Origin of the sequence: Leptothrix discophora, from assembly GCF_030705305.1 — a bacterium.
GTDB classification, from domain to species: Bacteria; Pseudomonadota; Gammaproteobacteria; order Burkholderiales; family Burkholderiaceae_C; genus Sphaerotilus; species Sphaerotilus discophorus.
In genome coordinates this window covers 1-173,635 of the sequence record NZ_JAUZEE010000009.1, presented here as the reverse complement: position 1 = coordinate 173,635, position 173,635 = coordinate 1, and the positions used below count along the sequence as shown (strand labels likewise).

General features: G+C 70.7%; 149 protein-coding genes, 2 tRNA genes and 2 pseudogenes. 72 read left to right on the top strand and 81 right to left on the bottom strand.

The genetic code is table 11. The features are described 5' to 3' along the window. Positions 1 to 168 precede the first annotated feature (168 nt). Genes Q8X39_RS16375 through Q8X39_RS16365 form a run of 3 tightly spaced genes read left to right on the top strand, consistent with a single transcriptional unit; the run spans position 169 to position 7,334 of the window. Entirely contained in the window at positions 169 to 1,311 is a 1,143-nt protein-coding gene (locus Q8X39_RS16375; RefSeq protein ID WP_305750746.1) for an efflux RND transporter periplasmic adaptor subunit, read from the top strand. 28 nt (positions 1,312 to 1,339) lie between these two features. After that, the gene (locus tag Q8X39_RS16370) at positions 1,340 to 4,456 is read left to right on the top strand and encodes an efflux RND transporter permease subunit (RefSeq protein ID WP_305750745.1); all 3,117 of its coding nucleotides are present in this window, start codon (positions 1,340 to 1,342) and stop codon (positions 4,454 to 4,456) included. A 28-nt stretch (positions 4,457 to 4,484) separates the two neighbouring features. After that, positions 4,485 to 7,334 (top strand): sensor domain-containing protein, encoded by a 2,850-nt coding sequence (locus tag Q8X39_RS16365; protein ID WP_305750744.1) that lies wholly within the window; start codon positions 4,485 to 4,487, stop codon positions 7,332 to 7,334. Here the strand turns inward: Q8X39_RS16365 and Q8X39_RS16360 are convergent. After that, positions 7,319 to 8,086 (bottom strand): GntR family transcriptional regulator, encoded by a 768-nt coding sequence (locus Q8X39_RS16360; RefSeq protein ID WP_305750743.1) that lies wholly within the window; start codon positions 8,084 to 8,086, stop codon positions 7,319 to 7,321. The two genes, Q8X39_RS16365 and Q8X39_RS16360, sit on opposite strands and share 16 nt — an antisense overlap. Before the next feature lie 14 nt (positions 8,087 to 8,100). Next, positions 8,101 to 9,795, bottom strand: coding sequence for a sigma-54-dependent Fis family transcriptional regulator (locus tag Q8X39_RS16355; protein ID WP_305750742.1), 1,695 nt, complete (start codon positions 9,793 to 9,795; stop codon positions 8,101 to 8,103). Positions 9,796 to 10,095: 300 nt separating this feature from the next. Here Q8X39_RS16355 and Q8X39_RS16350 point away from each other — a divergent pair, with 300 nt between their 5' ends. The 15 genes from Q8X39_RS16350 (at position 10,096) to Q8X39_RS16280 (ending at position 22,710) form a co-directional block, all read left to right on the top strand. Next, a complete protein-coding gene (locus Q8X39_RS16350; RefSeq protein WP_369538119.1) occupies positions 10,096 to 10,347 on the top strand; it encodes a phenol hydroxylase subunit in 252 nt (83 codons plus the stop codon). Between the two features lie 65 nt (positions 10,348 to 10,412). Next, positions 10,413 to 11,408 carry an aromatic/alkene monooxygenase hydroxylase subunit beta gene (locus Q8X39_RS16345; RefSeq protein WP_305750741.1) on the top strand — a complete coding sequence of 332 codons (996 nt, stop codon included), beginning with the start codon at positions 10,413 to 10,415 and terminating at the stop codon, positions 11,406 to 11,408. 37 nt (positions 11,409 to 11,445) lie between these two features. Then, the gene (locus tag Q8X39_RS16340) at positions 11,446 to 11,715 is read left to right on the top strand and encodes an MmoB/DmpM family protein (protein ID WP_305750740.1); all 270 of its coding nucleotides are present in this window, start codon (positions 11,446 to 11,448) and stop codon (positions 11,713 to 11,715) included. 52 nt (positions 11,716 to 11,767) lie between these two features. Continuing rightward, entirely contained in the window at positions 11,768 to 13,339 is a 1,572-nt protein-coding gene (locus Q8X39_RS16335) for an aromatic/alkene/methane monooxygenase hydroxylase/oxygenase subunit alpha (protein WP_305750739.1), read from the top strand. Beyond that, the gene (locus Q8X39_RS16330) at positions 13,336 to 13,692 is read left to right on the top strand and encodes a phenol hydroxylase subunit P4 (protein WP_305750738.1); all 357 of its coding nucleotides are present in this window, start codon (positions 13,336 to 13,338) and stop codon (positions 13,690 to 13,692) included. Before Q8X39_RS16335 ends, Q8X39_RS16330 begins: the two co-directional genes overlap by 4 nt. A gap of 13 nt (positions 13,693 to 13,705) precedes the next feature. Continuing rightward, the gene (locus tag Q8X39_RS16325; protein WP_305750737.1) at positions 13,706 to 14,800 is read left to right on the top strand and encodes an NADH:ubiquinone reductase (Na(+)-transporting) subunit F; all 1,095 of its coding nucleotides are present in this window, start codon (positions 13,706 to 13,708) and stop codon (positions 14,798 to 14,800) included. A 13-nt stretch (positions 14,801 to 14,813) separates the two neighbouring features. Continuing rightward, positions 14,814 to 15,185 carry a 2Fe-2S iron-sulfur cluster binding domain-containing protein gene (locus Q8X39_RS16320; RefSeq protein ID WP_305750736.1) on the top strand — a complete coding sequence of 124 codons (372 nt, stop codon included), beginning with the start codon at positions 14,814 to 14,816 and terminating at the stop codon, positions 15,183 to 15,185. A 1-nt stretch (position 15,186) separates the two neighbouring features. Further along, on the top strand, positions 15,187 to 16,131 hold the full coding sequence (locus Q8X39_RS16315; RefSeq protein ID WP_305750735.1) for a catechol 2,3-dioxygenase: 945 nt from the start codon (positions 15,187 to 15,189) through the stop codon (positions 16,129 to 16,131). Between the two features lie 103 nt (positions 16,132 to 16,234). Then, positions 16,235 to 17,689: a 2-hydroxymuconic semialdehyde dehydrogenase gene (locus tag Q8X39_RS16310; RefSeq protein ID WP_305750734.1), complete on the top strand. Its 1,455-nt coding sequence runs from the start codon at positions 16,235 to 16,237 to the stop codon at positions 17,687 to 17,689. Positions 17,690 to 17,747: 58 nt separating this feature from the next. Continuing rightward, positions 17,748 to 18,530 carry a 2-oxopent-4-enoate hydratase gene (gene dmpE, locus Q8X39_RS16305; RefSeq protein ID WP_305750733.1) on the top strand — a complete coding sequence of 261 codons (783 nt, stop codon included), beginning with the start codon at positions 17,748 to 17,750 and terminating at the stop codon, positions 18,528 to 18,530. A 107-nt stretch (positions 18,531 to 18,637) separates the two neighbouring features. Beyond that, positions 18,638 to 19,426 (top strand): 2-oxo-3-hexenedioate decarboxylase, encoded by a 789-nt coding sequence (dmpH, locus tag Q8X39_RS16300; RefSeq protein ID WP_305750732.1) that lies wholly within the window; start codon positions 18,638 to 18,640, stop codon positions 19,424 to 19,426. 15 nt (positions 19,427 to 19,441) lie between these two features. Next, positions 19,442 to 20,329, top strand: a complete 888-nt coding sequence (locus tag Q8X39_RS16295; RefSeq protein ID WP_305750731.1) for an alpha/beta fold hydrolase — start codon at positions 19,442 to 19,444, stop codon at positions 20,327 to 20,329. A 22-nt stretch (positions 20,330 to 20,351) separates the two neighbouring features. After that, complete coding sequence (locus Q8X39_RS16290) at positions 20,352 to 21,356, top strand: acetaldehyde dehydrogenase (acetylating) (RefSeq protein WP_305750730.1); 1,005 nt, start codon at positions 20,352 to 20,354, stop codon at positions 21,354 to 21,356. An 86-nt stretch (positions 21,357 to 21,442) separates the two neighbouring features. Next, positions 21,443 to 22,489, top strand: a complete 1,047-nt coding sequence (gene dmpG / locus Q8X39_RS16285; protein ID WP_305750754.1) for a 4-hydroxy-2-oxovalerate aldolase — start codon at positions 21,443 to 21,445, stop codon at positions 22,487 to 22,489. A gap of 29 nt (positions 22,490 to 22,518) precedes the next feature. Next, entirely contained in the window at positions 22,519 to 22,710 is a 192-nt protein-coding gene (locus Q8X39_RS16280; protein WP_305750729.1) for a 2-hydroxymuconate tautomerase, read from the top strand. 99 nt (positions 22,711 to 22,809) lie between these two features. Here Q8X39_RS16280 and Q8X39_RS16275 read toward each other — a convergent pair whose 3' ends face one another. From Q8X39_RS16275 to Q8X39_RS16245, 7 genes are all read right to left on the bottom strand, one after another. Then, positions 22,810 to 23,856, bottom strand: a complete 1,047-nt coding sequence (locus Q8X39_RS16275; protein WP_305750728.1) for a TRAP transporter substrate-binding protein — start codon at positions 23,854 to 23,856, stop codon at positions 22,810 to 22,812. A 41-nt stretch (positions 23,857 to 23,897) separates the two neighbouring features. Then, positions 23,898 to 25,229: a TRAP transporter large permease gene (locus Q8X39_RS16270; protein ID WP_305750727.1), complete on the bottom strand. Its 1,332-nt coding sequence runs from the start codon at positions 25,227 to 25,229 to the stop codon at positions 23,898 to 23,900. Positions 25,230 to 25,290: 61 nt separating this feature from the next. Continuing rightward, a complete protein-coding gene (locus Q8X39_RS16265) occupies positions 25,291 to 25,818 on the bottom strand; it encodes a TRAP transporter small permease (protein ID WP_305750726.1) in 528 nt (175 codons plus the stop codon). A gap of 149 nt (positions 25,819 to 25,967) precedes the next feature. Then, positions 25,968 to 26,609, bottom strand: coding sequence for a maleylacetoacetate isomerase (maiA, locus tag Q8X39_RS16260; protein ID WP_305750725.1), 642 nt, complete (start codon positions 26,607 to 26,609; stop codon positions 25,968 to 25,970). 19 nt (positions 26,610 to 26,628) lie between these two features. Next, complete coding sequence (locus Q8X39_RS16255; RefSeq protein WP_305750724.1) at positions 26,629 to 27,330, bottom strand: fumarylacetoacetate hydrolase family protein; 702 nt, start codon at positions 27,328 to 27,330, stop codon at positions 26,629 to 26,631. An 87-nt stretch (positions 27,331 to 27,417) separates the two neighbouring features. Continuing rightward, entirely contained in the window at positions 27,418 to 28,467 is a 1,050-nt protein-coding gene (locus Q8X39_RS16250; protein WP_305750723.1) for a cupin domain-containing protein, read from the bottom strand. A 37-nt stretch (positions 28,468 to 28,504) separates the two neighbouring features. Then, positions 28,505 to 29,713, bottom strand: coding sequence for a 3-hydroxybenzoate 6-monooxygenase (locus Q8X39_RS16245; RefSeq protein WP_305750722.1), 1,209 nt, complete (start codon positions 29,711 to 29,713; stop codon positions 28,505 to 28,507). 302 nt (positions 29,714 to 30,015) lie between these two features. Between Q8X39_RS16245 and Q8X39_RS16240 the strand changes: the two genes are divergently transcribed. Beyond that, positions 30,016 to 30,459, top strand: coding sequence for a type II 3-dehydroquinate dehydratase (locus Q8X39_RS16240; protein ID WP_305750721.1), 444 nt, complete (start codon positions 30,016 to 30,018; stop codon positions 30,457 to 30,459). A gap of 34 nt (positions 30,460 to 30,493) precedes the next feature. Here the strand turns inward: Q8X39_RS16240 and ylqF are convergent, their stop codons facing one another. After that, complete coding sequence (gene ylqF, locus Q8X39_RS16235; protein ID WP_305750720.1) at positions 30,494 to 31,501, bottom strand: ribosome biogenesis GTPase YlqF; 1,008 nt, start codon at positions 31,499 to 31,501, stop codon at positions 30,494 to 30,496. Positions 31,502 to 31,888: 387 nt separating this feature from the next. Between ylqF and Q8X39_RS16230 the strand changes: the two genes are divergently transcribed. After that, complete coding sequence (locus Q8X39_RS16230) at positions 31,889 to 33,151, top strand: GGDEF domain-containing protein (protein WP_305750719.1); 1,263 nt, start codon at positions 31,889 to 31,891, stop codon at positions 33,149 to 33,151. 19 nt (positions 33,152 to 33,170) lie between these two features. On the opposite strand, the gene Q8X39_RS16225 is transcribed toward Q8X39_RS16230, so the two are convergent. The 18 genes from Q8X39_RS16225 to Q8X39_RS16140 all read right to left on the bottom strand — a co-directional run bounded on the left by Q8X39_RS16225 (position 33,171) and on the right by Q8X39_RS16140 (position 54,828). After that, positions 33,171 to 34,055 (bottom strand): alpha/beta hydrolase, encoded by an 885-nt coding sequence (locus Q8X39_RS16225; protein WP_305750718.1) that lies wholly within the window; start codon positions 34,053 to 34,055, stop codon positions 33,171 to 33,173. A gap of 104 nt (positions 34,056 to 34,159) precedes the next feature. After that, complete coding sequence (locus Q8X39_RS16220) at positions 34,160 to 34,450, bottom strand: hypothetical protein (RefSeq protein ID WP_305750717.1); 291 nt, start codon at positions 34,448 to 34,450, stop codon at positions 34,160 to 34,162. A 152-nt stretch (positions 34,451 to 34,602) separates the two neighbouring features. Continuing rightward, positions 34,603 to 35,916: an NAD(P)-binding domain-containing protein gene (locus Q8X39_RS16215; RefSeq protein ID WP_305750716.1), complete on the bottom strand. Its 1,314-nt coding sequence runs from the start codon at positions 35,914 to 35,916 to the stop codon at positions 34,603 to 34,605. Between the two features lie 13 nt (positions 35,917 to 35,929). Beyond that, positions 35,930 to 37,279: a tetratricopeptide repeat protein gene (locus Q8X39_RS16210; RefSeq protein WP_305750715.1), complete on the bottom strand. Its 1,350-nt coding sequence runs from the start codon at positions 37,277 to 37,279 to the stop codon at positions 35,930 to 35,932. 79 nt (positions 37,280 to 37,358) lie between these two features. Next, complete coding sequence (locus tag Q8X39_RS16205; RefSeq protein WP_305750714.1) at positions 37,359 to 37,898, bottom strand: cytochrome c-type biogenesis protein; 540 nt, start codon at positions 37,896 to 37,898, stop codon at positions 37,359 to 37,361. Continuing rightward, on the bottom strand, positions 37,891 to 38,427 hold the full coding sequence (locus tag Q8X39_RS16200; RefSeq protein WP_305750713.1) for a DsbE family thiol:disulfide interchange protein: 537 nt from the start codon (positions 38,425 to 38,427) through the stop codon (positions 37,891 to 37,893). The genes Q8X39_RS16205 and Q8X39_RS16200 overlap by 8 nt, the downstream gene beginning before the upstream one ends. Then, positions 38,424 to 40,418 carry a heme lyase CcmF/NrfE family subunit gene (locus Q8X39_RS16195; RefSeq protein ID WP_305750712.1) on the bottom strand — a complete coding sequence of 665 codons (1,995 nt, stop codon included), beginning with the start codon at positions 40,416 to 40,418 and terminating at the stop codon, positions 38,424 to 38,426. The genes Q8X39_RS16200 and Q8X39_RS16195 overlap by 4 nt, the downstream gene beginning before the upstream one ends. After that, positions 40,415 to 40,876, bottom strand: a complete 462-nt coding sequence (ccmE, locus tag Q8X39_RS16190; RefSeq protein ID WP_305750711.1) for a cytochrome c maturation protein CcmE — start codon at positions 40,874 to 40,876, stop codon at positions 40,415 to 40,417. Before ccmE ends, Q8X39_RS16195 begins: the two co-directional genes overlap by 4 nt. A 3-nt stretch (positions 40,877 to 40,879) precedes the next feature. Then, positions 40,880 to 41,035: a heme exporter protein CcmD gene (gene ccmD, locus Q8X39_RS16185; protein WP_305750710.1), complete on the bottom strand. Its 156-nt coding sequence runs from the start codon at positions 41,033 to 41,035 to the stop codon at positions 40,880 to 40,882. A gap of 46 nt (positions 41,036 to 41,081) precedes the next feature. Beyond that, complete coding sequence (ccmC, locus tag Q8X39_RS16180; RefSeq protein ID WP_305750709.1) at positions 41,082 to 41,843, bottom strand: heme ABC transporter permease CcmC; 762 nt, start codon at positions 41,841 to 41,843, stop codon at positions 41,082 to 41,084. 192 nt (positions 41,844 to 42,035) lie between these two features. After that, positions 42,036 to 42,704, bottom strand: coding sequence for a heme exporter protein CcmB (gene ccmB, locus Q8X39_RS16175; RefSeq protein ID WP_407068022.1), 669 nt, complete (start codon positions 42,702 to 42,704; stop codon positions 42,036 to 42,038). 68 nt (positions 42,705 to 42,772) lie between these two features. Then, positions 42,773 to 43,465 (bottom strand): cytochrome c biogenesis heme-transporting ATPase CcmA, encoded by a 693-nt coding sequence (ccmA, locus tag Q8X39_RS16170; RefSeq protein ID WP_305750707.1) that lies wholly within the window; start codon positions 43,463 to 43,465, stop codon positions 42,773 to 42,775. Then, entirely contained in the window at positions 43,455 to 45,920 is a 2,466-nt protein-coding gene (locus Q8X39_RS16165) for a hypothetical protein (protein WP_305750706.1), read from the bottom strand. The genes ccmA and Q8X39_RS16165 overlap by 11 nt, the downstream gene beginning before the upstream one ends. Before the next feature lie 79 nt (positions 45,921 to 45,999). Continuing rightward, the gene (locus Q8X39_RS16160) at positions 46,000 to 48,108 is read right to left on the bottom strand and encodes a cytochrome c3 family protein (protein WP_305750705.1); all 2,109 of its coding nucleotides are present in this window, start codon (positions 48,106 to 48,108) and stop codon (positions 46,000 to 46,002) included. Continuing rightward, on the bottom strand, positions 48,105 to 50,018 hold the full coding sequence (locus tag Q8X39_RS16155; protein ID WP_305750704.1) for a cytochrome c3 family protein: 1,914 nt from the start codon (positions 50,016 to 50,018) through the stop codon (positions 48,105 to 48,107). The genes Q8X39_RS16160 and Q8X39_RS16155 overlap by 4 nt, the downstream gene beginning before the upstream one ends. Positions 50,019 to 50,098: 80 nt before the next feature. Further along, on the bottom strand, positions 50,099 to 51,064 hold the full coding sequence (locus Q8X39_RS16150) for a hypothetical protein (RefSeq protein ID WP_305750703.1): 966 nt from the start codon (positions 51,062 to 51,064) through the stop codon (positions 50,099 to 50,101). A 344-nt stretch (positions 51,065 to 51,408) separates the two neighbouring features. Next, the gene (locus tag Q8X39_RS16145) at positions 51,409 to 53,484 is read right to left on the bottom strand and encodes a sensor domain-containing diguanylate cyclase (protein WP_305750702.1); all 2,076 of its coding nucleotides are present in this window, start codon (positions 53,482 to 53,484) and stop codon (positions 51,409 to 51,411) included. A 75-nt stretch (positions 53,485 to 53,559) separates the two neighbouring features. Then, positions 53,560 to 54,828, bottom strand: a complete 1,269-nt coding sequence (locus Q8X39_RS16140; RefSeq protein ID WP_305750701.1) for a methyl-accepting chemotaxis protein — start codon at positions 54,826 to 54,828, stop codon at positions 53,560 to 53,562. A 327-nt stretch (positions 54,829 to 55,155) separates the two neighbouring features. On the opposite strand from Q8X39_RS16140, the gene Q8X39_RS16135 reads away from it, so the two are divergent. The 11 genes from Q8X39_RS16135 (at position 55,156) to Q8X39_RS16080 (ending at position 68,152) form a co-directional block, all read left to right on the top strand. After that, complete coding sequence (locus tag Q8X39_RS16135) at positions 55,156 to 56,307, top strand: methyl-accepting chemotaxis protein (protein ID WP_305750700.1); 1,152 nt, start codon at positions 55,156 to 55,158, stop codon at positions 56,305 to 56,307. Positions 56,308 to 56,341: 34 nt separating this feature from the next. Continuing rightward, entirely contained in the window at positions 56,342 to 56,710 is a 369-nt protein-coding gene (locus tag Q8X39_RS16130) for a response regulator (RefSeq protein ID WP_305750699.1), read from the top strand. 6 nt (positions 56,711 to 56,716) lie between these two features. Beyond that, entirely contained in the window at positions 56,717 to 57,082 is a 366-nt protein-coding gene (locus Q8X39_RS16125; RefSeq protein ID WP_305750698.1) for a response regulator, read from the top strand. A gap of 8 nt (positions 57,083 to 57,090) precedes the next feature. Next, positions 57,091 to 57,402, top strand: a complete 312-nt coding sequence (locus Q8X39_RS16120; protein WP_305750697.1) for an STAS domain-containing protein — start codon at positions 57,091 to 57,093, stop codon at positions 57,400 to 57,402. A 14-nt stretch (positions 57,403 to 57,416) separates the two neighbouring features. Beyond that, on the top strand, positions 57,417 to 59,765 hold the full coding sequence (locus tag Q8X39_RS16115) for a chemotaxis protein CheA (protein ID WP_305750696.1): 2,349 nt from the start codon (positions 57,417 to 57,419) through the stop codon (positions 59,763 to 59,765). Between the two features lie 72 nt (positions 59,766 to 59,837). Beyond that, complete coding sequence (locus tag Q8X39_RS16110; protein ID WP_305750695.1) at positions 59,838 to 61,811, top strand: methyl-accepting chemotaxis protein; 1,974 nt, start codon at positions 59,838 to 59,840, stop codon at positions 61,809 to 61,811. Positions 61,812 to 61,881: 70 nt separating this feature from the next. Next, positions 61,882 to 64,941 (top strand): methyl-accepting chemotaxis protein, encoded by a 3,060-nt coding sequence (locus Q8X39_RS20545; protein ID WP_369538118.1) that lies wholly within the window; start codon positions 61,882 to 61,884, stop codon positions 64,939 to 64,941. A gap of 14 nt (positions 64,942 to 64,955) precedes the next feature. Next, entirely contained in the window at positions 64,956 to 65,579 is a 624-nt protein-coding gene (locus Q8X39_RS16095) for a chemotaxis protein CheW (RefSeq protein WP_305750694.1), read from the top strand. Next, positions 65,576 to 66,394 carry a CheR family methyltransferase gene (locus Q8X39_RS16090; protein ID WP_305750693.1) on the top strand — a complete coding sequence of 273 codons (819 nt, stop codon included), beginning with the start codon at positions 65,576 to 65,578 and terminating at the stop codon, positions 66,392 to 66,394. Before Q8X39_RS16095 ends, Q8X39_RS16090 begins: the two co-directional genes overlap by 4 nt. Then, positions 66,357 to 66,929 (top strand): chemotaxis protein CheD, encoded by a 573-nt coding sequence (locus Q8X39_RS16085; protein ID WP_305750692.1) that lies wholly within the window; start codon positions 66,357 to 66,359, stop codon positions 66,927 to 66,929. The genes Q8X39_RS16090 and Q8X39_RS16085 overlap by 38 nt, the downstream gene beginning before the upstream one ends. A gap of 68 nt (positions 66,930 to 66,997) precedes the next feature. Continuing rightward, positions 66,998 to 68,152 carry a protein-glutamate methylesterase/protein-glutamine glutaminase gene (locus Q8X39_RS16080; RefSeq protein WP_305750691.1) on the top strand — a complete coding sequence of 385 codons (1,155 nt, stop codon included), beginning with the start codon at positions 66,998 to 67,000 and terminating at the stop codon, positions 68,150 to 68,152. Between the two features lie 31 nt (positions 68,153 to 68,183). Here the strand turns inward: Q8X39_RS16080 and Q8X39_RS16075 are convergent, their stop codons facing one another. The 3 genes from Q8X39_RS16075 to aroC all read right to left on the bottom strand — a co-directional run bounded on the left by Q8X39_RS16075 (position 68,184) and on the right by aroC (position 72,788). Beyond that, a complete protein-coding gene (locus Q8X39_RS16075) occupies positions 68,184 to 69,749 on the bottom strand; it encodes a chemotaxis protein CheW (protein ID WP_305750690.1) in 1,566 nt (521 codons plus the stop codon). Continuing rightward, a complete protein-coding gene (locus Q8X39_RS16070; protein ID WP_305750689.1) occupies positions 69,733 to 71,487 on the bottom strand; it encodes a methyl-accepting chemotaxis protein in 1,755 nt (584 codons plus the stop codon). Before Q8X39_RS16070 ends, Q8X39_RS16075 begins: the two co-directional genes overlap by 17 nt. A 215-nt stretch (positions 71,488 to 71,702) precedes the next feature. Then, positions 71,703 to 72,788, bottom strand: a complete 1,086-nt coding sequence (aroC, locus tag Q8X39_RS16065) for a chorismate synthase (RefSeq protein WP_305750688.1) — start codon at positions 72,786 to 72,788, stop codon at positions 71,703 to 71,705. A 275-nt stretch (positions 72,789 to 73,063) separates the two neighbouring features. On the opposite strand from aroC, the gene Q8X39_RS16060 reads away from it, so the two are divergent. Then, positions 73,064 to 73,630, top strand: a complete 567-nt coding sequence (locus Q8X39_RS16060) for a chemotaxis protein CheW (protein WP_305750687.1) — start codon at positions 73,064 to 73,066, stop codon at positions 73,628 to 73,630. 101 nt (positions 73,631 to 73,731) lie between these two features. Here Q8X39_RS16060 and Q8X39_RS16055 read toward each other — a convergent pair whose 3' ends face one another. Then, entirely contained in the window at positions 73,732 to 74,214 is a 483-nt protein-coding gene (locus tag Q8X39_RS16055) for a CBS domain-containing protein (protein WP_305750686.1), read from the bottom strand. A 95-nt stretch (positions 74,215 to 74,309) separates the two neighbouring features. Between Q8X39_RS16055 and Q8X39_RS16050 the strand changes: the two genes are divergently transcribed. Together Q8X39_RS16050 and Q8X39_RS16045 are read left to right on the top strand one after the other, a co-directional pair. Further along, complete coding sequence (locus Q8X39_RS16050; RefSeq protein ID WP_305750685.1) at positions 74,310 to 75,629, top strand: O-acetylhomoserine aminocarboxypropyltransferase; 1,320 nt, start codon at positions 74,310 to 74,312, stop codon at positions 75,627 to 75,629. After that, positions 75,629 to 76,495: an alpha/beta fold hydrolase gene (locus tag Q8X39_RS16045; protein WP_305750752.1), complete on the top strand. Its 867-nt coding sequence runs from the start codon at positions 75,629 to 75,631 to the stop codon at positions 76,493 to 76,495. The genes Q8X39_RS16050 and Q8X39_RS16045 overlap by 1 nt, the downstream gene beginning before the upstream one ends. Before the next feature lie 21 nt (positions 76,496 to 76,516). Here Q8X39_RS16045 and Q8X39_RS16040 read toward each other — a convergent pair. Together Q8X39_RS16040 and Q8X39_RS16035 are read right to left on the bottom strand one after the other, a co-directional pair. After that, positions 76,517 to 78,154: pseudogene (locus Q8X39_RS16040) on the bottom strand (methyl-accepting chemotaxis protein); the annotation flags it as partial. A 139-nt stretch (positions 78,155 to 78,293) separates the two neighbouring features. Continuing rightward, on the bottom strand, positions 78,294 to 79,586 hold the full coding sequence (locus tag Q8X39_RS16035; RefSeq protein ID WP_305750684.1) for a YihY family inner membrane protein: 1,293 nt from the start codon (positions 79,584 to 79,586) through the stop codon (positions 78,294 to 78,296). An 80-nt stretch (positions 79,587 to 79,666) separates the two neighbouring features. On the opposite strand from Q8X39_RS16035, the gene Q8X39_RS16030 reads away from it, so the two are divergent. Both Q8X39_RS16030 and Q8X39_RS16025 read left to right on the top strand, forming a co-directional pair. Further along, positions 79,667 to 80,092, top strand: a complete 426-nt coding sequence (locus tag Q8X39_RS16030; RefSeq protein ID WP_305750683.1) for a DUF2069 domain-containing protein — start codon at positions 79,667 to 79,669, stop codon at positions 80,090 to 80,092. A gap of 22 nt (positions 80,093 to 80,114) precedes the next feature. Then, positions 80,115 to 81,581 carry an FAD-binding oxidoreductase gene (locus Q8X39_RS16025; protein ID WP_305750682.1) on the top strand — a complete coding sequence of 489 codons (1,467 nt, stop codon included), beginning with the start codon at positions 80,115 to 80,117 and terminating at the stop codon, positions 81,579 to 81,581. Between the two features lie 18 nt (positions 81,582 to 81,599). Here the strand turns inward: Q8X39_RS16025 and Q8X39_RS16020 are convergent, their stop codons facing one another. From Q8X39_RS16020 to lgt, 25 genes are all read right to left on the bottom strand, one after another. After that, positions 81,600 to 82,148 carry a DUF1178 family protein gene (locus Q8X39_RS16020; protein WP_305750681.1) on the bottom strand — a complete coding sequence of 183 codons (549 nt, stop codon included), beginning with the start codon at positions 82,146 to 82,148 and terminating at the stop codon, positions 81,600 to 81,602. A 9-nt stretch (positions 82,149 to 82,157) separates the two neighbouring features. Beyond that, positions 82,158 to 82,799 (bottom strand): NUDIX domain-containing protein, encoded by a 642-nt coding sequence (locus Q8X39_RS16015; RefSeq protein WP_305750680.1) that lies wholly within the window; start codon positions 82,797 to 82,799, stop codon positions 82,158 to 82,160. 120 nt (positions 82,800 to 82,919) lie between these two features. Next, positions 82,920 to 84,398, bottom strand: coding sequence for an NADH-quinone oxidoreductase subunit NuoN (nuoN, locus tag Q8X39_RS16010; protein WP_305750679.1), 1,479 nt, complete (start codon positions 84,396 to 84,398; stop codon positions 82,920 to 82,922). 20 nt (positions 84,399 to 84,418) lie between these two features. Further along, positions 84,419 to 85,891: an NADH-quinone oxidoreductase subunit M gene (locus Q8X39_RS16005; protein WP_305750678.1), complete on the bottom strand. Its 1,473-nt coding sequence runs from the start codon at positions 85,889 to 85,891 to the stop codon at positions 84,419 to 84,421. Positions 85,892 to 85,909: 18 nt separating this feature from the next. After that, positions 85,910 to 87,943 carry an NADH-quinone oxidoreductase subunit L gene (gene nuoL / locus Q8X39_RS16000; RefSeq protein WP_305750677.1) on the bottom strand — a complete coding sequence of 678 codons (2,034 nt, stop codon included), beginning with the start codon at positions 87,941 to 87,943 and terminating at the stop codon, positions 85,910 to 85,912. Between the two features lie 20 nt (positions 87,944 to 87,963). Beyond that, on the bottom strand, positions 87,964 to 88,272 hold the full coding sequence (gene nuoK, locus Q8X39_RS15995; RefSeq protein WP_305750676.1) for an NADH-quinone oxidoreductase subunit NuoK: 309 nt from the start codon (positions 88,270 to 88,272) through the stop codon (positions 87,964 to 87,966). Continuing rightward, positions 88,272 to 88,925 carry an NADH-quinone oxidoreductase subunit J gene (locus Q8X39_RS15990; RefSeq protein ID WP_305750675.1) on the bottom strand — a complete coding sequence of 218 codons (654 nt, stop codon included), beginning with the start codon at positions 88,923 to 88,925 and terminating at the stop codon, positions 88,272 to 88,274. The genes nuoK and Q8X39_RS15990 overlap by 1 nt, the downstream gene beginning before the upstream one ends. 78 nt (positions 88,926 to 89,003) lie before the next feature. Beyond that, positions 89,004 to 89,516 (bottom strand): NADH-quinone oxidoreductase subunit NuoI, encoded by a 513-nt coding sequence (gene nuoI / locus Q8X39_RS15985; RefSeq protein ID WP_305750674.1) that lies wholly within the window; start codon positions 89,514 to 89,516, stop codon positions 89,004 to 89,006. A 29-nt stretch (positions 89,517 to 89,545) separates the two neighbouring features. Continuing rightward, positions 89,546 to 90,604 carry an NADH-quinone oxidoreductase subunit NuoH gene (gene nuoH / locus Q8X39_RS15980; RefSeq protein ID WP_305750673.1) on the bottom strand — a complete coding sequence of 353 codons (1,059 nt, stop codon included), beginning with the start codon at positions 90,602 to 90,604 and terminating at the stop codon, positions 89,546 to 89,548. Between the two features lie 14 nt (positions 90,605 to 90,618). Further along, positions 90,619 to 92,934, bottom strand: a complete 2,316-nt coding sequence (gene nuoG / locus Q8X39_RS15975; protein WP_305750672.1) for an NADH-quinone oxidoreductase subunit NuoG — start codon at positions 92,932 to 92,934, stop codon at positions 90,619 to 90,621. 95 nt (positions 92,935 to 93,029) lie between these two features. Further along, positions 93,030 to 94,400, bottom strand: coding sequence for an NADH-quinone oxidoreductase subunit NuoF (gene nuoF / locus Q8X39_RS15970; RefSeq protein ID WP_305750671.1), 1,371 nt, complete (start codon positions 94,398 to 94,400; stop codon positions 93,030 to 93,032). A gap of 4 nt (positions 94,401 to 94,404) precedes the next feature. Beyond that, positions 94,405 to 94,911, bottom strand: coding sequence for an NADH-quinone oxidoreductase subunit NuoE family protein (locus Q8X39_RS15965; protein WP_305750670.1), 507 nt, complete (start codon positions 94,909 to 94,911; stop codon positions 94,405 to 94,407). Further along, positions 94,908 to 96,161 carry an NADH-quinone oxidoreductase subunit D gene (locus Q8X39_RS15960; RefSeq protein WP_305750669.1) on the bottom strand — a complete coding sequence of 418 codons (1,254 nt, stop codon included), beginning with the start codon at positions 96,159 to 96,161 and terminating at the stop codon, positions 94,908 to 94,910. Before Q8X39_RS15960 ends, Q8X39_RS15965 begins: the two co-directional genes overlap by 4 nt. A gap of 50 nt (positions 96,162 to 96,211) precedes the next feature. Continuing rightward, positions 96,212 to 96,811 carry an NADH-quinone oxidoreductase subunit C gene (locus Q8X39_RS15955; protein ID WP_305750668.1) on the bottom strand — a complete coding sequence of 200 codons (600 nt, stop codon included), beginning with the start codon at positions 96,809 to 96,811 and terminating at the stop codon, positions 96,212 to 96,214. A gap of 14 nt (positions 96,812 to 96,825) precedes the next feature. Next, a complete protein-coding gene (locus Q8X39_RS15950; protein WP_130480622.1) occupies positions 96,826 to 97,302 on the bottom strand; it encodes a NuoB/complex I 20 kDa subunit family protein in 477 nt (158 codons plus the stop codon). A gap of 24 nt (positions 97,303 to 97,326) precedes the next feature. After that, on the bottom strand, positions 97,327 to 97,686 hold the full coding sequence (locus Q8X39_RS15945) for an NADH-quinone oxidoreductase subunit A (RefSeq protein WP_305750667.1): 360 nt from the start codon (positions 97,684 to 97,686) through the stop codon (positions 97,327 to 97,329). A 258-nt stretch (positions 97,687 to 97,944) separates the two neighbouring features. Next, positions 97,945 to 98,029 (bottom strand) — tRNA-Leu (locus Q8X39_RS15940). Positions 98,030 to 98,274: 245 nt separating this feature from the next. Continuing rightward, positions 98,275 to 98,649, bottom strand: coding sequence for a preprotein translocase subunit SecG (gene secG / locus Q8X39_RS15935; protein WP_305750666.1), 375 nt, complete (start codon positions 98,647 to 98,649; stop codon positions 98,275 to 98,277). 43 nt (positions 98,650 to 98,692) lie between these two features. Further along, positions 98,693 to 99,439 (bottom strand): triose-phosphate isomerase, encoded by a 747-nt coding sequence (gene tpiA, locus Q8X39_RS15930; protein ID WP_305750665.1) that lies wholly within the window; start codon positions 99,437 to 99,439, stop codon positions 98,693 to 98,695. Positions 99,440 to 99,503: 64 nt separating this feature from the next. Continuing rightward, positions 99,504 to 100,490 carry an NAD(P)H-quinone oxidoreductase gene (locus Q8X39_RS15925; RefSeq protein WP_305750751.1) on the bottom strand — a complete coding sequence of 329 codons (987 nt, stop codon included), beginning with the start codon at positions 100,488 to 100,490 and terminating at the stop codon, positions 99,504 to 99,506. A gap of 31 nt (positions 100,491 to 100,521) precedes the next feature. Next, complete coding sequence (gene pnp, locus Q8X39_RS15920; protein WP_305750664.1) at positions 100,522 to 102,822, bottom strand: polyribonucleotide nucleotidyltransferase; 2,301 nt, start codon at positions 102,820 to 102,822, stop codon at positions 100,522 to 100,524. Between the two features lie 324 nt (positions 102,823 to 103,146). After that, on the bottom strand, positions 103,147 to 103,410 hold the full coding sequence (gene rpsO / locus Q8X39_RS15915) for a 30S ribosomal protein S15 (protein WP_407068021.1): 264 nt from the start codon (positions 103,408 to 103,410) through the stop codon (positions 103,147 to 103,149). A gap of 176 nt (positions 103,411 to 103,586) precedes the next feature. Next, entirely contained in the window at positions 103,587 to 104,753 is a 1,167-nt protein-coding gene (locus tag Q8X39_RS15910; RefSeq protein ID WP_407068020.1) for a pyridoxal phosphate-dependent aminotransferase, read from the bottom strand. A gap of 47 nt (positions 104,754 to 104,800) precedes the next feature. After that, positions 104,801 to 105,898, bottom strand: a complete 1,098-nt coding sequence (gene tsaD, locus Q8X39_RS15905) for a tRNA (adenosine(37)-N6)-threonylcarbamoyltransferase complex transferase subunit TsaD (RefSeq protein ID WP_305750663.1) — start codon at positions 105,896 to 105,898, stop codon at positions 104,801 to 104,803. Further along, positions 105,895 to 106,719 (bottom strand): prolipoprotein diacylglyceryl transferase, encoded by an 825-nt coding sequence (gene lgt, locus Q8X39_RS15900; RefSeq protein ID WP_305750662.1) that lies wholly within the window; start codon positions 106,717 to 106,719, stop codon positions 105,895 to 105,897. The genes tsaD and lgt overlap by 4 nt, the downstream gene beginning before the upstream one ends. Positions 106,720 to 106,821: 102 nt before the next feature. Between lgt and ilvD the strand changes: the two genes are divergently transcribed. Further along, positions 106,822 to 108,504 (top strand): dihydroxy-acid dehydratase, encoded by a 1,683-nt coding sequence (ilvD, locus tag Q8X39_RS15895; RefSeq protein WP_305750661.1) that lies wholly within the window; start codon positions 106,822 to 106,824, stop codon positions 108,502 to 108,504. Between the two features lie 48 nt (positions 108,505 to 108,552). On the opposite strand, the gene Q8X39_RS15890 is transcribed toward ilvD, so the two are convergent. Next, complete coding sequence (locus Q8X39_RS15890; protein ID WP_305750660.1) at positions 108,553 to 108,804, bottom strand: TIGR04438 family Trp-rich protein; 252 nt, start codon at positions 108,802 to 108,804, stop codon at positions 108,553 to 108,555. Positions 108,805 to 109,002: 198 nt separating this feature from the next. On the opposite strand from Q8X39_RS15890, the gene Q8X39_RS15885 reads away from it, so the two are divergent. Next, the gene (locus Q8X39_RS15885; RefSeq protein ID WP_305750659.1) at positions 109,003 to 109,308 is read left to right on the top strand and encodes a c-type cytochrome; all 306 of its coding nucleotides are present in this window, start codon (positions 109,003 to 109,005) and stop codon (positions 109,306 to 109,308) included. A 61-nt stretch (positions 109,309 to 109,369) separates the two neighbouring features. On the opposite strand, the gene Q8X39_RS15880 is transcribed toward Q8X39_RS15885, so the two are convergent. Further along, entirely contained in the window at positions 109,370 to 109,903 is a 534-nt protein-coding gene (locus Q8X39_RS15880; RefSeq protein WP_305750658.1) for an SRPBCC family protein, read from the bottom strand. A 163-nt stretch (positions 109,904 to 110,066) separates the two neighbouring features. Here Q8X39_RS15880 and Q8X39_RS15875 point away from each other — a divergent pair, with 163 nt between their 5' ends. From Q8X39_RS15875 to Q8X39_RS15865, 3 genes are all read left to right on the top strand, one after another. Continuing rightward, positions 110,067 to 111,110, top strand: a complete 1,044-nt coding sequence (locus tag Q8X39_RS15875; RefSeq protein ID WP_305750657.1) for a TRAP transporter substrate-binding protein — start codon at positions 110,067 to 110,069, stop codon at positions 111,108 to 111,110. A 121-nt stretch (positions 111,111 to 111,231) separates the two neighbouring features. After that, positions 111,232 to 111,744 (top strand): TRAP transporter small permease, encoded by a 513-nt coding sequence (locus tag Q8X39_RS15870; protein ID WP_305750656.1) that lies wholly within the window; start codon positions 111,232 to 111,234, stop codon positions 111,742 to 111,744. Further along, positions 111,741 to 113,066 (top strand): TRAP transporter large permease, encoded by a 1,326-nt coding sequence (locus Q8X39_RS15865; RefSeq protein ID WP_305750655.1) that lies wholly within the window; start codon positions 111,741 to 111,743, stop codon positions 113,064 to 113,066. Before Q8X39_RS15870 ends, Q8X39_RS15865 begins: the two co-directional genes overlap by 4 nt. A 28-nt stretch (positions 113,067 to 113,094) precedes the next feature. On the opposite strand, the gene Q8X39_RS15860 is transcribed toward Q8X39_RS15865, so the two are convergent. The 4 genes from Q8X39_RS15860 to asd all read right to left on the bottom strand — a co-directional run bounded on the left by Q8X39_RS15860 (position 113,095) and on the right by asd (position 118,598). Then, positions 113,095 to 114,480: an esterase-like activity of phytase family protein gene (locus tag Q8X39_RS15860; protein WP_305750654.1), complete on the bottom strand. Its 1,386-nt coding sequence runs from the start codon at positions 114,478 to 114,480 to the stop codon at positions 113,095 to 113,097. 55 nt (positions 114,481 to 114,535) lie between these two features. Beyond that, positions 114,536 to 116,416: a bifunctional metallophosphatase/5'-nucleotidase gene (locus Q8X39_RS15855; protein WP_305750653.1), complete on the bottom strand. Its 1,881-nt coding sequence runs from the start codon at positions 116,414 to 116,416 to the stop codon at positions 114,536 to 114,538. A gap of 55 nt (positions 116,417 to 116,471) precedes the next feature. Beyond that, on the bottom strand, positions 116,472 to 117,656 hold the full coding sequence (locus Q8X39_RS15850) for a glycosyltransferase family protein (protein ID WP_305750652.1): 1,185 nt from the start codon (positions 117,654 to 117,656) through the stop codon (positions 116,472 to 116,474). A gap of 63 nt (positions 117,657 to 117,719) precedes the next feature. Then, on the bottom strand, positions 117,720 to 118,598 hold the full coding sequence (asd, locus tag Q8X39_RS15845) for an archaetidylserine decarboxylase (protein WP_305750651.1): 879 nt from the start codon (positions 118,596 to 118,598) through the stop codon (positions 117,720 to 117,722). Between the two features lie 75 nt (positions 118,599 to 118,673). Here asd and Q8X39_RS15840 point away from each other — a divergent pair, with 75 nt between their 5' ends. After that, complete coding sequence (locus Q8X39_RS15840; RefSeq protein ID WP_305750650.1) at positions 118,674 to 120,329, top strand: aminotransferase class III-fold pyridoxal phosphate-dependent enzyme; 1,656 nt, start codon at positions 118,674 to 118,676, stop codon at positions 120,327 to 120,329. Positions 120,330 to 120,433: 104 nt separating this feature from the next. Here Q8X39_RS15840 and Q8X39_RS15835 read toward each other — a convergent pair whose 3' ends face one another. Continuing rightward, the gene (locus Q8X39_RS15835; protein ID WP_305750649.1) at positions 120,434 to 121,132 is read right to left on the bottom strand and encodes a hypothetical protein; all 699 of its coding nucleotides are present in this window, start codon (positions 121,130 to 121,132) and stop codon (positions 120,434 to 120,436) included. 214 nt (positions 121,133 to 121,346) lie between these two features. Between Q8X39_RS15835 and Q8X39_RS15830 the strand changes: the two genes are divergently transcribed. Then, positions 121,347 to 122,591, top strand: coding sequence for a glycosyltransferase family 4 protein (locus tag Q8X39_RS15830; RefSeq protein WP_305750648.1), 1,245 nt, complete (start codon positions 121,347 to 121,349; stop codon positions 122,589 to 122,591). 6 nt (positions 122,592 to 122,597) lie between these two features. Here Q8X39_RS15830 and lplT read toward each other — a convergent pair whose 3' ends face one another. Both lplT and Q8X39_RS15820 read right to left on the bottom strand, forming a co-directional pair. Next, on the bottom strand, positions 122,598 to 123,932 hold the full coding sequence (lplT, locus tag Q8X39_RS15825; RefSeq protein WP_305750647.1) for a lysophospholipid transporter LplT: 1,335 nt from the start codon (positions 123,930 to 123,932) through the stop codon (positions 122,598 to 122,600). 3 nt (positions 123,933 to 123,935) lie between these two features. Further along, entirely contained in the window at positions 123,936 to 124,985 is a 1,050-nt protein-coding gene (locus tag Q8X39_RS15820) for an NAD-dependent epimerase/dehydratase family protein (RefSeq protein WP_305750646.1), read from the bottom strand. Between the two features lie 141 nt (positions 124,986 to 125,126). Here Q8X39_RS15820 and Q8X39_RS15815 point away from each other — a divergent pair, with 141 nt between their 5' ends. From Q8X39_RS15815 to Q8X39_RS15770, 10 genes are all read left to right on the top strand, one after another. Beyond that, positions 125,127 to 125,996 carry a phosphatase PAP2 family protein gene (locus Q8X39_RS15815; protein ID WP_305750645.1) on the top strand — a complete coding sequence of 290 codons (870 nt, stop codon included), beginning with the start codon at positions 125,127 to 125,129 and terminating at the stop codon, positions 125,994 to 125,996. Further along, positions 125,993 to 126,865: a lysylphosphatidylglycerol synthase domain-containing protein gene (locus tag Q8X39_RS15810; protein WP_305750644.1), complete on the top strand. Its 873-nt coding sequence runs from the start codon at positions 125,993 to 125,995 to the stop codon at positions 126,863 to 126,865. Before Q8X39_RS15815 ends, Q8X39_RS15810 begins: the two co-directional genes overlap by 4 nt. Next, positions 126,862 to 127,968, top strand: coding sequence for a glycosyltransferase family 2 protein (locus tag Q8X39_RS15805; RefSeq protein WP_305750643.1), 1,107 nt, complete (start codon positions 126,862 to 126,864; stop codon positions 127,966 to 127,968). Before Q8X39_RS15810 ends, Q8X39_RS15805 begins: the two co-directional genes overlap by 4 nt. Further along, positions 127,965 to 129,680 (top strand): ArnT family glycosyltransferase, encoded by a 1,716-nt coding sequence (locus Q8X39_RS15800; protein ID WP_305750642.1) that lies wholly within the window; start codon positions 127,965 to 127,967, stop codon positions 129,678 to 129,680. Before Q8X39_RS15805 ends, Q8X39_RS15800 begins: the two co-directional genes overlap by 4 nt. Further along, complete coding sequence (locus tag Q8X39_RS15795) at positions 129,677 to 131,392, top strand: ArnT family glycosyltransferase (protein WP_305750641.1); 1,716 nt, start codon at positions 129,677 to 129,679, stop codon at positions 131,390 to 131,392. Before Q8X39_RS15800 ends, Q8X39_RS15795 begins: the two co-directional genes overlap by 4 nt. Further along, positions 131,389 to 132,234, top strand: a complete 846-nt coding sequence (locus Q8X39_RS15790; protein WP_305750640.1) for a phosphatase PAP2 family protein — start codon at positions 131,389 to 131,391, stop codon at positions 132,232 to 132,234. Before Q8X39_RS15795 ends, Q8X39_RS15790 begins: the two co-directional genes overlap by 4 nt. A 73-nt stretch (positions 132,235 to 132,307) precedes the next feature. Beyond that, complete coding sequence (phnC, locus tag Q8X39_RS15785) at positions 132,308 to 133,192, top strand: phosphonate ABC transporter ATP-binding protein (RefSeq protein ID WP_305750639.1); 885 nt, start codon at positions 132,308 to 132,310, stop codon at positions 133,190 to 133,192. A 57-nt stretch (positions 133,193 to 133,249) separates the two neighbouring features. Next, positions 133,250 to 134,236: a phosphonate ABC transporter substrate-binding protein gene (gene phnD, locus Q8X39_RS15780; RefSeq protein ID WP_305750638.1), complete on the top strand. Its 987-nt coding sequence runs from the start codon at positions 133,250 to 133,252 to the stop codon at positions 134,234 to 134,236. A gap of 68 nt (positions 134,237 to 134,304) precedes the next feature. After that, positions 134,305 to 135,108, top strand: coding sequence for a phosphonate ABC transporter, permease protein PhnE (phnE, locus tag Q8X39_RS15775; RefSeq protein WP_305750637.1), 804 nt, complete (start codon positions 134,305 to 134,307; stop codon positions 135,106 to 135,108). Positions 135,109 to 135,151: 43 nt separating this feature from the next. Then, positions 135,152 to 135,826 (top strand): HD domain-containing protein, encoded by a 675-nt coding sequence (locus Q8X39_RS15770; protein ID WP_305750636.1) that lies wholly within the window; start codon positions 135,152 to 135,154, stop codon positions 135,824 to 135,826. 43 nt (positions 135,827 to 135,869) lie between these two features. Here Q8X39_RS15770 and Q8X39_RS15765 read toward each other — a convergent pair whose 3' ends face one another. The 7 genes from Q8X39_RS15765 to phnG form a co-directional block, all read right to left on the bottom strand. Continuing rightward, the gene (locus Q8X39_RS15765) at positions 135,870 to 137,051 is read right to left on the bottom strand and encodes an alpha-D-ribose 1-methylphosphonate 5-triphosphate diphosphatase (RefSeq protein ID WP_305750635.1); all 1,182 of its coding nucleotides are present in this window, start codon (positions 137,049 to 137,051) and stop codon (positions 135,870 to 135,872) included. Further along, the gene (gene phnL, locus Q8X39_RS15760) at positions 137,048 to 137,851 is read right to left on the bottom strand and encodes a phosphonate C-P lyase system protein PhnL (RefSeq protein WP_305750634.1); all 804 of its coding nucleotides are present in this window, start codon (positions 137,849 to 137,851) and stop codon (positions 137,048 to 137,050) included. Before phnL ends, Q8X39_RS15765 begins: the two co-directional genes overlap by 4 nt. Further along, positions 137,848 to 138,639 carry a phosphonate C-P lyase system protein PhnK gene (gene phnK, locus Q8X39_RS15755; protein ID WP_305750633.1) on the bottom strand — a complete coding sequence of 264 codons (792 nt, stop codon included), beginning with the start codon at positions 138,637 to 138,639 and terminating at the stop codon, positions 137,848 to 137,850. Before phnK ends, phnL begins: the two co-directional genes overlap by 4 nt. After that, the gene (locus Q8X39_RS15750) at positions 138,636 to 139,478 is read right to left on the bottom strand and encodes an alpha-D-ribose 1-methylphosphonate 5-phosphate C-P-lyase PhnJ (protein ID WP_305750748.1); all 843 of its coding nucleotides are present in this window, start codon (positions 139,476 to 139,478) and stop codon (positions 138,636 to 138,638) included. Before Q8X39_RS15750 ends, phnK begins: the two co-directional genes overlap by 4 nt. Before the next feature lie 73 nt (positions 139,479 to 139,551). After that, positions 139,552 to 140,655, bottom strand: coding sequence for a carbon-phosphorus lyase complex subunit (locus tag Q8X39_RS15745; RefSeq protein ID WP_305750632.1), 1,104 nt, complete (start codon positions 140,653 to 140,655; stop codon positions 139,552 to 139,554). A gap of 2 nt (positions 140,656 to 140,657) precedes the next feature. Further along, entirely contained in the window at positions 140,658 to 141,377 is a 720-nt protein-coding gene (gene phnH / locus Q8X39_RS15740; RefSeq protein ID WP_305750631.1) for a phosphonate C-P lyase system protein PhnH, read from the bottom strand. Positions 141,378 to 141,415: 38 nt separating this feature from the next. Then, positions 141,416 to 141,898, bottom strand: coding sequence for a phosphonate C-P lyase system protein PhnG (phnG, locus tag Q8X39_RS15735; RefSeq protein ID WP_305750630.1), 483 nt, complete (start codon positions 141,896 to 141,898; stop codon positions 141,416 to 141,418). A 181-nt stretch (positions 141,899 to 142,079) separates the two neighbouring features. On the opposite strand from phnG, the gene Q8X39_RS15730 reads away from it, so the two are divergent. After that, positions 142,080 to 142,784: a DUF1045 domain-containing protein gene (locus Q8X39_RS15730; RefSeq protein WP_305750629.1), complete on the top strand. Its 705-nt coding sequence runs from the start codon at positions 142,080 to 142,082 to the stop codon at positions 142,782 to 142,784. A 27-nt stretch (positions 142,785 to 142,811) separates the two neighbouring features. After that, complete coding sequence (gene ppk1, locus Q8X39_RS15725) at positions 142,812 to 144,911, top strand: polyphosphate kinase 1 (protein WP_305750628.1); 2,100 nt, start codon at positions 142,812 to 142,814, stop codon at positions 144,909 to 144,911. A 31-nt stretch (positions 144,912 to 144,942) separates the two neighbouring features. On the opposite strand, the gene Q8X39_RS15720 is transcribed toward ppk1, so the two are convergent. Continuing rightward, positions 144,943 to 145,227, bottom strand: coding sequence for a hypothetical protein (locus tag Q8X39_RS15720; protein ID WP_305750627.1), 285 nt, complete (start codon positions 145,225 to 145,227; stop codon positions 144,943 to 144,945). Positions 145,228 to 145,406: 179 nt separating this feature from the next. On the opposite strand from Q8X39_RS15720, the gene Q8X39_RS15715 reads away from it, so the two are divergent. Further along, complete coding sequence (locus Q8X39_RS15715; RefSeq protein WP_305750626.1) at positions 145,407 to 146,036, top strand: GNAT family N-acetyltransferase; 630 nt, start codon at positions 145,407 to 145,409, stop codon at positions 146,034 to 146,036. 49 nt (positions 146,037 to 146,085) lie between these two features. Here Q8X39_RS15715 and Q8X39_RS15710 read toward each other — a convergent pair whose 3' ends face one another. Then, a complete protein-coding gene (locus Q8X39_RS15710) occupies positions 146,086 to 147,636 on the bottom strand; it encodes a Ppx/GppA phosphatase family protein (protein WP_305750625.1) in 1,551 nt (516 codons plus the stop codon). A 249-nt stretch (positions 147,637 to 147,885) separates the two neighbouring features. Between Q8X39_RS15710 and Q8X39_RS15705 the strand changes: the two genes are divergently transcribed. Both Q8X39_RS15705 and Q8X39_RS15700 read left to right on the top strand, forming a co-directional pair. After that, complete coding sequence (locus Q8X39_RS15705; protein WP_305750624.1) at positions 147,886 to 149,019, top strand: M14 family zinc carboxypeptidase; 1,134 nt, start codon at positions 147,886 to 147,888, stop codon at positions 149,017 to 149,019. 26 nt (positions 149,020 to 149,045) lie between these two features. Then, on the top strand, positions 149,046 to 149,882 hold the full coding sequence (locus Q8X39_RS15700) for an alpha/beta fold hydrolase (protein ID WP_305750623.1): 837 nt from the start codon (positions 149,046 to 149,048) through the stop codon (positions 149,880 to 149,882). A gap of 59 nt (positions 149,883 to 149,941) precedes the next feature. Here Q8X39_RS15700 and Q8X39_RS20540 read toward each other — a convergent pair whose 3' ends face one another. Beyond that, positions 149,942 to 150,616: a hypothetical protein gene (locus Q8X39_RS20540; protein WP_369538117.1), complete on the bottom strand. Its 675-nt coding sequence runs from the start codon at positions 150,614 to 150,616 to the stop codon at positions 149,942 to 149,944. A gap of 59 nt (positions 150,617 to 150,675) precedes the next feature. Continuing rightward, the gene (locus tag Q8X39_RS15690; RefSeq protein ID WP_305750622.1) at positions 150,676 to 151,725 is read right to left on the bottom strand and encodes a transporter; all 1,050 of its coding nucleotides are present in this window, start codon (positions 151,723 to 151,725) and stop codon (positions 150,676 to 150,678) included. A 137-nt stretch (positions 151,726 to 151,862) separates the two neighbouring features. Here Q8X39_RS15690 and Q8X39_RS15685 point away from each other — a divergent pair, with 137 nt between their 5' ends. Then, a complete protein-coding gene (locus tag Q8X39_RS15685; RefSeq protein ID WP_305750621.1) occupies positions 151,863 to 152,807 on the top strand; it encodes a UDP-2,3-diacylglucosamine diphosphatase in 945 nt (314 codons plus the stop codon). Between the two features lie 25 nt (positions 152,808 to 152,832). Here Q8X39_RS15685 and gstA read toward each other — a convergent pair whose 3' ends face one another. Beyond that, on the bottom strand, positions 152,833 to 153,441 hold the full coding sequence (gene gstA, locus Q8X39_RS15680; protein WP_305750620.1) for a glutathione transferase GstA: 609 nt from the start codon (positions 153,439 to 153,441) through the stop codon (positions 152,833 to 152,835). Positions 153,442 to 153,676: 235 nt separating this feature from the next. Here gstA and Q8X39_RS15675 point away from each other — a divergent pair, with 235 nt between their 5' ends. Further along, a complete protein-coding gene (locus Q8X39_RS15675) occupies positions 153,677 to 155,068 on the top strand; it encodes an L-serine ammonia-lyase (RefSeq protein ID WP_305750619.1) in 1,392 nt (463 codons plus the stop codon). Positions 155,069 to 155,078: 10 nt separating this feature from the next. Here Q8X39_RS15675 and Q8X39_RS15670 read toward each other — a convergent pair whose 3' ends face one another. After that, positions 155,079 to 156,866, bottom strand: a complete 1,788-nt coding sequence (locus Q8X39_RS15670) for a methyl-accepting chemotaxis protein (protein WP_305750618.1) — start codon at positions 156,864 to 156,866, stop codon at positions 155,079 to 155,081. A 311-nt stretch (positions 156,867 to 157,177) separates the two neighbouring features. Between Q8X39_RS15670 and Q8X39_RS15665 the strand changes: the two genes are divergently transcribed. From Q8X39_RS15665 to Q8X39_RS15600, 12 genes and pseudogenes are all read left to right on the top strand, one after another. After that, complete coding sequence (locus Q8X39_RS15665) at positions 157,178 to 158,002, top strand: expansin EXLX1 family cellulose-binding protein (RefSeq protein WP_305750617.1); 825 nt, start codon at positions 157,178 to 157,180, stop codon at positions 158,000 to 158,002. 111 nt (positions 158,003 to 158,113) lie between these two features. Beyond that, positions 158,114 to 160,870 carry a bifunctional diguanylate cyclase/phosphodiesterase gene (locus tag Q8X39_RS20565; RefSeq protein WP_407068019.1) on the top strand — a complete coding sequence of 919 codons (2,757 nt, stop codon included), beginning with the start codon at positions 158,114 to 158,116 and terminating at the stop codon, positions 160,868 to 160,870. 34 nt (positions 160,871 to 160,904) lie between these two features. Then, positions 160,905 to 161,303, top strand: a complete 399-nt coding sequence (gene panD / locus Q8X39_RS15645) for an aspartate 1-decarboxylase (protein WP_305750616.1) — start codon at positions 160,905 to 160,907, stop codon at positions 161,301 to 161,303. Between the two features lie 84 nt (positions 161,304 to 161,387). Continuing rightward, positions 161,388 to 162,251 carry an AAA family ATPase gene (locus Q8X39_RS15640; RefSeq protein WP_305750615.1) on the top strand — a complete coding sequence of 288 codons (864 nt, stop codon included), beginning with the start codon at positions 161,388 to 161,390 and terminating at the stop codon, positions 162,249 to 162,251. A 40-nt stretch (positions 162,252 to 162,291) separates the two neighbouring features. Then, the gene (locus tag Q8X39_RS15635) at positions 162,292 to 162,591 is read left to right on the top strand and encodes a hypothetical protein (protein ID WP_305750614.1); all 300 of its coding nucleotides are present in this window, start codon (positions 162,292 to 162,294) and stop codon (positions 162,589 to 162,591) included. A 1-nt stretch (position 162,592) separates the two neighbouring features. Then, positions 162,593 to 163,207, top strand: coding sequence for a GNAT family N-acetyltransferase (locus Q8X39_RS15630; protein WP_305750613.1), 615 nt, complete (start codon positions 162,593 to 162,595; stop codon positions 163,205 to 163,207). A 58-nt stretch (positions 163,208 to 163,265) separates the two neighbouring features. After that, a complete protein-coding gene (locus tag Q8X39_RS15625) occupies positions 163,266 to 165,332 on the top strand; it encodes a S9 family peptidase (protein WP_305750612.1) in 2,067 nt (688 codons plus the stop codon). Between the two features lie 51 nt (positions 165,333 to 165,383). Continuing rightward, positions 165,384 to 166,565: a vWA domain-containing protein gene (locus Q8X39_RS15620; protein ID WP_305750611.1), complete on the top strand. Its 1,182-nt coding sequence runs from the start codon at positions 165,384 to 165,386 to the stop codon at positions 166,563 to 166,565. After that, on the top strand, positions 166,562 to 168,553 hold the full coding sequence (locus tag Q8X39_RS15615) for an autotransporter assembly complex protein TamA (RefSeq protein ID WP_305750610.1): 1,992 nt from the start codon (positions 166,562 to 166,564) through the stop codon (positions 168,551 to 168,553). The genes Q8X39_RS15620 and Q8X39_RS15615 overlap by 4 nt, the downstream gene beginning before the upstream one ends. 17 nt (positions 168,554 to 168,570) lie before the next feature. Beyond that, positions 168,571 to 173,166 carry a translocation/assembly module TamB domain-containing protein gene (locus tag Q8X39_RS15610; protein ID WP_305750609.1) on the top strand — a complete coding sequence of 1,532 codons (4,596 nt, stop codon included), beginning with the start codon at positions 168,571 to 168,573 and terminating at the stop codon, positions 173,164 to 173,166. Positions 173,167 to 173,172: 6 nt separating this feature from the next. Then, positions 173,173 to 173,247: transfer RNA gene (locus tag Q8X39_RS15605), tRNA-Arg, on the top strand. Between the two features lie 177 nt (positions 173,248 to 173,424). Further along, positions 173,425 to 173,589 (top strand): annotated as a pseudogene (locus Q8X39_RS15600) (Arm DNA-binding domain-containing protein); the annotation flags it as partial. Between the last annotated feature and the right edge of the window lie 46 nt (positions 173,590 to 173,635).

Here is a 173,635-nt window from a genome sequence, read left to right as displayed (position 1 = left end):
CCGCCACCCCACGAGGACCCCGCGCCGCAAGGCCGGGGTCCTCGGCGCTTGTGGGGGCCGAGGACCCGACATCGGCCCGGCAGACCTGACCAGTAAACTGCGCCGCGTTCCCTGTCGCACCGACCCGATCCAGGCCGAAACCCGACGCCACACCCCCCGATGGATGCCATGCCACTGCCGCACCGAACCGTTCCCGTCGCCCTGGCGACCGTGCTGACCGCCACGCTGCTGGCCCTGCCCGCGCTGGCACCGAGGGCGACGGCACAGACGGCCGCCTCGGCGCCGGCCAAGGCCGCCCTCAGCGTCGAGGTGATCTCCCCGGTCAGCGCCACCGTGCCGGTCACGCTGGCCGCCAACGGCAACATCGCGGCCTGGCAGGAAGCCAGCATCGGGGCCGAACTGACCGGCCTGAGGCTGGCCGAGGTGCTGGTCGATGTTGGCGACCGCGTGAAGCGCGGCCAGCTGCTGGCGGTGTTCGCCGCCGACACGATCAAGGCCGACCTGGCCCAGCTCGACGCCGCGCTGGCCCAGGCCCGCGCCGCGCAGGCCGATGCGGTCGACAACGCCGAGCGCACCCGCGCGCTGCGCGACACCGGCGTGCTGAGTGCCCAGCAGGTCCAGCAGGCACTCAGCGCCGAGACCGCCGCGCAGGCCCGCGTGGCGGCTGCCGAGGCCGCCCTGCAGGCCCAGCGCCTGCGCCTGAGCCAGACCCGCGTGCTGTCGCCCGATGACGGCGTGATCAGCGCGCGCAGCGCTACGGTCGGCGGCATCGGCGGCAATGGCCAGGACCTGTTCCGGCTGATCCGCGCCGGTCGCCTCGAATGGCGGGCCGAGGTGCCTGCGGCCGAGCTGTCGCGCCTGAAGGCGGGCGACAAGGCCCAGCTGACGACGCCGGCCGGCCGCAGCATCACCGGCAAGGTGCGCAAGGTCGCGCCGACGGTGGATGCGCAGAGCCGCAACGGCCTGGTCTACGTCGACCTGCCCAGCGGTCCGGAAGGCGATGCCAAGCCCGGCATGTTCGCGCGCGGCGAGTTCACCTTCGACAGCCGCCAGGCCCTGACCCTGCCGGCCAGTGCGGTGCTGCTGCGCGAGGGCCGCGCGGTGGTCATGCAGGTCGGTGCCGACCAGAAGGTGACGCAGGTGCCGGTGCGCGTGCTGGCCCGGCTGGACCAGCGCGTCGCGGTCGACGGCATCGACGCCAGCGCCCGCGTGGTGCGCCAGGGCGGCGCCTTCCTGAGCGACGGCGACACGGTGCGCACCGTCACGGCACCGGCACCGCCCGCCAAGGCCGCGCCGGCCGCGAAGTCCTGAGCCGATCGACCCGACCCAAGGTCCCCCCATGAACGTTTCCGCCTGGTCGATCCGCCATCCCATCCCCGCCGTGATGCTGTTTGTCCTGCTGACGCTGGCAGGCCTGATGAGCTTCCGGGCGATGAAGATCCAGAACTTCCCCGACCTGGACCTGCCCACGGTCAGCGTCAGCGCCGCGCTGCCCGGTGCGGCGCCGGCCCAGCTCGAGACCGAGGTCGCCCGCAAGATCGAGAACGCGGTGGCCGCGCTGCAGGGCGTCAAGCACATCTACAGCAAGGTGCAGGACGGCGTGGCGACGGTGACGGTCGAGTTCCGTCTGGAGAAGCCGACCCAGGAAGCCGTTGACGACGTGCGCGACGCCGTCAACCGCATCCGCGCCGACCTGCCCGGTGACCTGCGCGACCCGCAGGTGAGCAAGCTCAACCTGGCCGGCACGCCCATCCTGACCTACACGATCGCGTCGAGCCGGCTGGACGAGGAAGGCCTGAGCTGGTTCGTCGACAACGACGTCACCAAGGCGCTGCTGAGCGTCAACGGCGTCGGCTCGGTGGCCCGGGTGGGCGGCGTGACGCGCGAGCTGCGCGTCGAGCTGGACCCCTCGCGGCTGCTGGCCCTGGGCGTGACCGCCTCGGACGTCTCGCGCCAGCTGCGCGCGGTCCAGCAGGATGCCTCCGGCGGCCGCACCGACTGGGGCGGCAGCGAGCAGAGCGTGCGCACCATCGCGACGGTGAAGTCGGCCGAGGAACTGGCCGCGCTCGACATCCCGCTGAGCGACGGCCGGCGCATCCGGCTCTCGCAGGTCGCCCAGGTCAGCGACACCGTGGCCGAGCAGCGCAGCGCCGCGCTGCTGGACGGTGCGCCGGTGGTCGGCTTCGAGATCACGCGCAGCCGCGGCGCCAGCGAGGTCGACGTCGACGCCGGCGTGCGCCAGGTGCTGGACCGCCTGCTCGCCGAACACCCCGACCTGCGCTTCGACCAGGCCTTCAACATGGTCGAGCCGGTGGTCGACAACTACGACGGCTCGCTGGCGCTCCTGTACGAGGGCGCGATCCTGGCCATCATCGTGGTCTGGTTCTTCCTGCGCGACTGGCGCGCGACCTTCGTGGCCGCGACCGCGCTGCCGCTGTCGGTGGTGCCGGCCTTCATCGGCATGTGGTACCTCGGCTTCTCGGTCAACGTGGTGACGCTGCTGAGCCTGTCGCTGGTGGTGGGCATCCTGGTCGACGACGCCATCGTCGAGATCGAGAACATCGTGCGCCACCTGCGCATGGGCAAGTCGCCCTACCAGGCGGCGATGGAGGCGGCCGACGAGATCGGCCTGGCGGTCATCGCCACGACCTTCACGCTGATCGCGGTCTTCCTGCCGACCGCCTTCATGGCGGGCATCCCGGGCAAGTTCTTCAAGCAGTTCGGCTGGACCGCCTCGCTGGCGGTGTTCGCCTCGCTGGTCGTCGCGCGCGTGCTCACGCCGATGATGTCGGCCTACCTGCTCAAGCCCATCGTGGCCGGTCATGGCGGCGAGGACGGCCGCATCATGAAGGCCTACCTGCGCGCGGTCGCCTGGAGCATCCGGCACCGGCTGGTGACCGCCATCGGCGCCTTCCTCTTCTTCGTCGGCTCGATCATGCTGGTGCCGCTGCTGCCGACCGGGTTCATCCCGGCCGACGACTTCAGCCAGTCGCAGGTGACCCTCGAGCTGCCGCCGGGCAGCACCTTCGGCGACACGCTGGCAGCGGCCGAACAGGCCCGCGCGATCGTGCAGGCCAACCCGATGGTGACCAAGGTCTACACCGCGGTCGGCGGTGGTGCTTCGGGTTCGGACCCCTTCGCCGGCGGCGGCGTGGCCGAGGTCCGCAAGGCCACGCTGACGCTGACGCTCAAGCCGCGCGACCAGCGCAAGGGCACCCGCAAGCAGGTCATCGAGCGCGACCTGCGCGAGGCCATGCAGGCGCTGCCCGGCGCGCGCGTGACGGTCGGCCTGGGCGGCTCGGGCGAGAAGTACGTGCTGGTGCTGTCGGGCAACGACGGCAACACGCTGCTTGAGGCAGCCCAGGCGGTCGAGCGCGACCTGCGCAGCATGCCCGGCCTGGGCAACATCGCCTCGACCGCCAGCCTGGTGCGGCCCGAGCTGGTGATCCGGCCGGACGCGACGCTGGCCGCCGATGCCGGCGTGACCTCGGCGGCCATCGCCGACACGCTGCGCATCGCCACCGCCGGCGACTTCGACAGCGGCCTGTCCAAGCTCAACCTCGCACAGCGCCAGGTGCCCATCGTCGTGCGCCTGCCCGATGCGGCGCGGCGCGATCCGGCCCTGCTGGGCCAGCTGACCGTGCCGGGCCGACATGGCCCGATGCGGCTGGCCAACATCGCCCAGATCGGGCTGGAGACCGGCCCGGCCCAGATCGACCGCTTCGACCGCCAGCGCAACATCAACTTCGAGGTGGAACTCAACGGCCAGCCGCTGGGTGACGTCGCCGCCGCGGTCGAGAAGCTGCCCTCGGTGGTCCAGCTGCCGGCCGGCGTGACGCGGGCCAACTTCGGCGATGCCGAGGTGATGGGCGAGCTGTTCGCCAGCTTCGGCCTGGCCATGCTGACCGGCGTGCTGTGCATCTACATCGTGCTGGTGCTGCTGTTCGGCGGCTTCATGCAGCCGGTGACCATCCTGGCCGCGTTGCCGCTGTCGCTGGGCGGCGCCTTCGTCGCGCTGCTGGTGACCAAGAGCGCGTTCTCGATGCCCTCGCTGATCGGCCTGATCATGCTGATGGGCATCGCCACCAAGAACTCGATCCTGCTGGTCGACTACGCCATCATCGCGCGCCGCGAAGGCAAGAGCCGCTACGACGCGCTGATCGACGCCTGCCACAAGCGCGCCCGGCCGATCGTCATGACCACGATCGCGATGGGCGCGGGCATGTTGCCGATCGCGCTGGGCCTGGGCACCGACCCGAGCTTCCGCCAGCCCATGGCGGTGGCCGTCATCGGCGGCCTGATCACCTCGACCTTCCTGAGCCTGCTGGTCGTGCCGGTGGTGTTCACCTACATCGATGACCTGGTCCGGCTGGGCGCGCGCCTGCTCGTCCGCCGCGCGGCCGCGGCGCCGGCCGGTTCCGCGAACGCCACACACGCCTCGACCGGCCCGGCCTGACCACCGCCGACCCGGCCCCTGCCCCTCCATGGCCGCTTTCCCTTCGCTTCCCGCCTGGCTCAAGAACCTGTGGCCGGGCCATCGGCCGACCCGCCCGGCGGCCATGCCCGAGATCGTCTCGGGCATGACCGGCCGCACGCCCGAGGTGCCGTCGACCAGCCGCGTCGTGCTCCCGTTCATCGCCTTCGGCGTGCTGTGGATCGTCGGCTCCGATCGCCTGCTCGACGCGCTGTTCGAGGACCGCGCGCTGCTGCTGCGGCTGCAGTCCGGCAAGGGCCTGGTCTTCGTGCTGCTGTCGGCCTGGCTGATCCATGCGCTGGTGCGACACAGCCAGCGCCTGGCTGCGCACCAGCGTGACGAACTGCGGGCCGAGCGCGACCGGCTGGCGCAGATCCTGCGCGTCTCGCCCACGCTGATCTACTCGCTGCGGCCGGACGCCGATGCGCTCGGCAACTGGCACATCGACCACATCGGCGACAACGTCGAGCGCATCACCGGCCACAGCCGCGCCGCCTGGCTGGGCTCGCCCGACTTCCTGCGACGCCACATCCACCCCGACGACCTCGCCCGCTACGACATGGCCCAGCGCCAGCTGATGCTCGACGGCGAACTGCACCACGAGTACCGCTTCCGCCACGGTGATGGCCAGCTGCACTGGATCGACGACCAGCTGCGGGTGATGTTCGACGTCCAAGGCGCGCCGCGCCACATCGTCGGCGCCTGGATGGACGTGACCGAGCGCAAGCAGGCCGAACTGGCCCTGCGCGAGGCCGCCACGCGCTACCAGGAGCTGTTCGAGATCAACCCGTGGCCGATGTGGGTCTATGACCTCGAGACGCTGCACTTCGAGTCGGTCAACCAGGCGGCGATCGCGGCCTACGGCTACAGCCGCGAGGACTTCCACAAGATGACCATCGCCCACATCCGCCCGGTCGCCGACCAGCTGCGGCTGCTGGAGCGGATCGAGACGCTGCGGCAGACCCAGGAACCCTATTCCAACTCCGGCGAGTGGCGGCACCGGCGCAAGGACGGCAGCCTGTTCTGGGTCGAGCTGAGTGGTCACACCTTCGAGCGCGACGGCCGGCGCATGCGCCTGGTGCTGGCCAAGGACGTCAGCGACCGCCACCGCGCCGACGAGCAGCTGCGCCTGATCGCGCAGGTCTTCCAGCTCAGCCACGAGGGCATCTTCATCACCGACGCGCGCGGGCGCTTCATCGCCGTCAACCAGTCCTTCGCCGAGATCACCGGCTACGGCCCGGACGAGGTGCGCGGCCACACGCCGGCGATGCTGAAGTCGGGCCGCCAGAACCAGGCCTTCTATGCCGCGATGTGGGCACAGCTGCTCCAGGAAGGCCGCTGGGAAGGCGAGATCTGGAACCGCCGCAAGTCCGGCGAGGTCTACCCGGAGTGGCTGTCCGTCAGCGCCATCCGCGACGTCAACGGCCGCACCGAGCGCTACCTCGGCATCTTCACCGACACCAGCGCCCGCAAGGCCGCCGATGCCCGCATCGCCCACCTGCAGTCGCACGACGCGCTGACCGGCCTGCCCAACGCGGTGCTGCTGGCCGACCGGGCCCAGGTCGCCTTCGCCAGCGCGATGCGCAACCGCACGGCGGTGGCGGTGCTGCACGTCAACATCGACCACTTCGGCGCGATCAACGAGTCCTACGGCCACGAGACCGGCGATGCGCTGCTCAAGACGCTGGCCGCACGCCTGGTCGCGGCGGTCGCGCCGGAGGACACGGTCTCGCGGCGCGGCGCCGACGACTTCATCGTGCTGCTGTCGGGCAGCCACACGCAGGACCTGAGCCAGCGCGCGCTGCGGCTCAAGGACAGCGTGGCCGAGGAGGTCTTCGTCGGCGAGCAGGGCTTCCACCTCGTGGCCAGCATCGGCATCGCCGAATACCCGGCCGACGGCGCCGAGCTGAGCCCGCTGCTGCAGGCGGCCGAATCGGCGGTGCAGCAGGCCAAGCGCGAGGGCGGCGACCGGCTCGGCTTCTATTCACGCGCCAGCCAGGAGCAGGTGCGCGAGTCGCTCGCGCTGGAGCGCGCGCTGCGGCAGGCGCAGGGTCGCGACGAGCTGCGGCTGCACTACCAGGGCCAGTTCGACGCGCTGACCGGCCGGCTGGTCGGTGCCGAGGCGCTGCTGCGCTGGCAGCACCCGGAGCTGGGGCTGGTCTCGCCGGCGCGCTTCATCCCGATCGCCGAATCGAGCGGCCTGATCCGCCCGATCGGCCTGTGGGTGCTGCACGAGGCGCTCGGCCAGCTGGCCCGCTGGCGCGAGGCCGGCCTGCCGCTGGTGCCGGTGGCGGTCAACCTGTCGCTGGCCCAGTTCCGCGATCCGGCGCTGCGCGACCACGTCATCACCGCGCTGCGCCAGCATGGCCTGGCCGCCAACCTGCTCGAACTGGAACTGACCGAGAGCATCGCGATGGAGGACAGCGAGCACACCATCGCCACCGTCGACGGCCTCAAGCGCCTGGGCGTGTCGCTGTCGATCGACGACTTCGGCACCGGCTACTCCTCGCTCAGCTACCTCAAGCGCCTGTCGGTTGACCGGCTCAAGATCGACCAGTCCTTCGTGCGCGGCCTGCGCTTCGACCCGGACGACGAGGCCATCGTGCGCAGCGTCATCAGCCTGGCCCGCAGCCTGGGCCTGCGCACGCTGGCCGAGGGCGTCGAGACCGAGGAGCAACTGTCCTTCCTGCGCGACGAGGGCTGCCAGGAGATCCAGGGCTACCTGAAGGCCCGGCCGGTGCCAGCCGACGACTTCGCGGTGCTGCTGCGGCAGGCGATGGCGGAGCCGGCCGAGCCGGTGACCGAGCTGGTGACCGAGCCGGTTGTCGTGCCCGCCACGCCGATTCAGCCCAGGTCCTGACGCCCGCCGCGCCAGGCCGCGCCCCGCTCGCCGGGGCGGCCCTCGCGCAGGCGCTGGACCAGCAGGTCGGGCGTGCGCGCGATGTGGGCCTCCAGCGCCAGCGCGGCGCGGGCCTCCTGGCCGCTCAGCGCCAGCTCGACGATCTGGGCATGTTCGGCATGCACGTCGCGGTCGCTGTGGGCCAGGCCGATGGCGGCGCGGCGGTAGCGCTCGGAATGCTGCGACAGCTGGTGCAGCACCTTGAAGGTCCAGGGCGAGTCGATGCCCGAGATCAGCGCCTCGTGCAGCCGCCGGTTGGCCAGCTCCCAGCGCCGGGCATCGCGCGGCAGCAGCGGCTGCTCGATCGTGCTGATGTCGTCGAAGGCCGCCTGCACGCGCGCGCGCCAGCCGGCATCGCCGGCCCGGATCGAGCGCCGCAGCGCCTCGATCTCGATCTGCACGCGCAGGCGGGTCAGGTCGGCCAGGTCCTCCAGCGCCATGGGCGCGACGCGGAAGCCGCGCTGGCCCTCGGCCACCACCAGCGCGTCGCTGACCAGCCGGGTGATGGCCTCGCGCAGCGTGCCCGCGCCGACGCCGTAACGGTCCTTGAGGTGCTCGACGCGCAGCTTCTCGTCGGGTGCCAGGCGGCCGTCGAGGATGTCCTCGCGCAGCTGCGCATAGGCCTGCTCGATCAGCGTGCGCGAGCCGCCGATCGGCGCGCGCGGGTCGCCATCGGGCGCGTCGGCGGAAGGGATGTAGGGTCGCTTGGCCATGTCGCGTTCCGCCTTCAGTCGCGCAGCCGTTCCTTGACCCGCGCCAGCCGGTAGCTCAGCTGCGGCCGCGACAGGCCCAGCGTGCGCGCGGCCGCCGCGAGGTTGCCCTTGTGGCGGGCCACCGCCTCCTGGATCAGGCTGTCCTCCAGCGCGTCCAGGCTCAGGCCGCTGCGCAGCAGGGCGTCCAGCAGGTCGCCGTCGGCCGGCGGCGAGACCCGCTCCAGATGGCCTTCGGCGCTGACCGTGACGGCCTGGCCCGCCGTCGCGGCCGGCAGGGTCGGGAACAGCTCGTCGACGTCGATCGCCTCGCCGGGACTGCACAGGATGACGCCACGCTCGATCAGGTTCTCCAGTTCGCGCACGTTGCCCGGCCAGGGGTGGTGGCGCATGGCATCCAGCGCCCGATCGGTCAGGCCGGCGACGCGCTTCTGGTGCAACGCCGCGTAGTGGCGCAGCAGGTGCGTGGCCAGCGGCTCGATGTCCTCCTGGCGCTCGCGCAGCGACGGGATCGGGATCGGGTAGACGTTGAGCCGGTACATCAGGTCGCGCCGGAAGCGGCCACTGGCCACCGCCGCCTCCAGGTCGACGTTGGTGGCCGCGACCACCCGCACGTCGACCTTGCGGACCTGCGCGCCGCCCAGGCGCTCGATCTCGCCATTCTGCAGCGCGCGCAGCAGCTTGGCCTGCGCCGGCAGCGGCAGCTCGCCCAGCTCGTCGAGGAACAGCGTGCCGCCGTCGGCCCGCTCGAAGCGGCCAATGCGGGCGCTGGACGCGCCGGTGTAGGCGCCCTTCTCGGCCCCGAACAGCTCGCTCTCGATCAGGTCGGCCGGCAGCGCGGCGCAGTTGACCGCGACGAAGGGCTTGCCGGCCCGGCCGCTCATCGCATGCAGCGAGCGCGCGAAGCGCTCCTTGCCCACGCCGGTCTCGCCGGTCAGCAGCACCGTCACGTTCGTGCCGGCGGCCTTGCGCAGCAGGCCGGCGGCGCGCTGGAAGGCGCGCGACTGGCCAATCAGCTCGCCCAGGTCGTCGCGAGGGGCGAGCGTCGAGCGCAGCGTGTCGACGGTGGACTGCAGGTCCTCGATGCGCACCAGCATCGAGTCCGGGTCGTAGTCGCGCGCCAGTTGCTCGCCGTCGGGCCAGTCCTCCAGCACGCGGCCCTCGATGCGGCAATGCGAAGCCCCGCAAGCCGCGCACTCGGCCTCGCGGTAGATCACCGGCCGGCCCATGAAGGCGCTGACATAGCCCGAGGCATAGCCGATCAGCATCCAGCAGACCGGCTCGGGCTGCGGCCCGAAGTGGCGCACATGGGTCTCGACCTCCCAGGAATGGTCCCAGCGGAACACGCCCAGATGACGGCCGGCCTCCAGGTCCATCTCGAAGCGTTCGGGCGTGACCTGCACCGCCCCTTCGAGCATGTGCAGCTGCGGCCCGACCGCGAACTGCTCGAACGGCGTCGCGCCCGGTCGCACCTGGCGCGCCAGTGCCGCGTCGCGCTGGCCGGAGGCGTAACCCGCGCGCATCAGCACCCGCCGCGCCTGCTGCACCCCCACGGTCTGGATCAGCTCGCGCCGCAGCGAGCCCAGCGCCTCGACGTGGACCAGCAGCATGCGGTGGCCAGCCAGCCAGATCCGCCCGTCGCCAGCCGAGAAATGGACCAGCCGGCGCAGGTCGGCGTCGGACGGCAGCGGAAAGGGGTCGGTGGCACGCATGCCCGAACTATCGATAAAAACCCGGATGCCGTCATCCGGGACGATCCGGAGGCCGGACCGCTTCTCGTGTCCGCCCGTCCAGGTCAGTGCCTTCAAAAGTGATGATTTGATCAATTGGCTACCGGAAACACCTGCGGATTTCATCATGCTGCGCTGCGGAAGCTGCACCGCACACCAGAAATCGACGCAAGGAGTCGCCCGGATCGACCCATCTGGGCATCCGGATTCTTGGTGTTTTCCCTGAAATTATCGAGATTCTGGACCGCTGCGCGACACGCTGGCATGGCCCGTGCGGAAGGGATGTCCATGCAGTCCGACCGCCAGCCCGCTCCCGCCGACACCCCGCAAGGCATCGCATCAGGCGCCACCGAGGCCCTGCCCGAGGTCGACCTGATGCGCCGCTATGTGCGCATCCAGGCGCGCCGCGATGACGGTCTGGTGGCCTTCGAGTTCTCGATCGGCTGGACCGAACTGGCCGTCGAGCTGCTGCTGCCCGCACGGGCCTTCGACGAGTTCTGCGCTGTCAACCGGGCGGTCGTCCTGACGGACTGAGCCGCGCCTTCCCAGCCCTTTCCCGAGAAACCGCCGGCACGCACCGGCCCCAGGAGACAAGACCGATGAACATCGACCTGCAAGCCCGCGAGATCACCCCGCTGCGCCACACCTACGAGCACGTCGCGCGCTACATCGGCGGCGACAAGGCCGCCACGCGCTACCAGGAGGCCACCTACGGCGCGCAGCCGATGGTGAACTTCCACTACCGCCCGACCTGGGATCCGGCGCACGAACTGTTCGACGCCGGCCGCAGCGCCATCGTGCTGGCCGACTGGTACGTGCTCAAGGACCCGCGCCAGTTCTATTACGCCACCTGGACCATGACGCGCGCCCGCCAGCAGGACGCGATGGAATCGGCCACCCAGTTCGTCGAGTCGCGTGGCCTGGCCGCGCGCATGGGCGACGCGCAGAAGACCCACGCGCTGGTCGTGCTGCTGCCGCTGCGCCATGTCGCCTGGGGCGCCAACATGAACAACGCCTCGGTCTGCGCCTACGGCTACGGCACCGCCTTCACCGCGCCGGCGATGTTCCATGCCATGGATAACCTGGGCGTGGCCCAGTACCTGACGAAGCTGGGCCTGGCGCTGGGCGAGCCGGAGTCGCTGGACGCCGGCAAGGCCGCCTGGCTGGGCGATCCGCGCTGGCAGCCGCTGCGCCAGCTGGTCGAGGACACCTTCGTGGTGGCCGACCCCTTCGAGCTGTTCGTAGCCCAGAACCTGGCGCTCGACGGCCTGCTCTACCCGCTGGTCTACGGCCACTACGTCGACGACCACCTGGCGATGCAGGGCGGCACCGCGGTGGCGATGCTGACCAGCTTCATGCCCGAGTGGCAGGCCGAGTCCTCGCGCTGGATCGACGCGGTGATCCGCACCGCCGCGGCCGAGTCGTCGGCCAACCGCGCCACGCTGGCCGGCTGGGTCGCCGCCTGGAGCACCCGGGCCCAGGCCGCGCTCGCGCCGATCGCCGACCTGGCCCTGGGCGAACACGGCGCGGCCGCGCTGGCCGAGGTCCGCACCGGGCTCGATGCCCGCATCGCCAAGCTCGGGCTCACGGCCTGAGCCCGTCCCGACCGATCCCTCCAAAGGACACGCACCCATGTCGAACGTCTTCATCGCCTTCCAGGCCAACGAGGAATCGCGCCCGGTCATCGAGGCCATCGTCAGCGACAACCCCCGCGCCGTGGTCACGCACCCGACCGGGCTGGTCAAGGTCGACGCGCCGGACCGCCTGACGATCCGCCGCAGCACGATCGAGGAACAGACCGGCCGCCCCTATGACCTGCAGCAACTGCACATCAACCTCGTGACGCTGTCGGGCCACATCGACGAGGACGACGACCAGCTCACGCTGAGCTGGAAGCACTGAACCGGCACGCCAAGCCCGACCCGACCGACCCGACGAACACCAGGAGACAAGCATGGACACCCGCGTCACGAAGAAGAAGCTGGGCCTCAAGGAACGCTATGCCGCGATGACCCGCGGCCTGGGCTGGGAGACCAGCTACCAGCCGATGGAAAAGGTCTTCCCCTATGACCGCTACGAGGGCATCAAGATCCACGACTGGGACCAGTGGGAGGACCCCTTCCGCCTGACCATGGACGCCTACTGGAAGTACCAGGGCGAGAAGGAGAAGAAGCTCTACGCGGTGATCGAGGCCTTCGCCCAGAACCACGGCGAGCTGGGCGTGGCGGACGCGCGCTACATCAACGCGCTGAAGCTCTTCATCCAGGGCGTGACGCCGCTGGAGTACTACGCCCACCGCGGCTTCGCGCATGTGGGTCGCCAGTTCACCGGCGAGGGCGCGCGGGTGGCCGCGCAGATGCAGTCGATCGACGAGCTGCGCCACTACCAGACCGAGACGCACGCGATCTCGCACTACAACAAGTACTTCAACGGCATGCACCACGCGAACCACTGGTTCGACCGGGTCTGGTATCTGTCGGTGCCGAAGTCCTTCTTCGAGGACGCCTGCACCGGCGGGCCGTTCGAGTTCCTCACCGCCGTCAGCTTCTCGTTCGAGTACGTGCTGACCAACCTGCTGTTCGTGCCCTTCATGAGCGGCGCGGCCCACAACGGCGACATGAGCACCGTCACCTTCGGCTTCAGCGCGCAGAGCGACGAGAGCCGCCACATGACGCTGGGCATCGAGTGCATCAAGTTCATGCTCGAACAGGACCCGGCCAACGTGCCGATCGTGCAGAAGTGGATCGACAAGTGGTTCTGGCGCGGCTACCGCCTGCTGACCCTGGTGGCCATGATGCAGGACTACATGCTGCCCAAGCGCGTGATGAGCTGGAAGGAAGCCTGGGAGATGTATGCCGAGCAGAACGGCGGCGCACTCTTCAAGGACCTGGCCCGCTACGGCATCCGTGAGCCAGCTGGCTGGAAGCAGGCCTGCGAGGGCAAGGACCACATCAGCCACCAGGCCTGGAGCACCTTCTTCGCCTTCAACGCCGCCGCGCCCTTCCACACCTGGGTGCCGAGCGACGAGGAACTCGACTGGCTGTCGTCCAAGTACCCCGACACCTTCGACCGGTACTACCGCCCGCGCTGGGAACACCACCGCCAGCAGCAGGCCCAGGGCAAGCGCTTCTACATCAAGACGCTGCCGATGCTCTGCACGACCTGCCAGATCCCGATGCTGTTCACCGAGATGGGCGCTCCGACCGAGATCTGCTATCGCGACAGCGACTACCTCGGCAACAAGTACCACTTCTGTTCGGACCCCTGCCAGCACATCTTCGAGGACGAGCCCGAGAAGTACGTGCAGAGCTGGCTGCCGGTGCAGCAGATCTACCAGGGGCACTGCTTCAAGCCGGGCACCGACCCGACGGCCGAAGGCTTCGACCCGCTGATCGCCGTGCTGCAGTACTACGAGATGGAGATCGGCCGCGACAACTTCGACTTCCACGGATCGGAAGACCAGAAGAACTTCGCCGCCTGGCGCGGCGATACCCCCACAGCCGCCACGCAAGGAGACACGAAATGAGCGTCGTCGCCGTAGCCCCCTACGACTTCCCGATGAAGGACGTGCGCGAGAACTTCCCCGCGCCGCTGCTGTTCATCGCCTGGGACCGCCACCTGATGTACCCCGCGCCGTTCTGCCTGCCGCTGCCGCCGGACATGCCCTTCGGCGCGCTGGCCCAGGCCGTGCTGCCGGGCATCTACGGCGAGCACCCGGACTTCGCGAAGATCGACTGGAGCCGCGTCGAATGGCTCAAGGGCAACCAGCCCTGGACGCCCGATCCGGCCCGATCGCTCGCCGACAACGGCCTGCAGCACAAGGACGCGATCCGCTTCCGCACGCCCGGCCTGGACGGGCTGGCGGGCTCCTGCAGCTGAGTCCGGTCGCGCGATGTACACCTTGACGATAGACCCGCTGGGCGCATCGATCGATCTGGCCGAAGGCCAGACGCTGCTCGATGCGGCGCTGCGGCAGGGCATCCACATCCCGCATGCCTGCGGCCACGGGCTGTGCGGCACCTGCAAGGTCCGCGTCTGCGCCGGCAGCGTCGACCACGGCGCGGCCAACCCGTTCGCGCTGATGGACTTCGAGCGCGAGGACGGCCAGACCCTGGCCTGCTGCGCCACCGCCTGCGAGGACGTGGTGATCGAGGCCGACGTCGACGAGGAGCCCGATGCCGAGGTCATCCCGGTGCGCGACCACGCCGTCACCGTCGAGCGCATCGTCGAGCTGACACCGACCATCAAGGGCCTGCACCTGGCGCTCGATCGAGGCGTCGCCGGCCTGCACTTCCAGGCCGGCCAGTACGTGCAGCTGGAGATCCCGGGCCTCGGCCTTGAACAGGGACGATCACAGGGCCGATCGCGCGCCTTCTCGATCGCCAACGCGCCACACGAGGTCGAGCGCAGCGGCTGCATCGAGCTGCACGTGCGGCGCGTGCCCGGCGGCATCGGCACCGGCTGGCTGCACGAGCACCTGAAGGTCGGCGACCGGCTGCGCCTGACCGGGCCCTACGGCCGCTTCTTCGTGCGCAAGTCGATCGCCCAGCCGATGCTGTTCATGGCCGGCGGTTCGGGCCTGTCGAGCCCGCGTTCGATGATCCTGGACCTGCTCGCCGGTGGCTGCACCCAGCCCATCACGCTGGTCTACGGCCAGCGCAGCCGCGAGGAACTCTACGGCGACGACGAGTTCCGTGCCCTGGCCGCGCGACATGCCAACTTCCGCTACCTGCCGACGCTGTCGGCCGAGCCGGAAGGATCGGGCTGGCGCGGCGCGCGCGGCTTCGTGCACGAGGCCGCGGCGACGCTCTACCCGCAGGGCTACGCCGGCCAGCAGGCCTACCTGTGCGGGCCGCCGCCCATGATCGAGGCCTGCCTGGCCGCGCTGATGCAGGGCCGCCTGTACGAGCGCGACATCCACACCGAGAAGTTTCTCTCGGCCGCCGATGCGCAAGGCCCGCGCAGCCCGCTGTTCAAGCGCGTCTGAGGAGGATCACGCGATGAGCCTCTTCGACACCCGGCCCAAGGTCAGCGTGCTGGTCGAGCAGACCGGCGAGCGCTACCCCTGCGCCACCACCGAGAGCCTGCTGCAGGGCATGTTGCGGCTCGGCCGCAAGGGCATCCCGGTGGGCTGCGTCAACGGCGGCTGCGGCGTCTGCAAGGTCCGCATCGTCGAGGGCGAGGTACAGCAGCTCGGCCCCGTCAGCCGCGCCCACGTGAGCCCGGAAGAACACGCCGAGGGCTGCACGCTGGCCTGCCGGGTGGCCCCCACCAGCGCCGTTCGCCTGCAGGTGATCGGCAAGTTCGAGAAGCCGTTTTCCAGGGGCCATGCCAAGTCGGCCAACCCCACAACCACCGAAAGAGGAGACTGACATGGGTGTGATGCGCATCGGGCACGCGAGCCTGAAGGTGATGGACATGGCCGCGGCCGTGAAGCATTACGAGAACGTGCTGGGCATGAAGACGACGATGCAGGACAAGGCCGGCAACGTCTACCTGAAGTGCTGGGACGAGTGGGACAAGTTCTCGCTCATCCTGACCCCGTCGGAAGAGGCCGGCCTGAACCACGTCGCCTACAAGGTCGAGAAGGACGCCGACCTGGACACGCTGCAGGCCAAGGTCGAGGCCTGGGGCGTGACAACCACGATGCTGCCCGAGGGCACGCTGCCGTCGACTGGCCGCATGCTGCAGTTCAGGCTGCCCAGCGGCCACGAGATGCGGCTCTACGCGATGAAGGAATACGTCGGCACGGGCGTGGGCACCACCAACCCGGACCCGTGGCCAGACGACCTCAAGGGTGCCGGCGCGCACTGGCTGGACCACACGCTGCTGATGTGCGAGATGAACCCCGCCGAGGGGATCAACACGGTGGCCGACAACACCCGCTTCATGACCGAGGCGCTGGACTTCTTCCTGACCGAGCAGGTGCTGGTCGGCCCCGGTGGCGCGATCCAGGCCGCGACCTGGATGTCGCGCACCACCACGCCGCACGACATCGCCTTCGTCGGTGGTCCGCGCAGCGGCCTGCACCACATCGCCTACTTCCTCGACTCCTGGCACGACGTGCTGAAGGCCGCGGACGTCATGTCCAAGAACAAGACCCGCATCGACGTCGCGCCGACCCGCCACGGCATCACGCGCGGCGAGACCATCTACTTCTTCGATCCGAGCGGCAACCGCAACGAGACCTTCGCCGGACTGGGCTACCTCGCGCAGCGCGACCGGCCGGTCACGACCTGGACCGAGGACAAGCTCTGGACCGGGATCTTCTATCACACCGGCGAGGCGGTGCCGTCCTTCACCGACGTCTACACCTGATCCCGGCCTGACTCGGTGGATGGCCGGGAAGTCCGATGAACACGGGCTTCCCGGCCGATGCCCAACGTCCATCCCCCTCGCGCAGCAGTCCCGACGCACGACCATGAAACAGTTCCTCAACTTCATCAACGGCGAGTTCGTCGCCACCGGCAAGACCTTCGACAAGCGCACGCCGGTCGACAACCGCGTCATCGGCCAGGTCCATGAAGCCGGCCAGCCCGAGGTCGACGCGGCCGTCGCCGCCGCCCATGCGGCCATGAAGGGCGAGTGGGGCCGCCTCGGCGTGGTCCGCCGCACCGAGCTGCTGCATGCGGTGGCCGACGAGATCAACCGCCGCTTCGACGAGTTCCTGGCCGTCGAGCTGGCCGACACCGGCAAGCCGCACAGCCTGGCCTCGCACATCGACATCCCGCGCGGCGCGGCCAACTTCAAGGTCTTCGCCGACATCGTCAAGAACGTGCCGACCGAGAGCTTCACGATGACCACGCCCGACGGCGGCACCGCCGTGAGCTACGCGCTGCGATCGCCGCTGGGCGTCGTCGCGGTGGTCTGCCCCTGGAACCTGCCGCTGCTGCTGATGACCTGGAAGGTCGGCCCGGCGCTGGCCTGCGGGAACGCCGTCATCGTCAAGCCTTCCGAGGAAACCCCCGCCACGGCGACGCTGCTGGCCGAGGTGATGAACCATGTCGGCATCCCCAAGGGCGTCTACCAGGTGCTGCACGGCTTCGGCCCCGGCTCGGCCGGCGAGTTCCTGACCCGCCACCCGGGCGTCGACGGCATCACCTTCACCGGCGAGACCCGCACCGGCGAGGCCATCATGGCCGCGGCCGCCCGGGGCGTGCGGCCGGTCTCCTTCGAGCTGGGCGGCAAGAACGCCGGCATCGTGTTTGCCGATGCCGACTTCGACCAGGCCGTCGCCGGCATCACCCGCAGCGCCTTCGAGAACTGCGGCCAGGTCTGCCTGGGCACGGAGCGGATCTATGTGCAGCGGCCGATCTTCGAGCAGTTCGTGCAGGCGCTCAAGGCCAGGGCCGAGGCGCTGTTGATCGGCCCGCCCGAACAGCCCGGCGTCGGCCTGGGGCCCTTGATCTCGGCCGAGCACAAGCAGAAGGTCATGGGCTACTACGCGCTGGCGAAGGCAGAGGGCGCGACCGTCGTGACCGGCGGTGGCGAGCCGGCCATGCCCGCCGCGCTGGCCGAAGGCCACTGGGTGCAGCCCACGATCTGGACCGGCCTGCCCGAGAGCGCCCGCGTGATCCGCGAGGAGATCTTCGGCCCCTGCTGCCACATCGCGCCCTTCGACACCGAGGAAGAAGCCGTCGCGCTGGCCAACGCCACCGACTACGGCCTGGCCACCACCGTCTGGACCACCGACCTGGGCACCGCGCACCGCATGGCCTCGGCCATCGAGGTTGGCCTGTGCTGGATCAACAGCTGGTTCCTGCGCGACCTGCGCACTGCCTTCGGCGGGGCCAAGGCCTCGGGCATCGGCCGCGAGGGTGGCGTGCATTCGCTGGAGTTCTATACGGAACTTCGCAACGTGATGATCAAGCTGTGAGAACGACGCGCAGCGGCGTTCGAACGACGATCACGACCGACCCCATCCGGAAGCTGACATGACCCCTGACCTGATCCAGACGCTCGGCGACGAGCTGTACCAGTCGCTGCTCGATCGCGTGCCGGTCGAGCCGCTCACGACCCGTTTCCCCGCCCTCACGATCGACGACGCCTACCGCATCCAGCTGCGCATGATCCAGCGCCGGATCGATGCCGGCGAGGTCGTCATCGGCAAGAAGATCGGTGTGACCAGCCAGGTCGTGATGGACATGCTGGGCGTCAACCAGCCCGACTTCGGCCAGCTGCTCTCGGGCATGGTCTTCAACGAGGGCGAGCCGATCGACACCGGCAAGATGATCGCGCCCAAGGCCGAGGCCGAGGTCGCCTTCATCCTGGCCCGCGACCTGACCGGCCCGGGCGTGACCGCCGCCGACGTGCTGCGCGCGACCGACTGCGTCATGCCCTGCTTCGAGATCGTCGACTCGCGCATCCGCGACTGGAAGATCCGCATCCAGGACACCGTCGCCGACAACGCCTCCTGCGGCGTCTTCACGCTCGGCGGCACGCGCCGCAGCCCGCGCCAGCTGGACCTCGCGCTGGCCGGCATGGTGCTGGAGAAGAACGGCGAGATCGTCAGCACCTCCTGCGGCGCAGCCGTGCAGGGCTCGCCGGTCAACGCGGTGGCCTGGCTGGCCAACACGCTCGGCGCGCTGGGCATCTCGCTCAAGGCCGGCGACGTGATCCTGTCGGGCTCGCAATCGCCCCTCGTGCCGGTCAAGGCCGGGGACAGCCTGCACGCGAGCGTGGGCGGTCTCGGCAGCACCTCCGTGCGCTTCATCTGAGCCCCCACGCTCCCTGGCGGTCGCTGCCCCCCGAGGGGGCTCAGGCAGCGGACCGGCTAAGCCGGACCCGCGCCTGGCCCTCGCTGAACACACGACAAGGAACTGACATGGCACTGAACCGACACGACATCGAGGCGCTGGCCGCGCATCTGGAAGCGGCCCAGCTCGAAGCGCGCGACGTCACCAAGATCACCGCTGACTTTCCGCAGATGGACTGGGCCGATGCCTACGACATCCAGGACGAGATCCGCCGCCGCAAGGAAGCCCGCGGCCGTCGCGTGGTCGGCCTGAAGGCGGGCCTGACCTCGTTCGCGAAGATGAAGCAGATGGGCGTGGACTCGCCCTGTTTCGGCTTCGTCACCGACGACATGGCCCGGCCCGATGGCGGCGAGATCCGCATGGACGAGCTGATCCACCCGAAGGTCGAGGCCGAGATCTGCCTCGTCACCAAGGCCGCGCTGCGCGGTCCCGGCTGCCACGTCGGCACGGTGATGGCGGCGATCGATTTCGTGCTGCCGGCCGTCGAGGTGATCGACAGCCGCTACCGCGACTTCAAGTTCGACCTCAAGAGCGTCATCGCCGACAACACCTCGGCCGCCCGCTTCGTCATCGGCGGTCGCGCGCGCGATGTCGAGGACCTGGACCTGCGCACGCTCGGCGTCGTGCTGGAGAAGAACGGCCGCATCGTCTCGATGGCCGCCGGCGCCGCCGTGCTGGGCCACCCGGCCGCCGCCGTCGCGATGATGGCCAACCACCTGGGCGCGCGCGGTCAGGAAATCCCCGCCGGCACCTTCATCATGACCGGCGGCGTCACCGAGGCCATCGCGGTCGAGGCCGGCGACCACGTGCTGGTGCGCTTCCAGGACCTGGGCAGCGTCTCGATGCGCTTCGCCTGATCGAGGAGAGGCCCGATGAACACGAACATCCCCGCGAACCCCGCGAATCCGGAACTGGCGCGGCGCCTCCGCACCGGCAGCTTCGACAGCAACGTGCATGACCTCGGACGGCGCGACGGCGTGCCGCTGCTGATGGTGCACGGCTCCGGTCCGGGCGTCAGCGCCTGGGCCAACTGGCGCCTGGCCATGCCGGTGCTGGCGCGTGAGCGCCGCGTCGTCGCGCCCGACATGGTCGGCTTCGGCCACACCGATCGGCCCGCAGGCTTCGTCTACACGATGGACGGCTGGGTGCAGCAGGCCATCGACGTGCTGGACGCGCTGGACATCGAACGTGCCGACGTGGTGGGCAATTCCTTCGGCGGTGCGTTGTCGCTGGCCCTGGCGATCCGCGCGCCGCAGCGGGTGCGCCGGCTGGTGCTGATGGGCAGCGTCGGCGTGCGTTTCCCGATCACGCCGGGACTGGACGCGGTGTGGGGCTACCAGCCCTCGCTCGCGACCATGAAGGGCCTGCTGGACATCTTCGCCCACAGCCGCGCGCTGGTCACCGACGAGCTGGCCGAGCTGCGCTGGCGCGCCAGCATCCGGCCGGGCTTCCAGGAGTCCTTCTCGGCCATGTTCCCCGCGCCGCGCCAGCGCTGGGTCGACGCCATGGCCAGCGCCGAGGCCGACATCCGCGCCCTGCCCCACGAGACGCTGGTGATCCACGGCCGCGAGGACCGTGTAATCCCGTTGCAGACCTCGCTGACGCTGGCCGAATGGATCCCCGACAGCCAGTTGCACGTCTTCGGCCACTGCGGCCACTGGACCCAGATCGAGCATGCCGACCGCTTCGCGCGGCTGGTCGGCGACTTCCTGCGCGAAGGCGATGCGGCACAGGCCGCCGCCGGCGATGCCGCCCGATAACCCCCGATCCCCTGGAATGCCCATGAACACGAACCGGAAGAAGATCCGCTGTGCCCTGATCGGGCCCGGCAACATCGGCACCGACCTGCTCGCCAAGCTGCAGCGCAGCGCCGTGCTGGAACCCGTCTGGATGGTCGGCATCGACCCCGAGTCGGACGGCCTCAAGCGCGCCCGCGATATGGGCATCAAGACCACCGCCGACGGCGTCGATGGCCTGGTGCCGCACATGCGGGCCGACGGCGTGCAGATCGTCTTCGACGCCACCAGCGCCTACGCGCATGCCGAGAACTCGCGCAAGGTCAACGCCGAGGGCGCGCTGATGATCGACCTGACGCCGGCCGCAATCGGCCCCTACTGCGTGCCGCCGGTCAATCTCCTGAAGCTCGTGGGCGCGCCGTCGCAGGGCCGTCCCCAAGACGGCGCAGCCCCCTCGGGGGGTGGCGAGGCACGCCGTGCCAAGCCTGGGGGCCTGTCGACCATGAACGTGAACATGGTGACGTGCGGCGGGCAGGCGACGATTCCGATGGTGGCCGCGGTCAGCCGCGTGCAGCCGGTGGCCTACGGCGAGATCGTCGCCACCGTCTCCAGCCGCTCGGTCGGCCCGGGCACGCGCAAGAACATCGACGAGTTCACCCGCACGACGGCCGGCGCGGTCGAGCGCGTGGGCGGCGCGAAGAAGGGCAAGGCCATCATCGTGATCAACCCGGCCGACCCGCCGCTGATCATGCGCGACACGGTGCATTGCCTGACCGAAGGCGAGCCCGACCAGGCCGCCATCACCGCCAGCATCCACGCCATGCTCCAGGAGGTGCAGACGTACGTGCCGGGCTACCGGCTGGTCAACGGCCCCGTGTTCGACGGCCATCGCGTCAGCGTCTTCCTGGAGGTCGAAGGCCTGGGCGACTACCTGCCCCGGTACGCCGGCAACCTCGACATCATGACCGCCGCCGCCGCCCGCACCGCCGAGATGTTCGCCGAGCAGATGCTCAGCGGCGAGCTGGTGCTCGAGTCTTCCGCCATTGCCTGAAGGAATTCCGCATGACCGCGAACAACGCACCTCACGAGCCCGGCGCCCGGCCGCCCGAAGCCGGGCGAGACCCCCTCGGGGTTTCGTTGGGCGTACCCGCACGGCGGGGGGCCGTCATCCTGCACGACATGACCCTGCGCGACGGCATGCACCCGAAGCGCCACCAGATGTCGCTGGAACAGATGAAGGCCATCGCCTGCGGCCTGGACGCGGCCGGCGTGCCGCTGATCGAGGTCACCCACGGCGACGGCCTGGGCGGCAGCTCGGTCAACTACGGCTTCCCGGCCCACAGCGACGAGGACTACCTCGGCGCCGTCATCCCGCTGCTCCGGAAGGCCCGGGTGTCGGCGCTGCTGATCCCCGGCATCGGCACGGTCGACCACCTCAGGATGGCCCATGGCCTGGGCGTGCGGACCATCCGCGTGGCCACGCACTGCACCGAGGGCGACGTCTCCGAGCAGCACATCACCGCCGCCCGAAAGCTCGACATGGACACGGTCGGCTTTCTGATGATGGCCCACATGAACAGCCCGGAAGGGCTGGTCCGGCAGGCCCGGCTGATGGAGAGCTACGGCGCCAACTGCATCTACGTGACCGACTCGGCCGGCTACCTGCTGCCCGAGGACGTCAAGGCCCGGCTGGGCGCCGTGCGCGACGCCCTCAAGCCCGAGACCGAGCTGGGCTTCCACGGCCATCACAACCTGGCCATGGGCATCGCCAACTCGATCGCGGCGATCGAGGTCGGCGCCAACCGCATCGATGCCGCCGCCGCCGGCCTGGGTGCCGGCGCGGGCAACACGCCGATGGAGGTGCTGGTGGCCGTCTGCGACCGCATGGGCATTGCCACCGGCGTGGACGTCTGGAAGATCCAGGACGTGGCCGAGGACCTGGTCGTGCCCATCATGGACTTCCCCATCCGCATCGACCGCGACGCGCTGACGCTGGGCTATGCCGGCGTCTACGGCAGCTTCCTGCTGTTCGCCAAGCGCGCGTCGATCAAGTACGGCGTGCCGGCGCGCGACATCCTGGTCGAGCTCGGCCGTCGCAAGATGGTCGGCGGCCAGGAGGACATGATCGAGGACACCGCCATCACGATGGCCCGCGAACGCGGCCTGCTGAAATCGGCCGCTTGAAGCTCATCCCCAGACAAGAAAGACCACCCATGCCATTCGCCCAGATCTACATGCTCGAAGGCCGCACCGAGGACCAGAAGCGCGCCGTGATCGAGAAGGTCACCGAAGCCCTGCACGAGGCGGTCGGTGCGCCCAAGGAAACCATCCGCGTCTGGATCCAGGACGTCCCGAAGCAGAACTGGGGCATCGCCGGGGTCAGCGCGAAGGATCTGGGGCGCTGACGCGACCTCGAACAGACCCGGCTGAAGGCAAGAGGCCCCTGCCGTCACCGGCAGGGGCCTCGGGTCATGCCGATCGCCCGTGCAGGGCGGATCAGGCCATCACTTGTCGAACTGGTTGATCAGCGCGCGGGCGTCGTCCAGCAGGGCCTTGCCGTTGGCGCCCTTGGCGCCGACTTCCTTGACCCACTCGTCGTCGACGTTCTCGCTGGCCTTGACCCAGCGGGCGTACTCGGTCGCATCGAGCTTGAGCAGCGCATTGCCGCGGTCGCCCGACAGCTTGTGGTTGCCCGGCACGACGCGGTCGAAGCCGGTCTCGCCGGCCCAGGCCGAGGTGGCCAGGCCGCTGTTGTCGTCGATGACCTTCTTCAGCTCCGGGCTCAGGCTGTTGTACTTGCCCTGGTTCATCACGAAGGCGAACAGCGAGTTGGCGAACTTCAGCTGGCCGGCCGGCACGTCGAGGTGGCTCTTGGCGATCTCGTGCAGCTTGACGGTCGGCACGCCTTCCCACGGCACCATCGCGCCGTCGATCACGCCCTTGCTGATCGACTCGGGCACCGCCGGCAGCGGCATCTGCACCGGGGTGGCACCGAGCGCCGCCAGCATGCGCGAGTTCAGGCGCGTGGCGGCGCGGATCTTCAGGCCCTTGAGGTCTTCCAGCTTCGTCACGCCCTTCGGGTTGGCGAGGTGGAAGGACGAGCCGTCATTGGTGTGCAGCCACAGCGGCTTGACGCCACGGTATTCGTCCAGCGCGTTCTTCTGCACGTAGGTCCAGTAGGCCTGGCTCGAACCCTTGGCACTGCGGGTGAAGAAAGGCAGCTCGAAGACCTCGCTCCGGGTGAAGCGGCCAGCCGAGTAGGTCGGGATGGTCCAGACGATGTCGGCCACGCCGTCGCGGGCCTGGTCGAACAGCTGCGGCGGGGTGCCGCCCAGCGTCATCGCCGGGTAGATCTGGCACTTGAGCTTGTCGCCCGATTCCTTGGCGATCTTGTCGCACCAGGGCTGGATCAGGTTGACCTGCACGTTCGAGGTCGACGGCAGGAAGTGGTGCACCTTGAGCACCACCTGCTGGGCCTGCGCGGCAGCCGCGCTCATCAGGCTCAGGGCAGCGACCGCGGCAGCGGACATCAGGGAACGGCGTGCATTCATGGGAGGTCTCCTGTGGAAGAGGTGGATGGCAGGAACAACGTTCAGCCGCCGAAGGTGTTGACCAGATACAGCGACAAGGTCGGGAAGAACAGCAGCACGACGATGCGGATCAGGTCCGAGGCCAGGAAGGGCATCACGCCCTTGAAGGTCTCGGTCAGCGGCACGTCCTTGGCCAGCCGGTTGATGATGTAGACGTTCATGCCCACGGGCGGATGGACCAGGCCGATCTCCACCACCATCAGCGCGAGGATGCCGAACCAGATGCTCTTGTCGACCGGCGCCAGGCCCCAGAAGTCCAGGCCCATGACGACCGGGTAGAAGATCGGGATGGTCAGCAGGATCATGGCCAGGCTGTCCATCACGCAGCCGAGGAAGATGTAGATCAACAGGATCGCGGTCATCACCAGCAGCGGCGGCGCGCCGCTGGACTGGACCCAGGCGGCCAGCTCGGCCGGCATCTGCGACAGGGCCAGCGCGGTGTTGAGCATGTCCGCGCCCAGCAGCACCAGGAAGATCATCGCGGTGGCGCTGGCGGTGCCCAGCGCGCTGTCGAGGATGCCCTGAAGCCGCATGCCCCCGCGCAGCACCGCCAGCACGCCGCAGGCCGCCGCGCCGATCGCTGCGGCCTCGGTCGGGTTGGCCCAGCCACCGTAGATGCCGACGATCACGACCACGAAGACCAGCAGCACCGGCAGCACCTCCAGCATCGCCTTGATGCGCTGGGGCCAAGGCACCGGCTCGCCGGCCGGGCCGGCTGCGGGGTTCAGGCGCACGATGATCTGGATCACGACCATGTAGCCGACCATCGCGATCAGGCCCGGCAGGACCGCCGCCATGAACAACTTGCCGATCGATTCCTGCGTGAGGATCGCGTAGATCACCAGCGGCACCGACGGCGGGATCATGATGCCCAGCGTGCCGCCGGCGGCCAGCGCCCCGGTGGCGAGCGCACCGGAGTAGCCGTGTCGCTTCAGTTCGGGCAGCGCCACCTGACCCATGGTCGCGGCGGTCGCCAGCGACGAGCCGCAGATCGCGCCGAAGCCGGCGCAGGCACCGATCGAGGCCATCGCGATGCCGCCGCGCTTGTGGCCCATGAAGGCGCTGACGAAGCGGAACAGGCTGCGGCTGAGGCCGCCATGCGTGGCGAACTGGCCCATCAGCAGGAACAGCGGAATCACGACCAGGTCGTAGTTCGACAGCCGTGCATAGGCCAGGTTCTTCAGCGAGGCCAGCAGCGGCACGCTGTCGAAGCCACTGAGCGCGAGGTAGCCGCCCGAGCCGGCCATGAACATCGCGATGCCGATGGGCACGCGGATGACGAGGAGAACCATCAGGGCCGCGAAGATCAGCCCTCCCGTGGCGATACCGCTCATTTGGAAACCTCCGTGCTTTGCACTGCGGTGCGAGCCCCCTTCGGGGCGGCCGTACGTGGGCTCATGCCGCATGCCCCTTCCATTGACGAACGGCCATGTAAAGGCCCGCGAGCGTGAGCACGACGAAGCCCGGCACCATCAGCGCCTGCGCGACCCAGACCGGCAGGCCGAGGATGGGCGAGGTCTCCTGGTACTCCAGCAGGTTCAGCGCACCGACCGCGCTGCGCCAGGCAACGGCCGCACCGAAGACGGCGACCAGCAGCGAGCCGAAAGCATCGAGCTTGCGGACCGTGCCCTCGGCCAGCTTCTGGGTGAAGAAGTCGACCTTGACGTCACCGTGGTTCAGGTGGCACCAGGCGAAGAAGCTGGCCGAGGCGAAGGCCGCGCACATCTGCAGCAGCTCGACGTCGCCAGGCACCGGCGCGGAGGCGACCTTGCGGCCGACGATGGAGACGATGGACATCAGCACAAGGCCGATGAACACGAGGCCGCCGAGCAGCGCCAGCACCTTGGACACGGCGCGCAGCGTCTGGCCATAGGCACTCAGCACCGTGCCGGGCGGCAGGTCCGAGGACAGGTTTTCTTGCATGAAGGAAGGACTCCAGGAATCGGGCCGCCTTGAGCAGGCACAAGGCATCGGCGAGTGGGCATGCGGCAGCGCGCCAGTGTCTGGCAAGGCTGGCCAGGATCAGACACTTCGGGCGCACGGCGCCCGAGGGGACGGAAACGCGCGAGGCCTCAGCCCGCGTCGGGCTGGCGGGACGGCGCCGCCAGGGCAAAGGCATCGAGCCGGCCACAGGCCGCGTCGACGGCCGCGATGGCCGGCCAGCGCGACAGGTCGACCTTGAAGCGCCGGGCGCTTTCCACCTGCGGGACCAGGTAGACATCGGCCAGCGTCGGCGTGTCGCCGCAGCAGTAGGCCCCGCGCGTGGTGTCGGCCGCGAGCAGCGCCTCGATGGCGTCGAAGCCTGCCGAGATCCAGCGCGCGCACCAGGCGTTGATGCGGGCCTCGTCAGCGCCGAAGCCGTGGCGCAGTTCTTCGAGGATGCGTCGGTTGTTGATGGGGTGGATGTCGCAGCCGACGATCGCCGCCAGCGCCCGGACCCGCGCCCGGGCCAGCGGCTCAGGCGGCAGCAGCGGCGGCTCGGGATGGACCTCCTCCAGCCACTCGATGATCGCGGGCGACTGGATCAGCACCTCGCCGCCGTCGAGTTCGAGCGCCGGCACCAGCGCCTGCGGGTTGAGTGCCTGAAAGGCCGCGCCCAGGTGCTCTTCGGTGCGCAGGTCGACCGCGACGTAGTCGGGCGCGAGGCCCTTCAGGTTCAGGGCGATGCGCAGCCGATGCGAGGTGCCACTGCGGAAGAAGTTGTGCAGCTTCATGGCGTGCGACGCACCGCGCTCAGGCCGCCGGGCCGACGTGCAGCGCGATGCTGCCGACGCCCTCGATCTGGCCGTCGATGCGGTCACCCGCGACGACCGGGCCGACGCCTTCGGGCGTGCCGGTGTAGATCACGTCGCCGGCCTGCAGGTGATAGAACAGCGACAGGTCGGCCACGATCTCGCGCAGGTTCCAGATCAGCTTGTCGAGGTCGGACGACTGGCGCGGCTGGCCGTTGACGGTCAGCGAGATCGCCCCGCGTTCCAGCACCACGCCGGGCATCGGCACGATCTCGCTGCAGACCGACGATCCCTCGACGTCCTTGCCCAGCGACCAGGGGCGGCCCTTGTCGCGTGCCACCAGCTGCAGGTCGCGGCGGGTCATGTCCAGGCCGCAGGCGTAGCCGAAGATCAGCTCATGCGCATCCTCGGCCTTGACGCGGAAGCCGCCCTTGCCGAGCACCACCACGAGTTCCATCTCGTGGTGGTAGTTGTGGGTCTCGCTGGGGTAGGCCACGGTCGCGCCGGACTCGACCAGCGTCGACGGCGACTTGGTGAAGTAGAACGGGCGCTCGACCGACTTGTCGACCGGCTTGCCCATCTCGATGGCGTGCGCGTGGTAGTTGCGGCCGACGAAGAACAGGCGGTTCACGGGCGCGCGCTGGTCGGTGCCACGCACCGGCAGCGAGGCGACGGGGGGCGGGTTCCAGAGGTAGGTGGTCATGGTGTCAGGCAGGTTGGATCGGGAAGAAGGGCCAGGCTGGCGGGCAAACGTATCGGCCTGCCGGCCCGGAAAGGTCGCTCGGACGCCTCAGGCGCGCACCTCGTAGACGCCCAGCTTGCGGTGCAGCGGGCTCTCGTCGGCGATGAAGAGGAAGGCCGGCGCATCGGCACTGGTGTTGCCTAGCGTGATCGGCACATAGCCCGGCACGCAGGCGGTGTCGGCCTCGGCCAGCGCGAAGGCCTGGTCCTCGCAGCCGACCGTGACGGTCGCACCGGCGGCGGCCTCGATCAGGTGGAAGACCATCGCCGGCGAGCGCGCCGGCAGCCGCAGCGTCTGGCCCGGTCGCAGCATCAGCGCGTAGAAGCCGAGGATGTTCTCGGCCGCCTCGCCGGTCTCGGGGTTGACGTAGCCGATCTGGACCGTCTCCAGGTCCGGCTGGTCCTCCGCCAGCGACGCCAGCGCCGCACGCGCCTGGACCCAGGGGTAGCGCAGCATCGGGTAGGCCTTGCGGCTGCGCTCGAACACCGGCATCGGCACGATGCCGGCACGCGCGTAGGCCCGGTCGCCGCGGCTGGGCGAGACGCCCTGGCGCTCGCCGTTGACGTGGTACGAAGCCTCCATGTAATAGACCAGCGGCAGGTCCAGCACGTCGAGCCAGACCACCGGCTGGTCGCCGTCGTGGCCGTGCTCGTGCCACAGGCCGGTCGGGGTCAGGATCAGGTCGCCGCGCGACATGGGGCATTGCTCGCCGTCCACCGTCGTCCAGGCGCCCTCGCCTTCGACCACCATGCGCACCGCGTTGGGCGTGTGGCGGTGCGACGGCGCCCACTCGCCCGGCAGCAGCAGCTGCATGCCGAGGTACATCGCGGCGCTGGCCTGCATCTTGTCCAGGCCGTGGCCGGGGTTGGCCAGCACCAGCACGCGGCGCTCGGCCTTCTCGATCGGCGTCAGCTCGCCGGCTTCCAGCAGCAGCGGCTTGAGCGTCGCGTAGGGCCAGTGCGTGGCGCGCGTGTTCGGGCGCGGCTTGCCCGGCGGCAGCACGCCGCGCAGGCTGGGCCACAGCGGCACGAGGTTGAGTTCGCGCAGCTTGGCGACGTACTCCGGCGGCAGGTCTTCGAGTCGGCCGAGGTCATTCATGGGTGTGTCCTGTGTTCTTCAAGCAGACGCGAGCGGCTCAAGCCGAGGCCAGGCAGTTCTCGACCTTCCAGCCGTAGAGCCATTCCATCGCATCGTAGAAACGATCGGCGCTGCGGCCGCGCCAGAGGTCGTTGCGGACCAGCCGTTCGACGCCCTTGGCATGGAAGATCCGGCCCATCTCGCGGGCCGACAGCACGATGCGCGCGGTGCGGGCCACGCGCGAGCGCTGGTAGAGGTCGAAGGCCTGGGCGAAGTCGTTGCCGCGCACGCGCAGGGCCTCGCCCAGCGTCACCGCGTCTTCCAGCGCCATGCAGGCGCCCTGGGCCAGGTACTGCAGCGTCGGGTGGGCGGCGTCGCCCAGCAGCGTCGCGCGGCCGTAGGTCCATTGGCCGATCGGCTCGCGGTCGGCGGTGGCCCAGCGTTTCCACGACTTCGGCAGGTCGATCAGCTGGCGGGCGCGCGGGCTGATGCCGGTGAAGTAGCTCTGCACCTCCTCGCGGCTGCCCTCGGTGACGCTCCACTGCTCGACCTGGCGGCTGTGGAAGGTCACGACCACGTTGTACTGCTCGCCGCCGCGCAGCGGGTAGTGGACCAGGTGGCAGTTCGGGCCGACCCAGATGCTGGCGGCGTTCCAGCGCAGGTCCTCGGGGAAGTCGGCCTTGTCGACCACGGCGCGGTAGACCACGTGGCCCGACACGCGCGCCTCGTCGCCCACGTACTGCCGGCGCACGGCCGACTTGACGCCGTCCGCGCCGATCAGCGCGATGCCGCGGTGGCGCTCGCCGTGCTGGTCGATCACGGTCACGCCGGACTCGTCCTGCTCGACCGACTGGACCTGCGTGGAGGTGCGGACCTGGATGCGGTCGCTGGCCTGCGCGCCTTCGAGCAGCGACAGGTGCACGTCGGCCCGGTGGATCACCGCGTAGGGGTTGCCGAAGCGCTTCAGGAAGGCCTCGCCGGTCGGGATCTTGCCGACCTGGTACTCGTCGACCGCGTCGTGCATGACCATGAAGTCGGTGTAGACCGCCCGGCTGCGCGCCTGCGGGCCGACGCCCAGCGCGTCGAAGGCCGAGAAGGCGTTCGGCCCGAGCTGGATGCCCGCGCCGATCTCGCCGAGCTGCGGCGCCTGCTCCAGCACCTGCACATCGAAGCCCTGTCGCGTCAGCGCCAGCGCGGCGGCGATGCCACCGATGCCACCCCCGGCCACCAGCACCGGTCCGGGGTTGCTCTTGCGGTCTGCACTCATGGAAATCCTCTCGTCGGTCACCGGGGCCGCCAGGCGGCCGCTCCGGGTTATCACTTGCTTGCTGATTGTCAGCATGCTGATGATTAGAATAAAGAACTTGTGACCCAGATCAACAGAGGGATAACCCTAGGAGTGCGCCCGCACCTCGCGGCGGCGGACCGGGTGCGGATCGGCGACCTGGCCGGGCGCCGATCGATTGTTCACGTCGCGTGAAGTGAGACGCCACGACCGGCCATGGCCTGCGCGCAGGCGCCGACGTATCGTTGCGGCCCTCGTCTTTCGACTCCCACAGGACACGCACCATGAAGTTCCTCATGCTCCACGGCATCAACCACAACATGTTCGGCAAGCGCGACCCGAAGCAGTACGGAACCATCACGCTGGCGCAGATCGATGCGCAGCTGGCCGGGCTGGCCGCCGAACTGGGCGTGGAGATCGAGTCCTACCAGACCAACCACGAGGGCGACATGGCCGAGCGCATCCACCAGGCCTATGTCGACGGCGTCGACGGCGTGCTGATCAATGCCGGTGCCTGGACCCACTACTGCTACGGCATCCGCGACGCGCTGGCGATCCTGACCTGCCCGATCGTCGAGCTGCACATGTCCAACATCCACGCCCGCGAGGCCTTCCGCCACGTCTCGGTCTTCGCCGAGATCGTGCGCGGCCAGATCTGCGGCTTCGGCGTCGACAGCTACCTGCTGGGCCTGCGCGCGGCGGTGTCGGCGGCGAAGGCGGCCCGGTAGATCGATCCGGTCAAGCGGCCCGGCAAGGCGCGCCTCAATCCGCCAGGTCGTCGAGGTCGTCCTCGTCGTCATCGAGGTCCGGGGCATCGCCGGCATCGTCGGCGCGGCGGCCGGTGCCCTTGCCGCGGGCGGCCAGCCGGGCGGCCTTGCGCTCGGCGCGTTCGGCCTCGCGCTGTTCGCCGGCGGCTTGCCAGAGCGCGTACTCGTCGGGCGTCTCCAGCGTGATGCGGCCCCAGGCGCCGCTGCGGAAGTCGTGCAGGATGATCTCGGCCGCCTTCTGCCGGTTGACGATGCCACCGGGCATCAGGCCGCCGCGCTTGCGACCGATCAGCTCCAGCAGCTCGCTGTCGGTCAGCGCCTCCAGGCCCTTCAGGCCGGCCAGCTTGTAGCGCGCCTCCAGCCGGTTGCGGTAGGGGCCGCGCACGCGGGCCAGCAGTTCCAGTGCGACGTCTTCCTCGTCATAGGCATTGCGGCCGATCGCGCCGCTGGCGGCGAGGTGGTAGCCGGCCTCGATCACGCTGATGCGCGGCCAGAGCATGCCGGGGGTGTCGAACAGGTAGAAGTCGCTGGCCAGCAGGATCTTCTGCTCGACCTTGGTGATGCCGGGCTCGTCGCCGGTCTTGGCGCTGCGCTGGCCGACCATCGAGTTCATCAGCGTCGACTTGCCGACGTTGGGGATGCCGCAGATCAGCACGCGCATGGGCTTGACCATGCCGCCGCGCAGCGGTGCCAGCACCCGGCTGGCATCGATCAGGCGCCTGGCCGGCGCCGGCTCGCTGGCGTCCAGCGCCAGCGCGTTCGTGCCCGGCTGCGCCTGGTAGTGGGCCAGCCAGAGCCGGGTCCGCTCGGCATCGGCCAGGTCCTGCTTGTTCAGCACCTTCAGCGAGGGCTTGCCGCGCGTCAGCTCGGCCAGCAGCGGGTTGGCGCTGGAGCCCGGCAGGCGCGCGTCGAGCAGCTCGATCACGACGTCGATCTCGGGCACACGCTCGGCGATGGCCTTCCGGGTGACGTTCATGTGGCCCGGAAACCATTGGATGCTCATGGGGGATGCCTTCAGAGTGGGTCGACGCGACGGACGGGCCGCCGCGTGCAAGGGGTCGACGCGACGGACGGGCCGCCGCGTGAAAGGCGCGAATGATGCCGTGATCGGCCGGCGTCGCGGCAAGCCGGCCTCGGGTGATCACCGAACGTGGACCTGGCACGCGCGTCCTTCGGCTGTCCGCCGCGCGGTGCCCGGACGCGCTCGGCACGGCCTGGTCGACCGGTTCCGGCAGCGCCCGATGAACCCAGTCTTGACGGGGCTGGCGGCCGGCGGCCCGACCCGCGGCGGGACGGCAGGACGTCACGGACGACGGGCGTCCCCGCGGGCTCACCCGCTCAGGTCCACCCGATGGTGGATGACAGAATCGTGCGATCTGCGCACCCGCCCATGACCCTCCACGTCCCGACCATCTTCATCGCCCTCCTGATGGCCATCGTGCTGTTCGGCGCGGCGCTGGCCCATGCCGGCGACGTGCGGACCGGACATGGCGCGCTGCAGCGCTGGGCCTGGGGCACCTGGTGCGCGGCCGGCGGCTTCGTGCTGCTGGGTTCGCGCCTGATGCTGCCCGAGACGCTGTCGGTCATCGGCGGCAACACGCTCATCGCCCTGAGCCTGCTGCTGACCGGCCATGCCCTGCACCGCTTCCTGCGCGAGGCCGACGTGCCGCGCTGGCAGGTCGCGCTGGTGCCGCTGCAGACCGTCATGCTGTTGGCCATCCTGGACCTGCCACTGGCTCGCCGCACGGCGCTGCTGTCGCTGTTCTATGCGCTGCAGCTCGCGCCATCGGTCTGGCTGATCGCCCGCCACGTCGCGCGCTCCGAACGCTCGATGCGCATGGTCGGCGCGACGCTGGGCCTGACCGTGCTGGCCCTGCTGCTGCGCACGGCGCACGCCACCCTGGACCCCTCCGCCTACGCCGACTTCTTCCAGGCCAGCCTGGGCAACGGACTGACCTATCTGGCGGCCTTCCTGTTCCCGCTCGGCGCGGGCTTCGGCTTCCTGCTGGCCAACCTCGAGCGCAGCAGCCGTCGCCTCGAACAGCTGGCCACGCACGACGCGCTGACCGGTTGCGCCAACCGCACGCTGTTCGACGCGATGCTGCAGGCGACGCTGGACCAGTCGCGCCGCGACGGCACGCCGGCCTCGCTGCTGGTGCTGGACCTGGACCACTTCAAGGACGTCAACGACCGCCACGGCCACCTGGCCGGCGACGCCGTGCTGCGGGCCTGCGCGCAGGCGCTGAAGGCGAGGCTGCGGGCCTCCGACCTGCTCGCCCGGCTGGGCGGCGAGGAGTTCGCCGTGGTGCTGGCCCGCTCGACCCGCGCCGATGCGCTGCGCGTGGCCGAGGACCTGCGTGCGGCCGTGGCCGGGCTGGACCTGGCGGCGATCGCGGCCTTTGCCGACGCCACGCCCTGGCACGTCACCGCCTCGCTGGGCGCCGCGACGCTGCCGGGCGGCACGGCGGTCGCGCCGGACGAGTTCTACGGCCAGGCCGACCGCGCGCTCTACGAGGCCAAGCGCCTGGGCCGCAACCGTGTCGTGCACGCGACCGCCGCGATCCTGGGCCGCTCGATGCCGGCGGCATCGGCCACGGAGATCTCATCGACCGGCGCATCCGACCGCGCGATCGCACGGACGCCCGTGCCCTGACGACACACCCTGCCGACGGTCAGCGCACGCGCCCGTCGAGCGCCTGCGCCATCAGGCGCCGGTAGTCGTCGAATTCATGCACGTCGCCATGGCCGGCCCCGGCGATGTCGACATGCCGGGCCGACGGTGCCAGCGCCTGAAGGGCGAGGCTGTGCGACGGCGGGATCAGGACATCGCGCTCGCCATGCACCAGCAGCAGCGGCGTGCGCAACCGGGCCACCGCCTCGTCGGTGCGCAGCGGGTAGCGCAGCAGCGACGCCGGCACCCAGGGGTAGTGCAGCCGCGCCAGCGCGGCCATGCTGCTGTAGGGCGACACGAGGACGGTCAGGTCCGGCTGCAGCTGCGCGGCCAGCGTGGCCGCCAGGGCCGAGCCCAGCGAGCGGCCGTAGACCACCACGCGCCGGCCGCGGTAGCGCTCGGCCACCGACTGCCAGACCGCCTGCACGTCGGCATGCAGCTGGGCCTCCGAGCCGATGTGGCCGCTGCTCTTGCCGTAGCCGCGGTAGTCCATCATCACCAGGTCCATGTTGGTGCGCCGGTAGACCTCGGTGTTGACGAACCATTCCTGCAGGTTGCCGCTGTTGCCGTGCAGGAAGAAGACCACCCCGGCCGGGTCGGGCCGGCGCAGTTCCAGCACCGACAGGCGGGCACCGGGCACGTCGACGAAGCGCTCGGACACGTCCGGTGCGGTCGACAGCGGCTGCGATGCCGGCGTCACCACCGGCTTGAACAGCAGCCGCTCCTGGCCCAGCCAGACCGCCAGGCAGGCCAGCGCCCAGGCCAGTGCCGGCAGCAGCGTCAGGCCCATCAGGACGGCCTTCCAGCGCCGTCGGCGGGGGGCGGGCTTCTCGACCGGTGCGGTCGTGTCGGTCATGTCGGGGCGCAGGGTGTGGATCGTGTTCATGACGATCGCATACGCAGGCCCGTGCGGACCGGATGCAGCCGGCGCCGGGTGGCGGCCGCCGTGCGGGAAGGCCGCATCCCGCCCCGGATCGAAGGTTCGACCGCTCAGACGCTGAGCCGGTAGACCTCGGCCGCCGTGCGCTCGTCCATGCTGTGCCCGGCCAGCGCCTGGTCCCAGTCGCTGCCTTGTGCGCCGTGCTGCACGGGCACACCGGCGATCAGCGAGGCGGTTTCCTCGGCCCCGGCGTCGAACTCCGCGAGCAGCTCGCGCGTGTCCGAGTAGAGCCGCGCCACCGCGCTGCCACCGGCATCGATGACGACGACATGCCGCACCGCCCGGCGCAGCCGTCCGGGGTCATGCCGGGCCGGGGATTCGATGCCAAAGCCGTCGTTCATCGCAACACCTCGCACAGGTTCGGCCGCAGATCCGGCCGCTTGCAAACGAGGCTATCACCGGCCCGCTGGCCGCGCATGGGCCTGGTGGCGACGCGGGTTAGCCGTGGCAGCGGACCGAGCCGCGCGCCCTTCGGCGTGCGGCCGTCCCGCCGTCAAGCCTCGCCGTGCTTGGTGACGAAGCGGATGCCGATCTTCTGCAGCAACGGGGTCGGCGGCAGGCCGCCGGCGCAGACGATGACGGCGTCGTTGCGCAGGGTGCGCGGGGCTCCGTGGCCCACGTCGATCTGGACATCGCGCTCGCCGATGCGCAGCACCTTGGACTCCAGCAGGACCTGGATGCGGCCGCTCTTCTGGTGGGCTTCGAGCGCGCTGCGGTTCTTGCCCTTGACGCGCGAGAAGGCGGCACTGCGGTAGCTCAGCGTGACCTCGGTGCCGCGCTCGTCGGCCAGCGAGATCGCGGCTTCCAGCGCGCTGTCGCCACCGCCGACCACCAGCACGGCCTGGCCGGCGTACTGGGCCGCGTCGCTCAGGCGGTAGACCACCTTGGGCTGCGACTCGCCGGGCACGTCGAGCTTGCGCGGCGTGCCGCGTCGGCCCATCGCCAGCAGCACATGGCGGGCGCGCTGCTCGCCCTGGCTGGTCCGGACCACGAAGCCGCCGCTGTCGAGCGGCTGGACATCGTCCATACGCTCGGAGAAGTGGATCTTCAAGCCGGTGCGCTCGACCACGTCCTGCCAGAAGGCCAGCAGCTTTTCCTTCTGGACCTCGCCGAACTTGACCTTGCCAACGATGGCCAGTTCGACCGGCGCGGTCATCGCGATCTTGTTGCGCGGGTAGTGGTAGACGGTGCCGCCGAGCGCGTCTTCCTGCTCGATCAGGCGGTAGCGCAGGCCGTGGGCCTTGGCCGCGAGACCGGCCGAGATGCCGGCCGGGCCGCAGCCGACGATCAGCACGTCCAGGTCGAAGCCCGCCGCCCCGGCCGGGTCGGCCTGGCAGCGCGCATGGATGCCGTTCATCGCCTGCCGGCCCTGCTCGGCCGCCTTGCGGATCAGGCCCATGCCGCCGAGTTCACCGGCGATGTAGAGGCCTGGCACGTTGCTCTCGAAGGTCGGGCTGACCGGCGGGATCTCCATGCCGCGCTTCTCGGTGCCGAAGACCAGCGAGATCGCGTCGAAGGGACAGGCCGGCTGGCAGGCGCCGTGGCCGATGCAGGCCGACGCGTTGATCAGCACCGCCTTGCCCGCGACCATGCCCAGCGCGCCTTCCGGGCAGGCCGACAGGCAGGAACCGGAGCCGATGCAGCGCGCCGGGTCGATCACCGGGTGCAGCGACGGCGGCTCGTTCAGGCCGGCGGCCGTCGCCTCCTGCAGCTGGTGCAGCGAACGCGTCTGGCGATGGCGCTGCAGCCAGACATAGCCCAGCACCGGCAGCACCAGGACGACGAGGTAGATCCAGGTGTAGTCCATCGGCGCTCCGGCCTCAGCGGCCGACTTCCTCGCCGATGACGATCTTCAGCCCGCTCGCCCCCAGCGCGACCGGCTGGCTCAGGCCCTGCAGGTCGCCCGGCTGCGGCATCGCGTTGCCAGTCTTGCTGACCCGCGCACCGACGATCACCTGCGGGAAGTTCGACAGCTTCATCGCCGGCGTCATGGCTGTGCTGTCGTCGAGCTGGAAGGTGATCGGCAGGTCCTTGACCTGCTTGCGCAGGATGGCCAGCGGCATGCGCGGGCCCTCGGCGGCACGGGCGAAGACGAACACGGTGTCCTCGGGCGAGGCCTTGGCGGCCAGCGCCGGGGCCAGGCTGACGGTGCCGGCCACGCTGGTCTTGCCAGGCGCGGCGGGCTGGGCCGGCGCGGCCGGTGCGGCAGCCTGGGCCGGCCGGGCGGCAGGCATCGCCGCGCCAGCCACGGCCTTGGGCACCTCGCCCACGGCCAGCGGCGGCAGGCCGCCGCGCTGGCGGGCCTCGTTGATGCTCTCGCGCACCTGGGCGGCCATCGGCGAGTCGGCCGGCTGGCTGACCAGGATGCGTTCCCACAGCGTCGACGCCGCCTTGAAGTCGCCGCGCAGGAAGGCCTCGGTGCCGGCGAGCGACAGGGCCTTGGGCTGGTTCGGGTCGAGCTTGAGGGCCTGCTCGATGTACTTCATCGGCTCACCGGCGATCTGGCGGTTGTTGGTGACGGCCAGCGCATCGGCGAGGTCCGCCAGCAGGCCAGCGTCACCGGGCACCAGCGCGATCGCCTTGCGGTAGGCCGGCACCGCCTCGGCCTGGCGGCCCAGCACGACGTAGGAGCGCGCCAGCATGGCCCAGCCCTCGGCGTTTTCCGGCTCCTTCGCGAGCCGGTCACGCAGGCCGTCGGCCATCGCGGAGATCTGCTCCATCGTGACCTCGTGGCTGCCACCCTGCCCGCCCTGCCCGCCGGCCGCAGCCGTGGCTTCGGGCGTGCCGGCGCGCTGGTTCCACAGCGACGGCGAACCCTTGTAGGCATAGCCACCGGCGGCCAGCGCCAGCACGAACATGCCGCTGAAGGCGATCAGGCGGACCGAAGGCCGGGCGCGGGCGGTGGTCGGTGCGGTGTTCGGTGCGGCCCCCATCGGCGCCGCCTTCGGAGCCGCCGCCGCAGCGACCGGCGTCGCGCCAGCCCCTGCGGCGTCGACCGTCGCGGTCGACTCGACCACCGAATCATCGACCTGGTTCATCACCTGCTCGACGATCAGGCGTTCGAGGCGCTCGCGGCTGGCCGCAAGCTGGGCATCGTCCAGCGCGCCGCTGGCATGCAGTTCCTGGAGCTGCTGGAGCTGGCGGCGCAGGGTGGCGAGATCAGGGGTCATGGAGGCGATCGGCCCGGACGGGCGTGAGGAAGTCGGGGACGCGGCCACCCGGCAGGGCGGGCCGCAGGCATCGGAAGGTTCAGGCGCGCGGGGTGGCCGCGGCAGCGGCGGACGCCTCGGCAGGGTCGGCGCCCGCTGCGGCGCGGGCGGCCTCGGCCAGATCGTCCTCGTCGGGCTCGAAGGCCTCGGCGGGCATGCGGCTGCGACGGCGCAGCACGACGATCAGCGCCACCAGCCCACCGACCATCAGCACCGCCGGACCGACCCACAGCAGCACCGTGGTCGGCTTGACCGGCGGGCGGTAAAGCACGAAGTCGCCGTAGCGCGCGGTCATGAAGGCAATGATCTCTTCGTTGCTGGCGCCCTTGTGGAGCATCTCGCGGACCTGCTGGCGCAGGTCGTCGGCCAGGCCGGCATGGGAGTCGGCCACGGTCTGGTTCTGGCAGACCAGGCAGCGCAGCTCGGCGGTGATCTGGAGCATGCGGCGCTCGAGCTCGGGGTCGGCGACCGCGGGCAGGGCCTCGGCCGCACGGGCGGCCGGCAGCATGACGGTGCAGGCCAGCACGAGCGCGGCGAAGGCGCTGCGCCAGGACCGCAGGTGGGACAGTCGATCAGGCATTGAGGGACTTCAGCAGGGGTTCGATGCGCTCGCGGATCACCTGCGGGGTGAGCGGGCCGATGTGCTTGAAGCGCACCACGCCCTCGCGGTCGATGATGAAGGTCTCGGGCACGCCGTAGACGCCGAAGTCCAGGCCGACACGACCGTTCAGGTCATGCAGCGACTCGGTGTACGGGTTGCCGAACTGGGCCAGCCACTGCTGGCCGTCGGCACGCTGGTCCTTGTAGTTCAGGCCGTAGATCGGCAGGCGCTTCTGCTGGCTGTACTGGACCAGCAGCGGATGCTCCTCGCGGCAGGCCACGCACCAGGAGGCCCAGACGTTGAGCATCCAGACCTGGCCGAGCAGGTCGGCGCGGCCGATGGCCTTGCCCGGATCGGCCAGCGTGGCGAGCTGGAACTCGGGCGCGGGCTTGCCGATCAGCGGCGACGGCACCTCGCGCGGATCGCGGTTCAGGCCGACGCCCAGGAAGGCGGCGATGACCAGGAACAGGCCCAGCGGCAGCAGGAAGCGCAGCATCTTGCGGTTCATGCGGAGACCCCTTCGGCCGCGTTCTGCGCCGCCGTCGCGGCAACCTTGCGGCGGTAGCGGCGATCGGTCGCGGCCAAGAGGCCACCCAGCGCCATCACGAAGCAGCCCATCCAGATCCAGTCGACGAAGGGCTTGACGTAGATCCGCACGATCCAGGCATCGTTGTTGTCGACCGGCTCGCCGAGCGAGACGTAGAGATCGCGCGCCAGGCCGGCCTCGATCGCGGCCTCGGTCATCGGGTTGCGCTGCACGCGGTAGACGCGCTTCTCCGGGTACATCTCGGTCAGCTTCTCGTCGCTGCCCTCGTGCGTGACCTTGATCTGGCCCTGTACGGCGGTGTAGTTCGGGCCCGGCACCTCTCGCACGCCCAGGAAGGTGAAGGTGTAGCCGGCCACGGTGGTGGTGTCGCCCAGATTCATCTTGACGTCGCGCTCGACCTCGTAGGTGCGCACCATCGTCACGCCGAAGATGAAGGCCGCGACGCCCAGGTGCGCGACCATCATGCCGACCGTGGCGCGCTGGACCTGGCGCAGGCGCTGGCCCATCGTGGCCACGCCCGGCAGCGGGCGGATCTTTTCCCACAGGTCGGTGGCGACGCTGGCGGCAACCCACCAGGCCAGCGCCAGGCCGATGCTCGACATCAGGCCGATGCGGCCGGCCCACCAGCCGCTGCCCAGCCCGCCGAGCAAGGCCACGACGGCGGCCCAGCGCAGGCGGCGCGCCAGGTCGGGCAACTCGGCCTGCTTCCAGCGTGTCATCGGGCCGACGCCCATCAGGAAGATCACCGGGATCATCAGCGGCACGAAGACGGTGTCGAAGTACGGCGGGCCGACGGAGATCTTGCCGAGGTTCAGGGCGTCCAGCAGCAGCGGGTAGAGCGTGCCCAGCAGCACGGCGGCCATCGCGACGACCAGCATCACGTTGTTGCCCAGCAGCAGGGTCTCGCGCGACAGCAGGCCGAAGCGCGCGCCCAGGCCGACGCTCGGGGCGCGCCAGGCGTAGAGCGTCAGCGACGCGCCGATCACGATCACCAGGAAGCCCAGGATGAACAGGCCGCGCGCCGGGTCGGTCGCGAAGGCATGCACCGAGGACAGCACGCCCGAGCGGACCAGGAAGGTGCCGACCAGCGACAGCGAGAACGCGATGATCGCCAGCAGCACGGTCCAGTTCTTGAAGCTGCCGCGCTTCTCGGTCACCGCCAGCGAGTGGATCAGCGCGGTGCCGACCAGCCAGGGCATGAACGAGGCGTTCTCGACCGGGTCCCAGAACCACCAGCCGCCCCAGCCCAGCTCGTAGTAGGCCCACCACGAACCCAGCGCGATGCCGATGGTCAGGAACATCCAGGCCACCGTGGTCCAGGGCCGCGTCCAGCGGGCCCATTGCGCGTCGAGGTTGCCGCCGATCAGCGCGGCGATGGCGAAGGCGAAGGCCACCGCGAAGCCGACATAGCCCATGTAGAGCATCGGCGGGTGGATGACCATGCCCGGGTCCTGCAGCAGCGGGTTCAGGTCGCGGCCATCGGGGGCCGGCGGCCACAGGCGGTCGAAGGGGTTGGAGGTCAGCAGCGTGAAGGCCAGGAAGCCCACCGAGACCAGGCCCATGACGGCCAGGATGCGCGCCAGCACCGGCATGGGCAGGTCGCGGCTGAAGCGGGCCACGGCCAGCATCCAGCCCGCCAGCATCAGCATCCACAGCAGCAGCGAGCCTTCATGGCCACCCCAGATGCCGGCGATGCGGTAGGGCAGCGGCAGCGCGCTGTTGGAGTTGCTGGCGACGTAGATGATCGAGAAATCGTGCGTGACGAAACCGACGCCGAGGCAGACGAAGGCACCCAGCACCAGCACGAACAGGAGGTTGGTGGCGGGGCGGGCCAGCGCCATCCAGTCGGCCCGGTTCTTCTGGGCGCCCGCCAGCGGCACGGTGCCCAGCACCAGGGACACGCCCAGCGCGATCCAAAGCAGGATGTGCCCGAGTTCGGCGTAGCTGATCATGGCTGGGCTCCCTTGCCGGCTTGCGAACTCTGCATCTGTCCACCTTCCTTGGCCCGCTTGAGGGCCTCGGCCGCCTCGGGCGGCATGTAGTTCTCGTCGTGCTTGGCCAGCACCTCGCGGGCCTGGAACACGCCGGCCTGCACGGTGCCCTGGGCGACCACGCCCTTGCCTTCCTTGAACAGGTCGGGAAGGATGCCTTCGTAGGTCACCGGCACCTTCTGCACCGTGTCGGTGACAACGAAGCTGACCTTGACGCCCTCACGCTGGACGCTGCCGGTCTCGACCATGCCGCCGAGCCGGAAGGTGCGGCCGTCCGGGACCTCCTTGGCGACGACCTGGCTGGGCGAGTAGAAGAAGACGAGGTTGCTCTCGAAGGCGCTGAGCACCAGTGCCGCGACGGCACCAACGGCGACCAGCACGCCGCCGGCAATCGCCAGCCGCTTGTGACGGGGTTTCATGGATCAGATCTCCTCATCGATCGGTCGTGCCGCGGCCTGCAGCGCGCGGCGCTGGCGCTGTCGCGCCAGCCAGGGTTCAAGCAGCATCACCGCGGCGCAGACCGCGTAGGAGCCCCACACATAGAGGCCGTAGCCGCCCATGGACCAGAAGTCTTTCATCGGGTGTCCGTGTCGAGATCGGGGTGACAGGTTCAGGGTTCAGGGTTCAGGACGCGGCCGTGCCGGCGGCCGGGCGGCCACACAGCTCGCCGACCCAGGCGGTGTCGCGCTCGCGTTCGAGGATCAGCGCCCGGGTGCGCGAGAACACCACCGCGAAGGCATAGGCCCAGAAGGCCAGGCTCATCAGCAGCATGCCCTGCAGCATGGTCTCGGCCATCTTGGGTGCGGCGGTCATGCTGACCGTGGCGCCCTGGTGCAGCGTGTTCCACCACTTGACCGAGAAATAGATGATCGGCACGTTGACCGCACCGACCACCGCCAGCAGCGCGCCGGCCCGGTCGGCCCGGCGGGTGTCGTCGATCGCCGCCACCAGGGCCATGTAGCCGAGGTACAGCAGCAGCAGGATGAATTCGGAGGTCAGCCGGGCGTCCCAGACCCACCAGGTGCCCCACGTCGGCTTGCCCCACAGCGCGCCGGTCCACAGCGCCAGGAAGGTCAGCAGCGCACCGGTCGGGGCGATGGCGCGCGCCACCATCGAGGCCAGCCGGGCGTTGAAGGCCCAGCCGATCGCGGCCCAGAAGGCCATCGCGAGGTACAGCACCATCGAGACCCAGGCCGCGGGCACGTGGATGTAGATGATCCGGTAGGCCTCGCCCTGGGTCGCGTCCGTCGGCGCAACGATGAAGCCGATGTAGAGCCCCGCCAGCGCCAGGCCGATCGTGACAGCCCAGAGCCAGGGCAGCAGCGCGCCGGTCAGCGCATAGAAGCGCGACGGTGCGGCAAAGGTGAAGAGACGCCAGTTTTGCATCGGCTGGTTCAGTGTGTGGATCGGACGACAGGGCTGCCGTCGGAGTCGGTGCGGGGGCGGGAGTTCCTGCCGATGCGGCAGTCCGCTACCCCCTTCAGCATTCTCTCAGGCTGCACATGCAGCGATTTGACGCAGGCGCTTGACGGGCACAGGCGAAGGTGGATTGCGCGCCTCGCACCGACGGGCGCTGGTTCACTCGGTCGAGATCCGCAGCGCCGCCGCGCTGGCCAGCGGGGCCAGGCCGGTGGTCGCGATCAGCAGCGCGCCCAGCAGCGCGTAATGCGGCTGCGGCGACAGGCCGGTCTCGACCGCACCGACCGCGCCGGTGCCGAAGATCAGCACCGGCACCGCCAACGGCAGCACCAGCAGGAAGACCAGCATGCCGCCGCTGCGCAGGCCCAGCGTCAGCGCCGCGCCGACATTGCCCAGCAGGCTCAGCACCGGCGTGCCCATCAGCAGGCCCAGCACCAGCGCGCCAATGCCTTCGGCCGACAGGTCGAACATCAGCCCGAACAGCGGCGCGACGACCACCAGCGGCAGGCCCGTCAGCAGCCAGTGCGACAGCGAACGCGCCAGCGCCACGCCGGCCAGCGGCTGACCGCACAGCAGCAGCTGCTCCAGCGTGCCGTCGGCATGGTCACCGGCATAGAGCGAGTTGACCGACAGCATCGCCGCCAGCAGCGCGCAGACCCAGACCACGCCGGGTGCGATCTGGCGCAGCGTCTGCGGCTCCGGCCCGACCCCGAGCGGGAACAGGCCCACCGCGACGATGAAGAAGACGATCGGCAGCGTCGCCTCGCTGCGCCGGCGCGCGGCCAGCCTCAGGTCGCGCAGGACCAGCGCGGCCAGCGTGCCCAGCAGCGGCGCGGCAGCGGACAGGTCGGCCGCGTCGGCACCGTCCGCCGGTGCGACCCGTGACAGCGCGGCGCTCATGGCGCGGCCTCCGTGGCCGCCGGGCGGGATTCCAGTCCGGTGCGGGTCAGCCACAGCGTCTCGGCCGGCGGCGCACTCGCGGCCAGCGCCTGGTGGCTGGTCAGGATGGCGCAGCCGCCGCGCGCGACGTGCTCGCCCAGCAGGCCGTCCAGCGCGGCGATGCCGGCGCTGTCGAGCGCGTCGTAGGGCTCGTCGAGGATCCAGGGCAGCGGCGCGCTCTCCAGCGCCAGGCGGGCCAGCGCGATGCGGCGGCGCTGGCCTTGCGACAGCGTGCGCACCGGTGCGTCCAGCCGCTGCGCCATGCCCATGCGCGTCAGCGCGGCACGCACCGGCGCCGCCTGCGGATCGGCGGCGGCGACGCGGCCATGCAGGCGCGCGGTGAAGGCCAGCGTCTCGGCCGCGCTGAGGTCGTCCTTCAGCGCGTTGGCATGGCCGATGTAGAGCGGCGCGCGGCCGGCGGCGGCGGCGCGGCGCACCGGCAGGCCACCCGCGTGGACCTCGCCGGCATCCGGCGCGGCCAGGCCGGCCAGCAGGCGCAGCAGGCTGGTCTTGCCGCGGCCGTTGTCGGCCCGCAGCCAGACCAGCCGACCGGGCCGCAGGGACAGGTTCAGGCCGCCGAAGAGCTTGCGCTCGCCACGTCGGCAGGCCAGGTCGCGGGCCTCGAGCGGCGCCGCGGGATCAGAAGTCATAACGACCGCCCAGGTAATAGAACACGCGGTTCGTATTCTCGTTGCCTGTGGTCGTGGTGATCCGGCTGATCTCGTAGTCGGCGGCCGACTCCAGCGTGACGGCCGGGTCGACCCGCCAGGTCACGCGCAGGCCGGGCTTGATGCGGTCGAGCTTGAGGCCGTTGTCGTTGCTCTGGCGATAGACCTGCAGCGACGGCTCGACGCTCCACAGCTCGTTGAGCGCCGACAGGTTGTTGTACATGAACAGCAGGCCGCTGAAGCTCGGGCCGCGCTGGGCGGTCACGTTGAAGACGTGGGTGTCGCGCACCGAGTAGAGGTTGCTGCCGATCAGCTGGCCGCCCAGGCTCCAGATGTTGCCGGTGGCCGGCTGCGCGGGCAGCGCCAGCGAGGGCACCGCCTCGATCGCGCCGACCCGCGTCATGCGCAGGTCGCCGCCGACCTGCCAGCGCTCGTCCAGCGGCGTGGTCACGCCCAGCTGGGCCTGGTTGGCGTAGGCGGTGGTGGTGCGCACGGAGCTGCGCAGCATCTCGATGTCGCGCAGCGCCAGCGCGTCGCTCAGGCGCACCGGCACCGCGGCGCCGTTCGGGTCCTGGAAGAACAGCGCGTTGCCCAGCATCAGCATCGGCTGGGCGCGCCGGTCGAGCAGGAAGTTGACGGTCGTGCCGGCGTTGCCGTTGGCGTCGATGTCCTGCCAGGTGCCCTGCAGCGCCGCGATGTTGACGGCGCGCATGACGGTGTCGTAGTCCAGCGAGCCGGACACGAAGGTGCCGCCGCTGAAGTAGCGCAGGTCGCTGCCGATGGCACGGCGGTCGATCTGGCCGTCGATGTTCTGCTGGATCGCGTAGAGGCTGCCCGACACGCTCGGTGCCAGCGCGTCGGCATCGACCGACAGGCCGCCGAAGTAGCGCTTGGTCTGCTGCAGCTTGTCGGTCGGACGGCCGGCCACCGCGTTGACCTTCCACTTCGGCATGAAGGTGTAGCCGGCGGTGGCGCCGTCGAAGCGGCCGAGCACGCCGCCGCCGTTGGGCGACTGCCGACCCAGCCGGATGCTGGTGCCGCGCTCGAAGGACTTGTGGTCCACGTACAGCGCCGACAGCCTGTTTCGGTCGGCCCGGCCGGGCATCAGGTCGGCGCTGTAGCTGTCGCGGAAGACGAAGCGCAGGTCCTGCTCGGCGCTGCGGTGGCGGTAATTGAGGTCGAAGGTGCCGATCGCCAGCCGCTGGTCGGTGCCGGTCAGCGTCGGGTTCTGGACCAGCTCGGGCAGGCCGCTGATCGGCGAGTCGCGGAACTCTTCCGAGCGGATCTTGGACTGGCCGCCGTAGTAGTACAGGCCGGCCGAGCCGTTGACCGTCGTCGTGGCGGCCTGCTTGCGCGGTGTCTCGGCCTGCGCGGCGGCTTCGGGCGGCAGCGCCGCCAGGCGGGTGGTGACGCGCTGGCTGTCCGGGCCGGTCGGGTAGAGCTTCAGGAAGGTCTCGAACTCGCGCCGCGCCCGCGCCGTGTCGCCGGCGTTGAGCCGCACCAGGCCGATCAGCTCCTGGGCCTCGCGGCTGGACCGGTTCGGCGGCAGGTCCAGCAAGCGGTTCAGGCGGTCCAGCGCGGTGGCGTTGTCGCGGGCGTTGTTGGCAGCCCGGGCCTCGGCCAGCAAGGCGGCGGCACTGGCCTCGACGTCCACGGGCGTGCCGGCGCTGCCGGCGGTGGCTGGCGCGGGCATCACGGTCGCCAGCGTCGCGGCCGGGAAACGCGGACGCAGGATCTCCAGCGCGCGGCGGGCCTCGGCCGGATCGGCGAAGGGACCGAGCTGCAGCTCGTGGCGCGTCACGCCGTCGACCACGCGCGTGGTGGTGGTGAGGTCGAGCGACTGCAGCTGCTTCGGGATCGGCATCTCGAGCCGCAGGTTCGGGTCGGTCGAGCTTTGCAGCACGATCACCGTGACGCCGGCCGGGGTCGGCGCGGCCGGCGTCACGGTGGCCGGTGCGGGCGCAGGCACCGGCGCCGCGCCCGCCGTGCGGACCTTCGGGCCCAGCCCCGGCAGCACCAGCTCGATGCTGCGGTTGTCGCGGCCGCTGCGCACCCGCAGGCGCACGGCGGGGTCGACCCGCACCACCAGCTTGCGCTGCGTCAGGCTGCCCAGCAGCGGCTCCTCGTTGACCGTCAGGGCCGGCAGGCCGTTGCTGGCTTCCAGGCGGCGCTGGCTGGGCTGGATCGTCGCGTCGCGCAGGTCGGGCGCGTCGAAGTAGACCTGGAACAGGTCGCCGTTGCGCGTGCTCACGCTGCGGCCGTAGCGCACCGGCGTCAGCAAGCGCACCTGCACGATCGCGTCCGCACCCTCGCGGCGCAGCTCCAGATCGTCGAGCAGCTGGGCCCGGGCAACGGACGGGGCCAGCGTCAGGCAGGCCGCCACACAGGCCAGGGCCAGCGGCGCGAGCGCTCGGGTCGGGTCGGGGCGATGGATCACGGTTCAGGTCCTTGCTGTCGTTCTTGTCAGGTGCTTGTGCGGTTCTGGTCGACGCGGCGCGATGCGCGCCGCGCCGGCCTCAGTCCCAGTTCGTGTAGGTGCTGCCGGTGTTGCCCAGGGGACGGTGGCAGCCCGACATCGAGCAGTCGGTCGGCACCGGCGAGCTGCGCTCGTGGGTCAGCGACTTCTTTTCCATGTTGCCGAGGAAGGCCGTGCCGCTCTGGTGGCAGGCCTTGCACCAGCCCGCGCCGTTGCCCATCGTGTTGTTGTGGTTCATGCGCACGGTGGTCCAGACCGTCGTGCCGGTGTGGCAGGACTTGCAGTCCATCGCGGCACCGTTGAGCAGCTGGGTCGCCTCCGGGATGTGGTTGCTCGGCTTGCCCAGGGCACCGACGACGCCCTGGGACACGAAGGCGCCGCTGTGGCAGCTCTTGCAGGTGGCGGACACGACGGCGGTGTGGTTCATCGTCACGGCGGTCGCGAAGGAGGTCTGCGAGCGGTGGCAGGAATCGCACTTGGCGACGCCCGCCGGCACGGGGATGTGGCTGCCGGGCGGCTTGCCCTTGGCCTGCACGCCGTTGTGGCAGGTGTCGCAGGTGCCGGTGCCCACCGCGTTGGCCGGCGAGTGCGCGAAGGTGGCCGAGGCCCACGAGGCGGTCGAGCGGTGGCAGCTCTCGCAGTTGCCGGTCACGCCCACGTGGACCCCGGTGGCCGGCTTGATCGCGATGTGGCAGGTGGCGCACTGGGCCGTCACCGTCACGCTGGTGTGCAGCCGGGCCGGCGTCCACGACACGAAGCCGGACTTGTGGCAGGTGTCGCAGTTGGTGATCACCACGCCGGTCAGCGACTGGTAGGGGATGTGCGAGGCCGTGCGCCCGTCTGCCGGCGGGAAGCTGCCGTTGTGGCAGCTGCTGCACTGGTTGGTGACGATGACCTGGGTGTGGGTGAAGCGGTGCGGCTTCCAGCCGGTGGTGGCGTGGCAGCTGACGCAGTTGGTCGCACCCACGGGGATGTGCGTCATCGGCTTGCCGGTTGCGGCGCTGCCGTTATGGCAGGTCGAGCAGTTGGTGGCGGTCGTGAAGGTCGAATGGTCGACCTTGGTGCTGGCCGTCCAGCTGGTGGTCGACTTGTGGCAGGTGTCGCACTGCGCCGAGGTGATCAGGTGGGTGGCCGGCTTGCCGCTGGCGTTGTTGCCGTTGTGGCAGCTGGCGCAGGTGCCGGTCACCATCATCTGGCTGTGGTTCCAGCTGCTCGGCAGCCAGCCGGTGGTCGTGTGGCAGGACGTGCAGTTCAGCGCACCGGTCGTGATGTGGCGGGCCGGCTTGCCGGTGGCGGTGCTGCCGTTGTGGCAGCTGGCGCAGTTGGTCGCGGCCGAGAAGGTGCCGTGGTCGACCTTGGTGCCGGCCGTCCAGCTGGCGGTCGACTTGTGGCAGGTGTCGCACTGCGCCGTCGTCACCAGGTGGTTGGCCGACTTGCCGCTGGCGTTGTTGCCGTTGTGGCAGCTGGCGCAGGTGCCGGTCACCGCCATTTGGCTGTGGTTCCAGGTGCTGGGCAGCCAGCCGCGCGTGCTGTGGCAGCTGGCGCAGTTGAGCGAGCCGGTGCCGATGTGGCGGGCGGTCTTGCCGGTCGCGCTGCTGCCGTTGTGGCAGCTGGCGCAGTTGGTCGCGATCGTGAAGGTGCTGTGGTCCGTGCCGGTGGCGGGCAGCCAGGCGGTGGTGCGGTGGCAGGTGTCGCAGCTGGCGGTGGTGGCGATGTGGTTGGCCGGCTTGCCCGGCGCATTGCGCATGTTGTGGCAGGTCGCGCAGGTGCCGCGCACCACGCCGGCATGGCTGAAGCGCGCGCCGTTGAAGGACTGGGTCGTGTGGCAGGTCTCGCAGGGCGCCGTGGTCGGGATGTGGTTGGTCGACTTGACGGTGTTGGTGCGGGCCAGGCGATTGCCACTGGTGTGGCAGGTCTGGCAGTCGCGCGGCGTGCCCTTGAAGACGCCGTTGACGTGGCAGGACTCGCAGCGCTCGCGGGCATGGGCGCCGTTGAGCACGAAGCCGGTGCGGCTGTGGTCGAAGTCACGGCCCACCGCCTGCGCCTGCGCGGCGGGCAACAGGCCCGCGAGGCCGACCAGCAGCAGGGCCAGCATCGCCAGGCGCGTCCTCAGCCAGGTCAGGAGGGGGGATGCGGTGGACAGCTTCATGACGGACTCCGGTTCGTCCCGGCGGGCGGTTTGGCGGGCGGTGTGACGGATGGTGTGGCGGGCAGCACGGGCGGCGGGCTCATGCCCCGGTTGATGATGCGTTTCCACTTGTCGACCACGTGGCACTGCTCGCAGCGGTTGCCGAAGGCGCCGTCGTGAACGTCGTCCTTGCGGTGGCAGGCGATGCAGGTGTTGCCGGTCGGCGCGACCTTCTTCCCGGCCGGTGCCGGACGGGCATGGCAGGTGATGCAGGCGACCTTGGCATGCGGACCTTCGAGCCTGTAGCTGGTCTGGCGGTCATGGTCGAAGTTCCACAGGCCCCAGGACCGCGTGTTGTGGCAGCTCTCGCAGGCCGTGCCCAGCGTCTGCTTGTGCTTGTCGGCCTTCTTGTGACAGCTCCAGCAGTCCATCGGCGCGTCCTTGAAGCGGGCGCCGGTGGTGTGGCAGTCCTTGCAGACCGTCGTGATGTGGCGACCGGTCAGCGGGAAGCGGGTCTTCGCATGGTCGAAGCCGATGGTGGTCTTCCAGGTCTTGTCGGTGTGGCAGCTCTCGCAGCGCGCACCGAGCTGGCCCTCGTGCTTGTCGTCCTTCTTGTGACAGCTCAGGCAGTCCAGCGGCGTCTTGCGCATGTCCTTCAGGCTCTTGTGGCACGCCTTGCATTCGAGCTTGGGCACGGCATGGCCGTTGCGCAGCGGGAACTGGGTCTTGTCGTGGTCGAACTTGCCCTTGGTGGTCTTCCAGTCGCGTTCGCCGTGGCAGGCACCGCAGTCGCGGCCCAGGGTCTTGTCGTGCTTGTCGTCCTTCTCGTGACAGCCGATGCAGTCCTTGGGCGCCTCGTTGAAGACCTGCGACTTGTGGCAGGCCTTGCACTCGGCCTCGACGTGCTTGCCCAGCAGCGGGAACTTCGTCTTGTCGTGGTCGAACTTGCCCTGGTCCTTCCAGCCGCGCTCGTTGTGGCAGGACGCGCAGTCCTTGCCCAGCGTGCCCTTGTGCTTGTCGTCCTTGAGGTGGCAGCTCAGGCAGTCGCTCTTGACCGGCTGCTTGTACAGATGCCCGGTGTGGCAGGCCTTGCACTCGAGCGGCTTGTGCTTGCCCTTGAGCAGGTACTTCGTGTCGACGTCGTGGTTGAAGGTGCTGGGCTTCCAGGCCTTGGCGGTGTGGCAGGTCTCGCACTTCTCGCCGTACTGGCCCTGGTGGCCGCGCCGGCCCTTGATCAGCTGTTCGTCGTCCTTGCGGTGGCAGCCGATGCAGGTGCGCGGCGTCTCGCGGTAGTTGCTGTCGCGGTGGCAGTCGCCGCACTTGGCGTCGGCATGCTTGTCCTTCAGCGCGAAGCGGGTCTTGTCGTGGTCGAAGGTGGTCTTCTTCCAGTCGGTCTCGGTGTGGCAGTCGGCGCACTTCGGGCCCAGCGTGCCCTTGTGGGTGTCGTCCTTCTTGTGGCACGACAGGCAGTCCTGCGGCGCCTCGCGCCACTTCTTGCCGGGCAGGTGGCAGCTCTTGCACTCGGTCTTGATGTGCGCGCCGCGCAGCGACCAGTCGGCCAGGCCGGTGTGGTCGAAGGCCTTGACGTCCAGCTCGACGATGCGGGCGTTGCGGCCCTTGTGGTCGGTGTGGCAGTCGCGGCAGGCGCTCGGCTGGGTCGCCAGCTTGCGGCCATGGAAGCCGGACTTGTCGCGAACGTCGGCGGCGATGTCCTTGTGACAGTCGCTGCACAGGCGGTCCTGCGCGGCGCGGTCGAACTTGACGTGGCAGCTCTTGCAGTCGGCCTCGACCTTGGCATGCGACTGCACCACCTTGCCCGGCGACAGCACCGACTCGATGCCCTGGGCCTGCGCGGCAGCAGACAGCAGCCACAGCGTCGCCAGCAGCACGAGGGCGCCGAGGTGGCTCACCGCACGCGCGACGAGGCGCACCCACCCGGTCGGCAGGCCAAGGCTCCGAGGGCCCGTCAGGCGGGACCGCAGCGGATGGCCGGGGGCGTGCGCATCACGCATCAGTAGGCGTGGACCGCGACCACGTGCACGACGCCCGCGATCACCAGCAGGAACACGAAGGGGATATGGGCGACGTGCCAGAGCGCGAAGAGGCGCTCCCAGGCGGCGAACAGGGCCACCCGCATCACCGCGACGAAGTAGGACACCAGCGAGCGTCGCGCCTGGCGCTGGCGCTGGCGCAGCAGGCTGCCCTGCCAGTTCTGCTCGCGCGCCAGCACCCGCAGCGCGACGCGGATCTCGCGCTGCGCCTTCAGCCGCACCGACCAGCTGCGCAGCGGCAGCACCAGCAGCAGGCGCAGCCAGTGCCGGCCGGCACCGGACGGCGACTTGCTGCGGGCGACCACGTCGGCCTCGAAGGCATCCAGGTCCTGCTGCACCTGCGGCGCGAACCACAGCATCGAGCGGCGCTCGCCATCGAAGCCCATCTGTCGCCGCAAGTCGCCCAGGGCGTTGCGTTCTGCGACCAGGCCACGGTTGACGCGCACGTACAGGAACCGGCCGATGACGCCGCTCGCGGCGACGATGCACATGCTGTAGAGGGCCGCCGCCGCGTTCAGCGAACCGACCTGGAAACCGCAGTGCAGCAGGATCAGCAGCGGACCGCCGATGCCCAGCACCATGTGGCCGGCCAGCCAGACCTTGGGCGAGCCCCAGCCGCGCATCGCGCGGACGTGCTTGCGCAGCGGGTAGAGCAGCAGCAGCAGCATCATCGAGCCGCCGACCACGCCCAGCCAGTAGCCGATGTCGTCGCCGGCCTGGAACCAGCCGCGCTGGCTGATCGCCCAGGTGGCCCCCAGGAGGGCCCCCAGCGTCAGCAGGACCGACGCGTTGCGCTGGCCGCGCCGGGCGGACGGATGCGACGCCGCGCCGGACTCGCCGGCTGGCATGTCCACGGGCCGCACCGGCGCGGGTGCCGGCTGCGCATGCAGGCGCGCCGGGTTCTGGGCAGACAGGACTGAGCTCACGGTCGTGATCCGGTTGGGTAGGTTCTGATGCGTCGAGGTGGGTACTTCAACCCAACTCAAAGCGATTCAATGGAACGATTTCCCAGGATCCTAGGGTCGACGCATGAAACTTCGCTGAAGTCCGCCGTGAGCAAACGTAAGGCGCGACACACCTTCCGGTATCGACAGGTCCGTGATTTACCTCACGAACGTCACCCTCAAGAGCCGGTCCCGTCGGTCGAGATGCTGCATTGCAGCAGGATGATCCGTGCAGGAATGCCCCGTGCGCCGCAGGTCCGGTCGGGTTCATTGACCCAATTGGGTCCACCCATTCAGGGGATGTGCGCGTTGCGCTTGTTACACGCTCAGACCGGGGGCTCGGCCCGCTCGGCGATCCGGACCGCGTGTCGGCCCGATTGCTTGGCGGCGTAGCAGGCCAGATCGGCCGCGTGCATCAGGGCATCGGGTTCGCGCAGCGGCGGTTCGAGGACCACCAGGCCGATGCTGGCGCCGACCTGCAGCTGGCGCTCGCCCCAGGGCAGGCGGATCTGCTCGACCGCGCGCAGCAGCTTGTGCGCGAGGCGCTCGGCGGCGATCGGGTCGCAACCTTCGAGCAGCACCGCGAACTCGTCGCCGCCGAGCCGGGCCACACACTCGTCTCGGCGCAGGCTGCCCGTCAGGGCGCGGGCGACCGAGCGCAGCATGTCGTCGCCCGCCGCATGGCCAGCGCTGTCGTTGACCTGCTTGAACAGGTCCAGGTCGATGAACAGCACGGCGGCCGTCGGCCAGGGCTCGCCGGCCCGTTCAAGCTGGCGGTTGCGCTCGACCAGCAAGGACAGCGTGCGCTCGAAGTGCGCTCGGTTGAGCAGGCCGGTGAGCGCATCGTGGCTGGCACTCCAGGCCAGCTCGCGCTGCTCGGCACGCTCCTGCGTGACGTCGCGCAGCAGCCAGATCGTGCCGGCGCCGGAGTCGTGCGGATCGACCGGCCGACCGGTCAGTTCGCCCACGAAGCGGCTGCCGTCGCGGCGCACGAAGTGGTGGTCGCCGCTGTAGGGACGACCTTCCGCAAAGGACTGGGCCACCTTGGCGCCCAGTCCGGCGTAGTCCTCGTCGGAGGCATAGATCAGCCGGGCCGACTCGCCGATCAGCCCGCCCGGCGGGTGGCCGAACAGGCGGCAGAACTCGTCGCTGACCAGCTCGAAGGCGCGCGCGCGGGTGAAGGCCAGCCCGATCGGCGCGGTGCTCATGACCGAGCGCAGCTTGACGAGCAGCTCGGCGTTGCAGGCCTCGGCGCGGGCGCGCTGGTGCAGCGCGACGCGCAGCGCCCGTTCCAACTCGCCGACCTCGCCGGCGGCGTCCGGCCAGCCATCCTCCAGCGGCGGCCCGCCCGGCCCGAGCGCCCGGGCGCGCTCCTCCAGCTGGTCCAGCGGGCGCAGCAGGCGCGTGACCCAGACCCACAGCAGCGCCATCGCCAGCAGCGCCACGCCGGCGCCGTAGAACAAGGCCTCGCGCACGACGGAGCGCACGCCGCCGAGCAGCGCATCGGTGTTGGCGATGCGGAAGACCATCCAGTCCGGCCCCGGCACGCCGGCGGCCGCCACCACGTAGCCGGCGTCGCTGTAGGCCTCGGGCAGCGGCTCGATCGGCCGGCCGGCACGGATCCAGCGCGCGGCGGCCACGCGCAGGCCGGGCACCTCGTCGATCGGTCGCAGGATGTAGGCCGGATCGGGATGCGCGAGCACCAGCCCGCTGGCATCGGTGATGACGGTCTGCATGACCTCCTGGTTGCTGCCGTCGGCACCGCCCAGGCCGTAGAGCAGGTCGCGCGAGTTCAGCCGCAGGGTGCCCAGCAGGACCGCCCGGACCAGGCCGTCGCCGCCCAGCACCGGCATGGTCAGCGCGACCACCGCCTCGCGCGAGACGCGGCCGATCATCGGGTCGGACACGACCGGGCGAGCCTGCTGCAGCGTGGTGTGGAAATAGGGCCGGTCGCCGACCCGGATGTCCGGGTGGCTGATGGTCGAGCCGTCGCGCAGCACCAGCACGCGGCCGTCCAGGTCGACCAGCGCGATGGTCGAGAACAGCGTGGCCAGCACCTGGCGCTGGCTCATGTAGCGCTGCTGGGCCTCGCGGTCCAGCATCACGCGCTCATCGACCGGCTGGGCCGCCGCCCGCAGCGCCAGCTGCAGGCGCACCACCCGGTCGCGCAGCAGCACCGCCAGGTGGTCGACGCTGGCCGCCTCGTTGTCGAGCACCGCCTGCCGGGTGTGGGCCGAGCCGCGCGCCAGCACCGCCGCGGTCACCACAATCACGCTGACCGCGATCAGCGCCCCGCAGGACAGCGCCAGCCGCAGTCGCAGCGAACCGCTCCAGAGGCTGGCACGCAGGCGCAGCCGGTGCATCAGTCGGCGGGTGCGGGTGGGCAGGGAGGGCTGGGACACCGCTTCAGTGTAGGCACGCGACCTGTCGCTTCGGTATCAGGACCGGTATCGATTCCAGCCGGGACCTCGCCCGGCTCAGATCAGCTTGAAGCCCGCGACGGTCAGGTCGAGTCGCTCGCCCTCGGCGCTCAGCGCGTTGGAGGCCTCGGCCATCTGGTCGACCAGGGCGTGGTTTTCCTGGGTCAGCGCGCCCAGCCGGCGCAGCTCGGCCAGGATCTCCTGCGAGCTGTTCTGGCCGGCGCGGGTCAGGCCGACGATCTGCTGCATCTCGTCGTGGATGCGGGCGACCTGGGCATCGGTCTGGCGCAGCGCCTGGGCGGCCTCGCCGGCGAGCACGTGGCCCTGGGCGATGTCGTCGGTCGAGCCGGAAATGATCTCGCCGATGCGGCGGGCCGATTCGGCGCTGCGCCCGGCCAGGCTGCGGACCTCCTGGGCCACGACGGCGAAACCGCGACCGGCCTCGCCGGCCTTGGCCGCCTCGATCGAGGCGTTGAGCGCCAGGATGTTGGTGCGGAAGGCCAGGTTGTCGATCAGCGCGACGATCTCGACGATCTCGCGGCTGCGGCCCTGCAGCGTCTGCATGCGCGCGTCGAGCTGCGACATCTGGTGGCGCGCATGCGCGGCGTCCAGGCGCATGCGCTGCACCACCGCCTCGGCCTCGTCGACGCGCAGGCCGCTGGCGTCGAGCTGCTCGATGTACTGGCCCACGCCGGCCAGCACCTGGTCGATCGCGGCCGACGCCTGTGCCGTCCGGCGGGCCAGGTCATGGTTGCCGGCGGCGATCTCGCGTGAGGCATGCGAGGACGCCGCGACACCCTGGCGCACCACCGCGAACAGGTCGGCCAGCCGGCCCAGCGACTGACCCAGCGAGTGCATCGCATGGGCCACCTCGTCGCGGCCCCAGGGCTGCGGTCGCATGCTCAGGTCACCGCTGGCCATGCGCCCGACCTGGTCCTTCAAGTGGGCCAGGCCACCGTGCGTGACGCGGTAGAACGACAGCAGCATGTAGATCGCCAGGCCCAGGCACAGGCCCACGCCGATCAGCAGCGCCGCGACGTCGTCGGGTTCGAGCACGCGGCCCTGCAGCACCGGCCGCAGCGCCAGCACCAGCGGCACGACGAAGGCGGTCGCCAGCAGCGTGGCCTTGCCGCGCACCGACATGGCCCGCATCAGTCGCACGCCCGGCGCGAACACGCCGTGGTAGCGGAAGAAGTTGCGCAGCGTCGTGTCACCGGCGCCGCCGGGCCGGGCGGTCGGACGCGTCGTGCCTTCGTCGGTGCCGTCCTCGCTGGCCGGGCTGCCGGCCATGGCGGGCGATGCGGGTGCCAACAGGTTCATCGTCATCCGTGTTCCTCGAAAGGTCGGTGGGGCGGTCCAGGCGCGATCGGGGCGAGAAGACCGAGCGCCCAGGAAACCCCGGTTGACCGGATTGTTCTGTGACAAGCCGCCACGAAAACCGCAGAAGTAGGCCATTCCGGCAGCCGATATCCAGCCATTGCATGGGGCCTTGCGCCCCGACAGTACGAACTGAGCGCTTCGGCAAGCCCGCACCACGGGCAGGCCGGATGCGACCCGAACACGACGACTTTTCCAGATGGAGCGCGGTCACATGGTCACTTGCACGCCGTCCACGCGACAGCTCCCGACACGGGGGCTGCGTTGAACCAGGACATGACCGCACATCCCGACAGCGGGAACGGGGCGACGCCGGCAGCCGCTGCCGCGCCGCGCACCGGCATCGACCTGCTGGCCGCCACCGGCTGCCTGGCCTGCGCCGCCGTCGCCACGCTGGCCCCGGCCGGTCCGATCGCCGTCGGCCTGGCGCTCACCGGCTCGCTGGCCACCGGCTGGCTGGTCCGTCGGCTGGGCCGCCACGACGGTGCGGCACCGGCCAGCGCGGCCCAGGCCGGTGCGCGCCTCATGGTCAGCCGCGTGGTGCCGGTGTGGAAGCGCCACATCGAGGCCTCGCGCGACGAGGCCGGCAAGCAGATCGATGCCTTGCTGCAGAACTTCTCCAGCCTGTCCGACGGCCTGTCGGTGGCGGCCCGCGAGGTCGAGGGCACGTCCCTGAGCCTGCGGGCCGGCACCACCGACGAGGTGGTCGAGGTCCATGCCGGCGCAATCGACGCGCTGCTGGAGCCCATGCACGAGGCCACCCGCCAGCGCCGCGCCATGGTCGACGAGATCGCCAGCCTGCACGAGGAACTGCAGGCCCTGCAGCGCCTGGTCAAGGACGTGCGCCAGATCGCGGCCAATACCGGCCTGGTGGCGCTCAACGCCTCGATCGAGGCCCACCGCGCCGGCCGCGAGGGCCAGGGCTTCACCGTCGTCGCGCAGGAGGTCCGTTCGCTGGCCAACCAGTGCGACCGCAACGGCGCGCAACTCGCCCAGCGCATCCAGAAGCTGTCCGAGCGCATCGAGCAGACCCGCAACCAGGCGCTCGCCCAGACCCGCTCCGACGAGGAGATCGACCTGCGCGCCCGCCTGCAGGCCCGCGAGGTCGTGGCCGTGCTGGTGCGCGACCTGTCGCGCTCGCTGGAGTCGTCGCGCGAGCTGCAGTCGCTGAGCGTGCGGCTCGGTGCCGACCTCGAACAGATCTTCGTCGGCTTCCAGTTCCAGGACCGGCTGACGCAGATGCTCGATGCCATCGGCAACGACATGCAGCGCTTTGCCGGCTGGATCGAGGTCCATGACGAGGCCTCGCATGCCGACGCCGCGCGCTGGCTCGAAGACCTCGAGCGCACCTACACGATGGAAGAGCAGCGCAATCACCACCACGGCACCGTGGACATCCAACGCAACAGCGGCGTCGAGTTCTTCTGAACCCGGCACCCACCCAGACTGAAGGAGAACTTCCATGGGCAAGACCGTGATGGTCATCGACGATTCCAGCAGCTTCCGCACCGTGGTCGCGCTGGCCCTCAAGCGTGTGGGCTACGACGTGGTCGAGGCCAGCGACGGCCAGGACGCGACCCGCAAGCTCGGCGGGCAGGCGATCGACCTGCTGGTCTGCGACGTGAACATGCCCGGCATGGACGGCCTGACCTTCGTGCGCCAGCTGCGCACGCTGCCGCGTCATGGCCGCACGCCGGTCGTGATGCTGACCACCGAGACCAGCGAGGCCAAGAAGGCCGAAGGCCGCGCCGCCGGTGCCAACGCCTGGATCACCAAGCCCTTCCAGCCGTCCAAGCTGGTCGAACTGGTCAATTCGTTCTTCAAGGAGTAAGACGACATGAGCAAGACCGTCATGGTCGTGGACGACTCGAGCAGCTTCCGCACCGTCGTGAAGCTGGCGTTGCAGAAGGCCGGCTACGCGGTCGTCGAGGCTGGCGACGGCAAGGACGCCGTGGCCAAGCTGACCGGCCAGAAGATCAACCTGATCGTCTGCGACGTGAACATGCCGCAGATGGACGGCCTGAGCTTCCTGCGCCACATCAAGACGCTGGCGACCTACAAGTTCACGCCGGTGATCATGCTGACCACCGAGAGCCAGGAGGCCAAGAAGGCCGAAGGCCGTGCCGCCGGCGCCCGCGCCTGGATCACCAAGCCCTTCCAGCCGTCGCAGCTGGTCGAGGCGGTCAACAAGCTCTGCGTCTGAGCGCCGCCATGACCGCCACGCCACCTGCCACGCACCACGCCCTGCACGGCGAGCTGGACATCCAGCAAGCCCAGGCCCAGCGCGAGGCCCTGCTGGCGGTCCTCGCCGCCAACGGCGGCACCACGCAGGACCTGCTGCTGGACCTGGCCGACGTGACCGCCTGCGACAGCACCGGCGTGCAGCTGCTGCTGGCCACGCGCAACACGCTCAAGCTCGCCGGCGCGAGCCTGCGCATCGTCCAGGCCAGCCCGGTGGTGCGCGAGGTGCTGCGCACCTACGGCCTGCAGGGCCTGATCGACGAGCCGGCCGCGAAGGCCTGAACACGGGACGCCCGATGACCGACGACGACGACATCCTGGCCGCCGCACGCGACGGCTTCCTGGAGGAAGCCGACCAGCTGCTGCAGCAGTTCGAGGACGCCCTGCTCGGGCTGGAGTCCGCGCCCGACGACCACGAGCTGCTCAACGCGGCCTTCCGCGCCGCCCACACGATCAAGGGCACCGCCGGCCTGTTCGGCTGCGAGGCCGTGGTCGCCTTCACCCACGAGGTGGAGACGCTGATGGAATGCCTGCGCAGCGACGCGCTGGCCTTCGGCGACGAGGTGGCCGCCGCGCTGCTGCAGTCGCGTGACCAGATGGGCCGGCTGCTGCTGGAAGTGCGCGCCGGCCGGCAGGGCCTGGACGACTGCGATGCCGACGTGCAGGCCCACAGCCGCACGCTCGGCGCCGAGCTGCGCCGCTTGATGGGCCACGAGGCGCCGGCTTCCACCGCCCCTGCCGCATCGGCGACCGAAACCGCCGCCTGCGGCAGCACCGGCCTGGCCGCGCTGACGCTGGACGACCGGCCCGGCCAGGGCCAATGGCTGCTGTCGCTGCGCTTCGGCGCCGACGTGCTGCGCAACGGCCTGGACCCGCTCGCCTTCATCCGCTACCTCGGCACGGTCGGCACGGTCACCGGCATCGACACCGTCGCCGACGGCCTGCCCGGCCTGGACACGCTCGACCCCGAGACCTGCCACCTGGGCTTCGAGATCCGCCTGCACAGCACGGCCAGCCGCGAAGCGATCGAGCAGGTCTTCGAGTTCGTGCTCGACGACTGTTCGCTGGCCCTGCTGGCCCCCGATGCCGACACCCACGACCACGACGCGCTGCTGGACCTGCGCAGCCAGGGCGAGCCCGAGGCCCGCCGCGCGCTGCTGCAGCGCTGGCTGGCGCTGGGCATCGTGCTGCCGCTGCGCCGCACCGACAGCGCCGAGGCGCTGGCGCTGCCCGAGGTGCTGGAGGTGCTCGACGCCGCCGAGTCCGGCCAGGCCGCCGGCACGCTCGCGCCGATCGACATCGAGCGCCGCGGCGGCACCGGCGAACGTCGCCAGAACGAGGCTGACCGGCGCGGCGAGGCTGGCGGCAACACGGGCGGCAAAGCGGGCGGCGACAAGGTCGGCCACAAGACCCAGGACAAGGCCCACGACAAGCGCCACGAGAAGCGCGGCGACGAGAACCGCTACCTGCGCGTCAGCGCCGACAAGCTCGATCACCTGATCGACCTGATCGGCGAACTGGTGATCGCCGGCTCCGGCGCCCAGCTGGTCGCGCAGCGCGAGAACTCGCCCGGCTTCATCGAGGCCGCGCAACGCATCCACGACCTGGTGCAGGAAGCCCGCGACGGCGCACTCAGCCTGCGCATGGTGCCCATCGGAGAGACCTTCGCGCGCTTCCAGCGGGTCGTGCGCGACGTCAGCAAGGCGCTCGGCAAGGATGTCGCGCTGGAGATCACCGGCGGCGACACCGAGCTGGACAAGGCCATGGTCGAGTCCATCGCCGATCCGCTGATGCACCTGGTGCGCAACAGCCTGGACCACGGCATCGAAGCGGCCGAGGACCGCCAGGCGCACGGCAAGAACCCGCGCGGCCGGCTGGCCCTCAACGCGTACCACGAGAGCGGCCAGATCGTCATCGAGGTCAGCGACGACGGCCGCGGCCTGGCCCGCGAGCGCATCTTCGCCAAGGCGGTCGAACGCGGCCTGGTGGCCGAGGACGCGGCGATGAGCGACGCCGAGGTCCACCAGCTCATCTTCGCGCCCGGCTTCTCGACCGCCGAGAAGGTCACCGACATCTCCGGCCGCGGCGTCGGCATGGACGTGGTCAAGCGCAACATCGACGCGCTGCGCGGCCAGATCCACATCGCCAGCCAGGTCGGCACCGGCACGACGATGCAGATCCGGCTGCCGCTCACGCTGGCCATCATCGACGGCTTCCTGACCAGCGTCGGCGACGTGCACTACGTGCTGCCGCTGGAGACCGTGGTCGAGTGCATCGAGTCGCCACCGGCCTGCCGCAGCGCCGCCGACACGCGCCTGAGCGGCTGCTTCGACCTGCGCGGCGAGGTGCTGCCCTGGGTCGACCTGCGCAGCTGCTTCAGCGTCGCCGGCCAGCGCCCGAACCGCCAGAGCATGCTGCTGGTGCGCACCGCCACCGGCAAGGTCGGCCTGATGGTCGACCGCCTGCTGGGCGAGCACCAGACCGTGCTCAAGCCGCTGGGCCGGATCTTCCAGCACCTGCCCGGCATCGCCGGCTCGACCATCCTCGGCAGCGGCGAGGTCGCCCTCGTCATCGACGTGCCCAGCCTGATGGGGCATGTCACGCCGCAGCGCATCGGCCATGCCGCCGTGCCCGGTCACGCCTGATGCACTGACATCGCGATGCCCACGCCCGCACCGATCTCCCCGAACCACCGTCCCACGCACCGACCCCACACCATGATGACCGACCACCCGATGCGTCTGAGCACCGTCTCCGCCCTGCTCGCGCCGATTGCGGCGATCGGTGCAGGCCTCGCAGGCATCGCGCCGCCGACGCTCGGTGGCGGCCTGCTGGCCGTGGCTGCGGCCGTGCTGGCCGGCACCTCCGTCTGGGCCGGTCGCCAGGCCCGCCAGGCGCTGGCCGGTCGGCTGGACGCGCAGCTGGCGGACGCCGCGACGCTGTCGGTGCGGCTGGCCACGCTGCAACAGGAACACGACCGCCACGCGTCCCGCGCCGGCGAGCTGCTGCAGGTGATCGCCTGCAGCACCAGCGCGATCGGTGCCTGCCACGCCGACGGCACGCTGCACCACCTGAACCCGGCACTGCAGCAGCTGCTCGACCGGGTCCAGGCCCACGCCAGCACGCAGGCCCGTGGCACGCGTGCCGGCAACGCCGCCACGTCCGGCGGCCACTGGGTGGGTCAGCGACTGAGCCAGCTGTTCGGCGCGGCCAGCGCCCGCATCGACCTCGCGGCCGGGCTGCAGCGCCTCTCGGTCGACGGGCTGACGCTGGAGCTGGCGCTGACGCCGATGCACGATGCCGCCGGCAAGCCCGCCGGCCTGCTGTGCGAATGGAAGGACCTGAGCACCAGCCTGCGCGAGCAGGCCGAGGCCCAGGCCCGCCAGGCCACCGAGCATGCCGAGCGCGAGGCCGCGCTGCGCATCCGCCAGGCGCTCGATGCCGCCGCGATGCCGGTGCGCATCGCCGATGCGGACGGCACCATCGTCTACCTCAACGACGCGCTGCGGCAGATCCTGCGCCGCGACGCCGCCGCCTTCCGCCAGGACCTGCCGGGCTTCGACCCGGAAGCCGTGCTCGGCGCCTCGGTGGGCGTGTTCTACAAGGATCCGCAAGCGGCGGTGGCCCGCCTGCGCGGCCTGACCCAGCGGGTCCAGACCCGCATGGTGCTGGGCGGCCGGACCTACGAGGTCATCACCACGCCGGTGCGCGACAGCGCCGGGCGCACGCTGGGCAGCGTCGGCCAGTGGTCCGACCTGACCGACCAGCTGGCCGCCGAGCAGGCGCTGACGCAGCTGGCCGAGGCCGCCTCGTCGGGCGACTTCTCGGCCCGCGTCTCGATGGATCGCGCCGAGGGCTTCTACCGCGACCTCGGCAACATGCTCAACGAGGTCATGGGCGGCGTCGGCCTGACGCTGGGCCAGGTGCGCGAGGCGGCCGAGCGGCTGTCGATCGCGGCCTCGCAGGTCAGCGGCACCTCGCAGTCGCTGGCCCAGTCGGCCTCGGAGCAGGCCGCCAGCATGGAAGAGACCAGCGCCTCGCTGCAGGAGATGTCCGGCAGCGTGGCCGAGAACACCCGCAGCGCCCGCCAGACCGACGAGATCGCCACCCGTGCCGCACAGGAAGCGACCCAGGGCGGCAGCGCGGTGCTGCAGACGGTCGAGGCGATGAAGGCGATCGCCACGCGCATCTCGATCATCGACGACATCGCCTACCAGACCAACCTGCTGGCGCTCAACGCCGCCATCGAGGCAGCGCGTGCCGGCGATCACGGCAAGGGCTTCGCGGTCGTCGCCGCCGAGGTCCGCAAGCTCGCCGAGCGCAGCCAGGTCGCCGCCCGCGAGATCGGCGAACTGGCCGCCGACAGCGTCGGCATGGCCGAACAGGCCGGCGCGCTGCTGCAGCAGATGCAGCCCTCGATCGCGCGCACCTCCGCGCTGGTGCAGGACATCGCCCGGTCATCCCAGTCGCAGGCCGACCAGGTCACCCAGCTGCATGCGGTGATGGACGAGGTCAGCCACGCCACCCAGGTCAACGCCGCGTCGGCCGAGGAACTCTCGGCCACCGCCGACCAGCTCGATGACGAGGCCAGCCAGCTGCAGCACCTGGTCTCGCAGTACCGGCTCAGCACGGCCCCCGCGCCGGCGGCCCCGCGCCACGCCACATCCCGCCAGGCGGCCATGGCCGCCTGAGGCGCGACCCCGCCACCGGCCCCCGCCCACGCGTCACACCCTGCCCGCATCCACCGCTTCGGAGACGACCATGTCCCAGACGACCCCCGTCACCCAACGACCGCCGCGCCTGTTCGCGCCGGTCAACCCGCTGCTCCAGCGCATGACGCTCGGCGCCAAGTTCGCGCTGGTCGCCACCGTGCTGGCCGTGCCGCTGCTGGGCCTGCTGGGCCAGCTGGTCATCAAGCAGAACGCCGACCTCGCGTACACCCGCGGCGAGCTGATGGCCACGCCGCTGGCCAACGAGCTGATCGATGCCGCCGATCCGGTGCGGGCCTACCGCTCGGCCCTGAACCTGGTGGCCAATAAGGTCGAGGGCGCCGAGGCCCTGCTCGAAGGCCGCAGCAAGCAGCTGGCGGACGACCTGGCCATGGTCGACAAGGCCGTCGCGGCCTCCGAGGCCGCGACGCACGCCGAGTTCGCCAAGGGCTGGAAGGACGTGCGCACCCAGATCGACCAGTTCACGCGCCTGAACGGCCAGACCGACAAGGCCACGCGCGAGGCGGCCTACACCGCACTGGCCAGCCAGCTGGCCAACCTCACGCACGGCGTGCTGGACAGTTCGGGCGTGCTGCTGGAGCCCGATGCCGGACCCTACTTCCTGCAGGACGCCGCCTTCAACCGCATCGTGCCCTTCCTGGACGCGCTGGCGCTGCTGCGCGATGCCGCGATCGAACCGGTCGCCGAAGGCCAGGTGCATGCCGACGACGTGGCCCGCATCGAGGCCATCGCGCATGAGATGACCACCGCCGAGGACGGCCTGCGGCGTGCGATCGCTGCCTATGAACGCAACGGCCTGACGGCCCCCAAGGGCTGGACCGAGGCGATGACGGCGGTCGACGGCTTCGTGGCCAAGGTCCGCCAGATCGCGGTCGTCGGCCCGACCCGGATGGACCCGAACGCGCTGTTCGAGTCCAGCAACCAGGTGCAGGAAAAGGTCTTCGAGTTCCATGACTCCGCCGTCGCAGCCCTCAACGAGCAGCTGCAGGCCCGCGTGGACCGCATCACGCGTGAACGCCTGACGATGGTGGGGCTGTCGGTGGCCGGCCTGCTGGCCGCGATCTACCTCTACACCGCCACGGTCGGCTCGATCCGCCGCTCGGCCCGGCTGCTGCAGGACGACGCCGGCCGTGTCGCTGCCGGCCAGCTCGACCAGCCGGTGCACGCCGCCGGTCGCGACGAGTTCGCGCAGATCGCCACGTCCTTCGAGCAGGCCCGCACCACGCTGACCCGCCTGATCGGCGAGATGAATGCCATGGCCACGGAGCATGACCGCGGCGACATCGACGTCACGCTCGATGCCAGCCACTACCGCGGCGACTACGCCAGCATGGCCGACGGCATCAACGCGATGGTCGCCAGCCACATCGACATGAGCCGCCAGGCCCTGGGCGTCGTGCAGGCCTTCGGCCACGGCGACTTCGAGCAGCCGCTCGCGCCGCTGCCGGGCAAGAAGCGTTTCGTCAACGATGCCATCGAGCCGGTGCGCGAGCGCCTGCGCGAGGCCGCCACGGCCGCCGCCGAGAACCTGCGCATCCGCATGGCGCTGGACGGCGTGCCCAGCGCGGTGCTGATCGCCGATGCCGACGGGCTGATCCGCTACGGCAACGACGCCAGCCGCGCGCTGCTGGCCCGCATCGAGCCCGATCTGCGCACCCAGCTGCCGAACTTCGACGCGGCCCACCTGGTCGGCCAGAGCTTCGATGTCTTCCACACCGAGCCGGTCGCGCAGCGCCGCCTGGTCGAGAACCTGCGCACCACCGATCGGCGCCAGTGGAAGGCGGGCCAGGTCACGGTCGCCCTGTCGACCAGCCCGATCGCCGACGGCAACGGCCAGCGCGTCGGCACGGTCTTCGAGTGGGCCGACCGGACCGAGGAAGTGAAGCTGGAGGAAGCCGTGACCCAGGTGGTCCAGGGCGCCGCGCGTGGCGACTTCGGCAACCGCATCGACACGGCCGGCGCCACCGGCTTCTACAAGACGCTGGGCGACGGCATCAACACCGTCGTCGGCACGACCGAGACCAACCTCAACACCTTCAGCGAGGCGCTGACGCGCATCTCCGATGGCGACCTGAGCCAGTCCGTGGAAGGCCAGTTCGAGGGCATCTTCGAGCGCCTGCAAGGCGACATGAACCAGATGATCGCCCAGCTGGTGACGACCATCGCCCAGGTCAACGCCGCCAGCCAGTCGCTGACCGCGGCGGCCAACCAGGTCTCGAGCACCTCGCAGTCGCTGTCGCAGGCGGCCTCCGAGCAGGCCGCCAGCATCGAGGAGACCAGCGCCTCGCTGCAGGAGATGGCCTCCTCGGTCAAGCAGAACGCCGACAACGCCCACATGACCGACGGCATGGCCACCCAGGCGGCCCGCGAGGCCGGTGACGGCGGCGAGGCCGTGGCCCGCACCGTCGAGGCGATGAAGGCGATCGCCACGCGCATCTCGATCATCGACGACATCGCCTACCAGACCAACCTGCTGGCGCTCAACGCCGCCATCGAGGCGGCGCGTGCCGGCGACCACGGCAAGGGCTTCGCGGTCGTCGCCGCCGAGGTCCGCAAGCTCGCCGAGCGCAGCCAGGTCGCCGCGCAGGAGATCGGCCAGCTCGCCGGCTCCAGCGTGACCATGGCCGAGAAGGCCGGCACGCTGCTCTCGCAGATGGTCCCGTCGATCAACAAGACCAGCGAGCTGGTGCAGGAGATCGCGGCCGCCTCGGGCGAACAGGCCGAGAGCGTCACCCAGATCAACACGGCGATGGAGCACGTCAACGGCTCGACCCAGCAGAACGCCTCGGCCGCCGAGGAGCTGTCGGCCACCGCCGAGGAGCTGTCGGCCCAGGCCACCCAGCTGCAGGAGCTGATGGCCTTCTTCCGGCTGCAATCGGACGCGATGGCGCAGGCCGGCGTCAGCCCGACGCCGGTCAAGCCCCGCCGCCACAGCCCGGCCCCGGTGGCCACGCCGGCCTTCACCGCAGCCAGCGCCGCCAGGCCACGCAAGGCCGCGGCAGCCCCGGCCCGGCCGGCCGCCGCCCCGCGCGGCGGCTCGTCGGTCACCTGGGCCGACGTGGTCGACGAGGCCGCCTTCACCCGCTTCTGACCGGAGCCCCGCCGATGAGCGCCACGATGTCCTCCCCCGACGGCTCCGACCCGGCCGGCCAGTTGCTGCGGCTGGCCCTGGGCGACCAGCGCTACGCGGTCGCGATCGCGCAGGTGCGCGAGATCCTCAAGCTCACCACGCTGACCGCGCTGCCGCTGATGCCGACCTTCGTCTGCGGCGTGATGAACCTGCGCGGCGCGGTGGTGCCGGTGATCGACCTGGCCGACCGGCTGGGCCTGGGCCACGCCACCCGCAGCCGGCGCAGCTGCGTCGTGATCGTCGAGAGCCACGACGAGCACAGCGAGCGCCCGCAGACGCTGGGCCTGCTGGTCGATGCGGTACACGAGGTGACCGAGCATCCACCCGGTGGGCTGGAACCCGTGCCACCGCTGGGCACCGCGATTCCCGGCCACTACCTGGCCGGCTTCGCGCGGCTGCGCGGCGAGGTCACGCCGGTGCTGTCGCTGAGCCATGTGCTCGACGAGGCGGCGCTCGGCGCGGAGATCGTCGCGCATGCGCAGCCGGCGTCGGGCCATCACGCGCAGCACGCACATCAGGCCCATCACGCCCATCACGCCCATCACGCCCAACCGTCCCGCTCCGGCCACGCGCCGCACGACCAGAGGCTCGCCGCATGAGCCTCTCGCAGGGATCCTTCGAGGCCGTGGTCGGCATGTTCGAGCGGGTCTCGGGCATCCGGCTGGTGGCCGCCAAGAAGCCGCTGGTCGAGGGCAGGCTGCAGCGCCTGGCGCAGCAGGCCGGCCATGCGCGGCTGGACGACTACGTGCACCAGCTGATGCAGGCGGCGTCGCCGGAAGAGCTGACGCGGGTGATCGACAAGCTGACCACCAACGAGACCTACTTCTTCCGCGAGCCGCAGCACTTCGACCACCTCAAGGCGCAGCTGCCGGAGCTGATGCGCGGACCGGGCTCGACCGGCGGCACGCTGCGGCTGTGGAGCGCGGCCAGCTCGTCGGGCGAGGAGGCCTACAGCCTGGCCATGCTGCTGGACGAGGAACTCGGCGCCAGCGCCCGCTGGGAGATCGCCGCCACCGACCTGTCGACCGCGATGGTCCGGCACGGCCGGCGCGCGCTCTACCCGATGGAACGGGCCCGCAACCTCAGCCCGGCACGGCTCAAGCGCCACTGCCTGCGCGGCACCGGCGAGTACGAGGGCCAGGTGCTGGTGCAGCGCCAGCTGCGCGAGCGGGTCCGCTTCGACAGCGCCAACCTGATGCGCGACCTGCCGCGCACGCTCGGCAGCTTCGACGTGATCTTCCTGCGCAACGTGCTGATCTACTTCGACCCCCCCGCCAAGGCCGCCATCGTGCGGCGTGTGCTGGGCCAGCTCAAGCCTGATGGACTCCTGTACACCGGCCATGCTGAATCCCTCTCCAACCTTGACCTGCCCGTCCGTGCGGTCGCGACTGCCGTCTACGCCCACGCCGCGTGAGGCGGCCGGGCGCGTCGCGAGGGCCGCCTCGCCGGCCCCGCTGCCGACCGGCGTGGTCGCGCGGGCCCAGCCGGGCTCGGACCTGCTGCTGATGCCCGGCCAGCTCTACTTCGGCAACCAGCCCGCCAGCGTGCGCACGCTGCTGGGCTCCTGCGTGGCGATCACGCTGTGGCACCCGAAACGCCGCATCGGCGGCATGTGCCACTACCTGCTGCCCGACCGCAACGCGATCGAGGCGACGCTGCGCGACGGCCGCTATGCGGCCGAGGCGGTCGCCATGCTGGTGGAGGCCATCGCCCACGTCGGCACCCGGCCGGACGAGTACGAGGCCCATCTCTACGGCGGTGCCGACACCCTGCCCGATCACCTCACGCACAAGCCCAACGTGGGCGTGCGCAACATCGAGATCGGCTGGGAGCTGGTCGACCGCCACGGCTTCCAGCTGATGGGCGTGGACGTCGGCGACGACGTGCCGCGGTCGGTGCGTCTGGACATGCGCTCGGGCGAGGTCGCGATGCGCCGCTCGGAGCGCTGAGCACACCCGCCACGTCCAGGACATGCAGAGCAAGAACCACAGAACAAGAACCCCTCAGGAAGCAACCCATGACCGCCATCCGGGCCATGATCGTTGACGACTCGGCCGTCGTCCGAAAGCACCTGTCGGACCTGCTGACGCAGGCCGGCATCGAGGTGATCGCCACCGCCTCCGACCCGTTGTTCGCACTGCCCAAGATGCGCTCGGACTGGCCCGACGTGCTGGTGCTGGACGTCGAGATGCCGCGCATGGACGGCATCAGCTTCCTGCGCCAGCTGATGGCCGAGCGGCCGACGCCGGTGGTCATGTGCTCGACGCTGACCGAGGCCGGCTGCGAAACCACGCTGCAGGCCATGGAGGCTGGCGCGGTCGGCTTCGTCACCAAGCCCAGGATCGGCCTGCGCAACTTCCTGGAAGACACCAGCAACGGCCTGGTCGAAGCCGTGCGTGCGGCGGCCCAGGCCAACCTGCGGGCGGTCCGCGCCGCGATGCCGAAGGCGCCAGCGCCAGCGACTGCCGGGCGGCGACCGATGACCACGAGCCCGGCCAGCACGAGCCCCGCCAGCACGAGCCCGGCCACCACGGGCCCGGTCGGCAGCCCGGCATCGGCCACCGCCTCGGCGATGGCCCGCACCACCGACCGCGTGATCGCGCTGGGCCTGTCCACCGGCGGCGTGCAGACGCTCGAGAAGATCCTGCGCGACCTGCCGCGCACGGTGCCGGGCATCGTGGTCGTGCAGCACATGCCGGCCAACTTCACCGCGAGCTTCGCGGCCCGGCTGGACCGCATCAGCCAGCTGGAGGTGCTGGAAGCGCGCGACGGCGAACGAGTCATCAACGGCCGCGTGCTGATCGCCCCAGGTGGCCGCCACATGCGCCTGAAGCGCAGCGGCGCGCAGTACGTGGTCGAGGTGCTGGACGGCCCGCTGATCAACCACCACCGGCCCTCGGTGGACGTGCTGTTCCGCTCGGTCGCCCAGGTGGCGGGCGCGAACGCGGTCGGCATGGTGCTGACCGGCATGGGCGACGACGGCTCGCGCGGCCTGCTGGAAATGCGCCGGGCCGGTGCCCTGACCGCCGCCCAGGACGAGGCCAGCTCGATCGTCTACGGCATGCCGCGCGAGGCGGTCCGCCACGGCGGCACCGACACCCAGCTCGCGCTGGACGACATCCCCGCCTGGATCAAGCGCATCGACGCACCGCAGGCGCGCGCGCTGGCTTGAGGCAGGACGTCGCCGGCGGACGTGGGCGCGCTCAACGCGCCGCCAACGCCTTCCCCGCGATGTCCTGCAGGTCCAGCACCGGCACCAGCCGGCGCGAGCCGGCAGGGTCGTCGATCTGGGCCAGGCGGGCGGCGCTGATCGGGGTCGGGTTGCGCGAGCGCAGCACGCCGGTGATGGCGCCCTGCCAGCTGGCGGCCTCGATGGCCAGCAGGCGCGGGACGACCAGGCCCACGCGGTGTTCGCCGCTGCGCACGACGAGGATGCAGGACGACGGCTCGACCGGGCCACTGGCCACGCCGCTCCAGCGGCGCAGGCACAGCAGGACGATCGGGTGCTGGCGATGCATGACGATCCCCAGCCAGGGGCTGCGGCCGTCGTCTTCCAGGCCGGCACGGTCGGCCTGCCAGGGCAGGACCTCGTCGATCTGGCCGATGGCGCTGCCGGCCTCGGCGGGCAGCGCGTAGGTGACCAGCGTCAGCCGCTCGGCCGCGGCGGCCTCGGACGCCGGCGCGGCCTCGCGGTCGCGGCGCTCGCCGTGCAGGCTGGCCATGCCGGCCAGCTCGGCATGGCGGGTCCAGCGCGCGGCATCCAGGGCCAGGACCGGACGGTCGGCAGGGTCGTCGCGCGCGACCACCGGCCGCCGGGCATCCGGCACATCGGCGTTCAGCACGCCGGCAAACCACTCGGGCCGGCTCACGCGGCCACCCGGAAGCGGCTGCAAGGCACCCGCCGGGCATCGGCAGACGTCGAGCACCGCGCCGATGGCCAGGCCGAGCAGGCCGCCGTCGGTGTCGATCAGCACGGCCTGGCGGGCCTCGCCCTCGCGCAGCGCGCCCAGGCCGGCGCGGACCAGCGGGTCGATCACGACCACCGGCTGGGTCGGATGCGGCCACTCGCCGAGGCAGTCGGCATTGCCGGGCATGCGGCTCAGGACACTGGCCCTCAGGCCGGCCAGCGGCACGGCCATGCGCACGCAGGCCGAGTCGATCGCCAGGTGCCAGTCGCCAACCGCCAGCAGCAACCAGTGCGTCGACGGGCCCTGGACGCGGGCATTGCCAGCCTCGTCGGATTCGGAAGCCTCGTCAGCGTCGATGCGGCGTGGATCGCGGCAGCGCGGCACCTGCGGCAGGGTCATCAGCGCGGCCGGGTCGAGCAGGCTCAGGACCTCGCCGGTGTCGCGCCGCTGCAGGCTGCCGCGCACGGCGGGCGCGCTGCCGTCGGCATGGCTGACGAGGTTCAGCCGGTCGGCGTCGGCCCGGAAGATGCCGGTGACCGCATCGGCACACAGGCCGAGCAGCTGCCCGTCGTGGGCGATCACGACCACCAGCGGGGCGGGCGGAACGGTCCCTGCGACGGACGGTGCCGAAGCTGCGGCTTGCGGGCCAGAAAGCCTGCGCAGGTCGACCACTGGCAGCATCAGCCCACGCAGCTCGATCGCGCCGGCCACGCAGCGGTCCGTGCCGGGCCATGCCGCGACCGGTCCGGCGGGCACCACCTCGCGCAACTGCGCCAGCGGGACGGCGTAGCGCGCGCCGTCGAGCGTGAAGCTGCCCCAGTGACTCCGGTCGTCTTCGGCCGCCTCAGTGCGCTTCGACATGGCTGAGTTCGTCGATCAGCACGGCGACGCGGTCGGCGACCTGGCGCTGGTTCTCGGTCGAGCCGGCGATGGCGGTGACGCTGCGCCCGGCCCGCTCGATCGCCGCGAGCACGGCCTCGAAACTGTGGGCCGCCTCGTGGCTGACCGTCGCACCGTGCGAGATCTGCTGGACCGATTGCTGGATCAGCCGGGTGATCTCGTCGGCGGCCTGCGCGCTGCGCTCGGCCAGCTTGCGGACCTCGACGGCCACGACCGAAAAGCCGACGCCCTGCGCGCCGGCCCGCGCGGCCTCGATCGCCGCGTTGAAGGCCAGCAGGTTGGTCTGCGAGGCGATCTCGCTGATGGTCCGCACGATCTGCGCCATCTGCTCGGAGCTGGTCTCGATCACGCCGATGGCCTGGATCGACATCGTCAGGGCCTGGTGCCCGGCGCTCGCCACCTGGATGGCCTCCTGTGCGACCGCCTCGGCCGCACCGGAGTTCGTGGCGATCAGGGTGATCGAGTCGATCAGGCCGCGCACGCTGTCGGACAGCTCGCGCGACTTGTTCTGAACGCGCTGCTCCAGCTCGACCTCGTGCGTCACGTCGTAGGCGTACTTGACGATCTTCATGACTCGGCCGTTGAGGTCCATCACCGGGTTGTAGGCGGCCTGGATCCAGACGTCGCGGCCGAACTTGCCGTGGCGGTGGAAGCGCCCGCTGACGACATGACCTTCACCCAGGCGCAGCCAGAAGTCGCGGTAGTCGGGGCTGCGGATGTGGTCGGGCGTGCAGAACAGGCTGTGGTGCTGGCCCTGGATCTCGCGCAGCGTGTAGCCCATGGCGGCCAGGAAGTTGCGGTTGGCGGTCAGCACGTGGCCGTCGAGGTCGAACTCGATGACCGCCTGGGCGCGGTCGATCGCGGCAACCTTGGCCTCGAACTCGGCGTTGCGCAGCTTGATGGCGGTGACGTCCTGGGCGAACTTGACGACCTTGACCGGCTTGCCGGTCAGGTCGAAGACCGGGTTGTAGGTCGCCTGGATCCAGACCTCGCGGCCATCGCGGCCGATGCGGCGGTACTCGCCGCTCATGAAGTCGCCTTGCGCCAGGCGGTCCCAGAAGACCGTGTAGGCGGTCGAGGCGGCCTCGACCGGATCGACGAACAGGCGATGGTGCTGGCCCAGCACGTCGCCGGCCTGGTAGCCCAGCAGGCGCAGGAAGTTGTCGTTGGACCGCAGCACGCGGCCGTTCAGGTCGAACTCGATCACGGCCTGCGAACGCGAGATCGCGGTCGCCCAGGCGCGCGATTCATGCGCCGCCTGGCGCTGCTCGGTCACGTCGGCGGCCAGCTGGATGACCTTGCGGACCTCGCCGCCGGGCCCGGTCAGCGGCAGGTAGCTGGCCTGGATGTGGATCGCGCGACCGTCGCTGTGCAGCCGGTGGTAGTCGCCGCGCTGGATCAGGCCGGTGCGCAGGCGGTGCCACATCGCGATGTCGTCCGAGTGGGACGGCATGCCGATCTCGCACAGGACCTGGTGATGCTGGCCCATCAGCTCGTTGGCGTCGTAGCCGAACAGTTCGAGGTAGGGACCGTTGGCCCACAGCATCAGACCGTCGGGCGAGAAGTGGGCCATCGCGTGGGTCTGCTCCAGCGAGGCGTACAGCGCAGCGGCCTCGTCGAGGGCGGTGCGTTCGAGGGCGGTGCATTCGCGACCGGGATCGCCTTGAGGGACCGTCGGCGGGATCAGGGGTGCATACACGGGTGCGTCTCCATCGCAGGTCAGGTCGTCACCGCCGGCCCGAATCGGCACGGCGGTGCCCTGGCCGCGCGGGGTACTGGCGCAGCTCGGGGACACGAGAAGGTAAACCGCGGAGACGGCTTTCAGTTGAGGAAGAAGCGCTGCCGGATCGGGTCTTTTGTGATCTTGTTCGGCGTGTACTCAGCCTGGTGCGGCAGGGCGCCTTCCGTCCGCCCTCAGATCGGCGCGATCGGCAGGTGCACGTCGCCGCACTGGGCGCGGTGACGCAGCGCGTGGTCCATCACGACCAGGGCCAGCATGGCCTCGGCGATCGGCGTGGCGCGGATGCCCACGCAGGGGTCGTGGCGGCCGAAGGTCTCGACCACGGTCGGCTCGCCGGCGCGGTTGATCGACGGCTTGGGGCTGCGGATCGAGCTGGTCGGCTTGATGGCCAGCGAGACCACGAGTTCCTGCCCGGTCGAGATGCCACCCAGCACGCCGCCGGCATGGTTGCTGGCGAAGCCGCCGGGCGTGAGCGCGTCGCCGTGCTCGCTGCCGCGCTGGGCCACGCTGGCGAAGCCGGCGCCGATCTCCACGCCCTTGACCGCGTTGATGCCCATCATGGCGTGGGCGATGTCGGCATCGAGCTTGTCGTAGAGCGGCTCGCCCAGGCCGACCGGCACGCCACGGGCGCGCACCTCGATGCGCGCGCCGACCGAGTCGCCGGCCTTGCGCAGCGCGTCCATGTAGGCCTCCAGGCGCTCGACGATGCCGGCGTTGGGCGCGAAGAACGGGTTCAGCGGGATCTGCGACTCGTCCTCACAGGGGATGCCGATCTCGCCGAGCGCGCTCATCCAGCCGGTGAACGTGGTGCCGTGTACCTCGTGCAGCCACTTCTTGGCCACCGCGCCGGCGGCCACCATCGGCGCGGTCATGCGGGCCGAGGAGCGGCCACCGCCGCGCGGGTCGCGCAGGCCGTACTTGCGCCAGTAGGTGTAGTCGGCGTGACCGGGCCGGAAGGTGTCGAGGATGTTGCCGTAGTCCTTGCTGCGCTGGTCGGTGTTGCGGATCAGCAGGGCGATCGGCGTGCCGGTGGTCAGGCCCTCGTAGACGCCCGACAGGATCTCGACCTGGTCAGGCTCGTTGCGCTGGGTGACGTGTCGGCTGGTGCCGGGGCGGCGACGGTCCAGGTCGGGCTGGATGTCGGCCTCCGACAGGGCCAGGCCGGGCGGGCAGCCGTCGATCACGCAGCCGATCGCCGGGCCGTGGCTCTCGCCGAAGTTGGTGACGCAGAACAGGTGACCGAAGGTGCTGCCGGACATCGTGCGGACCTGCCAGCGCAGGCGTGGGAAACAGGGGCATCGATTGTAGGCGGGGGGTCTGCGCCGGCTGGTCGGCGGGGCGGTCGACGGGCCCCCGGTCCAGCGCGGGAGAAGGCCGGCAAAAGGCCTGTTGCTCGTCGGTTCGGGCCGGGGGGTCGGGGCGAACAATCCATCTCCAGCACCCCGCCTTCGGTTCCACCTTCACGGGTCTTCCGGATGGCCAGGGACGGGGTCAAGTCACCCGACCGACCCGCGAACGCACTCCGAGGTAACCCATGAGCATGGTTCTTGACTCTCTCCCGGCCACCAGCAGCAGCCACAGCGCCAACAGCGGCCTGGCCGGCCGCTCCGCCAGCGGCGGCGCCCACGGCGCGGCAGGCTCCAGCCACCTGGGTGGCGAGTTCCTGACCTTCCGCCTCGGCAGCGAGGAATACGGCATCGAGATCCTGAAGGTCCAGGAGATCCGTTCCTACGAACCGCCGACCCGCATCGCCAACGCCGCGCCCTTCTTCAAGGGCGTGGTCAACCTGCGCGGCGTGATCGTGCCGATCGTCGACCTGCGCCTGAAGTTCGGATGCGACAACGCCGACTACAACGGCTTCACCGTCGTGATCGTGCTGAACATCCGCGGCCGCGTCGTTGGCGCGGTGGTCGACTCGGTTTCCGACGTGCTGGAACTGCCTGGCGAGGCCGTGCGCCCGGCGCCGGACATCAGCGCCGCCGTCGACACCAGCTACATCACCGGCATCGCCAACGTCGCCGACCGCATGCTGATCCTGATGGACATCGAGGCCCTGATGAGCGGCGCCGAGATGGGCCTGATCGAGGCCGCGATGCACTGAGCCCCTGCGGCCCGGCCAGCCAGGACGCGCCAAGTGCGCGTCCAGAACGACGAAGGGCACCTTGCGGTGCCCTTCTGGCGTTGGCGGGAACGACGCCCGCGTCAGCCGCCGGTCGCCTGCGCCGCCCTGGCCTGGTCGGCCGCCTCTTCCTCGACCGGCCAGTCGCGGATGTAGGCCTTGAGCATGCGGTTCTCGAAGTCCTGGCTGTCGACCACCGCCTTGGCGACGTCGTAGAAGGAGATCACGCCCATCAGCGTGCGCTCGGTCAGCACCGGCATGTAGCGGGCATGGCGCTCCAGCATCATGCGGCGCACCTCGTCGATCTCGGTGGCCGGGGTGCAGGTCAGCGGATGGTCGTCCATCACGCCGCGAACGGTCGACTGGCCGACCGCGCCACCGTTCTTGACCACCGCCTGGATGACCTCGCGGAAGGTCAGCATGCCGACCAGGTCACCGTGGTGCATCACCACCAGCGAACCGATGTCGTTCTCGCTCATGGCCTGGATGGCGTCCGACAGCAGCTGGTCCGGCGAAACCGTGAACAGCGTGTTGCCCTTGACGCGCAGGATGTCGCTGACTTTCATGGGAACTCTCCTCGTCCTGAATGGCGGGTGCGCACGGGGCGCTCTGGTTTCAATATAGCCCACAATCCCGGCCGCCCCGACACGAGGAGAACCCCATGGCAGGCGTCTCGGATCCCGGTTTCGACACCCTCGCGCTCCATGCTGGCGCACCGCCCGACAGCGCCACGGGCGCCCGCGCGGTGCCGCTCTACCTGAGCACCTCCTTCGTCTTCGAATCGGCCGAACACGCGGCCTCGCTGTTCAACCTGGAACGGCCGGGCCACGTCTACAGCCGCCTGTCCAACCCGACCACCGCGGTGTTCGAGGAACGCATGGCCGCGCTCGACGGCGGCGTCGGTGCGCTGGCCACCGCCAGCGGCCAGGCCGCGCTGCACCTGGCGATCACGACGCTGGCCGGCGCGGGCCAGCACATCGTGGCCAGCAGCGCGCTGTACGGCGGCTCACACAACTTGCTCGCCTACACGCTGCCGCGCCTGGGCATCCACACGACCTTCGTGCCGCCCGGCGACCTCGACGCCTGGCGGGCCGCGATCCGGCCCGAGACCCGGCTGCTGTTCGGCGAGACGCTGGGCAACCCCGGCCTGAACGTGCTGGACATCCCCGCGCTGGCCCAGCTGGGCCGCGACCACGGCCTGCCGCTGCTGGTCGATGCCACCTTCGCGACGCCCTGGCTGCAGCGCCCGGCCGAGCTCGGCGCGGCGCTGGTGATGCATTCGGCGACCAAGTTCCTGTGCGGCCACGGCACGGTGGTCGGCGGCGTGCTGGTCGATGCCGGTAACTTCGACTGGCAGGCCGCGCACGATGCGCACGGCCGTTGCCCCGAACTCTGCGAACCCTACGCCGGCTTCCACGGCATGGTCTTCAGCGAGGAAAGCCCCGTCGGTGCCTTCGGCCTGCGGGCCCGCCGCGAAGGCCTGCGCGACTTCGGCGCCTGCATGAGCCCGCACACCGCCTGGCTGATGCTGCAGGGCATCGAGACGCTGTCGCTGCGCATGCAGCGCCACATCGACAACACCCGCCGCGTGGTCGCGTTCCTCGCCGGCCAGGCCGGCGTCGAGCGCGTCGCCTACCCCGAGCTGCCGGGCCACCCGGACCATGCGCTGGCGCAGCGCCTGTTGCCGCGCGGCTGCGGTGCGGTCTTCAGCTTCGACCTGAAGGGCGGCCGCGCGGCCGGTCGGGCCTTCATCGAGTCGCTGGACATCTTCTCGCACCTGGCCAACGTCGGCGACGCCCGCTCGCTGGTGATCCACCCGGCCTCGACCACCCACTTCCGCATGGACGACGCCGCACTGGCCGCCGCCGGCATCGGCCCGGGCACGGTGCGGCTGTCGATCGGGCTGGAAAGCGCCGACGACCTGGTCGACGACCTGAAGCGGGCACTGAAGGCGGCCGACAAGGCCGCCGGGAGCCGCTGATGCAGACCGCCGCCCTGCCCACCCCCGCCGGTCCGGTCGACCTGTACGCCTACACCGGCGGCAAGCCCTGGTCGGACGATGCCGGCCGGCCGGTCGTCGTCTTCATCCACGGCGCGCTCAACGACCACAGCGTCTGGACCCTTCCGGCGCGCTGGTTCGCGCACCACGGCTGGCGCGTGCTGGCCGTCGACCTGCCCGGCCACGGCCGCAGCAGCGGACCGGTGCAGGCCAGCGTGGCCGACCTGGCCGACACGCTGCTGGCCTTGCTGGCCCGGCTGGGCGTCGCCCGCGCCGCGCTGGTCGGCCACAGCATGGGCTCGCTGATCGCCCTGGAGGCGGCCGCCCGCTGCGCCGCCGCCGAGGCGCCGCTGCAGGTCGACCGGCTCGTGCTGGTCGGCACCGCCGTGCCGATGCCGGTGTCGCCCGCGCTGCTGGAGACCGCTGCGCGCGAACCGCTGCAGGCCATCGAGAGGGTGGTCAGCTTCGGCCACAGCAGCCTGGGCGCCAAGCCCGGCAACCCCGGCCCAGGCACCTGGCACCACGGCGCCAGCCGCATGCTGATGCGGCGGGTGCTGAATCGATCGAAGGGCGTGGCCGGCGTGGCGCACAACCTGTTCCACCACGACTTCAGCCTGTGCCACGAGCACGCCGGCGGACTCGATGCCGCCAGCCGCATCGCCGAGGGCGGGCGCACGCGCAGCACGGCCATCCTGGGTGCGCGGGACCGCATGACGCTGCCGCAGGCCGCGCGCGAGGTCTGTGCGCGGCTGGACGCGGCCGTGCACACCTTGCCGGCCGCCGGCCACGAGCTGATGCAGGAAGACCCGGAGGGCCTGTTGAAGGCGCTGCGGTTGGCGCTCGGGTAGGCGCTGGGGACGGTGCCGGCGGGGGCCTGATCCGCCCCCCGCCGGCACGCCCTTCATCCCGCGCCGCAGCGCCACCGCGTCGACCGCCGCGCGGTGTTCCGACTCGTTCAGGCGGAACACGCTGACGATCTCGGCAACGGCCTCGCTCTCGCCGCGCACCGCCATCGCGGCGGCGGCGAGTTCCTCGACCAGCGCGGCGTTCTGCTGCGTCAGCGCATCCATGTGGGCGACCGCCTCGTTGACCTGCGAGATGCCGGTGAGCTGCTCGCCCGCGCCAGTGTCGATCTCGCCGACCAGCGCGGCCATGCGCCGGACCGACTCGAGCGCCTCTTCCATCGTCGCGCGGGCCTGCTCGGTCTGCTGGGCACCGGCGGTCACCTTGAGGGTCGAGTCCTGGATCAGCTGCTTGACCTCGCGCGCCGCGCCGGTGGTGCGCTGCGCCAGGCTGCGGACCTCGGCGGCGACGACCGCGAAGCCGCGGCCCTGGTCGCCGGCCCGGGCCGCCTCGACGGCCGCATTGAGCGCCAGGATGTTGGTCTGGAAGGCGATGCCGTCGATCACGCCGATGATCTCGTTGATGCGGTTCGAGGAGTGGTTGATCTCCGCCATCGTCTGGCTCACGCCCTGCACCGCCGCGGCGGTGCGCTGGGTGACGGCGTTGACCTGGTCGGCGAAGGCCGCCGCGCCACGCGCCGAATCGGCGCTCTGGCGCACCGTGCCGGTGATCTGCTCCATCGAGGCCGCCGTCTCTTCCAGGCTGGACGCCTGCGACTCGGTCCGGCCCGACAGGTCCTGATTGCCCTGGGCCAGCTCGCCGGCCGTGTTGCGCAGGTGGTTCACGCCCGTGCGTGCATCGCCCACGATGGCCAGCAGGTTGACGCCCAGCTGGTTGAGCGCGCGTTCGCACTGCCCGATCACGCCGTGGCTGCGCACGGCCAGCCGCTGCGTCAGGTCGCCAGCGGCGATGCGGTTGGCGTAGTCGGTCAGCCGGGCCACCGGGTTGAAGGCGACCCGGCGGGTCCAGGCGCCGTTGGCCAGCGCGACCGGCCACAGAAACAGCCAGGGCCAGTGGCCGGCGTCGAGCACCTCGGCCAGCTCGATCAGGCCCCAGGTCGCCGCCGCAGTCAGCAGGTGCAGCGCCGCGACACGGCGGGCCGCATCGAAGGTCAGCAGGCGCGACACCCGGCCGGCGAGATCCGTGCGGCGCAGCTCGCCGCCATCGAGCACATGCACCTGCCGCCCGGCGGCACCCTCGGCCCGCATCGTCGCGTAGAGCGCCTCGGCGGCCTGGATCTGCTCGCGCGTGGCCTCGGTGCGCACGCTCATATAGCCGGTCGGCCGGTCGCCGTCCATCAGCGGCGTCACGTTGGCCATGACCCAGTAGTGGTCGCCGTTCTTGCGGCGGTTCTTGACCACCGCCGACCACGGCAGGCCGGCCTGGATCGTGGCCCACATGTCGCGATACGCCTCCGCCGGCATGTCGGGATGCCGCACGAGGTTGTGCGGCTGGCCCAGCAACTCCTCGCGGTCGTAGCCACTGACCGTCACGAAGCTCGGGTTGCAGTAGGTGATCCGGCCTTGCAGATCGGTCGTCGACACCAGCGTCGTGCCGACCGGGAAGGGGTACTCGCGCTGGCTGACCGGCAGGTTGGTGCGCATGGGCAAGCTCCTTGAGTCTCCGGCAACGTGCCGGGCGATCCCTTGTGGAACCCGAGCTTAAGAACCGATCAGGGTATGCAAATGGCTGAAAAGGCCGGGTCTGGACCGACAGATCCGGTCGGATGCCCGAGCGCGACGGTCAGCCGCCGCCGGCCAGCGCATCGGCCAGCCGCCGCTCCTGCCAGCCCATCGCCACCGCGAATGCGCGGTTTTGAGGCTGCGGCGCCAGCAGCAGGGCCTCGCACAGCGGTGCCAGCGGCGTGGTGGCCGGATCGACCAGCAGCACCAGGCGGCTGTCGCCGCCTTCGTCCAGGCGGCCGATCCAGTCCAGCCGCAGCAACTGCTCGATCAGTGGCTCGATCTGCAGCGGGTCCACATGCAGGCGCTCGACCAGCGCGGTCATGCCCAGCCCGCGGCGCTCGGTCTCGCGCACCTCGGCCAGCGCGCGAAGCAGCGTCAAGGCCAGCGTGAAGCGCCAGCCGGGCAAGGCCGCCGGCCGCACCACCCGCATCTGCAGGCTGGGCGCATAGGCCGCGATGACCGCGCCCATCAGCACGATCACCCAGCTGACGTAGATCCAGACCAGCAGGATGGGCACGGCGGCGAAGGCACCGTAGATGGTCGAGTAGACCGGCGTGGCCTGCAGGTAGACCGCCAGCGCGCGCTTGGCCAGGTCGAAGCCGATGGCCACGAAGATGCCGCCGGCCCAGGCATGGGCCCAGCGCACCTGGGTGGCCGGCACGAAGCGGTAGAGCGAGGCCATGCCGCTGGCCATCAGCAGGAACTCGGTCAGGTCCAGCAACAGCGAGACACCGCCCGGCAGCGCGCTGACAAAGCCCTTGGAGGCCGACAGCGCGTACGAGGTCATCGACAGGCTGACACCCGCGATCAGCGGCCCGAGCGTGGCGATCGCCCAGTACACCAGCACGCGCTGCGCGATCGGCCGCTGGCGCCGCACCCGCCAGATCGCGTTGAGCGCGCGGTCGATGGTCAGCAGCAGCGCGATGGCGGTGAAGCCCAGGAAGACCAGGCCGACCGAACCGACCCGGTGCGCCTTGGTCGCGAAGCTCGTCAGCTGCATCAGCACCGGCCTGGCGATCTGGTCGGGCACGAGGTTCTGCAGGAAGTAGACCTCCAGCGCCTTGCGGAAGCTGCCGAACATCGGGAAGGCGGTGAAGACCGCGAACATCACCGTGGCCAGCGGCACCAACGCGATCAGCGTCGTGAAGGTCAGGCTGCTGGCCGCGATGCCGAGGCGATCCTCGCGGAAGCGCTGGCGCAGCGTGCGCAGCGTGTCCAGCCAGGGCCAGGTCTGCAAGGAGCGCCAGGCCAGGCGGACCGAGGCGCGCAGGCGGCGCCAGCGCGTGAGCGGCAAGGCTTGCAGGGCCGGCGGTTGGGGCAAGGCCAGCTGCGGTTTCAGGGTCGGGGACATGCTGGCTATGATGCCAGCCGCCCTGTTCCGGGCTCCTTCCAGCCGGCGCCACGCCCGGCGCGATCCCGACCCGATCCCCCATGTCCGACCTCCCAGACCTCGTCCCTGAAACGCCCGCCGCGCGGCCATCGCCCGCCGTGCAGGCCAGCCGCTGGGGCGCGCTGCTGGCGGCCCTGGCCCTCGGCCTGCTGGCGGTCGGCTGGGAGCTGGCCTGGGCCCCGACCGGACGCGGCACGCTCGCCATCAAGGCCGTGCCGCTGTTCCTCGCCCTGCCCGGCCTGTGGCGGCTGCGGCTCTACACCTACCGCTGGCTCAGCCTGGTGGTCTGGCTCTACGTGACCGAAGGCCTGGTGCGCGCCACCAGCGAGTCCGGAACCGGCGCGACGCTGGCGCTGGTCGAGGTGGTGCTCGGCGTGCTGCTGTTCACCGCCTGTGCGCTGCACGTGCGCCAGCGCCTGGCGGCCGGCCGAGCGGTGGTCGCCGCCGCGACGGCACCGACACGCTGACGCCGGTCGTCGTCCTGTCCCGATGTCGGCCGACGCCCTGCCCGCTGCCGCCCTGGCGGACCTGCGCGCGGCGATCGGCCCGGCCCATGTCCTGACCGGCGACGTGCTGGCGGGGTCCGATGGCGACGCCTGGCTGCTGGACCGCCGCCGCCGCTATGTCGGCCGGGCCGCCGCCGTGCTGCGCCCGGCCAGCACGGCCGAAGTCGCCGCCGTGCTGCGCATCGCCAGCGCCCATCGCCTGCCGGTCGTGCCGCAAGGCGGCAACACCGGCCTGGTCGGCGGCTCGACGCCCGACGAGAGCGGCCACGAACTGCTGCTGTCGCTGCGCCGGCTGGACACGGTCCGCGCGGTCGACGCGGCCAACCTGACGATGACGCTGGAGGCCGGCTGCATCCTGCAGACCGCCCAGCAGGCCGCCCGCGACGCCGGTCTCCTGCTGCCGCTGAGCCTGGCCGCCGAGGGCAGTTGCACCGTCGGCGGCAACCTCGCCAGCAATGCCGGCGGCGTGCAGGTGCTGCGCTATGGCAATGCCCGCGAGCTGTGCCTGGGGCTGGAGGTGGTCACCCCGTCCGGCGAGGTCTGGGACGGCCTGCGTGGCCTGCGCAAGGACAACACCGGCTACGACCTGCGCGACCTCTACATCGGCAGCGAAGGCACGCTGGGCGTCATCACCGCGGCCGTGCTGCGCCTCCATCCGCCACCGCGCGGCGTGGCCACCGCGCTGGCCGGCTGCGACAGCGCCGAGGCCGCACTGGCGCTGCTGCACCGCGCGCTGGCCGGCAGTGGCGGCGCGCTGACCGCCTTCGAGGTCATGAACGCCGCGTCGATCGCGCTGGTCGCCCGACACCTGCCGCCGGCCGTGCCTTCCGGGCTGCTCGATCCCTCGACGTCGGCATCGCCCTGGACCGTGCTGCTGGAGACGTCCGATGCCAGCGACGCGGCGCTCGCCCGCGACACGCTCGAAGCGGTGCTCGCCGAGGCGCTGGACGACGGCCTGACCCGCGACGTGCGGGTGGCTCAGTCGCTGAGCCAGTCCCAGGCCTTCTGGCGCCTGCGCGAGTCGATTCCGCTGGCACAAGCGGCCGACGGCCTGAACATCAAGCACGACATCGCGCTGCCGGTCTCGCGCATTCCCGCCTTCATCGCCCAGGCCGACGCCGCCGTGCAGGCCCTGGTGCCCGGTGCGCGCCCCATCGACTTCGGCCACTGGGGCGACGGCAACCTGCACTACAACGTCATGGCCCCCGCCGGCGTGTCGCCGGCCGATTTCCTGGCGCGCTGGGAAACACCGATCAACACGCGCATCTACGACCTGCTCCACCCGTTCGGTGGCTCGATCTCGGCCGAACATGGCATCGGCCGGCTCAAGCGCGACGAACTCGCCGCCCGCCACGACCCGGTCGCGCTGGGCCTGATGCGCCGCGTGAAACGGGTGCTCGACCCGCTGGGGATCATGAATCCGGGCAGGGTGCTGGGGTCGATTGGTTGAAGGGCCTGCCGGGCGGCTTCACTGCACCGGCCCATCCACCCCGTCGGGCACGGCGACCGAGAAGAACTCGATGCCCTCCTCGCGCAAGGCCTCGGCCTCGTCGGGGGTGGTCTTGCCGCGGATCTGGCGGTCCTCGGTCTCGCCATAGTGGATGCGGCGGGCCTCTTCCGCGAAGCGCGGGCCGACATCCTCGGTGCGTGCCATCAGCTCGCGCACCGCGTGCAGGTAGGCCGCCTGCATGACCGCCGCGTGGGCGGCCGCCTCGGGTGTCATCGCTGGGCTTCTGACCGGGGGCGTCACCGGGACCGGGGCGGGCAGCCGCTCGCGGGTCTGGCCGGCAGCCACCGGTTCCGGCGGACGGCCAGCGGGAGAAGGCGTGGCCGCACGGGGTTCACGCGCGCCCGACAGGTTCAGGCGCGGCGCCGACGGCAGGCGGTGGATCTCGTGGCTGCTGCAGACCGGGCAGGTCAGCAGGCCGCGCGCCTGCTGGTCGGCGATGTCGGCTTCGGAGCCGAACCAGCCTTCGAAGCCGTGCCCGGCGCCGCATTGCAGATTGAGGACCTTCATGACGCGGAATTATCCGGCGGTGAGGTGTTCGGCTTCGGACTTCCAGGCCAAGTCCCACAGACCAGCACGCCATTGCTGCAGCCAGAGCAGGCCCACAAGGGTCTTGGCATCGGTGACGGCGCCGTCGCGGCACCAGCCGGCCAGCTCATCGGCGGTCGCGGCAAAGGCGTCGAGGAACTCGCCCTCGTCGAGCGAGCGTGGGCCCGCCGTCAGGCCGCGGGCCAGCCAGACCTGGATGTGCTCGGTCGCGTAGGCGATGGCGTTGTGCAGTTGGCCTGCGTAGGCCCACTCGGTGGCCTCGTAGCCGGTCTCCTCGCGCAGCTCGCGCACGGCGCAACGGATGCCGGCCTCTCCCGCCTCCAGCTTGCCGGCCGGGAACTCGATCATGGCGCGCTGCAGCGGGTAGCGGTACTGGCGCTCCAGCAGCAGGCGGCCGTCATCCAGCAAGGGGATCACCATCACCGCACCGTTGTGCACGATGTACTCGCGCGTCGCCTCGCCGCCGTCGGGCAGGCTGACATGGTCACGTCGCACGTCCAGCAGCCGGCCGCGGAAGACCTGTTCGCTGCGCAGCTGGCGCTCGATCAGGTGCTCGTCACCGGTGGGCAGGTCGGCCAGCGTGGGCAGGAGGGGCTTGGCATCGATCGTCATGCTTCGATCCTGTCAGCAAGGCTCGACCCGGTCGAGCCCAGGATGGACGACGGCCCCGCGAGCCGGGGGCTGCACGGGGCCGCGAGAGGCACATCACGCCACGACGGCGTGAGGCGCGGATCAGGTCGCCAGCGCCTTGATGGCGTAGGCGCACATGGCCATCAGGCCGCCCGGCAGCACGCCGAGCACCAGCACGGCCGCTCCGTTGAGCGACAGCACCGCACGGGCCTGCGCCGGCGCCTGGATCGCGCTGGCATCGGTGGCCTCGTCGAAGTACATGACCTTGACGACCCGCAGGTAGTAGAAGGCGCCGATCAGCGACATCATCACCGAGAAGATCGCCAGGCCGATGTAGCCGCTGTCGTTGGTCGAGACCAGTGCCTGCAGCACCGACAGCTTGGCGTAGAAGCCCACCGTCGGCGGAATGCCGGCCAGCGAGAACATGAAGACCGCCATGACGGCCGCCATCAGCGGGTTGCGCTGGTTCAGGCCGGCGAGGTCTTCGATCTGGTCGGCCTCGAAGCCCTGGCGGGCCATCAGCATGATCAGCCCGAAGGTGCCCAGCGTCGTGACCACGTAGGTCAGGATGTAGAACATGGCCGAGCTGTAGGCATTGGCGGCCGACACGGTGTTGCCGTTGATCACGCCCGGCACCAGGCCCAGCAGCACGAAGCCCATCTGCGCGATGGTCGAGTAGGCCAGCATGCGCTTGAGGTTGCTCTGTGCGATGGCGGCGAGGTTGCCGACCACCAGCGAGCAGACCGACAGCACGACCAGCATCTGCTGCCAGTCCACGGCCAGGCCGATCAGGCCGTCGACCAGCAGGCGCATGGCCATGCCGAAGGCGGCGATCTTGGGCGCGCCGGCGATCAGCAGCGTCGCGGCGGTCGGGGCACCGTGGTAGACGTCGGGCACCCACATGTGGAAGGGCACGGCGCCGAGCTTGAAGGCGAGGCCCGAGACGATGAAGACGATGCCGAAGACCAGCACCTGCTTGTTGGGCTCGCCCTTGTTGATGGCCTCGAACACGCCGGCCAGCTCGAGGCTGCCGGTTGCGCCGTACATCATGGACATGCCGTAGAGCAGGAAGCCCGATGCGAGCGCGCCCAGCACGAAGTACTTCATCGCCGCCTCGGTCGCCTGGGCGTTGTCGCGACGCAGCGCGACCAGTGCGTACAGCGACAGGCTCATCAGCTCCAGGCCGAGGTAGATCATCAGCAGGTGGGCGCCCGACACCATGATCGAGATGCCCAGCAGCGACAGCAGGCTCAGCGTGAACAGCTCGCCCTTGAGCATCTCGCGGCTGGCCACGTAGGGCTGCGCATAGACCAGCGTGACGGCCACGGCAACCGTCGCGAAGAAGGTCAGCAGGTGGCCCATCGGGTCCGAGACGATCATGCCGTTGGCGGCGAACTCGGGCGTCGCGTTCTGGAAATAAGCCAGATGCAGCGCGCCATAGACGGCCAGCGTCAGCAGCGTCAGGCGATAGGTCGGGCGACGCTGCGGGTCGGTCACGAAGAGATCGGCCAGCGCGACGACGCAGGCCATCACCAGCAGCACGATCTCCGGAAGGATCGCGTTCCAGTTCATCGATGTCATGGTGCGAGCGGTTCCGTGGATCAGAGTTTCGAGACGCCGACGTGGCGGATCAGTTCCGTGACGGAACTGTGCATGACGTCGGTGAAGGGCTTCGGGTACAGGCCCATCGCCAGCGTGGCGACGGCGAGCACGGCCAGCATCAGGAACTCGCGTGCGTTGATGTCGGTGAGTTCACGGACGTCGTCGTTGGTGACGTCGCCGAAGTAGACCCGCTTGATCATCCACAGCGTGTAGGCGGCGCCGAAGATCAGCGCGGTCGCGGCGAGCAGGCCAATCCAGAAGTTGTACTTGACGGCGCCGAGGATGACCATCCACTCGCCGATGAAGCCGGCAGTGCCCGGCAGACCGCAGTTGGCCATGCCGAAGAAGACCGCGAACGCCGCGAACTTGGGCATGGTGTTGACCACGCCGCCGTAGCTGGCGATCTCGCGGGAGTGGACACGGTCGTACAACACGCCGATGGACAGGAACATCGCGCCCGAGACGAAGCCGTGCGAGATCATCTGCACCAGGCCGCCGGAGATGCCCAGTTCGCTGAAGATGAAGAAGCCGAGCGTGACGAAGCCCATGTGCGCGATCGACGAATAGGCCACCAGCTTCTTCATGTCGTTCTGCACCAGCGCAACCAGGCCGATGTAGATCACCGCGATCAGCGACAGCGCGATGATGACCGGGCCGTAGGTGTGCGCGGCATCCGGCGCGATCGGCATCGAGAAGCGCAGGAAGCCGTAGGCCCCGAGCTTGAGCATGATCGCGGCCAGCACGACCGAGCCGCCGGTGGGCGCCTCGACGTGGGCGTCGGGCAGCCAGGTGTGAACCGGCCACATCGGCACCTTGACCGAGAAGGCGGCGAAGAAGGCCCCGAACAGCAGCGCCTGCGCGGTCATGCCCAGCGGCAGCTTGTGCCAGGCCAGGATGTCGAAGCTGCCACCCGACTTGTAGTACAGGTAGATCAGCGCGATCAGCATCAGCAGCGAGCCGGCGAGCGTGTACAGGAAGAACTTGAAGGCCGCGTAGACGCGCCGCGGGCCACCCCAGATGCCGATGATGATGTACATCGGGATCAGGGTCGCCTCGAAGAAGACGTAGAACAGCAGGCCGTCGACTGCGCTGAAGACGCCAACCATCAGGCCCGACAGGATCAGGAAGGCACCCATGTACTGGTGCACGCGCAGGGTGATGACCTCCCAGGCCGCGATCACGACGATCACGGTGATGAAGGCGGTCAGCAGCACGAACCACACCGAGATGCCGTCGACGCCCAGGTGGTAGTTGACGTTGAAGCGGGCGATCCAGGGCTGAAGTTCCTGGAACTGCATCGCGGCACTGCCGACGTCGAAGCCGGTGATCAGCGGGATCGTGACGAGGAAGCTGACGACCGCGCCGACCAGCGCGATCCAGCGCACCACGCCGGCGTTGTCGTCACGACCGAGGGCCAGCAGCACGGCGCCGAAGGCGATCGGCAGCCAGATGGCGAGAGAGAGATAAGCCATGTTCTTCGTTTCCCCGGCTCAGCGCGCCTGGAACACGAACCAGCTCATCAGCGCGAAGACGCCGACGAGCATGACCAGTGCGTAGTGATAGATGTAGCCGGTCTGGAACAGACGGACCAGCGACGCGATCCAGCCGATCAGGCGAGCCGATCCGTTGACGACCGCGCCGTCGATGATGGCGACGTCGCCACCCTTCCAGAGACCACGGCCGAGCAGGCGGGCGCCAGCGGCGAGCACGTGCTCGTTGAAGGCGTCGAGGTAGTACTTGTTCTGCATCACGGTGACCAGCGGCGACAGCACGCGGCCCAGCGTCGCCGGGATCGCCGGCACCAGCATGTAGAACACGTAGGCGGTCACGACACCGGCCAGCGCGAGCCAGAACGGCAGCGTCGAGACGGCATGCATCGCCATCGCGGCAGCACCGTGGAACTCCTCCGACAGCGTCTGCATGGCCGGGTGGAGGGCTGCGTTGACGAGGATCGCGTCCTTGAAGAAGTCGCCGTGCACCAGCGGGCCGATCGTCAGGTAGCCGACGATGACCGACGGGATGGCCAGCAGCACCAGCGGCAGCGTCACGACCCAGGGGGACTCGTGAGGCTCGTGGGCATGCGCGTGGCCATGACCATGACCATGGTCATCGGCATGGTCGTCGTCGTGCGCGTGGTCGTCTTCCGGCGGAAAGGGCTTGTGGTGAAAGTTTTCCTTGCCGTGGAAGACCAGGAAGTACATCCGGAAGGAATAGAACGCCGTCACGAACACGCCGATCACCGCAGCCCAGTAGGCCCAGTGCGCGGCGGCCAGGTTGCTGGCATGCAGTGCCTCGATGATCGAGTCCTTCGAGTAGAAGCCGGCGAAGAAGGGCGTGCCGATCAGCGCGAGCGAACCCAGCAGCGAGGTGATCCAGGTGATGGGCATGCGCTTCCACAGGCCGCCCATGTTCCGGATGTCCTGGTCGTGGTGCATGCCGATGATCACGGAGCCGGCACCGAGGAACAGCAAGGCCTTGAAGAAGGCGTGCGTCATCAGGTGGAAGACGGCGACCGAGTAGGCCGAGGCGCCCAGCGCCATGGTCATGTAGCCGAGCTGCGAGAGCGTCGAGTACGCGACGACGCGCTTGATGTCGTTCTGGATGATGCCCAGGAAGCCCATGAACAGCGCGGTGATGGCGCCGATGATGAGGATGAAGCTCAACGCGGTGTCCGACAGCTCGAACAGCGGCGACATGCGCGCGACCATGAAGATACCGGCCGTCACCATGGTGGCGGCGTGGATCAGCGCGGAGATCGGGGTCGGGCCTTCCATCGAGTCGGGCAGCCAGACGTGCAGCGGGAACTGCGCGCTCTTGCCCATCGCGCCGATGAACAGGCAGATGCAGGTCACCGTGATGAGCATCCAGTCGGTGCCAGGGAACGGCAGCTTGGCGTACTCGCCGGCCTGCGCGAAGGTCTCGCTGTAGTTCAGCGTGCCGGCGTAGGCGACGATCAGGCCGATGCCCAGGATGAAGCCGAAATCGCCGACCCGGTTGACCAGGAAGGCCTTCATGTTGGCGAAGATCGCGGTGGGCTTCTTGAACCAGAAGCCGATCAGCAGATAGGACACCAGGCCGACCGCTTCCCAGCCGAAGAACAGCTGCAGGAAGTTGTTGCTCATCACGAGCATCAGCATCGAGAAGGTGAACAGCGAGATGTACGAGAAGAATCGCTGGTAGCCCGGATCCTCCTCCATGTAGCCGATGGTGTAGATGTGCACCATCAGCGAGACGAAGGTGACGACCACCATCATCATGGCGGTCAGGCCGTCGACCAGGAAGCCGACTTCCATCTTCAGGCCGCCCAGCACCATCCATTCGTAGACGGTCTGGTTGAAGCGGGCACCGTCCATCACCTGCTGCAGCGTCAGCGCCGACAGCACGAAGGCGATCAGGACGCCGAGGATGGTCACGACGTGGGCGCCGCGGCGACCCACGGTCTTGCCGAAGAAGCCGGCGATCACCGCGCCGGCCAGCGGCGCCAGCGGCACGGCCAGCAGGGTGGTTAGCGAGAGCTCGGTCATTTGTGTTCTTCCCTCTGGCCTCAGCCCTTCAGCGTGTCGAGTTCATCGACATTGATCGTCGAGCGGTTGCGGAACAGCACCACCAGGATGGCCAGACCGATGGCCGATTCGGCGGCCGCGACGGTCAGGATGAAGAACACGAAGACCTGCCCGGCCATGTCGCCCAGATAGTGCGAGAAGGCCACGAAGTTCAGGTTGACCGCCAGCAGCATCAGCTCGATGGCCATCAGCAGCACGATCAGGTTCTTGCGGTTCAGGAAGATGCCGATCACCGACAGCGCGAACAGGATCGCGCCCAGCGTCAGATAGTGTCCGAGGCCGATGGTCATCACGCTTGTCCTTTCGGGGCCGCAGCGGCAGCGGCGTCAGCATCGGGCGCAGCCGGCAGCTCGCGCACGGCGTCCATCTTCACGATCCGCAGGCGGTCAGCCTTGCGGGCACGCACCTGCTGGCTCGGGTCCTGACCCTTCACGTCCTTGCGACGGCGCAGCGTCAGCGCGATGGCCGCGATGATGGCCACCAGCAGCAGCACGGCGGCGATCTCGAGCGGGTACAGGTAGTTCGTGTAGATCTCGATGCCCAGCAGCTTCGCGTTGGGCATGCCGGCCGGGCCCTGCATGGGCTTGGCGGTCGGCAGGTTGAAGCCCCGCATCAGCACGACGGCCATCTCGAGGGCGATGATCACGCCCACCGTTCCAGCCACCGGGAAGTGGTTCCAGAAACCCTGCCGCAGCGCGTCGATGTTGATGTCCAGCATCATCACGACGAACAGGAACAGCACCATCACGGCGCCGACGTAGACGAGCACCAGCGAGATCGCCAGGAACTCGGCCTGAAGCAGCATCCAGACGCAGCTGGCATTGAAGAACGCCAGCACCAGGTACAGCGCCGAATGGACGGGGCTGCGGGCGGTGATGACCCGGAAGGCCGCGAAGAGAAGGATCGCGGCAAAGACGTAGAAGAGCGCGGTGGTGGTTTCCATGTCGTCTCGGGGTACGTCGCGTGAGACCGGCGCAGCAGCAACCGGGCCGTGGGGTCCACGGCCCGCCGCTCGCGCGGTTCAGCGGTACTTGGCGTCCGCCTCCTTGTTGGCTGCGATGTCTTTTTCGTAGCGGTCACCGACGGCCAGCAACATGTCCTTCGTGAAGTACAGGTCGCCACGCTTTTCGCCGTGGTATTCGAAGATGTGGGTCTCGACGATCGAGTCCACCGGGCAGCTTTCCTCGCAGAAGCCGCAGAAGATGCACTTGGTCAGGTCGATGTCGTAGCGCGTGGTACGGCGGCTGCCGTCGGCACGCACGTCCGACTCGATCGTGATGGCCATGGCGGGGCAGACCGCCTCGCACAGCTTGCAGGCGATGCAGCGCTCTTCACCGTTCTCGTAGCGGCGCAAGGCGTGCAGGCCGCGGAAGCGCGGCGACAGCGGCGTCTTCTCTTCCGGGAACTGCACGGTGACCGTGCGCTGGAAGAAATGACGGCCGGTGAGCTTCAGGCCCTTCAGCAGCTCCAGCAGCATGAAGCTGGAGATGAAGTCCTTGAAGGAGAAGTCCTTGACGGGGGCGGCGGCAGACATGGTGGTTTCCTGGTCGGGGCTCATGCGGCTCAATGCCAGATGTTCCAGGGCGACTGCATCCACAGGCCCACGACGATCAGCCAGACAAGGGTGACCGGGATGAAGATCTTCCAGCCCAGACGCATGATCTGGTCATAGCGGTAGCGCGGGAAGGTGGCGCGCACCCACAGGAACATGGTGACGACGCAGAAGGTCTTGATGCCCAGCCAGATCCAGCCCGGGATGAAGCTCAGCGCGGCGATCGGCGCATCCCAGCCGCCCAAGAACATGATGACGGTCAGGATGGAGACCAGCCACATGTTGGCGTACTCGGCCAGGAAGAACATCGCGAACGACATGCCCGAGTACTCGATCATGTGGCCGGCGACGATCTCGGCCTCGCCTTCGACGACGTCGAAGGGATGGCGGTTGGTCTCGGCCAGGCCCGAGATGAAATAGACAACGAAGATCGGCAGCAGCGGCAGCCAGTTCCAGGACAGGAAGTTCAGGCCCATGCTGGCGAAGGCGCCCTGGGTCTGGCTGACCACGATGTCGGTCATGTTCAGGCTGCCCGTCACCATCAGCACCACCACGAAGGCGAAGCCCATCGCGATCTCGTAGCTGATCATCTGGGACGAGGCACGCATCGCGCCCAGGAAGGCGTACTTCGAGTTGGACGCCCAGCCGGCGATGATCACGCCGTAGACCTCGAGCGAGGTGATCGCCATCAGGAACAGCAGGCCGGCGTTGACGTTGGCCAGCGCGACCTCCGGACCGAAGGGCACGACCACCCAGGCGGCCAGCGCCGGCATGATGGTCATGATCGGGCCGAGGAAGAACAGGCCCTTGTTGGCCGCCGTCGGGGTGATGATCTCCTTGAAGATCAGCTTGACCGCGTCGGCGATCGGGGTCAGCAGGCCCCAGGGTCCGACGCGGTTCGGGCCCGGACGGATCTGGGTCCAGCCGATGGCCTTGCGCTCCCACAGCGTCAGGTAGGCCACGCAGCCCATCAGCGGCAGCAGCACGGCGACGATCTTGATCAGCGTCCAGACCACCGGCCAGGCACCGCCCAGCGTCGAGCTTCCGAAGGTTTGCAGGGTATCCAGCATGTTCAGGTCCAGGCTCAGGCGGTTTCGACGTTGACCGGACCGAAGGCGGCACCCAGCGCGGCCGTGGCGGCCAGGCCGGTGCTGACGCGCACGGTGTCGGCGGCCAGGCGGTCATCGCGCACGGCGCTCAGCGTGACGGCCACGCCGCCCTGCGAGACACGCACCTGCGCGACACCTTCGCGCAGGCCCAGCGCGGTCCACAACGCGCCCGGCAGGGCGACCGGGGTGGCGCTGGCGTCAGCGGTCTTCTGCAGCGAGGGGGCGCGGCGCACCATGCTGTCGGTGGCATAGATCGGGGTGTCGGCCAGGCGCTGCAGGCCGGCGACCGGCGCGTTGAGTTGCGCCAGCACGGTGGTGCGGTTGTCCAGGCGGGCCGGGATCGCGGCAACGTCGCCCAGCGCCTGGGCACGGACTTCCTCGACCGTCTCCTGACTGAAGCCCGGCAGGCCCAGCAGGTTGCCCAGCACGCGCAGGACCTTCCAGCCCGGGCGGGTGTCGCCCAGCGGACGCACCACGCCGTGGAAGCTCTGCACACGGCCGTCGGCGTTGACGAAGGCGCCACCGGTCTCGGTGAAGGGCGCGATCGGCAGCAGCACGTCGGCCTGTTCGACATTGGCGCTGAACGGGCTGAAGGCGACGACCATCTCGGCGGCGGCCAGTGCGGCGGCGGCCTGTGCGGCGTTGGCTGCGTCCAGCACCGGCTCGGTGTTGAACAGCAGGTAGGCCTTGCGCGGCTGCGCCAGCATCGCGGCAGCGTCCAGTCCATCGGTGCGCGGGAGCGCGCCGACCAGCTGGGCACCGACGGCGTTGCCGCCCTCGCCCAGGAAGCCGACGCTCGCGCCGGTGTGCTCGCCCAGCCACTGGGCCAGCGCCTGCAGGTCGGCCGCCTGCGGGTGACGCACGGCGGCGTTGCCCAGCAGGATGGCCTTGCGCTGGCCACCCAGCAGGCCCAGCGCGATGGCCTTGGCGATGTCGCCGGCGGCCACGTCGAACGGTGCGGCGATGCCCTTGGTCATGGCGACCGCTGCGGCGATCTCGGCCAGCGAACGGACCCATTCCGAGGGCGCGGCGATGGCCTCGGCGGCCACCGGCATCAGCCAGTCCTCGGCCACACCGTGCACGCGCGTGACCAGCGCGCCGTGACGGGCAGCCTGGCGGATGCGCTGGGCGAACAGCGGGTGGTCCTTGCGCAGGAAGGAGCCGACGACCAGCACGCGGTCCAGCGTCGACAGGCTGGCGATCGAGGTGCCCAGCCACTGCACGCGGGCCGGATCCTGGCGGAAGTCGCTGCGGCCGAGGCGATGGTCGATGTTGTCGCTGCCGAGGCCACGCACCAGCTGCGCCAGCAGGTGCAGTTCCTCGGTGGTCGAGCCGGCCGAGGCGAGCGCGCCGATGGCGTTCGCCCCGTGGTCGCGGCTGATCTGCTTCAGACCGTTGGCGACGTATTCCAGCGCGGTCTGCCAGTCGACCGGCTTCCACTGGCCACCCTGCTTGAGCATGGGGCTGGTGTTGCGGGCGTCGCCGTTGAGGGCCTCGTAGCTGTAGCGGTCGCGGTCGGCGATCCAGCACTCGTTGACGGCCTCGTTCTCCAGCGGAACGACGCGCAGGACCTGGTGGTTCTTGACCTGGACGATCAGGTTGGCACCGGTGCTGTCATGCGGGCTGACGCTCTTGCGGCGCGACAGCTCCCAGGTGCGGGCGCTGTAGCGGAAGGGCTTGCTGGTCAGCGCGCCGACCGGGCAGATGTCGATCATGTTGCCCGACAGCTCGGAGTCCACCGTGCCGCTCAGGAAGGTCGTGATCTCGGAGTGCTCGCCGCGGTGGGCCATGCCCAGTTCCATCTGGCCGGCGATCTCCTGGCCGAAGCGCACGCAGCGGGTGCAGTGGATGCACCGGCTCATCTCTTCCATCGAGATCAGCGGTCCGACGTCCTTCGGGAAGACGACGCGCTTTTCTTCCTCGTAGCGCGAGGCCGACTTGCCGTAGCCCACCGCGAGGTCCTGCAGCTGGCACTCGCCGCCCTGGTCGCAGATGGGGCAGTCCAGCGGGTGGTTGATCAGCAGGAACTCCATGACCGACTGCTGGGCCTTGATGGCCTTGTCGCTCTTGGTGCGCACGATCATGCCCTGCGTGACCGGCGTGGCGCAGGCCGGCATCGGCTTGGGCGCCTTCTCGACGTCGACCAGGCACATGCGGCAGTTGGCCGCGATCGAGAGCTTCTTGTGATAGCAGAAGTGCGGGATGTAGGTGCCCGCAGCCTCGGCAGCATGCATCACCATGCTGCCTTCCTGGACCGAGACCTTCTTGCCGTCGAGTTCGATTTCAATCATGGTGTTCAACCGCGACGCGGCTCACGACGCCCGCTGCGTGCCGTCGGCACGCAGGGTCGGATGGGGGAAGTGGAAGCGCCGCATCTCAACAGGCTTCAGACGTAGGCCGGGACGATGCAGCGCTTGTGCTCGATGTGATGCACGAACTCGTCGCGGAAGTGCTTGAGCATGCCCCGCACCGGCATCGCCGCCGCATCACCAAGCGCGCAGATGGTGCGGCCCATGATGTTCTCGGCGACGTTGTCGAGCAGCGCGAGGTCATCCGGACGGCCGTGGCCGTTCTCGATGCGGTCAACCATGCGCCAGAGCCAGCCGGTGCCTTCGCGGCAGGGCGTGCACTGGCCGCACGATTCATGCGAATAGAAGTAGGACAGGCGCTGCAGGCTCTTGACCATGCAGCGGGTCTCGTCCATCACGATCACGGCGCCCGAGCCCAGCATCGAGCCGGCCTTGCTGATGGCGTCGTAGTCCATCGTGATGTCCATCATGATGTGCGCGGGCAGCACCGGCGCGGACGATCCACCCGGGATCACCGCCTTGAGCTTGCGACCGCCCTTCACGCCGCCGGCCATTTCCAGCAGCTGCGCGAACGAGGTGCCCAGCGGGATCTCGTAGTTGCCGGGACGCTCGACGTCGCCGACCATCGAGAAGATCTTGGTGCCGCCGTTGTTGGGCTTGCCGCACGCGAGGTAGGCCGGACCGCCGTGGCGGATGATCCAGGGCACCGCGCCGAAGGTCTCGGTGTTGTTGATCGTCGTGGGCTTGCCGTACAGGCCGAAGCTCGCCGGGAACGGCGGCTTGAAGCGCGGCTGGCCCTTCTTCCCCTCGAGCGATTCCAGCAGCGCGGTTTCCTCGCCGCAGATGTAGGCGCCGAAGCCGTGGTGCGCATGCAGCTGGAAGCTGTGGTTGCTGCCCAGGATGTTGTTGCCGAGGTAGCCGGCCGCACGGGCCTCTCGCAGCGCTTCCTCGAAGCGCTCGTAGACCTCGAAGATCTCGCCGTGGATGTAGTTGTAGCCCACGGTGATGCCCATCGCGTAGGCCGCGATGATCATGCCCTCGATGACGGTATGCGGGTTGTAGGCCAGGATGTCGCGGTCCTTGCACGTGCCCGGCTCGCCCTCGTCCGAATTGCAGACGAGGTACTTCTGCACCGGCAGCGCACGCGGCATGAAGCTCCACTTGAGGCCGGTCGGGAAGCCCGCACCGCCACGGCCACGCAAGCCGGAAGCCTTGACCTCGGCGATGACCTGGTCGGGCGTCATGCCTGCGCCCTCGCCTTGCGCCAGGATCTTGCGCAGTGCCTGGTAGCCGCCACGGGCCTCGTAGTCGGCCAGGCGCCAGTTGCTGCCGTCCAGGCCCGCATAGATCTGCGGGTTGACGTGGCGGCCGTGGAAGCAGGTCTCGGCGCCGGTCGCCTGGAACGGCGCCAGCACGCGGTCGAGTTCGGTGATCTGTTCAGGCGTCATCGCGTCACGCACCCAGGATGGCGTTGGACTTCAGGGCGTCGACCACCGCATCGAGCTTGTCGTTGCTGAGGTAGCTGATCATCTTGCGGTCATTGACCAGCATGACCGGGGCGTCGGCGCAGGCACCCAGGCATTCGCATTGCTGGACCGTGAACAGGCCATCGGGCGTCGTGCCGCCGGCCTCGATGCCGAGCTTGCTGCACAGGTGCTCCAGCGCGGCCTGGCCGTTGCGCAGCTGGCAAGGCAGGTTGGTGCAGACGTTGAGCTTGAACTTGCCCACCGGCTGCTGGTTGTACATGTTGTAGAAGGTCGTGACCTCGTGCACCGCGATCGGCGCCATGCCCAGCACCTCGGCGATGCCGCGCTCGGCCTCGGGCGAGACCCAGCCCTGCTCCTGCTGCACGATCGACAGGCAGGCCATCACGGCCGACTGCTTCTGGTCGGACGGGTACTTGGCCACCTCGCGCGCGAAGCGCTGCAGCGTGGCGTCGGAGAAGGAGTTCTTGCTCATCGGTCGATCTCGCCGAAAACGATGTCCATGGTGCCGATGATCGCGACCGCGTCGGCAATCATGTGGCCGCGCGACATCTCGTCGAGGGCGGCCAGATGCGCGAAGCCGGGGGCACGGATCTTCAGGCGATACGGCTTGTTCGCGCCGTCGCTGACGAGGTAGATGCCGAACTCGCCCTTCGGGTGCTCGACGGCGGCATAGGCCTGGCCTTCGGGCACATGGAAGCCTTCGGTGAACAGCTTGAAGTGGTGGATCAGCTCTTCCATCGAGGTCTTCATCTCGACGCGCGACGGCGGAGCGACCTTGTGGTTGTCGGTGATCACCGGACCCGGGTTGGCGCGCAGCCAGGCGACGCACTGCTGGATGATCCGGTTGGACTGGCGCATCTCCTCGACCCGCACGAGGTAGCGGTCGTAGGTGTCGCCGTTGACGCCCACCGGCACATCGAAGTCCATGCGGTCATAGACGTCGTAGGGCTGCGTCTTGCGCAGGTCCCAGGCGATGCCCGAGCCACGGATCATCGCGCCGGTCAGGCCCAGGTTCAGTGCCCGTTCGGGCGTCAGCACGCCGATGCCCACCGTGCGCTGCTTCCAGATCCGGTTGTCGGTCAGCAGCGTCTCGTACTCGTCGACCATGGTCGGGAAACGCTGCGTGAAGTCGTCGATGAAGTCGAGCAACGAGCCCTGGCGGTTCTCGTTCAGACGCGCCATTGCCTTGGCGTTGCGGATCTTGCTGACCTTGTACTGCGGCATCGTGTCCGGCAGGTCGCGGTAGACCCCGCCCGGGCGGAAATAGGCCGCATGCATGCGCGCGCCGGAGACCGCCTCGTACATGTCGAACAGGTCTTCCCGCTCGCGGAAGCAGTAGATCAGCATGTTCATCGCGCCGCAGTCCATGCCATGGCAGCCCAGCCACAGCAGGTGGTTCAGCAGGCGTGTGATCTCGCTGAACATCACGCGGATGTACTGCGCACGCTCGGGCACGTCGACACCCAGCAGCTTCTCGATGGCCAGGCAGTAGGCGTGCTCGTTGCACATCATGGACACGTAGTCGAGACGGTCCATGTAGGGCAGCGACTGGATGAAGGTCTTCTGCTCGGCCAGCTTCTCGGTGCCGCGATGCAGCAGGCCGATGTGCGGGTCGGCACGCTGGATCACCTCGCCGTCCAGTTCCAGCACGAGGCGAAGCACGCCGTGTGCCGCCGGGTGCTGGGGACCGAAGTTCAGCGTGTAGTTCTTGATTTCAGCCATGACTGTTGCTCACTCGCGCGCGGTGGACGGGACGGGCCTGGGCGGGCACGTCAGTGCAGGCCGCCGTAGTTGTCCTCGCGGATGATCCGCGGCGTGATCTCGCGCGGCTCGATCGTGACCGGCTGGTAGATGACGCGCTTCTGCTCGGGGTCGTAGCGCATCTCGACGTGGCCAGTGACGGGGAAGTCCTTGCGCATGGGGTGACCGATGAAGCCGTAGTCGGTCAGGATGCGGCGCAGGTCGGCGTGGCCGTCGAAGACGATGCCGAACATGTCGAAGGCCTCGCGCTCGAACCAGTTCGCGCCGCTCCAGATCGGCGTCACCGAAGCCACGACCGGGAAGTCGTCATCGGCCGCGAAGACGCGGATGCGCAGACGCCAGTTGTGCGTCACCGACAGCAGGTGCGAGACAGCGGCGTAGCGCGGGCCTTCGTGGGCACCGTCCTTATAGCCGCTGTAGTCCATGCCGCAGACGTCGAGCAGCTGCTCGAAGGCGAGCTCGGGATGGTCACGCAGCGTGCGCGCCACATCGCCATAGACGAGATGGTTGATCGTCAGCGTCAGTTCGCCGCGTTCGCGCACGAGTTGCGCGGCACGGTCGCCGAGCACGCGCTGCAGCGCAGCCTGGAGGGTGTCGAGTTTTTGCGTCATGACGGTGCCGACATTCAGCGCGCGATGGTGTTTTCGCGACGGATCTTGGCCTGCAGTTGCAGGATGCCGTAGAGCAGTGCCTCGGCCGTCGGCGGGCAGCCCGGCACGTACACGTCGACCGGCACGATGCGGTCGCAACCGCGCACCACCGAGTAGCTGTAGTGGTAATAGCCGCCGCCATTGGCACAGGAGCCCATGCTCAGCACCCAGCGGGGTTCGGCCATCTGGTCGTAGACCTTGCGCAGCGCAGGACCCATCTTGTTGCACAGCGTGCCGGCCACGATCATCAGGTCACTCTGACGCGGGCTGGGACGGAACAGCATGCCGAAGCGATCGATGTCGTAGCGCGAGGCGCCTGCATGCATCATCTCGACGGCACAGCACGCCAGACCGAAGGTCATGGGCCACAGCGAGCCCGTCTTCGACCAGTTGATCAGGGCATCGACACTGGTGGTGACGAAGCCTTCCTTGAGTACGCCTTCAATGCCCATGATGAGTCCTTGTGATCGCGCGCGTCATTCCCAGTCCAGGGCGCCTTTTTTCCACTCGTAGACGAAGCCCACGACGAGGATGCCCAGGAAGACCATCATGGCCCAGAAGCCGGTGGCGCCGATCTCGCGCAGGGAGACCGCCCAGGGGAACAGGAAGGCGATCTCGAGGTCGAAGAGGATGAACAGGATGGCCACGAGGTAGTAGCGCACATCGAACTTCATGCGCGCGTCTTCAAACGCCTCGAAGCCGCATTCGTAGGGGGAGTTCTTCGCCGCGTCAGGGCGACGCGGGCCAAGCAGGAAGCCGAGGACCTGGGGCGCCACCCCTACCCCGACACCGACCAGGATGAAGAGGATGACGGGCAGGTAGTTTTCCAGGTTCATGGTCACAGCCTCGAATCAGGCCAGGGCGATCCCCGGCAGTCACCGGGTCGGGCCCGGTTTGCATCCGCCAAAAACAAGGCGCGCCGTCATGGCCGAGGGGGAAGTCCCCGCTTCAGCCACACACGCAGCGCGCCCACTGTTCCCCTGCCCGACAACCCCACCCCGACAGGATGAGGGCCATCGCTGTCAGGGCGCGAGGCCGGCCGCCGGATGTGCAGCCAACCCTCGGGTCGTCTCAACAACAACAACTTCAAAACTTGGTGCCGACGGCGAGACTCGAACTCGCACAGCTTTCGCCACTACCCCCTCAAGATAGCGTGTCTACCAATTTCACCACGTCGGCATGTCCGCAATCTGACGCTCACCGGGTGAGGCGAACCTCGTTCGGTGCACCTCTTTCAAGGCCCTGCGGCAGTTTCCCGCCACAAGATCCGGGCCTTCGTCAAACTGCCTTTTGCTGCACTGTTTCGCGTGAGGTTTGCTCGACAGCGCAGCCCAGCATTCTATCCCTGACTAGGGTTTCTCTCAAGATGTTGCCCGAGGGAAACGCTCAGACGAAATCCTGATGTCACCCGCGCGCCGCAGACGTCACTTGGACGCAGCGGCCGGTGCAGCACCGGGGATCAACTCGGCACCGGTCGGGGCCGGCGCGGACGCTGCTTCGACGGCCGATGCGGCCGGGGCCGAACCCACGTCCAGCACACTGCCCTGCACGTTGGTGCCGCGCACGTTGCCGAAATAGGCCATGCCCAGCGTCGACAGGAAGAAGACGGTCGCGCAGATCGCCGTCGAGCGCGACAGGAAGTTCGCGCTGCCGGTCGCACCGAACAGGCTGCCCGAGGCGCCACCGCCGAAGGAGGCGCCCATGTCGGCACCCTTGCCGTGCTGGACCAGCACCAGACCGATCATGACGACCGCCGACAGAAGCTGCACCAGCAGCACCAGATTCATGAAGACTTGCATGGGCCAGAAGCTCCGGGAAACACGTGTTGGATGAAAGGGTCGCTCAACCCGCCGCGCGGGCGATGGCGACGAAATCAGCAGCCTTCAGGGCGGCACCGCCGATGAGGCCACCGTCGATGTCGGGCTGGCCGAACAGCACGGCCGCGTTGTCGGGCTTGACGCTGCCGCCGTACAGCAGGCGCATCTGGGCGGCCTGCGGCGTGGCCGCCGCGAGCTGAGCACGCAGCAGCGCGTGCACGTCCTGCGCCTGCTCCGGTGTCGCGGTGCGGCCGGTGCCGATCGCCCAGACCGGCTCGTAGGCCACGACGATCTCGCCGATGCAGTGGGTCAGCGCGTGCACCACCGCCGACAGCTGGCGCTTGACCACCGCAGCGGTCTCGCCGGCCTCGCGCTGGGCCAGCGTCTCGCCGACGCAGACGATGGGCGTGATGCCCCGCGCCAGCGCGGCCTTGGCCTTGTCGGCGACCAGCTGATCGGTCTCGCCGTGGTAGGCGCGACGCTCGGAATGGCCGACCAGCACGTAGCGGCAGCCGAACTCGGCCAGCATCGCCGCCGACACCTCGCCGGTGTAGGCGCCCTGTTCATGGGCCGACAGGTCCTGTGCGCCCCAGCCCAGCGGACCCTTGGCCAGCGTGACCGCGACCTCGGACAGGTAGGGGAAAGGCACGCAGACGGCGACGTCGCAGCCGAAGGGCTGTGCCGCCAGCACGCCCTGAAGCAGCTCGGCGTTGGCCGCGTGGCTGCCGTGCATCTTCCAGTTGCCGACCACCAGCTTGCGCTTGACGCTCATCGTGGGCTCCTGATGTCTCGTGTTCGTTGATAGGGGGACTGCTTGCGGTCAGGCGCGATGCGCCTCACCAGGTCAACACGATCTTGCCGATGTGCTGGTTGGATTCCATCAAGGCATGTGCCTGAGCGGCCTGGGCCGCAGGCCAGGTGCTGTGGATCACCGGCTTGACGGTGCCCGCCGACAGCAGTGGCCAGACACGCGCACGCAGCGCCGCCGCGATGGCCGCCTTGAAAGCGACCGGGCGCGGGCGCAGCGTCGAACCGGTGATCACCAGGCGGCGCCGCAGCACCAGACCGGCATCGAAACCGGCCTTGACGCCGCCCTGCACCGCGATGATCACCAGCCGGCCGTCCTCGGCCAGGCAGCTCACCTCGCGGGCCACGTAGTCGCCGGCCACCATGTCGAGCACCACGTCCACGCCCCGGCCACCGGTCATGTGCAGGGCCTCGGCAGCGAAGTCGTGGCTGCGGTAGTTGATCGCGTGGTCGGCACCCAGCGCGCGGCAGGCTTCGCACTTGTCGTCGCTGCCGGCGGTGGCGATGACGGTCGCGCCGAAGGCCTTGGCCAGCTGGATGGCGGTCACGCCGATGCCGCTGGTGCCACCCTGGATCAGCAGCGTCTCGCCGGCCTGCAGACGGGCCCGGTCGAAGACGTTGGACCAGACGGTGAAGAAGGTCTCCGGCAGCGCCGCAGCCTGCACGTCGGTGTAGCCGTCGGGAACCGGCAGGCACTGGCCAACCGGCGCGGTGACGTATTCGGCATAACCGCCACCCGCCACCAGCGCACAGACGCGCTGGCCCATCGCCAGGCCGGCCGCGGCCAGCGCAGCCTCGTCGCCCGACGCGATCACGCCGGCCACCTCAAGACCCGGCAGGTCCGAGGCGCCCGGCGGCGGCGGGTAGGCACCCTTGCGCTGCAGCACGTCCGGGCGGTTCACGCCGCTGGCCGACACGCGGATCAGGACCTCGCCGGCCTGCGGCTCGGGGCGTGCGCGCCGGGTCGGCTGCAGCACCTCGGGTTCGCCGGGACGGCTGATCTCGATCGCGTTCATGTCGGCCATGGTCGGTCCGGTCGCCCGGTCCTTATTGCTGCTGTTGCTGCTGCTGGCCTTCGGGGGCGTCGCCGCCCTCGACCGCCGGTTGCTCGGCACGGGCAGGACGCTCGCCACGCTCCGGACGATCGCCACGCTCGCGGCGCGGGCCGCGGTCACCGCCGCGATCACCACGGTCGCCGCGGTCACCGTACTCGCGGCGCGGGGCGCGCTCGTAGCGCTCCTCTTCCATGCCTTCCGGACGCTCGATCAGGGCCTTCATCGACAGCTTGATGCGGCCCTTCTCGTCGGTCTCGAGGACCTTGACCTTGACCATCTGGCCTTCGGTCAGGAAGTCGGTGACCTTCTCGACGCGCTGGTGCGCGATCTGGCTGATGTGCAGCAGGCCGTCCTTGCCCGGCAGGATGTTGATCAGCGCGCCGAAGTCCAGGATCTTGGTGACCGGGCCTTCGTAGACCTTGCCGATCTCGGCCTCGGCGGTGATGTCGGCGATGCGCTTCTTGGCCAGCTCGGCCTTGTCGGCATCGGTCGACGCGATCGTGATCGTGCCGTCCTCGCCGATGTCGATCTGGGTGCCGGTCTCCTCGGTCAGCGCGCGGATCACCGAGCCGCCCTTGCCGATCACGTCACGGATCTTTTCCGGATTGATCTTCATGGTGTAGAGGCGCGGGGCGAACTGCGAGACCTCGGTGTTGGCGCCGGAGACCGCCTCGGTCATCTTGCCGAGGATGTGCAGGCGGGCTTCCTTGGCCTGCGCCAGCGCAACCTGCATGATTTCCTTGGTGATGCCCTGGATCTTGATGTCCATCTGCAGGGCGGTCACGCCTGCGGTCGTGCCGGCCACCTTGAAGTCCATGTCGCCGAGGTGGTCCTCGTCACCCAGGATGTCGGTCAGCACCGCGAAGCGGTTGCCGTCCTTGATCAGGCCCATGGCGATGCCGGCGACGTGCGCCTTCATCGGCACGCCCGCGTCCATCAGCGCCAGGCAACCGCCGCAGACCGAGGCCATCGACGAGGAGCCGTTCGACTCGGTGATCTCCGAGACCACACGGATCGTGTAGGCGAAGTCTTCCTTGTTCGGCAGCAGCGGCACCAGCGCACGCTTGGCCAGGCGGCCGTGGCCGGTCTCGCGGCGCTTGGTCGTGCCCATGCGGCCCACTTCGCCGGTGGCGAACGGGGGCATGTTGTAGTGGAAGAGGAACTTGTCGTGGAACTCGCCGGCCAGCGCGTCGATGCGCTGCGCGTCCTGATCGGTGCCCAGCGTGGCCACCACCAGCGCCTGGGTCTCGCCCCGCGTGAACAGGGCCGAGCCGTGGGTGCGCGGCAGCACGCCGGTGCGGATCTCGATCGGGCGCACGGTGCGCGTGTCGCGGCCATCGATGCGGGGCTCGCCCTGCAGGATCTGGCCACGCACGGTCTTGGCTTCCAGCTCGAACAGCAGGTTGTCGACCTCGACGTTGTCGAAGGCGACGCCGGCCTCGGTCAGCGCGGCCTTGACCTCGCTGTAGGCGGCGCGGCAGGCCTGGGTGCGGGCCTGCTTGTTGCGGATCTGGTAGGCGGCCTCGATCTTGGCCAGGCCGAACTCGGCGACCTTGGCGATCAGCGGCTCGTTGCGGGCCGGCGGCTGCCAGTCCCAGGCCGGCTTGCCGGCGTCACGCACCAGCTCGTTGATCGCGGCGATGGCCACACGGGCCTGCTCGTGGCCGTAGACGACGGCGCCCAGCATGATGTCCTCGGACAGCTGGTCGGCTTCGGACTCGACCATCAGCACGGCGGCATCGGTGCCGGCGACGACCAGGTCGAGCTTGGAGCCCTTCAGGTCGGTCGGGCCCGGGTTGAGCACGTATTCGCCGTTGACGTAGCCCACGCGGGCAGCACCGACCGGGCCGTTGAACGGGATGCCCGAGATCGCCAGCGCGGCGCTCGAGCCGATCAGCGCGGCGATGTCGGCCGACGCTTCCGGGTTCAGCGACAGCGTGTGGATGACGACGTGGACCTCGTTGTAGAAGCCCTCGGGGAACAGCGGACGCAGCGGACGGTCGATCAGGCGGCTGGTCAGCACCTCCAGCTCGGAGGGCTTGGCCTCGCGCTTGAAGAAGCTGCCGGGGATCTTGCCGGCCGCGTAAGCCTTCTCGATGTAGTCGACGGTCAGGGGGAAGAAGTCCTGGCCCGGCTTCGGGTTCTTGGCGCCGACGACGGTCGCCAGCACCACGGTGCCGTCGATGTCGACGATGACCGCGCCGCTGGCCTGGCGCGAGACCTCGCCGGTCTCGAGCGTGACGATGTGCTGACCCCACTGGAAGGTCTTGGTGACTTTGTTGAACATGGTCATGGTGCGTTCTCCTGGTGCAGGCATCCGGTGGGCGGGATGCGGCGCCTGGAGCCGGTCACGACGTGGCGCAATGCCATTCCAGCGAGGCCGGCTGCACGTCGCGGGGCGACGGCCGATCTCGGTGGAATGACACAGCAGCGCACACGGCTGCCGGTCTCCGGTTGACGGGTTGCGGGACGGGAGAAAAGAGCGTGAGGGCGGCGACACCGCCGGCGGGCACCTTGCGGAGCGAAAGGCCGAAGCCCCGCAGAAACGGACCCGCCAAACGCAAAGAGCCTGTGCTGGAGAGCATCCAGGCAACAGGCTCTTCGCGGCATGGCGTGCTTACTTGCGCAGGCCCAGCTTCTGGATCAGCGCGGTGTAGCGGTCAGCGTCCTTGCCCTTGAGGTAGTCGAGCAGCTTGCGACGGCGGCTCACCATCTTCAGCAGGCCGCGACGACCGTGGTGGTCCTTGGCGTTGGCCTTGAAGTGGGGGGTCAGGTGGTTGATGCGTGCGGTCAGCAGAGCGACCTGCACTTCGGGCGATCCGGTGTCACCGGTGCCACGGGCGTTGGAGGCGACGATCTCGGCCTTGTTGATCTCGGACATCTCGATTTCCTTGATGGTTCGAAACCGCGCCATCCGGCCATGTCGTAGATGGGCCGTCGCGTCGGTTTCGAGGTTGCCACTTGCGGTCAGGGGGTGAAACCGACCCCCGCCGTGCGTATCCCGCAGGTCGCGTGGCTCGCCAGAAAACGAGCCGCCGCCACCTGCGAAGCCGGCGATTATAGACGCAGCGCCCCGGCCAGCCGCTCCACGCCCTGCAGCAGGCGATCGGGCGTGCGCGAGGCGAAGCACCAGCGCAGCCAGCCTTCGCCGCTGCCGCCGAAGGCCACGCCCGGCGCCAGGCCCAGGCCATGCTCGACCACCAGGCGCTTGGCGAAGGCCAGCGAGTCGTCCTGCCCCGGCACCCGCAGGAAGGCGTACATCGCGCCGGGCGGGCTGGCCAGTTCCAGGCCGGGCAGCCCCTGGAGCGCGCCCACCAGCGTGTCGCGGCAGCGCCGCAGGTGGGCCTGCAGCGCCGGCACCGCCTGCGGCGCGGCGGCCAGCGCGGCCATGCCGGCGCGCTGCACGAACACCGGGGCGCAGGAGGTGTTGAACTCGATCAGCTTGCCCAGGTGCGCCACCACGCTGGCCGGCGCGACCAGGTTGCCCAGCCGCCAGCCGGTCATCAGGAAGCTCTTGGAGAAGCTGTGCACCACGATCAGCCGGTCCTCGGGCTCGGCGACGTCGAGGAAGCTGGGCGCGCAGGCCTCGCCCGCATCGCCGTAGTACAGGCGCTCGTAGACCTCGTCCGACAGGATCCAGGTGCCGGTGCGCCGGCAGTGCGCCAGGATGGCCTGCTGCTCGTCGCGCGACAGCGTCCAGCCGGTCGGGTTGTTGGGCGCGTTGACGATCAGCACCCGCGTGGCCGGCGTGATCGCCGCCAGCAACTCGTCGAGGTCCAGCCGCCAGGCCCCCGCCGTCGCGCGCAGGCTGACGCAGCGCACCCGCGCGCCGAGGATGGCCGGCTGGGCGGTCAGGTTGGGCCAGACCGGCACGACCGCGACGACCTCGTCGCCGGCATCGACCAGCGCCTGCTGCGCCACCATCAGCGCGCTGACGCCCGAGGACGTCACCGCGATGCGCTCGGCGCCGACCGGCCGGTGCAGGCCGCTGACATAGCGCGCCAGCGCCTCGCGCAGCGCGGGCAGACCGAGGTTGTGGGCGTAGAAGGTCTCGCCGCCCTCGATCGAGGCGATGGCGGCCTCGCGCACGCCGATCGGCGTGACCTCGTCGCTCTCGCCGAACCAGAACGCGAGCACGTCGCTGCGGCCCAGGCCGGCGTTGGCGACCTCGCGGATGCGCGAGGCGGGCAGGTCTTCGATGACGGTGCGCAGGGCAGGCTTCATGGCGGGCAATCCGGTGTATCGACGTGCGGAGGCGGGACTTGCGCGGCTCAGACCGAACCCAGGTCCCAGCGCGGCAGCACGTCGAAGTGGTAGTCGGTGGTCGGGCGCGCGCGCCCGGCGCGCAGCCGCATCGCGCCGGCCAGGGCGATCATGGCGCCGTTGTCGGTGCACAGGTGCAGCTCCGGGTAGTGGACCCGGATGCGGCGACGCCGGCAAGCCTCGTCGAGCTGGCGGCGCAGCTCGCGGTTGGCGCCCACGCCACCGGCGACGACCAGCCGGTCCAGCCCGCTCGCCTTCAGCGCCAGCAGCGACTTGGCCACCAGCACGTCGACGATGGCGGCCTGGGTCGACGCGGCCAGGTCGGCCTTGCGGGCCTCATCGAAGGTGCCGGCCGCCTCCAGCTTCTTCTGCTGGGTCCAGACCGCCGTCTTCAGGCCGGCGAAGGAAAAGTCCAGCTCGGTGCCGCGCAGCAGCGGCCGAGGCAGCGCGAACGCCTTCGGGTCGCCCTGTGTGGCCAGCGCGGCCAGCGCCGGGCCGCCGGGATAGCCCAGCCCGAGCATCTTGGCCGCCTTGTCGAAGGCCTCGCCGGCGGCGTCGTCGATGGTCTCGCCCAGAAGTTGGTAGGCACCCACCCCGTCGACCCGCATCAGCTGGGTGTGGCCGCCCGAGACCAGCAGCGCCACGAACGGGAACTGCGGTGGGTCAGACGACAGGAAGGGCGACAGCAGGTGGCCTTCGAGGTGGTGCACCCCCAGCACCGGCCGGTCCAGCGCCAGGCCCAGCGCGCAGGCCATGCCGGCGCCGACCAGCAGCGCACCAGCCAGGCCGGGGCCACGTGTGTAGGCGATCACGTCGACCGCATCGAGCGCCTGTCCAGCCTCGGCCAGTGTCTGGCGCAGCAGCGGCACGACGCGGCGGATGTGGTCGCGCGAGGCCAGCTCGGGCACCACGCCACCGTAGGCCTGGTGCATGTCGATCTGGCTGTGCAGCGCATGGGCCAGCAGGCGTGCCGGTTGCTGGCCGGCCCGGCCGTCGGGCAGTTCGACCAGCGCGATGCCGGTCTCGTCGCAGGACGACTCGATGCCCAGCACCCGCAGCGGCGCGGCCTGCTGCCAGGCGTCGGCGGGACGCGGCGCGGCAATCATCGCGCCGGGCGGTTCGCCAGCCACAGCACCAGCACGCCGCCGGCCACCATCGGCACGCACAGCCACTGGCCCATGCTCATGCCCAGGGCCAGCAAGCCCAGGAAGGCGTCGGGCTCGCGGAAGTATTCGGCGATGAAGCGCATGCTGCCGTAGCCGATCAGGAACCAGCCGCTGACGCGGCCCCAGACGCGCCGGCCCTGGCCGTCCTCGTGCGTGGCCGGGCGGCGCGCGTACAGCCACAGCAGCACGGCCAGCGACAGGCCCTCGAGACCGAACTGGTAGAGCTGCGACGGGTGGCGCGCGACCAGGCTCTCGCTCTGCGGGAACACCATCGCCCAGGGCAGCGACGGGTCGGCGGCGCGGCCCCAGAGTTCGCCATTGATGAAGTTTCCGATGCGCCCGCAGGCCAGCCCGGTCGGCACGCAGGGCGCGATCAGGTCGGTGACCTCGAAGACGCGCCGGCCACGCAGCTTCGCAAACAGCAGCATCGCCACGATCACGCCGATCAGCCCGCCGTGGAAGGCCATGCCGCCCTTCCAGACGGCCGGAATCTCGGCCAGGTTGTGCAGGTAGTACAGCGGCTTGTAGAACAGCACGTAGCCCAGCCGGCCGCCGAGGATGACGCCGACCACGCCGAAGAACAGCAGGTCCTCGACGTCACGTGGCGTCCAGCCACCGGCCGCATACGGCGCCTGCCGGATGCGGCGCGTGGCCAGGAAATAGAAGAGCCCGAAAGCTGCCAGATAGGTCAGCCCGTACCAGTGGATCTGGAAGAAACCCAGGTCGAGCGCGATGGGATTGAACTGCGGGTGGACCAGCATGGGGCGCGATCATAAGGGTCGTCCCCAGGGGCCCGCATGACGAGCAGGCCCCCAGGACACGCGTCCCACCGACCGAACCACGCACCTTGCGGAGACATCGACATGAGCAGCCCGAACCGCCGATCCCGGCACATCACCGAGGGCATCGCCCGCGCCCCCAACCGCTCCATGTACTACGGCATGGGCTACCAGGAAGGCGACTTCGGCAAGCCGATGATCGGCGTGGCCAACGGCCACAGCACCATCACGCCCTGCAACTCGGGCCTGCAGAAGCTGGCCGACGCGGCGGTCGAGGGCCTGAAGGCGGCCGGTGCCAACCCGCAGGTCTTCGGCACGCCCACCATCTCCGACGGCATGGCCATGGGCACCGAGGGCATGAAGTACTCGCTGGTCTCGCGCGAGGTCATCGCCGACTGCGTCGAGACCTGCGTGGGCGGCCAGTGGATGGACGGCGTGCTGGTCATCGGTGGCTGCGACAAGAACATGCCCGGCGGCATGATGGGCATGCTGCGCGCCAACGTGCCCAGCCTTTACGTCTACGGCGGCACCATCCTGCCGGGCCGCTACAAGGGCCAGGACCTCAACATCGTCAGCGTCTTCGAGGCGGTCGGCCAGTTCAGTGCCGGCAAGATGAGCGAGGAGGACTTCTGCCAGATCGAGCGCCGCGCCATCCCCGGCAGCGGCTCCTGCGGCGGCATGTACACGGCCAACACGATGAGTTCGGCCTTCGAGGCACTGGGCATGAGCCTGCCCTACTCGTCGACCATGGCCAACGTCGAGCACGAGGTGGTCGACAGCGTGCGGCGCGCGGCAGCCGTGCTGGTCGAGGCGGTCAAGGCCGACCTCAAGCCGCGCGATATCGTCACCCGCCAGGCGATCGAGAACGCGGTCGCCGTGATCATGGCCACCGGCGGCTCGACCAACGCGGTGCTGCACTTCCTGGCCATCGCCCATGCGGCCGAGGTCGACTGGACCATTGACGACTTCGAGCGCGTGCGCCGGCGCGTGCCGGTGCTGTGCGACCTCAAGCCCAGCGGCCGCTACCTGGCCATCGACCTGCACCGCGCCGGCGGCATCCCGGCGGTCATGAAGGAACTGCTGGCGCATGGCCTGCTGCACGGCGACTGCCTGACCATCACCGGCCAAACCGTGGCCGAGGCGCTGGCCGACGTGCCGCCGCTGCGCGCCGACCAGGACGTGATCCGGCCGGTCGGCCAGCCGATCTATGCCGAGGGCCACCTCGCCATCCTCAAGGGCAACCTGAGCCCCGAGGGCTGCGTGGCCAAGATCACCGGCCTGAAGAACCCGGTGATGAGCGGCCCGGCGCGGGTCTTCGACGACGAGCAGTCGGCGCTGGCGGCCATCATGGACGGACGCATCGTCGCCGGCGACGTGATGGTGCTGCGCTACCTCGGTCCGAAGGGCGGACCGGGCATGCCCGAGATGCTGGCCCCGACCGGCGCGCTGATCGGCCAGGGACTGGGCGAGAGCGTCGGCCTCGTCACCGACGGCCGCTTCAGCGGCGGCACCTGGGGCATGGTGGTCGGCCACGTCGCGCCGGAGGCCCATGCGGGCGGCACGATCGCGCTGGTGCAGGAAGGCGACCGCATCACCATCGACGCGCACCGGCTGCTGCTGCAACTGGAGGTCGACGAGGCCGAGATCGCCCGCCGTCGCAGCGCCTGGACCGCGCCGCCACCGCGCTACACCCGCGGCGTGCTGGCCAAGTTCGCGTTCAACGCGGCCAGCGCCAGCGCCGGGGCGGTGCTCGACCGCTTCGCGTGAGGCCGGCCCGGCGCAGCGGCTTCAGCGGCTTCAGCGGCTTCAGCGGCTTCAGCGGCGCCGGCTGCGCCGCCGGTCCTTCAGGCCGATCGCCTCGGTCTGGCGGCGCCGGCGCTCCTTCTTGAGGTCCTCGTACTTCTGGTCCTCGAGACGGCGTGTGCGCCCGCTGGCGTCGCTCCACCACCACCACAGCAGCGCCAGGGCGAAGGGCAGCAGCCGCACCCACAGCGGCCAGCCGGCGGCCGGACCGATCTCCAGCCAGCCCGTGATCACCATCACCAAACCGAGCAACACCAAGGCCATGGCCTGTCCACCTCTTGCGGCCCGGGGCCGTTGAAACCTGCAACCTGCCGGGAAGGCCGATCCAGCCGAGCGAGCTGGCCCATGCCGTCAGGTTCGCGACAAGCGGATCGCAGGCGGATCACTAGAATCCGCCGCGCCTGAATTTACCGCAGACCCCTGTCACGTCGACCTCGACACACAACCACCGAAAGGCTGTTCATGAAGATCCCGTTCGCCCTGATCGCCGCCGCCACGCTGGTCGCCAGCCCGGCCTTCGCCAGCCAGGACCTGGCCCAGAAGAAGGCCTGCCTGGCCTGCCACGCGATCGACAAGAAGGTCGTCGGTCCGGCGTTCAAGGACATCGCCGCCAAGTACGCCGGCCAGAAGGACGCGACCGACAAGCTGGCCACCAAGGTCATCAAGGGTGGTGCCGGCGTCTGGGGCCCCGTGCCGATGCCGGCCAACACCGCCGTCAGCGAAGCCGAGGCCAAGACCCTGGTCACCTGGATCCTGAGCCAGAAGTGACCCCCGGCCGCTGCGGCGGCCACGCCCCTTCGAGAACCCCGCCCGGCGGGGTTCTTTCGTTTCAGGCCGGCGTGCGCAGCGCCAGGGCCTCCAGCCGCTGCAGGCCGCGCTCGAAGTCGCGCCCGACCATGCGGTCGATGTCCAGCAGCAGGCCCATCAGCTTGTTGGCGAACGAGGCCGGGCCCTCCATCACCCAGACCACGCGGGTGCCGCCGGCGACCGGCTCGAAGGTGAAGGCGCCCACGTTGTGGGCCTCGAAGGGCGCGAGGAAATCGAGCTTGAGCTCGATCGACCGGGCCGGGACCGAGCGCGTGATGGTCATCTCGCCCCGCCCGACCTGCCGGTTGCCCGACCAGGCATAGCGCGCGCCGGTGCCGTGCGGCGCGCCGCCGTACTCGCGCCGCAGGGCCGGATCGCGGTCTTCCCACGGCGACCAGTCGACCCAGCGGTGGAAGTCGTCGACCAGCGCATGCAGCGTCGCCGCCGGTGCCGCGATGACCGCGCTGCGCTCGATGCGGAACCGGTCCGGCCGGCGCGAGGCCCGCCACAGCAGCACCGCGACGACGGCGATCACGACGAGGAGAATCAGTTTCATGGCCACTCCGTGAGGACAGTGGCGCGATCTTGCCGCAGCACGACAGCCTGTCCACGTCCTTCGGGGGGCTTGCGGGTTAGCCTGACTGGCAAGGGCGAGGCGACCGACAAGAATCTCGGGCCACATCGGACCGCACGGAGCGGACCGCACGGAGACAACCGCCATGAAGCCCACGCCCCGCACCCGCGCCCTGCTGGCCGCCGTCGCCGGACTCTGCCTTGCCGGCAGCGCACTGGCCCAGGAGGTCACCCTCAAGTTCCACCACATCTGGAACCCGCAGGCGATGGCCTCGGTCAACGTCATCGCGCCCTGGTGCGACAAGATCGGCCGCGAGTCGGCCGGCAAGATGAAGTGCCAGGTCTTCCCGGCCATGAGCATGGGCGGCACGCCGCCGCAACTGGTCGACCAGGTCAAGGACGGCGTCGCCGACCTCATCATCACCCTGCCCGGCTACACCGCCGGCCGCTTCCCGGCGCTGGAGGTCTTCGAGCTGCCCTTCATGGCCAACTCGGCCGAGGCCGGCGCCCGCGCATCCTGGGACTACCTGCAGAAGTACGCGCTGAAGGAATTTCCGGGCACGAAGATCCTCGCGATCTGGCTGCACGACGAAGGCTACGTCCACACCCGCGACAAGCCGGTGCGCACGCTGGCCGACTTCAAGGGCCTGAAGATGCGCGCCCCGACCCGCCAGACCAACAAGCTGCTGTCCACGCTGGGCGCCAGCCCGGTGGGCATGCCGCTGCCGGCGATCGTCGATGCCGTCGGCAAGGGCACGATCGACGGTTTCCTGCTGCCCTGGGAGGTCATGCCCTCGCTGAAGCTGCACGAGATGGTCAAGTACCACTCCGAGACCGACCCGACCCGCCCGGCGCTCTACAGCGCGGTCTTTGTCTTCGCGATGAACCAGGCCCGCTACGACGCGCTGCCAGCCGACCTGAAGAAGGTCATCGACGCCAACAGCGGCGCGGTCTTCTCGCAGTCGATCGGCAAGGTCTGGGACAACAGCCAGGCCGCCGGGCGCAAGGCCGCACAGGACCACGGCAACACCTTCACGATGATCCCGGCCAGCGAGCTGGACAACTGGATCAAGGTCTCCGCACCGCTCTACGACGACTTCGTCGCCGACATGGACAAGAAGGGCATGCCGGGCAAGCAGATGCTGCAGGACGCCCGCGAACTGCTGGCGCGCTACAAGGTCACGAAGTGAACGAAGCGGTCGCGGGCCTCGGGGCCTGACGACCGCCGATCAACCGACGACCGTCCGGCACGACGCGCCCGCACCGGGCGCGTCGTCGCATTGGGCGGCCGATGACGAGGGAACGACCTTCATGTCCATGCACAACCTGCTCAGGCGCGTCGCCTGGTTCTTCGCGTTGGCCGGCGGCGCCGTGGCCTGCGCGGTCGCGCTGATGGTGGTGGCCAGCATCGCCGGCCGATCGCTGCTGTCGCGGCCCATCCCGGGCGACGTCGAGCTGACCCAGTTCGGCATCGCGCTGACCATCTCGCTGTGCCTGCCCTGGTGCCAGCTGCACGGCGCCAACATCATCGTGGACTTCTTCACCCAGCGCCTGCCCGAGCGTGCCAACCGCATGCTCGACGGCATCGGCGCGATCCTCCTGGCGCTGATGTGCGCCTTGCTGAGCCTGCGCACCGCCGCCGGTGCGCAGGCCGTCAGCGAGGCCGGCGAGACCACCATGATCCTGGGCCTGCCGATGGGCTGGAACTACCTGATGCTGGCGCCCGGCCTGGCGCTGACCACGCTGGTCGCGCTGTGGCAGGCGCAGCGCCTGCTGCGTGGCCTGGACGCCCGCACGGCCGACCTCGACGGAGCCGCCTCATGAGCCCGACCCTCATCGGCCTGCTGATGTTCGCCAGCATGCTCGTGCTGATGGGCCTGCGCGTGCCCATCGCCGCCGCGATGTTCATTCCCGGCGCCATCGGCTATGCCACGCTGTCCAGCGACATGGCGCTGCTCAACATGCTCAAGGGCAGTGCGGTGGCGCGGCTGTCGGTCTACGACCTGTCGGTGATCCCGCTGTTCCTGCTGATGGGCCAGTTCGCCACCCAGGGCGGCCTGTCGCGCGCGCTGTTCCAGGCCGCTGCCGCCTTCGTCGGCCACATCCGTGGCGGGCTGGCCATGGCCGCGGTGCTGTCGGCGGCGGCCTTCGGTGCGGTCTGCGGCTCCAGCGTCGCCACCTCGGCCACGATCACCCAGGTCGCCTATCCCGAGATGAAGGCGCACGGCTACCACGGCCGCCTGACCACCGCCGCGCTGGCCTGCGGCGGCACGCTGGGCATCCTGATCCCGCCATCGGTGCCACTGGTGGTCTACGCCATCCTGACCGAGCAGAACATCGCCAAGCTGTTCGCCGCGGCGATGGTGCCGGGCCTGATCGCCACCGTCGGCTACCTCGTGGTGATCGGCCTGGTCTGCCGCTTCAGGCCCGCGCTGGCCACGCCGAGCGAGCCACTGCCGTGGGCCGCACGCTGGAAGGCGCTGCTGGGCGTCTGGCCGATCGCTTCCATCTTCGTGGTCGTCTTCGGCGGCATCTACAGCGGCATCTTCTCGCCCACCGAGGCGGCCGCCGTCGGGGCGATCGCCACCTTCGCGGCGGCGCTGGTGCGCGGCGAGATCACGCGCGAGGGCATCGTGCGCGCCTTCACCGGCACCGCCGAGACCACCGCGATGGTCTTCATGATCTTCCTCGGCGCGGACATGATGAACTCGGCGCTGGCCCTGACCCAGATGCCCTCGCGCATCGCCGAATGGGCCGGCACGCTGCATGTCGCGCCGCTGCTGATCATCGGCGCGATCATGGTGCTCTACGTCGTGCTGGGCTGCGTCATGGACGAGCTGTCGATGATGCTGCTGACCATCCCGGTGCTCTTCCCCGCCGTGATGGCGCTGGACGTGCACGGCCTGGCCGCCGAGCCCAAGGCGATCTGGTTCGGCATCTGCGTGCTGATGACCGTCGGCATCGGCATGACCGCGCCACCGGTCGGCCTGAACGTCTACGTCGTCAACAGCCTCGCACGCGAGGTGCCGATGCACGAGACCTACAAGGGCGTGCTGCCCTTCCTGGTCAGCGACGCGCTGCGCCTGATCGCGATCCTGCTGGTGCCGGGCATCGCGATCGGCGTGCTGCCGTGGTTCTTCCGCTGACGCGTCAGCGGAAGAACCACGGCCGGTCTCACTTCGCGTCGACCAGCGCGCCGATGTCCAGCAGCGTCAGCTCGTTGTCGTCGGGCTTGCCGATCTGGCGGCCCGACGAATACGGGAAGTTGTTGTCGTTGACGACCACGACATGGCGCGCATCGACCACCGTCAGGCCTTCCGGGCCGAGGTGCGGCAGCACGAAGACGTCCTCGTTCGGGCCGACCTTGGCCAGGCGTTTCGGGTTGGCGATCTTCGTCAGGTCGATGTAGGCCACCTTGCGCACGAAGCCGTCGGCATCGGCGCCGGCCAGGTCGATCTTGTAGATGCGCTTGAAGCGGGCCGGCCGCGTGAAGCAGTCGGTGCGCGGCTCGTCCGGGCAGCCCGGGCCGGCGCCTTCGGTGGCGTCGTCGCGCTCGATCACCAGGCCGGTGCGGGCGTCGAGCAGCTGGAAGTCGGCGGCCACGTTGCCCACGGCCTCGAAGCGGTACTTCCAGGTCTTGCCGGTGTAGCGGCGGCTCGCCGCGTCCAGTTCGAGGATGCGGGTGTAGGGCTTGCCGTCGACCTGTTCCTGCGCCTTGCTGGCGGCATCCCACAGCGGCCACTCGAACATCGGGTAGAGCGTCTTGCCATCGGGCGACTTCGCCATCGGCTCGAAGCCACCGGAGCGGCGCACCTCCCAGCCACCGGCGTCGGCCGGGTAGTTGGGCAGGCGGCCTTGCGAATGGTGGTCCGGGCCGCGATAGGTCCTGTCGCCGACGGTGGTCTCGATCAGGCCGAGCGCCTCGCCCTGGTGGTTGAAGCGGATCACGTAGGGACCGAACTCGTCGCCGATCCACCACTCGTCGCCCACCACCTGCAGCGACTCGATGTCGAGGTCCGCGCCCGTCAGGAAACGCTCGCGGGTGGCCTCGTTCTGGATCAGGAAGGGGACCTTGCGCTGCGGGTCGCGCAGGAAGGTCGTGTGCAGGCGGCGGACCTGGCCCGAGGCCCAGTCGGCCTTGACACGGTGGACCATCAGCAGCGCATCGGCCGAGTTGATCCGGCTGCCGAAGCCGTTGTCGGTCATCGCCAGGAACTCGTCCTTGCCCAGCGCCACGATGGCCGAGAAGCCCTGCACCGACTGGCCCTGGATGGGCAGCGCGCCACCCGAGGCCCGCGGGAACTTCGGGTCGCCGACGAAGGTGTTGCCGGGCACGCTGCCGAGGCTCTCGACGCGCAGCCGGTTGGCGGCGACAAACTTGCCGGCGGTCTGGTACAGCGGCCCGGCCTCGCGCGGCGCGGCCACGGTCGCGTCATGCGGCAGGCGGGCATGGCCGGCCAGCACGGCGGTGACCTCGGTCTGCGCCTGGACCGCCGGTGCGGCAAGGGCGCAGGCCAGCGAGGCCAGCAGCGCCGTCAGGACGGGATGGAACTTGAACATGTCGGACTCCGGTGGAGAAAGGTTCGTGATGACGTTCAGGCCGACCGGCCCAGGCTCAGGGCAGCGTGACACCGGCGGCCGTGATGACCGACTTGTGCGCGTAGTTGCCCGCCAGCGGACGCGCGATCGGCGTGTTGGCGATCACGTAGTCGGCGAAGGTCTGCGTGTAGAGCAGGTAGGTGTTGACGTAGGCGCCGGTGCGGAAGATCGCGCCAAGCGTCGCGTAGCCGTCCTGGCCGGCCGCGACGAAGTCGTTGGTCACCAGCACATAGGTCTGGGTCGGGACGATCGCCGACCAGGTGTTGCCCACCCGGCTGCGCACCTCGACGTTCGTGACACGGCTGCCCTTGGCCTTGCTCATGTCCAGGTCCCAGCGCAGGCCGGCCGCATAGGGGTGCGAGCCGGTGGATTGCAGGTTGTCCAGGTGGTTGGCGATGCCATCCTCGAGCGCGGCCACCATCTGCGCGCCGGTCACGTTCATCTCGACCAGCACGTTGGTGAAGGGCAGCAGCGTGAAGGCCGTGTTCATCGTCAGCGTGCCGGCCGCCACCGGCACGCGCACGCCGCCGGCGTTCTGAAGCGCGAAGTCCGCGCGCAGGCTGGCCTTGAGGAAGGCCTCCGACACGACCTGGGCCGCATCGCTGCCTCGCGCCAGCGTGTTGGCGGTCTCGCAGCCCGGCACGGTGGCCGAGCGGTTGGTCGTCTCGCCCGGCACGCGCACGAGGCACAGCGCCTCGCTGGCGGTGCCGATGGTCTTGGCCTTCTCGGCGGTGACCTGGCTGGTGTAGGTCGACAAGATGGCGGCCGCGCCCGCATCCGGCGTCGTCACCTTGATGCGCGGATCGGCGGCCAGCTTGGTCAGCAGGTCAGCCTTGGTCGGCTCATCGACGGCGACGAAGGCGGTGCCATTGCTGCGCTTGAAGGTGTCACCGATCACCAGCGAGGCATGGCCGCCGCAGCTGGCCACCGCACCGCGGCTGTTGAAGGACACGTTCATCAGTCCGAAGACCTTGGCATATTCCCAGGCCTGGCCGATGCAGACGGTGTCACCGTCGCGGTTGGTGACCCGGGTGGGATAGGCGCCCGAGCTGCTCAGTCCGAAGGCCGTGAAGTCGCCCAGCAGGGTGTGGGAGTCACCGCCGATGATGACGTCGACATCGCTCAGGCGGGCGGCCATCGCGCGGTCGTTGTCGTAGCCCTGGTGCGTCATCAGCACGATGTGGCGGATGCCCTGCGCCTTGAGCTCGTCGATGTAGCGCTGCGCGGTGGCCGCCTCGTCGAGGAACTGCGTGGTCGACAGCGGGCGCGATGAGTTGGTGGTCTTGCCGGCGATGTCCAGGCCGATGATGCCGACGTTCACGCCGTCGTAGGTCTTGACGATGTAGGGCCGGATGACCGGCGCGCCGGCCGGGTTCAGCGGCGTGCCGCTGGCCGGCACGACGTTGGCGGCCAGCACCGGCGTCTGGCACAGCGGGGTGTAGAGCGCGTCGATGAAGTTGCGGGTCGCCTGGTCACCGTCGTCGAACTCATGGTTGCCCAGCTCGAAGGCGTCGAAGCAGATGGTGTTCATCATCTTCGCGTCGGCCTCGCCCTTGTAGAACGTGTAGTACAGCGTGCCCGTCACGGCATCGCCTGCGTGCAGCTTGAGCAGGTTGCGGGTGCCAGCCTGGGCCTTGAACAGCGTGGTCAGACGCGCGAATCCACCGAGGTCAACCTGCGTGGCCACGCCGTCGAGCGTGAGCTGCGTGTTCGCGATCGGCTCAAGCTGCGAGTGGTGGTCGTTGATGTGCGCGATGTTGATCTCGATGGGCGCGTAGGTCGTGGCCGCCGTGGTCTCGCCATCGGAACCACCACAGCCGACAAGGGCGGCCAGGACGGCGGTGAACAGCACGGACCTGACGACCAGGCGACGAAGGACGGGGAGGCGAGCGGACATGGGCGGGTTCGGGTGTGGAGGAAAGTCCGCACACTGCCGATTCACCGTGTAACGGTCATGACAGGCGCAGCGCGCGTTCCCGTCCGATCCGCGTGGGAGCGGCCACCGCCGCGCTGCGCAGCAGCTGGTCGGCCAGGATGTCGACCACCTCGAAGACCGCGCGGTTGTCGCAGCCCAGCACGCGCCGACGGAACTCGGGCAGGCGCTGCAGCAGCTCGTCGACCGCCGCGCCGATCTGGCCGATCGAGCCGATCACCAGGCCATAGCCTTGCTCGCGCACCCAGTCGGTGTTGTAGCGTTCCTGCGGCATCGTGCGGCTGTTGCGGAAGGTGATGACCGGCAGGCCGGCCTGCACCGCCTCGCTGAGACTGCCGGGGCCGGGCTTGCCGCAGAACCAGCTGCCCAGCTGCAGCAGCGCCACCACCTCGCTCGTGTAGCCGACCACCGCATGCGGCGCGCCGCGCCTGAGCTGGCTCAGTCGGTGAGCCAGCGCTTCATTGCGGCCACACATCAGGATCAGCTGGTGGCCGTCCAGCTCGCGGGCGATGCGCAGCATCTGGCTGGATCCTTCGCCGCCGAACATCACGATGCCGACAGGGCGCTCCGGGTCCAGGCCCAGCGCGCGCAGGCCCGCCTCGCGCCGGTCGCGGGTCATCGGCCGGGCCTCGTGGAACTCGGGCCGCAGGATCATGCCGGTGGTCAGGTCCAGGCGGGCATCGGGCACGCCGGCCTCGCGGGCCTGGGCCAGCGCACGCTCGCTGCCGCAGACGATGCGCTGCTGCGGCGCGTCCGGCTCGATCCAGAAGTGCGGCGGCAGGTCGGCGATGTCGGTCATCACCGTCACGAAGGGCACGCCCGGCAGGCTGGCCTGCAGCGACAGGCACAGCGCGCGGTTGAAGTTGGGCACCAGCGAGACCACCAGGTCGGGCTCGCTGCGCAGCCAGTGCTGCGACAGGCGCTGGCAGATCAGCTCGTGGCTGGCGCGGATCAGGCCCTGCAGCAGCTTCAGCTCGGGCTTCATGCCCCAGGTCCAGCCGTGCGCCAGCCGCTTGTTGTAGAGATCCTCGGGCGCGAGTCCGGTGAGCTTGCGGAACTGCTCGTTCGGATCGAGCACCTCGACCAGGTCGACGCGCCGCACGTGCCAGGGCCGGCGCTGCCGGGCGATCACCTGTTCCAGCGCCACGGCGGCCGCACGGTGGCCGCCGCCGTAGTTGAAGTAGACAAGGTCGACGGTCTGCATGGCCGCGATGGTCCGCAGCCACCGCGTCGGAATCGTGACGGGAGCGTGTCGATGCGGTGACGCTCAGCGCGCCGGCGGCACCGCCGGCCGCAGCAGCGGCTGGCCCATGCGGATGCGCGCGCCGTTGGCGATGCCCTCGCACAGCGTCCAGCCGCGTGGCGCGAACACGATGATGGTCGAGCCGTGCTGGAACCAGCCCATTTCCTCGCCCTTGCGGAAGCTCGCCTGCACCGGGATCTCGTTCGGGCCGCGGTAGCGCACATGCAGCAGCGTGTCGAGGAAATGCAGCCGCAGGCTGGCCACCAGGATGGCCGCCACCGGCACGATGGCGATCGGCTCGCCGGTGCGCGCCAGTCGCGTGTTGAGCACCGCACGCTCGTTGCGGCAGAACAGCTTCTCGACCCGCTGCAGCGCGATCGGGTTGACGTTCCAGGTGTCGCCGCTGAGGTAGGTGACATGCTCGACCGACAGGTCCTGCGGCGCATGGAAGCGGTGGTACATCGCCGAGGTCAGCCGCAGCGTGACGAACACGCCGTCGTGGAAGGGCGTGGTGTCCTGGTTCGGACCGAACAGCTCGGCCAGCTCGTACGGGTAGCCCTTGGCCTGGAAGACCCGCGTGCCCTCCACAGCGCCGCAGGCGCCGACGATGGCGTCGCTCGGGCTGCACAGGCCGTCAGGGTCCGCATCGACGGGCCGCGCCTCGGGCCGGATCGGCCGCGTGAAGCAATCGTGCAGCGAGCCATAGCGCTGGGGCGGCGACTCGCTCAGGTCGAGGTCGGTGAAGCAGCGCCAGACCGCGATCGACAGCCGCGCCAGCAGCGGGCTGCGGATCTGGCTGTACCAGCCCATGAAGCGGGTCAGCGCGATGCGTGGCACCCGGTTGGTGAGCAGGAAGTTGAGGTCTTCCTGGGCCAGGATCTTCTGCAGCAGTGACGTTTTCATGACGTTGTCAATTCTGAAAGTTAGACATCGGGTCTCGCTTCAACCCACGGCCCTCGAAGGCCACGGAACGGACCCATGAACGATTCCTTTGCGCTCACCGCGGTGGCGCTTGCCACGCTGGCCTGGCTGGTGCCCAAGGCTCATCGACGGCTTGAGCTGTCGCGTGCCAAGCACCGCTCGCTGACCGGCCATTCCCGCATGGCCAAGCGCGTGGCCGGGCAGATCCCCGGCTATGCCTACGACGAGGCCCAGTTCTTCGGCTGCGACGGTGCGGCCGACGAGGTCCTGGCGCGCCGCCGCGCCGGCTTCGCCCGGCTGTGCGACACGCTGGCCACGCGCCACCCGAAGAGCATCGCCGCCACCGCCGAGGCGCGCGAGATGCTGGCCGACCTGCAGTTCACCGGCAGCTACCGGGTGCCCTACCCCTTCAGCCCCTACCTGCGACAGCACCTCAAGCTCGGCGGCTTCCTGGCGTCGTCCGAAGGCGTGAAGGTGCGCGACCTCGACGGCGCCGAGTTCTACGACCTGACCGGCTCCTACGGCGTCAACCTGCTGGGCTACGACACCTACAAGGCCTGCATCGCCGAGGGCGTGCAGACCGCCGAGTCGCTCGGCCCGGTGCTGGGCGCCTACCACCCGGTGCTGATCGAGAACATGCGCCGCCTGAAGGCCATCTCCGGCCAGGACGAGGTGAGCTTCCACATGTCCGGCACCGAAGCCGTCATGCAGGCCGTGCGCCTGGCCCGTTACCACACCCGCCGCCGCAACCTGGTGCGCTTCGCCGGGGCGTACCACGGCTGGTGGGAGGACGTGCAGCCCGGCCCCGGCAACCCGCTGCCACCGCGCGAGACCTACACGCTGGCCGACATGAGCGAGCAGGCGCTGAAGGTCATCGGCAGCCGCAAGGACATCGCCTGCGTGCTGATCAACCCGCTGCAGGCGCTGCACCCGAACAGCGCCGCGCCGGGCGATTCGTCGCTGGTCGACGGCAGCCGCCGGGCCGGCTACGACCGCGCGGCCTACACCGCCTGGCTGCACCGCCTGCGCGAGGTCTGCACGGCCAACGGCGTCGTGCTGATCTTCGACGAGGTCTTCATGGGCTTCCGGCTGGCGCCGGGCGGCGCGCAGGAGTACTTCGGCGTCCGGGCCGACATGGTCACGTACGGCAAGACGCTGGGCGGCGGTCTGCCGGTCGGCGTGGTGTGTGGCAAGCATGAACTGATGAAGCGCTATCGCGAGGATCGTCCGGCCGACATCTGCTTCGCACGCGGCACCTTCAACGCCCACCCCTACGTGCTGGGCGCGATGAAGGCCTTCCTCGACCGCCTGGAGACGCCCGAGGTGCGGGCCCTCTACGACGGCCTGGAGGACCGCTGGAACGGCCGCGCCGAACGCTTCAATGCCGCGCTGGCGCAGGCAGGCGTGCCGGTGCGGGTGGCCAACCTCTCGACGGTCTGGACGGTGCTCTACACGCAGCCGGCGCGCCACCACTGGATGCTGCAGTTCTACCTGCGCGCCCAGGGCCTGGCGCTGAGCTGGGTCGGCAGCGGCCGGCTGATCTTCAGCCTGAACTACGACGACACCGACTTCGCCGAGGTGCAGCAGCGCTTCGTCGCCGCCGCGCTGGCGATGAAGGCCGACGGCTGGTGGGACACGCCGCCCGAGCTGAGCCACAAGGCCATCAAGCGCGGCCTGCTGCGCGAGATGCTCGGACACCGCTTCGGCCGATGAACACGCGGCTGGCGTGAAGAAGGCCGGCCCGAGGGCCGGCCTTCTGCGTCGGATAGCACGATGCGTCAGGGCCGCCTGCGGCCCGTCGCCCACCTGCGAAGGACTCAGCGGGTGACGCTCTCTGCCTCGGCGGCAACGCCGTCTTCCGGGGACGCGCCAGCCTGCGAACCCGCATGCGACCCCGCATGCGAACCCACATGGCTGCGCACATGGTCCATCGGGTCGATGCGCTGGCCGCGCAGCAGGTACAGCGGCGAGCGGTGGTACATCTTGATGTCGTGGAAGGGGTCCGTGATGATCTTGGTGGCCCAGGCCACGCCGGTCATGAAGTCCTGCGTCAGCCACAGCTGCACGACGCGGAAGATCAGGCCGGAGACACCCAGCGCGAGCCAGGCGATGCCCACGTCATGCACCCAGCCGCCGAAGTCGGTGGCCGGCTCGATCAGGCCGCCGACCGACGGCGCAAACCACAGCACGGCCGGGATCACGACCCAGGCGCCCATCAGCACGATCTTGCGGCGGATGTTGTAGCCGATCTTGATCTCTTCCTTGTGCTCGTCGGTGGCCTGGTTGACCTCGTCGTAGCCACGCGGCTCGAAGAAGAAATGGCCGGCCTGGCGGCTCAGCATCGAGATGCACCACGCCACGATGGCGGCCATGGCCGGGTCGATGAACAGCAGCACGTAGGACACCAGGAAGCTGATCGCGCTGAGCAGGTGCAGGCTCTGGTTGATGCGGCAGTGGTGGTAGTAGCGGTGGTCATCCCAGCGCTGCACGGCCAGGGTTTCAAGCAAGCGGTTCACGTCGGTCCTCGGGTGGGGGAGCGGTCGGTCGATCGGGCGATCGGCCGTTCGGGGCATCGGGGCATCGGGGCATTGGCCCGGTGCCTTGCGGCACGGCCAGGGCACGATGCCAGCGTGTCACGATGGTGACGAGCGGACATGAAAGACGCGTGACGGATCGGCGACAGCTTGCCCTGTCATCGAATTGTTGCGAGCCCGGCGCAGCATCGTCACCATGAGCCCTGCCCTCGCCTGCCTGCCGTCCGACGGCCGCGCCCGCACGCTGCGCATCGCCTGCGTGACCGAGACCTATCCGCCCGAGGTCAATGGCGTCGCGATGACGCTGGCCCGCGTGGTCGAGGGCCTGGTCACACGCGGCCACGACGTCGACCTGATGCGCCCGCGCCAGGCTGGCGAATCCTGCACCGGGCCGCGCCCCGAACTCGTCGGCGGCCTGCGCCTGCACCGCCTGCCCGGCCTGCCCATCCCCCTCTACGCCGACCTGCGCATGGGCCTGCCGGCCGCTCGCATGCTGCGCAGGATGTGGCAGCAGCGCCGCCCGGACGTCGTGCACATCGCCACCGAAGGCCCGCTCGGCGCTTCGGCTCGCCGTGCGGCACGTTCGCTGGGCCTGCCGGTCTGCTCGGACTTCCGCACCAACTTCCACGCCTACAGCGGCCACTACGGCATCGGCTTCCTGCACCGTCCGATCGCCGCCTGGCTGCGCCACTTCCACAACGGCTGCGACGCCACCATGGTGCCCACCGAGGCCCTGCGCGACGAGCTGGCCGCCCAGGGCTTTCGCGACCTGCACGTGGTGACGCGCGGCGTCGACACCGTGCGCTATGCACCCGCGCACCGCAGCGAGGCGCTGCGCCAGCGCTGGGGCGCCGGGCCGGACGATCCGGTCGTGCTCTACGTCGGCCGGGTCGCGGCGGAGAAGAACCTCGCGGTGCTGAGCGCCGCCTTCGACGCCATCGCCCGCACGCTGCCGAAGGCGCGTCTGGTCGTGGTCGGCGACGGCCCGCAGCGCGCCGAGCTGCAGGCCCGCCACCCCGAGGTGGTCTTCGCCGGCCAGCAGCGCGGGGCCGAACTGGCCGCCCACTACGCCAGCGCCGACCTGTTCGTCTTCGCCAGCCTGACCGAGACCTTCGGCAACGTGACCACCGAGGCCATGGCCAGCGGCCTGGCCGTGGTGGCCTACGACCATGCCGCCGCCGGCGAGCTGGTCGAGCCAGGCCAACACGGGCTGCTGGCGTCGCCGGGCGATGTCCGGGCCTTCGTGGCTCATGCGCTGAGCCTGTCGTCGGACCTGGCACGCTGCCGCCAGCACGGCCGGCAGGCTCGCCTGCGGGCCGAGGACCTGGGCTGGGACGCGATCGTCGCGCGCTTCGAGTCGGTGCTGCGCGGCGCGATCGCGCGCCATGCCGAACCGGCAGCGGCCGCGCCGCTGGCTGCGGGCCTGCCGCTCAGTCCCTGAGCCGGATCAGCCCGTCGCGCCGGCTGGCGTCGACGGCTGTGGCGCAAGCGCCCCGGCCAGCCGGGCGCGTCGGGCACGCCGGTGCTCCAGCACGATCAGGCCAGCGATCGCCAGCGCGATGGCCAGGCCGAAGCCCCACATCAGCGGCACGATGCCGACGTCCAGCGCCAGCAGGCCGGCATAGATCGCCAGCATGGCCAGCACGCTGGCGTTCTCGTTGAAGCCCTGGACGGCGATCGACCGGCCGGCACTCAGCAGCTCGCAGCCGCGGTGCTGGAGCAAGGCGTTCAGCGGCACCACCATCAGCCCGCCGACGGCCCCGACGATGACCAGCAGCGCCAGCGCCAGCGGCAGCGACGAGGTCACCGCCACCACCGGCATGGTCAGCCCCAGCGCGACGCCGGCCCACAGCATGTGCTTGGCCTGGTGCAGCGCGACCCAGCGGCCGGCCGCGGTCGCGCCGACCACCACGCCGATGGCCACGGCCGCCTGCAGGAAGGCCGCCCGGTCGAGCGGCAGGTGCAGCACGTCGGCGGCCCAGCGCAGCACGATGAACTGCAGCGTCGCGCCCAGGCCCCAGAAGATGGTCGTGACCGCCAGCGACAGGCCGCCATCCGGATCCCGCCAGAGCAGGCGGTTGGCCTCGCGGAAGGCGCGCAGCAGCGCCCGCGGATGGATCTCGCAGGCGGGGTAGCGGGCGCCGCTGTCGGGCACGCCCACGGTCAGCCAGGACGCCAGCGCATGCACCGCAAGCACCGCCAGCAGGGACAGGCCGAGCACCCCCTCCGCTGGCTGGCCCGTCAGCCACGCGACCGCTTCACGCCAGGCCAGCGAGGCCGTCGAGCCGGTCCACCACGGCCCGACCAGCACGCCGCCGACGACGGCACCCAGCAGGGCCGCGCCGACCACCGAGACCTCGATCCAGCCGTTGGCCTCGACCAGCCGGTCGGCACCGACCATCTCGGTCACCAGGCCGTACTTGGCCGGCGCATAGGCGGCCGCACCGAAGCCGACGATCGAGAAGGCCAGCAGCACCGGCCAGCCCAGCAGCAGGCCGACCACGCCCAGCACCTTGACGAGGTTCATCCAGGCCATCAAACGGGCCTTGGGCCAGGCATCGGCGAGCGGGCCGACGACCGGCGCCAGCAGCACGTAGGACAGCGTGAAGCCGAACTTGAGCATCGGCGCCCACCAGCCCGGCGCGCCCTGTTCGACCAGCAAGGCGATGGTGACGATCAGCAGCGCGTTGTCGGCCAGCGCCGAACAGAACTGCGCCGCGATCAGGCGATGGAAGCCGCGCGGCAGGCCGGCCCCTGCCGCCGAACCGGCGTGGCGGTGCACCGCTCAGGCCGCTTGCGCGTAGGACGGCATCGCCACCCGCTGCGGCTGGCCCGCGCCACGCTGCAGCCAGCCGCGATGCCAGTCGGCGAACTCGGCCAGGCCGCGCGCCAGCGGCGTGCGCGGCCAGTCGCCGATGGCCGCACGCAACCGGGTCGGGTCGGACTCGGTGTGCGGCACGTCGCCGACCTGCAGGGGCGCATGCTCGATCACCGCGCGCCGGCCGATGGCCTGCTCCAGGCCGGCGACCAGCTCGTTGACCGTCGCCGGCACGCTGTGGCCGACGTTGAAGATCTCGACCGGCGCGCCCTGCGCATCGGGCCGTGGCGCGCCGCGCTCGATCAGGCGGCAGACCGCCTCGACGGTGTCGTCCACATAGGTGAAGTCGCGCCGCAGCTCGCCGCGGCCGAACACGACGATGGGCAGGCCCAGGCGGATGCGCTCGGAGAACAGCCAGCAGGCCATGTCCGGACGGCCCCAGGGACCGTAGACGGTGAAGAAGCGCAGCGAGGTCGTCGGCAGGCCGTGGACCCGCGCGGTCGCATGGGCCATGGCCTCGTTGGCGACCTTGGTGGCGGCGTAGAAGGACGCCGGACGGTCGATGCGGTCCGACTCGGAAAAGGGTCGCGCACCGCCCTCGCCCTCGCCCTCGCGGTGGCCGTAGACGCTCGACGAGCTGGCATGCAGCAGGTGGCCGACGCCGGCGCGGCGGCAGGCCTCCAGCACCGAGCCGAAGCCCAGCAGGTTGGCCTGGACGTAGTCCAGTGGCGCGTCGACCGAGTGGCGCACGCCGGCCTGCGCTGCCAGGTGCAGCACCACCTGTGCGCCGCTGGCCTCGACCAGCCGCTGCGTGGCCGCGACGTCGGTCAGGTCGACATGCTGCACGTTCACGCCGACCGGCCAGAGCAGCTCCTGCACGCGCGCCTGCTTGAGCTTCGGGTCGTAGTAGGCATTGAAGTTGTCGCAGGCCGACACGCGATGGCCACGGCCAACCAGTGCGCGGGCGACGTGCGCGCCGATGAAGCCAGCTGCACCGGTAACGAGGATCGAGGTCATGCCGCGATGCTGGGCAGGCTGCGTGACAGGACCGTGGCGATCGCGTGTCGCTGCGATGACCCGTCGCAGCGGTGTGCGCAGGTCATCGTTCCGTCACGCGACCTTCAAGGACTTGTCACGGCTGCGGTCGAGCATCGGCCCATGACCGACCTGCATGTTCCCCGCAGCCTGCCCGCCGCGCACCGCTCGGCCGGACAGGCCAGTGCCGCCGTGCTCGCGACCGCGCTGCTGCTGCACCTGCTGGGCGGCGAGACCTCGCAGGCGCTGCACCTCGCGGTCTTCCGCGCCATCAATGCCACCGGGGCCTGGGCGCCCGAACTGTGGTCGGGCCTGAGCGTGCTGGGCCTGGGCCTGAGCGCGCTGATCGTGTTCGCGCTGGCCGCCCCGCCGGCATCGAACCGCGCCAGCCAGGCCGGCACCCGCCTGCTGGCCGCGCTGCTGGCCTGCTTCCCGATCGGCGGCGCGTTGACCCATGGCATCAAGAACCTGGTGCAGATGGCCCGTCCGGCCGCTGCGCTGGGCCTGGACCAGCTGGTGGTCGTCGGCACGCCGCTGCTGTCGAAGTCCATGCCCTCGGGCCATGCGGTCACCGCCTTCACCGTGGCCACGCTGATCAGCCTGGACCGGCGCCTGCCCCGGCCCTGGCGGCTGGCGGTCTGGACGCTGTGCGTGGCCGTCGCGATCTCGCGCATCGCGGTCGGTGCGCATTGGCCGGCCGATGTCTGCGCCGGTGGCGCGCTGGGCGTGCTGGTCGGCCATGCCGGCTGGTGGTGCGCCCAGCGCGGCCGCTGGGTGGCTCACCTCATGAGCCCGATCGGCAGCGCCGTGCTGGCGCTCGGCCTGCTGGCCTGCTCGGTCGTGATGTGGGGCCTGCCGACCGGCTACCCGCTGGCGCTGCCGGGCCAGCGCGTGCTCGGCGCGATCGGCGCCGGCGTGGCCCTGTGGCGGCTGGCCGGGTTGTGGCGCGTCCAGCGTGGCCGACGTGGCCGGGCGCAGCCGGAAGCGTCGTGAACCTCAGCCCTGCCCGACGCCGGCTGGTGGGCCTGTTGCTGGCCAGCGTCGCGGTGGTTGCCGGCTTTGCCTGGGCCTTGCACGGGTTGGACCTGGCGACGCTGGCCGAGCGGGTCCGCGCGCTGCCCACCGGGCTCTGGCTGCTGGCCGCGCTGACGGTGCTGGCCAGCCATGCCCTGCGGGCGACCCGCCTGCATGCGGAATGGCAGGTGCGCACCGGCGCGGACTGGGCTGCCTGCCTGCGCCTGTGCCTGCTGCACAACGCCGCCGTGCTGCTGCTGCCGCTGCGCAGCGGCGAGCTGGGCTACGGCCTGTGGCTGCAGCAGCGCTGGGGCGTGGGCTGGAAGGCCTCGTCGGCCAGCCTGCTGTGGATGCGGCTGCAGGACGTGATCGTGCTGCTGGCCCTGACCGGTGCCGCCTGGTTCGCGCCGTCGCCCTGGCTGGCGCTGGTCGCACCGGTCGGCCTGGCCGTGCTGCACGCGGCCTTCGCCTCGATCACCGGCCTGGGTCGGCAACACCGCATCGCCTGGCTCTGTGCGACCGCCAACTGGAGCCTGCGCCTGGCCGTGGTCGGCGCCTTGCTGGCCGAACTGACCGGCCTGACGCTGGCGGCCACGCTGCGTGGTGCGCTCGGCGGCGAATGGGCCGCCGTGCTGCCCCTGCAGGCACCCGGCGGCCTGGGCACCTACGAAGCCGGCGTCTGGGCCGGCCTGAACACGCTGGCGGCCGGTCGTGCCGTCGCCATCGACCAGGTCGTCGCCGCCGCGCTGATCGTCCACCTCTTCTGGCTCGCCGTCAGCCTGCTGGCCGCCTGGCCGGCCCTGCTGCTCGACGGCGACCGAGCCCCCTTGCCCGATCCGACACCATGACCGACCTGAGCCTGAACACACCCCTCGCGCGGCCCGACGACACGGCCCAGCCCGCGCCGCTCGACCACGACAGCCGCCCCGTGCCCGCGCACCGCCTGTCGGTGGTCGTGCCGATGTACAACGAGGTCGGCAACGCGGCCCGCCTGATCGACGCGGTGCAGTCGGCCCTGGCCGGCTACGCCCAGCCCTGGGAGCTGGTGGTCGTCGACGACGGCAGCCGCGACGGCACCGGTGCCGCGCTGCAGCGCCATGCGGCCACGGTCGGCCCGCACATCCGCGTCGTGCGGCTGGCCCGCAACTTCCGCCAGACCGCCGCGATGCAGGCCGGCATCGATGCCGCGCGCGGCGACGTCATCGTGACGATGGACGGCGACCTGCAGAACGACCCGCGCGACATCCCCGCGCTGGTCGCACGCCTGCTGCGCGAGGACCTCGACATCGTGGCCGGCTGGCGCGTTGACCGGCAGGACGGCTTCTGGCTGCGCAAGCTGCCCTCGAAGCTCGCCAACCGGCTGATCCGCCGCATCACCCAGCTGCCCTTCCACGACCTGGGCTGCAGCCTCAAGGCCTTCCGGACCAGCGTGCTGCGCGAGGTCAGGCTGTACGGCGAGATGCACCGCTACATCCCCGCCTGGCTGTCGACCGTGACCTCGCAGGACCGCATGGGCGAGCAGCCGGTGCGCCACCACGCGCGCACGGTCGGCACGTCCAAGTACGGCCTGTCGCGCACGCTGCGGGTGGTCGTCGACCTGCTGGCGGTCAGCTTCTTCCAGCGCTATGCCGCGCGGCCGGGCCACTTCTTCGGCGTGATCGGCCTGATCCTCAGCCTGGGCAGCCTGGCGGTGCTGGGCTACCTGGCCGTGCTCAAGCTGATGGGGCAGGACGTCGGCGCGCGCCCGCTGCTGGCGCTGGGCTTCTCCGGCCTGCTGGGTGGCCTGCAGTTCCTGACCACCGGCGTGCTGGCCGAACTGCTGATCCGCATCTACTACGGCGCGCGCCACGCCTCGCCCTACGTGCTGCGCGGCGAGCCGGCCGATGCGAACGGCACCGCCGGTGCAGCCCGCAGCGACGATGCGGCCGGCTGGTCCGGCCTGCCGGGATGAGCCGCGCGCACCGGCGCGTCTTCCTCGTCTGGGCGCTGGCCGCGCTGGCCCTGCAGCTGTTCGGGCTGGGCACGCTGCCGCTGTTCGACGTCGACGAGGGCGCCTTCTCCGAGGCCACGCGCGAGCTGCTGTCCAGCGGCGACTGGGGCCACACCACGCTCAACGGCGAGGACCGTTTCGACAAGCCCATCCTGGTCTACTGGCTGCAGGCCGCCAGCGCGGCGCTGTTCGGCCTCGACGAGTTCGCGGTGCGGCTGCCCTCGGCGCTGGCCGCGTGGCTGTGGGCGGTCTTCGTGGCGCACGTGGTGGCTCACCGCATGAGCCCGCCGGGCGGCACGCCGGACCTGCGCGCCGGCCTGGCCGCCGGCAGCGTGCTGCTGACCAGCCTGGGCGTGGCGCTGATCGGCCGGGCCGCGACCGCCGATGCCCTGCTCAACCTGTGGCTGGCGCTGGCCACGCTGTCGCTCTGGACGGCCTTGCGCGACCTCGCCCCCGGCCTGGACGACACCCGGCAGCGCAGCGGCCGGCGCGCACTGCGCCTGGCCGCGCTGTGGATCGCGCTGGGCCTGCTGACCAAGGGACCGGTGGCCGTGCTGGTGCCGGGCGCGGCGGTCGGGCTGTGGTGCCTGTCGGCCGGCTGGATGGACCGCCCCGACGATCGATCCACCGGGCACCGCGCCGGCATCGCTGCACGCGCCTGGCAACGCCTGCGCCCGCTGCTGTCGGACGCCTGGGCCTGGGCCGTGCTCGTCGGCGTGGCCGCGCCCTGGTATGCCTACGCGCTGCACCGCCACGGCATGGCCTTCGTCGACGGCTTCCTGTGGCGCCACAACCTGCAACGCTACGGCGGCACGCTCGAAGGCCACGGCGGCGCCTGGTTCTACTACCTGCTGCTGCTGCCGCTGCTGATGCTGCCGTGGTCGGCCCTGCTGGTGCCGGTGCTGGCGCGGTTGCGGACCCGCTGGCGCGACCCGGCCGAACGCTACCTGCTGCTGTGGGCCGGCTTCGTGCTGGTCTTCTTCAGTGCCTCGGGCACCAAGCTGCCGCACTACGTGCTCTACGGCCTGACGCCGCTGGCGATCCTGGCCGGGCGTGCGCTGACGGAGCCGGCCGTGCCGGCCGAGACACGTTCGCAGCGCATCGGGCAAGCCGGCCTCGCGCTCGGCTTCCTGCTGCTGCCGCTGGGGGTGCTGTGGGCCAGCGACCTGGCGCAAGGCCACATCGCCGCCTCGACCCGTCCGGCCGAGGCCCTGCATGCGCTGCTGCTGGCGGGCCCCGGCCTGCTGTCCGGCGAGGCCGGCCGCACGCTGGCCATCGGCGCGGCCGTGCTCGGCCTGCTGCTGGGCGGCGCGAGCTGGGCCGGCCGGCGCAGCCCGCTGCGGCCGGCCGCGCCGCTGCTGGCCGCCGCGCTGCTGGTGCTGGGCCTGACGCAGCTGCTGCTGCCCTGGTGGGCCGAGCGGCTGCAGGGGCCGGTCAAGACGCTGGCGGGCATCGCCCGCACCCAGCAGCCCGGCCGCGTCGCGGTGCAATGGGGCCTGCACCAGCCGAGCTTCGCCTTCTACCTGGGCCAGCCGGCACCGCGTCGCGCACCCGAGGCCGGCGAGCTGGCGCTGGTCCGGGCCGACCGGCTGGATGCCCTGCAGGCCGAGCCCGGCCTGCACGTGATCGCCCGCGCACCGGGCTACCTGCTGATCGGGCGGGACGCGCCATGAACCTCGCCGACATCGGGACCGCCGACCCGGCCCGCAACGGCCTGCGCCGGGACAGCGCCCGCAGCGCCGTCGCCGGCACGCTGGTCGTGGTCGTGCTGGCCTTTGCCGTGCTGCGGCTGCTGACGCTGCTGTGGGCGCTGGGCTCGCCCGGCGACGGCGGCCCCGGCCTGCACGTCGACGAGGCGCAGTACTGGCACTGGTCGACCGCGCTGGCCTGGGGCTACTACTCCAAGCCGCCGGTCATCGCCGCGCTGCTGGCCGGCGCGACCGCGCTGTTCGGCGACGGCGTGCTGGGCGTCAAGTCGGTCGGGCTGATCCTGTTCCCGCTGACCGCCCTCGTGCTGGGCCTGTTCGCGGCCCGCCTGGCGCGCGAGCACGGCGCCGACCCGCGCCGCGCCGCCGGCTGGACCGCCGCGCTGTTCCTGGCCAGCCCGCTGGCCGCCTTGCTGGGCCTGGCCACCACCACCGATGCGCCGCTGCTGCTGTGCTGGAGCCTGGCCAGCGCGCTGCTGTGGCATGTCCGGCAAGCCAACCTCGCGGGCCATGCCTCGCGCGCGGGCTGGCTGCTGCTGGGTCTGGTCTGCGGCATCGGGCTGCTGTCGAAGTACAGCGACGCCGCCTGGCTGGCCGGCGCGCTCGCCTGGCTCTGGCTGGACCGCCGTCAGGGCCTGCTGGCCGAAGTCCCGGCGCTGCGCCGCGATGCACGGCTGGGCCTGCTGTCGGCCGCCGGGGTCTGCCTGGCGATGCTGCTGCCGCACCTGGCCTGGAATGCCGCGATGGGCTGGCCGACGCTCCAGCACACCGCCGAGATCACCGCCGTGTCGCGCCCGGACGGCACGCCCTACGTGGCCGAGCTGCTGCGCAGCCTGTCGGTGCCGCTGGGCGTGCTGCTGATGGCCGGGCCGCTGCTGCTGGCGATCCTGCCGTCGAGCCTGCGGGTGCTGGCCCGCCAGGGCGGCGCCGGCGCCCGGCTGCTGCTGGCACTGCACCTGCCGCTGCTGCTGCTGGGCATGCTGCAGGCGCTGCGTGGCGAGCCGCAGGTCAACTGGGTCGCGCCGCTGGTGCCCGGCCTGGTGCTGGCGCTGGGACTGGCGCTCGCGCTGCGCCCGGTGACATCCGGCGGGAAGCGCCTGCTGGTCGGGCTGCTGGCGCTGCACACCGCCGCCGGTGCGGTGGTGCCGCTGGCTCAACCGCTGAGCCAGGTGTGGCATGACCGGGTCGACGCGGGCAGCACGCTGCCGCGCCGGCTCGACATCTGGGCCCGCATGCGCGGCTGGCCCGAAGCCCTGGCCGACCTGCATGGGCGCGCCGGACAGGCCCTGCGCGAGCATCCCGACGCGCCGATGCTGACCACCTCGCGCAGCGTCGTGGCCATCGCCGCGCACGGCTGGCGCGACCTGCCGGTGCGCTGGCGCGCCTGGTCGGCCGGCGGCCCGCCGCACAGCCACTACGAGCTGACGGCGGCCTGGCCGCGGGCCGGCGCACAGCGCATCGGCGATGTGGTGCTGATCCTGGCCGACCGGGACCTGCCGGCCGACCTGCTGGAGCGGCTCGACCCGCCCGAGCTGCTGGGCACGGCGCAGGCCCGCGCCGGCACGCACTCGGTCGTCACGCTGTGGCTGTGGCGGGCCCGCTTGCGCAGCCTGAGCATGGACGCGCCCGGCCCGGCCGAGCGCGCCGTTGCGATGAACCCCGGAGTCCCGTCGCCATGACCCATGTGCCGATCCACACCCCCAGCACTTCCCACAGCACTTCCCACAGCACATCCAGCCGCACCCGCCGCCGCCGCCGCGCCGCCTGGCCATGGCTGGCGCTGACGCTGCTCGCCATCGGCGTGTTCGCCGGCTGGCCCGGCATCGACCTGGCCGTCAGCCAGGCCGCGCGGCAGGCCGGTGGCGAGGGCGCGCCGGCCTATGCCTGGGGCCTGCATCCGCTGGTGCAGGCGGTCTACTGGACGGTGCCGTGGATCGGCCGCCTCGCGCTGCTGGCCGGCCTGGTGCTGATGGCCTGGCGCCGGCCGGTGTCGCCCGGCCTGCAGCGCTGGCGTGCCCGGGCACCGTGGATCGTCGCGATGCTGGTGCTGGGCGTCTGGCTGGTGGTCAACGCCGGCTTCAAGGAGCACTGGGGCCGGCCGCGTCCGGCCGCCGTCGAGACCCTGGGCGGCAGCCAGCCCTTCCGCTCGATCGCCCAGCCCAGCGCGCTGTGCGACAGCAACTGCTCCTTCCCCAGCGGCCATGCGGCGCAAGGCTATGCGGTGATGGTGATCGGCCTGCTGGCGGCACCGGGACGGCGTCGCCGATGGGCCCGCATCGGCCTGCTGGCCGGCCTGCTGGTCGGTGCCGGCCGGGTGCTGCAGGGCGGCCATTTCCTCAGCGACATCCTGTTCGCCGGGCTGATGGTCTGGGGCGTGGCGCTGCTGCTGCGCGCGGTGGCGGTGCGCGGCCGGGCGCGGCGCATGCAGCGCGGGCTGCAGCGCGGGATGCCGCACCCGGGCGCCGGCGCGGACCCGGCTGCGGTCATCAGCCGGTCACGGCCGCTGTCGAACATCCGCTGAACCTGCGACGTCCGGCCTGCGGGTCGAGGCGTCGACACGGACCTGTGACCTGCCCACCCGAGGAGCTGCTGCCGTGGCCGAACCCATCATCGACGTGCAGTCGCTGCACAAGTCCTTCAACGGCCATGCGGCCCTGAGCGACGTGTCCTTCCAGGTCCGGGCCGGCGAGATGGTGGCGCTGCTGGGCGCGTCGGGCTCGGGCAAGTCGACGCTGCTGCGCCTGCTCAACGGCCTGCACCGCGCCGATGCCGGCACGCCCAGCGTCGTGCGCCTGCTCGGCCAGCCGGTGCAGCAGGGCGGCCGGCTGTCGCCGCAGGTGCGGGCGCTGCGCTCGCGCACCGCGACCATCTTCCAGCAGTTCAACCTGGTGGACCGGCTCTCGGTCATGAACAACGTGCTGGTCGGCTCGCTGCACCGCCTGCCGCTGTGGCGCACGCTGCTCGGGCGCTTCCCGGCCAGCGAGCGCGAACGCGCCGCCGCCGCGCTGCACCGCGTCGGCATCGCGCCCTGCGCCTGGCAGCGGGCCTCGACGCTGTCGGGCGGCCAGCAGCAGCGCGCGGCGATCTCGCGCGCGCTGGTGCAGGGTGCCGAGGTGATCCTGGCCGACGAGCCGATCGCCTCGCTCGACCCCGATGCCTCGCGCCGCGTGATGGCCCTGCTGGCCGAGCTGAACCGCGAGCTGGGCGTGACGGTGCTGGTGTCGCTGCACCAGGTCGAGCATGCCTTCGCCAGCTGCCCGCGGACCATCGCGCTGCGCCACGGCCGCATCGTGTACGACGGCCCGACCCGTGAACTCGACGCCAACCGCCTGGCCGAGCTGTACGGCAGCCAGGTCGACGAGCTGTTCGACCCGGCTGGCCACCGGCCCGTCGCCGCACCGCAGGCCCTGCCGGCGTCGGAGGCGCTGCGGCGCCCAAACGCCCTCGACACCACCCTCGACACCGCCCTGGCGGCCTGAACACCCCCAGGCCGCGCCTCGAATGCCCCCCCGCTCCACCCTCCCGAAGGACACGACATGAACCGCCGCAACACCCTGGCCCAGATCCTCGCCGTCACGGCCGCCGCCCTGGCCCTGCCCATCGCCGCACAGGCCCAGCAGGCCCGTGAACTGAACTTCGGGATCATCTCGACCGAGTCGTCCGCCAACCTCAAGAGCACCTGGCTGCCGGTGCTGGAAGACCTCGAGAAGGCGACCGGCCTGAAGGTCAAGGCCTACTTCGCGCCCGACTACGCCGGCGTGATCGAGGCGATGCGCTTCAACAAGGTCCAGGTCGGCTGGTTCGGCAACAAGTCGGCCATGGAAGCGGTCGATCGGGCCCAGGGCGAGGTCTTCGCGCGCATGGTCCAGCCCGACGGCGGCACCGGCTACTGGAGCCAGATGATCGTCCACAAGGACAGCCCGCTGAACAACCTCCAGGACGTGCTGAAGGCGCGCCAGACGCTGAACTTCGGCCTCGGCGACCCGAACTCCACCAGCGGCTCGCTGGTGCCGGGCTACTACGCCTTCCAGCTCAACGGGGTCGATCCGACGCGCGACTTCAAGCGCACCGTGCGGGCCAACCACGAGACCAACATCCTGACGGTGGTCAACCGGCAGCTGGACGCCGCCGTGGTCGCCAGCGACGCGATGGAACGCATGAAGCTCAAGATGCCCGAGAAGCACGCCGACCTGCGCGTGGTCTGGACCTCGCCGCTGATCCCCAGCGATCCGCTGGTCATGCGCGGCGACGTCGATCCGGCCGTCAAGAAGCAGCTGCGCGACTTCTTCGTCGGCTACGGCAAGGATGCGCGCGAGAAGGCCATCCTGGCGCAGCTGACCGTCAGCGGCTTCCAGGCCTCGGACAACAGCCAGCTGCTGCCGATCCGCCAGCTCGAACTGGTCCGCGAGCGCAACAAGGTCGAGGCCGACACCGCCCTGGCCGCCGACGAGAAGGCGAAGAAGCTCAAGGACATCGATGCCCGCCTGGCCGAGCTGGGCCGCCAGACGGCCAGCGCGCGCTGATCGCCAGCACGCGCTGACCGCCAACACCCGCTGACCGACCACTCGGCCGCCGACCGGAACCCGCCGCGATGAATGCCGCCCTGAACGCGCCACAGGCCCGCCTCCTGCCACCGCCACCGGCGGCCTCCTGGTCGAGCCGGCTGGTCTGGCTGTTCATCGCGCTGGTGCTGGCCGGCAGCTGGCAGGGCGCCGACATGCGGCCGATGGACCTGTGGCGCGACGCCGGCAACATGGCCGAGTTCGCGCGTGGCTTCGTCCCGCCGGACTTCGGCGACTGGCGGCACGACCTGCAGGAGCTGGTGGTGACGCTGCAGATCGCCGTCTGGGGCACCGTGCTGGCGATCGCCTGCTCGGCCCCGCTGGCCCTGCTGGCCGCCGGCAACCTGACGCCCTGGTGGGTCCACCAGCCGGTGCGACGGCTGCTCGATGCCTGCCGCGCGATCAACGAGATGGTGTTCGCGCTGCTGTTCGTGGTCGCCGTCGGCCTGGGCCCCTTCGCCGGCGTGCTGGCGCTGTGGGTCCACACCACCGGCACGCTGGCCAAGCTGTATTCCGAGGCGGTCGAGGCGATCGATCCGCAGCCGGTCGAAGGCATCCGCGCGACCGGCGCGCACCGGCTGGAGGAAATCCTCTACGGCGTCATCCCGCAGGTGCTGCCGCTGTGGATCTCCTACACGCTCTACCGCTTCGAGGCCAACGTGCGCTCGGCCTCGGTGGTCGGCATGGTCGGCGCCGGTGGCATCGGCCTGGTGCTGTGGGACGTGATCCGCGGCTTCCAGTACGCCCAGACCAGCGCCGTGCTGCTGATGCTGGTCGCCTCGGTGGCGCTGATCGACCTGGCCTCTGCCTGGCTGCGCCGCCGGCTGGTCTGAGCCTCGGCCCCGCCCCGCCCAACGATGACCGAAGGAGCTCGCCATGCATGATCGTCACGACACCCCGCCCGCCGAGAGCGCCGCCCGCGCGGCCTCGGAAGTCCACCAGTCGCTGATGCACTGGATCGACCTCGACGGCGTCGAGCCGGCCGGCGCGGCCGCGCTGGAGCACCTGGCGTTGCAGTTCATGCTGCACGGCCACCAGCCCTACGAGGGCCGCCGCCGCGAGGACGTCAACGCGCTGGAACACGCGCTGCAATGCGCCCACCTGGCCGAGCTGGCCGGTGCGGCCCCGGCACTGGTGGCGGCCGCGCTGCTGCACGACATCGGCCACTTCGAGATCGCGCTGGACGACCAGGTCGATGACCGCCACGAGGACCTGGCCGCCGACTGGCTCGCGCCGGTGTTCGGCGCGGCGGTGGCCGATCCGGTGCGCCTGCACGTGGCCGCCAAGCGCTACCTGGTCGCCGTCGACGACCACTACGCCGAGCGCCTGAGCCCGGCATCGGTGCATTCGCTCGCCTTGCAGGGCGGCGCCTTCGACCGCGACGAGATCGCGCACTTCGAGTCGCTGCCTGGCGCACAGGACGCGGTGCAGCTGCGCCGCTGGGACGAGGCCGCCAAGATGACCGGCCGCCTGACGCCACCGCTGGCCCACTACCTCGGCGTGCTGGCCGACCTGCTGCGCCAGCAGGCGCCGCGGCTGTCGCTGGCCTGAGGCAGGGCCGACGGAAGACAACGGGACGAGAAGAGGCCGCCGCTCAGATCACGCGGCGGCCGTCGCGCCAGACCTCGCGCACGGCCGGCAGGCCGTGGACCTCGCGGACCCGCACGACATCGGCGCGCAGGCCCGGTGCCAGCGCACCCCGGTCCTCCAGCCCGCAGGCCAGCGCGGGCGCACGCGTGACGGTGCGCACCGCCTTCGGCATCGTCAGCCCGCCTTCGTGGTGCAGCCGCCAGGCGGCCTGCAGCAGGCTGGTCGGCACATAGTCCGACGACAGCGCATCCAGCACGCCCGCGCGCGCCAGGTCCAGGGCGGCGACGTTGCCCGAATGCGAGCCGCCGCGCACGACGTTGGGCGCGCCAGCCACGGTCGACAGGCCCAGCGCATGCGCCAGCCGGGCGGCTTCCAGCGTGGTCGGGAACTCGCTCATGCGCGCGCCGATCGCGCGGGCCTGCTCGACGTGGCTGGCGGTCGTGTCGTCATGGGTCGCCAGCGCGACGCCGCTCGCGCGGGCATGGGCCGAGAACCAGGTGCGGTTCGGCTCGGCATGCTCGCGCTGGCGCTGCGGGGCGCGTTCGACCTCGGCGTCGAATCGCTCGTCGCTCCAGCCCTTCTTGCCGGTGTAGTAGGTCCGCGCGTGGCGGATGTCGGTCCACTGGCGCTGGCCGGGCGTGTGGTCCATCAGCGAGATCAGGCGCAACCGGCGGTGGCCGGCGAAGGGCTCGAACAGCTCGCGCGCGTTCGGTGCCGGCAGCTCGCAGCGCACGTGGACGTGGTGGTCACAGCGCAGCGTGCCGGCCGATTCGAGCAGGTCCAGCACCGCCAGCAGCTCGCTCTGGTCGCGCGCGCGGAAGCCGTCGCCATAGGGGTCGCCCACGCCGATCGCGTCCAGCACGGTGGTGATGCCGGCGGCGGCGATCTCCGCATCGTGGGCCTGCACCGCGCCGATCATCGGGAACATGACCTGGGGGCGCGGCATGACGTGGCGTTCGAGGTTGTCGGTGTGGACCTCGACCAGGCCGGGCAGCAGCCAGTCGCCGTCCAGGTCGATCGCGCCGGCCACGCGGCTCGCGCCACGCCCGATCGCGACGATGCAGCTGCCGCGCATCACGACATGGCCGTCGTCGATGACCTCGTCGGGCAGCACCAGGCGGGCCCGCTCCAGGACCCGTTCGACCGTTCGTTCCGGCACGCAGCCAGCCAGGGGATCGTGTGTCACCAGGCCTCCATCGCCAGCGCGCGGTTCTCGGCCAGGTTGATGCAGCGGCTGGCCACCGCATCGCGCACCTCGGCGTCGTGGAAGATGCCCAGCACCGCGCTGCCGCGCTGGCGGGCTTCGAGGATCAGCTCGACCAGCACGCGCCGGTTGAGCGCATCGAGCGAGGCGGACGGCTCGTCGAGCAGCAGCAGCGTGGCCGGCACGACCAGCGCGCGGGCGATGTTGACGCGCTGCTGCTCGCCGCCGGAGAAGGTCGCCGGCGGCAGGTCCCACAGGCCGGACGGCAGGTTCAGGCGCGCCAGCAGCGTGCGCGCGGCCTCGCGGGCCGATGCCAGCAGCTCGGGCAGGGCCTGCTCGTCGATCGGCTCGGCGCGGCGCGCGGCCTCGGCATCGAGCACGCGCTCGGCCACCACGTCGAGCGCGCTGACGCGCGGCACCGCGCGCAGGAACTGGCTGACGTAGGCGATCTCGCGCTGGCGCAGGGCGATCAGCTCGCGCGCATCGGCCTGCAGCAGGTCCACGCGGCGACCGTCGGCAGTGCGCAGCAGGGCCCGGCCGGTGTCGGCCGCGTAGTTGCCGTGCAGGCACTTCATCACCGTCGACTTGCCCTGGCCGGAAGGCCCGACCAGCGCAACACATTCGCCCGCCGCGAGCCGCAGGTTGACGCCCTGCAGCACCGGCAGGCGCAAGCCGCCGCGCAGGTGCAGGGTGAAGGTCTTGCCGAGGTCGCGCACATCGAGCACCTCCGGCGCCAGGGCGGCGGCGGTCGTGCCCGCGAAGAAGGAAGGGTTGGCGTTCATGGCGTCACCACCGAGGAGACCAGCAGCTGCGTGTAGGGATGGCGCGGGTCGTCCAGCACCCGGTCGGTCAGGCCCTGCTCGACGATGCGGCCGTGCTGCATCACGACGGTGCGGTGCGCCAGCAGCCGGGCCACGCCCAGGTCGTGCGTGACCACCAGCGCCGACAGGTGCAGGCGACTGACCAGCAGGCGCAGCAGGTCGAGCAGGCGGGCCTGCACCGACACGTCCAGGCCGGTGGTCGGCTCGTCCATCAGGACCAGGCGCGGGTGCGTGACCAGGTTGCGCGCGATCTGCAGGCGCTGGCGCATGCCGCCGGAGAAGGCACCCGGCAGGTCGTCGATGCGGCCGTCGTCCAGCTCGACCCGGCGCATCCAGTCGCCGGCCTGCGCGCGCAGCTGGCCGTGGTGGCGCCGGCCCAGCGCCATCAGGCGCTCGCCGATGTTGGCCCCGGCGCTGACGCGCATGCGCAGGCCCTCGTGGGCATGCTGCACAACGTGGCCCCATTCGGTGCGCGCCAGCTCGCGGCGCTGGCGCTCCGGCATCGCATGCACGTCGACCCATTGCGAGGCGCGCGTGCGGTAGCGCACCTCGCCCTGCTGCGGCACCAGCCGACCGGCGATGCAGTCCAGCAGCGTGCTCTTGCCGGAGCCGGACTCGCCGACGATGGCGACCACCTCGCCGGGATGCAGCGTCAGGTCGACCTCGCGCACCGCCGCCTCGGCCGCGCCGGGGAAGCGATGGCCGAGGCCCTGCACGCGCAACAAGGGCTCGTCGCGGTCGTCGTTCATCGCGGCGCCTGCGCGTCGGCCTGCCGCTCGCGGCAGAAGTCGGTGTCCGAGCAGGTCCACAGCCGCTCGCCGTCGTCGCGCAGGCTCTCGTCCAGCCAGGTGTCGGTGCTGCCGCACAGCGCGCAGGCATGACCTTGCGGGCGAGCCTCGAAGGGATGGTCCTCGAAGTCCAGGCTGCGCACGTCGGTCCACGGTGGCACGGCGTAGAGGCGCTTCTCGCGGCCGGCGCCGAAGACCTGCAAGGCGGCCATGCGGTGCATCTTCGGGTTGTCGAAGCTGGGGATCGGCGAGGGCGACATGACGTGCCGGCCGTTGACGAGGACCGGGTGGTCGTAGGCCGCGTCGATGCGGCCCCAGCGCGACACGTCCTCGTAGAGCTTGACCTGCATCAGGCCGTATTCGGCATGGCCGTGCAGCGCCATGGCCTCGCTGCGGCGCGGCTCCAGCTTGAACAGCGGCTCGGGCTGCGGCACCTGGTAGCACAGGATCTGGTGCTCGCCGAGGCGGGCCTCGGGGATCCGGTGTCGGGTCTGGATCAGCGTGGCCTCGCGGGTCCGCTCGGTCGTCGCCACGCCGGTGACCTGGCGGAAGAAGCGCCGGATGTTGACCGCGTTGGTGGTGTCGTCGCTGCCCTGGTCGATGACCTTGAGCGTGTCCTCGCGGCCGATCAGCGCGGCCGTCAGCTGGATGCCGCCGGTGCCCCAGCCGTAGGCCAGCGGCATCTCGCGCGATCCGAACGGCACCTGGCAGCCCGGCACCGCGACGGCCTTGAGCAGGGCGCGCCGGATCATGCGCTTGGTGCGCTCGTCGAGGTAGGCGTAGTTGTAGCCGGCGCGCATCGGCACGGCCGCGTCGCCGGTGGCGGTCACGTGCGGGCCTGCGGCCGGGGGCGCGGCGCGGTCGGCCGGCAGGTCATGCAGGTTCATCGCGGAACTCCTCGCGCAGCGCGCGCACCAGTTGCAGTTCGCTCTCGAAGGTCACGTGGTGCGGCAGCTTGAGGTGCTGCACGAAGCCGGAGGCCTCGACGTTGTCGCCGTGGGCGAGCACGAACTCGGCGTCCTGCGCGGCCGCGCCGGCCTGCGGCAGTTCGCCGAACTCGGCACCGCGCAGCGCACGGTCGACCAGCGACATCGCCATGGCCTTGCGCTCGCCGTGGCCCAGCACCAGCCCGTAGCCGCGCGTGAACTGCGGCGGCGCGCTGGCGCTGCCGGCGAACTGGTTGAGCATCTGGCATTCGGTCAGCTCGACCGCGCCGATCTCGATCGGGAAGCCCAGCTCGTCGGGCACCAGCTCGACCGGCACCCGGCCGACCCGGATCTCGCCGGCGAAGGGATGGCTGTTGGCATAGCCGCGCTGGGTCGAATAGGCCATGCCCAGCAGCCAGCCCTCGTCGGCCCGCGCCAGCATCTGCAGCCGTGCCGGACGGCCCAGCGGATGGATCGGCGGCTCGCGCGTGATGTCCGGCGGAAGCGGGTCGCCGGGCGAGGGCTGCACCGGCTCGATCACGCCCTCGGCGGCCAGCGGATCGAGCGCACAGGGCTCGCGGCCCGCGCCGACCGGCTCGGCCAGCTCACCCGACGGTGCGGCCACGGGCTCAACATGTGAGCCTACATCGAGCAGGCCGAAGTCGATCAGGCGCTGGGTGTAGTCGACCGTCGGGCCGAGCAGCTGGCCGCCGGGCAGGTCCTTGAAGATCGCCGAGACGCGCCGGCGCGTGGCCATGCGGGTCATGGCCAGCGGCTCGCTGCTGCCCAGGCGCGGCAAGGTGGTGCGGTAGGCGCGCAGCAGGAAGACCGCCTCGACCGCGTCGCCACGGGCCTGCTTGAGCGCCAGCGCGGCCAGCTCGGGGTCGTGCAGCGAGCCTTCGGCCATGACGCGGTCGACCAGCAGGCCGAGCTGCTCGCGGATCTGCCGGACCTCGATCTCGCGCACGGCAGGATCGCCGCGCCGGGCGGCGGCGAGCAGGCGTTCGGCGGCGGCGATGGCGGCCGCACCACCCTTGACGGCGACGTACATGCTCAGTCCTCCAGGCAGGTCAGGCGGGTCGAGCGCGGCAGGCCGACGACCCGGCTGCCGCAGCACAGCAGCAGGTCGACGCCGCGCGGGTAGTCGGGCTGCGCGGCGATGCGCGCCAGCCAGGTCTCGCGCGGGATGCCGGCCACGCGCAGCTCGTGCGCGGTCTCGATGCCCGGGCCTTCGAGCCGCAGGCGCACGTCGTCGCGCAGCGGATCGACCCCGTCGGCGGCATCGGCTGCATCGTCACGGTCGGAGGCGTCCGCCGCGAGGCCCTTGAGCAGGTCGACCTCGACCAGCAGGGTGGCCGAGCCCTGCGGCGCGGTGTCGCTGCCCGTGCGCAGGCGCGACCACAGCGCGGGCGTCAGCGCCGCGCCGCGCAGGCCGACGAACTCGGCATCCTCGACCCGCTCGACCCAGCGCACGCCGGCATGGAAGCGCGCCCAGGCATGCAGCTGCGGCAGGCGCGGTCCGGGCGACCACCACAGCGTGGTCTCGCTGTCGCACAGCGTCAGCAGCAGCGCGGCACAGGCGCTGCCCAGCGGCAACGACGGCCGGCTCGGATGCACGAAGAGACCGGCCGGCAGCCGGGCGACGCGGCCCGGGCGGGCCATGGCGTCGAGCACGCGGCGGTAGACCGCCTGGGTGCCGTGTACCGGGTCGATCAAGCCGGCGGCCAGGCTGGCCGTCGACGCGGCGGGGTCGCCGAGGGTGGCGTGGATCATGGTTTCCTGCGCGGGGCCCGCAGCGGCCGGTCGCGTCGTCAAGCGGCCTCGCCCTGCACGGTGTGGAAATGCACGCGGGTCGTGGCGACCTGCGCCGCCTCGGCCGCGCGGGCGGCGGCCACGGCGCGGGCCAGCGGCTCCAGCACCGAGGTGCGCACGTCCGCGGCATGACCGGGGTGCTGCAGCAGCGCGTCGAGCGCGGCGGTCCAGCGCGCACGCTCCGGATCACGGCCGATCACGTAGCCGATGCCGACCAGGCCGTCGTCCTCGGGCGTGCACAGCCGCAGCGCGCAGCGGGTCACCGGGGCTTCGCCGACGTGGAAGCGGTCACCGTCGCGCGAGATGCGTGCGCGCAGCATCACCAGGCCCATCTCGGCCGGGCGCAGGTCCTCGAAGGTCTGCGTGGCCAGCCACGGCGCGGCCTTCTCGGCCAGCAGCGCACGCGGGCTGGCGGCCAGCAGCGCCAGCCAGTCCTGGCGGTCGGCGACGCTCTCGGCATCCAGGTCGTCGGGGGCGGTCATGGCGCTTTCATCGGTGGTTTCGACAATCCGCAGCAGTGTGGGCAGCGGCCATGACACTTTGTTGAAGTGAGTCGACGCTGACCCCGAGCCAACGATCCGACTGAACGGCGGCCCGCCACCGTCCGATGCCACCCTCCACCGCCGCCGCACCTTCCCCCTTCCCCCTTCCCTTGCGCCGCGCATGCACCGCTACGCCGTCTACTACGCCCCACCCGAAGACCATCCGCTGTGGGAGGCCGGCTGCAGCTGGCTGGGCCGCGACCCGCGCGCCGGACAGCCGCTGCAACAGCCACCGTCCTGGGCCCGCTCGGCCTGGCGCTACGGCTGGCACGCGACGCTGCGTCCGCCCATGCGGCTGGCCGCCAGCGTCAAGGCCGACACCTTGCTGCAGCGCCTGGAGGCCCTGGCCGCGCGCCACGCGCCCTTCGACCTGCCACGGCTGGCGGTTGCCCGCATGGCCGACTTCCTGGCCCTGCGGCCCTCGCCCGATGGACCGGCCGAGGCGATGGGCGCGCTGCAGTCGCTGGCCGACGATGCCCTGACCAGCCTGGACGACCTGCGCGCCGAAGCCGACCCGGTCGAGCTGGCGCGACGCGGTGCCGATGCCCGGCTGGACGCGGAGCAGCGCGCGCTGCTGCACCGCTGGGGCTACCCGCACGTGCTGCACCGCTGGCGTTTTCACCTGACCCTGACCGACGGCCTCGAACCCGCCGAACGCACGGTCCGCCAGGCCAAGGCGGTGGCCCATTTCGCCGGGGCGCTGACGCATCCGGCGCCGGTGCGAGACCTGTGCCTCTACATCGAGCCTGCGGCCGGCGCACCGCTGCAGCTGATCGAGCGGCTGGCCCTGTCGAACGGTCACGAGACTGTCGCATCACGGTCATAAACTGACAGGATGCCCCAGAAGAACCCGATGCCGTCCCCTGTCAAGGACCACGCCAAGGATCAGGCCAAGGACACCGCCGCCGCCGAAGCGCCGGCGCGACACCGCCTGCTGAACCGCGAACGCTCCATCCTCGCCTTCAACCGCCGCGTGCTGGCCCAGGCCGCACGCGAGGACGTGCCGCTGCTGGAGCGCCTGCGCTACATCTGCATCGTCTCGTCCAACATGGACGAGTTCTTCGAGGTCCGCTTCGCCGATGCGCTGGAGGCCGCCTCCGAGCCGGGCAGCGGCACCACCCACAGCGAGCTGGCCAAGGCCGCGGAGGAGGCTCACACGCTGGTCGACGAGCAGTACGCGCTGTTCAACGACGTGCTGATGCCGGCGCTGGCGCGCGAGGGCATCGTGCTGATCAACCACGCCGAGCGCAACGAGGCGCAGCGTGCCTGGGTGGCGCAGTACTTCCACCGCGAGGTGCAGCCGCTGCTGGTGCCGCTGGGCCTGGACCCGTCACACCCCTTCCCGCAGGTGGCCAACAAGTCGCTGAACTTCATCGTCCAGCTCGGCGGGCTCGATGCCTACGGGCGCGAGAACGGCATCGCCATCGTCAAGGTGCCGCGCGTGCTGCCGCGCATCATCCGCATGCCCGACCGCATCAGCGAGGGCAAGCAGGCCTTCGTGCAGCTGACCAGCGTGATCCGCGCCCACCTGGCCGAGCTGTTCCCGAGCCGCACGGTCGAGTCGTTCTCGCAGTTCCGCGTCACGCGCGACTCGGACCTCGACGTCGACGAGGACGAGGTCAAGAACCTGCGCACCGCCTTGCGCAGCGAGCTGAGCGCACGCCATTTCGGCGAGGCGATCCGGCTGGAGGTGGTGCAGAGCTGCCCGGCCGCGCTGAGCGACTTCCTGCTGACCCAGTTCGACCTGCCCGAGGCGGCGCTCTACCGCGTCAACGGCCCCGTCAACCTGGTGCGCCTGAACTCGCTGATCGACCAGGCCCGCGCATCGAGCCACCGCTTCAAGCCGCACGAGCCGTCCTGGCCGGCGACGCTGCCGCGCAACCGCCCGATCATGGCCAGCGTGGCCGAGCGCGACGTGCTGCTGCACCATCCCTTCGAGTCCTTCGAGCCGGTGGTGCAGTTCCTGCGCGAGGCGGTCGAGGACCCGAACGTGCTCGCCATCAAGCAGACGATCTACCGCACCGGCAGCGAGTCCGTGCTGATGGAGCTGCTGCTGGAGGCGGCCCGGCGCGGCAAGGAGGTGCTGGCCGTGGTCGAGCTGAAGGCCCGCTTCGACGAGGAAGCCAACATCAACTGGGCCGAGCGCCTGGAAGCCGTCGGCGCCCAGGTGGTCTACGGCATCGTCGGCCTGAAGACCCATGCCAAGCTGCTGCTGGTGACGCGCAAGCAGGGCCCGCGCATGGTCCGCTACGCCCACCTGTCGACCGGCAACTACAACCCGAAGACGGCCCGGCTCTACACCGACCTGGGCTGCCTGACCGCCGACCCGGAGATGACCACCGACGTCGAGGCGGTGTTCCAGCACCTGGCCAGCCTGAACCCGATGGCGCCGACCCGGCGCCTGCTGGTCGCGCCGGAGTCGCTGCAGGCGCAGATGGTGGCGCTGCTCGACAAGGTCGGCGAGGCCGCCAGGAAAGGCAAGGACGCCCGCGTCGTCGCCAAGTTCAATGCCCTGACGGATCCGGTGCTGATCGAGGCGCTGGTGCGCGCCAGCCAGTGCGGCGCGCAGATCGACCTGATCGTGCGCGGCGCCTGCATGCTGGCACCGGGCGTGCCGGGCCTGACCGAGACCGTGCGGGTGCGCTCGCTGGTCGGCCGCTTCCTGGAGCACAGCCGGGTGTTCTATTTCCGCTGGGGCGACGGCCTCACGCAGGAAGCGCTCTACCTGGGCAGCGCCGACTGGATGAGCCGCAACATGGAACGCCGCATCGAGGTCGCCTGGCCGGTGCGCGATCCCGCCCTGCGCCAGCGCGTCATCGACGAGACGCTGGTGCCCTACCTGCACGACGACGTCGATGCCTGGACGCTGGCCTCGGACGGCAGCTATGCCCGCGTCGCCGATGGCAAGGGCCAGCAGAGCGCCCAGCGGGCGCTGGTGCAGCGCCACCGCTGAAGGCCGGCCGCGCGGCCACGGATCGGGCGGCTCAGGCCGCCAGGTCCATCTGGCCGAGCGAGCCCCATTGCGATTCGGTCGGTTCGTCGGAGGCCGGTCGCACCACCTCGATCCAGCCGGCCTGCAGCAGCTCCTGCAAGGCCTGCGGCACCAGCGGCTCTTCTTCACGGGTGACGATCTCGCGCAGCGGCGTGTAGCCGTTCAGGCGCAGCATCAGGTGCTGGGCCAGCGAGGTCGGCCGTTCGAGGCGCAGCACCTGCGCCCGGCCCGCCAGCGTGCGGGCATAGACCCCGTCGAGATCCAAGGACTGAAGCATCGCTATTCCTTCAATGGGGAGGTGGATCGGTCAGACAAACCCAAGCCGCGAAATCTAAGGGCTGTGCGCCGCTTTGTCGAGATCGCCAACGGCCTGTCACATGACCATCGCAGACTGGTCATCCGCCGACGAGGATCCGGACGAGCGCCCGGACGACGGCAGGCCCCGAGGAAGCCGCGATGACGAGCAAGAGCCCCAAGACCCTGGACAAGGCCATCGGCGCCGCCGCCCGGGGCGCGATGAACGTGATGCGGGCCCTGACGCCCGGCGAGCTGGCGTCCCTGCCCGGCAAGGGCCTGGACAAGCTGCGCGCCGCCAAGGCCGCCCGCCGGCGTGGCCATGCGCCCGACTGGCAGGTGCGCTGCGCAAGCGCCGAGGACCTGCCCCGTCTGCGTCGCCTGCAGGCCGTGGCGCTGGGCCGCGAGCCGGCCAGCGAGGCCGAGGCCGAACAGCTCTGGTCGACGCTGGTCGGCGCCGGCGGCCAGATCTGGCTGCTGGAGTCCGGCCTGGAGCTGGCCGGTGCCGCGACCCTCTACCTGCTGCCGGGCATGAGCCACGGCGGTCAGCCCTTGGCGCTGCTGCAGGACCTGCTGGTCGACCCGGCCTCGCGCGATCGCGGCGTCGCCCGCCTGCTGATCACCGAACTGAGCCTGCGCGCCCAGGCCGCCGGGGCACGCCGGCTGGCGCTGTCGGTCGAGCCGGGCGCGCGCGGCGGTCGCGACTACATCGAGAAGCTCACGCCGGTGCGCGGCGCCAAGGCCCCGCTGCAGCATGCCGGCGGGCCGGACCAGGCGGCGGAGCCGGCCTGATCTGGCGGCCTGATCGGTCGGCCGGGAGGCCGACCCCCAGCCCGCAACCTCAGGCCACCAGCACCAGGTCGATGTCGCCGATGCGGGCCCAGACCTGCTGCTCCTCACGCAGCAGGTGCATGCAGCGCGGCTGCTCCTTGGCCCAGGCCGGATCGAGCGTCAGCGTCGCGACGCCCTCCTTCAGCTCGATCTGGGGCACCTCGGCCAGCAGCTCGCTGCGGGCATGGAAGAACAGCACCGCCAGGCGCAGCGCCAGCACCTGGGCGGCGCGGTGCGGGTCGGCCAGCAGCACCTCGATCTTGCGCAGCCCGCCACGCTGGCCGAGCACCAGGTCGGCCAGCCGGCGCTGCTGGCTCTGCGAGAAGCCCGGCGCGTCGATGTGGGCCAGCAGGTAGGCGCTGTGGCGGTGGTGGTCGTGGTGCGACACGCTCATGCCGATCTCGTGCAGCGCCGCCGCCCAGGCCAGCTCCTGGCGGGCCTCGTGCGGCGGGTTCGGGACCATGCGGTCGTACAGGGCCAGCGTCAGTTCGCGCACGTGCTGGGCCTGTCCGAGGTCGACCTCGAAGCGGCGCTGCAGGTCGCGCACGGTCTCGTCGCGCCAGGTCGCGCGGTCATGGGCGCGGGAGGCGGCGATGCGTTCGGACAGGTCGAAGATGACACCCTGGCGCAGCGCCGCGCGGGTCGGCCGGATCTCGTCGATGCCGAACTGGTTGAGCAGCGCCGAGAGGATCGCCACGCCGCCGGGCAGCACCGCGCGGCGTTCCTCGCGCAGGCCGTCGAGCTTGAGCGCATGGACCGTGCCGGCGCGGATGCATTCGCGCATGCACCAGCGCAGGCCGGCCTCGTTGATCGTGCCGTCGCTCAGGCCGTTGGCCTCCAGCAGCTCGGCGGCCGCACCGGCCGTGCCGGACGAGCCGAGCACTTCCTTCCAGCGATGCCGGCCGAAGGCCTGGGTGACCTCCTCGAAGGCGGCGCCGGCGGCGATCTGGGCCTCGCGGAAGGCCTGCTCGGTGCAGCGGCCTTCGGGGAAATAGCGCTCCGACAGGCTGACGCTGCCGATCTGGAAGGACTCGGCCAGCCGGGCGGCTTCGCCCTCGCCGACGATCAGCTCGGTCGAGCGCCCGCCGATGTCGATCACCAGCCGGGCATGTGCGGCCGGCTCCAGACGCGACACGCCGGTGTAGATCAGCCGGGCCTCCTCGCGGCCGGAAATGACCTCGATCGGGTAGCCCAGCACCTGCTCGGCCTGGAACAGGAACTCGTCGCGGTTGCTGGCCTCTCGCAGGGTCTGTGTGGCGACCGCGCGCAGCTGCGTCGAGGGCAGGCCGCCCAGGCGCTGGCGGAAGCGCGCCAGGCAGGCCAGCGCGCGTTCGACCGCGACCCGCGACAGCCGGCCGTCCGGCCCGAGGCCGCCGCCCAGCCGCACGGTCTCCTTGAGGTAGGCGATGCGGCGGTACTGGCCTTCGCGGATCTGCGCGAGCTCGAGCCGGAAGCTGTTGGAGCCCATGTCCACCGCCGCCAGCACGCCGCGCCATTGCTGGCCGTGGGCGGTGCTGGCCGGCGCGTCGACCGGGCGTTCGTCCTGGATCACCTCAGGCATGGATCACCTCGGCGCACGACGGGCGGAGGGCATGGGTCACACGGACCGCGATGGCGTTCGGACGCTTCATGGAATACGATGCATACAGTTTCTGAATGGCCCGGCGGACCCCCACGATCGGATCGTCTCACGACTCGTTGGCGACATGCCAAACCGTGTTGCAACGCGCCGTCTCGGCGGCCCCCGGAACGGCCCTGCTGCAGGGCTCACTCAGGCGTTGCGGCCAACGGCCGAGCTTAGCGAGCAGCGATGACAACTTCGTGGCATCAAGCCTGGAAACGCTGGACCCAGCCCGGCGGCTGGAGCCGACCGGCGCTGCTGCCCGACGGCGGCGGCCAGCCTCCGGAACCGGTTGAATGGCGCGAGCTGCAGGCCCTCATCGAGCTGGGCGGGCCGACGCTGCAGCAGCACCACCTCGGCAACGTCGACTTCACCGATCCGCTGGCGCCGGCGGCCGGTCCGCGCCGCGTGCCGCTGCTGGCCTTCAGCCTGGGCAGTCGGAAGCCCGATGCCCCGCTGGTGGCCTTCTTCGGCGGCGTGCACGGGCTTGAGCGCATCGGCGTGCAGGTCGTGCTGGCGCACCTGCGCAGCCTGCTGATGCGGCTGCGCTGGGACGAGACGCTGCAGCACCAGCTCGCCGGCATGCGGCTGGTCTTCATGCCCATCGTCAACCCCGGCGGCCTGTGGCTGGGCAGCCGCAGCAACCCGCAAGGCATCGACCTGATGCGCAGCGCGCCGGTCGAGGCGGTCGACCCGGTCGCGCCGCTGGTCGGCGGCCACCGGCTCGGCCAGCTGCTGCCCTGGTACCGCGGCCCGGCCGATGCGGCCATGCCGGTGGAGAGCGCCGCGCTGTGCGGGCTGGTCGAGCGCGAATCGGCCGGCCGGCCCTTCGTGCTGACGCTGGACTGCCACTCCGGCTTCGGCCTGGCCGACCGGCTGTGGTTTCCCTGGGCCGGCAGCCGCAAGCCCTATCCACACCTGGCCGAGCTGCAGGCCTTCGGCGACATCCTCGACCAGAGCCTGCTGCACCACCGCTACCAGCTCGAACCGCAAAGTCGCCAGTACCTGACCCACGGCGACCTGTGGGACCACCTGGCGCAGCGCATCGCCCAGCCGGCCGGCCGCGTCTTCCTGCCGCTGACGCTGGAGATGGGCTCGTGGCTGTGGGTGCGCAAGAACCCGCGCCAGCTGCTGCACCGCGACGGCCTGTTCAACCCGGTGCTGGACCACCGCCGCGAACGCGTGCTGCGCCGCCACCTGGCTGGGCTGGACTTCATCACCCGCGCGGCCGCCAGCTGGCAACGCTGGCTGCCGGCGGACGCCGGGGCACGCGAGGCGCTGCAGCAGCGTGCGCTGGCGCGCTGGTACGGGACGGGTGGATGAGGGCTGTCGAAGGGACGAAGGGGACGATGGCGACGCGGGGAGCGGACGGCGCCGCGCCGATCCCGGTCTGGCTGCTGGTGCGCGGGCTGAGCCGTTCGACCGCCCACTGGGGCGAACTGCCGCAGGCCCTGCAGGCGGCGCTGCGGCGCCAGGGTCAGCCCGAGGCGCGGGTGCTGGGCCTGGACCTGCCGGGCAATGGCCGGCTCTGGCGAGAACGCAGCCCGGCCACGATCGGCGCGATGACCGAGTCGCTGCGGACCCAATGGCAGGACCAGCAACGGGCGCTGCGCGCGACGCTGGCCGATCGCCCGCTGGCGCTGCACCTGCTGACGCTGTCGATGGGCGGAATGGTCGGACTGGACTGGGCCCGTCGCCACCCAGGCGAACTGTCTCGCCTGGTGCTGGTCAACAGCAGCCTGAGCGGCCTGGCGCCGCTGCACTGGCGCATGCGGCCGTCGGCCTGGCCGACCCTGTTGCGGCTGCTGGCGCTGCCGGTCGGCGACAGGGCCTGCGAACGGGCCCTGCACGCGCTGACCAGCCGCGAGCCCGCGTCGCGCCGCGAGGCCACGGTCGCGGCCTGGACCGCGCTGCGTCAGGCCGAGCGGGTGAGCCGGCCCAACGTGCTGCGCCAGCTGGTCGCGGCGGCGCGCTACCGCGTCGACGGCCCCAAGGCGCTGGCTGGGCTGGGCTTGCCGGTGCAGGTGATCTGCAGCGCCGGCGACGCGCTGGTCGACCCGCGCTGTTCGCAGCGCCTGGCCGCCGCGCTGGGCACAAGGCCCGTCTGCCACCCGCAGGCCGGCCATGACCTGGCGCTGGACGCGCCGGACTGGCTGATCGAACAGGTCACGGCCCTGGCGGACTGACGCAGCGGGGGCCGTGGCCCCGGTCAGGCCATGCAGGCCGCCCTGGCCATCGAGCGCGTTCAGGCGGCCGGGCTGGCGGCCTCGGCTGCTGCGGCCTTGACCGGCTTGATCGCCTTCTCGACCTTCTCCGGCTTGGCCACCTTGACGGGCTTCTCGGCCTTGACGGCCTTGGCGGTGCGCGTCGGCACGGCCTTCTTCTCGGCCCGGATCACGGCCTGCGGCTCGACGGCCGGCTGGGACTTGCTGGCCTGGGGCTTCTTCGCGGCCTGGGGCTTGGCGGCCTTGACAGGCTTGGCCACCTTCGCCGGCTTGGCCGGGGCCGCCTTGGCAGCCTGGACCGGCTTGGCGACCGGGGCTTCCTTGGCCTGCGCGGCCTTCACGGGCTTCACGGGCTTGGCCTTGACCGGCTTGGCCGCCTTCGGTGCCTTGGCGGCCTGGGGCGTTGCAGCGGCCGCCTCAGCCACCGCATCGGCAGGCTCCGAAGCGAGCTTGTTGCCCTTCGGACGACCGGTCTTCAGCGGCGGCACCGCCTGCACCGCGGCCAGCAGCGCCGCATCGGCCAGGCCGGCCAGCGCGGCCACGCCGGCACGCAGCAGCTCGCTCTTCTTGACGGGATGGCCCAGCGCCAGCGCGCGACGCTTGAGCGCGTCGAGCTGGGCGTATTCCAGCTCGGGCATGGTGTAGCTGTCGCGCACCAGGGCGACCTTGGCGGGGGAGGTTTCGTGGCTGTTCAAGGGATGCTCCTGAAAACGGTATAAACAGTATATGCCGTTTGATGGAGCAACCCTCGCACTCAGCTGTCGTCGCCGTGGCGGCGGATCAGCGTGATGAGGGCCGCCACCGCCGTCAGGCCCAGGATCAGGCTGACCACGATCCAGAAGCCGTGGCCGTTCTCGGCCAGCGGGATGCCGCCGACGTTCATGCCCAGCAGGCCCGCGATGATGTTGATGGGCAGCGCCAGCACGGTCACGATGGTCAGCACGAACAGGCTGCGGCTGGTCTCCTCGTTGATGCGCGCGGCAACCTCTTCCTGCAGCAGCTTGACGCGTTCCTGCAGCGCGGCCATGTCGTGCAGCACGACCGAGAACTCCTCGGTCGCGTCGCGCAGGTCCTGCGTGTCGCGTTCGTCCATCCAGGTCGGCGGGTGCTGCAGCAGCCGGAACAGCGCCGCCGGCTCGGGCAGCAGCAGGCGCTGCAGACGCACCAGCAGCCGGCGCATGGCACCCAGCCGGGCGCGCTTGTGATCGAGCCGGCCGGCCAGGAAGCGGTCCTCGATGTCGTCGACCCGGGTGGTGATCTGGCGCACCAGGTCGACCAGCATGTCGGCCTGGTGACGCAGCAGCTGGGCCAGCAGGTCGGCACTGGAGCGCGAGGGCTCGCCACTGCGCACGGCGCGGCGCAGCTGGTCGATCGAGCGCAGCGGCTTGCGCCGGCCGGTCACGATCAGGCGCCGATCCAGGCAGATCAGCAGCGTGGCGGTGTCGGAGGCCTCGAAGGCGAAGTCGAACTGCAGGTCGTTGACGACGGCCAGCAGCACGTCGTCGACGCGTTCCAGGCGGGTCGAGTTCAGGCCGCCACGCAGGCTCTCGAAGAAGGCATCGGGCAGTCCGGCATGGGCTTCGAGCCAGCGCACCGAGCTGTTGTGGGCCAGGTTGAAGTGCAGCCACAGCAGGCCGGGTGACGGCGAGTCCTCGTCCAGCGCATCGGCCGCGGCCAGCCAGGCCGCGGCGGCATCGGCCTCGATGGGCGTGCCGACGCTGCCGTTGGACTCGTCATCGGCCGGGTCCACGGGCGAAAAGTGGTAGCCACAGATCAGGCCGACGTCTTCTGGAACTGGGGTCATGGCAGGAGGTCGACAAGCAGGACCGCGATTGTCGCGGCTGGCCGCCGGCCGAGCACCTGTCGCCGCAGCCCCACGCGTCATCGAACCGTCATCCAGGCATCAAGCCGGCGTCATGCGCGAAGCCGACGATCCCGCGCATGAATCCGACCCACACCTCCCTGATGCGCACGTCACTGCCCGAAGGCATCCACGGCAGCGGCCTGTCAGCCGGGCTGCCGCCGGCCTGGGTCGGCAACTTCCTGCCGCCCGACGATCCGGCCGGATCGGACGGCTCCGACAGCCTGCCCGACCGCGCCACGCGCTTGAAGGTGCGCAGCGTCTTCATCTCCGACGTGCACCTGGGCACGCCGGGCTGCCAGGCCGACGCCCTGCTGGACTTCCTGCGCTGCGTCGAGTGCGAGCAGCTCTACCTGGTCGGCGACATCATCGACGGCTGGCAGCTGCGGCGGCGCTGGTTCTGGCCGCAGGCCCACAACGACGTGGTGCAGAAGCTGCTGCGCAAGGTCCGCAAGGGCAGCCGGGTGATCTTCGTGCCGGGCAACCACGACGAGTTCGCGCGGCGCTACATCGGCCATCACTTCGGTGGCGTCGAGGTGGTCGAGGACTGCATCCACCGCACCGCCGACGGCAGCCGCTACTGGGTCACGCACGGTGACCTGTTCGACGGCGTGGTGCAGTGCGCGCGCTGGCTGGCACTGGTCGGCGACCGGCTCTACGAGTTCGCGCTGCGCCTGAACCGGCACCTGAACTCGCTGCGGGCGCGCCTGGGGCTGCCCTACTGGTCGCTGTCGCGCTACCTCAAGCTCAAGGTCAAGCGCGCGGTGAGCTTCATCGGCGACTTCGAGAGCGCGGTCGCCCGCGAGGCCCGTAAGCGCGGCGTCGACGGCGTGGTCTGCGGTCACATCCACCACGCCGAGCTGCGCGAGATCGACGGCGTGATCTACGCCAACGACGGCGACTGGGTCGAGAGCCTGACCGCGCTGGTCGAGCATGCCGATGGCCGGCTCGAGATCGTCGACTGGTCCGAGGAACTGCGCCAGCGGGCCAGCCGACCGGCCGCCGCGGCGGTGGCGGCGGCCTGAGCCCGTTCGAGGACGGGCCGGCGACTCACTTCAGCAGGCCTTCGGCCTTGAGCGCCGCCTGAACCGCCGGACGGGCGGCGATGCGGCCGCGCAGCGCGACCAGGTTGGGCAGGCCGGAGATGTCCACGCCGACGTACTGGCCCCAGCCCGACACCACGAACAGGTAGATGTCGGCGACGCTGTAGCCCGAGGGCAGCAGGTAGTCGCGCCCGGCCAGCTGCTGGTCGACCCAGCTCAGGCGTTCGCCCAGGCGCTGCGCGACGATGGGCTTGTAGTCGGCCGGCGTGTTCGGCGTGAACAGCGGGGTGAAGCCCTTGTGCAGCTCGCTGGTGATGAAGTTCAGCCACTCCTGCAGCTGGTAGCGCTCGAAGGTGCCGGCGGCCGGCGCCAGCTGGGCGGCCGGCACTTGGTCGGCGACGTACTGGACGATGGCCGGGCCTTCGGTCAGGCGCACACCGTTGTCGAGTTCCAGCACGGGCACCTGGCCCTTGGGGTTGATGGCCAGGAAATCGCTGCCGTCGGCGAGCTTCTTGGTCTTGGTGCTGGCCAGCACGGCCTCGAAGGCCAGACCGGCTTCGTACAGGGCGATGTGGGGCGACAGCGAGCAGGCGCCGGGGCTGAAATAGAGCTTCATGCGAGGGTCTCCTGAGGGGGAAGGTCGGGACGACGCGCAGCGGGCGCGACGGGGCCGCACGGTACACGCTCCCGCCCCGCCCAGGATGCGTCGTGATGCGCGAGGCTGCATTCAAACCCGTGCAATCCAGGCCCTCGCCGACCGTGCCAGGCTCACCGGCCCCGACCTGGCCGGGCCGTCGACCTGCGTGGCTGACCCGATGGCCGGTCCGGGGCGACGGGGTGAAGATCGGCCCATGGCCGTCAGCGTCTTCGACCTCTTCAAGATCGGCATCGGGCCGAGCAGCTCCCACACCGTCGGGCCGATGCGGGCGGCCAGGATGTTCGTCGAGCGGCTGGCCGGCGACGGCCTGCTGGCCCGTGTGGCCCGCATCGAGTGCCGCCTGCACGGCTCGCTCGGCGCGACCGGCAAGGGCCACGGCAGCGACAAGGCGGTGCTGCTGGGGCTGATGGGCGAGTCGCCCGAGCACGTCGACATCGAGGCCATCCCGGCGCGCCTGGCGCGGGTGAGGTCCGAGGGCCGGCTGATGCTGGCCGGCGGCCACGCGATCGACTTCCGCGAGGCCGAGGACCTGCGCTTCCTGCGCCGCGAGCAGCTGCCGCTGCACACCAACGGCATGCGCCTGAGCGCCTGGGACGGCGACGGCGGCGCGCTCGACAGCCGCATCTACTACTCGGTCGGCGGCGGCTTCGTGGTGGCCGACACGCTGGCGGCCGACGGCAGCCGCCACGCCACGATCGCGCCCGACACCACCGTGCTGCCCCTGCCCTTCCACAGCGGCGCGGACCTGCTGGCGCAATGCCGTGCGCACGGCCTGGACATCGCCGGCGTGATGCGCGTCAACGAACGCCACTGGCGCGACGACGCGGCGATCGACGCCGGCCTGTTGCGCATCTGGCAGGTCATGCAGGACTGCGTGCGGCGCGGCTGCGCCACCGAAGGCGTGCTGCCCGGCGGCTTCCAGGTCAGGCGTCGCGCCGCGGGGTGGCATCGCAAGCTGCTGGCCCATCCGGAAGCCGCGCTGCGCGATCCGCTGCAGGTGCTGGACTGGGTCAACCTCTACGCGCTGGCCGTCAACGAGGAGAACGCGGCCGGCGGCCGGGTCGTCACCGCGCCGACCAATGGCGCGGCCGGCATCGTGCCCGCCGTCCTGCACTACCACGCACGTTTCATGGCGGGCGCGACCGACGCCAGCGTCATCGACTTCCTGCTGACCGCCGCCGCCATCGGCATCCTCTACAAGGAGAACGCCAGCATCAGCGGCGCCGAGGTCGGCTGCCAGGGCGAGGTCGGCGTGGCCTGCTCCATGGCCGCCGCCGCGCTGTGCGCGGTCATGGGCGGCACGCCCGAACAGGTCGAGAACGCCGCCGAGATCGGCATGGAACACCACCTCGGCCTGACCTGCGACCCGGTCGGCGGACTGGTCCAGATCCCCTGCATCGAGCGCAACGCGATCGCCTCGGTCCAGGCCATCAACGCCGCCCGCATGGCCCTGCGCGGCGACGGCACCCACCACGTCAGCCTCGACAAGGTCATCAAGACCATGCGCGAGACCGGTGCGGACATGCAGAGCAAGTACAAGGAGACCGCGCGCGGCGGTCTGGCGGTCAACATCGTCGAATGCTGACCCGGCCCGTTCAGAAGGTTTCCCAGCTGTCGTCGACGCTGGCCGAAGCCGTGGCGGTCGCGGAGGTGGCCGCAGTGGCCGCCGTGGCCGCAGTGGCCGCCGTGGCCGGCCGCATCGGCTCGACCGGCGCAGGCTTGCGCGGGGCGCTGGCCTTCATCGGCGTCGGCTTGTAGGCCGGACGGGCGGGCGCGGCATGGCTGGCCGGGGCCGGCATCACCGGGTGGCTGGACGGGCCCGCGTGAGCGCCGCCGAGCTGGAACACCGCGACGGTCTGCACCAGCGCCTGGGCCTGGGCCTTGAGGCTTTCGGCGGCCGCCGCGCTTTCCTCGACCAGCGCGGCGTTCTGCTGCGTGACCTGGTCCATCTGCGACACGGCCTGGCCGACCTGGTTGACGCCGCTGCTCTGCTCGCTGGAGGCGGCGCTGATCTCGGCCACGATGTCGGTGACGCGGCGGATCGCGCCGACGATCTCGTCCATGGTCTGTCCGGCCTGGTCGACCAGCGTGGTGCCCTGCTCGACCTGCTCGACGCTGGCGGTGATCAGCGACTTGATCTCCTTGGCCGCACCGGCGCTGCGTTGCGCCAGCGTGCGGACCTCGGCGGCCACGACCGCGAAGCCGCGTCCCTGCTCGCCGGCCCGCGCCGCTTCGACGGCGGCGTTGAGCGCCAGGATGTTGGTCTGGAAGGCGATGCCGTCGATGACGGTGATGATGTCGGCGATCTTCTTGGAGCTGTCGTTGATCGACTTCATGGTGTCGACCACGCGGCCCACCACCTCGCCGCCGCGGCCGGCGACGTCGGAGGCGCCCTGCGCCAGCTGGTTGGCCTGTCGGGCGTTGTCGGCGTTGCTGCGCACGGTCGTGCCCAGCTCTTCCATGGTCGCGGCGGTCTGCTGCAGCGCGCTGGCCTGTTCCTCGGTGCGCTGGCTCAGGTCGGCATTGCCCTGGGCAATCTGCGAGCTGGCGGTGGCCACGCTCTCGGCATTGCCGCGCACGTTGGAGACCACGCCGCCGAGCGACGCCTGCATGCGCGAGAGCGCGGACATCACGCTGTGCTGGTCGCCCGGACGGACACGGATGGTGCGGCTCAGGTCGGAGTTGGCGACCGCATGCAGCGCATCGGCGACCTCGGCCGGTTCGGCACCCAGTTCGTCGACGATGCTGCGCACCACCAGCACGGCCAGCGTGCCAGCCAGCAGCAGCGACACCAGCGCGGCGCCGATCAGCAGGTTGCGGGCGACGAGATAGGACGCGGTGGCCTCGTCGTACTGTTCGGCGTTCCTCTGGGTCTGGAAATCCAGGTTGGCCTGGATCGCCGCCTGCCAGGCCTCGTTGGCCGGGTTGCCGGTCTTCATCAGCAGGTCGACCCCCACGCCGACGTTGCCGGCCATGGCGGCCTTGATGACGCGGTCGTTGAGCGGACGCGCGACCTTCTGCGCGTCGTCGATGGCGCGACGCAGGGCCATGCCGGCTTCGCTCGCCGGCAGCGCGTCGAGCGCCTCGCGCGCCTTGTCGTAGCGGGCGCGGGCCACCTCGATCCTGGCGAGCGAGGCCGCCTGGTCGGTCGGATCGGTCTGCAGCAGCAGGGTGCGCTCGACACGGGTGACGACATGCACGGCATCGCGCATCTCGCCGGACAAGCCGAGCTTGACGTTGTTGTCCTTGACGATGTCGTCCAGGTTCAACTGGACCTCGCTCAGCTGGTGCAGCGACAGGGCGCTGGCCAGGATGGACATGAACACGATCGCGCCGAAAGCGAGGAACAAGCGCGTCGACAGGCGAAGAGAGGTGCGTTTCACGGTGCGATCCGGTTTGTAAGAGTCGTGAGCTTCGGCGGCGTGGGCGACAGCGAGACAACGGCCGCGGCGAGCGTCGCGAGCGCTGAAGGCGCGTTCCCGCTGATGTGCGTCATCGTAGGGAGCCACCCCCGTGCCGATCGCGGGAAGTAGGGCCGGCTTGGACCCCAGTTCAGGCCCGGTTTGCCGACGCTGCCGGGCGCCGGCCCGGACACAGCCGTGAACGCCTGCTCGCCGCGCTGTTGTCACGATGTCGACATCGACACCCCGGCCCGCGTGGGCGGCCCAAAATGAAGAAAACATCCGACCTGCCCGTGAACCACCTCGCCTGCTGCGACGCCCGCCCCCGTGCAACGACGGCCCTGCCGTCCCGACCGCGGTCCCGTGCCGGGGTCAGCCTGATCGCCATCCTGACGACCCTGCTGGTGGCCTGTGGCGGTGGGGGCAGTGGTGGGGGCGGTGGGGGCGGTGGCGGTTCAGGAGGTGCGGACCCCGCACAGAGCCCCGGCACGGCCTTCGTGCAGGCCACGAGCCGCCAGGGCGAGGGCACCTACTACGACTACGCCGGCCTCGCGACCGGTGCGCCGGCCACCGCTGGCGCTTGCGGCTACGGGGCGGTCGACGATCGCCTGATCGCGGCGATGAACCAGGCCGACTACGCCGACAGCGCGGCCTGCGGCGCGCAGATCGTCGTGACCGGCCCGAAGGGCAGCGTGACGGTGCGGGTGGTCGACCGGTGCCCCGAGTGCGCGCCCGGCGACGTCGACCTGAGTGCCGAGGCCTTCGCCCGCATCGCCGAGCCGGTCGCCGGACGGGTCGGCATCCGCTGGCACGGCGAGCCGGCCAGCATCGGCGGCCCGGTCGCCTACCGCTACAAGGAAGGCAGCAGCCGCTACTGGGTGGCGATCCAGGTGCGCAACCACCGGCTGCCGATCGCGAAGCTGGAGATCCGCCCGAGCGGCACGGGCAGCTGGATCCCCGTGGCCCGCACCAGCTACAACTACTTCGAGCACGCCCAGGACGTCGGCAACGGTCCGCTGGACGTGCGCATCACCGCCAGCGACGGGTCGACGCTGCAGGACAGCCTGCCGGCACCCGCGTCCGGCCTGCAGGCCAGCGGTCGCGGCCAGTTCCCGTGACACCACGTGGCCACGCCCCTGGGGCGGTCCTGAATACATCACACCCCAGGGTGTTTCCGGATCTGGATCCAGGCTGAAACGCAGCAGCAGCAGGCACCATCCGGACTCGGCATGCAGGCCCTGCCCCGCACGGCCGTCCAGCCTCCGGATCCGAACTTGCCGACCGACCCGAACCCGATCCTCACCGCTGCAGCCAGTCCCCTGGACCTGCCGTTCCCGTCGCAGCCGGCGCTCGCGCGGCGGGCACCGGACCGTCACGCGCCGGGTTGGCTCACGCGGACCTGGTGCCGCCTGCCGATGGCCTGGCGGCCCTGGTTGGCCGCCCTGCTGGCGATGCTGGCGGTCGGTGCGCTGCTGGCCCTGGTCGACCGCACCGAGCGCATCCACCTGGCGCACGACGAGCGCGCGCGGGTGCTGGAGCGGATGTCGCTGGTGCGGGTGCGGCTGGAGAGCCACCTCAACCAGGTCATCGCCTCGGCCCGGAGCCTGGCGCTGGTCTACGCGACCCGGCCGGACTTCAGCGAATCCGAGTTCGTCACGATGGCCCGCGAGGCCGCCGAGCAGCACACCAGCCTCGTCAACATCGGCCTGATCCGCGGCACGGTGCTGCGGCAGGTCTACCCCTTGAACGGCAACGAGAAGGCGGTCGGGCTGGACATCAGCAAGACGCCGACGATGTGGCCGGCCTACCAGCGCATGATGCGTTCGCGCGCCATCCTCATTGCCGGCCCGGTCGCGCTGGTGCAGGGTGGCACCGGCATCATCGTGCGCATCCCCGTGCACCGTGCGGTGCCCGGCCAGTTGCCCGGCAGCGGCGACTTCCTCGGCGCGGTCAGCATCCCGCTGAACGCCGACATCGTGTTCGAGGAATCGGGCCTGCCCGAGCTGGCGAAGGACTTCGTGGTCGCCCTGCGCGGCCGCGACGCCACCGGCGCGCGCGGCGACGTCTTCCTCGGCGAGGCCGCCACCTTCGAGCACGCGCTGGCCCGGCAGGACATCGTGCTGCCCGGCGGCAGCTGGCAGATCGCGGCCTACCCGCGCCGCGACACGCTGCCCGACAACCTGCGCCTGATGCGCGCGGTCGGCCTGCTGGTCTGCCTGTCGGCCAGCTTCCTGGCCTTCCACCTGACCCGCCAGTCGCAGCGGCGGGCCGATGCCGACGCCCGCCTGCGCACCGCCAACGAGCGCCTGCAGACCGTCCTGCAGACCGTGCCGGACCTGATGTTCGAGATGGACCTGGACGGCCGCTACCTCGACGTCTGGCCGGGCCGCGACGCCGACCTGCTGGCGCTGCGGCGCGAGGACCTGATCGGCCGCAACGTGGCCGACGTGCTGCCGCCCGAGGCCGCTGTGCAGGTCATGCAGACGCTGGCCGAGGCCCGCGCGGTCGGCAGCTCACGCGGTCGCCGCATCACGGTCCCCCTGCCGCACGGCGAGAGCCACTTCGAGCTGTCGGCCGCCCTGAACGACGACCCGGCCGCGCCGCGCGTGCTGCTGATGTCGCGCGACGTCACGCACCGGCAGCGGGTCGAGCAGGAGATCGAGCGACTGGCCTTCCACGACCCGCTCACCGGCCTTCCCAACCGTCGCCTGCTGACCGACCGGCTGCACCACGCGCTGTCATCGTGTGCCCGCAACCACCGCCGCGCGGCGCTGCTGTTCATCGACCTGGACAACTTCAAGAGCCTCAACGACACCCGCGGCCACGACGTCGGCGACCTGCTGCTGATCGAGGTGGCGCGGCGCCTGTGCGGCATCGTTCGCGAGGTCGACACCGTCGCCCGGCTGGGTGGCGACGAGTTCGTCGTGCTGCTGGAGGACCTGGACCCGGCCGGCGACCGCGCCGCCGCCGCCGCGCGGGCCGTCGGCGAGAAGATCGGCGCGGCCGTCGCGCAGCCGCATGCGCTGGGCGACGACGCCTACGTGGCGACCTGCAGCGTGGGCATCCGCCTGTTCGAGCACGGCGCGTGGGTCGAGGACCTGCTCAAGCATGCCGACACGGCCATGTACGCGGCCAAGACGGCCGGTCGCAACACGGTGCGCTTCTTCGATCCGACGATGGAGGCCGCGCTGCAGCACCGCAGCCAGATCGAGGCCGGCCTGCGGCTGGCGCTCAAGCGCGACGAGTTCGAGCTGCATGCGCAGGTCCAGGTCGACAGCGACCACCGCCCGATCGGTGCGGAGGCGCTGCTGCGCTGGCGTCATCCGGAACGGGGCCTGGTCGCGCCGGTCGAGTTCATCGGCCTGGCCGAGGACCTCGGCCTGATCGTGCCGATCGGCCAGTGGGTGATCGAGCGTGCGGCCGCGCAGCTGGCGGCCTGGCAGGGTCAGGCGCTGCTGGGCCGGCTGACGCTGGCGGTCAACGTCAGCGCGCGCCAGCTGCACGACCCCGGTTTCGTGGCGATGGTCCGGCGCGCGGTGGCCACGCACGGCATCGACCCCGGCCTGCTCAAGCTGGAGATCACCGAGAGCGCCGTGCTCAACGACATCAACGAGGTGGTCGGCCTGATGCAGGCACTCGGCGAATCGGGCGTGCGCTTCTCGATGGACGACTTCGGCACCGGCTACTCGTCGCTGCAGTACCTCAAGCGCCTGCCGCTGTCGCAGCTCAAGATCGACCGGTCCTTCGTCAACGACATCGCCACCGACCCGAACGACCAGGCCATCGTGCGCACCATCATCGCGATGGCTCACACGATGAACCTGGACGTGATCGCCGAGGGCGTCGAGACCGAGCTGCAGCGCAGCCTGCTGGGTGCCGCCGGCTGCACCCGCTTCCAGGGCTACCTGATCGGACGGCCGGTGCCGGTGGGCGAGTTCGAGGCGCTGGCGCGGTCGCTGCTGGAGCGGCGCCGGGATGCGCGATGATCCGCGCCCCTGACACCCAACCGGCAAGGCGAAGATGTTCCGCACCCTGCTCAAGTCCAAGATCCACCGCGCGACCGTGACCCACTGCGAGCTCCACTACGAGGGCTCGTGCGGCATCGACCTCGACCTGCTCGAGGCGGCCAACCTGTGCGAGAACGAGCAGATCCACGTCTGGAACGTCGACAACGGCGAGCGCTTCGTCACCTACGTGATCGAGGCCCCGCGCGGCAGCGGGATCATCTCGCTGAACGGCTCGGCGGCACGCCGCGCGTCGGTCGGCGACCTGGTCATCATCGCGGCCTTCGCGCAGGTCCACGAGGACCAGGTCGGCGCGCACCGGCCGGCACTGGTCTTCATGGACGATGCCAACCGCATCAAGGAACGGCGCGACCATGCGGAGAACCCGCCGCAGCGCTCGCCCTTTCAGCCTTGATGCGGCCCTGAGCGGCCCTCCGGACCCCGAGGACCCCGTCGATATACTGCGCCGCACCCCTTGCAGCGCCTCCCGGAACGCCCCATGACCGCCCCCAAGTTCACCGGCTCGGACCAGTACGTCGCCACCCCCGACCTGATGCTCGCGGTCAACGCGGCCATCACGCTGCAGCGCCCGCTGCTGATCAAGGGCGAGCCCGGCACCGGCAAGACCATGCTGGCCGAGGAGGTCGCCCGGGCCCTGAACATGCCGCTGCTGCAGTGGCACATCAAGAGCACCACCAAGGCCCAGCAGGGCCTGTACGAGTACGACGCGGTGAGCCGGCTGCGCGACTCGCAGCTGGCCCTGGGCAGCGATTCGGAACGGGTCAAGGACATCCGGAACTACATCGTCAAGGGCACGCTCTGGCAGGCCTTCACGGCCGACCGTCCGGTCGCGCTGCTGATCGACGAGATCGACAAGGCCGACATCGAGTTCCCCAACGACCTGCTGCGCGAGCTCGACCGCATGGAGTTCCATGTCTACGAGACCCGCGAGCTGATCAAGGCGAAGCACCGGCCGCTGCTGTTCATCACCAGCAACAACGAGAAGGAGCTGCCGGACGCCTTCCTGCGCCGCTGCTTCTTCCACTACATCAAGTTCCCTGAGGCGGACACGATGCGCCGCATCGTCGACGTCCACTTCCCGCACCTCAAGCAGGACCTGCTGGCCGCCGCGCTGAAGAACTTCTACGACGTGCGCAACCTGCCCGGCCTGAAGAAGAAGCCCAGCACCAGCGAGCTGATCGACTGGCTCAAGCTGCTGGTGGCCGAGGACATCCCGGCCGAGGCCCTGCACAGCGGCGACGACAAGGTCCAGATCCCGCCGCTGGTCGGCGCGCTGCTCAAGAACGAGCAGGACCTGACGCTGTTCGAGAAGCTCGTGTTCATGCAGAGCCGCAACCGCTGATCTCCCCCGCACCCCACCCACAAGAACAGAGAACGAGACGATGGACCCGCAGATCAAGAACGCATTGGGCGAAGGCCTGGTCGATGCCCTCGGCTTCGTCGGCGGCGCGCTCGCCGGTGGCCTGCTGGCCCGCTGGCTGGGCCTGGACTTCCTGACCAACACCAACTGGGACGCCAGGGCCATGGGCGGCATCGTGCTGGTCGGCCTGGGTGCCGGTCTGGGCAAGGCGGCCGCGCGCCGGCTGCTCAAGCGCGAGCCGGCCACGGCCTCATCGGCCACCGCCCCGGCCAGCAAGGCGAAGTCGCCGGTCGACAGCGGCAAGAAGGGCAAGGGCCGCTGACATGAGCGCGCCCGATCCAGCCGGCTGGCCCGCGCATGTGGCACTCAAGGGCCGGCGCGTCGCGCTGGTGCCGCTGTCGCTCGACCATGGCCCGGCCCTGTCGGCCGAGATCGCCGACAGCGGACTGGACCGGCTCTGGTACACGCCCGTGCCGGCCGCCGACGCGATGGACCGCGAGATCGAGCGCCGCCTGGCCCTGCAGGCCGCCGGCACCATGCGGCCCTACACGGTGCTGGATGCCGAAGGCCGGCCGGCCGGCATGTCGACCTACATGAACATCGACGCGGCCAACCGCCGGGTCGAGATCGGCTCGACCTGGCTGGCCCCGCGGGTGCAGCGCAACGGCCTCAACACCGAGGCCAAGTGGCTGATGCTGCGCCATGCCTTCGAGACGCTGGGCTGCATCGCCGTCGAGTTCCGCACCCACCGCCTGAACCAGCAGAGCCGCCGCGCCATCGAGCGCCTGGGCGCGCAGCTCGACGGCATCCTGCGCCACCACCAGCGCACCCGCGACGGCCTGCTGCGCGACACCTGCGTCTACAGCATCGTTGCCCCCGAATGGCCCACCATCGACACGCACCTGCGCTGGCTGATGGAGCGCCCGCGGCCGGCCTGAGCGACGACACCCGCCGCCGCGATCAGGTCCCGGCAAGCCGCCACGACCGGAGAACCGCATGGCCCGACACGCCCCCTACACGGTCGACACGCTGTGGCAGCTGCAGCGCCTGGGCACGCCCAGCCTGAGTCCGGACGGCAGCCGCGCGGTCGCCGCCGTGGCGCGCCCGGACATGGCGCACGACCGCCTCGTCTCCAGCCTGTGGGTCTTCCCGACCCAGGGTCCGGCCGGTGCCGGCCGGGCCCTGACCCACTGCGGCCACGGCGACAGCCGGCCGTCCTGGAGCCCGCGTGGCGACCGCATCGCCTTCATCGCCCGGCGCGAGCAGCAGGGCCAGCACGACGAGGAGCCGCAGCTCTACCTGATCGACCCGGATGGCGGCGAGGCGCATCGCGCCGCGCAGGTGCCCACCGGCGTGGTCGCCTTCCGCTGGTTCCCGGACGGGCGCCGCATCGCGCTGGTGTCCTGGGTTTGGCCGGCGCTGCGTGGCGGCAAGGCGCAGGCACGCCAGATGCAGGCCGCTCGCGCACAGGGCCAGTCGGCGCTGGTGACCGAGGAATCGCTCTACCGCTGGTGGGACCGCAACCTGCCGATGGGCCGGGTGCCGCACCTGCTGGTGCTGGACCTGGCCAGCGGCCGGCTGCGTGACCTGTTCGAGGGCAGCGCGCACGAGCTGCCGCGCTTCGACCTCAACGAGAACGCCTTCGACGTCTCGCCGGACGGCCGCCACATCGTCTTCGTGCACGACCCCGCGCCGCACAAGCACCACGGCCACCCGCTGGCGCTGGCCCGCATCGAGGTCGCCAGCGGCGCGGTGCAGGAAATCGCACAGCATCCCGACTGGCACCTGGACGCACCGCGCCACAGTCCCGACGGCCACCGCATCGCCTTCATCGCCAGCCACCGCGGCCTGAAGTACACGATGCCGCCGCAGCTGGCGGTCTGGCAGGCCCACGACGGCCGCTGGGCGGTCGAGAGCGCGCAGTGGGACCACGCGGTCCAGGCGCCGCTGCAATGGGACGAGGACGGCCTGTCGGTGCTGCTGACCGCGCAGGACCGCGGCAGCCAGCCGCTCTGGCGCTTCGACCTGGCCGACCGGCGCGCCGAGCGGCTGGTCGCGCGGCGGGTCGAGGAGACCGGCGAGACCGGCGACGCCGCCTGGGGCGGTGGCTGGGTCGCCGGCTGGGACAAGAAGGCCGGCACGCTGGCCGTCGCCCTCGAAGGCGCCGACCACCCGCCGCAGCTCTGGACCCGCCTGCCGGGCCAGCCGCCGCGCCGCGTCGAGCGGCTCAACGACGAGCTGCTGCGCCGCCATCGCCTGGCCTCCACCGAGGTCGTGACCTTCGACGGCGCACTCGGCGACGCGGTCACGATGCGGCTGTTCTACCCGCCAGGCTTGGACCCGGCCGCGTCCGACCCGGCCCGGCACCCGGTTCTGCACCTGCTGCACGGCGGCCCGCATTCGGTCTACGGCGACAACTGGCACTGGCGCTGGAACGCGCACGTCTTCGCCGCCGCCGGCCACGTCGTCGCCTGCGTCAACTACCACGGCTCGAGCGGCTGGGGCTATGCCTTCCTCGACAGCATCACCCACCGCTGGGGCGAGCTGGAGGTGCAGGACATCGAGGCCGCCAGCGACTGGCTGCTGGCCCAGCCCTGGGCCGATCCGCGCCGCCTGCACGCCGCCGGCGGCAGCTACGGCGGCTGCCTGGCCGCCTGGCTCAACGGCGCGGCCGAACCGGGCCGCTATGCCGCGCTGGTCTGCCATGCCGGCTGCTGGGACTGGCAGGCGATGTATGCCGACGATGCCTACGAGACCCATGCCCGCGAGCTGGGCGCCGACTACTGGGACCGGGCCGAGCTGATCGCGCTGCAGAGCCCCGCCAGCCTGGCCGCGCGCATGGAGACGCCGACGCTGGTCTCGCACGGCGCACGCGACTACCGCGTGCCCGACGCGCAGGGCCTGGCCCACTACAACACGCTCAAGGCCCGCGGCGTGCCGGCCCGGCTGCTGTGGTTCCCGGACGAGCACCACTGGATCGACGGCCCGCGCAACAGCCGGCTCTGGTATCGCGAGGTGCTGGACTGGCTGGCGCGTCATCCGGCCGCCTCGCCGCGCGGCTGAAGCGTCGCCCTCCGGCCAGCGCCACGGCCCCCTCGTCGTATCCTCACAGCCATGCTGATCGACTTCTTCTACACGCTGCGCAGCGCGAAGCTGAAGGTCTCGGTGACCGAGTACCTGGCGCTGCTGGAGGCCCTGGGCGCGGGCGTGCTCGACGACGACGGCGGGCCCACGGTGGACAAGTTCTATCACCTCGCCCGCACCGTGCTGGTCAAGGACGAGACCCAGTTCGACAAGTTCGACCGGGCCTTCGGCGCCTACTTCAAGGGCGTCGAGATGCTGACCGACTTCACCGGCGAGATCCCGATGGACTGGCTGCGCCAGACGCTGGAACGCCAGCTCAGCCCGGAAGAACGCGCCCGGCTCCAGGCGCTCGACTGGGACGACCTGATGGCCACGCTCAAGCAGCGCCTGGAAGAACAGAAGGGCCGCCACGAGGGCGGCAACAAGTGGATCGGCACCGGCGGCACCAGCCCCTTCGGCCATGGCGGCACCAACCCGCAGGGCATCCGCATCGGCGGCCAGAGCCGCAACCGCAGCGCGGTCAAGGTCTGGGAACAGCGCGCCTACCGCGACTATGACGACACGGTCGAGCTGGGCACGCGCAACATCAAGGTCGCGCTGCGCCGGCTGCGCCGCTTCGCCCGCGAGGGCGAGGCCACCGAGCTGGACCTCGACGGCACCATCCACAGGACCGCTGCGAACGCCGGCATGCTGGACATCCAGATGGTCCCGGAGCGCCACAACCGCATCAAGGTGCTGCTGCTGATGGACGTCGGCGGCACGATGGACGAGCACATCCACCGCGTCGAGGAGCTGTTCTCGGCCGCCAAGAGCGAGTTCAAGCACCTCGAGTTTTTCTACTTTCACAACTGCGTCTACGACCACCTGTGGAAGAACAACCGGCGTCGCCACGCCGAGAAGACACCGACCTGGGACGTGATCCGCAAGTTCAACAAGGACTACAAGCTGGTCTTCGTCGGCGACGCGACCATGAGCCCCTACGAGATCCTGCAGGTCGGTGGCAGCGTCGAATACAACAACGCCGAGCCCGGCGCGGAATGGATCCAGCGCCTGACCCACGCCTTCCCGCAGCACGCCTGGATCAACCCCGAGCCGCTCGGCGTCTGGGACTACCGCCAGAGCATCTCGATCGTGCAGCAGCTGGTCCACCAGCGCATGTATCCGCTCACGCTGGCGGGCCTCGAACAGGCGATGCGCCAGTTGTCGAAGTGAGCCGCGCGACCTTGCGATCGGCTGCGCGGCTGTCCTGGCTGCTGGTCACGCTGGGGAGCGGGCTGCTGGCAGCGCCGCTCGCACCGGCCCAGGTCGTGGCCCTGGAGACCGACCCCGGCCCCGTCCCGCTCGATGGCGACACGCCGGGCGACGCGGCCGGGACCGCCGATGCCGCCGATGTCGCCGTCGAGGACGCGCTCATCGCCGAGGAGCGCGCCCGCGAGCAGCGCTACGTCACCTGGCAGCTCGACATCCGCGGCGTCGACGCGGCGCAGGCCGCGCTGCTGCGCCGGCACCTCGACCTGGCGCGCTACGAGTCGCTGGCCGAGGCCGAGCGCATCACGCGCATCGAGCTGATCCGGCTGCTGGCGGCCGCGCCGGCGCAGGCCCGCAAGCTGCTGGAGACCGAGGGCTACTTCAACGCCCGCGTCAGCACCCGCATCGACGAGACCGACGGCACGGCGCCGGTCGCCGGCGACAAGCCGCTGGCGCTCAAGGTCGGGCTGGACATCGAGCCCGGCGCGCGCACCGAGGTCGGCGAGGTCCGGCTGGAGATCCAGGGCCCGCTGGCGGTCGACGCCGAGGCCGGCGACGCCGACGCGGTCGCGCTGGTCGAGCGCCTGCGCAGCGGCTGGACCCTGCCGCAAGGCAGCCCCTACACCCAGAGCGCCTGGGCCGAGGCCAAGGCCGCCGTCATCACCAGCGCACGGGCCCAGGCCTATGCGGCCACCCAGATCAGCGGCAGCGTGGCCCAGATCGACACCGCCGGCCAGCGCGCCGACCTGTTCGTCGTGGTCGACAGCGGGCCGCGCTTCCGCTTCGGCACGCTGCGCTTCGAGGGCCTGGACCATGTCCGCCCCGATGCCATCACCGCGCTGCTGAACTTCGAGACCGGCGAGCCGCTGCGCGAGCAGACCCTGCTCGACTTCCAGGACCGGCTGGTCAAGTCCAGCCTGTTCGACAACGTCAGCGTGCTCTACGACCCGGACCCGGAACAGGCCGGCGCGATGCCGGTGACGGTGCGCGTGAGCGAGCAGTCGATGCAGCAGGCCACCTTCGGCGTCGGCGCCTCGGACCTGAGCGGACCGCGCATCACGCTGGAGCACCTGCACCAGCGCATCGCCGGCTTCGGCTGGCAGGCCAAGACCAAGCTGCAGGTCGGCCGCAGCGCCCAGTCGCTGTCGCTGGACCTGACCTCGCACCCGCAGCCGGGGCCCTACCGCAACCTGATCGGCGCGGCGCTGACCCGCACCGATGCCAGCGGCCTGCGCGTCACCAACGAACGGCTGCGCCTGGGCCGCACGCAGGACACCGAGCGCATCGAGCGGCTCTACTTCGTCGAGTGGCAACGCGCGATGACGCGCGACCTGAACTCGGGCCTGATGACCGACGACACCAAGGCCGGCACCGTCAACTACCACTGGGTCTGGCGCGACCTCGACCACCCCATCCTGCCGACCCGCGGCTTCAGCCTGTCGGCCGAGACCGCGGTGGGCCGCTCCTACGCCAGCACCGACAACGGCGGCTTCTTCAGCCGCGCCACCGGCCGCCTGACCGGCTACTGGCCGCTCGGCGCGTCCTGGTATGGCCAGGGCCGCGTGCAGCTGGGCCAGGTGTTCGCACGGGACAACGTCGCCGTGCCTTTCACGCTGCTGTTCCGCGCCGGCGGCGACGACTCGGTGCGCGGCTACGGCTACCAGACCCTGGGCCCGACCGATGCGAGCGGCAGCGCCACCGGCGGACGCGTGCTGGGCGCCGGCAGCATCGAGCTGGCACGGCCGTTCTCGCGCAGCACGCCGGCCTGGTGGGGGGCGGTCTTCCTCGACGCCGGCAACGCCGCCGAGCGCTGGTCGGACCACAAGAACGCCTATGGCGCCGGCTTCGGCGTGCGCTGGCGCAGTCCGGTCGGCCCGTTGCGCATCGACCTCGCCTACGGTGACCTGTCCCGCCGCTGGCGCCTGCACTTCAACGTCGGCGTGACGTTCTGACCGGCCGTTGACCCCCCATGTCGACCGAGGACACCCGCCCCGAGCCGCAGACGCCTGACGCTGCCCCGCCGCCGCGCACGCGGCCGCGCCTGGACCGCCTGCTGTGGGGCCACGGCCAGCAGCTGGTCGGCGCGATGGTCGCGGTGGTCGTCGCGGTCTCGGCGCTGGTCGCCAGCCTGCCCTTCCACGCGATCGGCACGCGCTGGCTGCTGACCTGGGTCGCGCCGGTGCTGGGCCTGGAGGCCGAAGCCCCGCAAGGCGCGCTGATGGACCCCGACTTCGCGCTCGGCCGGCTCGTCATCGAACTGCAGCCCGGCCTGACGCTGGACCTCGAACAGCCGCGCTGGCAGAACCTGCGCTGGCACTGGCAGCCGCACGACGACCGCGTGCCGGCCCACCTCGCGTTGCAGGCCGACCGGGTCAGCGCCGTGCGTGCCACGCTGCGTGACAGCCGGCCGCCGAGCCCCGATCCGATGACCCTGCCCCAGGGCCTGGTGCTGCCCTTCGCGCTCGACGTCGAGCGGGTCGAACTGGCCGAACTGGCCTTGCCCGACCACCTCGCGACGCCGCTGACCGCGCTGTCGGGCCGGCTGCGCCTGGCCGCAGGCCGTCAGGGCGTCCACCAGGCCGACGCGCTGCAGGCCCGCTGGGACCGGCTGCGCCTGGAGGCCGGCAGCCTGGCGCTCCAGGCCGATCTGCCGATGACGCTGAGCGCCCATGCGACGCTGCAACCGGCCGACGCCGCCGCATCGAACGGGCCCACGGCGCCGACCGCTGCGCCCACAACAGCCACAACAGCCACGACAACCGCCCCCCCCGCAACGGCCGCAGCCGTGCGCGACTGGGAGCTGCAGGCCAGCGCCGACGGCCCGCTGGCCGATTTCCGCGTCGTCGCCCAGCTGCGCGCGGCCCGGCAGTCGCTCGATGCCAGCGCGCGCATCCAGCCGACCCAGGCCATGCCGCTGACCCAGCTGCGCGCCGAACTGGCCGCGCTGGACCTGGGCGCGCTGGCCAGTGCGCTGCCCCGCACCGCACTGACCGGCCGCGTCGACCTGCAGCTCGACGCCAATCCGGCCGGCCGGGCCAGCGAGCCGCTGCACCTGCAGGCCCGGCTCGACAACGCCCAGGCCGGCGCCTGGTCCGATCGCCGCCTGCCGGTCCACCGCCTGCTGCTGGACGCGCGCAGCGACCTGCGCGAGGTCGGCCAGGGCCGCGTCAGCGCGCTGCAGCTCAGCCTGGGCTCGCCGGCCGTGCCGGCCGGCACGCTGTCGGCGACCGGCCAGTGGGCGCTGATCGGGCAAGGCCGCGAGCGGCGCGTCGACATCGACCTGAACGCCGAGCTGGCCAACCTGCAGCCGCAGCGGCTGGTGCCGGCCAGCCCGGCGCTGCAGGTTGGCGGCCCGCTGGCACTCCAGCTCGCGCTGCCGTGGCCGGACGGGGGCGCCGCGACGCGCGGCTTCCAGGCCCAGGCCCGCACCCGCCTGACCGGCCAGCTGATCGGCGCCGGCCTGCCGGCCGTCACGCTGGCCCTGGACGGCGATGCCAACGACCAGCAGCTGCACGTCACCCGCCTGCAGGCCGATGCCGGCGGCGCGCGGCTCGAAGCCAGCGGCACGCTGTCGCGCCGGCCCGGCCAGTTCGCGCTGCAATGGCGCAGCACGCTGCGCGACTTCGACCCGGCGATCTGGTGGCCGCGTGCCTCGTTGCTGAACCCGGCCGATGCGATCGACCGCCTGCTGGCCGCCGGCCCGCATCGCCTGAACGGCAGGCTCGATGCCGACGTCGTCCTGCCCGCCCGGGCCGAACGCAACCTGGCCGGCCTGGGCCAGCTGCGCGGCGAGGCCCGCCTGACGCTGCAGCCCAGCCGCTGGGCCGGCGTGCCGCTGTCGGGCGAGCTCGAACTCGACGGCACGCCGCAGGCCGCCTCGGCACTGTCGCAGGCGCGCATGCGGCTCAACCTCGAACTCGGCCCGACCGACCGGCCGACCCGCCTGAGCCTGGGTGGCGACATCGACCCGGTCGGCACCCGCGACCACTGGCAGTTCGAGACCGACAGCGGCGACCTCGCCATCTTCAACCCCTGGCTGCGCGCGATCGAGCCGACCCAGGCGATCGCGCTGGCCGGCCGTGGCGACGCCCAGGCCAGCCTGGACGGCCGCTGGCCGCAGCTGCGCAGCGGCGGCCGTCTGCGCATCCCCGAACTGTCCGGCAGCGGCATCGGCCGGCTGGCCGGGCTGCAGGGCCAGTGGCAGATCGGCACGTCGGCCAACGACCCGGTCGAGATCGACGGCGGCATCGACGAGGCCGAGCTGGCCGGCTGGCGCCTGCGCCGCGCCACGCTCAAGACCACCGGCCGCGGCGAGGCCCACCAGCTGCAGGCCCGCATCGACGAGATGACGCGGCGGGTGGTCGACGCCGCCGCCAAGGCAACGACCGCGGGCGCGACGGCCTCTTCCGGCAAGAACACGAACACGAACACAAACGCCAACACCAGCGCCAACGCCAATGCCAACGCCCTCACCGCCCTCGCCACCGAGCTCGACACCGCCGGCGGCTGGCAGGTCGACCTGCGCAGCGCCCGGCTGGTCTGGCAGGGCCGCATCGACCGCTTCGAGCTGCGCGAGCGCGAAACCCCGCGCAGCGTCACCGCCGCCAGCCTGACCGGCAACACCGGCCTGCTGCCGCGTCCGCTGCGGCTGACGCTGGACCCGACCCGCATCACGCTGGACCAGTCGCCCGAGCGCACCGAGCTGACGCTGGGCGAGACCCGCGCCCACCTGGGTGACATCCACCTCGCGCTGCGCCAGTTCGCCTGGCAACAGGACCGCAGCGGGCCGGAGCCGGTCGAGCGCCTGAGCCTGCGCAGCCAGCTCGACGCGATCGAGGTCGCGCCCATCCTGCAGCGCATGCAGCCCGGCTTCGGCTGGGGCGGCGACCTGCGCATCGGCGGCCACATCGACCTGCAGGCCACACCCGAACGCTTCAGCCTGGACGCCAGCGTGCTGCGCGAATCGGGCGACCTGCGCGTGACCGATCCGGACAACCCGAAGAACCCGCAGCGGCTTGGCCTGGAAGACCTGCGCTTCGTGCTCAGCGCGCAGGAAGGCCGCTGGCGCCTGATGCAGCACATCAGCGGCGGCAACCTCGGCCGGCTCAACGGCGAGCAGAGCCTGCAGACCCGCGCATCGGACTGGTGGCCGGACCGGCAGGCCTTCATCGACGGCCGGCTGGACCTGCAGATCGCCCAGCTCGGCAACTGGGGCCGCTGGCTGCCGGCCGGCTGGCGGCTGTCGGGCCGGCTGGGTGGCAACGCACGCTTGGCCGGCCGGCTCGGCCAGCCCGAACTGAGCGGCGAGCTGGTCGGCCAGCGCATCGCCGTGCGCAACCTGCTGCAGGGCGTCGACTGGAACGAGGCCCAGATGCAGGTCCGCTTCGACGGCAGCCGGGCCCGGATCGAGACCTTCAGCCTGCGCGCCGGCGAGGGCCGCGCCACCGCCACCGGCGAGCTGACCCTGGGCGACACGCCGCGCCTGACGCTGCAGGCCAAGGCCGAGAAGTTCGCCGCGCTGCAGCGGGTCGACCGCCGCCTGGTCGTCAGCGGCGACGCGCAGCTCAGGCTCGACGCCCGCAGCACCGTGCTGACCGGCAGCCTGAAGGCCGACGAGGGCCGCATCGACTTCAGCAACGACGACGCGCCCAGCCTGGCCGACGACGTCGACGTCCAGCGCCCCGAGGAAGCCGCCGCCCGCGCCGCCGCCCAGACCCGCGACCCACGCATCAACCAGGTCGACCTGCGCATGGACCTGGGGCCGTCCTTCATGCTCAAGGGCCGCGGCCTGAACACCCGCCTGGCCGGCGACCTGCGCCTGAGCAGCCCCGGCAACAAGTTCGCGCTCGGCGGCGTGATCCGGGCCGAGGACGGCACCTACGCGGCCTATGGCCAGAAGCTGACGGTCGACCGCGGGATCATCACCTTCATCGGCGCGCCCGAGAACCCGCGGCTGGACATCGAGGCGACCCGGTCCGACCTGGAGGACGTGCGCGTGGGCGTGCTGATCACCGGCACCGCGCAGGCCCCGCGCGTGCGGCTGTTCAGCAGCCCGACGATGACCGACACCGACAAGCTCTCCTGGCTGCTGCTGGGCCGCGCCTCGGACGGCCTGGGCCGCACCGACCTGGCGCTGCTGCAGCGCGCCGCCTTCGCGCTGCTGTCGGGCGAGCAGGACTCGCCGTCGCTGATCGAGCGCATCGGGCTGGACGAGCTGTCGGTGCGCCAAAGCGAGACCGGCGACACCCGCGAGACCGTCGTCACGCTGGGCAAGCAGCTCAGCCGGCGCTGGTTCGTCGGCTACGAGCGCAGCCTGAACGCGGCGGCCGGCAACTGGCAGCTGATCTACCGCGCGGCCCAGCGCTTCACCCTGCGCGCGCTGTCGGGCAACGAGAACGCGCTGGACCTGATCTGGACCTGGAAATGGGGCGACGACGTGCTGCCGCCCGACATCACCGACCTGCCCCGGCTGATCCCCATCCCCGGCCGGCCGACCCGCCGCGCCACGCCTCTAGAATCCGCGCCGGCGCCCGCCACGGGCGCCTCGTCCAGCCCGTCACCCTGACGCGCACTCGCCGTAGTTCAATGGATAGAACGGCCGCCTCCTAAGCGGCAAATACAGGTTCGATTCCTGTCGGCGGGACCAATTGGTCGTTTCCTACGGCTCCAGAACGTCCCAGACCAAGCGCCTGGATGCCGATTTACCTAGGTAAACACCGAGAGCGACGTCCCACTTCGCTCCACGATCGGCCATTGAAGCGCAGGTACTTTGGGGGCTACATTGGGGGCAACAAGAGTTGCCCCCATCGGGAGTTGCCCCCAAATGCCCCTGACCGATGTCGCGATCCGCAAGGCCCGCCCTACTGACAAGACCCAGCGGCTGTTCGACGCCGGCGGGCTCTACCTCGAGCTTGCCCCCAGCGGGGGCAAGTGGTGGCGGCTGAAGTACCGGATCAACGGCAAGGAGAAACGCATCAGCCTAGGTGTGAAGGTTCAATAGGTTGTTGCGGGTGTTCACCCGAAGAGGTCTTGAG

Bases quoted from the DNA above. Each gene is read 5' to 3' on its own strand.
- Q8X39_RS16375 (WP_305750746.1), top strand. From the start codon at position 169: ATGCCACTGCCGCACCGAACCGTTCCCGTCGCCCTGGCGACCGTGCTG.
- Q8X39_RS16370 (WP_305750745.1), top strand. From the start codon at position 1,340: ATGAACGTTTCCGCCTGGTCGATCCGCCATCCCATCCCCGCCGTGATG.
- Q8X39_RS16365 (WP_305750744.1), top strand. From the start codon at position 4,485: ATGGCCGCTTTCCCTTCGCTTCCCGCCTGGCTCAAGAACCTGTGGCCG.
- Q8X39_RS16360 (WP_305750743.1), bottom strand. From the start codon at position 8,086: ATGGCCAAGCGACCCTACATCCCTTCCGCCGACGCGCCCGATGGCGAC.
- Q8X39_RS16355 (WP_305750742.1), bottom strand. From the start codon at position 9,795: ATGCGTGCCACCGACCCCTTTCCGCTGCCGTCCGACGCCGACCTGCGC.
- Q8X39_RS16350 (WP_369538119.1), top strand. From the start codon at position 10,096: ATGTCCATGCAGTCCGACCGCCAGCCCGCTCCCGCCGACACCCCGCAA.
- Q8X39_RS16345 (WP_305750741.1), top strand. From the start codon at position 10,413: ATGAACATCGACCTGCAAGCCCGCGAGATCACCCCGCTGCGCCACACC.
- Q8X39_RS16340 (WP_305750740.1), top strand. From the start codon at position 11,446: ATGTCGAACGTCTTCATCGCCTTCCAGGCCAACGAGGAATCGCGCCCG.
- Q8X39_RS16335 (WP_305750739.1), top strand. From the start codon at position 11,768: ATGGACACCCGCGTCACGAAGAAGAAGCTGGGCCTCAAGGAACGCTAT.
- Q8X39_RS16330 (WP_305750738.1), top strand. From the start codon at position 13,336: ATGAGCGTCGTCGCCGTAGCCCCCTACGACTTCCCGATGAAGGACGTG.
- Q8X39_RS16325 (WP_305750737.1), top strand. From the start codon at position 13,706: ATGTACACCTTGACGATAGACCCGCTGGGCGCATCGATCGATCTGGCC.
- Q8X39_RS16320 (WP_305750736.1), top strand. From the start codon at position 14,814: ATGAGCCTCTTCGACACCCGGCCCAAGGTCAGCGTGCTGGTCGAGCAG.
- Q8X39_RS16315 (WP_305750735.1), top strand. From the start codon at position 15,187: ATGGGTGTGATGCGCATCGGGCACGCGAGCCTGAAGGTGATGGACATG.
- Q8X39_RS16310 (WP_305750734.1), top strand. From the start codon at position 16,235: ATGAAACAGTTCCTCAACTTCATCAACGGCGAGTTCGTCGCCACCGGC.
- dmpE (WP_305750733.1), top strand. From the start codon at position 17,748: ATGACCCCTGACCTGATCCAGACGCTCGGCGACGAGCTGTACCAGTCG.
- dmpH (WP_305750732.1), top strand. From the start codon at position 18,638: ATGGCACTGAACCGACACGACATCGAGGCGCTGGCCGCGCATCTGGAA.
- Q8X39_RS16295 (WP_305750731.1), top strand. From the start codon at position 19,442: ATGAACACGAACATCCCCGCGAACCCCGCGAATCCGGAACTGGCGCGG.
- Q8X39_RS16290 (WP_305750730.1), top strand. From the start codon at position 20,352: ATGAACACGAACCGGAAGAAGATCCGCTGTGCCCTGATCGGGCCCGGC.
- Q8X39_RS16280 (WP_305750729.1), top strand. From the start codon at position 22,519: ATGCCATTCGCCCAGATCTACATGCTCGAAGGCCGCACCGAGGACCAG.
- Q8X39_RS16275 (WP_305750728.1), bottom strand. From the start codon at position 23,856: ATGAATGCACGCCGTTCCCTGATGTCCGCTGCCGCGGTCGCTGCCCTG.
- Q8X39_RS16270 (WP_305750727.1), bottom strand. From the start codon at position 25,229: ATGAGCGGTATCGCCACGGGAGGGCTGATCTTCGCGGCCCTGATGGTT.
- Q8X39_RS16265 (WP_305750726.1), bottom strand. From the start codon at position 25,818: ATGCAAGAAAACCTGTCCTCGGACCTGCCGCCCGGCACGGTGCTGAGT.
- maiA (WP_305750725.1), bottom strand. From the start codon at position 26,609: ATGAAGCTGCACAACTTCTTCCGCAGTGGCACCTCGCATCGGCTGCGC.
- Q8X39_RS16255 (WP_305750724.1), bottom strand. From the start codon at position 27,330: ATGACCACCTACCTCTGGAACCCGCCCCCCGTCGCCTCGCTGCCGGTG.
- Q8X39_RS16250 (WP_305750723.1), bottom strand. From the start codon at position 28,467: ATGAATGACCTCGGCCGACTCGAAGACCTGCCGCCGGAGTACGTCGCC.
- Q8X39_RS16245 (WP_305750722.1), bottom strand. From the start codon at position 29,713: ATGAGTGCAGACCGCAAGAGCAACCCCGGACCGGTGCTGGTGGCCGGG.
- Q8X39_RS16240 (WP_305750721.1), top strand. From the start codon at position 30,016: ATGAAGTTCCTCATGCTCCACGGCATCAACCACAACATGTTCGGCAAG.
- ylqF (WP_305750720.1), bottom strand. From the start codon at position 31,501: ATGAGCATCCAATGGTTTCCGGGCCACATGAACGTCACCCGGAAGGCC.
- Q8X39_RS16230 (WP_305750719.1), top strand. From the start codon at position 31,889: ATGACCCTCCACGTCCCGACCATCTTCATCGCCCTCCTGATGGCCATC.
- Q8X39_RS16225 (WP_305750718.1), bottom strand. From the start codon at position 34,055: ATGAACACGATCCACACCCTGCGCCCCGACATGACCGACACGACCGCA.
- Q8X39_RS16220 (WP_305750717.1), bottom strand. From the start codon at position 34,450: ATGAACGACGGCTTTGGCATCGAATCCCCGGCCCGGCATGACCCCGGA.
- Q8X39_RS16215 (WP_305750716.1), bottom strand. From the start codon at position 35,916: ATGGACTACACCTGGATCTACCTCGTCGTCCTGGTGCTGCCGGTGCTG.
- Q8X39_RS16210 (WP_305750715.1), bottom strand. From the start codon at position 37,279: ATGACCCCTGATCTCGCCACCCTGCGCCGCCAGCTCCAGCAGCTCCAG.
- Q8X39_RS16205 (WP_305750714.1), bottom strand. From the start codon at position 37,898: ATGCCTGATCGACTGTCCCACCTGCGGTCCTGGCGCAGCGCCTTCGCC.
- Q8X39_RS16200 (WP_305750713.1), bottom strand. From the start codon at position 38,427: ATGAACCGCAAGATGCTGCGCTTCCTGCTGCCGCTGGGCCTGTTCCTG.
- Q8X39_RS16195 (WP_305750712.1), bottom strand. From the start codon at position 40,418: ATGATCAGCTACGCCGAACTCGGGCACATCCTGCTTTGGATCGCGCTG.
- ccmE (WP_305750711.1), bottom strand. From the start codon at position 40,876: ATGAAACCCCGTCACAAGCGGCTGGCGATTGCCGGCGGCGTGCTGGTC.
- ccmD (WP_305750710.1), bottom strand. From the start codon at position 41,035: ATGAAAGACTTCTGGTCCATGGGCGGCTACGGCCTCTATGTGTGGGGC.
- ccmC (WP_305750709.1), bottom strand. From the start codon at position 41,843: ATGCAAAACTGGCGTCTCTTCACCTTTGCCGCACCGTCGCGCTTCTAT.
- ccmA (WP_305750707.1), bottom strand. From the start codon at position 43,465: ATGACTTCTGATCCCGCGGCGCCGCTCGAGGCCCGCGACCTGGCCTGC.
- Q8X39_RS16160 (WP_305750705.1), bottom strand. From the start codon at position 48,108: ATGAAGCTGTCCACCGCATCCCCCCTCCTGACCTGGCTGAGGACGCGC.
- Q8X39_RS16140 (WP_305750701.1), bottom strand. From the start codon at position 54,828: ATGACGATGAACCTGTTGGCACCCGCATCGCCCGCCATGGCCGGCAGC.
- Q8X39_RS16135 (WP_305750700.1), top strand. From the start codon at position 55,156: ATGACCGCACATCCCGACAGCGGGAACGGGGCGACGCCGGCAGCCGCT.
- Q8X39_RS16130 (WP_305750699.1), top strand. From the start codon at position 56,342: ATGGGCAAGACCGTGATGGTCATCGACGATTCCAGCAGCTTCCGCACC.
- Q8X39_RS16125 (WP_305750698.1), top strand. From the start codon at position 56,717: ATGAGCAAGACCGTCATGGTCGTGGACGACTCGAGCAGCTTCCGCACC.
- Q8X39_RS16120 (WP_305750697.1), top strand. From the start codon at position 57,091: ATGACCGCCACGCCACCTGCCACGCACCACGCCCTGCACGGCGAGCTG.
- Q8X39_RS16115 (WP_305750696.1), top strand. From the start codon at position 57,417: ATGACCGACGACGACGACATCCTGGCCGCCGCACGCGACGGCTTCCTG.
- Q8X39_RS16110 (WP_305750695.1), top strand. From the start codon at position 59,838: ATGATGACCGACCACCCGATGCGTCTGAGCACCGTCTCCGCCCTGCTC.
- Q8X39_RS20545 (WP_369538118.1), top strand. From the start codon at position 61,882: ATGTCCCAGACGACCCCCGTCACCCAACGACCGCCGCGCCTGTTCGCG.
- Q8X39_RS16095 (WP_305750694.1), top strand. From the start codon at position 64,956: ATGAGCGCCACGATGTCCTCCCCCGACGGCTCCGACCCGGCCGGCCAG.
- Q8X39_RS16090 (WP_305750693.1), top strand. From the start codon at position 65,576: ATGAGCCTCTCGCAGGGATCCTTCGAGGCCGTGGTCGGCATGTTCGAG.
- Q8X39_RS16080 (WP_305750691.1), top strand. From the start codon at position 66,998: ATGACCGCCATCCGGGCCATGATCGTTGACGACTCGGCCGTCGTCCGA.
- Q8X39_RS16075 (WP_305750690.1), bottom strand. From the start codon at position 69,749: ATGTCGAAGCGCACTGAGGCGGCCGAAGACGACCGGAGTCACTGGGGC.
- aroC (WP_305750688.1), bottom strand. From the start codon at position 72,788: ATGTCCGGCAGCACCTTCGGTCACCTGTTCTGCGTCACCAACTTCGGC.
- Q8X39_RS16060 (WP_305750687.1), top strand. From the start codon at position 73,064: ATGAGCATGGTTCTTGACTCTCTCCCGGCCACCAGCAGCAGCCACAGC.
- Q8X39_RS16055 (WP_305750686.1), bottom strand. From the start codon at position 74,214: ATGAAAGTCAGCGACATCCTGCGCGTCAAGGGCAACACGCTGTTCACG.
- Q8X39_RS16050 (WP_305750685.1), top strand. From the start codon at position 74,310: ATGGCAGGCGTCTCGGATCCCGGTTTCGACACCCTCGCGCTCCATGCT.
- Q8X39_RS16045 (WP_305750752.1), top strand. From the start codon at position 75,629: ATGCAGACCGCCGCCCTGCCCACCCCCGCCGGTCCGGTCGACCTGTAC.
- Q8X39_RS16035 (WP_305750684.1), bottom strand. From the start codon at position 79,586: ATGTCCCCGACCCTGAAACCGCAGCTGGCCTTGCCCCAACCGCCGGCC.
- Q8X39_RS16030 (WP_305750683.1), top strand. From the start codon at position 79,667: ATGTCCGACCTCCCAGACCTCGTCCCTGAAACGCCCGCCGCGCGGCCA.
- Q8X39_RS16025 (WP_305750682.1), top strand. From the start codon at position 80,115: ATGTCGGCCGACGCCCTGCCCGCTGCCGCCCTGGCGGACCTGCGCGCG.
- Q8X39_RS16020 (WP_305750681.1), bottom strand. From the start codon at position 82,148: ATGAAGGTCCTCAATCTGCAATGCGGCGCCGGGCACGGCTTCGAAGGC.
- Q8X39_RS16015 (WP_305750680.1), bottom strand. From the start codon at position 82,799: ATGACGATCGATGCCAAGCCCCTCCTGCCCACGCTGGCCGACCTGCCC.
- nuoN (WP_305750679.1), bottom strand. From the start codon at position 84,398: ATGACATCGATGAACTGGAACGCGATCCTTCCGGAGATCGTGCTGCTG.
- Q8X39_RS16005 (WP_305750678.1), bottom strand. From the start codon at position 85,891: ATGGCTTATCTCTCTCTCGCCATCTGGCTGCCGATCGCCTTCGGCGCC.
- nuoL (WP_305750677.1), bottom strand. From the start codon at position 87,943: ATGACCGAGCTCTCGCTAACCACCCTGCTGGCCGTGCCGCTGGCGCCG.
- nuoK (WP_305750676.1), bottom strand. From the start codon at position 88,272: ATGACCATCGGCCTCGGACACTATCTGACGCTGGGCGCGATCCTGTTC.
- Q8X39_RS15990 (WP_305750675.1), bottom strand. From the start codon at position 88,925: ATGGAAACCACCACCGCGCTCTTCTACGTCTTTGCCGCGATCCTTCTC.
- nuoI (WP_305750674.1), bottom strand. From the start codon at position 89,516: ATGTCTGCCGCCGCCCCCGTCAAGGACTTCTCCTTCAAGGACTTCATC.
- nuoH (WP_305750673.1), bottom strand. From the start codon at position 90,604: ATGCTGGATACCCTGCAAACCTTCGGAAGCTCGACGCTGGGCGGTGCC.
- nuoG (WP_305750672.1), bottom strand. From the start codon at position 92,934: ATGATTGAAATCGAACTCGACGGCAAGAAGGTCTCGGTCCAGGAAGGC.
- nuoF (WP_305750671.1), bottom strand. From the start codon at position 94,400: ATGACGCCTGAACAGATCACCGAACTCGACCGCGTGCTGGCGCCGTTC.
- Q8X39_RS15965 (WP_305750670.1), bottom strand. From the start codon at position 94,911: ATGAGCAAGAACTCCTTCTCCGACGCCACGCTGCAGCGCTTCGCGCGC.
- Q8X39_RS15960 (WP_305750669.1), bottom strand. From the start codon at position 96,161: ATGGCTGAAATCAAGAACTACACGCTGAACTTCGGTCCCCAGCACCCG.
- Q8X39_RS15955 (WP_305750668.1), bottom strand. From the start codon at position 96,811: ATGACGCAAAAACTCGACACCCTCCAGGCTGCGCTGCAGCGCGTGCTC.
- Q8X39_RS15950 (WP_130480622.1), bottom strand. From the start codon at position 97,302: ATGGGCATTGAAGGCGTACTCAAGGAAGGCTTCGTCACCACCAGTGTC.
- Q8X39_RS15945 (WP_305750667.1), bottom strand. From the start codon at position 97,686: ATGAACCTGGAAAACTACCTGCCCGTCATCCTCTTCATCCTGGTCGGT.
- secG (WP_305750666.1), bottom strand. From the start codon at position 98,649: ATGCAAGTCTTCATGAATCTGGTGCTGCTGGTGCAGCTTCTGTCGGCG.
- tpiA (WP_305750665.1), bottom strand. From the start codon at position 99,439: ATGAGCGTCAAGCGCAAGCTGGTGGTCGGCAACTGGAAGATGCACGGC.
- Q8X39_RS15925 (WP_305750751.1), bottom strand. From the start codon at position 100,490: ATGAACGCGATCGAGATCAGCCGTCCCGGCGAACCCGAGGTGCTGCAG.
- pnp (WP_305750664.1), bottom strand. From the start codon at position 102,822: ATGACCATGTTCAACAAAGTCACCAAGACCTTCCAGTGGGGTCAGCAC.
- rpsO (WP_407068021.1), bottom strand. From the start codon at position 103,410: ATGTCCGAGATCAACAAGGCCGAGATCGTCGCCTCCAACGCCCGTGGC.
- Q8X39_RS15910 (WP_407068020.1), bottom strand. From the start codon at position 104,753: ATGAAGCCTGCCCTGCGCACCGTCATCGAAGACCTGCCCGCCTCGCGC.
- tsaD (WP_305750663.1), bottom strand. From the start codon at position 105,898: ATGATTGCCGCGCCGCGTCCCGCCGACGCCTGGCAGCAGGCCGCGCCG.
- lgt (WP_305750662.1), bottom strand. From the start codon at position 106,719: ATGCTGGTCCACCCGCAGTTCAATCCCATCGCGCTCGACCTGGGTTTC.
- ilvD (WP_305750661.1), top strand. From the start codon at position 106,822: ATGAGCAGCCCGAACCGCCGATCCCGGCACATCACCGAGGGCATCGCC.
- Q8X39_RS15890 (WP_305750660.1), bottom strand. From the start codon at position 108,804: ATGGCCTTGGTGTTGCTCGGTTTGGTGATGGTGATCACGGGCTGGCTG.
- Q8X39_RS15885 (WP_305750659.1), top strand. From the start codon at position 109,003: ATGAAGATCCCGTTCGCCCTGATCGCCGCCGCCACGCTGGTCGCCAGC.
- Q8X39_RS15880 (WP_305750658.1), bottom strand. From the start codon at position 109,903: ATGAAACTGATTCTCCTCGTCGTGATCGCCGTCGTCGCGGTGCTGCTG.
- Q8X39_RS15875 (WP_305750657.1), top strand. From the start codon at position 110,067: ATGAAGCCCACGCCCCGCACCCGCGCCCTGCTGGCCGCCGTCGCCGGA.
- Q8X39_RS15870 (WP_305750656.1), top strand. From the start codon at position 111,232: ATGTCCATGCACAACCTGCTCAGGCGCGTCGCCTGGTTCTTCGCGTTG.
- Q8X39_RS15865 (WP_305750655.1), top strand. From the start codon at position 111,741: ATGAGCCCGACCCTCATCGGCCTGCTGATGTTCGCCAGCATGCTCGTG.
- Q8X39_RS15860 (WP_305750654.1), bottom strand. From the start codon at position 114,480: ATGTTCAAGTTCCATCCCGTCCTGACGGCGCTGCTGGCCTCGCTGGCC.
- Q8X39_RS15855 (WP_305750653.1), bottom strand. From the start codon at position 116,416: ATGTCCGCTCGCCTCCCCGTCCTTCGTCGCCTGGTCGTCAGGTCCGTG.
- Q8X39_RS15850 (WP_305750652.1), bottom strand. From the start codon at position 117,656: ATGCAGACCGTCGACCTTGTCTACTTCAACTACGGCGGCGGCCACCGT.
- asd (WP_305750651.1), bottom strand. From the start codon at position 118,598: ATGAAAACGTCACTGCTGCAGAAGATCCTGGCCCAGGAAGACCTCAAC.
- Q8X39_RS15840 (WP_305750650.1), top strand. From the start codon at position 118,674: ATGAACGATTCCTTTGCGCTCACCGCGGTGGCGCTTGCCACGCTGGCC.
- Q8X39_RS15830 (WP_305750648.1), top strand. From the start codon at position 121,347: ATGAGCCCTGCCCTCGCCTGCCTGCCGTCCGACGGCCGCGCCCGCACG.
- Q8X39_RS15820 (WP_305750646.1), bottom strand. From the start codon at position 124,985: ATGACCTCGATCCTCGTTACCGGTGCAGCTGGCTTCATCGGCGCGCAC.
- Q8X39_RS15815 (WP_305750645.1), top strand. From the start codon at position 125,127: ATGACCGACCTGCATGTTCCCCGCAGCCTGCCCGCCGCGCACCGCTCG.
- Q8X39_RS15805 (WP_305750643.1), top strand. From the start codon at position 126,862: ATGACCGACCTGAGCCTGAACACACCCCTCGCGCGGCCCGACGACACG.
- Q8X39_RS15800 (WP_305750642.1), top strand. From the start codon at position 127,965: ATGAGCCGCGCGCACCGGCGCGTCTTCCTCGTCTGGGCGCTGGCCGCG.
- Q8X39_RS15795 (WP_305750641.1), top strand. From the start codon at position 129,677: ATGAACCTCGCCGACATCGGGACCGCCGACCCGGCCCGCAACGGCCTG.
- Q8X39_RS15790 (WP_305750640.1), top strand. From the start codon at position 131,389: ATGACCCATGTGCCGATCCACACCCCCAGCACTTCCCACAGCACTTCC.
- phnD (WP_305750638.1), top strand. From the start codon at position 133,250: ATGAACCGCCGCAACACCCTGGCCCAGATCCTCGCCGTCACGGCCGCC.
- phnE (WP_305750637.1), top strand. From the start codon at position 134,305: ATGAATGCCGCCCTGAACGCGCCACAGGCCCGCCTCCTGCCACCGCCA.
- Q8X39_RS15770 (WP_305750636.1), top strand. From the start codon at position 135,152: ATGCATGATCGTCACGACACCCCGCCCGCCGAGAGCGCCGCCCGCGCG.
- phnL (WP_305750634.1), bottom strand. From the start codon at position 137,851: ATGAACGCCAACCCTTCCTTCTTCGCGGGCACGACCGCCGCCGCCCTG.
- phnK (WP_305750633.1), bottom strand. From the start codon at position 138,639: ATGAACGACGACCGCGACGAGCCCTTGTTGCGCGTGCAGGGCCTCGGC.
- Q8X39_RS15750 (WP_305750748.1), bottom strand. From the start codon at position 139,478: ATGCGCGCCGGCTACAACTACGCCTACCTCGACGAGCGCACCAAGCGC.
- Q8X39_RS15745 (WP_305750632.1), bottom strand. From the start codon at position 140,655: ATGTACGTCGCCGTCAAGGGTGGTGCGGCCGCCATCGCCGCCGCCGAA.
- phnH (WP_305750631.1), bottom strand. From the start codon at position 141,377: ATGATCCACGCCACCCTCGGCGACCCCGCCGCGTCGACGGCCAGCCTG.
- phnG (WP_305750630.1), bottom strand. From the start codon at position 141,898: ATGACCGCCCCCGACGACCTGGATGCCGAGAGCGTCGCCGACCGCCAG.
- Q8X39_RS15730 (WP_305750629.1), top strand. From the start codon at position 142,080: ATGCACCGCTACGCCGTCTACTACGCCCCACCCGAAGACCATCCGCTG.
- ppk1 (WP_305750628.1), top strand. From the start codon at position 142,812: ATGCCGTCCCCTGTCAAGGACCACGCCAAGGATCAGGCCAAGGACACC.
- Q8X39_RS15720 (WP_305750627.1), bottom strand. From the start codon at position 145,227: ATGCTTCAGTCCTTGGATCTCGACGGGGTCTATGCCCGCACGCTGGCG.
- Q8X39_RS15715 (WP_305750626.1), top strand. From the start codon at position 145,407: ATGACGAGCAAGAGCCCCAAGACCCTGGACAAGGCCATCGGCGCCGCC.
- Q8X39_RS15710 (WP_305750625.1), bottom strand. From the start codon at position 147,636: ATGCCTGAGGTGATCCAGGACGAACGCCCGGTCGACGCGCCGGCCAGC.
- Q8X39_RS15705 (WP_305750624.1), top strand. From the start codon at position 147,886: ATGACAACTTCGTGGCATCAAGCCTGGAAACGCTGGACCCAGCCCGGC.
- Q8X39_RS15700 (WP_305750623.1), top strand. From the start codon at position 149,046: ATGGCGACGCGGGGAGCGGACGGCGCCGCGCCGATCCCGGTCTGGCTG.
- Q8X39_RS15690 (WP_305750622.1), bottom strand. From the start codon at position 151,725: ATGACCCCAGTTCCAGAAGACGTCGGCCTGATCTGTGGCTACCACTTT.
- Q8X39_RS15685 (WP_305750621.1), top strand. From the start codon at position 151,863: ATGAATCCGACCCACACCTCCCTGATGCGCACGTCACTGCCCGAAGGC.
- gstA (WP_305750620.1), bottom strand. From the start codon at position 153,441: ATGAAGCTCTATTTCAGCCCCGGCGCCTGCTCGCTGTCGCCCCACATC.
- Q8X39_RS15675 (WP_305750619.1), top strand. From the start codon at position 153,677: ATGGCCGTCAGCGTCTTCGACCTCTTCAAGATCGGCATCGGGCCGAGC.
- Q8X39_RS20565 (WP_407068019.1), top strand. From the start codon at position 158,114: ATGCAGGCCCTGCCCCGCACGGCCGTCCAGCCTCCGGATCCGAACTTG.
- panD (WP_305750616.1), top strand. From the start codon at position 160,905: ATGTTCCGCACCCTGCTCAAGTCCAAGATCCACCGCGCGACCGTGACC.
- Q8X39_RS15640 (WP_305750615.1), top strand. From the start codon at position 161,388: ATGACCGCCCCCAAGTTCACCGGCTCGGACCAGTACGTCGCCACCCCC.
- Q8X39_RS15635 (WP_305750614.1), top strand. From the start codon at position 162,292: ATGGACCCGCAGATCAAGAACGCATTGGGCGAAGGCCTGGTCGATGCC.
- Q8X39_RS15630 (WP_305750613.1), top strand. From the start codon at position 162,593: ATGAGCGCGCCCGATCCAGCCGGCTGGCCCGCGCATGTGGCACTCAAG.
- Q8X39_RS15625 (WP_305750612.1), top strand. From the start codon at position 163,266: ATGGCCCGACACGCCCCCTACACGGTCGACACGCTGTGGCAGCTGCAG.
- Q8X39_RS15620 (WP_305750611.1), top strand. From the start codon at position 165,384: ATGCTGATCGACTTCTTCTACACGCTGCGCAGCGCGAAGCTGAAGGTC.
- Q8X39_RS15610 (WP_305750609.1), top strand. From the start codon at position 168,571: ATGTCGACCGAGGACACCCGCCCCGAGCCGCAGACGCCTGACGCTGCC.